Origin of the sequence: Streptomyces sp. NBC_01431, assembly GCF_036231355.1 — a bacterium.
Taxonomy (GTDB): Bacteria; Actinomycetota; Actinomycetes; order Streptomycetales; family Streptomycetaceae; genus Streptomyces.
Window position 1 is genome coordinate 2,980,929 of the sequence record NZ_CP109496.1, and the last position, 226,625, is coordinate 3,207,553.

A 226,625-nucleotide genomic window follows, 5' to 3' on the forward strand; every position below is an offset into this window, starting at 1 on the left:
CGGGCTACTGCCCGAGCCGCTTGACCGCCGTCTCGACCCGCTCGTCGGTCGCCGTGAACGCGACCCGCACGAACCGCTCCCCCGCCGCGCCGTAGAAGTCGCCGGGCGCCACCAGGATGCCGAGTTCGGCCAGGTGCGCCACCGTCTCCCAGCAGCCCTCGTCACGCGTGGCCCACAGGTAGAGGCTGGCCTCGCTGTGCTCGATGCGGAAGCCGTGCTTGACCAGGGCCTCGCGCAGCGCGGAGCGCCGGGCCGCGTACCGCACCCGCTGCTCCTGTACGTGCGTGTCGTCGCCCAGCGCGGCGACGGTGGCCGCCTGCACGGGCGCCGCGGTCATCATGCCGCCGTGCTTGCGGATCTGGAGCAGCTCGCCCAGTACGTCCGCGTCACCGGCGATGAAGGCGGCCCGGTATCCGGCCAGGTTGGAGCGCTTGGACAGCGAGTGGACGGACACGATGCCCTCGAAGCTGCCGCCGCACACCTCCGGGTGCAGCACCGAGACCGGCTCGGCCTCCCAGCCCAGCTCGAAGTAGCACTCGTCGGAGAAGACCAGCACGCCGTGCTTGCGCGCCCAGGCCACGATGCGGACGAGCTCGTCCTTGGCGAGGACCCGGCCCGTCGGGTTGGACGGAGAGTTGAGCCAGAGCAGCTTGAGGCGGGTGGGGTCGAGCCCGGCGCCCGCGGGGTCACTCGCGAACGTCTCGGTGTCGTAGACGACGGCCTCCGCGCCGCACAGCCGCGCGCCGACCTCGTACGTCGGGTAGGCGAGCCGGGGGTAGGCGACCTGGTCGCCCGCGCCGAGGCCGAGCTGGGTCGGCAGCCAGGCCACCAGCTCCTTGGAGCCCATGACCGGCAGGATGTTGGTGTGCTCGACGGAGCGCGCGCCGAGCCGCCCCTGCAACCACCCCTTGATCGCGTCCCGCAGCGCGGGCGTCCCCCACACCGTCGGATAGCCCGGCGAGTTCGCGGCCCCGGTCAGGGCCTGCTGGACGATCTCCGGAACCGGGTCGACGGGCGTGCCGACGGAGAGGTCCACGATGCCGTCGGGATGGGCCGCCGCCGTCGCCTTGTACGGCTCCAGCTTGTCCCAGGGAAAGACGGGAAGGCGCGAGGACACTGCGCTCACGAAAGGGGCTCACTTTCTCGTACGTACGGAGGCGGTGCGGCGGCCGGGCCGGGAAACACCGCGGCCCCGTACGGCAACGTGAGCCGTACGGGGACCGGGGGAAGCGCGATCAGCCGTTCTGCGGCGGCAGCGCTGCGATGAAGGGGTGGTCCCGCTCGATCAGGCCGAGCTTGGAGGCGCCACCGGGCGAACCGAGCTCGTCGAAGAACTCCACGTTCGCCTTGTAGTAGTCCTTCCACTCCTCCGGGGTGTCGTCCTCGTAGAAGATCGCCTCGACCGGGCACACCGGCTCGCAGGCGCCACAGTCGACACATTCATCCGGGTGGATGTACAAGGACCGGGAGCCCTCGTAGATGCAGTCGACCGGGCACTCTTCGATACACGCCTTGTCCTTGACGTCGACACAAGGCTGCGCGATGACGTAGGTCACGCTGTCGTTCCTCCTCGATAGGGCGCGGCGGGCCGATCTGCGGCTCCGTCCACGTGGCGCGCGGGAGCGCGGCGTCGTCGATGCCCACACCTAGTATCTCCGGTTCGGGGCGCGATCCGAACAGGAGGGGCGGAGAGACCTGTGGAATTCACCACCGGCGGACGGCTAGAGGTCCGAATTACGGCGGCTGATACGGGCAAACGCGTATCAGTCCGGCGCCTGAGCTCCAGTGGAACTCCAGGCTCCCTGTTCACCGACACGGTCGGTGTGCTCACATCGTGGGACGACGGTGTGCTGTCGATCACACGAAAGAGCGGCGAGACGGTCCGCATCGACGAGTCCGCGCTGGTCGCGGGCAAGGTCGTTCCCCCGGCTCCCGCCCGCCGCCGCGGCCCGGCCGCCTCCTTCGAGGAACTGGCGCCGGTCCTGGCGCGCGCCTGGCAGCCGGTGGAGAGCGAGCGGCTCGGCCTCTGGACGCTGCGGGCCGCCGCCGGATTCACCCGGCGCGCGAACTCGGTCCTGCCGCTCGGCGACCCCGGCATCCCGCTCCCGGACGCCCTCGCGTACGTGCGCGATTGGTACGCGGCGCGCGGGCTGCCCGCCTACGTCCAGGTCGCGACGGGCGCCGCGGGCACCCAGGAACGGCTCTGCGCGGATCTTGAAGAGGCGGGCTGGGAGCGCGAGGTGAGCGCCGAGGTGCGCATCGCGGCGCTCGCGCCCATCGGCGACCTCGGCGCGGACGTGGCCGGGGTGACGCTCGCCCGCACGGTGGACGAGGCGTGGCTGAGCCGATACCAGCGCTCGGTGACGCCGGGCGAGCACGTGCTGAAGGTCCTCAACAGCGGCCCGTCGGTGTGGTTCGCGTCGGTGCCCGGCGACGGGGCGGCGCCGGCCGCGATCGGGCGGTGCGTGGTGGACGGCCGCTGGGCGGGCTTCATGGCGGTCGAGGTGGACCCGGCGCACCGCCGCCGGGGCCTGGCCACAGCCGTGATGTGCGCGCTGGCCCGCCGGGCCCTGGACGAGGGCGCCTCGGCGGCCTGGCTCCAGGTGGAGGCGGACAACGAGGGCGCCCGCGCGCTCTACGAGGGCCAGGGTTTCGCGACGCACCACAGCTACCACCACTTCCGCCCGCACGTCCCCACCAGCTGACCAGAAGTACGAGGCTGCCATGGATCCGGAAGTCGCCGACTGGCGGCGGGAGTTCGCCGAAGAGGCCCGCTCGGAGCGCCCCGACGTGGTGACGCTCTGCCTGCTCCTGGGCGCGGTCGCCGACCCCGCGCTCGGACAGCGGGGCATCGACGCCGCCCACATCGAGCTGGACCGGCTGGCCGGCCTGCTCCCCTTCGGCCTCACGGGCTCCCGCGCCTGGGCACTGGCGCTGGCCGAACTCCTCGGCGGTGGCTGCGGCTTCCGCGGCGGCCAAGCCGACTACGAGCGCCTGGAGTCGTCCCTGCTGCACGAGGTGCTGCGGCGCAGACGCGGACTGCCCATCCTGCTCTCGGTGGTCTGGATCGAGGTGGCTCGCCGGGCCGGGGCGCCGGTGTACGGGGTGGCGCTCCCCGGCCACTTCGTGGTGGGCTTCGGCCCCCGCGAGGAGCAGGTGCTCGCCGACCCCTTCACCGGCGGCCGGCTGCTGACCCCCGCCGACGCGGACCTCCTGGTGGCGGGCGCGACGGGCGCGCCGCTGGAGGATTCGATGCTGGCTCCGGCCGACCCGCTGGACATCGTCCTGCGGGTCCTGAACAACATCCGGGCGTGGGCGGCGGCCCGCCCGGAGCACAGCGACGTGGCCCTGTGGGCCGTGGACCTGTCGCTGCTGCTCCCCTCCCACCCGGCCCGGCTGCGCTACGAGCGGGCCCAACTCCTGGTCCAGCGCGGTGACTTCCTCGCGGGTGCCGCCGAGCTCGACCATTACGCGGACGTCGTCGAGCAGGTGGAGCCGGCCGCCGCGGAATCGATCCGCCGACGGGCGAGGGCGGCGCGGGCGATGCTGAACTGACGGCGCGTGCCCCGCGTCCGCCGCTCCGGCACCGCCTAGGCTCTGTTGATCATGAGCGACCGCGCCACCGTCCACCCCGTCCCCTACCACGCCCAGTGGGCCTCCCCCGAGCTCGTGGAGGCGATCATCGGCGGCTCGCTCTCCGCGGCCGACGACCCGCTGTGGCGCGCGTACGGGGCCGAGAGCGCCGAGGAGTACGCGTGGTGGTCGTGGCGGCTGTGCGGGGTGGCGTGTCTGCGGATGGCGCTGGAGTACTGGCGGGGCTGGGCCCCGGCGCCGATGGCTCTCGCGGCCCAGTGCGTGGCGGCCGGGGCGTACGTCCGCCGGGGTGAGCGGCTGGAGGGTCTGGTCTACGCCCCGTTCGCGTCGTACGCCCAGGAACATTGGGGGCTCCAGGCGCAGGCCCGCCCAGAGCTTCCGGTGCGGGAGATCGCCCAACTGATCACCTCGGGGCATCTGGTGATGCTGTCCGTCCACCCCTCGATCCGCGAACTCGCCCCGTCCCCGCCGAGCCGGGGCGGTCATCTGGTCCTCGCCGTCGGCGTCACGGACGAGGCGCTGGTCTTCCACAACCCGTCCGGGTTCCACGGCCAGTCACAGGAGTTCGCCCGGATCGGATGGGGCGACCTCGACCGGTTCTACGCGGGGCGGGGGGTCGTACTCGGGGCCGGGCGCGGTGCCGAGGCGCACTGAACGCGCCACATCAGGCCAATCCGAGCTCCCGGTCCGAAAACCCTGCCGGAACGGCGAGCAGCGGTCACAATCTGTTGACGCGCCATCAACTCGCCGTTTTTTATGGCCTGTTGGGGTGGCCAGCCATGCCATGCCGACCACGGGAGCTCCGTTGACACGTCTCAGACCCATAGCCTCGCGCATCGTCCCCGCGCTGCTCCTCCCCCTCCTCGCCACCCTGGGCCTGGCCTCCCCGGCCGGTGCCGATCCCGCCCAGGCCGACCTGTCCGTGGCGCTGGACGCCTCCCCGCAGGGCATCGGCATCAACACCGCCACATTCACCGCGCGCGTCACCAACACCGGCCCCGCGGCCGTCACCGCCGCCCGGGTGTGGTTCAGCTACCCGGCCGGGTTCGGCCGGCCCTCGGCGTCCGGCTGCTCGGTCGACCCGGTGAACCGGACTGCCGTCTGCGCGCTCGGCGCGGTCCCCGCGGGCGCCACCGTCACCAGGCAACTGACGCTGCACGCGGGCCTGTTGACGATGAGCGGCAACCTGCCGGTCACGGCCGCCCTGGTCGATCTGGCCCCGGCCGACCCCGACCCGGGCAACAACTCGGCGGTGCACACCTGCTCAGCCTTCACGCTGCTCCTGGTGCGCTGCTGAGCGTCGGGCCCCGACTTACAGCCAGCCCTTTTCGCGGGCGATGCGGACCGCCTCCGCGCGGTTGCGGACGGCCAGTTTCTGGATGGCCGTGGAGAGGTAGTTGCGGACCGTGCCCTGGGACAGGCGGAGCGCCGTCGCCAGTTCGGCGTTGGTCGCTCCGTCCGCCGCGGCGCGCAGTACGTCGCGTTCGCGCTCGGTCAGCGGGTTCGCGCCCTCGGCCAGGGCGGCCGCCGCCAGGGTCGGGTCGATGACCCGCTCGCCCGCCAGCACCTTGCGCACCGCCGTGGCCAGTTGGGCCGCCGGGGCGTCCTTGACCAGGAAGGCCGCGGCGCCCGACTCCATGGCGGTGCGGAGGTATCCGGGGCGGCCGAAGGTGGTCAGGATGACGATCTTCACGGCGGGGAGTTCGCGGCTGAGGCGGGCGGCCGCCTCGATGCCGGTCATGCCCGGCATCTCGATGTCGAGCAGCGCGACGTCCACCGCGTGGGCGCGGGCCGCCGCCACCACCTCGTCGCCCCGGGCCGCCTGGGCGACCACCTCCATGTCCGGCTCCAGACCGAGCAGCGCGGCGAGGGCCTCGCGGACCATGGACTGGTCTTCGGCCAGCAGGAGTCGGATCATGTCCCGGATACTAGAGGGGTTTCGGACGGGCCCGGAATCAGCGGGATGCGCGCGGTCAGCGTGAATCCCTTGCGGTCGGCAGCGGTCTCCAGGGTGCCGGACACCTTTTCCAGGCGTTCGGCAAGTCCGGTCAGGCCGTTGCCGGCGACCGGCGCCGGGGACCCGGCGGCCCGGCTCTCGCCGTCGTCCTGGACGCGCAGTTCGAGGAAGCGGCCGTCCAGGGTCTGGCGTTCACCGAGGGTGACCCGGCAGTGCCGGGCGCCGCTGTGGCGTACGACGTTGGTGGCCGCCTCGCGCAGCACCCAGGCGAGCACCTCCTCCTCGGCGGCCGGCAGCCCCTCGGGTGCCTCGCCCGGCAGGTCCACCTCGATGCCCGCGGCGCACAACGCGATGCGGGCGCCCGCGAGTTCGGCGGGCAGGGTCGCCCTGCGGTAGCCGCTCACCGCAGCCCGTACGTCGACCAGGGCCTGGCGGCTCACCTGCTCGATGTCCGCCACCTGCCGGGCCGCCTGCTCGGGGTGGCCCGGGAGCATCCGGCCCGCCAGCTCGCTCTTCAGCGTGATGAGGGAGAGCGAGTGGCCGAGCAGGTCGTGCAGATCGCGCGCCATCCTCAACCGCTCCTCGTTGGCGGCCAGTTGGGCCACCGTGGCGCGCGCCTCGCGCAGTTCCACCGAGGTACGGATCAGATGGCGTACGCCCGTCATCGCGAAGCCACCCAGGAAGGCGGGGATGATGAGGCCGGGCACCACGTCGCCGACGTGGCTGACCCGCACCCCGATCAGGGTCATGGTGCCGGTCGAGGCGACGATCGCCCAGCTCGCAAGACCCATCGGCAGGGCCGCGCCGCACGAGACGGACACGTACACGAAGAGGACCAGCCAGGGCGAGCCGAGGGTCAGGGAGAGCGAGACGGCGAGGGCTGCCTGGACGCCCAGGAGGCTGTAGACCGTCACGTTGCCCGGCGGGCGGGCGGTGTGGCGCAGAACCAGGGCCAGGTAGACGGTGACGAAGGAGGCGAGGCCCAGCCAGCCGAGCACGGTGGCGACGGCGGTGTGGTTCCCGTCGAGCAGGTCGCTGATCGGCGCACCCATGAAGGCCAGCCAGATGCCGACCCACATCAGCTTCTGCCACATCTGGCGCCGCGTCTCGGGAGCCTGCCCGATCCGCGCCACCGAGTCCGTCCTGTGGCCCTGGTTCACGGCACTCACGCCTTCAGGGTGTCCTTCCGGTACAGCCACGCCGCGCCGCCCGCGAAGAGCAGGAAGTAGAAGACGAGGATGGCGAGGTCCTTGCCGTGCGGGGCGTTGCCCAGCTCAATGGCCTGTCCGAGGGCAGCGTACGCGTGCGTGGGCAGCCACTCCGCGATGTTCTGAAGCCACTGCGGGAAGACGGTGCTCGGCATCCACAGGCCGCCCAGAATCGACATGCCGAAGTAGATGATCATCGTGATCGGACGGACCGCGTCCCCGCTGGCGATGTAGCCGATGGCGACGCCGAGCGCGGCGAAGCAGAGCGAGCCCGCCCAGATGGCGAAGGTCAGCGCGCCCCACTGCCAGGCCTCGAAGCGCACCCCCTTGGCACCGGCCGCGACGAGGAACACCACCACGATGCACGGCAGGGTCACCACGGCGGCGCTGGCGATCTTCGCCAGGACGTAGCCGCGGCCGGGCAGGGTGGTCAGGCGCAGCTGGCGCACCCAGCCCTTCTCGCGCTCCTTGGCGATCTTCTCGCTGTTGCCCATCAGGACGGCGGTGATCGCGCCGAAGGACGCCATCGAGACCATGTACAGGGCGGGGAAGGTGAGGTCGGTGCCCTTGACCTTGGTGGTGCCGTTCTGCGAGGCCGCGAAGAGCAGGTAGAGCGCCGAGGGGTAGATCACCGAGAAGAACATGAACTTCTTGTTCCGCAGGGTGCGGGTGATTTCGAGCTTGATCAGCGTGTTCATGCGGCGTTGGCCTCCTCGGCCGAGGTGATGGCGACGAAGGCCTGCTCCAGGCCGAGGCCCGCGACTTCGAGGTTGCGGGGGTAGAGACCGAGCCCGTACACCGCGTGCATCGTGGCGTCCGCGTCGTGCGACTGGATGCGGACCGTGCGGCCCGAGATGTCGATCGTGGAGAGGAACGGCAGCCCGCGCAGGGCGGCTTCGTCGATGGCGCCCTCCAGGTCGAAGCTGACCCGGCGGGCGCCCGCCTTCGCCTTGATCTCGGAAGCGGTGCCGTCGGCGAGCAGGCGCCCCTTGTGCAGGACGAGCACCCGGTCGGCGATCGCGTCGGCCTCTTCGAGGTAGTGCGTGGCGAACAGGACCGTACGGCCCTGGGCCGCCTGCTCGCGCATGGTCGCCCAGAACGCCTGGCGGGCGGTGACGTCCATGCCGGTCGTCGGCTCGTCCAGGACGATCAGGTCGTTGGCCCCGGCCGTGGCGAGCGCGAAGCGGACCCGCTGCTCCTGGCCGCCGGACAGCTTGTTGACCTTGCGGTCGGCGATCTGCGCGATCCCCGCCCGGTCCATGACCTCGGCCACCGGGTACGGGTGCGGGTGCAGGTCGCAGCCGAGCTTCACCAGCTCGCGCACGGTCACGTCCTCCATCAGGCCGCCGCTCTGGAGCATCGCGCCGACCTTGCCGGCGTTGATGGCCTGCGCGGGCGTCATGCCGAACAGGCGGACCGAACCGGAGTCGGCGTTGCGCAGGCCGAGCAGGAGGTCGAGCGTGGAGGACTTGCCGGCGCCGTTGGGGCCGAGCAGGGCGACCGTCTCGCCGGGGTGGAGCGCCAGCGACAGGTCGGACACGGCCCGGACGTCGCCGTAGCTCTTGTGCACGTTCTCGAAGCTCACCACGGTCTGCGCGGTGCGCTCAGCGGGAGGGGCTGTCTGCGTCATGGATCCAGATTCGCCGACCGGCCCGCACGGCGGCAGTGGCGGGCGTCGTGACTTGAACATGACGGATGTCATGGGTACGGACATGACGCCGCCCCCGCGCCACGAGGGAGCGGGGGCGGAAGCCGTCCGGATCAGCTGGGGTTGAGCTCGATCGTCACGGTGCGCTGGGCGCCCTTGCCCAGCAGAGCGGTCTGCATGGCGTGCGCCACGTCGTCCGCCGACACCTCGTGCTTCTGGCCGTCACCCTTGGTGATCATGACGCCCTTGAACGTGCTGCCGAGCAGATCGGTGATCGCCTTCTTGTCGTAGACCTCGATCAGCTTCCCGTTGATCGGCTTCATCGAAAGGATCTTGGGGAGCGACTTCGCGGGGCCGAAGTCGATGTGCTTCCCGCCCGCCTTTATCGTGATGATCCCGGACATCGCGGGCTGCGCGAACTCCTTCATCGCCCGGTCGATCTCGGCCTGGGTGATGGTGGGCTGGCGGATCGAGACGGGCAGCGCCACCGCGTCCGCCCTGCCGGTCTGGACCTGGGTCCGGTAGGCGTCCTTCACCGAGATCATCGAGCGGTTCACGTCGAGGGCCTTGCCCGCCTTGCCGGGGACCGGGACCGCCTTGCCGGGTACGAACTTGATGGTGCCGTCCGTCGCCGAACCGGAGGCCCCCGCGAGGTCGGACAGCGCGACGCCGAGCTTCTCCTCGTCCACCGGGATCACCGGATCGGCCGCCCGCTTGCCGCCGAACAGCGACCCGATCACGTCCACCGGGTTGTAGTCGGCGCCCGCCGCGGCCCGCACGGTCGCCTGGCTGTCGAGCGAGAGGCCCGCGATCTCCGGCCGCAGCTGCTCCTGCTTGCCGTCGACGGTGAGGTGCAGCGGCTGGGCTGCGCGTTTGCCGAGCGTCTGGTCCAGCTTGGAGACGGCCTCCTCCTTGGTGCCGCCGCCGATGTCGACCCCGAGGACGGTGGTGCCCTTGGGCACCTCGGAGTGGTTGAGGACCAGACCCGCGCCGTACGCCACACCGGCCAGCACGACCAGGCCGCCGCCGATCAGGGCCAGCTTGGAGCGGCCCTTCTTGGCGGGCGCGGCGGGCGCGCTGCTGCGGGCCGGCGGGGCGGGCGGCGCGGACTCGGACTCCGCGAAGTCGGGGTCCGGGGGCGGCATGTGGTTCGGACCGCCGGGACCGGACATCCCGGGCGGGTAGGACGCGCCGCGGTGCTCCGGCGGAACGACCGGGATGCCGCTGGTGAGGGTGTCACCGGAGACCTGGCCGTCAGGCGCGGGCGCCGCCGGGTTCACGGCGGGGTTGGCGAGCGGGTTGCCCACGGACTGCGCGAACGGGCTGGGCGCCGGGGCCTGGGGGGTGAGGATCGCGGTGTCGTCGGACAGCGCGGGGCCGGTGCCGTGGCCGCCGGGAGCGAAGGGGTGGGTGCCACCGCTGTGGCCCGGTCCCGGGACAGGACGGAAGCCGTCGCCGCGGGCCGGGTCCTGGCCGGGACGCAGGTCCTGGCCGCGCGCCGGGTCCTGGCCGGGGCGGAAGCCGTCCGAGCGAGCCTGATCCGGCCCCGGACGCAGCCCGTCGGAACCGGCACCCCGTCCGGAATCCATGCCGGGACGCGAGCCGTCGCCACGCCCCATGTCCGCGCCCGGACGCACACCTTCGCCAAACTCGCGTCCCAACTCGGGCCGCTGGCCGGGCAGTTGACCCCCGCCCGCGCCGCGGCCCTGGTTCTGGGAGTGCGCGGCGCCCTGCCCCATGCCCGCCCGGTTGCCGACCGGCCTGGTCGGCAGGGCGGCGCTCCCGGTGACGGGTCCCGTGGTGGGCCCGGAGGGCGGCGTGGCACGCCCCCCGTCCGGTCCACCCGCACCGTTCGAGGCGTCCGAGGCGTACGGGAAGTCGGGCCGGGGAGTGCCGGACGGCGGGGTGGCCGAAGAGGGCGGGGCCGCCGGGGACTTGCGCGGGGCGAACCAGTTGCTGGCGGGCGGCTCGGCGGCGGCCTCCGGCTCGGCCTCGGGCGCCTCGGGTCTGGCCACCGAACCGGTGCGCTCGCTCACGCCTTCCGCGTCCGGCGGCCTGACGACATCGCTCATCGGCGTACGCATCACGACCGGCGGAATGGGGCGCGAGCCCGGGATGTTGATCCGGATCCGCGTCGTCAGCGTGGTCTCGGTCTTGGGCTCGTCCCGCTCGGCGGCGGCTTCAGGAGCGTCCTGACCGGCGAGTGACGGGGTGCCGTACGGCGGGGTACCCGACGGGTACGCGGCGGCGCCCCGCCCGTGGGGGCCGGAGGACGAACTGTCAGTTTCACGACTCAAGGCTGGTTCACTCCCGATTGGCTCCGCCACCCGGTCTCGTTCACGTGGTCCCTCTGTACGGGCGGCTCGGCGGCGCGCACCACCATACTGGCCGCCGCGTTCGCGTACGGGGCGGCCCGGACAAGGCGCGCCCCGTCCTCCTCTACTGCGTCGCCACGCCCGCGCACGTCACTCGCCAAGTCGGGCCGCCGGGCCGCCCGGTTGGGCGAACTGGCCGACCGTGGCACAGATCACAGCCGCGACCATGCCGCCGAGCAGGAAGACATACGACCCGATTCCGGCGCCGAAGACGAAGTCGCCCTCCGGGCGCGAGGTGGTCAACAGGATGACGGCGACCAGCCAGCCGGCCGCGGGCGCCCCCGCTCCGCCCCGGCCGCCGGTCAGTTGCGTACCGGCGTAGAAGAGCCCGGCGGCCCCGGCCAGCGCCAGCACCAGGCCGCCGGGGAACCAGGCGGCCTGGACCAGCGCTCCGGCCGCCGCGACGACCGCCCCGAGCACAACGAGGAGGAGGTGAAGGGCGATCCGTGCGACGCCGCCGCCCACCCCGGCGTTCGGACGCGTACCCGCGCTCATGCGTCCACGCCTTCGAACAGGTCGCGCTCGCGCCGACCGGGCCCGGCGCCGCTCTCGCCGACCGCCAACTGGTAGTACTCGGTCGTGAAGACCGGCTGGGCCAGGTCGTTGGAGAGCGCGAAGTAGGGCCCGCGCACAACGATCTGGGTCTCGTGGGCACGCATCGCGGCGCTCTTGGCGGCCGCGTACGCGCTGCCGTCGATCTCGGCCGTGATGCCCGACTCGTCCACCACGCCCGGTACGTCGTCGATGGCGGCGATGCCCGGGAAGTCCGGGTTCGCGGCGTGGAGTTCGGCGAAGGCCTGCTCGGCGACCGGGCGGGGCACCCGGTTCCAGTAGATCTTCGCGATGCCGTGCGGTTCACCCAGGTCGCGGCGGTAGCCGGATTCCGCGGCGAGTTCGGCGGCGCGCATCGCGACGCGGTGCGCCTGGATGTGGTCGGGGTGCCCGTAGCCGCCGTTCGGGTCGTAGGTGACGAGGACCTGCGGGCGCACCGAGCGGATCACCTCCACGAGGTACGCGGCGGCCTCGTCCACATCGGTGTTCCAGAACGCTCCGGCGCGGTGGTTCTGCTCGACGCCCATCATCCCGGAGTCGCGGAACCGGCCGGGACCGCCGAGGAACCGGTGGTCCGGGACTCCGAGTTCCTTCATCGCGGCGGCGAGTTCACCGATCCGGTGGGCGCCGAGGCTGCCCTCGCGGTCGGGGGCGAGATGGGCAAGACCGGGCGGGATGACCTCGCCCTCTTCGCCGAGGGTGCAGGTCACCAGGGTGACCTGGGCACCCTCGGCCGCGTACTTGGCCATGGTGGCGCCGTTGTTGATCGACTCGTCGTCCGGGTGCGCGTGCACCAGGAGGAGACGGCGGGCGGGGGAATCCGACATGGGCCCAGCCTACGAGGCGCGGGCCGCCGCCGCGCTCGGCGCCGCCCGCCTACGGCCGGGATCGGTCCCTGGCGGCTGTTTCAGAACTTGATCCCGCCGATCATCCCGGCCACGTTGCTGGTGACTTGACTGATGGTGGGGGCGATGGAGGAACTCGCCAGGTAGAAGCCGAGCAGCATGCAGACCACCGCGTGTCCGGCCTTCAGCCCGGATTTCCGGACCAGCAGGAAGACGACGATCGCCAGCAGCACCACCGCCGAAATCGAGAGTGCCACGGCGGTTCACCTCCATCTGTTCCAGTGGTCGGACGGGCCGGACCCAGCAGTGCGCACACAGCAGCAAGTTCATACCCACTCAGCGCTACGGATCATAACTTTCCGTGGGAACGCATTGATCGGGGCACAGGCGCACGAGGGGCGCACGCACCGCGCGCCCGGCGGCCCAGACCGGGGAGGACTAGGTTCCCCTCATGACGACCACCGCATCCAGGCACCCAGAGGCCCCCGGGGCGCTCTCCTTCCCCCGGCACTCGGCACGCACTCAGCGCTTCACGCTCGGTGCGCCCCGCGCCTTCACCATCGCGCCGGACGGCGAGCGGGTCGTCTTCCTGCGCTCGGCCGGCGGCACCGAGCGCAGCAACCGGCTCTGGGTGCTCGACCTGGCAGGGGGCGCCGCGGAACGGCTCGCGGCCGACCCGGACGCGCTGCTCGGCGGACGCGGCGAACGGCTCTCCGCACAGGAGCGCGCCCGGCGCGAGCGCAGCCGGGAGGGTTCGGCCGGAATCGTCGCCTATGCCACCGACGCGGCCGTGGAGCTCGCCGCGTTCGCCCTCTCCGGGCGGCTGTTCACCGCCGAGCTGCGCGCCGGGACCGCCCGCGAGCTGCCGGCGCGGGGCCCGGTGCTCGACCCCCGCCCCTCCCCCGACGGCCGCCACGTGGCGTATGTGGCGCGGGGTGCGCTGCGGGTCGTCGGCGCGGAGGGCGAGGACGACCGGGCGCTCGCCGAGCCCGAGTCACCCGAAGTGACGTACGGACTCGCGGAGTTCATCGCGGCGGAGGAGATGTCCCGCTCGCGCGGCCACTGGTGGAGTCCCGACTCCGACCGGCTGCTCGTGGCCCGCGCGGACGAGAGTGACGTGCGCCGCTGGTGGATCGCCGACCCGGCCAACCCCGGCGAGGAGCCGGCGCGGGTCGCCTATCCGGCGGCCGGCACGCCCAACGCCGAGGTCCGCCTCTTCCTGTACGCCCTCGACGGCGCCCGCACCGAGATCGTCTGGGACCGGGCCCACCACCCCTATCTCGCCCGGGTTCACTGGTCCGCGGACGGCGCGCCGCTGCTGCTCGTCCAGTCCCGGGACCAGCGCACCCAGCTCCACCTCGCCGTGAACCCGGAGACGGGCGCGACCCGCACCGTGCATGTCGACGAGGACCCCGACTGGCTCGAACTCCTTCCGGGCGGCCCCGCCTGGGCACCCGACGGCCGTCTCGTGCGCATCGCCGATGAGGGCGGGGCGCGTGTCCTCGCGGTGGGCGACCGGACCTTTACCGGGCCGCAGTTGCAGGTCAGGGCGGTGCTCGACATCGGCGACAGCGACGTGCTGATCTCCGCGTCCGCGGGCGAGAAGGCGAGTGCGGCCGCCGCGGGTGCTCCCGAGACCGGCGAGATCCATGTGTACCGGGTCAATGAGCTGGGTACTGAACGCGTCTCGGACGGTGCCGGAGTCCACTCGGCCGTACGGTCCGGCGCGGTCACGGTGCTGAGCTCCGCCCGGCCCGATCGGCCGGGGACGGTCGTGCGGGTGCTCCGGGACGGCAGGGAACTGGTCAAGATCGCCTCGTACGCCGATGAACCGCGCCTCGCGGTGCGGCTTCGGCTGACCCAAGGGGGCGCACGGCGGATCCCGTGCGCCGTCCTGCTTCCGGCCCACTACCAGGAGTCGGACGGGCCGCTGCCCGTACTCATGGATCCGTACGGCGGACCGCACGGACAGCGGGTGCTGGCCGCCCACAACGCACACCTCGCCTCGCAGTGGTTCGCGGACCAGGGCTTCGCGGTGGTGGTCGCCGACGGCCGCGGCACCCCGGGCCGATCCCCCGCCTGGGAGAAGGCGATCCGGGACGATTTCACCCTCGCGCTCGACGACCAGATCGAGGCGCTGCACGGCCTGGCGGGCGCGTACCCGCTGGACCTCGGCCGGGTGGCGATGCGGGGCTGGTCCTTCGGCGGCTATCTGTCAGCGCTGGCCGTGCTGCGCCGGCCGGACGTCTTCCACGCGGGGATCGCGGGGGCGCCGGTGACGGACTGGGAGCTGTACGACACGCACTACACGGAGCGCTACCTCGGCCTGCCGTCCTCGAATCCGGACGTCTACGCCGCCAACTCCCTTGTCTCAGCGGGCGAGTTGACGCAGGCCGTCGCCCCGGCCCGCCCGCTGATGGTCATTCACGGCATGGCGGACGACAACGTGGTGGTGGCGCACACCCTGCGGCTGTCCTCGGCGCTGCTCGCCGCGGGCCACCCGCACGAGGTCCTTCCGCTGACCGGCGTGACGCACATGACGCCGCAGGAGCAGGTGGCGGAGAACCTCCTGCTGCTCCAAGTCGACTTCCTGCGCCGCTCGTTGGAGCTCCCCCGGAAGTAGGCGCGACGGCCGGCCGGGACGCACGATGCGGCCCGGCCGGCCCACGGCACCCGCACGGCCGTACGGTGCCCAGAGTGGCGCGTCCGCATATCGGTGATGTGGCGATCAAGTTGCGTGCACGTTACGGAAATTGATGGACATTTAACATCAGATTCCGCAATTGCCCGAAGGCTGTCAAGCACGCGGCCGCACCAAAGAAAGAAATCTTCCGCCAAGTTAATCGATGAGTTCACCTCGGCCTGCGCAAAACCCTTGACGCACACCGCCGCACGCATGAATGTTCCGATCGACAAAAGACGCCAAGCGGCGCTGCTGAATCCTTCCGGTGCGGGGGGCAATGCGAAATGACGAGTTCCACAAGAGCTGCCATGGAGCCAACCGATCCACTCCCCGGAGAGGACGGTGCCCCAGCAGCGGCCGACGGTATCGAAGTAAAGACGAGCGAACTCGTCGGACGCTCACCCGGGCGTCTCGCATGGATCAGGTTCAAACGCGACAAGGTCGGAATCCTGTGTGCCTTTACGGTGCTCGGATTCATCCTGATCGCGCTGGCCGCTCCACTCATCTCGAAGCTGTACGGCAAAGATCCCTATCAGCTCTATGGGCAGGACCGCGGGCTGCTGAACAGCTACGGCATCCCGCTCAAGCCCAACGGCGGGATCGACGGCGACTTCTGGTTCGGCCTCGAACCGAGGCTGGGCCGCGACGTCTTCACGCTGCTGATCTACGGCATCCGCACCTCGCTGCTCATCGCCCTCGCGGTCACCGTGGTCGCGGTGGTCATCGGGGTCCTGGTGGGGCTGGTCCAGGGGTACCTGGGCGGCCGGACCGACTACTTCCTCGGCCGGTTCTCGGACCTGATGCTGTCGTTCCCGCAGCAGCTGTTCTTCATCGCCTTCACCCCCGTGATCGTGGCTCTGTTCGTCTCCCCCACCGACGAGGAGCCGACCTACGTCCGGGTGGTGGCGCTGATCCTGGTGCAGCTGGTCCTCGGCTGGATGACGATCGGGCGGCTCATCCGGGCCCAGGTGCTCTCGCTGCGCGAACGCGAGTTCATCGAAGCGGCCCGGCTCAGCGGGGCCTCGGGCTGGCGGATCATCCGCAAGGAGCTGCTGCCCAACATCTGGTCGACGGTGCTGGTGCAGGCGACGCTGCTGCTGCCGGTCAACGTCACCGCCGAGGCGGGGCTCTCCTACCTCGGTGTCGGGGTCCACAGCCCCACTCCGGACTGGGGCCTGCTCTTCCAGTCCGGAGCGACGTACTACGACTCCGATCTCACCTTCATGTTCTTCCCCGGCATCGCGATGGTCGTCTTCGTCGTCGCGTTCAACCTGCTCGGGGATTCGGTCCGGGACGCTCTCGACCCCAAGACCGTGCGCTGAAGTCCGATCATCCTGACAGGCAGGAATCCATGAGAATAAACAAGGCGCGCCAGGTTTCCGCGGTTCTGGCGGTGGGGGCACTGGCACTGACCGCCGCGTGCAGCAGCGGCGGGGCCGGCGACACCGGCAAGGGTGCCGACTCGGGCAAGAAGGCCGAGGTGCAGAACTTCGGCGTGGGCACCAAGGCCGACTCCACCGGCCCGGCCGTGGCGGTCGACGGCGCGAAGTCCGGCGGCACCGCCTACAGCCTCGACCAGGCCGGCTTCGACTACCTCGACCCGGGCCAGCAGTACGTGAGCGACCAGCTCTCGGTGCAGCTGCTCTACAACCGCTCGCTCACCGGCTACAAGATCGACCCGAAGACCGGCAAGACGGTCGTCGTCGGCGACCTCGCCACCGACGCCGGCACCCCCTCCGACGGCGCGAAGACCTGGACGTACACCCTGAAGGACGGGGTGAAGTTCGAGGACGGCACGCCGGTCACCACCAAGGACATCAAGTACGGCATCGAGCGGCTCTTCGCCGACTACCAGACGCAGGGACCGCAGTACGTCCAGAAGTGGCTCTACGGCGCCGACTACCGCAAGAAGTACGCCGGTCCCTACGACGGCAAGGAGATCCCGGACGCGCAGATCGCGACCCCCGACGACAAGACGATCGTCTTCCACTTCCTGGAGCCGCACGCGGACACCCCGTACGCGATGGCGATGCCCAACATCTCGCCGGTCCCCAAGGCCAAGGACGACAAGCAGAAGTACAACAACCACCCGGTCTCCACCGGCCCGTACAAGATCGCCGACTATCAGCCGGGCAAGTCGCTGTCCTTCGTGCGCAACCCCAACTGGGACCCGAAGAGCGACCCCATCCGCAACGCCTACCCGGACAAGTGGCAGTTCCAGCTCGGCATCCAGGAGCCGGGTCTGACCAACCGGCTCGCCGCCGACACCGGCACCGACAAGTACGCCATCAACATGGCGAACTCGGCGGATCCGTCGAAGATGCAGACCCTCACCTCGGACCCGCAGTACAAGAGCCGGACGGTCAACGAGTACCAGCCCTACGTCGAGGTGTTCAATCTCAACACCAAGCGGATCACCAACCCGAAGGTCCGCCAGGCGCTGGCGTACGCGTTCCCGATGCAGCAGGTCCAGCAGGCGTTCGGCGGTGGCGCGCAGGGCGACCTCGGCACCACGCTGCTCAGCCCGACCGTGGCCGGCTGGCAGAAGTTCGACCCGTTCGGCAAGCTGACCAAGCCCATGGGCGACCCCGAGAAGTCGCTGGCACTCCTGAAGGACGCCGGCGTCACCACCCCGTACAAGATCTCGCTGGCGTACGCGAACACCCCGCGCTGGGACAACGTCACGCTGACCATCCAGAAGGCGCTGGAGAAGGCCGGGTTCACGGTCGAGCGCAAGGCCATCGACCCGACCTCGTACTACACGGTGGTCGGCAAGGTGGACACCCCGTACGACATGTACCGCACCGGGTGGGGCGCGGACTGGCCCAACGGCTCGACCGTCATCCCGCCGACCATGGACGGACGCAACCTCGCGGACGGCACCAACAACTACTCGTTCCTGAACGACCCGAAGGTCAACTCCGAGATCGACCGCATCAACCAGATCACGGACCTGCCGCAGCAGGCCGCGCAGTGGGAGAAGCTCTCCGAGTACGTGCTCCAGACCGACACGTCGCAGATCCCGTTCGTCTTCGACAAGTACTTCAACCTGTACGGCTCCGGTCTCGGCGGCGTCACCTACAACGAGATCTACGGATCGATCAACCCGAACACGATCTTCGTGAAGCAGTAGCAGATGCGGCTCGGTTTCCCCGGCCCCGCGTCGGGCCGGGGAAACCGCATAGCGACGGAAGAGTCAGCCGATGTTCCGTTTCCTCGTGCGCCGCGTGCTCGGTGCCGTGGTCATCCTGCTGTTGATCAGCATGATCACCTATTTTCTCTTCTTCTTCCTGCCCTCCGACCCGGCGCTGCTTTCCTGCGGAAAACAATGCGATCCACAGAATGTCGCCCTGATCCGCAAGAACCTCGGCCTCGACCTGCCGATCTGGACGCAGTACTGGCATTACATGGTCGGCATATTCGCCGGCCGCCACATGCCGATAGGGGACTGCCCCGCGCCCTGCTTCGGCTATTCCTTCGCCAATCAGCAGCCGGTCTGGGGCACGATCGCCGACAGCTATCCCACCACGCTGACGCTGGCCGTCGGCGGCTCGGCGGTCTTCCTCACCATCGGCGTCTCGCTCGGCCTGGTCTCGGCCTGGCGCCAGGGGACCGTCTTCGACCGGATCGCCAGCTCCGCCTCGCTGCTCGGGCAGTCGGTGCAGATCTACTTCATCGGCCCGCTGGCCATCCTGTTGTTCTCCACCAAGCTGGGCTGGCTCGACCGGGGCCACGACGTGGACTGGGCGCACGACGCCTGGGGATCGGTCACCGGGATGATCCTGCCGTGTCTGGTCCTGTCGGTGATCTTCTGGTCCAACTACAGCCGACAGACCCGGTCGTTGATGGTGGAGCAGCTCTCCGAGGACCACATCAGGGCGGCCCGCGCCAAGGGCATGTCATCCCGCTACGTCTTTCTGCGGTACGCGCTGCGCGGCGCGATGGCCACCATCATCACCATCTTCGGCGTGGACCTGAGCGCGGTGCTCGGCGGCGCGATCATCACCGAGGTCACCTTCGGTCTGCACGGCCTGGGGCTGCTCTCGGTGGAGGCCGTCCTGCGCAGCGACCTGCCCCTTGAGATGGCCGTGATGCTCATCGGCGCCACCCTGATCGTCGTCTGCAACATCGTCGTCGACCTGGCGTACGCCTTCATCGACCCCCGGATCCGGCTCACTTGAGGCCCGCAGACCCACAGGAGAACCGCCCCGTGTCCACCTTGAGCCAGACCGCCGCCGAACCGGCCGCCAAACCGGCCCCCTCCTTCCTCTCGGTCCGGGACCTGTACGTCCACTTCGCCACCGAGGACGGCACCGTCAAAGCCGTCGACGGCCTGTCCTTCGACCTGGAACGCGGCTCGACGCTCGGCATCGTCGGCGAGTCGGGCTCCGGCAAGTCGGTGACCAACCTCGCGATCCTGGGTCTGCACAACCCGCGCAACACCACGATCCAGGGCGAGATCCTGCTCGACGGGCAGGAGTTGACCGGCGCCACCGAGCGTCAGCTGAACCGGCTGCGCGGCAAGAAAATGGCGATGATCTTCCAGGACTCGCTGGCCGCGCTCTCGCCCTTCTACACGGTGGGCCGGCAGATCGCCGAGCCCCTCATGAAGCACACCGGTGCCTCCCGCCGCGAGGCGCGGGCGCGGGCCGTGGACATGCTGCGCAAGGTCGGCATCCCGCAGCCGGAACTGCGGGTGGACGACTACCCACACCAGTTCTCCGGCGGCATGCGCCAGCGGGCGATGATCGCGATGGCGCTGGTCTGCGACCCGGAGCTGGTGATCGCCGACGAGCCCACCACCGCGCTCGACGTGACGGTCCAGGCGCAGATCCTCGACCTGCTGAAAGACCTCCAGCAGGAGACCGGCGCGGCGATCATCATCATCACCCACGACCTTGGAGTGATCGCCAAGACCGCCGACCAGGTGATGGTGATGTACGCGGGCCGCTGCGTGGAGCGCGGCACCGTCAAGGAGGTCATGCACCGGCCCCAGCACCCCTACAGCTGGGGGCTGCTCAGCTCCATCCCGAGGCTGGACTCATCCGTGGAGAGCCCGCTGGTGCCGATCCCCGGCGCCCCGCCGAGCCTGCTCGCCCCACCGCCCGGCTGTCCCTTCCACCCCCGGTGCGACTTCACCGACCAGGTGGCGGGCGGGGCCTGCCGCAGCGAACGGCCCGCCCTCCCCGAGGATCAACGACGCGGCTCCGCATGTCATTTGACGGGCGATCAGAAGCAAGCGATCTTCGCCGAGCAGATCCGCCCCCGGCTGCGCTGACAAGGATGCGGGACAATCGCCATGAGTGAGAAAGCCACCAGCGTCGCCAATCCGCACGCCGCGGCACCCGGGCCCGCCACGACGGGCCCCCTGCTCGAAGTGACCGGCCTCGCCAAGTACTTCCCCATCACGATGGGGTTCCTCATCAAGCGGCACGTCGGCGACGTGCGCGCGGTGGACGGGATCGACTTCAGCATCGGACGCGGCGAGACGCTCGGCCTGGTCGGCGAGTCCGGCTGCGGCAAGTCGACCACCGGACGCCTGGTCACCCGGCTCCTCGAACCCACCGCCGGGAAGGTCGTCTACGCAGGACAGGACATCACCCACGCCTCCCGACGGACCCTCGCGCCCATCAGGTCCGAGATCCAGATGATCTTCCAGGACCCGTACGCCTCCCTCAACCCGCGCCAGACGGTGGGCGACATCGTCGCCAACCCGATGGTGGTCAACGGCATCAAGCCGCCGGGCGGTGTCGAGCGCCGGGTCCGCGAACTCCTGGAGACCGTCGGCCTGAACCCGGAGCACTACAACCGCTTCCCGCACGAGTTCTCCGGCGGCCAGCGTCAACGCATCGGCGTGGCACGGGCGTTGGGGATGGAACCCAAGCTGATCGTGGCCGACGAACCGGTCTCGGCGCTCGACGTGTCGATCCAGGCGCAGGTGGTCAACCTGCTCCAGCAGCTCCAGCGGGAGCTGGACATCGCCTTCCTGTTCATCGCCCACGACCTGGCGATCGTGCGGCACTTCTCGCAGCGGGTCGCCGTGATGTACCTGGGCCGGATCGTCGAGGTCGGCGACCGCGACTCCATCTACCAGCGCCCGCGCCACCCGTACACCCACGCCCTGCTCTCGGCCGTGCCCGAGGCCGTGGTGGACGAGGAGGGCGAGGGCCGCGAGCGGATCCGGCTGGCCGGCGACGTGCCCTCACCGGTCAACCCGCCGTCCGGCTGCCGGTTCCGCACCCGCTGCTGGAAGGCGCGGGACAAGTGCGCGGCCGAGACGCCCCCGCTGGTACGCATCGAAGGCAACCGGGAGGGCCACCTGACGGCATGCCACTACCCCGAGGAACCGACGGTCACGGCGCGGGACGAGGACGTCGTCCTCGATCCCGCTCTCGCCGCGATCGAGGAGGCGACGGACACCACCCGTTGACCCGAGTTCGTAGTGCCTCCGCTCGGACCGGGGCCCGCGCCCGCACACCCCAGCGACCACCGCGGCCGCGGGCCCCGACATTCAGAGGCGACGGCGAGCGCTGAGGGGCGCGAGCCCTGCCGTCGGCTGCCGACAGCACCATGCCCCGTGAGGCAACGGCGAAGCCGAGCACTCCAGGGGCGCGAGGCACTGCGCGAACAACCCCCACCGGCCCGCAGTCAAGAACGGGGCCAGGGGCGCGGGGAACTGCGCGACCAGCCCCCACCGGCCCGCGGCCGAAGAGGGGGCCAGGGGCGCGGGGAACTGCGCAAAAAGCCCCCTACCCCCGATCGGCATCCGGCGGCACAACCCGTTTCTCCTCCGCGAAGTGGCACGCCGAGGGGTGATGGGCCGGCCCCGAGGCCAGCCGGAACTCCGCCGGCACCGCGAGCAACGGCACCTCCAGCGCGCACCGCTCCCGCGCCTTCCAGCAGCGCGTCCGGAAGGGACAACCGGACGGCGGGTTCGCGGGCGAGGGCACGTCACCGGTCAGGATGATCCGCTCGCGGTGCACCCGCGCCGTCGGGTCCGGCACCGGCACCGCCGAGAGCAGCGCCTGCGTGTACGGGTGCGTGGGGTGGTCGTAGATCTCCTCGTCGCGGCCGATCTCGACGATCCGGCCCAGGTACATCACCCCCACCCGGTCGGAGATGTGCCGCACGATGGACAGGTCGTGCGCGATGAAGACGTACGACAGCGCGAACTCGTTCTGGAGGCGGGCCAGCAGGTTCACGACCTGGGCCTGGACGGAGACGTCGAGCGCGGAGACCGGCTCGTCCGCGACGATGATCTCCGGCTGGAGCGCGAGGCCACGGGCGATGCCGATGCGCTGGCGCTGGCCGCCGCTGAACTGGTGCGGGTAGCGGTTGATGTACTCCGGGTTGAGCCCCACCACGTCGAGCAGGTCCTGGACCTTCGCCCGGCGGTTCCCCTTCGGGGCCACCTCGGGGTGGATCTCGTACGGCTCCCCGATGATGTCGCCCACCGTCATGCGCGGGTTGAGCGAGGTGTACGGGTCCTGGAACACCATCTGGATGTTGCGGCGCACCGCCTTCAGGGCCTTGCCCGACATCTCGGTGATGTCGTCGCCCTTGTACTTGATCTGCCCCGAGGTCGGCCGTTCCAGGTTGACCAGCATCTTGGCGACCGTCGACTTGCCGCAGCCCGACTCGCCCACGATGCCGAGCGTCTCGCCGGCCGCCAGGTCGAAGGAGACACCGTCGACGGCCTTGACCGCGCCGACCTGCTTCTTGAACAGGATGCCCTGGGTCAGCGGGTAGTGCTTGACCAGATCCCGGACCTCCAGAATGGCCTCAGCCATCGAGGGTCTCCTTCCAGAAGAAGCACGCGCTCTGCCGGTCCTCGGCCACCTCGAACAGCGGTGGCACCTCGGTGCGGCAGATGTCCTGGGCCATCGGGCAGCGCGGGTTGAAGGCGCAGCCCGGCGGGATGTGCATCAGGTTCGGCGGCAGGCCCTTGATCGCGTACAGCTCCTGGCCCTTCTGGTCCAGGCGCGGGATCGACTCCAACAGGCCCTTGGTGTACGGGTGCGCGGGGGCCTTGTAGATCTCGTGGACCGGGGCCTGCTCGACGATGCGGCCCGCGTACATGACGGCGATCTCGTCGGCGACGTCGGCGACCACTCCGAGGTCGTGGGTGATCAGGATGAGCCCCATGTTCAGTTCCCGCTGCAACTCGGCAAGCAGGTCCATTACCTGGGCCTGGACGGTGACGTCGAGGGCGGTGGTCGGCTCGTCCGCGATGATCAGCGAGGGCTCAAGGGCCATCGCCATGGCGATCATGATGCGCTGGCGCATGCCGCCGGAGAACTGGTGCGGGTACTGGCCCACGCGCTCCTTCGCCGCCGGAATCCGCACCCGGTCCATCAGCTCGACGGCCTTGGCCCTGCCGTTCTTGCGCGACATGCCGCGGTGGACGGTGAACATCTCCGCGAGCTGGTCGCCCACGCTGAGCACCGGGTTCAGCGAGGACAGCGCGTCCTGGAAGATCATGGCCATCCGGGAGCCGCGGATCTTGCGCCGCTCGTCCTCCTTGAGCCCCAGCAGGTCCTGGCCCTGGAAGATGATCTCGCCACCGGCGATCCGGCCGGGCGGCATGTCCAGGATGCCCATCACGGCCTGCGCGGTGACCGACTTCCCGGAACCGGACTCGCCGAGGACGGCCAGCGTCCGGCCCGCGTCCACCGAGTAGTTGACCCCGTTGACGGCCTTGGCCACCCCGTCCCGCGTCTTGAACTCCACCTGAAGATCACGCACTTCGAGCAGCATGGTCGCTCTCCTCAACGCAGCTTGGGGTCGAGGGCGTCGCGCACCGCGTCGCCGAGCATGATGAACGCGAGCACTGTGATCGCCAGCGCTCCGGCCGGCCAGAGCAGCATGTGCGGGGCGTTGCGGATGTACGGGGAGGCGGCCGAGATGTCGATGCCCCAGGAGACGGTGGGCGGCTTCAGGCCGACGCCGAGGTAGGACAGCGTCGCCTCCAGGGCGATGAAGGTGCCCAGCGCGATGGTCGCCACGACGATGACGGGGGCGACGGCGTTGGGCGCGATGTGGCGGAGCAGCATCCGGGAGTTGGAGGCGCCGAGCGCGCGGGCCGCCTGGACGTAGTCGTTCTGTTTGGCGGTGATGACCGAGCCGCGCCCGATGCGGGCGATCTGCGGCCAGCCGAGCAGGATCATGAAGCCGATGACCGGCCAGACGGTGGTGGAGGTGATCACGGACAGGAAGACCAGGCCGCCGAGAACCACGGGGATACCGAAGAAGATGTCGGTGACGCGGGAGAGCAGCCCGTCCCAGCCGCCGCCGAAGAACCCGGCGAGCCCGCCGACGACCGAGCCGAACAGGGCGACGCCGATGGTGGTGCACACGCCGACGGTGACCGAGGCGCGGGCGCCGTACACGGTCCGCGTGTAGACGTCGCAGCCCTGCCCGTCGTAGCCGAAGGGGTGGCCGGGCGCGGAGCCCTGCTGTGCCTTGGCGAGGTCGCACTGGAGCGGGTTGCCGGAGGCGATCAGCTGCGGCCAGATCGCGATGACCACCAGGAAGACGATGACCAGGCCCGAGATGATGAAGACGGGGTTGTGGCGCAGGTCGCGCCAGGCGTCCGACCACAGCGAGCGGGGCTTCTCGGAGGGTCCAGTGCCGAGCGGGCCGCCGGGGGTCCGCTCCAGCGTCGTGGCCTCGCTCGCCGCGAGGTCCATCGCGCCGCCGGCCCCCGTCGCGGCGATCGCTGAGTCTTCGTACGGCTCAGGCATAGCGGATCCTCGGGTCGAGTACGGCGTACAGGAGGTCGACGATGAGGTTGGCGACCAGGAAGACCAGCACGAGCACCGTCACGAAGCCGACCACGGTCTGGGTGCTCTGGCGCAGGATGCCCTGGTAGAGCTGGTAGCCGACGCCGTGGATGTTGAAGATCCGCTCGGTGACGATCGCGCCGCCCATCAGCGCGCCGACGTCGGTGCCGATGAAGGTGACGACGGGGATCAGCGAGTTGCGCAGCAGGTGTCTGGTGATCACCCGCCGTCGCGGCAGGCCCTTGGCGACCGCGGTGCGCACGTAGTCCGCGCGGGAGTTCTCGGCGATCGAGGTGCGGGTGAGGCGGGTGACGTACGCCAGCGAGACGGAGGCCAACACGAGCCCGGGGATGAGGAGTTCGTTGAACGGGGCGTCCGAGGAGACGGTGGGTTTGATGACGCCCCATTCGACGCCGAGGAGCAGTTGGAGCAGCAGTCCCGTCACGAAGACGGGGATGGCGATGACGACGAGCGTCAGCATCAGGACGCCGGTGTCGACGGGTCGGCCGCGGCGCAGCCCGGTGACCACGCCGAGGGTGATGCCGATGACGATCTCGAAGAGGATCGCCACGATGGTCAGCCGGATGGTGACGGGGAAGGCGGCGGCCATCAGCTCGGTCACCTTCTGCCCGTTGAACGCGGTCCCGAAGTCGCCGGTGAACACGTTCCCCATGTACGTCAGGTACTGCTGCCACACCGGCTTGTCGAGGCCGAACTCCTTCTTGAGCTGGGCGGTGGTGGCGGGGTCACAGGCCTTGTCGCCGCAGAGCCCGGCGATCGGGTCGCCCATCACGTTGACCATCAGGAAGATCAGCAGCGTGGCACCGATGAAGACCGGGATCATCTGGAGCAGACGCCGGATCACGTACCGTCCCATGGGGCCCTCCGGGGGTCGTCGGAACTGGCAAGGCGCGCGGCCCGGCGCCGCACCGGGCGCCGGGCCGTCCGCCTCGCGGCGTCAGCTGACCTTGATCTGGTCGTAGACCGGCACGCTGAACGGGTTCAGCGAGACGTTGGAGAGGCGCTCGGAGTAGCCGGCGCTGCCGTTCTGGTACCAGAGCGGGATGGCCGCCATCTGGTCCCGTACGACCCCTTCGGCCTGCTGGAAGTCGGCGACCGCCTTCGCCTGGTCGGTCTCGGCGTTGGCCTGGTCGACCAGCTTGTCGAAGTCGGCGTTGGTCCACTTGCCGTCGTTGGAGGAGGCGCCGGTGTAGTACAGCGGCTGGAGGAAGTTCTGGATCAGCGGGTAGTCCATCTGCCAGCCCGCCCGGAAGGGGCCGCTCATCTTGGACTGGGTGATCTGGCTGCGGAAGTCGGCGAAGGTGCCGACCGGTCCGCCGACGCAGGCCTTGTCGTTGCCCAGCACGTTGTTGACGCTGTTGCAGATGGCGTCGACCCATTCCTTGTGCGAGCCGGTGTCCGCGTTGTACGAGATCTTCAGCTGGCCGCCGGGGATGCCGCCGCCCTCAGTGATGAGCTGCTTCGCCTGGGCGGGGTCGTAGTCGCAGGCCTTGCCGCAGAGCCCGGCCTTGTAGCCGCCGGCCGCGCCGAGCACCGGCGAGGTCCAATCGGTGGCGGGGGTACGGGTCTTCTGGAAGATGGTGTCGGTGATCTGCTGCCGGTTGATCGCCATCGACAGGCCGGTGCGGACCTTGACCGCGCCCGGGGTGTTCCAGCGCGCGTCGTAGTACGGGAAGGCGAGAGTCTGGATGATCCCGGCGGGGGTGTTGATGTACCGGCTGCCCAGGTCGGCCTTGACGTTCTTGAGCTGGGAGGCGGGCACGTCGTCCACGAGGTCGAGGTTGCCGGCGGTCAGGTCGGTGTAGGCGGTGTTGTTGTCGGTGTAGACCTTGAGGTCGATGCCGCCGTTCTGCGCCTTGTCGTCGCCCATGTACCCGGTCCACTTGCGCATCGACAGCTTGGAGCCCTTGGTGTACGAGTCCACCAGGTACGGGCCGTTGCCGATCGGCTTGGACAGCCAGGCCTCGTGGTTGTCGAAGAACGCCTGGGGCAGCGGCGCGAACGCCGGGTAGCCGAGGGTGTCGGGCCAGGTGGAGAACTTCTGGTTGAGCTTGACCGTGAAGGTCTTGTCGTCGACGACTTTCAGGCCCGACATCGTGTCTGCGGTCGGGCTGCCGCTCTTGGGGTGGATCTGGGCGTATCCGTCGATGTAGGAGAACATCGACGCGTTCTTCTGGTTGTTCTTCAGGTTCGCGCCGTAGTTCCACGCGTCCACGAAGGACTTGGCGGTGATCTTCTCGCCGTTGGAGAAGGTCCAGCCGTCCTTCAGCGTGACCTTGAAGTTCTGCGAGTCCGAGGTCGTGATGGAGTCGGCGAGCATGTTCTTGGCCTCGCCCGTCTTCGGGTCGTACCGCTTGAGCCCGCGCATCAGCATGTCGAGGACCTTGCCGCCCTGGACCTCGTTGGTGTTGGCGGGTTCGAGCGGGTTCTGCGGGTCGCCCCAGGACGAGCTGACGATCCCGTTGGCACCACCGCCGCCACCGCCGCCACCGCCACCGCAGGCCGAAGCCGCCAGGGCGACGACCACCGCGCATACGGCCCACTTGGCGTGCGTGGCTCCGCGCATGGAGTCCTCCTAGAGTGCTGCCTCGGGTCCTCGGTCTCGCTTAGGCCCAAATATCACCCTAGGTACGCACATGGCGCACTTTTAAGTCCGCCGGACGGAATAGTGCTCCGTACGGCTCAGCGGATCGAGCTGCCGGGCGCCGGATCCGTCGAGAGGCGGGCGTGCTGGTGCATGTCGTGGAAGGTGCCGGCGGGGGTGGCCGGCAGATAGCCGCGCGAGATGCCCTCGTACGCGTAGCCGCAGCGTTCGGCCACCCGGCACGAGGAGTCGTTGCCGATCGCGTGGCCCAGGTCGATGCGGTGCAGCCCCACGGTGTCGAACGCCCAGGCGGTCAGCAGGTTCACGGCGCCGGTCACCGCACCGCGCCCGCGTGCCTCGGGCAGCAGCCAGTAGCCGATGCCCGCGTGGCCCATGGGCAGGAAGATGTTGTGCAGCGCGACGCTGCCGAGGGGGGCGCCGGTGTCCGCGTCGGCGACGCAGTAGGGGGCGAACCTGCCGCCCGCCCAGCGCTCGGCGGCCCGGTGGATGAACGCGCGGGCGCCCGCCACGTCCAGCGGCTCGACGGGCGGGCCCCAGCGCGTCACTTCGGGATCGTTCAGGCCGCGCATCACCGCGTCCACGTCCGCGTCGTCGTCCCGCCAGGCCCGCAGCCGCAGCCCGTGCCCGGTCAGCTCCTGGAAGCGCAGCGGGGCCTCCCCCTCCCCCACCGGCCGGGGGTTGGCGCTCTGCTCATCTCGGGCGGCGGACACGACCAGTTCGACCTCGAACCCGGCGGCGTTCTCCAGATACGCGGCGCAGTGCGCGGGGCCGCCGGCGAAAGGGTGCCGGTCGGGGAAGAGGAGGGTCCAGCCGTGCTCGGGCGCCGCTTCGACCAGGGCGTCGAGGGCGGCCCGGCCGCTGACGTGGAAGGCGAGGTGGTTGAGGCCGGGCCGGGTGCGCTCGTGCGAGGCCGAGGTCTGCGCCGGGGAGCGCTCCACCACGACGTAGGTCCGGCCCAGGAGCCAGCTGCGGCCGGCCTGCCAGTCCTGGTACGGGCGGTAGCCGAGGCTCTCCAGGAGCCAGCCCCAGGATTCCCTGGCCCCTTCGAGTTCGGGCACCCACAGCTCGACGTGGTGCAGCATGCGCGACAACTCCCTTACAAGCGGCGGCAGTTGGAAAAACGGCCGGGCCCGTGGTCCGCTCCGGATCGGAGGCGAACCACGGGCCCGGCCGTGACGTCACGCGGCGCCGACGACGTCCTTCTCCTCGGCGAAGTGACAGGCCGACTCGTGCGCGGCCGGGGTGTCCTGTCCCACGAACTGCTCCGGGACCGCGAGCAGCGGCACCTCGGTGGCGCAGCGGTCCTCGGCCTTCCAGCAGCGGGTGCGGAAGCGGCAGCCCGACGGCGGGTTGGCCGGCGAGGGCACGTCACCGGTGAGGATGATCCGCTCGCGGTGCTCGCGGGCCTCCGGGTCCGGGACCGGGACGGCCGAGAGCAGCGCCTGGGTGTACGGGTGGGTCGGGTGCTCGTAGATCTGCTGGTCAGTGCCGATCTCGGCCATCTTGCCGAGGTACATCACACCGACCCGGTCGGAGATGTGCCGGACGATCGACAGGTCGTGCGCGATGAAGATGTAGGAGAGGTTGAACTCGTTCTGGAGGTTCTCCATCAGGTTGATGACCTGCGCCTGGACCGACACGTCAAGCGCGGAGACCGGCTCGTCGCAGATGATGATCTCGGGGTTCAGGGCCAGGCCGCGGGCGATGCCGATGCGCTGGCGCTGACCGCCGGAGAACTGGTGCGGGTACCGGTTGATGTACTCCGGGTTGAGACCCACGACGTCCAGGAGCTCCTGGACCTTGCGCCGCCGGTCGCCCTTCGGGGCCACCTCGGGGTGGATCTCGAACGGCTCCCCGATGATGTCGCCCACCGTCATGCGCGGGTTGAGCGAGGTGTACGGGTCCTGGAACACCATCTGGATGTTGCGGCGCACCGCCTTCAGGGCCTTGCCGGACAGCTTGGTGATGTCCTGGCCCTTGTAGAAGACCTCGCCGGCGGTCGCCTGCTCCAGGAGCATGAGGACCTTGGCGACGGTCGACTTGCCACAGCCGGACTCGCCGACGATGCCGAGCGTCTCGCCCTGGAAGAGGTCGAAGGAGATGCCGTCGACGGCCTTGACCGCGCCGATCTGCTTCTTGAACAGGATGCCCTGGGTCAGCGGGAAGTGCTTGACCAGGTTGCGCACCTGAAGGATCGGCTCGCCTCGGTCGACGGGCGCCTCAATGGCGGCTACGGCCTCCGCCTCGGTGGCCGCGTCGACCGCTTCCACCTCGGTGGTGTTGGGGGTGGCGTCGTCCACGGCGTCGTCCCTCTTGTTCATGTCAGCCATGGATCTGCTCCTTCCAGAAGTGGCAGGCACTGCCGCGACCGACCAGCTCGGTGCCGTCCCGCTCGGTCACCGACAGGAGCGCCGGGACGTCGGTACGGCAGATGTCCTGCGCCTTGGGGCAGCGCGGGTTGAAGGCGCAACCCGACGGCGCCTTCAGCAGGTTGGGCGGCAGGCCCTTGATCGCGTACAGCTCCTGGCCCTTCTGGTCCAGGCGCGGGATCGAGTCGAGCAGACCGCGCGTGTACGGGTGCGCGGGACGCTTGTAGATCTCGTGGACCGGGGCCTCCTCGACGATCCGGCCCGCGTACATCACGGCGATCTTGTCGGCGACGTCGGCCACCACACCCAGGTCGTGGGTGATCAGGATGAGACCCATGTTGTACTCGCGCTGGAGGTCCTGGAGCAGGTCCATGACCTGGGCCTGGACCGTCACGTCGAGCGCCGTGGTGGGCTCGTCCGCGATGATCAGGTCGGGCTCCAGGGCCATCGCCATGGCGATCATGATGCGCTGGCGCATACCGCCGGAGAACTGGTGCGGGTAGTCGTTGACCCGGCTGCGGGCAGCCGGGATCTTCACCCGCTCCATGAGCTCGATGGACTTGGCCTTGGCGTCCTTCTTGGACATGCCCTGGTGGACGCGGAACATCTCGCCCAGCTGGTTGCCGACGGAGAACACCGGGTTGAGCGCGGACAGCGCGTCCTGGAAGATCATCGCCATCTTCGGGCCGCGCAGCTTGCGCCGCTCGCTCTCCGGGAGCTTCAGGATGTCCTGGCCCTGGAAGATGATCTCGCCCTTGGCGACCCGCCCGGGGGGCGAGTCGAGGATGCCCATGATGGCCTGGGCCGTCACGGACTTGCCGGAGCCGGACTCGCCGAGCACGGCGAGCGTCTCACCGGACTTGACGCTGTAGTTGACGCCGTTGACGGCCTTGACGATGCCCTCTCGGGTCTTGAACTCGACGTGCAGGTCACGTACGTCGAGCACCGGGCTGTCGCTGTCGCCGGCCCGCTGGCCCGGCACTTTCGCGGTCACGTGTGCAGTGGTCATGTGGTGGTGCCGCCCTTCTAGCGCAGCTTCGGGTCAAGGGCGTCGCGGAGCCCGTCACCGACGAATACGAAGCCAAGAACCGTCAGCACGATCGCGATGCTGGGGTAGGTCCACAGGTAGTCCTTGACGCCCATGAAGTCCTTGGCGGCGGCCAGCATGTTGCCCCACTCCGGGGTCTCGGGGCTGACGCCGACGCCCAGGAAGGACAGCGACGCCTCGGCCACGATGGCACCGCCGACGTTGAAGGCGGCGTACGCCATCACGGCGGCGATGGAGTTGGGGATGATGTGCCGCACGATGATCCGCGAGGTGCTCGCGCCCAGGGCTCGGGCGGCGTGCACGTAGTCGGCCTCTCGGACCGAGAGGATCGAGCTGCGCAGCAGTCGGGAGACCGTCGGCCACGAGAACACGGCCAACGAGATGATCACCGGCATCACGCCACGGCCCATCACGATGATGATCACGATGGCGCCGATGAGCAGCGGGAAGGCGAAGAAGACGTCGGCGATGCGCATCAGGACCGAGTCGGTGGCGCGGCCGAAGTAGCCGGCCAGCGAACCCACGATGATGCCGATGAGGCAGGCCAGGAAGATCGACGCCAGGCCGACGACCACGGCGATGCGGCTGCCGTAGATGATGCGCGAGAACTGGTCGCGGCCCAGCGCGTCGGTGCCGAGCCAGTGCGAACCGCCCGGCGACTGCAGCGTGTTGGTGAGGTCCTGGTGGTACGGGTCTGTGGGCGAGATCAGCGGAGCGAAGATCGCGACGAGGAACAGCAGGCCGACCAGTACGAGGCCGACGACGGCCAGCTTGTTGGCGAGGAAGCGGTGGCGGATCTCGCCCCACTGCGTGACGCGGGCGATGGCGGGTTCCGCCTCGGCCTTCGCGCCGCTCGCCGGAGCGGTCGCGCCCCCCGCCGACTCTGCGCTCTTGGTGAGCTCAGTCATGGGTGTGACTCCTAGAACGGGCTGCCTGGGATCAGGCGAGACGGATGCGCGGGTCGAGGACCGCGTACAACAGGTCGACGATCAGGTTCAGCAGCACGAACACGGCGACGCCGAAGGTCACCACACCGATGATGATCGGGTTGTTCTGCTGCTGTACCGCGGTGACCAGGGCGAGCCCGATGCCGTCCCAGTTGAAGATCGCCTCGGTGATGAGGGCGCCACCGAGCAGCGTGCCGAAGGAGATACCCAGGTAAGTGACGACCGGGATGATCGAGTTGCGCATGACGTGCTTGAAGAGCACGGTCCGCTGCGGCAGACCCTTGGCGATGGCCGTCTTGACGTAGTCGGCCCGCAGCACTTCGAGCATGGTGCCGCGCATGAGTCTCGCGACGAGTGCGGCGTCGAGGATGGCGAGCGTGAAGGCGGGCAGGATCAGCGACTTCATCGTGCCGTCGGAGATCAGCGGGACCCATTCCAGCTGGACCACGAAAACCTTCTGCAGCACCATGCCGATGACGAACGACGGGAAGCCGACCGCCATCGTGGTCAGCAGCGTGATCAGCACGTCCCAGAAGGAGTACCGGAACAGCGCGGCGATGAGTCCGGCCAGCAGGCCGATGACGATGTCGATGACGATGGCCGCGACGGCCAGCTCCGCGGTATTGGCCAGCTTGGGCTTCAACACCTCGGTCACCGGGCGTCGTTGGGTGAAGTCCTCACCCAGGTCACCCTTGGCCAGGTTCTGGACGAAGTGGCCGTATTGAACGGGGAGCGGGTCGTTCAGCCCGTACCTCTCGCGAAGCTGCTCCACGACGGCGGGGTCGCGCGCCTTGTCACCGCCGAGCGAACCGACCGGGTCGCCGGGGAGGACGAAGAGACAGCAGAAAAGAACAATCGTCGCACCGAAGAGGACGACCACCATCTGCCCGAGTCGCCGGATCACGTATCTGCCCACGATGCCTCCTTCACTTACTGAGCGTGGGGGTTGGCGGCTTCATCCGATCGGGAGAGTGGCCGCGGCGGGCGCCGGTCCGAGGGGGTGCGCCCGTGACTGAGCGAAGGTCGTGGGGATCGAAGAAGTGCTCCGACCCCCACGACCTTCGCCTACCTGCTATGAGGAGGTTGTGTTACTTCGACGCGATCTCGGCGAGATTCGGGTTCTCGAAGAAGTCCAGCTGCACGTTGGTGAACTTCGTCGTGTTGGCCAGACGGAACTGGGTGCGCTTCCACAGCGGGATGAGGCCCTGGTCCGTGTCGACGGCGAGCTTCTCGGCCTGCTGGTAGACCTTGGCGCGGGCGGCCGGGTCCTTGGTGCCGCGGGCCTGCGTGATCAGCTGGTCGAACTGCGGGTTGGTGTAGCGACCGCGGTTGTCACCCAGCGCCTTGCCCGTCTTCGGGTCGGCGTTGATCGAGCCCGAGTCGAGCAGCGGGTACAGGAAGTTGTCCGGGGTCGGGTAGTCCGCGCCCCACGCCGAACGCCACAGGCCGGTCGTCGCCTTGTCCTGCTGCTGGGACAGCGCCTCCTTGAACGGCTTGCCGTTCAGCTTGACGTTGAGGCCGAGGACGTCCTTCAGCTGCTGTGCGACAGCCTGGACCCACTCCTCGTGACCCGCGCCCGTGTTGTAGCCGAAGTCGAGCTCGGTGCCCGGCGTCAGGTTGCCCTTGGCCGCGTACTCCTTGGCCTTCGCCGGGTCCTGCTTCACGCAGGAGGTGCAGACACCGTCCTGGTAGGTGTCCGCGAAGGACGGCGGCAGCACGGAGGTCGCGGGCTTCTGCATGCCCTGGAAGACGCCCTTGGCGATGGCCGCACGGTCGATCGCGTACGAGATCGCCTTGCGCGCGTCGGGGTTGCTGAGCGGACCGGCCTGGTTGAAGGCGACCAGGTAGTTGATACCGCTGGTGTCGGCCTCGATCCATTCCTTCTTCGGCTCGAACTTGGCCTTGGCCACCGGCATCTGCGGGGTGGGCATACGGGCCCAGTCGAACTGGCCCGACTGGAAGCCCTGGTACTCCAGGGTGACGCCGTTGGCCGAGTTGAGGATGGAGATCTCAACCTTGTCGAGCTTGGCCTTGGTCAGACCGTAGTCGTCGTTGCGGACGAGCGTGATCGCCTTGTTGTGCTCCCACGAACCCTGCATCTTGAAGGGGCCGTTGCCGATCGGGGCGTCGTTGTACGCCTTGTTGCTCGCGGCGCCGGCGACCTTCGGGACGGGGCTGAAGACCGTGTGCACGGTCTTCTTGTCGAACTCGAAGTCGGGGGCGGACAGCTGCACCTTGAGGGTGTTGGCGTCCGGCGCGGTCAGGCCGCTGAACTTGTCGCTGGTGCCGCCGTTGAGCTCCTTGTAGCCCTCGATGCCTTCCATCGGGTAGGCGACGTCGGAGGCGGAGGCCTTGGCCGCGACACGGGTCCAGCCGCGGATGAACGCCTCGGCGTCCACCACTTCGCCGTTGCTGAACTTGGTGCCGGGCTTGATCTTGAACGTCCAGGTCTTGCCGTCGTCGCTGGTCGTCACGGACTCGGCGAGCTGCGGAATGAGCTTGCCGTCCGGCGTCGCGTTGTACAGCCCCGTGAAGAGGTTGTGCGCGACGAGGCTGCCCTCGGACTCCTGCGCGTTGAAGGGGTCGATGGCGACCGGCTCGGTGATACCGAGTCGGAACGTGCCGCCGTCCTTCCCGGCCCCGCTGTTGCTCTTGTCCCCGCCGCCACCGCCACAGGCGGTCGCAGCCAGGGCGATGATTGCCGCTCCCGCGACCCACTTGGCGCTCGTAGCACCACGCATGGGTTCCTCCTCATGAGTCCACTTGTCACTACAAGAGAGGCACTTCTACGCGCGCTGACACCCCTGACAGCGCTATTACGTCAAGTGCCCCGAGTGTGCTCGTGAGTCGGCACTCCCCACAGTGCGTGACCCATTGACCCGAGCTCAATGGAGCCAACTATTAAGTACGGCCGGGCTGTAAACCACACTTAAAGGGTCTCGTTTTGACAACATCAGCATCGGGCAACGGCCCGAAATCCGGACAAAATGAGCACAGACAGACACACCCGAAACGGACCGTTAACACATCTTCCGGAGAGCGACGGTCGATATCCGAACAGGATGGCCGTTAAAACAACTTGACCGTAGAGCGCTCCGACCGCCGCCGACGAGGCTCTTTGACAGTCCTTTGAACTCGGTCGCCCGCACGTGTGTACCCGGCCGGTCAAACACGAACGGCAACACCGAAGGCCCGGCCCGCGACTCACGTCGCAGGCCGGGCCTTCGGACCTTACGGAGCGTCAGCTCCGCTTGGCGCGCGAGGCGGTGCGGCCGCGCTCCTTGGCGTCCAGGACGACCTTGCGGATGCGCACGGCCTCCGGGGTCACCTCGACGCACTCGTCGTCGCGGCAGAACTCCAGGGACTGCTCCAGGGAGAGCTTGCGGGCCGGGACCACGTTCTCCGTGTTGTCCGCGGAAGCCGCACGCATGTTGGTGAGCTTCTTCTCCTTGGTGATGTTCACGTCCATGTCGTCGGCGCGCGAGTTCTCGCCGACGATCATGCCCTCGTAGACCTCGGTGCCGGGCTCGGTGAACAGCACACCGCGCTCCTGGAGGTTGATCATCGCGAAGGGGGTGACCGAACCGGCCCGGTCGGCGACGAGCGAGCCGTTGTTACGGGTCGTCAGCGTGCCGAACCACGGCTCGTGGCCCTCGTGGATCGAGTGGGCGATGCCGGTACCGCGGGTGTTGGTCAGGAACTCCGTACGGAAGCCGATGAGGCCACGGGACGGGACGACGAACTCCATGCGGACCCAGCCGGAACCGTGGTTGGACATGTTGTCCATGCGGCCCTTGCGGACGCCCATGAGCTGCGTGACCGCGCCCATGTGCTCCTCGGGGACGTCCACCGTCAGGCGCTCGACCGGCTCGTGCACCTTGCCGTCGACGAGCTTGGTGACCACCTGCGGCTTGCCGATGGTGAGCTCGAAGCCCTCGCGGCGCATCTGCTCGACCAGGATGGCGAGCGCGAGCTCACCACGGCCCTGGACCTCCCAGGCGTCCGGACGCTCGGTGTCGAGCACGCGGAGCGAGACGTTACCGATGAGCTCGCGGTCGAGGCGGTCCTTGACCTGGCGGGCGGTGACCTTGCGGTCCTTGACCGTCGCCTTGGCGTCGGCGCCCTTGCCGGAACCACCACGGCCGACCAGCGGCGAGGTGTTGGTGCCGATGGTCATCGAGATCGCCGGCTGGTCGACCGTGATCAGCGGCAGCGCGATCGGGTTCTCCGGGTCGGCCAGGGTCTCGCCGATCATGATGTCGGGGATACCGGCGACCGCGCAGATGTCACCGGGGCCGGCCACCTCGGCGGGCTTGCGGGTGAGGGCCTCGGTCATCATCAGCTCGGTGATGCGGACGTTGGAGATGGTGCCGTCACGCTTGATCCACGCGACCGTCTGGCCCTTGCGCAGCTCGCCCTGCTCGACGCGGAGCAGCGCGATGCGGCCGAGGAAGTTGTCGGCGTCCAGGTTGGTGACGTGGGCCTGGAGCGGGGCGGCCTCGTCGTACTCGGGGGCCGGCACGGACGACAGGATCGTCGAGAAGAACGGCTCCAGGTTGTCGCTGTCGGCCGGGACGGTGCCGTTCTCCGGCTTGGTCAGCGACGCGACGCCGTCACGGGCGCAGGCGTAGACGATCGGGAACTCGATCTGGTCCTCGTCCGCATCCAGGTCCAGGAACAGGTCGTAGGTCTCGTTGACGACCTCGTCGATCCGGGAGTCGGGGCGGTCCGTCTTGTTGATGCAGAGGATGACGGGCAGGCGCTGCTGGAGCGCCTTGCGGAGCACGAAGCGGGTCTGCGGCAGCGGGCCCTCGGAGGCGTCGACGAGCAGGACGACCGCGTCCACCATCGACAGACCGCGCTCGACCTCGCCACCGAAGTCGGCGTGGCCCGGGGTGTCGATGATGTTGATGGTGATGACGTCGCCGCCATCCTTGGGGTGGTACTTGACGGCCGTGTTCTTGGCCAGGATCGTGATGCCCTTCTCACGCTCCAGGTCGTTGCTGTCCATCATGCGGTCGTCGAGCGACTCCGCGGCGTGCGCGGCGAAGGCGCCGGCCTGCTTGAGCATGGCGTCGACCAGCGTGGTCTTGCCGTGGTCGACGTGGGCGACGATGGCGACGTTACGGATGTCGTGGCGCGTGGGCATACTGACTGGCGCTTCTCTCGATCGTGGGATCAGGCGTCTGACGCGGTCGAGTCCTCGTCCGCCCGCCGGGCAGACAGGCCACGGCTGCCTCCCATGGTACGGGGCCGCCGCGCCGACGGCCTCCCGGGCCGATTCCGGCGATCTTGGAGCAGGGGTCAGTGGGGTGATTGAGCCGCGATTGAGCCTGGGTCAGGGGCGTACCCGACCTTGCCCGCCGACGGGGCCGGCGGGCAAGTGACTTGAGCAGGTTCTGAGCTTGGGCCGGGTTCTGTGTCCCGCGCCTGACCTGCTGGTTCTTCTTCTCCTTACGCGACTACTTCTTACTGTTCGCCGAGCTGTTGGGCACCGTTTCCGGTTTCTTGAAGCCGATGTCCTGGAAGTGCGGGGCGGCGAAGCCGAAGGCACCGGCATTGGCGACGTTCGGCTTCACTGCGACCAGCTGAGGACGCTGGTAGAGGGGGATGGAGCCGGCCGCCGCCCAGATCCTGGCGTCGGCCTTCTGCACCAGCTCGCGGGCCTCGTCCTCGTCCAGCTCACCGGCCGCCTGCTCGAAGAGCTGGTCGATGTGGTCGGTGCCGACCCGGCTGTAGTTCTGCTCGACGAGCAGCGAGCCGTCCGCCGCGGGTTCCGGCTTGGCGAAGATCGGCCGGTCGTCGGTGGCCGGGTAGGCGGTGCCCGGCCACGAGTAGAGCGCCAGGTCGAAGTCGCCCGAGGCGATGTGGTCCTTGAAGTAGCTGTCGTCGGCGACCTTCACGACCTCGGTGTTGATGCCGACCCCCTTCAGCATCGCCACGATCCGGTCCCCCACGGTGCGCAGCGCCTGGGAGCCGGGGCCCGACGGGAGGACGAAGCGCAGGGTGAGCGGCTTTCCGTCCTTGCCGAGCGGGCCGCCGGCGGCGGGCGCCGCGGTGCCCTGGGGGGCGTACGCGCCGGGGGCGCCGCCCTTCTGCCGGGCCTCGGTCTTGGTGCGCTTGTCGTTGGCCTTGTTCGCCTGCTCGGGGGACTCGCCGTCGAAGACCTGGGCCTGGCGCAGCAGCGCGACCTTCTGGAGGGCCGCGGAGCTGCCCGGCGCGAGCACGTGCGTACCCGTTCCGCCGCCGCTGCCCGAGCTGCCCGGCTTGTCGTCGCCGACGATGTAGGTGCCCTCGTCGTTGGGGTGGTTCCCGCTCGCCTCGCGCTTGCTGTCGTCGGTCTCGCCCTCGGCGCCCTCGGGATTGCTGCCCGCCCTCGCGGCGTCGTCCTTGGGCTTCTGCCGGGCCCCGGCGGTGGTCCACCCGGCGTCGGCGAGCAGCGCGCGCGCCTCCTGGGTGTCGTTGCTGCCGAGCGCGTCACTGCTGTCGGTGTACGCCTCCTGCCCGGCCAGTGCGAGATGGCTGCCGGGCGGCCGCGCCGGCAGGCCGAGCGGCTTGAGTACGTCCTCGGCGAGCTCCTTGCGGTTGATGGCGCGGGCCACCGCACGCCGGACCCGCTCGTCGGCGAGCGGCCCGGAGGCGCCGTTCAGGGCGAGCTGGGTGTAGGCGGGCTCCAGGGTCTTGCGGATGGTGAAGCCGCGCAGCGCGCTCTGCTCGACGGCGTACTTCTCGATGGCCGCCGTCTGCTCCTTGCGGGCGGCGCGCTCCTCCTCGGCCTTGTCGTCGTCGCTGTGCGCGATGGCCCAGGAGCGCAGCGCGGAGGCGGGGGTGATGGCGGCGCCGGGGCCGTGGGTGAGGGCCTGGCCGCCCTGGTCGTGCTCGGCGAGCTTGATGCGGTCGGCGTCCGAGCGGTCGATCTCGGCGAGGTCGACGCTGCCGTCGGCGAGCGCCGCGGCCCGCTTGTCGCGCGGCACGGCCTGGAGGACCAGGGTGTCCAGCTTGGTGGGGCGTCCCCACCAGCGCGGGTTGCGGTCCAGCGTGACGGTGCCCTTGGCGCGGTCGGCGTCCTTGAGGCGAAACGGTCCTGCGGTCGCCTTCAGCTTGGTACGGGCGCCGTCGTTGAAGGCGTCGGGGGTGCCAGTGACGTCCTTCGGGTAGAGCGGGCTGAACAGCGATCGCCAGTCCGCGTACGGCTTGGCGAAGGTGACCTTGACCTCCAGGTCGTTGGCGCCCTTCTCGATCTTCTCGATGCGCTCGTACCCGGCGTTGCGGGCGGTCCAGTACGCCGACTCCTTGCCGCTGAGCGCGCGCCACTGGGCGACGAAGTCGGGGGCGCCGATCTCGCGGCCGTCGCTCCACACCGCCTTCTGGTTGAGCTTGTAGAGCACGACCTGTTTGGGTTCACGCTGGACGACTTCGGCGGATTCCAGGTAATCGGCGTTGCGCTGGGGGCGCCCTCGCTCGTCCAGGGTGAACAGGGCGGGCAGCACCGCCTGGGTGACCCGTTGGGTGGCGGAGTCGGCGTCGGCCTGGAAGGCGTTGAGCGTCTCGGGCATCGCGTCGACGGCCCACTTCAGGGTGCCTCCGTCGGCGACGTGCTCCCGGCTCGCGACCCCGATGTCCTGGGGCGCCGCGCCCGCGGCTCCGCTGTCGGCGGAGCCGCAGCCGGTCAGCACGGGAAGCGCGAGCACACCGCTGGTCAGGAGGGCGAGTGAGCGCGACCGGACGGAGGCGGCGGTCCGGATCGCCGCGACGATCCGGGCCGCCCTCCCGTTCGAGTCACCGACGTGGGACATGGCTTGTACCTCTTCGTCAGATTTATGGGATTTGATGGCATTTCGCGATGATCACACGTATCCCAGCCACTGAAGAGGACGGGCCCGCCCCCGGGGCGGCGACACGGCGCAGCGCCCCCCGAACCCCACCCATGCGGCCGAACGCACCCGGCGGGCGGACCTCCCATAGGGCGCGCGAGCACAATCCGCAACCCCACAACCCCGTGCACGCACCTTCACAACCGCGTACGTGAGGCGCGACACTCTCAGGCGCATGAGCATTGCCACCCGCTCCGGCGAAAGGCAGGCAAGTCATGTCCCTGCAGGACGAGTTGACGGCAGCCCAGCGCTGCCTCGACGACCTGGTGCGCGCCGTGGGACGGCTCGAAGGACAGGTCGAGAGCGGCCTGGACATCCGGCGGGTCAGGACCGACGCCGACCATCTGCGCGAGTCTCTCGCGCTGCTCCGCGAGGCGGCCCCGCCCGGCACCGCCACCGCCCGCCCCGACCTGGTCACCATCTCCGACACCCCGTACGACACCTCGCTCTGGACCGACGCGGACGACGAAGGGCTCGGGAGCGCCCGGACCCGCGGCCGGCGCGCCCCCTGACTTCCACTGGAGCCACTCTTGGCCACAGGCACGGAACCCTCTCCCGCGGCGCCGGGCGGCACCGGCGTCCACGGCCCGTCGCGCGCCGCCATCGCGCCCCGCCATCTGCGCACCGACCGCTGGTGGCTCGCGCCGGCCGTGACCGCCGCGGGACTGCTCGCGTTCGTCGTCTACTCGACGTGGCGGGCGTTCGCGAACGCGGACTACTACCACGCGCCCTACGTCTCGCCGTTCTACTCCCCGTGCCTGGCCGACAACTGCGCACCGATGCGGCACGGCCCGAACGCGGAGGTCTTCGGCAGCTGGTGGGGCCTGTCCCCCGCGCTCCTCATCCTGATCTTCCCGCTCGGCTTCCGGCTGACCTGCTACTACTACCGCAAGGCGTACTACCGGGGCTTCTGGGCCTCACCGCCCGCCTGCGCGGTCGCCGAGCCGCACAAGAAGTACTCCGGCGAGACCCGCTTCCCGCTCATCCTGCAAAACGTCCACCGGTACTTCTTCTACTTCGCGGTCCTGGTCGCCGGGATCCTGACGTACGACACGGTGCTCTCGTTCCGCGACGAGCACTACCGGTGGGGCCACATGGGGCTCGGCAGTCTGGTGTTCCTGGTCAACATCGCGCTGATCTGGACGTACACCCTGTCCTGCCACTCCTGCCGGCACATCATCGGCGGCCGGCTGCGGCACTTCTCCAAGCATCCGGTGCGCTACCGGCTCTGGGGCTGGGTCGGAAAGCTGAATGAGCGTCACATGCTGTTGGCCTGGGCCTCGTTGATCAGTGTGGCGCTCGCCGACTTCTACGTGTACCTCCTCGCCACCGGGGCGTTCGACGATCCGAGGTTCTTCTAGTGAAGGCATCCTGAATGACTCAGCTGGAACGGCAGCAGTGGGACGTCGTCGTGGTGGGCGCGGGCGGTGCCGGTCTGCGGGCCGCCATCGAGGCGCGGGAGCGCGGCGCCCGTACCGCGGTGATCTGCAAGTCCCTGTTCGGCAAGGCCCACACCGTCATGGCGGAGGGCGGCATCGCCGCCTCCATGGGCAACGTCAACTCGGGCGACAACTGGCAGGTTCACTTCCGCGACACCATGCGTGGCGGGAAGTTCCTCAACCAGTGGCGGATGGCCGAGCTGCACGCCCGTGAAGCCCCGGACCGGGTGTGGGAGCTGGAGACCTGGGGCGCCCTGTTCGACCGCACCGCCGACGGCCGGATCTCGCAGCGCAACTTCGGCGGCCACGAGTACCCGCGCCTCGCCCATGTCGGCGACCGCACCGGACTGGAGCTCATCCGCACCCTCCAGCAGAAGATCGTGAGCCTTCAGCAGGAGGACAAGAGGGAGTTCGGTGACTACGAGGCGCGTCTGAAGGTCTTTCAGGAGTGCACCGTCACACGGGTGTTGAAGGACGCCGAGGGCCAGGTCTCGGGGACCTTCTGCTACGAGCGCGAGAGCGGACGGTTCTTCGTCCTGGAGGCCCCCGCGGTCGTGCTCTCGACCGGCGGCATCGGCAAGTCCTTCAAGGTGACCTCCAACTCGTGGGAGTACACGGGCGACGGCCACGCGCTGGCGCTGCTCGCCGGGGCGCCGCTGCTGAACATGGAGTTCGTGCAGTTCCACCCCACCGGCATGGTCTGGCCGCCGTCGGTGAAGGGCATCCTGGTCACCGAGTCGGTGCGGGGCGACGGCGGGGTGCTCCGCAACTCCGAGGGCAAGCGCTTCATGTTCGACTACGTGCCGGACGTCTTCAAGGAGAAGTACGCGGAGTCCGAGGAGGAGGGCGACCGCTGGTACGAGGACCCGGACAACAACCGGCGTCCCCCCGAGCTGCTGCCCCGCGACGAGGTCGCCCGCGCCATCAACTCCGAGGTGAAGGCGGGTCGCGGCTCCCCGCACGGCGGTGTCTTCCTGGACGTGTCGACCCGGATGCCCGCCGAGGTGATCCGGCGCCGGCTTCCGTCCATGTACCACCAGTTCAAGGAGCTGGCGGACGTGGACATCACGGCCGAGGCGATGGAGGTCGGGCCCACCTGCCACTACGTGATGGGCGGCATCGCCGTCGACTCCGACTCCGCGGCAGCCCGCGGGGTGCCCGGTCTGTTCGCGGCGGGCGAGGTCGCGGGTGGCATGCACGGCTCCAACCGGCTCGGCGGCAACTCGCTGTCCGACCTGCTGGTGTTCGGCCGGCGGGCCGGGCTGCACGCCGCCCGGTACACGGCCTCGCTGGCCGCGCGCCCGGCCGTCGACGAGATCCAGATCGACACGGCGGCCGCCGAGGCCCTGCGGCCGTTCAGCGCCGAGGCCCCCGAGGACGGCTCCCCCGTCGAGAACCCGTACACCCTGCACCAGGAACTCCAGCAGACCATGAACGACCTGGTCGGCATCATCCGCCGCGAGGGCGAGATGCACGAGGCGCTGCGAAAGCTCGCCGAGCTGCGGGCGCGGGCCCGGCGGGCCGGGGTGGAGGGGCATCGCCAGTTCAACCCGGGCTGGCACCTCGCGCTCGACCTGCGCAACATGCTCCTGGTGAGCGAGTGCGTGGCGCGGGCCGCCCTTGAGCGCACCGAGAGCCGCGGCGGCCACACTCGCGAGGACTGGCCGGCGATGGACCGCGCCTGGCGCCGGGTGAACCTGCTGTGCCAACTCGCCGACCCCACCGAGGGGTTGGCGCCCACCGAAGCGGTGCGCGGCCAGATCAGACTGGCCCGGGAAGAGACCCACCCCATCCGTGCCGACCTGCTCTCCCTCTTCGAGAAGGAGGAGCTGGTCAAGTACCTCGCCGAAGAGGAGCTGTACGAGTGAGTACGTACGATGCGAGCTTCCGGGTCTGGCGGGGCGACAGCGACGGCGGGGGGCTGACCGACTTCACGGTCGAGGTGAACGACGGCGAGGTGGTCCTGGACATCATCCACCGCCTCCAGGCGACCCAGGCGCCCGACCTCGCGGTCCGCTGGAACTGCAAGGCGGGCAAGTGCGGGTCGTGCAGCGCGGAGATCAACGGGCGGCCGCGGCTGATGTGCATGACGCGGATGTCGGTGTTCGCACGTCAGGAGACGATCACGGTAACTCCCTTGCGTGCGTTCCCCGTTGTGCGTGATCTCGTGACCGACGTGTCCTTCAACTACACCAAGGCGCGCGAGGTCCCGGCGTTCGTCCCGCCGAAGGGGGTGGCTCCTGGCGAGTACCGGATGCAGCAGATCGACGTGGAGCGCTCGCAGGAGTTCCGCAAGTGCATCGAGTGCTTCCTGTGCCAGGACACCTGCCATGTGGTGCGCGACCACGAGGAGAACAAGGCGGCCTTCGCGGGCCCGCGCTTCCTGATGCGGGTCGCGGAACTCGACATGCACCCGCTGGACGCTGCCGCCGAGGTGAACCTGGACCGCAAGAAGACCGCGCAGGACGAGCACGGCCTCGGTTACTGCAACATCACCAAGTGCTGTACGGAGGTGTGCCCCGAGCACATCAAGATCACCGACAATGCGCTGATCCCGCTGAAGGAGCGGGCGGTGGACCGCAAGTACGACCCGCTGGTGTGGCTGGGCGACCGGATCCGCCGACGGGAAACGTGATGGCGCGTCAGCTCCAACCCCTGCGGTAGGCCGCCCAGTCCTGGTCCCGCTCGGCGAAGTCGACGTACAGGGCGACGCCGAAGTTCTGGCGGTGGCGGTCGGTGCGGGCCAGGCCGAGGCGGGCGCCCCGCACGGCCGCCTCCACCGTCTCGGCGGAGCCGTGGTGGGACATGCTCTCGTCCTCGTAGAAGGGCAGCCCCATGAGCAAGTCGGTTTGTTTCGGGGTGACTTGGAGGGCGAGCGCGGTCTGGCGGGCCACGTAGCCGCCGTACAGGCTCTGTACCGGCATCGCCGTGTCGTACGACATCACGGCGATCTGGTCGACGCGGCGGGCCACCTGGCCGAAGTAGGCCTGCGACCACCACTTGCCGTGGCCGGTGAGGCTGTCGGCCGCCGAGTGCAGCGCGGGCAGCGGGTCTATCTGGTGCGCGGCCACCGAGAGCAGCGCGCCGCGCGGCTGGGTGAGCGCGTGCAGCGAGTCGAGCAGGGCCAGGTAGTCGCGGTCGCCCGAGGGCAGCGGCTCCAGGTCGAAGTGGACGCCGTCGAAGCGGGCGGTGTCGAGCACCTGGCGCGCGGAGGTGACGACGGCGCTACGGGTCGCGGTGTCCTTCAGGCGCAGACCCACCGGCTGCTCACTGGCGAGCCGGTCGCCGAGCCAGGCCTGTACCCGCACGTTCGGCAGCCTGCGGTGCACGCCGTCGACCAGCCAGCGGGCCTTGGGGTAGCGGGCGGCGGGCAGGGTGCCGTCGTGGTCGAGCGGCCCGGTGTGCACGAACAGGTCGCGGATGCCGCTGCCGCGCAGCTTCGCCGCGAACGCGTCCAGGTCCTTGTCGCTCTTGCGGCCGTCGACCCAGGCGTGCCCGAGCCAGTACGCGTCCTGGCCGCGGGTGCGGGTGTCGTCGCCGGGGACGCCGGCGTACTGGGCGCGGAGCGCCACTCCGGCGGTGGCAACGGTGACGACGACGACCAGCGCCGCCGCGAACAGTGTGCGCCGGGTCCACCGCCCGCCCCGGCCGCCCCACCAGGTACGTATCCCCACGCGTGCCTCTCTCCTACGCCGCCCGGCTTCCCAGCCTAGCGGCCCCCCGCTCAATGGCGCCGCCCCTGCGACCCCGCTCCGCACACGCCGGAGGGACTCGCCGGAGGGCTGAATCGCGGCCGATCGCCTGCGGACCGTGGGTGCCTGGTCGCGCAGTTCCCCGCGCCTCTGCCAGCACCGGCCCGACCCCGCCCGACGGCGGACTCCCTGACGGACACCTCTGGCCTGAGGACCATGCGGGGTCGCTCGCGCAGTTCCCCGCGCCCCTGCCAGCACCGGCCCGACCCCGCCCGACGGCGGACTCCCTGATACCCCAGCAGGATGCGGTACAGGGCGCTTTCCGGTCGCCGGTGTTCTGTTTCAGCCATACGCTCGAACCGTGACGCCGTCCCTCGGAAGAGCCCGGTGCCGTGCCGTCCTGGGCGCGCTCGCCGCTCTGTGCTGGAGCTTTGCCGCGCTGTGCTGGAGCCTGGTCTGCGCCAACCCCGCCCTCGCCAACAGCGGCCACGATTTCGGGAGTTCGGCCAGTGCTCTGGTGCTGCCCGTCGCCGTGGTCGTCGTGGCGGTCGCCTCGGCCGCGTACACACACGTCAAGAGGAAGCGGCGTACCCACACCCGCACCACCCCCGGGCAGGGTCAGCCACCCCGGACGCGCCGACGGGGCTAGGGGCGACCTCGCGAGCGACCACCCGGGCCCCGTAGCCGAACGGCCGGGGTGGCCCGCGCTCAGAACATGCTCAGGATCTGCTCCTCCGTCAGCTCCACCGGGCCCGACTCCCCGTCCGGCAGGGCGAGTTCGAACCAGACCGTCTTGCCGCGCGGGGTGCGGCGGGCACCCCAGGCGGCGCTGAGCAGGCCGACCAGCTGGAGGCCGCGGCCGCCCTCGTCGGTATCGCGCGCCCTGCGCCGCCTGGGCTGCACCAGGCCCGCGTCCCACACCTCGCACACGAGCGTACGGTCGCGGAGCAGCCGGAGCCTGATCTCGCCGTCGCCGTAGCGCAGGGCGTTGGTGACGAGTTCGCTGACCAGGAGTTCCGTCGTGTCCACGAGGCCGTCGAGGTCCCAGGCGAGCAGCTGGGTGCGGGCCAGTTCGCGGGCCCGGCCCACCGAGCGGGGTTCGCGCGGCAGCCGCCAGTCGCCGACCGCGTCCGCGGGCAGGCCCTGGATGCGGGCCAGCAGCAGGGCGATGTCGTCCTCGCCGTGCCGGGTGTCGAGCGAGCCGAGCACCTGGTCGCAGACGTCCTCAAGGGGCCGGTCCGGGTCGGTGAGGGTCTTACGGAAGGCGTTGAGCCCCTCGTCGAGCGGATGGTCACGGGACTCGACCAGGCCGTCGGTGTAGAGGGCGAGCAGCGCGCCCTCGGGCAGGTCGACCTCGACCTCCTCGAACGGCTCGCCGCCGACACCGAGCGGCAGCCCCGGCGGCACGTCCAGGAGCATGGCGGGCTCGCCCGGGTCGTCGCCCGGCTCGACCAGGACGGGCGGCAGATGGCCGGCGTTGGCGAACGTACATCTGCGGGTGACCGGGTCGTAGACGGCGTACACACAGGTCGCGAGGTACACCTCGGAGAGGTCGGCGTCGCGGGATTTGTGGGAGACGCGCGGGGTCTGCTGGGTGCCTCCGGGGGCGCCGAGGCCGCGGGCGATCTCGTCCAGGTGTGAGAGCACCTCGGCCGGTTCGAGGTCGAGCAGTGCCAACGTCCTTACGGCGGTGCGCAGTTCGCCCATGGCGACGGCGGCCCGCAGCCCGCGCCCCATGACGTCGCCGATGACGAGCGCGGTGCGGTGGCCGGGCAGTTCGATGACGTCGAACCAGTCGCCGCCCACCTCGGACTCCGCACTGCCGGGCAGATAGCGGCAGGCGATGTCGAGCCCGGCGGCCTCGGGGTCGCCGGGCGGGAGCAGGGAGCGCTGGAGGATCAGCGCCCGTTCGTGTTCCCTGCGATAGAGGCGGGCGTTGTCGATGCAGACGGCGGCGCGCGAGGCGAGCTCGGTGGCGAGCGCCCGGTCGCGCTCGCCGAACGGCTCGCTCCCCTTGGCGCGGGCGAACTGGACCAGGCCCACCACCGTGTCGTGGGCGACCATCGGGACGGCGAGCGTGGTGTGCACAAGGCTGCCGTCCGCGCCGGACACGGTGTGCACGCGGGCGGTGCGAAGGGCCCGCGCGTACGGCGAGTGGAAGCGGTAGCGGTGCAGGTCGCCGACGCCGACCGGGCCCGCGCGCTCGGCGTCGCCGTCCTTGTCGCCCTCGCCACCCGGGCCGCCGGCCAGCGGGCCGTCCGGGACGGCGCTGGCGACCGCGACCCTGCGCAGTTCCGCGCGCCCGTCGGACTGGCCGGGCGCCGGTTCCTCGCCGGCGAGGAGGCTCTGGAAGAGGTCGACCGAGGCGAGGTCGCAGAAGCCGGGGACGGTGATGTCGAGCAATTCGCGGGCGGTGGTCTCCAGATCGAGGGAGTTGCCCATCCGGGCGCCCGCCTCGTTGAGGAGGGCCAGGTTGCGGCGGGCGTCGGCGGCCTCGCGGGCCGCGTTGTGACGGCGGGTCACGTCGATGCCGAGCCCGGCGACGCCGATGGGCCGGCCGGTGCCGCTGTGCACCCGGTAGAGGTTGATCGACCAGTGCCGGCGGTCGCTGCCGCCCGGCGCGTTCCCGACGATCTGGAGGTCGATGACGGACTCTCCGGTGTCCAGGACCCGGCGCAGGGCGGCCGACATCCGCTCGGCCTCGGGACGGGAGAGGTAGTCGTGAACGGTGTGACCACGGTGCTCCTCGGGGGCGCCGCCGAAGACGGTGGCGAACCGCTGGTTGGCGCGCAGCACGGTGAGGTCCGTACCGAACAACAGGAATCCATAAGGAGATTGACCAAATATGGCCTGCGAGGCGGCCAGGTCGGTTTCGATCCCGCGCAGGGCCCGTACGTCCACGACGATGCAGAGCGCGGCGCGCTCGTCGGTGGCCGTCCGGCTCGGCATGACGTAGAGCTCGGCGAGACCCTGCGGGTGCGGGCCGGCCTCGGGCGCGGGCAGGCTGAACGGGACGACGCCCGTCCACTCCCTGCCGTCCAGGATCTCGGCGACCCGGCGGTGGCCGCGCGGGCGCAGTTCGGGGGGCATGAACGCCTCGACGGGATCGCGCCCGATCACGGCGGATGCGGCCAGGCCGAACTGTTCCTCGGCTCGCAGGCTCCACTGCTCGATCAGTCCGTCGGGCCCGATGGAGAACGACGCGACGCGAATGTAGTCATAGATCGAGCCAGGCGGACTGCTCTGCCACACGACATCGCCAGCCGTCTCAGGTATCTCGCTCACGCGACCGTCCCCTCCAGCTCACCGCACCGGACCGGCCTTGACCGCAGTATTCAGTACTACGGCCCCAGCTGGCACGGCGTTCACGATCACATCCCGGTCTCGTTCTTTTCCAGCCGTTGTCGGCCGGTTCCCGTCCGGGGGTTGTGATCGTCCGTCCCTCCCTCCTTCTAACCAGGCAGAGCCAGCTCGAACCACACGGTCTTGCCCGTTCTGCCCCGACGGGTCCCCCAGCGCTGCGCGGAACAGGCCACGAGCTGTATGCCGCGGCCGCCTTCGTCGTCGATGGCCGCCACACGTTCCACGGGCGCGTCCGGAAGCGGATCGGAGACCTCCACCAGGAGGGTGTCGTCGTCGAGCCGGTCGAGGCGGACCCCGATGGGCCCCGACGCGTGCCGCAGGGCGTTCGTCACCAGCTCGCTGACCAGGAGCACGGCCACATCGATGGCCATGGCGTCGAGGGCCCAGCCGTGCAGCGCGTCCCGGACGGCGTACCTGGCGGTCCGTACGGCTCCCGGCTCAGCAGGGAAGGTCCACTCGGCACACTCGCCCGAGGTGTCGATCACGCCGATCACCCGATATCCGGTGGTTCGCGGGTTTTGGAACGATTAATAGCCACATACCCGGTATTTGGGACTGACTATCCCCAAGTGGGGCGCATCGTAGTACTAACGGCGCAAAGTTTCGAGGATTCGCATCGCTTCCGCCACCGCAGGGCGGTCCTGGGGCAGCCAGTCGACGGCGTCGGCCTCGTCGGGCGCCAGCCAGCGCAGTTCGTCGTGGTCCTGGAGCGGCCTGGCCTCGCCATCGATCAGCCGCGCGGTCCAGGCGTGCAGGACGAGTCCGGGCCTGAGCGGCCACTCCCCCGCGATCCGCTCCAGCGGCTCGGTCTCGATGCCGAGTTCCTCGCGCAGTTCCCGCACGAGGGCCTGCGGCGGGCTCTCGCCCGGTTCCACCTTGCCGCCGGGCAGCTCCCAGCGACCGGCCAGCTCGGGTGGGGCGCTGCGACGGGCGGCGAGCAGGCGCCCCTGGTCATAGACGGCTCCGGCCACCACGACGGTCTGGTTCATGCGCCGGAGCGTAACGCGCGCCCCGCATCGCCCTCATCGGGGGCGTCATGGGGGCGCTGCCGCCGGCGGCTCGGGCCCGGGAGCCGTGTCCCGGGCTACTGCTGGGCGGGCGCCCCGATCCGCTCGACCCAGTAGAGCTGCTTGTGGCCGCGGTGATCGAGGCTGTCCGCGATGTGCTGGGCTTCGTCCTGCGTGGCGTACTTGCCGACGCGGTACTGGTTGCCGTTGTCGTCCTGGCGGATCACCTGCCAGATGAGCACAGCGCCACTGTCGTTCATCGCATCTCTCCCGGCATCGGCGTGCAGGTCAGTGAGCTTCCCCAGGAAACCGCATTCCGCATATGCCCGAGCGTACGCCTGACCTTTACTGAGCGGATACGTGTTTGCACAAAGAGATACGAATTCGGTCATCGGCGGCATGCGCGAAGGGGGCGTACCCATGGGGTGCGCCCCCTTCATCCGCGCCACGAACTCCACGGATACGCACAACTCACCCTGACATCAGGGCAGTTGAGGCCGCATCGGCTCACCAGGACGGCCCCCACGACGGACGACGGGAGGGTCAGGCGGGCGGTCGCGGAGCCGGTCCCGGAACAGGTCGGCCGGGAAACCGACATCGGCTCATTTCACCGGCAGGTGGTACGAGACCCGGTAGCGGTCGGCCGGGACGACGACATCGGCCGTCTCGACCGCGAGCCCCGAGGCGTAGTACGTCCGCTCGATGACCAGGACGGCATGACCGGGAACCCCGCCGAGCGTGAGGAGCTCCTCCGCGAGCCCCGGGCGCGCGCCGACCTCCTCGACCACGTTGTCCACCACGATGTCGATCGCGGCCATCCGCTCGACCACCCCGCAGCCGCCGAGCGGACCCTCCTCGGGCAGCATCACGGGGGTGCGCCCCGTGACGGCCAGCGGCTCCCACGACGTGGACAGCATCATCTGCTCGCCCGCGTCCCGGAACACGTACCGCGTACGCATGACGCGGTCGCCGGGGCGGATGCCGAGCCGCTTGGCGATCTCGGCGCTCGCTCCCTCCTGCTCACTGGACGACTCCCAGGTGCCGCGCGCGGTCTCCTCGGCCTGCTCCTGGCGGAACGGGGTCGCCCCCCTGGAGGCCCGGTAGCCCGAGCGGGCGATCCGGCGCGGCACCGGGCGCTCGCGCACATACGTACCCGAGCCGGACCGGCCCTCGACCAGCCCCTCGGCCATCAGCACCTTGCGCGCTTCCAGGGCCACGGTGTCCGAAACCCCGTACTCCTCGCGGATCCTGGCCTGCGAGGGGAGACGGGTGTGCGGCGGCAGCGAACCACTCACGATCTTCTGCCTCAGATCGCTGGCTACGCGCAGATAGGCCGGCTGCTCACCGAAAGTCACTGGCCACTCCCATCAGGTTGACAGTCTGCTACAGCGTGGCAACCGTGGGTTTCGGACCGCAAGCAAAGGCCAGACATTCACCCGAAGTGATGATTCGCCGATACCCAGGGCGTACCCGCGGTCCAGCGGATAGGTACTGCCCTGTTCGAAGCGCTCTCAGACGCTTTTGGAACCGCCGATTCCGGAACTGCCGCCGGACCCCGAGCCGGCGGACCCCGAAGATCCACCGGAACCGGACCCCGACCCACCCGATTCGGAAGGACCGCCGCTGGCGCCCTCGCTGCCGTCGCCGCTGCCGCCGGGGGCGTCGTCGGTGGCCGGCGGGGTCGTCGCCAGGCCCAGCGCGCCGCGCGCGGCGATCTCGGTGGACTGCTTCATCGCCCTGTCCGCCGCCCCGGAGTGCAGGTAGAAGGCGTTCGCGTCGGGGGCGTCGGCCGCCTTCGCCCACTCCTTCTGCGCGGTCTTCAGCCCGGCGATGTAGGGCCGCACCGCGTCGAGGTGCCCGGCGGACCAGCCCTGCGCGTCCAACTGCCTCGTCTGCTGGGCCAGTACGTCGGAGGTCTGGCGGGCCCATGTCCTGAATCCGGGGAGGTCGTCCTCGGCCCGGTCCTCGTCGGGGGCCTTCGCCATCACGCGGTCGAAGGCGTTGGCCGACTTCAGGAAGGCGATCTGATCGCGGTCGAGCGTCGAGGCGTCGTTGCGCACCGACCCTTCGAGCTTCCCGCCCTGCGCGGCGAAAGCGCAGGTCACCGTGTGGTCGCCGAGGCCCCAACTCTGCGCGCTCGGCGTGTAGTAGTACGGCCCGGCCTCGGCGGGGATCTTCCACCTGTCCATGGCGTACGCCTGCTCAAGGTTCCAGCACTTGGCGTCGGCCTCGGCGGAGATCGCACTCTCGCCCGGATAGACGCCGTTGGCGGCGAGCCGGAACGTGCCGGAGACCTCCGCGTCGTGCGCACCCGCGCACGGCACGATCCGTACGGAGGCGACCTCGCGATCCAGCTTGCCGCCCGGCACGTCGAAGCAGTCGCCCGAGTGCAGGTCGAGCGTGCTGCGGGACTTCGAGCCGGTGCCCGTCGAGGACTCGTTCCAGCCGGACTTGAAGTCCCGCCAACTGCTGGCGAGACCGCCGGTGGCGATCGCGAGGACCATGAGGATCGTGCTGATCGTGGAGAACACGATCCCGGTGATGGCCATGCCCTTGCCGCGCAGCCCCCTCTTCTTGATCTGCCCGAGGGCGACCGCGCCCAGGACCAGACCGAGCGGGGGTACGCAGCACAGGATCCCGGCGACCAGGGAGCCGATCGCCAGACCGCTGAGGGGCGGCTGCTGCGGGGCCGGGGGGTAGGGGTACCAGGGCCCGGTGTTCACTGGCGGAGCCGGATACCCCCCCGGCACCTGGTTCTGCTGCGGCCAGCCGTACCCCGGCCCCGGCTGCGGCTGCGGCTGCTGGGGCTGCCCAGGCGCGGGCGGCGGCGGTATCTCCACGGGTGCGGTGCTCCTCATCGACCTGCCGAACGGCACGCTGCGAACCGTTCAGTACGAACTGCTGCGCGAATGCGCATCGTACGCGGGCGGCGAGGGAGGGAGGGGGCGGTGGAGCAGGTCCGGGGCGGGCAAGCAGGGCCGGGCTCGGGGCGGTCGAGCGGTGCCGGGCTCGGCGGCGGGAGCAGGGCCGGGGTGGTCCCGGTGGCGGGCGGCCCGGCATCCTGTTGGCGGGACGGGGCCGCCTAGCTCGGGGAGGTGCCACCGAGGGAGTGGTGCGGGGCGAACGCCCGCAGGAGCGAGCGCGGCGCGGAGCTGGTGTCGCGCAGGTCGCGCAACATGGGCTCCGCCTCGCGGGCCGCGCGCAGGGATTCCGGGAGCAGGTCGGCGAAGACGACTTCCTCGGCCGCGAAGCCCGCTTCGGCGACGATGTGTCCGTCCGGCCCCCACACCGCGCTGCTCCCGCAGGTGCGCCAACCCCCGGTCTCACCAATGTGGTTGGCGAGGACGGCGTACACGGTGTTGTCGAAGGCCCGCGCCGGGAACCAGATCCGCGACTCGTGGTACCCGTTGCCCTCGCTGAAGAGCGCGCCGACGACGTACGCGTGGCAGCCATCGAGCGCTGCCGCGCGGGCGTGCTCGGGGAACCCGGAGTCGTAGCAGACCCCCAACCCCAGCCGCCAGCCGTCCACTTCGAGGGTGGCACCGGCGGACCCCGGCCGGTAGACGGCCTGCTCGGACTTGAACAGGGTCTGCTTGTCGTAGCGTCCGCGGATCCCGGTGCCGTCGATGACGAGGGCGGAGACGTACAGTTCGGCGCCGTCCTGTACCGCGGCGCCGACGACGGCTGTGACACCGCTCGCCCGGCAGGCGTCGACTATGGGGGCGAGCCGGGGGTCGTCGGGCCGTACGGCACACCGCTCGGGATCGTCACGGATGAGCTCGGGCTCGTACCCGCTGAGGAACTTCTCCGGGAACACCACGACCCGGGCCCCGCCGTCACCGGCGGCCGAAACGATCCGGGCCACGGCCTGGACATTGACGTCGACCTCTCCGGAGACGGCCTGTGCCTGGGCGGTGGCGATGCGGAGGGGCCGAGAGGGAAGCGCAAAGTCGATCACGGACCTTGAGCCTACCTACGCGGTGCGGGCCCGGAGCATCCGAGGCCCTGGAGCGCCGCGATTCCGGAGACACCGGCCACACGCCAAGAACTGTCCGTAATCACCAAAAATGCGCGTGATGTTCCTCCATGCCAGGCTGGTCGTGGCCCGGCAAGCCGAGGGAACGACCCCGGCCCCGCCCCCTCACACCCCAGTAGGAGTGAACCTCGATGGGCATCAAGAACCAGTCCGACGACAAGGCGCAGGAGCTCAAGAACAAGGCCAAGCAGGCGACGGGCTCGAAGCAGGATGAGGCCCAGCAGCGGGCCCGCCAGGCCCAGGAAAAGGCCCAGGACGAGACCACGCGCGCCCAGCAGGAAGCGCAGGACCGATTCGACCAGGACTACGACATCTGAAGCGACGCGCGACGCGTTCCAGTCAGCCGAAGTGGCGCACCGTGGCACGGGGTGCGCCGCTTTCGCGCGCGGGGGCAGGAATCCACGGGCTCTGTCCCGTACGCACCCCTGCGGCAACCACACCTTGAAGCCGCGTACACACCGCGGTGGACGTCTACCCCTCGCGCAGTTGCCCCGCGCGGGCGACCAGCCATGCGGGGGCGACGACTTCGGCGTTGCCGTCGAGGGATGCGGCTGCCCGGGTCAGCGCGTCGGCGGCGGCCTGCGGTGCGGCGGGCAGGGCGCGGGCCGCCTCGGCCAGGGAGCAGGCCGCTGCCTCCTGGGAGGCCCCGGCGATCTGGAGGGCGGCCGAGGCGCGCGCGGCAGTGGTGGCGGACAGGTCGTGGCGGTCGTCGCACCCCGACCACCCGCACCGCGCGGGCCCCCGCCTCGTGCGACCCCCCGGGCGCGGCGAGCGGCAGAGCCGCCGGGTCGGGGATCGCACACAGCCGCGCGAATTCGGCGCGGGGCTCGTCGCGGAGCCGGCGCAGCGCACCGTACGCGTACAACGGCGGCACCGGCGACCACATGGGCGGCGGTGAGGACGGCGCTGTCGGAGATCCGGTAACCGGAACCGCGCCGCCTGCCACCGCCCGTCGCGACAATGATCTCGGCGATGCGGTGGGGGTCGAGTCCGGGGGCGCCGACCGCCGGATCAGTCCTCATCGGGCAGCTCAGTGCCCGAGATCAACGCGGGCCGGTCGGGCGCGTCGCCGCTCACGGGCAACAGGGTGAGCGTGATCCGCTGCATGGTGGTGTTCGCGCTGCGCGCGGTGGCGCCCACGTCGAACACCCAGAACCGCACCTTGGCCCCCGGCTCGCGGCTCCGCTCCACCCCCACGGTCAGCTCCAATTGGAGCCGCTCCGCCTGGAAGCGCAGGCCCTCACCGTCCCCGGCCGCCATCGCCCGGCCAGCTCGTCCCGCAACTGAGCGATCATGTCCGCCAGTTCCATCGCGTCGTCCATCTGTCCCCCACTCCATACCGACCGGCCCATGCCGCGCCGATCAGGCCCAGGTTTGGTCAACTGCATGTGGGATAACAGGCCTTCGGCCGCCCGTCACCGAAAAGCGCTCCTATAGGCGGCATTTGGGGGCGTAGCGCAGCAGCACCACGTCGCCGATCGGGCGTGCCTCCAGGAGTTTCATGCGGGCCGTGGGACCACCGGGATACGCCGCCGGGGCCAGGAACGTCGGCGCGGCCGCTTCGCCCACCAGCAGCGGGGCGATGACCAGATGGAGTTCGTCGGCCAGGTTCCGCGCCAGGAACTGGGTGTGGACCGAGCCGCCCCCTTCGACGAGGAGCCTGTCCACGCCGCGCCGGCCGAGCTCGTCGAGAACCAGGTGCCAGTCCAGGACGGGCCCGGTGCTGACGACATCGGCGACGGCTCCCAGGACGCGGCGGGCCTTGCGTTCAGCGGCATCCACCGTGAAGACCAACTTCTCGCCTCCGCAGTGCCAGAACGGCAGACCGGCGCCCAGTTCGCCGGACCCGGTGACCGTGACCTTCAGCGGATGTTCCGGCTTACCGGCTGCCAGCCGCCGTGCGCGCCTTCCCGCGCTCTTCACCAGCAGGCGCGGGTTGTCCTTGCGCAGGGTGGTAGCACCGATGAGGACGGCGTCGGAATTGGCACGTTCACGGTCGACGCGGTCGAGGTCCTGGGCGTTGGAGAGTACGAGCCGCTCGGGAGCCACGTCGTCCAGGTGGAAGTCCACGGAGACTGCGGCCGACAGCAGCACGTAGGGGCGTATGGCCATGGCGGCGATCAGAGCGCCCGGCGGTAGCTCGCCCACGCTATGTGCGACTCGTGGAGCTGTACCGAAATTCCGGCCAGACCTCGGGCACCCGCGCCGAGAGCACCCTCGTGGACCCGGCCGGCGAGGCGGTCCGCGATGACCTTGGCCAGGAACTCCGTGGTGGTGTTGGTGCCGGCGAAGGCGGGGTCCTCATCGAGGTTCCGGTAGGTCAGCGCAGCGACGATCCCGCGCAGCTCCGTGGCGGCCAGCCCCATGTCGACGACTATGTTGTCGGCGTCCAGCACCTCGCGCTCAAAGGTCGCGTCGACCAGGTACGTCGCTCCGTGCAGGCGCTGCGCGGGCCCGAAGACCTCACCGCGGAGACTGTGGGCGATCATGAGGTGCTCGCGAACCGTGACGGTGAACAAGACTTCTCCAGAAGATCGATATCGGCTTGGGGCAGTCGGTACGGGTCGTACGGTGCTGTCAATCGGAGTCCTCGTAGCGGATCCGGTGGCAGAGTCCCTGCAGTCGGCCGGAGGCGATCTCTGCCATGACCTGCGGGAGTTCGTCGAAGGCAGACTCACCGGTGATCAATACGTCGAAGAGCGGGTCGTTCAGGAGGCCGAGCGCCAGGCCGAGGCGATCGGTGAGCGTGTACCGACCACGGCGCTGCGGCGCAATGGCGCCGACCTGACTGCTGCGCAGTGCCAGGCGCCGGGAGTGGAAGAACTCTCCGAGCGGAAGAGCTATCAACTGGTCGCCGTACCAGCTCAGATCCACCACGGAGCCGTCCGAGGCCAGGAGTTCCAGCGAGCGTACGAGTCCGGTCTGGGTGGCGCTGGCATGGAAGACGAGATCGCAGTCGTCCGCCGCCCGCGCCGGATCTGCGAATCCCACTCCCAGCGCCGTGGCGATGTCCGCGCGGGCCGGATCGACATCGACGAGTTCCACGCGGAGGCCGGGAAACCGGGCGAGTAGGGCGGCCACACAGGAGCCGACGAGGCCCGCGCCCACCACCGCGATGCGGTCACCGATGCGCGGCGGGGCGTCCCACAGCGCGTTGAGTGCGGTCTCGACGATGCCGGCGAGTACGGCGCGCTCGGGTGGCACCGTGTCGGGAACGAGCACGAGAGCTTCGGCCGGGACGGTGAATCGGGTCTGATGGGGGTGTAGGCAAAATACGTTCCGGCCGACCAGTTGATCAGGTCCCACCTCGACCTGGCCGACGGTGAGGTAGCCGTACTTGACGGGGCCGGGGAAGTCGCCCCCTTGGAAAGGAGCGCGCATGGCCGCGTACTGACTGACGGGCACGCGGCCGTTGAAGACGAGGGATTCCGTGCCGCGGCTCACGGCCGAATACAAGGTCCGTACTACGGCGTTGCCGCCAGTGGCCTCACCGAGGGCAGACGGGCGAGCAGGCAGGCAGGCCGAAGCAACTATCTCACCGTGCCCGGGAGTTATGACCCAGAAGGCGCGTATGGGGCGCTGCATGGCTGATCCTCCGCTAAGGACGGCCCACCTCGGGACCGCCAACCGCGTGCCCGGCGCCAAGTGGTCTTGCGGCCCCCGGCGTTGACCCAACCAGACTCGGCACCGTCGCCCCTCGGGCCGAGGAGTTTCGCGATCCTAGACGATCACATTGTCCTGCAAGGCGTTCACAATCTCCTACCTTCCACCCAGAATCTGGCAGCAAGGCTTCGACGCGGGAAGATCATCCTTACGGAATCCCTGTCGCACGGTCCAGGACAAGCCCCTGAGAGGTGAGCGAATTCGCCCGACAGGAACATCTGCGATGAGGGATCAAGAGGACTCAGGATCGCCGAACTGCACACCAGCGTCGGCAACGTGCCGAAGCCCAAGGGACCTCTCCGCAACGTCTGTTCAACCTGATCGCGCTCACCAACCCCCACGCCTCGCCTGCAATCCACTACTCACAGCGGCCAAGCGGTCAGCAAATCGCCGGGGCCGTAGGTGGCATCGAGGCCCGGACAGTAGACGCCGCTGCGCGAGACCGCCACGAGCGGAACGGGTCCTTCGGTGAGGGCGGCCCGGTGTCGATGAAGAGTTGCCAGGTCGTGCCGGTCGAAGGGTGACTGCTCCAGCCACTTGATGGAGCCAAGGAAGAGCAGCTCCTTGGCAATGGGGGCACGGTCCGCACCAACGATGTCGATCTCGACATCATTGGTGCGGGTCCAGTAGCCACCCACTGCGGGGGCTGCGGGGAGCCGGTCGTCGGGCAGTAGCCGGGCGAGCGCCTCGCGGATGAGCGGCTCAACCGCCCGGCCGCGCCAACTGGTCCAGCTCTCCCGGATCCGCGCCAAAGTGAGATCGCCCCGCCCCCGCTCGATCTCCTCCATGGAGGGGCCGAGCAAGTGCAGCCAAAACCGCAGGTAGGGATCTGTCACCCGGTAGCGGCGATCCTTCGACGGACGCAGCGATACGGGTAGCTCCGCAGCGACGATCCGCTTGTCCGTGAGCAGCTCCAGCGCTCGCTGCAGCGGCGTGGCCCCGATCCCGCCGGCTGCACGAGCGATGTTGGTGAAGGTCCGCTCTCCACTGCCGATAGCCGCCAGCACCGTACGCGCCTGAGCCTGCGGGGGAAATTCCGCAGCCAGCGAACGCTCGGCGGACACCAGCAAGGCCGAGACCGGGTCGCTCAGCTCCTCACCGAGGAAGTCCCACAGCCCTGCGCCCCGCGGCCAATCCGCGCAGATCAGGGGCAGCCCGCCAGTGACCAGCGCGGCGTCGAAGGCTTCCGCCGGTTCCAACCCGAGCATCTGCCCCACCTCGGCAGGGTTCAGTGGTCCTAGCACCATCTCCCGGCCGCGCTGATGGAAAGGACGTTCGTAGCTGTTCAGAGCCTCCATCATCGACAGATCGGAGCCGATGAGGACCAGCAGCACTGGCTTGGTCTCCAGCACCCGGTCCCAGGCGCGTTGCAGCATCCCTTCAAAGGCGCCATCGGCATCCATCAGGTACGGCACTTCGTCGATAACCAGGACGCTCGCGCGGTCGGCGGGCAGCGCCGCGGCCAGCACATCGAACGCGGCATCCCAGTTCTCCGGCCGCGCGGCAGCCACCAGCCCTGCCAACGGCAGCGTCGATGCTTGGGCATCCCGGGCCAGCCGTGCCAGATCATCCCTGGAGGACGCGCCGGTCGCCGCGTAGAACAAGAACGGCGCTCCGGAGCGCTCCGCAAAACGCTCGACCAATCGCGATTTGCCCACCCGTCGCCGCCCACGCAACATCACGCACCGACCGGGCCGCTCCCCGCCAACCCCTGACGCCACGTTCTGCAGCTGTCGCTCCAGCGTCGCCAGCTCCTGCCGACGTCCTACAAAATCCACCACGTCGGTCGACCTCCGCATGTTACTAACGACAACGTTAGTAACATAGACATTAGTGGGTGGCCTCGCCAGTCGCCGCTCGCCATCAACAAGTCAGGGACTTGCGTTTCGGGGGCCGTTGCAGCGCTGGGCCCACCGTGCGAAACAGGGCTGAGGCCGGCATCCCACCGGAGGCCATCGGCCTGGGCGTTCCCTTTCCCCGCACTCCACGTCAGGGGGCCGTTCCTACCGCGAGACCTGGGCAAGGCCCTCACTCGCTACGGCGCTGACTCTGATAGAGGCGAGGAGGAGCGGAGGGGGACGAACGAGCTCGAGACGCCACGGTGGGCCACAGCAACCGAGATCGATCGCGGGCTGCTCGGCTGCCCTCCGGAGCCGCGGCCCACGAACCAGCACGGGAGCCACACTGGCATCCCAGCACCATCCCAGCACAGGGAAAACGAAGGGCCCGACCCCGAAAGGTCGAGCCCCTGGTGACCTGCACGTGTGCAAGATCAGCGACGTGGCGGCAAGTCACCCGCTAGACGTTGAAGCGGAACTCCACAACATCCCCGTCCTGCATCACATAGTCCTTGCCCTCCATGCGCGCCTTCCCCCGTGAGCGGGCCTCCGCCACCGAGCCCGCTTCGATCAGGTCGTGGAAGGAGATGACCTCGGCCTTGATGAAGCCCTTCTGGAAGTCCGTGTGGATGACTCCGGCCGCCTCGGGGGCCGTCGCGCCCTGGGGGATGGTCCAGGCGCGGGTCTCCTTCGGGCCTGCCGTCAGGTAGGTCTGCAGGCCCAGGGTGGCGAAGCCGACGCGGCCGAGGGTGGCGAGGCCGGGCTCCTCCTGGCCCATGGACTGGAGAAGCTCCAGGGCCTCATCGTCGTCCAGCTCGATGAGCTCGGACTCGATCTTCGCGTTCAGGAAGATCGCCTCGGCCGGGGCCACCAGCGCGCGCTGCTCGTTCTTGAAGTCCTCGTCGACCAGCTCGTCCTCGTCCACGTTGAAGACGTAGAGGAACGGCTTCGTGGTCAGCAGGTGCAGCTCGTGCAGCAGGTCGCCCTGCTCGGTGCCCTTGGTGATGCCCGCCGAGAACAGCGTCTCGCCCGCTTCGAGGATCTTCTGCGCCTTCTCGACCGCGGCCAGCACCGCGATCTTGTCCTTCTGGAGGCGGGACTCCTTCGTGAGGCGCGGGACCGCCTTCTCGACGGACTGGAGGTCGGCCAGGATCAGCTCGGTGTTGATCGTCTCGATGTCGTCCTTCGGGGACACCTTGCCGTCGACGTGCACGACGTTCTCGTCCTTGAAGGCACGGATGACCTGGCAGATCGCGTCCGACTCGCGGATGTTCGCGAGGAACTTGTTGCCCAGGCCCTCGCCCTCGCTGGCGCCGCGCACGATGCCCGCGATGTCCACGAAGTCCACGGTGGCGGGCAGGATCCGCTGCGAGCCGAAGACCTCGGCGAGCTTGCCGAGGCGGGCGTCGGGGACGCCGACGACGCCGACGTTCGGCTCGATGGTGGCGAACGGGTAGTTGGCCGCCAGTACGTCGTTCTTGGTCAGGGCGTTGAACAGGGTCGACTTGCCGACATTCGGCAGACCGACGATTCCGATCGTGAGCGACACGTGGCGACTTCCCGGTACGAGGGCAAAGGACGGTCCGGAGGTGGACCGCCCACCAGTTTACGGGCGCGCCATACCGCGCGTGACGGCCCCGGACCGGCGAACGCGAGGCCAACCTCACCCAAAGGGCGTGTCCCGCGAGTGGTTCGTGCCCTGTTGCGACCTACGTTGGTGCGGTGGAGCAATACAGGACGCGCACCCCGCAGCACGGACAGCGAGCACGGACATCGGCGCCGGGGCCCTCCCGGGCGCCACTGGGCGCGCCCGCCGGAGCCGCGGCGAGCGCGGATAGCGCCGCCGTCTACCGGGTGGCCGGGCGCACCCGGCGGGTCCCGCCCGTCGTCCTCGCGCTGCGCAGGCTGCCCTCCCCCCGCCTCACCGGCCTCGGCGGCGGGCTCTTCGCCGCGGCCCTCATGCTCGTGCTCGCCTGGCTCGACTCGCTGCTCTTCGACGGTTCACCCGTGGTGTACGGAGTGGTGTTCCTGCCGGTCAGCGCGGTGACCGCGCTCTGGGTGCGGCCCGCCGACCTGGTGACGGCGCCGATCTGCGTACCCATCGCCTTCATGGTCGGCATCATCCCGATCGCGGGCGGCGCCGACGGCTTCGGCGGCCAGGCCATGGCCGTCATCACCTCGCTCGCTCTGCACGCGGGCTGGCTGTACGCCGGCACGCTCGTCGCCGGGGTGGTCGCCACCGTACGGAAAGTACGGCTGATGGGGCGGCGGCGCAGCCCCGGCCGACGGTAGAGGACGCGTCTCACGTTCACAGGCCGGTGCGGGCTTGCGGGCCCCTTTGGCCTCAGCCGCCCGCCGCCACCATCGCGGCGCCCACGATTCCCGCGTTGTTCTGGAGCTCCGCCGGGACGACTTCGGCCTTGATGCCCTTGATCAGGGGCAGGAACTTCTCGGCCTTGCGGCTGACTCCGCCGCCGATGATGAACAGCTCGGGCGAGAACAGCATCTCCACATGGGCCAGGTACTTCTGGACCCGGTGTGCCCAGTGCTGCCAGCTCAGACCCTCGTCCTCCTTGACCTTGGTCGAGGCGTGCTTCTCGGCGTCGTGGCCGTGCAGTTCCAGGTGGCCGAGTTCGGTGTTGGGAACCAGGCGGCCGCCGGTGAACAGCGCGCTGCCGATGCCCGTGCCGAAGGTGAGCAGGACGACGGAGCCCTTGCGGCCCCGGCCCGCGCCGAAGCGCATCTCGGCGACGCCCGCCGCGTCCGCGTCGTTCAGGACGGTGACGGGCAGGCCTCCCAGCCGGTCGCCGAGCAGGCGGGCCGCGTCCACGCCCACCCATTCCGTGGCGACGTTCGCCGCGGTACGGATGGTGTTCGCGGTGACGACCCCGGGGAAGGTGATCCCGACCGGCCCCGACCAGCCGAAGTGGCCGACGACCTCCGCGACGCAGCCCGCCACGCCGTCGGGGGTGGCGGGCTGGGGGGTCAGTACCTTGTGGCGTTCCCGCGTCAGGTCACCGCGGTCCAGATCGACCGGGGCACCCTTGATGCCGGACCCGCCGATGTCCACTCCGAACACGTTCCTCATGGCCTTCATGCCGTCCACGGTACGGGCGGACGCCGGGCAGCACTCCCCGGCCCGGCTCCGACCCGGCTTGGCGCTCGATGGCCGCCGATCGCCCACCGGCCCGTTCACCCGAAGGCGTACCGGTTACTTCCCGGACCGCTTCCCCGAGAGTTCGGCGGCCTCGGCGCGCAGATCGCGGCGGAGCTCCTTGGGCAGCGAGAAGGTGATCGACTCGTCGGCCGTCTTCACGGTCTCGACATCGCCGTATCCGCGCTCGGCCAGCCATTCCAGTACGCCGTCGACGAGGACGTCCGGCACCGAGGCGCCGGAGGTCACACCGACCGTGGTGACGCCCTCAAGCCAGGCCTCGTCGATCTCGTCGGCGAAGTCCACCAGGTGGGCGGCGGGGGCGCCGGCGTCGAGGGCGACCTCGACCATGCGGATCGAGTTCGAGGAGTTCTTGGAGCCGACGACGATGACCAGCTGGGCGTCCTCGGCGAGCTTCTTCACTGCGACCTGGCGGTTCTGCGTGGCGTAGCAGATGTCGTCGCTGGGCGGCGAGAGCAGGTTCGGGAACTTGTTCTTGAGGGCGTCGACCGTCTCCATCGTCTCGTCCACGGAGAGCGTGGTCTGGGAGAGCCAGACGACCTTGTCCGGGTCGCGCACCTCGACGCCCGCCACGTCCTCGGGGCCGTCGACCAGCGTGATGTGGTCCGGGGCCTCGCCGGAGGTGCCGATGACCTCCTCGTGTCCCTCGTGGCCGATCAGGAGGATGTCGTAGTCCTCCTTGGCGAACCGCACCGCTTCCTTGTGGACCTTGGTGACCAGCGGGCAGGTCGCGTCGATGGTCGCGAGCCCGCGCTCGGCGGCCTCCGCGTGGACGGTCGGGGCCACGCCGTGCGCCGAGAACATGACGATGGAGCCCTCGGGCACCTCCGCCGTCTGCTCGACGAAGATGGCGCCCTTCTTCTCCAGGGTCTGCACGACGTACTTGTTGTGGACGATCTCGTGCCGGACGTAGACGGGTGCCCCGTACTGCTCCAGGGCCTTCTCCACGGCGATCACGGCACGGTCCACGCCCGCGCAGTAGCCACGGGGAGCGGCGAGCAGGACCCGGCGGGAAGCGGTAGCAGTCATGCCGTCCATGGTAGGGGGTGGCAGTGACACCCCCGGTGACGGTCACACGCCACGCGCCCGCGACCCGGCGGCCACCCGGCCGTGCCCCGCGGGCCAAAGATCGCGGGGGCGGTGAGACTGGCGGACATGAGCGGCGTACGCGAGGAGAGCGGGGCGGCGGCGGACGGCGGGGAGGCGCCCGCCGGGCGGTTGCGGCGGACTCTCGGGTTCCGGGACCTCGTCGTCTACGGGCTCCTCTTCATCGCCCCCATGGCCCCGGTCGGCATCTTCGGCACGCTCGACGCCAAGTCGCGCGGTGCGGTCGCACTGGTTTATCTGGTGGCGACGGTCGCCATGGGGTTCACCGCGTTCAGCTATGCGCAGATGGTGCGGGTCCTGCCGCTGGCGGGGTCGGTGTTCGCGTACGCGCGCAAGGCGCTCGGCGAGGGGCCCGGCTTCATCGCGGGGTGGATGGCGATGCTCGACTACCTGCTCATCCCGGCGGTCGCCTACCTCTTCTCCGGCATCGCGATGAACTCCCTCGTCCCGTCCGTGACGCCCTGGGTGTGGACGACGATCGCGGTGGTGATCACCACCCTGCTGAACCTGTGGGGCGTACGGGCCGCGGCCCGGGTCGGTTTCGCGGTGCTCGCGATGGAGATCGTGGTGCTGCTCGTCTTCGTCGCCGCGGCGGTGGTCGTGCTCGTACGGGACGGTGCGCAGCGGGGCTGGCTGACGCCGTTGAACGGCGACGCCGGGTTCTCCCTGGGCGCGGTGCTCGGCGCGGTTTCCGTGGCGGTCCTGTCCTATCTGGGCTTCGACGCGATCGCCACGTTCGCCGAGGAGGTGACGGGAGGCTCGCAGAAGGTGGCGCGGGCGGTGCTGTTCTGCCTGGTGCTCGCCGGGGCGCTGTTCGTCGTGCAGTCCTATCTGGCGGCGCTGCTCGAACCGATGTCGTCGGCGCGGCTCGCGGCCGATCCGGCCCGGCAGGGCTCGGCGTTCTACGACACCGTGGAGAGCTCGGTCGGCGGCTGGCTGCACACCCTGGTGGCGGTCAGCAAGGCGATCGGGGCGGCGTTCGCGGCGCTCGCCGGGCAGGCGGCCGCGGGGCGGCTCCTCTTCGCGATGGCCCGCGACCGGCGGCTGCCGCGCGTCCTGTCGCAGACCGACGCCGGGGTGCCGCGCGTGGCGCTGCTGCTCGCCGCGGTGATCACGCTGGTGGCCGCGGTGTGGGCGGCCCGGCGGGACGACGGCATGGACCATCTGGTCTCGGTGGTCAACGTGGGCGCGCTGACCGCGTTCTTCCTGCTGCACGCCTCCGTGATCGCGTGGTACGCGGTGCGCCGCATGGAGGGCGCCCCCAACTGGCTTTGCCACGTGGTGGTTCCGGTGCTCGGCGCGGCCGTCATCCTCGCGGTGCTCTGGGAGGCCACGGCCGCGGCCAAGTTGGTGGGCCTGGGCTGGCTGGCGGTGGGCCTGGTGGTCCTTGCCATGCAGTGGGGCCACCGACCGGGCCCCGACCCGGAGCCGGTGGGGCGGGGCGGGCCGGGCGGGCCTGTCAGTGGCGCGGGCTAGCCTGCGTACATGGCTCTGAATACGAGTGCGGACGCGCCGCTCCCCGTCGGCGAGGTGTCCCGCCTCATCGGGGGGTGGATCAACCGGCTGGGGGCGGTCTGGGTGGAGGGGCAGATCACTCAGCTCTCGCGGCGGCCCGGCGCGGGCGTGGTGTTCCTGACGCTGCGCGACCCCGCGCACGACATCTCGGTGGGCGTGACCTGCTACCGCCAGGTGTTCGACGCGGTGGCCGACGTCGTGTCGGAGGGCGCGCGCGTCGTCGTCCACGCGAAGCCGGAGTGGTACGCGCCGCGCGGCCAGCTCTCGCTGCGCGCGGTGGAGATAAGGCCGGTCGGCATCGGTGAACTGCTCGCCAGACTGGAGCAGTTGAAGCGGAGCCTGGCGGCGGAGGGGCTCTTCGCCTTGGACCGCAAGAAGCCGCTGCCCTTTCTGCCGCAGCTCGTCGGGCTCGTCGTCGGGCGCGCCTCGGCGGCCGAGCGGGACGTCCTGGAGAACGCCCGGCGGCGCTGGCCTGCGGTGCGCTTCGAGGTGCGCAATGTCGCGGTGCAGGGCGTGCACGCGGTGTCGCAGGTCGTCCAGGCGGTGAAGGAGCTCGACGGGATGCCGGACGTCGACGTGATCATCGTGGCGCGTGGCGGCGGCAGCGTCGAGGATCTGCTTCCGTTCTCCTCCGAGCCGTTGGTGCGGGCGGTCGCCGAGTGCCGTACGCCGGTCGTCTCGGCGATCGGGCACGAGCCGGACGCGCCCCTGCTCGATCTGGTCGCCGACCTGCGGGCGTCCACGCCGACCGACGCGGCGAAGAAGGTCGTGCCGGACGTCGGCGAGGAGCTCGACCGGGTGCGCCTGCTGCGGGACCGGGCCCGGCGCCATGTCGTCGGCCTGGTCGACCGCGAGGAGCGGGGCCTGGCGGGGATGCTCGGCCGGCCCTGGATGGAGCGGCCGCAGCGGATGGTGGACGACCGGGCCGACGAGGTGGACGCGCTGGTCCACCGTTCGCACCGGGTCCTCGGCCACCTCCTCGACCGGGCCGACTCGGAGCTCGCGCACACCCACGCCCGCGTGGTCGCGCTGTCGCCGAAGGCCACCCTTGAGCGGGGGTACGCGGTGCTCCAGCGAGCCGGCGGCGAGGTGGTCCGCTCCCCCGGCGAGGTGTCCGCCGGGGAGGATCTGCGCGCCCGGGTCGCCGAGGGCGAACTGCACGTCACTGTCGTACCGCGGACATAGGGTGGATCACATGGCCAAGACGGACGAGGCCGCGTCGGGCGATGCGGCACTGGGGTACGAGCAGGCGCGGGACGAGCTGATCGACGTCGTACGGCGCCTTGAGGCGGGCGGCACCACGCTGGAGGAGTCCCTCGCACTGTGGGAGCGGGGCGAGGAGCTCGCGAAGGTGTGCCGCCGCTGGCTCGAAGGCGCCCGCGCCCGCCTCGACGCGGCACTGGCAGAACCACCGGAGGAGGCCTGAGCCCTCCTGTGCCGGCCGGGCTCCTGGGGCCCGGCCCCCGCTCACGGCCTGAGCCACTTCGGTGCCGACCCCCGCGGCCCCGCTCCGGGCCCCGCTCACGGCCTGAGCCACTTGGGTTCCGAGCCCCCGCGGCTCCACCCCGGGCCCCACTTAGTGCCGACCCCCGCGGCCCCGCTCCGGGCCCCGCTCACGGCCTGAGCCACTCCGATGCCGGGCTCCTGGGCCCCGCCCGGACCTCGCTCGCGCCTTGAGCGGCGCTCATCTCAGCGCCGGACAGGCTCGGGAGGCCGCACGGGTTCGGGATGCCACACGAGCACGCCGCCGAGACGAACCCCGCCAGGGGCGCGGGGAACTGCGCGAGCAAGGACGCACGGTCCGCCGGGGACGAGCGCACCGGGGCCGGTCCCCAGGGTGGGCGCCGCACACCGTGCAGACCGGCGAGCCCACCGGCGCCGGTCGGAGGCGCGGCGCCGCACAGCCCACCCGCCCGCCCGCCTCTGTGAGCCTGATCACCCACCCCGGGGTTTAGTTGAAAGTTAACCTAAACCGCCGTACGGTCGAAGACATCGCTTGATCAGCAGCCCGGAAGGTTTCGCAGATGTCTCTCGCCCTTGACCCCGCCGCCCAGGACCTCCTCTTCCGCGAGGCCCGCACCGCCAACACGTTCACCGACGAGCCGGTGACCGACGAGCAGGTCCAGGCGATCTACGACCTGGTCAAGTACGGCCCGACCGCCTTCAACCAGTCGCCGCTGCGCGTCACCCTGGTCCGCTCCCCCGAGGCTCGCGAGCGCCTGGTGAAGCACATGGCCGAGGGCAACCGCCCCAAGACGGCCGCCGCCCCGCTGGTCGCGATCCTCTCCGCGGACAACGAGTTCCACGAGGAGCTGCCGGCTCTCTTCCCGCACTTCCCGGCCGCCAAGGACGCCTTCTTCTCCGAGCGCCCGGTCCGCGAGGGTGCCGCCCTGCTCAACTCCGCGCTCCAGGCCGCGTACTTCATCATCGGCGTCCGCGCCGCCGGCCTGGCCGCGGGCCCGATGACCGGTCTGGACTTCGACGGTGTGCAGAAGGAATTCCTGGACGACGACCACACCCCGCTGATGGTCGTCAACATCGGCAAGCCGGGCGACGACGCGTGGTTCCCGCGCAGCCCGCGCCTGGCGTACGACGAGGTCGTCACGACCGTCTGAGCCGACGCACAGCGCATACGACGAGGGCCGCCGCACCGGAAAGGTGCGGCGGCCCTCGTCGTGTCCGTGGCGCGTCGTGTCCGTGGCGCGTCCCGTCCGTCGCGCGGGGCCCTCAGCCCGTCGGCGGGGTCTTCTTGGACTCCAGCGCCCCCGCCATCGCCACCAGCTGCGCGTACGGCGCCGTGCCGGTCACCACGGTCGTGGAGCCCTTGTCCTGGCGGACGAGCGCGTCGTACTTCGGCCCGTCCCAGTAGGTCCAGGTGGCGCCCGCGATGCGCTGCGACTTCTCGGTCTTCGCCGCGTCCCTGCTGACCTCGGCGACGAACTTCTCCACCGGCGCGGTCGACTGCTCGATCGCCACGTACTGGTTCTGGGGGTCGAGGAAGCCCAGGTGCCAGGCGTTGTCCTTGCCGCCGTCGTACGACACCGAGGTCGCCCGCCACTTGTCCTGGTCGGGCAGGCCGACGGGAGCCGCCACCGGGTACGGCGCGGCCCGCCGCACGGTGGTGAGCTCGACCTTGTAGTCGACCGTCTTGACCGGGACGCCCGAGTCGTCGTGCGGGATGAACACATAGATCACAGCCGCCGCGATGCCGATCACCGCCAGCGACTGCAGCATGTTCCGGACTGTCTGCTTGCTGCTGCGCGTTCCTGCCACGACCCCATGGTCTCAGGTCAAGTCGCCGCTCATACGTGGCCCCCTCTGCTCAATTTGTCGACGTACGGATAGAGTCCAAGCACCCTCTTTATCTGCGGCCGTCGCCGTACAGAAAGGTGCGCTCCGATGACCGAGCATCATCTGCCGTCCGAACTCGAGGTCTCCCCGGAGGCCCCCGACCGCAACCTCGCGCTGGAACTGGTGCGGGTCACCGAGGCCGCCGCCATGGCCGCCGGGCGCTGGGTCGGCCGCGGCGACAAGATCGGCGCGGACGGCGCCGCGGTCAACGCCATGCGGACCCTCGTCTCCACCGTCTCGATGAACGGCGTGGTCGTCATCGGTGAGGGCGAGAAGGACGAAGCCCCCATGCTCTACAACGGGGAGCGCATCGGCGACGGCACCGGTGCCGAGGTCGACATCGCGGTCGACCCGATCGACGGCACCACCCTGAACGCCAAGGGCATGCCGAACGCGATCGCCGTGCTCGCCGCCGCCGACCGCGGCGCCATGTTCGACCCGTCCGCCGTCTTCTACATGGACAAGCTGGTCACCGGCCCGGAGGCCGCCGACTTCGTCGACATCAACGCCCCCGTCTCGGTGAACATCCGCCGGGTCGCCAAGGCCAAGAACTCCTCGCCCGAGGACGTCACCGTGGTCATCCTGGACCGCCCCCGCCACGAGGGCATCGTCAAGGAGATCCGGGAGACCGGTGCGCGCATCAAGTTCATCTCGGACGGCGACGTCGCCGGTTCGATCATGGCGGTGCGCGAGGGCACCGGCGTCGACCTGCTCATGGGCATCGGCGGCACCCCGGAGGGCATCATCTCCGCCTGCGCGATCAAGTGTCTGGGCGGCGTCATCCAGGGCAAGCTGTGGCCCAAGGACGAGGCCGAGCGTCAGCGCGCGCTCGACGCCGGGCACGACCTGGACCGTACGCTCTCCACGAACGACCTGGTCAGCGGCGACAACGTGTTCTTCGTCGCCACCGGCATCACCGACGGCGAGCTGCTGCGCGGGGTCCGCTACCGCGCCGAGACCGCGACCACGCAGTCCCTGGTGATGCGCTCGAAGTCCGGCACCATCCGCCAGATCGACTCGACGCACCGCCTGTCCAAGCTGCGCGCGTACAGCGCCATCGACTTCGACCGGGCCAAGTGAGCGGGTCAAGTAGCCGCGGAACCAAGCGAGTTGCGTAAGTGAAGGGGCGTCCCCGTTGTGCGGCGGGGGCGCCCCTTCAGCTACGCAGACACCTGTCTGCGTGGCGTGGCCGGCCCTACGCGGCGGACGCGGACTTCTTGAGTTCGACGTCGCGACGGCGGCGGCGGGCGAGCACCACGCGGCGCTCGGCGGCGGTCAGGCCGCCCCAGACGCCGTACGGCTCGGGCATGAGCAGGGCGTGCTCGCGGCACTCGACCATCACCGGACAGCGGGCGCAGACGCGCTTGGCGGCCTCCTCGCGCGACAGTCGGGCGGCCGTCGGCTCCTTGGACGGGGCGAAGAACAGGCCCGCCTCGTCCCGGCGGCAGACCGCCTCCGCATGCCATGGGCCCGCCTGGTCCTCCCGTACGGGACCGCGCTGCGGCGGAACGGCGGCGACCTGCAAGGACTGATGCGGCGGATGCAGCACGGTCTACTCCTGACGACGGCTTCGCGAGCGAGCGACGATGCGACAGTCCCTACCCGCTGTACGCGGGCCTATGCACTGAGTTCCGTAGTGCGGAACTTCGCTCGGCCGCCGTTGGCCTGATCCTGACGGCGCCGGGCGCCGCCGCGGACAGCCGCCTCGGTCAGGATTCGAGGCGCTTGCGCAGCCGGTCGTGGAGATCGGCGATGCGCTTGCCCCGCCTGGGCTTGGCCTCGATGTTGCCGAAGACCGAATATCCATTGACGACGACCACCGGCGCCTCAGGATCCTCGGCCTCCAGGGTGGAGACCTCGAAGTTGCCGAACACCCCGGTGCCGCTGCCGCGCAGGGTCAGGTTCTCCGGGACCCGGACTTCCACATTGCCGAAAATCGCAGTCGCGTTGATGACGGTGAGGCGCTGCTCGAACAGCGCCTCGGTCAGGTCGATCTCGACGCTGCCGAACAGCGAGAAGGCGTTGGTGCGCCGCCCGACCCGCCAGCGGCCCTTGCGGGTGGAGGCGGAGAACACCGCGATCAGGTTCTCGGCGACGGCCGTTCCGGCCTCCTCGACCTCGCGCGGGTCCGGCGCGAGAGCCGGACGGCGCCGGCCTCCCGGCGCCGGGAGGTCCTGGACCAGGGGTTCGAGTTCGCCCACGGTCTTAGCGCGATAGACCGCCTCGATGCGATCGGAGTGTTCCTGGGCGTCGAGGCGGCCCTCGGCGAGGGCGTCGCGCAGGATGTCGGCGGTCCGGTCCCGGTCGGCGTCGGAAGCCCGCAGTGCCGGGGGCTCGGCATGCTTGACGAGGTCGGCCTTCGCGGGCTCCGCGGGGTCCGGCTGAGCGTGCTTTTCGAGGTCCACGGAGCCAGCGTACCCAGACGCGATAGATCGCGACTAGTCGCGGGAGGAAGCGAGCTCGGCAACTGAGCCCTACCTCACAGGATCTGCGCTTTCCGGGCGGCATACGCTGGTGGGTGCTGCACCAATGGAGGTCCAGCCGCCGTCTGTCGAGTGAGGAATGGCCGTAATGCCAGAGTTTGCGTACTCCGACCTTCTCCCCCTGGGAGAGGACACCACGCCGTATCGCCTGGTGACCGCCGAGGGTGTCTCCACCTTCGAGGCCGACGGCCGTACGTTCCTCAAGGTGGACCCGGAGGCCCTGCGCAAGCTGGCCGCCGAGGCGATCCACGACATCCAGCACTACCTCCGCCCGGCGCACCTGGCCCAGCTCCGGAAGATCATCGACGACCCGGAGGCCTCCGGCAACGACAAGTTCGTCGCACTCGACCTCCTCAAGAACGCGAACATCGCGGCCGCGGGCGTCCTGCCGATGTGCCAGGACACCGGCACCGCGATCGTCATGGGCAAGCGCGGCCAGAACGTGCTGACCGAGGGCGGCGACGAGGAAGCGCTCTCGCGCGGCATCTACGACGCGTACACCAAGCTGAACCTGCGGTACTCGCAGATGGCTCCGCTGACCATGTGGGACGAGAAGAACACCGGCTCCAACCTGCCCGCGCAGATCGAGCTGTACGCGACCGACGGCGGCGCCTACAAGTTCCTCTTCATGGCCAAGGGCGGCGGCTCGGCCAACAAGTCGTTCCTCTACCAGGAGACGAAGGCCGTCCTGAACGAGGCCTCCATGATGAAGTTCCTGGAGGAGAAGATCCGCTCGCTCGGCACCGCCGCGTGCCCGCCGTACCACCTGGCGATCGTGGTGGGCGGCACCAGCGCCGAGTTCGCGCTGAAGACCGCGAAGTACGCCTCCGCGCACTACCTGGACGAACTGCCCGGCGAGGGCTCGGAGTTGGGCCACGGCTTCCGGGACGAGGAGCTGGAGAAGAAGGTCTTCGAGCTGACGCAGAAGATCGGCATCGGCGCGCAGTTCGGCGGCAAGTACTTCTGCCACGACGTGCGCGTGGTGCGCCTGCCGCGGCACGGCGCCTCGCTGCCCGTCGCGATCGCGGTGTCCTGCTCGGCCGACCGCCAGGCCGTCGCGAAGATCACCGCGGAGGGCGTCTTCCTGGAGCAGCTGGAGACCGACCCGGCGCGCTTCCTGCCGGAGACGACCGACGAGCACCTGTCCTCCGGTGACGACGTCGTACGCATCGACCTCAACCAGCCGATGGACGCGATCTTGGCGGAGCTCACCAAGTACCCGGTGAAGACCCGTCTTTCGCTGACCGGTCCGCTGGTGGTGGCCCGCGACATCGCGCACGCCAAGATCAAGGAACGGCTCGACGCGGGCGAGGAGATGCCGCAGTACCTCAAGGACCACCCGGTGTACTACGCGGGCCCGGCCAAGACCCCCGAGGGTTACGCGTCCGGCTCGTTCGGCCCGACCACGGCCGGCCGGATGGACTCCTACGTCGAGCAGTTCCAGGCGGCGGGCGGCTCCAAGGTCATGCTGGCCAAGGGCAACCGGAGCAAGCAGGTCACCGACGCGTGCGACGCGCACGGCGGGTTCTACCTCGGCTCGATCGGCGGCCCGGCCGCGCGGCTGGCCCAGGACTGCATCAAGAAGGTCGAGGTCGTCGAGTACGAGGAGCTCGGCATGGAGGCGGTGTGGAAGATCGAGGTCGAGGACTTCCCCGCGTTCGTGGTCGTCGACGACAAGGGCAACGACTTCTTCCAGGCGCCCGCCGAGCCGCCGACGTTCCTGAACATCCCCGTGCGGGGTGCCGGACAGGCGTAGGCCGCACCGCCCCAGGCGGGGCGGACGGCCGGGAGCGGGGGCGCGAACGCCCCCGCTCCGGCGTGTGGCCGGCGAGTTCGCCGGTCGGCTTGGACCGGGGTGCTCGACGGGGTCAGGCGAAGCGCTGGGCGGCGGTGCCGTCGCAGGGCCGCAGGGTCAGCGGGTCCTTGGCGGCGGACAGGGTGGCGCACAGGCCGCTCGACGCGGCCGGGCGCAGGGTGCCGGACTGGCGCACCCATTCCTGGTTGGCGGCGCCCGAGCAGTTCCAGATGATCAGCTGGGCACCGACGGTGTAGTTCGCCCCCGGCACGTCCAGACAGCGGTCCTGGGTGAGCTGGGTGTGGACCGACTTGCGGTCACTGTCGTACCACCAGCCCTGGTTGCGTCCGCCGTGGCAGTCCCAGCCGATGACCGCCGTACCGTTGGCGCTGTTCGCCGCGGTGACGTCGGCGCACGCGCCGGTCGCCTCGTTCTTCAGGGGCTGGTACGCGTCGTCCCAGGCGAGCGGGTAGAGCTGCGGGGCCCCGGTGGACGCCGGGTCGGCGCAACTGCCTTCCCGTACACCGGAGTTGTAGAGCTGGGTGAGGCAGGAGGCGAAGGCGCCGTGGCCCCGGTAGTTGGGGTGGAAGGACTGGCGGACCGAGTTCGAGTCCGGCAGTCCGGGCTTGGATAGGTCGATGTAGAGACCCCGGGCCCAGGTGTCCTCCATGCAGACCTCGTGGCCGTTGAAGAGCCGCGAGTCGTCGAGGTAGGTCGCGCCGGTGTCGGCGGCCGCCTTGCGCATGCCGACCTCGAAGGCGGGCACCGCGGTGTTGCGGCCCCAGACGGTGTCGGAGTCGTAGCCGAGGCCGCCGCAGGCGAGTTTGCCGGGGAAGGACGGGTTGTCGTGGAAGTCGGGGCCGATCGGGCTCGGGTAGCCCATGACCACGAGTTTGTAGGAGCCGTCGGCGTAACCGGCGTCGCGCATCACGGTCTTGAGGTCGCTCACGGTCGCCTCGACCTTGGGTACGAGCGCGTCCACCCTGGCCTGCCAGCCCGGCTCGTACTTGGACTGGCACGGACCCTGGAGCAGCAGGTACCGCTCGACGCAGTCGGTCATGACCGGGGCGAACTGGAGGTCGTCGTTGGCCCCCGCGACCAGGAGCACCATCTTGATGCGGGTGTTGCGCGCCTTGATGGCGAGGCTGTCGCTCTGGACGAGCTCGTCGGCGTACTGCTTGGTGCCGCCGATCCTGATGTTGCCCGTGTAGGCGCCCGAGCAGGCGACGTTGTACGTCTCGTCGGCCGGGACGCCGGTGCGGTGGATCGCCGAGTCGGGCGAGCGGTGGCACCAGTTGTCGGGGCCGTTAGTGCCGGCCTCGTAGGTGCCGACGCCCTCGCCGGAGATCTCGCTGTCGCCGAGCGAGATGAGTCCGGTCCTGCGGTCCGCCATGGGCCGTTCGGCAGGGTCGCCGTACAGCTGGGTGGCCTCGGCCGCCCGGATCTTCTCAAGATCGGGCGAGAGCGGAGTGGACTGGGCGGACGGTGCGGAAGCGGCTTGCGCGGTGGTCGCGGTGACCGCCATGCCCCCGAAGGCCGCCGCCGCGGCCACGGCGGCGGCGAACGTACAGCGGAGTCTGTGTCTGGTGCGCCTCATTGCGCCTCCCCGGTTATTGGTTACCACCGGTATTTACTGGCCAGTAGGGCGTGTTGGGAATAGGCAGAACGAGACAACTGCTCAACTTTGCGTGGAGGTTCAGCGAACATGAACGACAGCGAGTACCGGACCGAGCACGATTCGATGGGCGAGGTGCGGGTCCCCGCGCACGCCAAGTGGCGCGCCCAGACGCAGCGGGCGGTGGAGAACTTCCCCGTCTCGGGGCAGCGCCTGGAGCGCGCCCACATCGAGGCACTGGCCCGCGTCAAAGCGGCCGCCGCCAAGGTCAACGCCGGGCTCGGAGTGCTCGACAAGGACATCGCGGGCGCCGTCGAGGAAGCCGCCGACGAGGTGGCCGAGGGCCGCTGGGACGAGCACTTCCCGGTCGACGTCTTCCAGACCGGATCCGGCACCTCCTCGAACATGAACATGAACGAGGTCGTGGCGACGCTCGCCACCGAGAAGCTCGGCCGCGCCGTCCACCCCAACGACCACGTGAACGCCTCGCAGTCCTCCAACGACGTCTTCCCGTCCTCGATCCACATCGCCGCGACGGCCGCCGTCACCGCCGATCTGATGCCGGCGCTCGACCACCTGGCGACCGCCCTGGAGCGCAAGTCGGCCGAGTTCGCGGACGTGGTCAAGTCGGGGCGTACGCATCTCATGGACGCCACCCCCGTCACCCTGGGCCAGGAGTTCGGCGGCTATGCGGCGCAGGTGCGCTACGGCATCGAGCGGCTGCTCTCCTCGCTGCCGCGCCTGGCTGAACTCCCCTTGGGGGGCACGGCGGTCGGCACCGGCATCAACACCCCGCCCGGGTTCTCGGCGGCCGTGATCGCGGAAGTCGCGCGGACCACCGGCCTTCCCCTCACCGAGGCGCGGGACCACTTCGAGGCGCAGGGCGCGCGCGACGGCCTGGTGGAGACCAGCGGGCAGTTGCGCACCATCGCCGTCTCGCTCACGAAGATCGCCAACGATCTGCGCTGGATGGCGTCCGGACCGCGTACGGGTTTGGCCGAGATCAGTCTTCCCGACCTCCAGCCGGGTTCGTCGATCATGCCCGGAAAGGTCAATCCGGTCATTCCGGAGGCCGTTCTCATGGTCGCGGCCCAGGTCGTCGGCAACGACGCGACGGTCGCGACGGCGGGCGCGGGAGGCAACTTCGAGCTCAACGTGATGCTCCCGGTGATCGCCAAGAACCTCCTGGAGTCCATCCGGCTGCTCGCCAACGTCTCCCGCCTCCTTGCCGACCGCACCATCGACGGCGTCACAGCCCACGTGGAACGGGCCCGCGAGTACGCCGAGTCCTCCCCCTCCGTCGTCACCCCGCTCAACAAGTACATCGGCTACGAGGAGGCCGCGAAGGTCGCCAAGAAGTCCCTGGCCGAACGGAAGACCATTCGCGAGATCGTGCTCGAAGCGGGGTACGTCGAGCGCGGCGACCTGACGGTGCAGCAGCTGGACGAGGCCCTGGACGTGCTGCGGATGACCCGCCCGTAGGACCGGGTGATCCCCATCGCGGCGTGGCCTTGACCGCACTCCGTAATATCTGCACATGACAGGTACAGGAGGCGGTATCCGCCACTGGGCGCCGGGGGACCAGATCCTCTGGCGCTACCGCGACCACGCCCCTGGCCCCCAGGGGCACTTCCACATCTGCCGTCCGGTGACGGTCGTCCAGGACACCGACGAGATACTCGCGGTGTGGATGGCGCCCGGCACGCAGTGCGTGCGCCCGGTGCTAGCCGACGGCCGGCCCGTATACCGGGAACCGCTGGCCACCCGCTACACCGCGGCGCGCACCACGGAGCGTTCCCGGTGGTTCGGCAGCGGGGTGCTCAAGCTGGCGCGCCCCGGCGAGCCGTGGTCGGTGTGGCTCTTCTGGGACCGGGACTGGCACTTCAAGAACTGGTACGTGAACCTGGAGGAGCCGCGGCTGCGGTGGTCCGGCGGCATCGACTCCGCTGACCACTTCCTCGACATCTCCGTTCATCCGGACCGCAGTTGGCGCTGGCTGGACGAGGACGAGTTCGCCGAGGCGCAGCGGGTGGGTCTGATGGGCGCCGAGCAGGCCGCCCGGGTCCGGGAGGCCGGGCGCGCCGCGGTCGGGGTGATCAAGGCGTGGGGCCGGCCCTTCTCGGACGGCTGGGAGGCCTGGCGCCCCAACCCCCGGTGGCCCGTTCCCGCGCTCCCGGCGGACTGGGATCGCACTCCGGCGCATATGCGGTCGTGAGACCCTTGATGCGCCCCGGGGGTTCAAACGTAGGATCGTCCTCCGCAGGTCCCCTCCGAGGGGTCGGCAGCAGCAAACGGCAGTCCCGGTGCAAGAATTGACCGTATGTCACCACAGGGGGGTGGAGCATGCCCGGTGTCGACGCCGCCCGCAGGGGGCCCGTACCGCTGCTCCGCAAGAACTTGGGGAACGGTATACCGCGCGGAGCGACCGCATCGCGCATCCTTACCCTGTCGCTGCACCCGCCGCCGCTCGCGGCGGAGCGGATGTCTCATCCCGGACGGACGGAACCCGACGCGTGACGGAGCCTCAGCCCACCTCGCACGAGAGCCGGCGCAAGGATGTCGCCCGGCCCACCGAGCAGACGCTTCCCCAGGCCTTCCTGGAGCACGGGAGATCGCATGCGGCCGATGACACCCCGGCCGGCCGGAGCGGTGGCGTGAGCGCCTCCGTGCCCGGCCAGCCCGAGCGCGGCGGCCGGGACGCCGCGGCCGCCTCCGCCGTGCCCGCCGTGGCCGCACCCGATGTCCCCGGCCAGGGCGACGCGGGCCCGGCGGCTCCCGGTGACGCCGCCGCGGTGGCCCGCCGCGAGGGCGACCGGCTGCGCTTCGTGGGCGCGGCGACCCGCCGGATCGCCCGCGGCATCGATCTGGACGAGATCGTGCTCGGCCTGTGCCGGGCCACCGTGCCGACGTTCTCGGACGCCATCCTGGTGCATCTGCGCGACCCGCTGCCGGTGGGCGACGAGCGTCCGGTCACCCCCTTCGTGCTGCGTCTGCGCCGTACCGACCGGCTGCGTTTAGTGGATGAGGCGCTGAGCGACAGCGCCGAGGCGGAGGGCCTCACGCTGCTCGGCCCGGGTCCCGATCTGACCCCCGCCTCCGAGTTGTGCGAGGTGCGCACCGGCGGCGAACTCAACGAGGTACTGCGAGGAGTGCGGCCGGTCTTCGCCGAGTCCCCCGCCGTCCGCGCGGCGCTCGCCGAACTGCTCGGCCCGGACCGTACGGTGCCCGGCGGTCGACGAGCGATACTCGCGCCGCTCCGTGGCCGACGGCGGGTGATCGGCGCCGCCGTCTTCGTGCGCGGCCCCGAACGGCCCGCGTTCGAGGCCAACGACCTTCTGGTGGCAGCCCAGTTGGCCACCCACACCGCGCTCGGCATCGACAAGGCCGTGCTGTACGGGCGCGAGGCGTACATCGCCGACGAGCTCCAGCGCACCATGCTGCCCGACAGCCTCCCCCAGCCCACCGGTGTGCGGCTCGCCTCGCGCTACCTGCCCGCGGCCGAGACCGCCCGGGTCGGCGGCGACTGGTACGACGCGATCCCGCTGCCCGGCAGCCGGGTCGCCCTCGTCGTCGGCGACGTCATGGGCCACTCCATGACCTCCGCCGCGATCATGGGTCAGCTGCGCACCACCGCACAGACCCTGGCCGGCCTCGACCTGCCGCCCGCCGAGGTCCTGCACCATCTGGACGAGCAGGCCCAGCGGCTCGGCACCGACCGCATGGCGACCTGCCTGTACGCGGTGTACGACCCGGTCGCGCACCGCATCACCATCGCCAACGCCGGCCACCCGCCACCGGTGCTGCTGCACCTCGGCGGCCGCGCCGAGGTGCTGCGGGTGCCGCCGGGCGCCCCGATCGGGGTGGGCGGGGTCGACTTCGAGGCGGTCGAGCTGGACGCCCCGGCGGGTGCGACGCTGCTCCTGTACACCGACGGTCTGGTCGAGTCGCGGCTGCGCGACGTATGGACCGGCATCGAGCAGCTGCGGGAACGGCTCGCCGCGACCGCCCAGCTGACCGGCCCCGACCACTCGCCGCCGCTGGAGGCGCTCTGCGACGACGTGCTCGACATGCTCGGCCCCGGCGACCGCGACGACGACATCGCGCTGCTCGCCGCCCGTTTCGACGGGATCGCCCCGAGCGACGTGGCGTACTGGTTCCTCGACCCGGAGGAAACGGCCCCCGGCCGGGCCCGCCGACTCGCCCGCAGGGCCCTGGAGCGCTGGGGCCTGGAGGAGCTGACCGACTCGGTGGAGCTGCTCGTCAGCGAGGTCGTCACCAACGCCGTGCGGTACGCCGAGCGCCCGGTCACCCTCCGGCTGCTCAAGACCGACGTCCTGCGCTGCGAGGTCGGCGACGACTCTCCGCAACTGCCCCGCCAGCGCCGGGCCCGCGAGACGGACGAGGGCGGGCGCGGCCTGTTCCTGGTGAACCGCCTGGCCAGACGGTGGGGCGCGACCCGGCTCTCCGGCGGCAAGGTGGTCTGGTTCGAGCTGCCCACCCGCACATGACCGTCACCGAGCGCGGCCGGATCGCGCCATTCCGTAGCCATACTTGGACCAGGATTGGACCGGATCCAAATGTTGCCGACCCCCCGTCGGGGGAGTTGACTGGCGTCGTGGACGAAGCGACCTCATCAATTCCCTGACGACGGGAGGACGCTCGTGACCGACTCATCACAGGTCCCGTACACCACGACCAACACCGGTATTCCGGTGGAGAGCGACGAACACTCGCTCACCGTCGGGCCCGACGGTCCGATCCTGCTGCACGACCATTACCTCATCGAGAAGATGGCCCAGTTCAACCGGGAGCGGGTGCCGGAGCGGGTGGTGCACGCCAAGGGCTCCGGGGCGTACGGCACCTTCCGGGTGACCAACGACGTCAGCCAGTTCACGAAGGCGGACCTGTTCCAGCCCGGCAAACAGACCGAGATGCTGGCCCGCTTCTCGACGGTCGCCGGTGAGCAGGGTTCGCCCGACACATGGCGCGACCCGCGCGGCTTCGCGCTCAAGTTCTATACGGAGCACGGCAATTACGACATGGTGGGCAACAACACGCCCGTCTTCTTCGTCCGTGACACGATCAAGTTCCAGGACTTCATCCGCTCGCAGAAGCGCCACCCGGTGACCGGGCTGCGGAACAACGACATGCAGTGGGACTTCTGGACCCTGTCCCCCGAGTCGGCCCACCAGGTGGCCTGGCTGATGGGCGACCGCGGCATCCCCAAGACCTACCGCCACATGAACGGCTACTCCTCGCACACCTACATGTGGATCAACGGCGGCGGCGAGAAGTTCTGGGTCAAGTACCACCTGAAGACCGACCAGGGCATCGAGTTCTGGACCCAGGACGAGGCGGACGAGCTCGCGGGCAAGGACGCGGACCTGCACCGCCGCGACCTGTTCGAGTCCATCGAGTCGGGGAACGCGCCGAGCTGGACGATGTACGTCCAGGTCATGCCGTTCGAGGACGCGGCGGACTACCGCTTCAACGCCTTCGACCTGACCAAGGTGTGGCCGCACGGCGACTACCCGCTGATCGAGGTCGGCCGGATGACCCTGGACAGGAACCCGGAGGACTTCTTCGTCCACATCGAGCAGGCCGCCTTCGAGCCGTCCAACATGGTGCCCGGCATCGGCCCGTCGCCGGACAAGATGCTGCTCGGACGGCTGTTCTCCTACCCCGACACGCACCGCTACCGGATCGGTCCCAACTACGCGCAGCTGCCGCCCAACAGGCCGCACTCGCGGGTCGATTCGTACGCCAAGGACGGACCCATGCGGTACGAGCCGTCGCGCGCGGCCCGGCCGTACGCGCCCAACTCCTACGGCGGTCCGGCCGCCAGGGGGCAGTTCGGCGACCCGGCGGGCTGGCAGGTGGCGGGCGAGATGGTGCGCGAGGCCACCAAGCGCCACCGCGAGGACGACGACTGGGGCCAGCCCGGAACCCTGGTCCGCACGGTTTTGGACGACGCGGCGCGCGACCGTCTGGTGTCCAACGTGAGCGGGCACCTCAAGCAGGGCGTCAGCGGCCCGGTCCTGGAGCGGGCGTTCCAGTACTGGCGCAACATCGACAAGACGATCGGCGACCGGATCGCCGCCCAGGTGAAGGGCGGCTGACCTGGACGGCCGACGGCCCCCACCCCGGTCGGGGTGGGGGCCGTCGGCCTGCTGTGCCCGGTCGGGTCAGCCCGGGTTGAGGGGGTCGGCCGGCGGGCTGACGTCGACCGACCCGCTGGGCGTCGGACTCTTCGGCGGCTTCGGCTTGTGCGAGGTCGAGTTCGACGGCGATTTCGTGATGTCCGACGGGCCGCCCGACGGCGAGTTCGACGGACCGTGCGAAGCCGGGCTGTGGGACGCGCTGTGCGAGGGCGAGTTCGACGGCGGCCGCGCCGAGTTGGTCGGCGGCGTGTAGTCGGGCTGCACCGCCGCGCCCTGGTCGGTCTCCAGGTCGAACTTGTCGGTGCCGCCCTTGACCGCGTCGAAGGTGTACGCGGCCCATATGCGGGCCGGGATGGAGCCACCGTTGATACGGCCGTCCTCACCGGCGCCGTTGGTCATCGTGACCTGCCCGCCCTTGGGCACGGTCACGGTCTTGCCGTCGACGTTCACGGTGCGCGGCTCGGCGGCCTCGCCCCACAGTCCGACCGAGGTGACCAGGTCCGGGGTGTAGCCGGTGAACCAGGCCGACTTGTTGTCGTCGGAGGTTCCGGTCTTGCCGGCGACCTGCTTGTTGCCCCGGTTGTCCGCGGCGGCCACCGACTTCTGGGCCGTACCGTCGTCGACCACTCCGGTGAGCACCGAGGTCACGGCGTCCGCCGCGTCCCTGCTGATGACCTGGCTGCCGATCTGGTCCGGCTTGGTGTACTTGTGGTCCTTGTGCTCGGCCGACTTCACGATCGAGGGGATGACCTGCTTGCCGTGGTTGTCCAGCGTGGCGTACACGGCGGCCATCTGGAGCGGGCTCGCCCCGTAGGAGCCGAGCGTCATGGCGGGCACGGCCCGCTTGCCCTTGAGCGAGGTCATGCCCATCGCGACGGCGGTGTCGCGGACCTTGTCGAGGTGGGCGTCGACGCCCATCTGCGCGAAGACGGAGTTGACCGACTGGTTCATCGCGTCCTGGACGGTGATGGGCCCGTAGCTGTGGTCGTCCTCGTTCGGCGGGTTGAAGGGGATGTCGCTGCCCTTGACGGGCCGCTTGCTGTCACCGTCGTAGATGGTGTTCGCCTTGATCGGCTTGCCGTCCTGCGTCTCGGCGCCCTGGTTGAGGGCCGACGCCAGGATGATCGGCTTGAAGGTCGAGGCGGGCTGATACGTGTCGGTTCTCGCGTTGCTGAGCTGGTGCTTCATGAAGTCCTGGCCGCCGTAGAGCGCGACCACCGAGCCGGTCTTCGGGTCCACCGAGGCGGCGCCGGCCTGGAGGTCGGCGTCGACCTTGCGCTTCTTCGGGTCGAGCTTGCTGGTCAGCTGGTCCTTGACCGCGGCTTCGAGCAGCTTCTGCTTCGCGGGGTCGATGTTGAGCGTGATCGTCCAGCCGCCGGCTTCCAGCAGGCCGGCGTCCACGCCGTTGTTCTCCAGCTCCCGCTTCGCCGCGTCGACGAGGTAGCCGGTCTGGCCCTGCATGCCCGGGGCGACCTTGGCGTCATTGGGCGGCACGAACGCCGTCTTCGCCCGAGTCGCCGGGTCCAGCCACTTCATGCCGACCATGTTGTCGAGGGCCTTGTTGAAGCGCCCCTGCACCAGCTGCTTGCCGAGCGGGCCGGCCGTCTGCCAGTCGTACTGACTGGGGGCCTGGAGCAGCGCCGCGAGGTAGGTGCCCTCCGCCAGGGTGAGCTTGGAGACGTCCTTGCCGTAGTACGCCTGCGCCGCGGCCTGGATGCCGTACGCGCCCCGGCCGTAGTAGCTGGTGTTCATGTACCCGGCGAGGATCTCGTCCTTGCTGTAGCGCTGGTCGACCTTGAGGGAGATCACGATCTCCTTCAGCTTGCGGCTGACCGTCTGCTCCTGCGTCAGGTAGTTGTTCTTGACGTACTGCTGGGTGATGGTCGAGCCGCCCTGGGTGCCCTTGCCCATCAGGGTCTTCAGGATGCCGCGCGCGGTGCCCTTGAAGTCGACGCCCTGGTCGTCGTAGAAGGTCTTGTTCTCCAGCGCGACGAAGCTGTGCTGGATGTCCTTGGGCACCTTGTCGAGGGAGACCGTCTCGCGGTTGACCGATCCGGTGCGAGCGAGCACCTGGCCGTTGGAGAGCTTGTATACGTTGCTTTCCAGCTTGGCCTGGTCGTTGTCCTTGGGGATCGACACCATCAGGTAGATGGCGTAGAACCCGCCCATCGCGAGCAGGCAGAGCCCGAAGAACGCGCCGAGCATCTTCTTCCAGGTGAAGAACCGGCGTATGCCCTTCTTCTTCACCTTCTGCTGCTTGCCCCGGCGCGCTCCGCCCTGCCGGGCGCGCCGCTCTTCCGCTCGGCCCATAACCTCAGTCGCTCGCCTTCATATGACTCACCAGACTCGCCAGATCAGCTCAGAAAACTAACACCGCACCTATGGACAAAGCGGATTCGATCACGCCTTTTCCGTACGTGAGAATCAGCACCCGCCCCATGGGAACCGACGATTGAAACGCGCCAAGGGTTGCGAGAGTTTCCATTCCTGTCCCGATTTGCCCAGTAATGACATGATCACGGACAGCTATGCACCCGAGGTATACACAGCAGGTATACCTAGTGCGTATAGTGCTCTTCCATGAAGCGACGCCTCCACGACCTCGGCCTCGGCGCCCGGTTCGCCCTCACCGGCGGCCGCGAGGGCTGGGTCCGCACCCTGCTCACCGCGCTGGGGGTGGGCCTCGGCGTGGCCCTGCTGCTCGGGGCTGCGTCGGTGCCGCAGCTGATCGAGGAGCGCGCCACGCGCATCCACGCCCGGCAACCCTTCTCCGAGGGCTCGGACAAGAACACCGGCCACCTGAGGGCCTCGCTGCTGTACACCGACGCCGACACCGAGTACCACGACGACACCATCGGCGGAAGGATGCTGCGGTCCGCGAGCGCCTCCCCCACACTGCCGCCGGGCCTGACCGCGATACCCGCCCCCGGCACCATGGCCGCCTCCCCCGCCCTGCGCGACCTGCTCGCCTCCCCCGAGGGTGAACTCCTGCGCCGGCGGCTGCCGTACGAGATCACCCAGACCATCGGGGACGCGGGCCTGGTCGAACCCTCCGAGCTGTACTTCTACGCGGGCAGTGCCGCCCTCTCCACCGACAGCGGCGCCCTTGCGGCGGCCGGTTTCGGCAACATCGGCGAGGAGCGGCCGCTCGACCCGATGCTCGTCGTCCTCGTCGTCCTCATCTGCGTCGTGCTGCTGATGCCGGTCGCCGTCTTCATCGCGACCGCCGTACGGTTCGGCGGCGAGCGGCGCGACCGGCGGCTCGCGGCGCTGCGCCTGGTCGGCGCCGACGCCCGCACCACGCGCTGGATCGCGGGCGGCGAGGCCCTGGCCTCAGCGGTGCTCGGGCTCGCCGCCGGCACCCTGCTCTTCCTCGGCGGCGCCCGCGTCCTTGGCCCGCTCGGACTCTGGAGCTTCGGCTTCTTCCCCGGCGACCTCAGGCCCGAGCCCTGGCTGGCGCCGCTCGTCGCCGTCGCGGTACCCGCCCTGGCCGTCGGGGTGACCCTGGCCGCGATGCGCTCGGTCACCGTGGAGCCCCTCGGTGTCGTACGCGGCGGCCGGGCCCGGCGCCGCAGGCTGTGGTGGCGGCTGCTGCTGCCCGTGGCCGGCGGCCTCCTGCTCCTTGTCGCCCGGCGCCTGCACCTCCAGCCGAACGCGCTCGCCCCGGTCGCCATCGCCACCGGTGCCACCCTGGTCCTGCTCGGCCTGGTCACCCTGCTGCCCTGGCTGGTCGAGGCGGTGGTGGGCCGGCTGCGCGGCGGCCCGGTGCCCTGGCAACTGGCCGTGCGCAGGCTTCAGTTGAGCAGCGGTACGGCATCCCGCGCGGTCAGCGGCATCACGGTCGCGGTGGCCGGGTCGGTGGCGCTCCAGATGTACTCCGTCGGCATCCACGACGACTTCAACAAGGTGACGGGCGCCGACGCGAGCCGCGCCCAGTACACGGTCCTTGCCGAGTATCCGGACGTGAAGCTCGCCGAGAAGATGATCGACTCCTTCCGCACCACCCCCGGGGTGCGTCAGGTGATCGGCACCGTCACCAGCTATGTGACCCGGCCCGGGACGGTCGCGGACGGGGACATCCGGCCCACCACCCAGCTCACCCTGGGCGACTGCGCCACCTTGGCCGAGCTGGCCCGCGTCGGCTCCTGCCAGGACGGTGACACCTTCGTGGTGCACGCCTCGGGCGACGTGGAGCAGAACGCCTGGATGGACAGGACGGCGCGCCCCGGGCAGCCCGTCAACACCGCCGCCGACGGCGAACCCGGCGCCGCCGCCCGGCAGGTGCTGTGGACGCTGCCCGCCTCGGCACGCCAGGTCACCGCCCGCCCGGACCCCTCCGGTGAGGAGCGCCACGGCATCTACGTCACCCCCGGTGCCATCGACGCCGCCCTGCTCCAGGACGTGGCTCGCACCGAAGCCATGCTCAGCGTCGACCAGGGGCCGGCGCCGCCGTGATCGTCGCCGTGACCCTGCTGAGCCTGCCGGCCCTGTGGCGCGTGATGCGCCCCGACGGGCTGCGTACCGAGTAGTCACGAGCAACTCGCCATTCCCTTGGGTCAGTTGAGAAGAAAGGAAGGTCCCATGTCCATCGGCCACACCCTCCTCGGACTCCTTGAGTCGGGCCCGCGCCACGGGTACGACCTGAAGCGCGCCTTCGACGAGAAGTTCGGGCACGACCGTCCGCTGCACTACGGGCAGGTCTACTCGACCATGTCGCGGCTCCTGAAGAACGGCCTGGTCGAGGTCGACGGCGTGGAGGCGGGCGGTGGCCCCGAGCGGAAGCGGTACGCCATCACCGCCGCCGGCGTCACCGACGTCGAAACCTGGATCAGGCAGCCGGAGAAGCCCGAGCCCTATCTCCAGTCGACCCTCTACACCAAGGTCGTCCTCGCCCTGCTGACCGGCCGCGACGCGGCCGACGTCCTGGACACCCAGCGCGCCGAGCACCTGCGCCTGATGCGCGTGCTCACCGACCGCAAGCGCCGCGGCGACCTGACCGACCAACTGATCTGTGACCACGCCCTGTTCCATCTCGAAGCCGACCTGCGCTGGCTGGAACTGACCGCCGCCCGCCTCGTCCAGCTCGCCACGGAGGTACGTAAATGACGCCCGCCGGCTCCCTGCTCATCGCCCAGGACCTGCACAAGGCCTACGGCCCGACGCCCGCCCTGGACGGTGCCGAGTTCTCCATCCACGCCGGCGAGGTCGTCGCCGTGATGGGCCCCTCCGGCTCCGGCAAGTCCACGCTCCTGCACTGCCTTGCCGGGATCGTCACCCCGGACGCCGGGAAGATCCTCTACGACGGCCGTGAGCTGTCCGCCATGTCGGACGCCGAGCGCAGCGCGCTGCGCCGCACCGAGTTCGGTTTCGTCTTCCAATTCGGGCAGCTGGTACCGGAGTTGACCTGTGTGGAGAACGTGGCGCTGCCGCTGCGACTGACCGGGGTCAAGCGCAGGGAGGCCGAGCGCAGGTCGCTGGAGTGGATGGAGCGCCTGGAGGTCGCCGACATCGGGCACAAGCGCCCCGGTGAGGTATCGGGCGGGCAGGGCCAGCGGGTGGCCGTGGCCCGCTCGCTCGTGACCTCGCCGCGGGTCGTCTTCGCCGACGAGCCGACCGGCGCGCTCGACTCGCTCAACGGCGAGCGCGTCATGCAGCTCCTGACCGAGGCGGCCCGCTCGACCAACGCGGCGGTCGTGCTGGTCACCCACGAGGCCCGGGTCGCCGCCTACTCGGACCGCGAGATCGTCGTACGCGACGGGAAGTCCCGCGACATGATGCTGGAGCACTCCGTATGAGCCTGCTTCGCGACCTCGCCCTCGGCGCCCGGTTCGCCCTCTCCGGGGGGCGGGAGGGCTGGACGCGCACCCTGCTCACCGCGGTCGGCGTCGGCCTCGGGGTGGCGCTGCTGCTGGGCACCACGGCCCTGCCGGGCGCGCTGAACGCGCGCAACGCACGCGACAACGCCCGCAACGACTACGGGGCTTCCGTCAACAGCGGGCCCGCGGCGGACACCCTGCTGGTCGGGCGGGCCGAGACGCAGTTCCAGGGCTCGGACGTACGCGGCCGGCTGCTCCAGGCGGAGGGCGCGAAGCCGCCGCTGCCACCGGGCGTCGCGGCGATCCCGGCCCCCGGCACCATGGTGGCCTCCCCCGCGCTGCGCGACCTGCTCGCCTCGCCCGCCGGAAAGCTGCTGCGCGAGCGCATCCCGTACAAGATCACCTCGACCATCGCCGACCGCGGTCTGATGGGCCCGCACGAACTCGCCTACTACGCGGGCAGCGACATCCTCAAGCAGCGCATGAGCGAGGTGAGCGACCGCGGCGAGGTGCTGCGCGTCAACGGCTTCGTCGACAAGCAGCAGGAGAAGCTCGACCCGGTCCTCGCCCTGCTGATCGTGATCATCTTCGTGGTGCTGCTGATGCCGGTCGGCGTGTTCATCGCGGCCGCCGTACGGTTCGGCGGCGACCGGCGCGACCGGCGGCTCGCGGCGCTGCGCCTGGCGGGCGCCGACCGCCGGATGACCCGGTGGATCGCGGCCGGTGAGGCGCTGGCCGGAGCCGTGGTCGGGGTCGTGGTCGGTTCGCTGTTCTTCGCGATCGGCCGCCAGTACGTGGGCGAGGTCTCGATCGCGGGGCTCAACGTCTTCCCGTCCGACCTCGACCCGAGCCCGCTGCTCGCGGTGGGCGTGGCGCTCGCCGTGCCCGCCGCGGCCGTCGGGGTGACCCTGTTCGCGATGCGCTCGGTGGTCGTCGAACCCCTGGGCGTCGTGCGCACTTCGGTGCCGCGCCGACGGCGCATGTGGTGGCGGGTACTGCCGCCGCTCGCCGGACTCGGCCTGCTCGTTCCGCTGATGGGCCACGGCCGCGACCGGGGCAACTTCAACCAGGTCCAGGTGATCAGCGGCACCGTCCTGCTGCTCATCGGCGTGACCGCGCTGCTCCCCTGGCTGGTGGAGGCGGTCGTGCGCAGGCTCGGCGGGGGCTCGGTCGGCTGGCAACTGGCCGTCCGCAGGCTCCAGTTGACGTCCGGGTCGGCGGCCCGGATGGTGAACGGCATCGCGGTCGCGGTGGCCGGCGCGATCGCCCTTCAGATGCTCTTCGGCGCCATCGAGGGCGACTACGTCAAGTTGAGCGGCCAGGACACCAGCCGGGCCCAACTCGTCGTTCCGCTCGGCGATTCCACGCCGGCCGGCCAGTCCCGCGAGATCCGGGCCCTGAAGGACACCGAGGGGGTGGCCCATGCGGTGGTTCTCGGTTCGCTGAGCGCCGGCGACAAGGCCAAGGAGCCGGAGCGCTACACGCCCGTCACGATCGGCACCTGCGCCGACCTGAGCGAGGTCGCCACCCTGCCCGCCTGCAAGGACGGCGACACCTTCAACGCGACCGGCGGCGACTTCGACGCCGAGCGGTCCGCGAAGCCGGGCAGCACGCTGTACCTGGACCCGACCTTCGGCGGCCGCAGCACCCGGGGCGCGGAGCTCGCGTGGACCGTCCCGGCGAGCACGAGAAACGCCCCGGTCCGGCCCGACCCGCAGGGCGAGCGCCTCGGCGGCGTCCTGGTCACCCCCGGCGCGCTCCCCCAGGGGGCGAAGCTTCCGGCGCACACCACGGTGTACATCTCGACCACCCCGGGCGACGGCTTCGCCAAGGAGCGGGTGCTGAACACGGCCGCCAAGGCCGATCCGCTCAGCTCGGCGCGCTCGCTGACCGACGTCCGGACCAACGCCCGGTTCGCCGGGGTCCGCAAGGGCCTCTACATCGGGGCCGCGGCGGTGCTGATGCTGATCGGCGCGAGCCTGCTGGTCTCGATGCTGGAGCAGCTGCGCGAACGCAAGAAGCTGCTGTCCGCGCTTGTCGCCTTCGGCACCCGGCGCACCACCCTGAGCTGGTCGGTCCTGTGGCAGACCGCCGTGCCGGTCGCACTCGGCCTCACGCTCGCCGCGGGGGTGGGCCTCGGCCTGGGCTCGGTCCTGCTGAAGATGGTGGGCCGCACGGTGTCCGTCGACTGGGTCCCTGCGGTGTCGATGGTCGGCATCGGCGCGGGCGTGGTCATCCTGGTCACGGCGTTGTCGCTGCCTCCACTGTGGCGCCTGATGCGCCCGGACGGTCTGCGTACGGAGTAGTCGGCAGCGGTGGGCGCGGTCACCATCAAGTCCCGCGCGGGGGCCGCGCCGACCTTGGAGACCCACGGGGAGATCGGGGAGCGGAGGCCCGGAGGCAGCGCCCCCGGGCCCCTCACGCCGATACCCGTACCGGCAAATCCCGCAGAGCCCCGCGCAGAGCGGCGGCGAACTCCTCGAATTCGCCCTGGCGAGCCGCGCCCGTCCGCATCGCCAGGGCGACCGTGCGCGAGGGCGCCGGCTCCGCGAAGTACCCGGTGACCAGGCGGTCGTTGCGGCCCGTCTCGATCTCGACGGCGGTACGCGGCAGCAGCGTCACGCCGAGCCCGCCCGCCACGAGTTGGACCAGCGTGGACAGCCCCGCCGCGGTCGTCGTCACCGGCGCCCCCTCGGTCCGCCCGGCCTCCCGGCAGATGTCGAGCGCCTGGTCGCGCAGGCAGTGCCCCTCGTCGAGGAGCAGCAGATGCAGTTGGCGCAGCGCCTCGCGGGGGATGTCGGTGCGACCGCCGAGCCAGTGGTCGCGCGGGGTGACGAGCACGAAGTCCTCGTCGAACAAGGGGAGTTCACTCACTCCGGGCACACCGAGCGGAACGGCGAGCAGCAGCAGGTCCAGGCGCCCGGCGGCGAGTCCGTCGAGCAGTGAGGAGGTCTGCTCCTCGTGGACCTGGAGGTCGAGCTCGGGGTAGCGCTCGTGGACGAGCCGCAGCACGTCGGGCAGCAGATAGGGCGCGACCGTCGGGATCACCCCGAGCCGGAGCACCCCGGTGAACGGGGCGCGGACCGCCTCCGCCTCCTCCATCAGCTCGCCCACCGCGTCGAGCACCGCTTTCGCCCGCACCGCGAGCCGCTCGCCCGCCGGCGAGAGCAGCACCTTGCGCGTCGTACGCTCCAGGAGCTGGACGTCGAGTATTTCCTCCAGCGCCGAGACCGCCCCGGACAGGGCGGGCTGGCTCATGCCGATCGCCGCCGCCGCGTCGCGGAAGTGCAGGTGTTCCGCGACGGCAGCGAACGCGCGCAGCTGCGCCAGGCTGGGCTGCTTGCCCCTATTACCGCTGGCCACTGATAGGCACCTCCGATCATGCTGAGCCAGTCTAGCTATTTCCCTGATCAATGCCTCCTGTGCCAGGATCGGCAATCCGTCCAACCCCCTGGAAGCTTCCCGAATCCGCTCGAAACGGGACTTCCTTGTTTGCAAGGAGAGCGCGTGCTCACTGTTGGTGACCAGTTCCCCACGTACGACCTGACTGCCTGCGTGTCGCTGGAGAGCGGCAACGAGTTCCAGCAGATCGACCACAAGACCTACGAGGGCAAGTGGCGTGTGGTCTTCGCGTGGCCCAAGGACTTCACCTTCGTCTGCCCGACCGAGATCGCCGCGTTCGGCAAGCTGAACGACGAGTTCGCCGACCGCGACGCGCAGATCCTCGGCTTCTCCGGCGACTCCGAGTTCGTGCACCACGCCTGGCGCAAGGACCACCCGGACCTGACCGACCTGCCCTTCCCGATGCTGGCCGACTCGAAGCACGAGCTCATGCGAGACCTCGGCATCGAGGGCGAGGACGGCTTCGCCCAGCGCGCCGTCTTCATCGTCGACCCGAACAACGAGATCCAGTTCACGATGGTGACCGCCGGTTCCGTGGGCCGTAACCCCAAGGAGGTCCTGCGGGTCCTCGACGCCCTGCAGACCGACGAGCTGTGCCCGTGCAACTGGACCAAGGGCGAGAACACCCTGGACCCGGTCGCGCTGCTGGCCGGTGAGTAACCCATGTCCCTCGACGCGCTGAAGTCCGCCGTACCGGACTACGCCAAGGACCTGAAGCTGAACCTCGGCTCGGTCATCGGGAACTCCGACCTCCCGGCCCAGCAGCTGTGGGGCACGGTGCTCGCCACCGCCATCGCCTCGCGCAGCCCGATCGTGCTGCGCGAGCTGGAGCCCGAGGCGAAGGCCAACCTCTCTCCCGAGGCGTACACGGCCGCCAAGTCCGCCGCCGCGGTCATGGCGATGAACAACGTCTTCTACCGCACCCGCCACCTGCTCTCCGACCCGGAGTACGGCACGCTGCGGGCCGGTCTGCGGATGAACGTCATCGGCAACCCGGGCGTGGAGAAGGTCGACTTCGAGCTGTGGTCGCTCGCCGTCTCCGCGGTGAACGGCTGCGGCCAGTGCCTGGACTCGCACGAGCAGGTCCTGCGCAAGGCCGGCGTCGACCGCGAGACGATCCAGGAGGCCTTCAAGATCGCCGCGGTGATCCAGGCCGTGGGCGTCACGCTGGACTCCGAGGCCGTGCTGGCCCCGTAGTTCCCGTACGTACGCAACAAGCCAAGGGCCCCGCCGGCGCGATTCGACGCTGTTGGTTAATTCGGGGTCCTGCCTCGCGTGACGTCGGCCTTCAAGACCTTGTTGTGGTCTTGAAGGCCGACGTTGTCGTATGGGGAGGGTGTCGATGTCCATGCAGCCGAGGGAGCCGGGGAAGATCCCGGCGGAAACGGTGCGGGTGGCGCGGGCGGCCTTCCCGAAGGGGAGTCTGGCGATCCGGGTGAGGGACGAGTTAGGTGTCCTGTTCACCGATAAGCAGTTCGTGGGCCTGTTTGCGGCGCGGGGCAAGCCTGCCTGGTCACCGGGGCGCCTCGCGATGGTGCTGGTGCTGCAGTTTGTGGAGGGGCTGACCGACCGGCAGGCGGCCGAGGCGGTGCGGGCCCGGATCGACTGGAAGTACGCGCTGGCCCTGGAGCTGACCGATCCAGGCTTCGACTTTTCGGTGCTCTCAGAATTCCGGGACCGGCTGGTCAGCGCAGATGGTGGGTGGGCTGTGCTGGACGGCATCCTGGCCGCTGCCCGAGAGAAGAGGCTGCTGCGCGGCGGGGGCAAGGCGCGGACCGACTCCACGCATGTGCTGTCCTCGGCACGTGAGCTGAACTGGCTGGAGAGGGTGGGCGAGAGTCTGCGGGCGGCGCTGAACGCGGTAGCCCGCGCTGAGCCGGAATGGGTCGGCGCGCATGCGCTGCCGGAATGGTTCACGCACTACGCGTCACGGATCGAGGACTCGCGTTTCCCCAAGGCCCAGGCCAGGCGGGTCGAGGTAGGGCGCCGGATCGGCGCGGATGGCATGCGACTGCTGCGGATGGTCTGGACGGACGGTGCTCCGCCGGCGCTTCGGGTGCTGCCGGAGGCGGACTTCCTGCGGCAGCTGTGGGTCCAGTCCTTCCATCTGGTGGACGGGGAGGTGGAGCGGCGCGACCCAAAAGACCGGCCGCCGGGCGCGAAACGCCTGGTCACGCCCTATGACATCGAGGCGAGGGGCAGCGTCAAGCGCGACACCTTCCGGGACGGCTTCAAGGTCCATCTCACCGAGACGTGCGAGCCGGAGACGGTGCACCTGGTCACCGACGTGACCACCACCGCTGCCACCGTTCCCGACGACCGGATGGCCGCAGTGGTCCATTCCCGCCTCGCCGAACGGGACCTGCTGCCCGGCGAACACTGGGTCGATACCGGCTATGCCAACGCCGGCGCCCTGGCCGCCGCCCGACGTGATCACCAGGTCGCGCTGCATGGACCGCTGAAGTCCGTGACCGTCCCCCATGCCCGCGGCGAGGCCACCCACGGGCAGGACGCCTTCACCATCGACTGGGACAACCAGCACGTGACCTGCCCCAACGGCGTCACCAGCACGCAGTGGCACCAGCGCCGCTCCGAATACGGACTGCCGGTCATCCGGGTCCGCTTCTCACAGGCCACCTGCCGCACCTGCCCCCAGCTGCGGGGATGCGTCAACTCCCCGAAGGCCGAGCGCCGGGAGATCAACCTGCGGCCTCGTGACGAGTACGAGGCCCTCCAGCAGGCCCGAAAACTCCAGGAAACCGACGAGTGGAAGGCCCGCTACAAGATCCGCGCTGGGGTCGAGGGAACCATCTCGCAAGCAGTGCAAGCCTGTGGCCTGCGCAGATCGCGCTATCGCGGCCTGGCGAAGACCAGTCTTCAGCACCAGCTCACTGGCGCCGCCATCAACCTCATCCGCATCGATGCCTGGCTCACCGACAAGCCCCGCGCACGCACCCGGACCAGTCCCCTGGCAGCACTTCGCCCCGCCGCATAACGGCGGGGCGAAGAAGCAGGACCCGAATTAACCAACAGCGTCGTGCGATTCCGGCGGGGCCCTTCGGCGTTCGTGGGGCTGGGCTACTCGCGGTCCCCGGCCGGGACGGGCACCAGCTCCGCGGGCGGCGCCTCGCTCACCGGCAGCGCACTGCGCAGGGCGTTCTCGCGGGCGTACTGCCTGAGGTAGCCGACCACCGTGTTGGTGACGGCGACCAGCGGTACCGCGACCACCGCGCCGCCGATGCCTGCCACCAGGCCGCCGGCGGCCACCGAGAGGACGACCGCGAGCGGGTGCACCCGCACCGCGCGGCCCAGGATGAAGGGCTGTAGGACGTGGCCCTCGATCTGCTGGACGGCCAGCACCAGGACCAGCACCATGAGCGCGTTGAACACGCCGTCGGTGACGAGCGCGACCACCACCGCGAGCGCGCCCGAGATGACCGCGCCCACCAGCGGTATGAAGGCGAACAGGAAGATGAACACGGCGAGCGGCACCGCCATGGGCACGCCCAGGAAGTAGATGCCGACGCCGATGCAGATCGCGTCGATCAGAGCCACTATCACCGTGCCGCGCACATAGGCGGTGAGCGTACGCCAGGCCTTCGGGCCCGCGCCCGCGACGCCCGGCCGGGCTGCGGCCGGCACCAGCTTGAGGACCCACTGCCAGATCTTCGGGCCGTCGTACAGCAGGAAGAGCGTCGAGAACATCGCGAGCAGTATGCCGGTGAGCACCTCCACCAGGACGGTCACGCCCTGGAGTCCGGCCGAGGTGATCTCGTTGGTGTTGGCCCCGATGGTGTCGCTGAGGTTCTTGGCGACCTGGTTGATCTGGTCCTCGGTGACGTGGAACGGGCTGTTCAGCGCCCAGCGCTTGAGTTCCTCGATGCCGTCGCGCACCTTGCTGGACAGGTCGTCGAGGTTGTCCATGACCTGCCAGACCACGAACCAGCCGACGAGCCCCATGATCACGAACCCGGAGACCGCGGTGACCGCGGTGGCCAGGCCCCGCGGCAGGCCCATCCGCTTGAGCCGGGCCACCGTCGGCTGGAGCAGCGCGGTGATCAGCAGGGCCGCGACGAACGCGAGCACCACCAGGGCGACCGCGCTGATGATCTGAGTCAACACGTAGATGGTCCCGGCGAGCACCAGCAGCCGCCAGCCCACCTCGGCGGCGACCCGCATGCTCCACGGCACCGCGTCGACCGGATCGGGCCGGGCGGCGACCGCGGGCGCGTACGAGGGCGGCGGCGGTACGTGTTCGGGGGCCTGGCCGCCCGGCCCCTCCTCATCCACCGGCGCTTCGGCCGCAACCACCGGCGCGGCGGGCGGGGTTGCGGGCCGGGGCCCGGCCGCGGGAGGCGCGGGGGCGGGAGCCGGGGTGGCATCGGGTTCCGGACCGGCCCACGCGTCGACTTCCGCCTGCGCGCGGCGCTCGTCCAGGCGCTCTCCCATCCGGGTCAGTCCGGCGCCTAGCCGTCCGAGCAAACTGGGCACTGTCGACATGATCCCGCCGTTTCCCTTTTCCCCGACGCTGAGTCTCCCCACCGCTTCGTCCCCCCGAGCCGTTCGAACCTGACCGTACACGGGCGAAGCCCCGCACCGAAGGACGGTGCGGGGCTTCGAAAGGTTGAGCAGTTCCGGGCGGTATTTCGCGGCGCCCGGTGACCGGCCGTCAGGCTAGTACCAGCTGTTGGCCTGCCAGAACGACCAGGCGCCGCAGGGGCTGCCGTAGCGCTCGTTCATGTAGTTGAGGCCCCACTTTATCTGCGTGGCCGGGTTGGTCTGCCAGTCGTCGCCGGCGGAGCTCATCTTGGAGCCCGGCAGCGCCTGGACGAGACCGTAGGCACCGGAACCGCTGTTGGTGGCCTGGTAGTTCCAGCTCGACTCGTTGTTCACGATGTGGCTGAAGCACTGGAACTGGCCCGCGGGGACGATCTGGCGCGCGAGCGCCTGGACGTCGGAGACCGAGTAGGAGCTCTTGACCGCGAGGTTCGAGACGTCCCGGGCAGCCGAACGGCTGGCGGCCTGGGTCTCCAGGTCGCGGGCCTTGGCGTCCTTGTCGGCCTTGTCCTTGTCGGCGGCGTCCTTCTTGGCCTTGGCGTCCTGCGCGGCCTGAAGACGGGCGGCTTCCTCGGCGGACTTCTTCGCCGACGCACTCGCCTGTGCGGCCTGTGCGTCCGCCTGCTGCGTCAGGGACGCGGTCTGAACCTGGGCCTGCTGTCCTGCGGGGATGTCCGCCAGGAGCGTCGTATCGGCGGCGGTCGCCTCGAAGTTGTCGTTCGAAGCAGCGGCAGGGCTACCTGCGGCAACGCCGACGACGGCGCCTACGGTGGTGACCGCAGTGGCAGACGCCACCGCGAACCCCCGGACCGAGATCCGGCTCACACGGTTTCCTTCCAGCAGCGTCCACACGGGTGACCTCGCGGACGCAATCGTGCCCCTGGCTCTCTCCTCCCAACTACGGGGTCACGGGAGGAACTGACCCGATGGGCAACTCCCTTGCGGGGAGTGCCGCGTGATGCGCGGGCGGCATACGGCTCAGCTATTGAGTTGCGTGGGTACCGGGGTACCCGGGGTACAGGGGTGCCGTATGCGGGGCCTGACGGATGCAAGACTCTGCCGGAAGCTGACACCGGGAGGCAATTCCCCGCCGCGTGTGAAACCTCACACCTCGCTCGCCCCACTGGTTTTTCCCAATCGCATCCACAAGAAGGCGCCGCCCGGCTAAGCTGCTTCGCTCGGCCCGGCGGCGCCAACTGGTGCGTACTGGTTCAGATGTGACCGTCCTCCAGCATTTCGGTCACCAGAGCCGCGATCTGCGAACGCTCGGACCGGGTGAGGGTGACGTGCGCGAACAGCGGATGCCCCTTCAGCTTCTCGACGACCGCCACCACACCGTCGTACCGACCGACCCTGAGGTTGTCCCGCTGGGCCACGTCATGGGTGAGCACCACCCGCGAATTGGCCCCGATACGGGACAGAACGGTCAGCAGGACGTTGCGTTCCAGTGACTGCGCCTCGTCGACGATCACGAAGGCGTCGTGCAGCGAGCGGCCCCGGATGTGCGTGAGCGGCAGGACCTCCAGCATGCCGCGCGAGGTGACCTCCTCGATGACCTCACGGCTCGTCACCGCGGACAGCGTGTCGAAGACGGCCTGCGCCCAGGGGCCCATCTTCTCGGCCTCGGACCCGGGCAGATAGCCGAGCTCCTGCCCGCCCACCGCGTACAGCGGCCGGAAGACCATCACCTTCTTGTGCTGCCTGCGCTCCAGGACCGCCTCCAGGCCCGCGCAGAGCGCCAGCGCGGACTTGCCGGTGCCGGCTCGGCCGCCCATCGAGATGATCCCGACCTCGGGATCGAGCAGCAGATCCAGCGCGATTCGCTGTTCGGCGCTGCGCCCGTGGATGCCGAACGCCTCGCGGTCGCCCCGCACCAGCCGGATGTTCCCGTCCGCGCCGACCCGCCCGAGCGCCTTGCCGCGCTCGGAGAGCAGCACGAGCCCGGTGTGGACGGGAAGCTCGGCGGCTTCGGGAACGTAGAGCGTCTCCTCCTCGAAGAGCAGGTCGACCTGCTCACCGCTGAGCGGCAGTTCGGCCATTCCGGTCCAGCCGGAGTCGGTGATCGCCAGCTCGGCGCGGTACTCCTCGGCGAGCAGACCGACCGACGACGCCTTGATCCGCAGCGGCAGGTCCTTCGATACGACGGTGACGTCGTACCCCTCCGCCTGGAGATTGCGGGCGACGGCGAGGATCCGTGAGTCGTTGTCCCCCAGCCTGTAGCCGGCGGGCAGTACGCCGGGATCGGAATGGTTGAGCTCGACACGGAGGGTGCCGCCGAGGTCCCCCAACGGGATGGGGGCGTCGAGGCGTCCGTACCGGACCCGGAAGTCGTCGAGCAGGCGCAGCGCCTGCCGGGCGAAGTATCCGAGCTCCGGATGGTGCCTCTTCGCTTCCAGTTCGGTGACCACGACGATCGGGAGCACCACTTCGTGCTCCTCGAACCGGGTCATCGCCTTGGGGTCGGCCAGCAGGACGCTGGTGTCGAGGACGTAAGTGCGCCGATCGGGCATGCGGCGCTTTGTGCTGGTCACCACGGAAGGACGTACCCCCTCGTAAGAGGCGCATGAGGTCGGGGTGCGACGGCGTCGCGGAAACGCGGACCGGGCTCTGGCCGCGATGCGCGGGCCGAGCTCCGGCCCTCCGCGTCGCCCGCGCGCGGTGCACGGTCGTCCTGGTGCAAAGGGCCTCCCGGGCGAGCGGCCTTACTGCCGCTCACTGAGATACGACGTCCGTGGACCGGAACGTCGACCTGGCAGGGTTATGCCCTCGAACAGGCGAAGCCATGCCCCGTCATATGCCCGTAGTTGCACCGGGACTCCGCCCCGGGCCCCGCATCACGCGTTGAGGCCGCCCGCCCCGGGGCTCCGCCCCGGACCCCGTTCGCGCCTGAACGGCGCTCGTCCTCAAGCGCCGGACGGGCTGAAGATGTCCATGCCGCCCAGCACCAGCACTGCCAGGGGCGCGGGGAACTGCGCGAGCAGCCACGCACGGCGGACGACAAAACGCCGGACGGGAGCACGAGCCCGTCCGGCGTTTGAGGACAAAAGGGGGGTCAGAAAGAGGACCCACCCCTCAGGTGCCGTACCTCCGGTGCCGCGCCGCGTAGTCACGCAGGGCGCGGAGGAAGTCGACCTTGCGGAAGGCCGGCCAGAACACTTCGCAGAAGTAGTACTCGGAGTGCGCCGACTGCCAGAGCATGAATCCGGAGAGGCGCTGCTCGCCGCTGGTACGGATCACCAGGTCGGGGTCGGGCTGCCCCCGCGTGTAGAGGTGCTCGGAGATGTGCTCGACGTCGACGATCTCGGCGAGCTCCTCGAACGAGGTGCCCTTCGCCGCGTGCTCAAGGAGCAGCGACCGCACCGCGTCCGCGATCTCCTGCCGCCCGCCGTAGCCCACGGCGACGTTGACGAGTATCCCGTCGATGTCGTGGGTGGCCTGCTCGGCCTCCTTGAGGACTGCCTGTGTGTGGCCGGGCAACAGGTCCGCGTTGCCGACGTGGTGCACGCGCCAGCGCCCGTCCGCCGCCAAGTCCCGTACCGCGTCCTCGATGATGCCGAGCAGCGGGATCAACTGGTCCTCGGGGCGGTCCAGGTTGTCGGTGGAGAGCAGCCAGAGGGTGACGACCTCGACATCCGTCTCGGCGCACCAGCCGAGCAGCTCCTGAATCTTGCTGGCGCCGGCCTGGTGGCCCTGCTCGGGGCTGCGGTCCGAGGCCTTGGCCCAGCGCCGGTTGCCGTCCAGGATGACGCCGATGTGCTTGGGCACCTGATCGTGGTCGAGGCGGCCTTCCACCCGGCGCGCATAGAGCCCGTACACCAGGTCGCGCAAGTTCACCGATTCCACCCTCTCGTTGCTTCCCGGGGGCCCGCCGCCGCCCCGCACACCGGCCGCCCCAGGGAAAGCACAGTACTGCGGACCGGTCACGGCGGCCCAACTCGGTCTGTCACAAGTCCGTGATAAGCAGGGAAACGTGACTGAATCGCTCCGCTTCCACGCAGCCCCCGACCGCTACGACTCCATGGAGTACCGGCGGACCGGCCGCAGCGGCCTCAAGCTCCCCGCCGTCTCGCTCGGCCTCTGGCACAACTTCGGCGACGACCGCGCCCTGGATTCCCAGCGCGCGATCCTGCGCCGCGCCTTCGACCTGGGTGTCACCCACTTCGACCTGGCCAACAACTACGGCCCGCCGGCCGGCTCCGCCGAGCTCAACTTCGGCAAGATCTTCGGCCAGGACTTCACCCCGTACCGGGACGAGCTCATCATCTCCACCAAAGCCGGATATCTGATGCATCCCGGGCCGTACGGCGAGTGGGGTTCACGCAAGTACCTGATGTCCTCGCTGGACGCCTCGCTGAAGCGCATGGGGCTGGACCACGTCGACATCTTCTACTCGCACCGCTTCGACCCGCACACCCCGCTCGAAGAGACGATGGGCGCGCTCGCCTCCGCCGTCCAGCAGGGCAAGGCGCTGTACGTGGGCGTCTCCTCGTACAACAGCGAGCAGACCGCGCGGGCCGCGCGCATCCTCAAGGAGATGGGCGTCCCGGCCCTCATCCACCAGCCGTCGTACTCGATGATCAACCGCTGGACGGAGGAGGACGGGCTGCTGGACACCCTGGAGGCGGCCGGCATGGGGTGCATCTCCTTCGTGCCGCTCGCCCAGGGCCTGCTCACCAACAAATACCTCAAGGGCATCCCGGAGGGCTCCCGCGCCACCCAGGGCAAGTCGCTCGACCCCGGCCTGCTCTCCGACGAGGTGGTACGCCGTCTCAACGGGCTGAACGACATCGCCTCCCGGCGCGGCCAGTCGCTGGCGCAACTGGCGCTCACCTGGGTGCTGCGCGACCCCCGGATGACGTCGGCGCTGATCGGCGCGTCCAGCGTGAAGCAGTTGGAGGAGAACGTGGCGGCGCTGGCCGGACCGGCGCTCACGGAGGCGGAGTTGAAGGAGATCGACACCTTCGCCGTGGACACCGAGGGCACCAACATCTGGGCCGGCCGCGGCTGATGCCCGCCCGGCTCAGGCCGCGTACCCCTGCCCCGGCCCGGGGGTGCGCGGCCGGCCGAACCACTGGCCCGCGGTCCGCCGGCTGAGCAGCACCACGACCGCGACCGCGGCGAGGCCCAGGAGCGCGCCGCTCGGGCGGTGGGCCCCGATGGCCCCGAGCCCGGCGAGGGTCTGAAGGCTCGCGAAGACGATCGAGGTGACCCGCACCCCACCGCGCCCGCTGTCGAAGAGGAACGCGAACACGATGAGCACCCAGCCGCAGAGGTTCGCGCCCATCGCGTAGCCCGCGGCCTCCGCGCCGCCGACCGCACCCATGATCACGGAGTTGAGCGCGCTGAGCCCGGCCATCGAGAAGATGACGATCTGCGCTGCCCGCACCTCGCCGGGCATCGACTGGGGCACGACCGCCGCGTACGGATGCCCGTAGCCGAAGGCGTACGGGTCCTGGGGGTACGGGGGCTGTCCGTATCCGGGCTGCGGGTACGGGGGCTGTCCGTACCCGGGCTGCTGCGGGTACGGCGCCTGGCCGTACGCGGGCTGCTGGTAAGGGCCCTGCGCGGGAAGCGGGTACGGGCCGGGCTGCTGCGGCGGGCCCCACTGGGGCTGCGGCGGAAGGTTCTGCGGCTGAGGCGGGGGCTGCTGGTCCGACATGATCAAGACCTTAGCCAAGCCCCACAAGAAAAAACGGGCCGGTCCGTGGGGGGGATACGGACCGGCCCGAGGGGGGGTTTCCACCATAACCCTTCGTAAGTGGTGGTGGGGCCCACGGCGTCCGGGAATTACGCTCCGGAATCGGCCCGGTACGGATGGCTGCCCCCTCGCAGCCCGCCGCAAGCGCCGCGTCCGGCGGCGATCGTGCAGGTCAGAGGGGTGACGAGTGCACCGCTCCCGGCACCGCGACGGATTTCGTCGTCGGGAATCCGCTGTCCAACTGCTTCGGCGCACTCACCCAAAGGGAGCAGTGTCGTGTCATCTGCGTGACCGTGCGATGTCAGGGAGTGCCCGACGTCCGCTGCCAGATTCCGTGCCGGGAACCCTTCCGCAGCAGCGACACCCCGTCCTCCTGCGCGACCAGCACATAGCCGTACCTCGTCAGCGCCTTGCGGTACTCCTCCTCCTGGCGGGGTTCCGGGTAGGGCCAGTAGCCGGGCGGGTAGGGCCAGGACTCCGCCGGTGCCCGGTCGTAGGCGATCCACTGCGCCGTGGGCGCGGGGATGGGGGTGGTGGCCGCGGTCAGCTCCCACCGCACCGGGAAGGTCGGAAACAGGACGACCGTGGCGCGTGAAGTCAGTTGTGGCGCAAGGCGGTTGGAGGCCGCCACCGTCGCCCCGTCGGGGATGCGCCGCAGGAGGTCGCGCACCGCCGAGACGTGCGCGGTGGTGCGCCAGGTGGAGCGGTGGACGATCTGGGCGAGCGGGAAGGACGGGAGGAGGACCAGCGTCACGGCCGCCACCGTCGCGAGGGAGGCCCGGACGTGGCGGCGGGCGAGCGGGTCGTCGGCGGCGGCGTAGGGGCGCAGCGCGTCGGTGAGCGCCGCGAGCACGACGGGCATCAGGACGGCCGAGTAGTGGAACGCCGTCCCCCAGTGGAAGGCGTTGGTGGACAGCATCCGCCAGCCGAGGGTGGGCACGGCGATCAGCGCGAGCGGCGAGCGCAGGGCGATGAGGGCGGCCGGCGCGAAGACGAGGACGAGGGTGGTCGCCTTCACCTCGGGGCGTACCGCGTCCAGCGGTGCGAGGGCGAGCGTGGTGAGCAGCGAGTGGTGGGCGGGCGCCAGGTTCGCGGCGTGCGCGTAGGCGCCCGCCGGGTTGAAGAAGGGCATCAGGACTTTGAATTCGAGCACGCTGCCCACCAGGCCCAGCACGGCGGTGGCGATGCCGAGCCGGCGCGGGCCCCGCCAGGCGACGTACCCCCCGATCGCGGCGAGCGTGAGCCCGAGGTCCTCCTTGACCAGGAGCATCGGTACGGCCCAGGCGACAGCGCGGCGCCACTGCCGGCGGGCGAGTGCTTCGAGGGCGTACGAGACCAGCGGTACGGCCAGGCACACCTCGTGGAAGTCGAAGCCGACCGCCGATGCGATGCCCCAGCTCAGCCCGTACCCGAAGGCGATGACGTGCCCGGCCCGCCGACCGAGGACCCGGGTGGCCTGCCGGGCGAGCGGCACCACGGCGAGCGCGAGCAGCGCGGCCTGCGCGAAGAGCAGCGTGTAGGGGCTGGGGAAGAGGCGGTAAAGGGGGGCGAGGGCGGCGAGCAGCGGGTGGAAGTGGTCGCCGAGGAGGTCGAATCCGTTGCCGCGCAGCGGTGCGAGGGGCGCGTCGAAGTGCGCGTAGGCGCGGACGGCCTGCTCGAAGATGCCGAGGTCGTAGCCGGTGGTGCGGACCAGGGCCTGGCGGCGGCCGGAGACGGCGGCGTAGAGGAGGAAGAGCGCGGCGGCCCAGCCCCACCACAGCAGAGCGGGCCGCGCGATGCGTAGGCGAGGGATGCGGGAGGTGGGCGCGGGCGGGATCGGAGGCCGAGTACGCCGCCCTACCCATTGGTCAGCAATTGTCCCCATGCATCCGGATGCTAGGCAGCCCGGGTCGGCCGCAGCGGCTTCCGCGCCTCGATCAGGAAGCGTGTCGAGTGCGCGACGAAGGGGCCCTCGGTACGGATCTGCTCGTCCAGCGCCTTCAGCTGGTCGCGGTACTCCTCGACGCTGAAGCCCGGCACCATCCAGATCACCTTGCGCAGGAAGTACACGACGGCGCCGATGTCCAGGAACTCCGTCCGCAGTTTCTCCAGGCGCAGGTCGACGACTTCGAGGCCCGCGCTCTCCGCCTCCTTGCGCGCCCTGCCGGGATCGCGGGCGCCGCGCACCTCGGGCGCCTGCGGCCCCAGGAAGTACTCGACCAGCTCGAACACGCTGGCCGGGCCCACCTGTTGGGAGAAGTACGTGCCTCCGGGCGAGAGCACCCGGGAGATCTCGGACCACCAGGTGGTGACGGGGTGCCGGCTGACCACGAGGTCGAAGGCGCCGTCGGCGAACGGCAGCGGGGGCTTGTCCTCGTCCGCGACGACGGGCACTCCGCGCGGGTGGAGCAGGCCGGTCGCGCGGGCGATGTTCGCCGGCCAGCCCTCCGTCGCGACGGCGAGCGGCGGCAGCTGGGGCACCGCGGCGAGGACCTCGCCGCCGCCGGTCTGGATGTCGAGGGCGGCGGTGGCCTTCGCCATCCGCCCGGCCATCGAACGGGCGTACCCCCAGGACGGCCGCTCTTCGGTGGCCCGGCCGTCCAGCCAGGAGAAGTCCCAGCCGTCGACGGAGACGGACGCGGCCTCGTCGATCAGTTCCTCGAAGGGGCGGTTGTTGTGGTTCCTGATGTTTCGGCCCATGTTGCGGACCCTACGCGGCGGCCCCGTGAGCCACTACCGTTTATCCATGGGCCGATGGAGGGATGGAACGGGCGAGTTGAGCGTGCTCGACGGCGTCGGGGCGGCGGTCGCGCTGGAGATCGCGGCGTCGTACCGGGCCCGCACCAAGGGCCTGCTCGGCCGCGACGGCATCGAGGGAGCGATCCTGCTGACCCCGGCGAGCAGCGTGCACACCTTCCGGATGCGGTTCGCCATCGACGTGGCTCATCTGGACCGCGAGCTGCGCGTGATCGCGGTACGCACGATGCGCCCCGGCCGCCTCGGCGCGCTCCGGCCGCGCGCGCGGCACGTGCTGGAGGCGGAGGCGGGCGCGATGGCCGGCTGGGGCCTGCGGCCGGGCGCACAGGTGGTCATCGCAACCGGGCAGGATCTCAGGACCTGAGCTTGGCCGCCTGCGCAACGGCGAGCTCGGACGGAATCCGGGGCGTGTCGCCGCCGTTCACGTCAACGGCGTAATAGGTGACGACGGTCGTCCCGCTCCTGACCACCTGGAAGACCATCGGCACGGTCTCACCCTGCGCGACGCCCGTCAGCTCGTACGCGATCGCCTCGTCCCCGGCGTCGGGCGCGGGCAGCTCCTTGACCTCGGTGAACACCGATGGCTCCAGGTCGCCGCCCTTCGTGGTGAATCCGTCGGCGCAGGCGTCGAGCGCGGTACGCAGCCGGGGCAGTACGTCGGTGGCGCCCGAGGGGTGGGCGCCGAGCACCTCGGTGACGACGGTCTGGTCGGCCTGGCCGTCCTCCGTGGTGTCCAGGAGCCGCCGGAAGACGGTCGCGGAGGGCGCCGGGTCGGGGGTGCCGTTGATGACGGCGACGATCGGCGCGCAGGCGGCCTTCGAGGCCCGCGAGCTGCCGGTGGGGGTGCCGCCTTCCAGCGACTCGGCGGCGAAGTCCTTCACGTCGCCGGTGACGAGGGCGGCGGTGGCGAGCTGCTCCGCGCTGAGCGCTCCGGGGGCGGCCTTGGTGTCGGCGCCACTGGACGCAGCGGGCGCCGTGCGGGAGCCGCCGGACGCGCTCGCGGAGTTCCGCACCGATGCCGGCCCCTCGCCGCCCGAACCGGTGGGCCCGCACGCCGCCGCGAGGGCAGCCAGACACACCCCAGCCGTCGCCACACGGCTCCGTACCAGCCTTGGCTTCATACCCCGCACCGTAACAACGACTCCTATGGATTGCCCTGGTCCCGAACCACCCGAACCACCCGTCGGGCAGCGGGTGCCCATTGGCCATGCGGTGCACACCGGGCGGCTACCGGAGGGTGGTGGAGGGCGGAACACGGTGCGCGGAGCCGGCGCGTCAACTCATCGCGGGCCGGGCCGGAGCAGGGGAGCCGTGAACGCTGTCGGGAGTCAGGACGCGACCGTCAGCGCCCCGAGGAGTACGCCGACCACCGCTCCGCCGAGCATGAACGGACCGAAGGGAATCGCGTCCTTGCGGCCCGCCCGGCGCAACACCATCAGACCGAGCCCGTACGCGGCTCCCAGCAGGAATCCCGCGAAGGCGCCCAGGAACAGGATCCCCCAGCCGTACCAGCCGAGCACCATGCCGAGGGTGACGGCGAGCTTCACGTCGCCGAAGCCGAGCCCGTTGGGGTTGATCAGGAACAGTACGAAGTAGGCGCCACCGAGGGCGAGTCCGCCGGCCAGTGCGCGGACCCAGGAGCCGGCGTGGCCGGGCAGCACTCCCGCGCAGATCAGCAGGGCGGCCATCACCCCGGCGAGCGGCAGGGTGAGTATGTCGGGAAGTCGGCGCACGGAAAGGTCGACGCCCGCCAGCAGCACGGCGAAGGGCACGAACAACAGCCACACGGCGAGCTCCGGCCGCGCTCCGGTGGCCCCGGCCAGTGCCGCACAGCACCCGGCGACCACCAGCACCGCGCCGAACGACCGTTGCCCGCACACCGGCCGGCCGAGCCAGCCCCGGGCCGGACCGGTGAACCGGTGACCCTGCGGACATGCCTCACGCCACGACTCGTCCGGGTCCACGGAGAGCCGGTAGGCGGCGCGTGGCACCAGGGCCCCGCTCGCGGCGCCCCAGGCCGCGGCGAGCACGATCAGCGCGCTGTTCACTTCGTTCACCCCTGCACCCTAGGTGCCGCCGAGCCGACGGACATGGGCCCACGGGCCTGCTCCGGCGGTTCCAGGGCCCAAGGCGGGGCCGGCTGACGGCACCTACTACTGTGACGCCATGAGTCGATGGCGCAACGGCACGGGCGAGTTGGTCATCGGGGACCGGGCGGTACCGCTGGAGATCGCGACCTCCTACCGCGCACGCACTCGGGGCCTGCTCGGCCGCGACGGCATCAAGGGCGCGATCCTGCTCTCTCCGGCGAGCAGTGTGCACACCTTCCGGATGCGGTTCACGATCGACGTCGCCTTCCTCGACCGGAATCTGCGGGTCCTGGCCGTCCGCACCATGAAGCCCGGCCGGCTGAGCGCGGTCCGGCTGCGCGCCCGCCACGTGATCGAGGCCGAGGCGGGCGCGATGCAGGAGTGGGGGCTGCGGGTGGGGGCACAGGTCAAGGTCGTCGACGGCGCCTGAGACCGGGCCTCAGGAGGGCAGTCGGCGCAGCACCGCCCGGCTGTGGGCAACCTCCTGCTCGGTCCGGTGCAGAAAGCCACGGGCTTCCTCGGCCGCCATGCCACGCCGCACGTACTGCTCGGCCACATCCATGGCCCAGGGGGTCAGAGCCGCTGGGTCGGCGCCGCGGCCCAGGCCGTCGAAGATCTCGCCCACCAGCCAAGCGGCGAGGCGGGTGGTCCAGAGGGCCTCGAAGTCCTCTCCGCAGTCGAGCCCGAGCAACGCGCACTCCTGCTCCGCCTCCGCCATCCGCTCCCGGGTGACCCGGTCCGGCGTGGGCATCAACTCGCGTACGAGCAGCCGGACTTCGAGCCAGTCGGGACGGTACTCGTCGGCCTCGTCCAGGTCGTCCCAGCCGACCGGCCACTCGGGCGGAGGTTCGGGCACGTCGAGCGGGGAGGCCGGTAGCAGCGCTCCCAGCGCGGCGCGTGCCCGGACGAGTTCGATCGTGGGGGCCAGAGCCCCTCCGGCACCCACGGGCAGTTGCCGCACGGCGGCCGGGAGCAGCGGTTCCTCGCCGTCCGGCGCCCGCTCGCCTCGCGCGCGGTAGCGGCTCCGGCGCAGCGCGAACAACCGCTCGCGGGCCCAGAGCCGGTCCCCCTCACCGATGTGCCGGTCCGGAGCGAGAGCGAGCAGCGCCCGCTCGCCGTCCGGAACCCCGAGGTCGAACAGCAGGTTGACCGCCTCGTGTGCGGCCAGACCGGCGCGTACCAGCCGAACGGCGAGGTCAGCCGCCCCGGCCGGGGCCACGAGCCCGGATCGGGCGGCCCGCTCACGCAGCTGCCCCAGCAGCCGGTGGGCCTCGCCGGAGAGCTCCTGGCGGCGCCACTGGGCTTCGAAACGAGCGCCCTGCCCGGCGGTGAGCTCCGGCGCCGGCCCGTGCCCGGACCGGCTCTCCTCGTACACCTCGTAGAGATCCCAGAGCGTGCCGGTCCAGCCGTCGACCACCGGCAGCACCTGGGCCAGTACGGCCTCCAGCGCGGCCAGTACCACTTGCTCGGTCATCGCGCCGTCCACCGGTTCATCAGGAAACACCCAGGTACTCCATGGCCGTCTTCGGATCCTTCATCTTGCCGGAGTGCAGAGCTTCGTACCTCTCGGCGTCGCTCTTGGCGTTCCAGGCGGCATCCATCTTCCGGAGCTGGTCGGGACTGAGGTCCTTTCCGCCGACCCGCAGGCTGACGCCGTTCTTCGCCATCTCCGAAGCAGGCGTCCCGGCCGGCCGCTCCTTCGGCTTTCCGGCAGCCTTGTCCGTCTTGCTCTGCTTCTTGTACTGGAACTGGTCGAAGACCTTCTCCCAGCCGTCGGTCGTCGCGACCTCGTACCGCGCCGCCCGTGCCGGGTCCTTCTTCGCCCAGTCACCGAGGCGCTGCACCTGGTCCGGGAAGGAGGCCTGGGTCGTCGCGTTGCCGCGGTTCTTGACCTCGACGACGTTGACCTTGCCGTCCTTGCCGCGGTAGACGACGTCGACATCCGGGATACCGCTGACGTCGAACTCGCCTCCCTTGCCGTCGGGGAGCTTGGACCGGCCCTTGTTGTTGTCGCCGACGGCGGAGTAGACCGTGGAGCCGTCCGCCGCCTCGTCCTTGGCGATGTTCTTGGTGATGTTGGACTCGGCAAGGTTCTGCGCGAGCGCGTCGGCGTCCTTGGAGTTGAGCGCCTTCTGCGCGAGCTGCTCACGGCTCAGCTTGTCGATGTTCTTCTGCTCAAGGAGATCCGTGACGTCCTTGATGGCGTCGGCGGCCGCCTTCGGCCCGATCTCCTTCTTCAGCGGGTCCGGGTTGTCCTTGACCCGCTTGAGCAGGTTGTCGAGAAGGTCGGGCTGGACGTGCACGCCGTCCTTCTTGGCATCCTGGATTGCCTGCTTCAGCACCTCGGCACGGGAATCGAGCGCCTTCTGCTGGGCATCGTGCGCGTCCTTGCCGTCCTCCGCGTCGCAGTGCTGGTCCTTGATCTGGACGACACCGGGGGTGGCGCCGAAGGACGCCGTGGTGATGGGCCGGTAGGCAGCGGTGACAACGGTGCCGCCGCTCCTCGGCTGCCAGCCGTCCGAACCACCGCCGTACGGGACGCGCAAGGGGGCGCTCGCCACCGTGCAGCCGCTCTTGCGCGCCTTGTCGGCCGCGTCGTCGGCGGCCTTCTGAGCGTCGTCGGCCGCCTTCTCGGCCTCGCGGATGTCACCCTTCTTGATGGCCTTGCGGACCCGTTCGAACGCCTCGTTGGCCTTCTCGATGAACCGTACGACCTTATTGATCTTGTTGATCTTCTCCAGCTTGACGAGGATTTCCGCCAGCTTGCCCTCGCCGACGCCGGGAATGAAGTACGAGCCGCCGTTCCACAGCGTCAGGCCGAAGGCCTCGCCGTAGTCGCCCCGATTCCACGCGTCGCGGACGTCCTTGGTGACGACGAAGTCACCACCGAGCTTCCACACCATGCGGGGGCCGAAGGAGAGGTCCTGCTCGACCAAGCCCAGGACGTCGCCCTTCTTCACCTTGTCCCAAGCACTGTCCCACTCGTTGGAGACGATGTCCGAGCCGTAGTTCCAGAGACCGGTGACGGTGCCCTTCACGGTGTCGACGGGGTGGATGACGGCGTTCCAGCCGTCCTTGACATCGCCCCAGACACCGTCGACGACCAGCCCCTTGCCGGCACCGACGACTTGGTCTCCCGCGCAGGAGAAGAACGCTCCGAAGCCGGAGAGGCAGCCGTCGTCCTTCTTGGTGTCGCCGCCGCCTCCGTTGTTCTTGCCGTCGTTCTTGCCGTTGTCACCGCTGCTGCCGCCATTGCCGCCGCTGTCACCGCCGTCACCGGAGGTGTCACCGCCGTCGCCACTGTCACCGCCGTCGTCGCCGGACCCGCCGGACCCGCCCGAGGCACCGGAGCCATCTGCACCGGACGCGCCTGCGGCACCCGAACTCGCGCCACTGGAACCACCGTTGGCAGATGCGCCACCGCTGGAACCACCGTTGGCTGCCGCTCCGCCGTTCGCGCCACCGTTGGCCGAACCGTTGGCGCCAGTGGAACCGTTGGCACCGCCGGAACCGTTGGCACCAGTGGAACCGTTGGCACCGGCGGAACCGTTGGCGCCGGTGGATCCGCCGTTGGCGGTGGATCCACCCGCGCCCGAGCCGGCCGTGCCTCCCGTCGAGCCGCCGGTCGACGGGCCGCCGGCGCTCGCGCCGCCCGTCGTTCCACTCGACGCACCCGCACTGGAGCCGCTCTTGTTCGAGGCGTCGGCCGCGGCACGCGGCGGCGGGCAGGCCGACCCCGTGACCTTGCAGATGGCGGACTGGATGCCGCCGGATATCTGACCGCCCAGCCCGCTGAGCACCAGCGCGAGGACGATGCCGACGACCAGCGTGATGAGTCCCGCATACTCGACGGCGGTCTGGCCCTCCTCGCTGTGCCGCCACTTGATCATTCGCGCGAGGCTGAAGGGCCGCCGGTCCGGTGCGGGACGATTCGGCGTCAGGAACCATTCGCGTGAGCTCCGTCGGCACAGCAGCACCACGATGGCCAGCGGCATGGCCAACTGGGTCAGCCCCTTGGACTGGCCGTGGGCGAAGGCCCCCAACGCCTGTAGCAGCGGGGAGACCTGGACGCCCATCAGCGCCCACCGCACCCTCGGTCCTCCGCTGTGAAGCCATCGCAGCAGAACGAACCCGGCCACGCCGGGAGCCACCGCATAGGCCAGGGCCCCGAGCAACTCCCCGTCGAACGGCGCCGCGAGCAGCACACCGAGCGCGGACAGCACCGTAAGGACGAAGAGAACAACCACCAGCAGCCTGACGTACTCGACCGGCCGCGGCATGCGCACACGCCACGACCCGGCCGGTATCGGCACGGCTCCCCCATTGCTGATCGATGACATGGAGCTGAGGGTAGAACCAGCCATGCGAGTCGGCATGGGCCCCAGGGCTCAACCTTGGGCCTATTAACGGCAGTTGTGGAGATGACCGACGATCCCGGCGACGGCTGGAGCCGTGCTGGCAGTGCAGCCCGTTCCTGCCCGGAGTACGCCGAAGCCGGTCCGCATGTGATGCGGACCGGCTTGTGGACCTGCGTGTCCGTGGATCCGTGCTGCTATTTACCGCGCGGGAAGGTGACCTCCACACGGCGGTTCTTCTTGCGGCCGTCCTCGGTGGAGTTGTCCGCGATCGGGTACTGCTCGGCGTAGCCGCGGATCTCGAACGTCACACCGCTGCCCAGCCGTTGGGCGAGAATGCCCTGAACAGCGTCCGCCCGCTGTTTGGACAGTTCGACGCCGTGCTCGTGCGACCCGAGGTTGTCGGTGAAGCCGAAGACCCGGACGTTCGACGCGTTCTGCTTCTTGATCTCATCGGCGATGGCCTGGATGCGGGATGCCGCCTCCGGGGAGAGGTTCGCGCTGTCCTTGCCGAAGAGGACTTCCGCCTGAAGTGCGAAGCTGATGTCCTGGTTGGTGTCGGTACGTCGCTCCTCGCCACCCTCGTCCACCACGATCGACTTGATGTCGAGGACGCGCGCCGGCGCCAGCGTCGCACCGTCGACGAGCTTCAGGCCAGGGGCGGTCGGGTCCACCTTCACCGGCGGACTCGCCGCGGGTACGGCGGTGGGGTTGGTGTCCGCCACCGCCGGAGAGAGTCCGCCGAACATGAGGGAGCCCACGGCAGCTGTCACCACGGCCATGGCTCCCAGGCCGCTTCGAGGATTCCTGAGAGTGAGCATCGGCTGCCTCACCCGGAGATCTTGATCGTCGCGGACTGCATGTGCGGCACCTGGAAGTCCACCTCGGTCGTGTTGGCGGGCGGGGCGGGGAACTGCGCGAAGAACGTCGAGTTCTTCCCGGCACCGAGGCCACTGAACTTGGTGCACAGGCAACGGCCGTCGGTGTCACGCAGGATGAGGTAGCGCTTCTTGCCGGCCTTGTCGACCAGCGAGGCTCCGGCCATCGAAGCGCCGTTGTTGCGCAGCTCGGTCTCGTCGCCCTGCCAGTCGGGCATCGTGTAGAAGTCCTTGCCGTTGTTCTTCACCACGCCCGCCACCGTGACGAAGCCGCCGGTGTCCCGCTTGGCCGAAGTGATCGACATTTCAATGCCGTTCTCGCCCTGGACCGTAGCGAGAACCTGGTCGCTCTGAGGATCCGGCGCATTGGACTGAGTCTTCCCGCCGGGCGTCGCCGAGGTCGAAGAACCAGCGTTCTTCTTGCCGCCGTCGCTGCCCCCGCAGGCAGTCAAGGTGAGAGCCAGGGCAGCGGCGGCCGCAGTGACCACGATGCCCTTCACGCGTGCCCTGTTCTTGGCCTTGTCCATCAGTTCAGTCCCTCGTTTCATTCTTCGTTCGCTTACTAGTTGGCGTTGACCAGGTGGACGGAGAAGAGGTCGGACGCTCGGGGGAACAGCTCCTGCACGTGCATCCGGTCGAAGAGCAGATCGGGACGACCGTCGCAGACGAGCAGGTAGGCCTCGTCCGTACCGTTGGGGAGCGATGCCCCGGTCGGCATGACCCGGCAGCGAGGCTGGATCACGGCGACGGCGGAGGCCGTGCCCTTCCGGGTCTCGGTGGCGGGGATGACGGACTTGCCGACAGGCTTCTTGGACTCCACCGACACGTAGTAGGCCGTCTGCCCCCGGTAGTCCCCCTGGTGGCAGCCGTCCAACAGACGGGTCCTCGCGTCGTTCTCGTCGGCGAGATGCCCCGCCGCGAAACAGGACTTGAAGGTGAGCGGAGCACCGAGCGGGCTCTTGCCGTCGAGCAGGGTCTGGAGGGTCACCATGTCCAGGCCGTCCACCATTGCCGTGCGCAGCGTGTCCCGTGCGTCCTGTGCCGCCGCCAGCGAGGCGGCATCGGCCGCCGTCTGCGTGTCGTTGCGCTTGACCGAGGCCTGGCCCCAGGCGAAGTAAGCGAACGCGAGAAAGAGCAGGCCCGCCACCACCGTGATGTAGATGGGGAAGGCCTGCCCTTTGTCGCTGTTGAGGCGACGGAACATCAGGGGGTGATCTTGTTGATGGCGGTGGTGATCTTGTCGCGGATCGCGTTGCCGAAGTTGGTCTGCGTCAGCACCAGGATGATCGCGACGACCACGACGATGATGCCCATGTACTCGACCGCGCCCTGGCCCTTGTCCGCCCGGCGCTTCATCGCGTCGACCGTCGTGTTCATCCAGCCGTTGACGCGGACCTGAGCCTTGGTGGTGGCCTTCAGCATCGGGTTGCTCATGGTGTTCCCCTCCGGGTTCGGCCGACCGTGGATCGGCCGACGCGTAAGTCTCTGTGCCGTTGTTCGCGTTACCGGCTTCCTCCTGGCCGGTGCCGCTTTCGACACGAGAAACGTACGCCGGAGCCGGGGCCCCACCACAGGGTCCCAGGGCCCAATCGGGGGCCCAAGAAGGGGATTGGGCCCCGGCCACGCCGACCCGGGCCCGCAGGCCCAACGTGGCTGCGGGCAGCGCCCTTTCGCTCTCTCGCTCAGCCATGCCCCACCGACCCTCGGCCCGCGTCGCCCCTACGGGCGCCCAGCCAGATCGAGACGGCCTCGGCACGGCTGTTGCTGTGCAGTTTCGCAAAGATGCGGTTGATGTGGTTCTTCACGGTCTTCTCGCTGATGAAGCAGGTGGCGGCGATCTGCTGATTGCTCATGCCTGCCGCGATCAGGTCCATGACCTCCACCTCCCTCGAACTCAGCGCGTAGTCCGCTCTGTTGTGGCCCGGCGAGACGCCGGCCCCAACAGGCCTCTGCGGAACGGAGCTTCCCCATTCCGACCCCGTCGAAGACTGTGCCACATCCGCTTGCAAATGCGAAGTGGCTTGTGGCTGATAAAACGAATTCGTGACCTGGGACTGCGGGTTGGGTGCGTGCACCGGCTGTCCGTGCCCGGTGGGTGAGGCTTGTTGGGGCAGGGATCCGCTGTACGGAGCGCCTGCCGCGAAGGCCCTGCCGAGTCCTTCCGGCAGGGGCGGCAGGGGCCCTTCCGGCGGGCTCCCACTCCTCATGTGGGCCAGCAAAGCGTTTGCAGCTGTGGCGGTGAAGTGGGCCCGCCCCTCCTTGATGTCCCGTACCGCCGCCACGAGCTGGTCCGCGGTGAACTCACCGTGGACCAGGTAACCACCGGCCCCCAGGCGCAGCGCCTCCCGCACGATCTCGTTCTCACGGCTGTACGTGAGCATCATGACGGGCGCGATCCGCACCAGGTGCGGGAGAGCCGATATGCCGTCGACCCCGGGCATGCGGACATCGAGGAGAACCACGTCAGGCCGGTGCTGGACCGCCGCCTCGTAGGCCTGGCGTCCGTCGGCGGCCTCCGCCACCACCTCGATGTCCCTGCGACCGGACAGGAGGACGTTCAGCCCGGCTCGCACGACCGGGTTGTCGTCCGCCACGACCACTCGGAGCGAGGACGCGGGGGCCTTGTCCGGAAAGGCCGGGAAGCCGCCGGGCGGGGTGGCCGGGCGAGTACCGGAGGTCGGGGTGGGCACGGAACTCGTGGGTGTGGGTTGCGACGAAGTGTGCTGTGAGGGCCGGGACGGCGGCACACCCTGTTGACCTGAAGCGTAGGACTGCGCACCGTGAGCCTGACGGGGAGTCTGGTCCGGCATGGAGGTGGCCTCCTCTCTGGGGAGTGGGGGGGGGACGCGAGTGGGGGGTGGGGTCAGGTGGCGAGCGGGGCGGGCCGGGCGAGGGCGGCGAGCGGCAGGTCCAGGCGGACTTCGGTGCCGGCCGCCGCCTGGCCGCGGCCGATGCGGATGCGGGCGCCCACGCCCGCGGCCCGCTCGACCATCCCGACCAGGCCGAAGTGACCGGCCCGCTTGAGCTCGTCGAGCGAGGTGCCGGGCGGCAGGCCCCGGCCGTCGTCGTACACGCTGATCCGGAACATCTCGCCCACCACGCCCGCGGAGACGTCGATCCTGGTGGGGTGGGCGTGGCGGTGGGCGTTCTCCATTGCCTCGGAGGCGACCGTGAGGAGATGGCGGGCGATGGCGTGCGGGATTAGTTGGACGACCCTCGGCTGGCTGAACTGCCGCAGCTGCAGGGTGCCTGCCGCCCCCGGCTCAAGGGCGTAGAAGGCCGCGGTGATGCCGGTCCGTTGGCCGAAGTCCCTTACGCGGGCGGCCAGTTCGTCGACCACGTCGACTCCGCTGTCGAGCCCGGACTCGCGGCGCAGGTCGGAGAGGAGCTCGCGGGACTCGGCCGCGGCTCGACGGGCCGAGCGCGCCACCAGATTGGCCTGCTGCTGGACGGTGCGCGGGTCCATGCGCTCGGCCGAACCGGCCAGGCCTTCGGCCGCCAGAGCAACCCCGTGCAGCGTCTTGGCGACCGAATCGTGCATCTCGCGGGCCAGTCGCGCGCGTTCCTCCTCGACCGCGTTGGCGACCGCGAGGCGGGCGCGGGTGTCGGTGAGCGCCTGCGAGGCGAGCCCGAAACGCAGCATCAGGCCGCGCAGGGTCACACCGATGGCTCCGGCGACGACGCAGAATCCCGGCAGGAGCAAGGACGCGGCGACCGTCTGGTGATGCACGCGCTGCGCCGAGTGGGCGAGAACCAGGACGACGCACTGCACCGCGGTGAAGATGCCGGCGCCGCGCCAGCCGTAGACCAGTCCCGCCAGGAGCGGGGTGCAGACGACCACATATCCGAGGGTGGACTCCTCTGTCGCGGTGAACAGGAGCAGCGCCCCGAAGACCGTGTCGGCCCCGAGGAGCGTGGGGTGGCGCAGCAGCAGCGGGCCGAACCGCTCCCAGTCGCGGTAGAGGGCGTAGGACCCCATGAACGTTACGAGTACCGCACCCGCCACCAGCCAACGGGCGGGCCCAGTGGCCGAGTTGGCCAGTGCGAACGGCGTGCCGAGGGCGATCATCGCGAGCCGGAAGAGGAACACTTGGCGGCACAGCGCCTGGAGCGCGTTGATCTGGAGGGTGATCGCGGGCTCGGGAAGGGTCGAGTCGGCGACGTCGGACGCAATCTCCACGACTGGCCCGGTGAGCCTCGCTCTCAGGGTCGGGAACACCCGCTCCCCCTCACTTTCCGGTGATTGAGCCGAGGTCGGAACCGGAGCCCAGCAGCATCGCGGACCCCATGAGGATCATGGTCGCGGGCACCATGAAGGTGGTGACCATGAGGGTTGCCTTCGGCACGGCCCTGGCCGCCTTACGACGGGCGTTCTGGGCGTCGGTGCGGCGCATGTCGTTGGCTATCGCGATCAAGGTGTCCACGATCGGCGCTCCGAGTTCCTCGCCCTGCTGGAGCGCGGTGACGAACATGGCGACCTGATCGGAATCGTTGCGCTGGCGCATCTCGTCGAAAGCCTGACGCCGGCTGACACCCATGTCCATCTGCCGCAGAGTGATGCGGACTTCGTCGGCCCACGGCCCCTCGTACTTCTCCGCGACCCGCTCCAGCGCCTGCCGGAATCCGAGGCCGGCGGAGACGACGACGGCGAGGACGTCGAGGAAGTCGGGCAGGGTGCGCTCGATGTCGTCCTTGCGCTTGCGGATCGCGGCCCACAGTCCCACCTCGCTCCAGATGTAGCCGAAGCCGATCATGAGCAGGGCGCCGATCACGCTGCCGCTGCTGAGCATGGCGAAGGCGCCGAAGCCCCCGAGGGTCGCGTAGACCGCCCGGCGCGCGGCATAACGGTCGATCGTCAGACCGTCGGGGTTACCGGCCATGTCGATCTTGCGGCGCTTCTCATTGACCCGCTTGGGCCCCATCATGCGCAGCACCAGCGGCGCGTAGCGCATGCCGAGCCGGTCCAGCCCGCTGCCGACCGCGGTGGTGCGCGACGAACCGACTTCAAGGGCGACGGCCAGGTCGGTGGGGACCTTGGCTTCGGCCCGGTACATCTTGATGCCCTTGAGCGCGCCCAAGAGGCTGAGGCCCATGACGAGCCCGAGTAGCAGTCCCACGAGAGCCTCCCTCAGATGTCGATCTTGGAAATGCGTCGGATCAGGATGAATCCGACCGCGTAGAGCCCGAGCGCGATGACGACGGCCATCTGCCCGAGGAAGGAGCCGGTCATCTTGTCCAGGGCTCCCGGTGCGATCTGGTTGACGAGGAGCATCGCGCCGATGCCGATCGCCGGTACCGCGTACGCCGTCATGTTCACCTGGGACAGCTGGGTGCGCACCTCGCGACGCGTCTCCTTGCGCTCCTCCAACGTCACCGTGAGGTTCCGCAGCGAGGAGACGACGGTGCCACCCGCACGATTGGAAAGGATCAACGTCGAGACGAGCACGACGAGTTCACGTGACGGCAGGCGCTCGGCGAGCTCACTCAAGGCGTCGTCCAGGGAACGGCCGACCGCCAGTTGGTCGGCGACGATCCTCAGCTCGTCGCCCGCCGGGGCCTCCAGTTCGTCCGCGGCCATCGCGATCGCGGTCCGCAGGGCCAGCCCGGCCTGGGTGGCGTTGGCGAGCACGCGGGAGATCTCGGGGAGCTGGTTGATGAACGCCTCTGTGCGCTTGGAGCGCTGCCAGTTGAGGAACGTGTTCGCCGCCCACAGGCCCGCGAGTCCGGCCAGGGGGCCGAAGAAAGAGGCCAGGATCGATGACGCGATGATCCACAGCCCGACAACACCGGCGACCATGTACACGAAGAACTCGCCGACCGTGAGGTCCAGACCGGTCGCCGCGATCTTGCGTTCGATCTTCTTGCCGTACGTGGTCTTGCGCAGCGAGCCGTCGAGCCGGGCGAACCTGCGGCGCCGACCCGGCATTTGTATCTGGCCGGTGGCCGAAAGCCGGTTGACCAGTGCCTGCTTGTCGGCCGTGCCGGACGCGTACACGCGCATGCCGATGACCGCGGCCACGCAGGCGAGGAGCGTGGCACCGATCGTGAGGAGAGCGGGGTTGTCCATGGTGGCTGCCTACTTGGCCTCTCGGGTGGCGAGCTGTTCGTCGGTCACGGCGACGCCGAACGCCTGCGGGATGGGTTGGCCCGCCATGTAAAGGCGGTCGGCTATGCGTCGCGGAAGCGGGAAGTACTTGAATTCGCCGTAGACCCGGCCGTCCTGCGCCATGGGGCGGGCGACGAAGCGGGCCATGGACGCGATGCGGTAGGCGTCACGGCCGTGCGAGTCGAGCGCCGCGATCTCGGTGATCCGGCGGGAGCCGTCGGCATGCCGGGTCAGCTGCACGATGACGTCCACCGCCGAGTTGATCTGGTCGTGCAGTGCCTCGAACGGAATCTTGATCTCCGACATGGAGGACAGCGTCTGGAGGCGCATCAGGGCGTCCTCGGCACTGTTGGCGTGCACCGTCGCCAGCGAGCCGTCGTGGCCGGTCGACATCGCCTGGAGCATGTCCAGCGCCTCGCCGCCACGGACCTCACCGACGACGATGCGGTCGGGACGCATACGCAGCGAGTTGCGGACCAGGTCGCGGATCGTGACGCGACCCTTGCCCTCGACGTTCGCCGGGCGGGACTCAAGGCGGATCACATGGCTCTGCTGGAGCTGGAGCTCGGCCGAGTCCTCGATGGTGATGATCCGCTCGCGCTCCGGGATAAGCCCGGACAGGGCGTTGAGCAGGGTGGTCTTCCCGGTGCCGGTGGCTCCGGAGACGATCACGTTGAACTTCGCCTGTACGAGCCCGGCCAGCAACAGCAGCATGTGCTGGTCCAGCGAACCGAAGTCGATCATTTCTTGCAGCGTGAACGCCCTCGGGAAGCGCCGGATGGTGAGGGTGGCTCCGGTCAGCGCGAGCGGCGGGATGATCACGTTGACACGTTCACCGGACGGCAGCCGAGCGTCGACCATCGGATTCGACTCGTCCACCCGGCGGTTGACCGTCGAGACGATGCGCTCGATCGTCTGCATCAGCTGATCGTGCGAAGCGAACCGCATCGGCAACTGCTCCACGCGACCGCGGCGCTCGACGAAGATCTGGTCGGGTCCGTTCACCATGATTTCGGTGATGGACGCGTCTTCGAGCAGCGGTTCCAGGACGCCGAGGCCGAGTGCTTCGTCGACCACCCGGCGGATCAGCTGGGCGCGTTCGGCGGTGGAGAGGACCGGGCCCTCCCGGCTGATGATGTGGCCGAGGACCCGCTCCAGGCGTGCCCGCCGCTCGGCGGCCGCGAGCGCGGACATCTCCGCGAGGTCGATCTCCTCCAGGAGCTTGACCCGGTAGGAGGCGACCAGGTGCGCGTCGCCCTCGCTGTCGCGGTTCCCCTCCGGGACTGTGATGCGCGCCCGCAGGCTCATGGGTCCTGACTCCTCGGTCGATCTGGCGTGACGGTGATACGGGGTGGTGGTTCGCGGTCAGGGGCGGTCAACGGGCATGGTGGCCGTTTTGTGGACCTTGCCGAGCGACAGTCCGGGCAGTATCGCCGGGATCTCCACGTCGCCGGTCACGGTGACGGTCCCGCCCCAACTGGAGGACGAGAAATCCGCCTTGGCGGCGGTCCAGCCACTCATCGCCGCCTTGCCCACCCGGTTGGCGTCGGCGTACGGATTCTGCGCGACCACCCGTGCGGCCGCCCGCGTTCCCGTACCGGCCTGCTGGGCGACGTAGACCGCTATCCCCAGCTGGATGGCGGCCAGGCCGACGATCAGCAGGAGCGGCAGGAAGCCCAGGTACTCCAGCGCGCTGGAGCCGCGGTCGCGGCGGGACTTGGAGAGATGGCTCTTCAATCGCCTCATCCGTTGGCCTCCTTCGCCGCGGACGCGTGCGCCTCCACCGGGAAGAACCAGTTCAGCGTTCCGGGGAAGAGCACGGGAACCTTGAGACGGACGTCGACCGTGTCGAGGTCGGTCTGTACGCCGGTGTCGATGGAGGGGCAGTCGATCCGGGCTTCGCTGTCCCAGGCGGCCGGCAGGTTCTTCCGCCCCGCCTTGTCGCACTCCTCGCCCCTGGTCCAGCCGTCCGTGACGGCGTACGCCCGCGCCGCCTCGTCCGCCGAGTTCCCGGCCAGCGAGAACGTGTAGCCGATCAGCACCATCTGCCAGATCGCGATCAGAGTCACGATGATGATCGGCAGCATCCCCGTGAACTCGATGGTTATCTGGCCGCGGTCCGGCTCGCGCACTCGCCGCATACGGTCCTCACAAAGCCGTGCGATCCGCATGGCATCAGTCCTCCCCCTGAGACGATTCGCCGGGACCGGGGCGTCGGCGGCGAAATCCCGCCGCGCCTCGGTCGCCGCCTCGCGACTTCCCCGGACGGGCGCCACCTGCGGCACCGTCCGGGCCCTTCACCAACCCGAGTTCGCCGGCCAGGCCCCAAAGGGCCTGCTTCACGGTGGACTTGGCGTCGAGGTCCTGCATCTGGCCGGCGTCCACGACCGGCTGGAGCTCCTTGAAGTTGGCGGGCACGGCGGTCCGCGTGACCCTCGTGCCGGTGATCTTCTGGATCAGGGCCGGCTGGATCTCGGTACTGCGGTTGAACTTGTTGACCACAGTGGTGGTCTCCTCGGCCTTACGGATCTGGAGCCGGTCCCACATCCGTACGATCCGCTTGGCCGCGCGCACCGCGATGACGTCGGGAGTCGTGACGAGCAGCGCGATGTCCGCCATCTCCACGGCCGCCGCGTTGGCGCCGTTCATCTGGGTGCCGCAGTCGATGATCACGACCTCGTGGCGGTTGCGCAGACCGGAGACGATCTGGCGAGCCGCACGGTCGCTGACCTCTTCGGCCCGCTCGCCCTCGCCCGGGGCGAGGAGCAGGGCGATGCCGCTCTGGTGGTTGAAGACCGCGTCCTGGAGCACCCGCGGCGAGATGTCCGCGATCGCTGCGAGGTCGACGATCGAGCGGCGGAACTGTACGTCCAGGTAGGACGCGATGTCCCCGGCCTGGAGGTCCATGTCCACCAGCGCCACGTTGCGCCCCGAAGCCCGTGCGGCGAGCGCGAGTTGGACGGCCGTGACCGTGGTGCCGACGCCGCCCTTCGCGCCGGTGACCGTCACGACGGTGCCGCCGGGGCCGGTGAAGACGTCTCCGCCGGAACCCAGGTGCCGGCGCACGCCCACCGACCACGCGGCCGCCGCCTGAACCCGGCTGGCCAGCTCCTCGTAGCCGAGGGGCAACGCGACGAGACCACGCGCACCCGAATCCATCGCGGCCGAGAACAGCGCGGGGCTGATGTCCGCCGTGATCAGTACGACACCCACCGCCGGGAAGCGGAGGGCCACCTCCCGGATCAGCTCCAGGGCCGGCACGGGGCCGATCCGCTCGTGGACGAGCACCACCTCGGGCAGCTCGTCGAGCGACTCGCCCGCGAGTCGCGCGAGGGTGTCCAGGAGCTGGGTGGAGTCGCCGACCGGTGCGGCGGGCTCGGCGTCCGGCAGTTGACTGAGCAGGGTCACCACCGACCGGGCCGCGTCGGTATCACCGACCGCCGGGAGGATTCTCGTGGTCATCCAAACCTCACTGGTCCTTGTCGAGGCGGTACGTGCGATCGCTCGGCGGGATGGTGGTGTCACTGCCGGGGGCGACCAGGGCGAGCCGCACGTGCTGGGCGAACGACTCGGCGTAGGCGACGCGCTGGGCGTCGAGGCTCTTGAGGGCGAAAGTGATCGGAACGGACTGGCCGGAAGCCTGACTCTTGTCGTCCCTGTTCGGGTCCAGCGCGGTGATCTTGCCGATGTCGAGCACCCGGGCATTGGACACAATGATCTTGGACGTGGGGGCGTCGCCCTGCTTCAGACCCGCGAACGTGGCGAAGATGTTCACGGTGGAGCCCGGCGTGATCTTGCCGGCCACGCCGGTCGCGGCGTCCACCAGGATCGCGATCTCCTGCTCGCCCGGCTTGAGTTCGGGCTGCTTGACGATCATGTCCGTCTGCAGCAGCGAGCCCGCGCGAAGCTGAGTGATCGCGACCTTGCCGTCCACCGTCGAAATGTCCGTGACCGCATTCGGCGACAGCCAGCGCTTCGGCATGGAAGTCTTGACGAATTTAGCGGCATCGAGCGTGGTATAGGGCTGGATGTCGTCCTTCACTCGATAAGCCGTGACTTCCGGCCCGACCTTCGAGTTCGCATCACTGATCACCGAGAGCACCCCGGCGAAGGCGCCAAAAGCGCAAAGAACGGAGACAAGCAGCAATATGACGCCGCGGCGCTGACGGGAATTCATGAACCGTACAACCTCGTTAGGTGGCGTGGGGACGTGGGCAGAGCGGCCAAGTGCGGCCGCGGAGAGGCGTTCAGCCTCGGTGGCGAGCGCGGGTTCCCTGGCTCAGGACACCTGAGCCACCCGTTTGGTTCTCCTGAACAGGGGTGGATCCCGTGGAGGCCGACGGGAGGGGAGAGTTGCAGAAGCCGCAGCGATCACCGATCAGCTCCATGCCGCACCAGTGGCACTGAACGCGCCAGGCGGACGCCACCAGTTGATGGATGACGTTGGCGTCCGGCAGGTACGAGGCGAACTCGACCAGCTTGGCGGTGCCCCACCAGTGCGCCGAGTCGGCGGGCAGCGGGGCCTCGTGGACGGCCTGCACCTGCCAGCTGGGGGCCAGCGTGGCGGTGACCCAGTCGGTCTGCAGCTGTCCGTTGGCGACCAGGAGGTGGCTGGCGAATTCCGGCCCCTTCAACTGCCCCGCACCGATCTTGACCAGCTGCGGCTCGGGATGGGCCAGCACGCCGAACTGGGTGCCGGGCAGCCAGGACTTGGCATGCGACTTGAGCGAGACGGGCACCCGGTCGAGCTTGGTGACCGAGTTGAGGACGGCGCCCGCGTGGATGTAGTGCGGCAAGAGCCGGGCCGCCGAGGCGATCACGCCGGGGCTGAAGCCGCCGAGCGTGAGCTGGCGCAACTGCAGGGCGAGGATGGCGGTGCCGAGCGGCGGCAGCGACGATTTGAACAGCACGATCCGATCGCTTTCGAGTACGGATCTGACCATGTGCAGGCGCTGTTCGTGGGCCGGCGCGATCGAGGCCGGGTAGACAGCGATCAGATGGCCGTGCTGTTCGAGGAGGGAATGCATCTCGAACAGCGCGGAGTCGAGCGGCTGGGCGGCGGGCGACTGAAGCAGCGCCGCCGGTGGTGTCCGCTGATCCGCCGGAGCCAACACCAAGTCAGGGCTGGTCACAGCGATTGCCGTTGGCACGTCCTACTCCCCCGTTCACTCACGCGTCCACAGCCGCGCTCCCCGTCGTCGCGAATTCCGCCGCGACCGCGAATGACCTCTGCTTTCTCCTCTCACGTGGCACTTTATCCACGACTTACGCCACAGAGAACCGCCCGCCCGTCCCTGTTGGTATCCGTATAAGGCGCATCTCCTTATATACAGGGGCGATTCGGTCGCAAAGATCATGTACGGCCCGCTGAGCCGAGACCCGAATGAAACGTGAACGGGCAACCAGTTCGGTCCGATCCAGCGCCCGACCGGATGGGCCCGGCTTTGGGCCCGGGGGCCCATGTACCTCATGGATCACACCGATACCGTGCGGACCGGACGGGTGCCACGAGGTGCCTCCGAGGTACGACGACGCACAGTTGGGGGCAGGGACCATGGTGCTGGGGGACGGGTCGATACCACCGGCGTTCAGAGCCGCGAGCACCGAGTCCGAGCGTGGCGAGGAGCGGCCGCAACGCCGACGGGGGCCGCGCGGCGACCGCGGGGCCGGCGCAACCGAGTACATGGGCATGATCGTCGTCGTCGCGGCCGTGATCGGTGTGGTGAGCACGACCGGCTTCGGGCAGCAGATCGCGGGCAAGATCTCCGCCGCCATCTGCAAGGTGACCGGCGGCAACTGTGCCACGTCCAACCAAGCCGGCGACCCGCCCAAGACCGACAAGGACTACGAGCCCCCGCTCTGCCAGATCTCCTCGATCACCGACAAGGCCGGGGCCAAGGCCAAGATCCTTTTCTTCGAATGGGGTCAGGAATACGGCTTCCAGCAGCAGACCTTCAAGGCCAACAGCGACATCAACGGCGACGGCAAGGTCGACGACAAGGACGAGCAGGTCATGCTCACCTTCACCGACGCGGCCTCGGTCGCGGCGAAGAAGGACTGGAAACCCGGCATGAAGATCGGCAAGTTCGGCTCGGACAAGGTGGAGCTGGGCGCCGGATTCAAGGTGACCAACGGCGACACCTGGGTCTTCAAGAGCGAGGACGAGGCGAAGAAGTTCCGCGACGACCTTGAGAAGCTGAAGTCGTACGAGTACGCGCGCACCGCGCCCGGCGGGGGCGACGCCAGCGTGGGCAACTCCATTCTGGCGCTCTTCGGCAAGGGCCCCCTGGTCGAGGAGGACAAGCTCCACGACAAGATCCAGAAGGCGCTTGGCAACCGGCACATCAGCTACGGCAAGGTCGGCCTGGATGCCTCGGCGTCCGGTGGCATGAAGATCTCGGCCGGTGACGAGAAGAAGCTGAGCGCGTCGCTGGGCGGCAACTTCAAGTTCTCGCCGGAAGTCACCTGGACCGACAACGACTTCAAGGGCACCAAGTCGTACACGTACTCCTCGTCCATCGAGTACGGCACGAAGGTCGGCTACGAGGCCGGGCCGATCAGCGGAGATGCCTCGGCCAACACCACCCAGACCGGCACGATCACCGTCACGCACGACAAGAAGACGGGCGAGCTGCTGCGCATCGACATGACGCGCACGGTCGAGGAGGGCGGCCAGAAGGACGGCGTGAAGGGGAAGAAAGGCGACACCAGCGGCAGCGTCAAGGGCACCGACAGCCAGAGCGGCATCCGCGTCGTGACCAATTCGGTCGCCTTCAAGCCCGGCACCGAGGGCCAGCACGACCGCGACATCGCACAGAAGTGGCTGGACGGGTACGGCGACAACGCGGCTCCCTTCACCTACATGTTTGACGACCACGCGCCGACCAAGCGGCCCGGCAACGACGACCCGTTCGGACAGATGCTCTTCGACAAGGGCATGTCCAGCGTGACGAAGTACACCGGCGAGACCAACGCGGCGGAGTACGGCTTCGAGCTGAACCTCGGGCTCAGCCTCGGCTTCTCGGTCAGCACCGAGAAGAAGGAGCAGATCCTGGACGATGCCCAGTTCCTCGGGGCACCCAAGGGAGACCAGCGTTCCTACGTCCCGTACAGCTACTGTGCGAACTGACCTGTGCCCCCTGCCGATGTCGACAACAGGAGTCAGCACCTCATGAAGACCACCACCGCGAGGCGCGCCGCGGCCGCGCTGGGCAGCGGCGTGCTCGCGGTCGCGTTCCTCGCCGGCTGCGGCAGTGACAAGGCCGGCGGCGCGGCCTCGGTCCCCGACGGCTGGGGCACGCTCAAGACACCCACCGTCGACGTCTCGTACCCCAAGGGCTACGTGGCGCAGAGCGCGGCCGAGCGCAGCAAGTACAACGCGGCGGCCGCGACCCGTACCGAGAGCGGCATCACCGTCTCCACGATCACCGTCCAGATCGGCTTCACCAACGCCGACTCGGCGGAGGAGGCGGCGATCGGCGCCGAGGCGGGCATCCAATTGGGTGCCACCCTGCTGAACACGACCGACGTCAAGGTGGCGGGAACGGACGCTGCCAAGCGCGTGGAGTTCGAGTTCTCCTCAACCGGGGAAGACCATCTGCCGCCCAAGGGCACCCGGATCCGGGGGGTGATCGTGACCGGTCTCGACTCCCGGAAGCAGGCCTTCGCGGTCCGCGTCGACGCCCAGAAGGGCAAGCTCGACGACGGCGACCTGGAGAAGATCGTCAAGTCGGTCGAGGTCCGTTAGCGATGGACGTCCCCGGCGGTGGCCCCATCGCCTTCGGCCTGCTGGTACTGCTCTTCGGCAGCCTGACGTGGAAGTACGCCCGGCGCCTCGTGACCGTGACGCGGATGCTGCGACACGGGGTACGAACGGGCGGTGAGTGCGTACGGATCGAGCGGGACAACGTGAGCGTCGACGCGAAGCGGCACTTCTTCGCCTTCCGCACCGCGCAAGGGCGGCCCGTCGAGTTCGAGGACCTGGCGGGCTGGTCCATGGCGGTCGGCACCCCCGTGACCGTCGCGTACGACCCGGCAGATCCGGTGCGGACCGCGACGATCGCGGGTCGGGGCACCTGGTCGCCCGTGCTGCAGTGCGTGGCGCTGGTCGTCGGCTGCGGATTCGCGACGCTCGGTTTCACCACGGTATTCCTGTTCACGGTCCTCGGAGGTCGGTAGTCATGACGCGGTACAGCTATCCGGGCGCCCCGCCGGAGGACCGCGAAAGCTCCGCGCTGTCCGCGCTCGTGCGTTCCTGGGCAGCCGGCATCGTGGTGCTCGTCATCGCCGAGTACATCCAGATGTCCTTGATCAACGCGCCCCTGGTAGGAGACGCGGGGCCCAGCTCCTTCGGCAGCGCGCTGCTCCTGGTCCATCTGCCGAACGCGGTATGCCTCGCCCTCGCCACCTGGGTTGCGGCCCGTGTGCACCGGGCCCCCCATTGCGCCCTTCCGAGCCGGCACCTGCCGGCGGCCCTCACCGTCCCGGTCGCGGCCCAGCTCCTGACCCTGAGCATGCAGTGGGACCGCATGGGCGGGCTCGGTGGCATCACGTTCTGGATGTCGAACGCGGTGTTCGTGACGGGGTGTGCGGCGGGGCTGATCGTGTCGCGGCTGGGGCGTTCCTGATCCTGCCGGGCTCGGGCTCCGGGAGCGGTGCTCGTTGCGCTACTGGAACAGCACCGACAGGTCGATCCACACCAGCACGGCGAGCACGGCCGCGACGCCGAGGGCGGCGCAGCCCGGCACCAGCACCGGTGCGAGGTCGTCACGGCCCGCGATCGTGGCCGTTCGCCGAGGGTCCGCCGGGTCGTAGTGGACGGTGGTGCGGTATCCGACCCGGGTGTACGGGGCCGCCGCGTCCTCGGTGTACGTGACGCGGTGGCCTTCACGGGTCACGAACGCGAAGATGTGGTAGCGCGACCCGTCCATGTCGGTGGAGTTCGAGGCGATGTCCCGCACCTCGACGCACTCGGCCTCGGCGGCCTCGCCGTGGACGACGACCCGGCGCATCCGCAGCAGCCGCCGCACGAGATGGGCGAGCAGCGCGGCCAGTCCGATGGTCGGCAGCACCAGCAGCGCCAGGGTGGTCAGGGTCTCCGTCATGCCGTCCGCACCTTGATGATCTTTGGGTCCTGAGTGGGCCCGGGGGCCCATGACCTGGGAGTTTCGCTCACGTTAACGTGCTTGCGGCACCACCGGGCAAGAGGGGTACAGCACATGGGCGGGATACGGGGCGGGTTCTCCACGGGGAACGGGGGGACCGCCTGGTCGGCGTCCTCCCGGGAGAGGACCGGGTTCTTCTTCCCTCTGATGCGGTCCTGGGCGGCGGGCATCGTCGTGTTGTACGGCTCCGGCTTCCTGCTCGGCTTCGCCTACGACGCGTTCGCGAACGCCGAACGGCTCGGCTCCTTCGGCTGGCGCCTCGCGCTGATCTATCTGCCCAATGTCCTGGGCACCGTCCTCGCCGTCTGGATCGCGGCCCGAATACTGCCCGAACCGCACCGGGACTCCCGCGTGTTGTACCTCGTGGCGGCGCTCGCCATGCCGGTGCTGGCGGCCGCCAGGGCGCTGCTGGTGGCGTGGGACTTCCTCACCGTCGAGGGCCTCTCGATGATGGCGGCCGCGGCGGTGCTCGGCAGCATCGCCGGGCTCGCGCTCGACCACCTCCTCGGGTCACGCCGCGGCGCCCCCGGAGCCGTCCATGGATGGGGCGACACCGGTGCCTCCGCGACCGAGTACATGGGCACCATCGTGGTGGTCGCGGCGGTCGTGACCGCACTCAGCGGCACCTCGCTCGGGCAGGCGGTCTCCAACCGGATCCGGGCGGAGATCTGCAAGGTCACCGGCGGCAGCTGCGCGACGACGAGCACGGCCGCGGGGCCCGACCAGGGGCCTACCGACGCACAGTTCGAGCCCGCACTCTGCAATACGCACAACGAGTCCTCGACCGCGGGCAACGAGGTCAAGCTCGGCTGGTTCAAGATCGGGAACGAGTACGGCTTCCAGAAACAGGACTACAGCACCAAGGACAAGGACAAGGACGGAAACCCCGTCCGGAAATACCGCATCACCTTCAGCGAGGCCGGAAAGCTGGGTGCTTCCTGGAAGCCCAAATTCGGTATGGAGGCTGGGGAGTTCGAGAAGCAGCCCGCCGAGGTCGAGGTGGAGGGCGGCCTCAAGTTCACCAGCGGTGACACCTTCGAGTTCGACACGGCGAAGAAGCGCGACGACTTCCTCAAGAAACTGGACGAGCGGGCCGGCGCCAAGGCCGCGATGCAGTACGGCCGGGATTACGTCTCGGTGCGAGCCGCCGATCGCTTCCTGAAGCTCGACAAGGAGATCAACGACACCGTCAAGGGCCAGAAGATCTCCTACGGGACGATCGGGGCGGAAGGCACCGCCAACGCCAGCCTCCAGCTGTCGAAGGAGGACAGCGACGTGCTCTCCGCGAAGCTCGGCGGCAAGGTGAAGGCGAGCCCTTCCGTGACATTGACGCACGACACCATCCACGATGTCGAAGGCATGACGTACACCTTCGAGCTGGAGGGCGGGAACAGCCTCGACATGAGTGGGGGCGGAACCGGTGTGAAGGGTGACCTCTCCGGGAAGCGAACGGCTTCGGTGACGGTCAACCGCGACCCGAAGGACCACAACAAGCTCAAGTCGATCGTCATCACCCACACCAGCCAGGCGAAGGGCAGCGGAAAGCTCTCCGGCGACAAGAGCAAGGAGGGCTCCACGGAGGACCCCGAGAGCGGCAAGAAGCCCAAGGGCAAGGTCGCGGGGAGCACATCGGCGGATGCCACGCAGACCGAGACGGTGACGAATACGATCCGTTTCCAGGACAGCGACGACTCCGCCAAGCAATCGGTGACCGACCACGACCGGGCCACCGCGGAGAGCTGGCTGAGCGGTAACAAGGACAAGACTTCTCCCTTCACCACCCTGTTCTCGGACGCCGCTCCGACCAGCGAGCCGAAGAACGGCACCGACTTCGACAAGATGATGTTCGAGCGCGGCCAGTCCAGCCGCACCGCGTACTCCGGTGTGAGCAACGCCGCGGAACTCGGTTTCGAGATCAACCTGGCGTCCGTCGGCTTCGGTTACAAGGCCCAGTTCTCGAAGGACACCCAGCAGCTGGGAGACGCCGAATTCCTCGGTGCCCCGCGGGACGGAAAGCGTGGTTATCTTCCGTACAGCTACTGCGCGAATTGATCCGGCCTACCGCACCACGGCACGACGGCACCACCAGAGAGCGAGCCTCCTCATGATCACCCATTCCCTGCGCCCCGGATTCCGCGGCCTCGTCACAGCATGCGCCGTCGCCCTCTCCGCCGCGCTGGTGACCGGCTGCGGAAGCGACCCGAAGGCCGCGACGCCTCAAGGCTGGGAGACGCTGGACGCGCAGGGAGTCGCCGTCGACCATCCCGCGGGCTGGAAGACCGTGCCCGCCGGGCAACTCGCCAAGACGAACGAGGTCGCCGCCACCCTGACCAGGAGCGGCGGCATCGTCGCCAAGATCGCGGTACAGAAGAAGTTCATGCAGACGTCCGACGTCGACATGGCCGCGATGGGGGCCAAGGCGACGTATGTGCTCGGTGGCGGCACGACCGACCAGAAGTCGGTGACGGTGCAAGGGACCGACAAGGCACAGCGCATGGACTACGCCCCCCAGGAGTCCAACGGGCAGGACCAGGCCCCGCCGTCCGGCACCTCGGTGGAGGCAACGGACGTCGTCGCCCTGGACGGCCACGGCGATCCCTTCCTGGTGCGCATCATCCGCACCCGGGACGCGCTCCCGCAATCCGACCTCGACAAGATCGTGAAGTCGGTCCGCGTCACCGGCTGACGCCCCGCCGACACCTCCGCAGACGTTCCGCCGGGCGATCGGTCCCGGCGGCCGGGAGGTCAGGAGCAGGGTGGCCGGCGGTCCCGCTCTTGACCAGCGAGCCGAGGGCCGGGGTTGATTCGCACGGGCGGTGACGGGGGCCGCGTCCCGGGGGTGGGCGAGACAGGGAGCGGACCGGCGCCTTGCAGGCCGAGCATCAACTCAGCTCTTTTGCATGCCGGTTGACGAAAGCCCGGAGGCGTTCGAGCACCACGCCTCCCGGCAGGCCGAGTGGGCTGTCCCGGCGCACACCGCGGGACCGAGGGCAGCGGCCGGGGGCGGCGAGGTGCGGATCCACCAGCGCGAAGTGGCATCCGCCGACCGCACAGTCCAACGACCCCTCTGCGCCAGAGGTCTTGACAACCCAATTGGTCTGGACCATCTTGTGCCACCAAGGCGCCCCACTCCCACTCCCTTCCTCCCCACTCCCCTCCCGGAGGCAGCACGTGAACCGCGCGAGACACGCAAGGCTCGCTCTGGCCGTGGCCGCGGCCGGCGCCCTTTCCATGGCCGGGCTCTCCGGCACCGCCCAGGCGGCCGACGTCAACAACGCCCAGAACGCCGGGTTCGAGTCGGGCCTGGCCGACTGGAGTTGCTCGGCCGGCAGCGGCGCCACCGTCGCCGCACCCGTGCACGGCGGAGCCGCCGCCCTCAAGGCCACCCCCTCGGGCTCCGACACCGCCCAGTGTTCGCAGACCGTCGCCGTCAAGCCCAACTCGACGTACACGCTGAGTGCCTGGGTCCAGGGCAGCTACGTCTACCTCGGCGCGAGCGGCACCGGCACCACCGACGTCTCCACCTGGACGCCGGGCACCGGCAGCGGCTACGGCCAGCTGTCCACGACGTTCACCACCGGCGCCTCGACGACCTCGGTGCAGATCTACACCCACGGCTGGTACGGCCAGAGCGCCTACTACGCCGACGACATCTCCGTGTACGGGCCCGACGGCGGCGGGAGCGGCACCCCGGCGCCGACGATTCCGGCGGCCCCCGGCGGCCTCGCGGCGGGCTCGGTCAGCTCGTCCTCGGTGGACCTGTCGTGGGGCGCGGTGTCCAACGCGACCGGGTACAACGTCTACCGGGACGGCGCCAAGGTGCAGTCGGCGACGGGCGGTTCGGCGACCGTGACCGGGCTGAGCGCGTCGACCTCGTACCAGTTCCAGGTGAGTGCGACCAACGCCGCGGGCGAGTCGCCGAAGTCGGCGCCGGTGACCGCCACCACCTCGGCCACCGGCGGCACCCCCGGCGGCGGTGGGAACGTGCCCAAGCACGCGGTGACCGGCTACTGGCAGAACTTCAACAACGGCGCGACCGTCCAGAAGATCAGCGACGTGCCGGCGAACTACGACATCATCGCGGTCGCCTTCGCGGACGCCACGACGACCCCGGGCGCGGTCAGCTTCACGCTCGACACCAACGGCCTCGGCGGTTACACCGTCGACCAGTTCAAGGCGGACATCGCGGCCAAGCACGCCGCGGGCAAGTCGGTGATCATCTCGATCGGCGGCCAGAACGGCACGATCTCGGTCAGCGACTCGACGTCGGCGACCAACTTCGCCAACTCGGTCTACTCGCTGATGCAGACCTACGGCTTCGACGGCGTCGACATCGACCTGGAGAACGGCCTCAACTCCACTTACATGACACAGGCGTTGAAGTCGATCGCGGCGAAGGGCGGGGCCAAGACCGTCATCACGATGGCCCCGCAGACCATCGACATGCAGTCGCCGTCCAACGAGTACTTCAAGACGGCGCTCAACATCAAGGACATCCTGACCGTCGTCAACATGCAGTACTACAACAGCGGTTCGATGAACGGCTGCGACGGCAACGTGTACTCCCAGGGCACGGTCGACTTCCTGACCGCGCTGGCCTGCATCCAGCTCCAGGGCGGTCTCGCCCCCTCACAGGTCGGCCTCGGCCTGCCGGCGTCGGCGTCCGGCGCGGGCAGCGGCTACGTCTCCCCGGCGGTCGTGAACGCGGCCCTGGACTGCCTGACCCAGGGCACCAACTGCGGCTCCTTCAAGCCGTCGAAGACGTACCCGGGTCTGCGCGGCGCGATGGCCTGGTCCACCAACTGGGACGCCAAGTCGGGCAACGCCTGGTCCGGCGCGGTGGGACCGCACGTCCACGCCCTGCCGTAACACCTTCCGTACGACGGCAGCGGCGCCCCGCTCAGGCGGAGGCGCCGCTGTCCTACGGGAGGAGCGGGGTGAGCGTCACGGCTTGGGGAGCACGCAGCCCGGCCGGCTCAGGTCGATCTTGTTGCCCGCGCCTATGCAGGGCACGATGATGTACGTCTCCTGGGCGTAGTTGATGCCCTGGTGGATGGTGACGTTGCCGTTCTCGTCGACCTCGCACGGGTTGTTCTCCGTGCACTGCTCGCCGTCCTCGTTGCCGGTGTTGTTGACGGCGACGACCTTGCCGGTCGTCGTGTCGATCACCGGGGAGCCCGAGGTGCCGCCGATGGTGTTGCACGACGAGGTGTAGCGGACCGAGTCCTTCCAGGTCCAGTCGCCCTCCTTCAGCCGGTAGACGAAGCCGTCCACGTTGCAGCTGTAGGTCCGCTTCCAGTACCCGGAGACGACCTTGATGGCCGAACCCTGGGTGGGATGCGTGTCGTTGAGGGTGAGCGCGCTGATCCCGTACCTGCTCTGGATCTGGGCGTAGGTCTGGGTGAGCTGGTAGATCGAGATGTCCGTGTCGGTCATCGTGGCGTACGAGACCTTGCTGGCGCGCAGGGTGGCGACCTTGGAGCCCGAGGCGTTCAGCAGCGAGAAGGAGCGGGACGACGGCTGGTCGGTGATGACCTCGCCGGCGGCGGGGAATCCGCTTTCGAGGCAGTGGCCGTTGGAGAGGACGAGCGCGGGGTCGTTGGGCTGCGAGCCGGGGGCGCGGACCACGGAGCCCGAACAGTTGCTGAGCGCGACCGTGCCGGCGAAGTTGACCGCCTTGACGGTGGGCTTCGCGTCGGCCTTGGTGGCGGCGGACGGGGCGGCGACGGCGGGTGCCGCGCCCGCCGCGGCGAGCAGCAGGGCGCTGACGGCGCCGAGTGCGCCGACGAAGGACTTCTTCATGTGGGGGTTCCCTTTTTGAGGGTGCTCGGATGATGAAGGAGCTCGGTTTGTCATGCGCATTGTTGATGGTGGCGCGGTCAACGGGCAAGTGGACAAAAGGAGTTGGCTAGGTATGGCAGGACATCAGATAGGGGGCTCCACACGGTCGCGCTCGTCAGGTCAACAGACGGAGCCCCGTCCAGTGCCCCGGAGGAGGCGTGGACGGGGCAGCTGACTCGCTGAACCGTGTTGCTCGGCGTCGCCGAGCGCACCGGTGTCATTCATCGCGCGCGACGCGGGCATGATCGGTCACGACACGGCGGAAGAGGTCATGCCCCGTGCGGCCGGCATGACGCAGGCTCCAGTCCTGAGCCGCCTCCTGTTCTCCCTGGGGGCCGGATGTCTCGTCGCACCCAGACGCCACGCAGAAGGCTTCGAAGGTGACTCCGCCGTCCGGTACATGCCGGATCGTGTGAGGTACGTAGCGCAGCACGGCGCGGCTCATGCGGACGCCTCAGAGCACCGCGCAGGGTTGCCGCCCTCGTCATCCTCGATGTCGGTCACGCTGGGGTCACCCCAGACGGAATCGGCCAGGCGCGCGCCCCGGCTGGCCGCGACTCGGTGCACGTCGGTAGGAGCCTCGGCCAGCTGAATTGCCAGCAAGTGGAGCTCACCCGGAGTCCATTTGCGCCCGTCGAGGACGCCTCTGGCTTCCTCGATGAGGTCGGCGGCCAAGCCGAGTTGCATCGCCTCCATGTTGTCCGCGAGGCGGGAAAGGTAGCCGCCGGAACCGTCATCGGCGAGGTAGCACGGCTTGCCCTCTGGGCCTGTCCAAGGCAGGAGCCGTGCTACGTCGATGTGTCCCGTCATGCCGACGCCTCCGCCTCGTGGACCAGCCACGCGATCGGCACACCCACGGGCCGGACGGGGAACGGATGGCGGCCCTGGGCAGGGTGCAGTAGCCGCAACAGCGGTTCGGAGAGGCAGGCGATGCGGTGGTTCATGTCGTCAACTCCACGTAGCTGATGGCCGCACCCCCGGACCGTCCACCACGGCCGCGGGGGTCTTCCCGGCGGTCACCAGTCCACACTTCCGGTTTGGACAGGCCGTTCCTACTTCGTTCGGAGACCGTTAGGCACGGTGCGGGACTAACGTAAGAAGCGTTCCTAACGTCCCAAGGGGTACCTGTGAACGAGTCCCTTCGCCGCGCCATGGCTCAAGCGCGAATGACAGATCGCCAGTTGGCGGAGAAGTGCGGCGTTGATATCAAAACGGTCGGCCGGTGGGTCACGGAGGCGGGGCGGGTTCCTCGTGCCCGCCAGCGATGGGCCGTCTGCGAGGCACTCGGAGAGGATGAGGCGGTGTTGTGGCCAGCGGCAGCAAAGAAGGCGATTAAGGTCGGTCCGGACCGTGAGGTCGTGTCCGTCTATCCCTACCGTTCCGGCTGTCCAGCCTCTCTGTGGCGTTCGCTGATCACCAAGGCTGAGCGAGAGCTGACTTTCGCGGGCTACACCAACTACTTCCTGTGGCTCGAACAGGCTCGGTTCGGTACCGCGCTGCGTCGCAAAGCCGCCCAGGGATGCCGAGTCCGATTTCTGCTCGGTGACCCTGACAGCGACCTCACGCGCTCGCGTGAACAGGACGAAAACGTTGCGCTCACGCTCTCCACCCGTATCCGTGTAACACTCGCCGAGCTGGAGAAAATCAGAAGCCAGTCGGGGATTGACGTGCGATATAGCGACGGACACGCCTACCTGTCCGTGTTCCGCTTCGATGACGACATGATCGTTACGCCCTTGCTGACGCACAGAGTTGGGCACGATGCCCCCACACTGCACCTGCGCCGTCACCAGGACGACGGCATGTTTGATCGCTTCGCTTCTCACGTTGACGAACTGTGGAACCGGGGCACTCCGGTATGGGAAGGGGAAAGCGATGGGTAGGCGCGATTACGAGGACGATCCCGACGCCCCGGCGGCGAACAGTCTGGTTCCCGCCGCCTCCACGGTCGTTGTCGACGACTCCGGGCGCATCCTGCTTCAGTGTCGCCGTGACAACGGCATGTGGGCGCTGCCCGGGGGCGCCATGCACATCGGAGAGTCGTTGCCTGACTGCGCCGTCCGGGAGACCCGCGAAGAGACCGGATTCGATGTCGAGATCGTCGGCATCGTCGGCACGTACACCAACCCGCATCACGTCTTCGCCTACGACGACGGTGAGGTGCGACAGGAGTTCTCCGTCTGCTTCCTCGCGCGACCCGTGGCCGGACACCTGGCGGTGTCCGAGGAATCCACGGACGTGCGCTGGTTCGAGCCCGAAGAGGTCGAACACCTTCCGATGGTTCCCAGCATCCGCAAGCGTGTGAACGACTGGCGCGATGGCACCATGCCCGCCGCCCGGTAGCCGGAAGCGGCAGCGACCCGACACATCTCTGGTGACCTGCATCGACTGAGCTTTTCGCAACTGGCTTGTGGCTGGACCGCCAGCTGTGCCCCCCTAGATCACCAGGCTGAGCAGTGCCGTCACCACGAAGCCCGCGACCGACAGGACCGTTTCCAGGACCGTCCAGGACTTCAGGGTGTCGCGTTCGCTGATGCCGAAGTACTTCGCGACCATCCAGAACCCGCCGTCGTTGACGTGCGAGGCGAAGATCGAGCCCGCCGAGATCGCCATGATGACGAGGGCGAGGTGGGCCTGCGAGTAGTCGGCGCCCTCCACCAGGGGGACCACGATGCCGGCCGTCGTCACGATCGCCACCGTCGCCGAGCCCTGGGCGACCCGGAGCACGACCGAGATCAGCCAGGCCAGCAGGATGACGGGCAGGCCCACGTCGTTGAACGTCCTGGCCAGCGCGTCCGCGATGCCGGACGCCTTCAGCACCGCGCCGAAGACGCCGCCCGCGCCGACGACGAGCAGGATGTTGCCGACCGGCTTCAGCGACGCCGTCGAGACCGTTTCCAATGACTTGCGGGACCAGCCGCGCCGGATGCCGAGCAGGTAGTACGCGAGGAACAGCGCGATGGTCAGGGCCACGAACGGGTTGCCGAAGAACTCCAGGACCGACCGCGGGGTGCTGGGGTCGAGCGCGATCGAGGAGAACGTGGCGGCCAGGATCAGGACCAGCGGCGTCCCGATGATGGCGAGCACCGCGCCGAGCGGCGCCGGGCCCTGGTGCGGGGTGACACCACCGGCCTCCTGCTCGGCGGCGACCGCGGCCCTGGCCTCCTCGGCGGCCTCCACCATGTCCTGCGGGACCGCGACGAAGATGCGCTTGCCGATCCAGGCGGCGTACGCCCACGCGGCGAGCACGGACGGAATGCCGACGAGGGCGCCCATCAGGATGACCCAGCCGAGCGAGACGTGGAAGAGACCGGCGGCGGCCACCGGACCGGGGTGCGGCGGCAGGAAGGCGTGGGTCATCGAGAGGCCCGCGAGCAGCGGCATGCAGTACAGCAGGATCGACTTGCCGGACCTTTTGGCGGCGGCGTACACGATGGGGGCGAGGACGAAGATGCCGACGTCGAAGAAGACCGGGATACCGAAGATGAGACCGGTGAGTCCCATGGCCAGCGGCGCCCGCCGCTCGCCGAACAGGTTCAGCAGCCGGCTGCTCAACACCTCTGCGCCGCCGCTGACTTCGAGGATCGCGCCGAGCATGGTGCCAAGGCCGATGATGACGGCGACGTGTCCGAGGATGCCGCCCATGCCGCTCTCGACGGTGGAGACGGCGGCGGACTTCTGGACCGTACCGAAGAGTTCGGTGACCGACAGGCCCGCGCCGAGGCCGACGGCTATGGAGACGGCGAGCAGGGCCACGAACGGCTGGAGCCTGACCTTGATGATCAGGAAGAGGAGGAGGGCGATCCCGAGGACGGCGACGGTCAGCAGACCGGCGGTGCCGCCGATGAGGGGGAGGATGCCGCCCGTGTGGACGGGTTGTGGTGGGGCGGCGGCCGCGACAGCTTGGAACAACATGTGCCAACTCCGTTGTGCAGCAGGGGGGTTCCGGGGCAGGGGGGACCGCGGCACGGCACCCCGGCGGTCCGGGGCGCCGCACCGTGCGGCGGGTCGAGCGGTGGGGCTAAGGGCACTGCGGCGGGATTTCCTTCAAGGGGTCCGGGGTTACGCGTCCAGAACGGCCAGGGCGTCGATCTCGATGAGGAGGCCCTTGGGCAGACCGACGTAGACGGTGGTGCGGGCGGCGGCGGGGGCCTTCAGGCCCTGCTCCTCGAAGTACGCGTTGTAGATCTCGTTCATCTCCGCGAAGTGGTCCACGTCGGTGAGGTAGACGCGCATCATCATCACGTCGTCCCAGCTCGCGCCGCCCTCCTCCAGGATCGCCTTGACGTTGGCGAAGGTCTGGAGGGTCTGCTCGCGCAGGGTGGGACCGGCCGGGGTGGGCGCCTGCCCCGCCACCGCGGGCAGGAACCCGACCTGCCCGGCCACCTGGAGGATGTTCCCCTTCCTGACGCCGTGGGAGAACCTGGCGGGCGGCGTGGTGTGCGTGGAGGGGGTGATGGCGGTCTTCTCAGTCATGAACTTGTGTCCTCATGGGGGTGGTTGGGGCGGGTGGAACCCTGTGTGGAGTTGACGGGGCTTCCGGAGTACTCGCGGCTGACCGCTTCCGCGGTGCGGCGCACCTGCGGGAGCAGGGCGAGGAGTTCCTCGGCGGTGACGACGACGTTGGGCGCGGAGACCGACATGGCGGCGACGACCCGTCCGTCCGCCCCGCGGACGGGCGCCGCGACGCAGTTGATGGACTCCTCGTGGCCACCGAGGTCGGTGGCCCAGCCCTGTTCGCGCACCGCGGCCAGCTCCTTGAGGAAGGCGGCCGCGTTGGGCGTCGAACGGGACGTGTAGGTGGGGTAGTCGAGCTTCTCCGCGACGGTGCGGCGCTCGGCCTCGGGAAGGTCGGCGAGGAGCAGCTTCGCCACCGCGGCGACGGTGATCGCGACGGGCCTGCCGATCCGCGAGTACATCCGGACCGGGTAGCGGCTCTCCACCTTGTCGATGTAGAGCACCTCGCCCTCCTCGTACACGGCCAGGTGGACGGTGTGCCCGATCCGCTCGTTGAGCGCGACGAGGTGGGGGTGCGCGATCTCCCGTACGTCCAGGTTCTCGATCGCCTCCTGCGCGAGCGCGAAGAGACGGGCGCCGAGCCGGTAGCGCTGGTCCTCCTGGCGGTAGACCAGCCCGTGCTCGTGCAGGGTGCGCAGCAGGCGCAGGGCGGTGGACTTGTGCACCCCGAGCCGGTCTGCGACCTGCCCGAGGTCGGCGGGCCCCTGGGCGAGCAGCGGCAGGATGCTCAGCGCGCGGTCGACGGTCTGGCTCATGACGTACGTACCTCCTGGTCGTCCCCCGTCCACCCGGGGCCGACACGCAGTCTCCCCCAGGCGTCGTCGTCCAGGCCGACAAGCCGGTCGGCGTGCGCGCGCGGGGCGGGCGCGGTGAGGTCACCGGGCACGGTGAGCACGGCGGCGGCCATGAGGTGCCCGTGCCGGATCCGCGCCGGCACGGGCAGCCCGCGCAGGGTCCCCGAGAGGAACCCGGCGGCGAAGGCGTCGCCGGCGCCGGTGGGGGCGACGACATCGACGCGGAGGGAGGGGACGAAGTAATGGGCGTCGCCGTCGAGCGCAGGGCCCAGCCGCGCGGACCCGGTGTTCGAGGAGCGCGCGTCCCCGGGTGCCGCCGCCGGCGAGGGCCCGCACTCGGCACCCGCCTCCCGGAGGGGCTCGGGAAGGGGCGGGGTGGGGGCGCCCTCCCGCGCGAACACGGTCGCCCCGGCGACCCCCCGCTTCACCACCACCACGCCCGGCTCGGGCAGCGCCGCCCGGATGGCCTCGGCTCCACGCAGCCCCCACGCCTCCTGCGCCTCGTCCTCCCCCACGAAGACGACGTCGGCCCCCCGGGCCAGCTCAAGCAGCACCCCCGCCCCCATCCGGTCCCGCCACAGCCCCGGCCGGTGGTTGACGTCGAACGAGAGGAGGGGCCGGGCGGGGCGGCGGACGGCGAGGTCGCGCATCAGGGCGAGGCAGTCGGGGGACAGGGCGGCGGTGATGCCGGAGAGGTGCAGGATGCGTCCGGCCCACAGGTCCCGCAGCGGCACGGTGGCCGACGACATCGCGGAAGCGGCGGACCCGGCCCGGTAGTAGAGGACCTCGTGGCCCCCGGCGGCCCGGTCGTCGGCGGTGCGGAAGTAGATGCCGGTCGGCCGCACCGGGTCCCGGCGCACCGCGCTCACATCGACCCCGTACCCTCCGATCGCCGCGACCAGATGGTCGCCGAAGCCGTCCGCGCCGACCCGGCTCACCCACTTCACCGTGTGCCCGGCCGCGGCCAGCGCGCACGCCACGTTGGACTCGGCGCCGCCGATCGTCCGCTCGAAGGCGGGCACATCGGCGAGGCGGCCCGGCCGGGTGGGCAGAAAGGTGACCATGGACTCGCCGAGGCAGACGACGTCGACATCACCGGCGCTGTCGGCGGCGGCCGGGGCTGCGATGGTCACTTCTGGCTCCTCGCTGGTGGGCGGCCTGGACCGGCCATTGACCGGGCGTTGGCCCGGATGTTAGACAGCATTGAGCGGCACACGCAATGGCCGTTGCAAATAATGCAACGGCTTCGAGGAGGGCGAGGTTTCCGTGGCAGCCACCGATCGCGAACAGCGGGTCCACCGGCTCAAGAAGCTGGGCACCGAACGCGTCGACCACCGCTTCAAGGGGCTCCCGCCGGACGCGGAGGGGCTGACCGTCGCCGAGCTGGCCGCCGAACGCCGCAACCTGTTCACCGGCGGCTTCACCACGCCGGTCCTCGCGCTGTCCGCCGAGTCGGTCGAGCACAACCTCGCCCTCCTGGAGACGTACGCCGAACGCCACGGGCTGGCCTTCGCGCCGCACGGCAAGACGACGATGGCGCCGCAGCTCTTCGCCCGCCAGGTCGAGCGCGGCGCCTGGGGAATCACCCTCGCGGTGCCCCACCAGGTGCGGGTGGCAAGGGAGTTCGGGACGCGGCGGGTCTTCCTCGCCAACGAACTGGTCGATCCCGCCGCGCTGGCCTGGATCGCCGGGGAGCTGGCGCGGGACCCGGAGTTCCACTTCATCTGCTACGTCGACTCCGTACGCGGTGTCGAGCTGATGGACTCGGCGCTGCGCGGCACGGCGCGGCCGGTGGACGTGGTGGTGGAACTCGCCGCGGGCGATGGCGCGCGCACCGGGGTGCGCACGGCCGAACAGGGCGCGGCGGTCGCGGACGCGGTGGCGGGCGCGGCCACCCTGCGGCTCGTCGGGGTGGCGGGGTACGAGGGCGAGGTGCCGGGGGCCGACCCGGAGCGGGTGCGCGCCTACCTCGACCGCCTCGTCTCGCTGGCCGTCGGCTTCGACCGGGCCGGGCGGTTCGCGGGGCTCGACGAGATCGTGCTCAGCGCGGGTGGCTCCGCGTGGTTCGACACGGTGGCGGAGTCCTTCGCGGAAGTACCCCAACTCTCCCTTCCCGTACTGAAGTTGCTGCGCTCCGGTGCCTACGTCTCGCACGACTCCGGGCACTACCGGAAGCTGACCCCCTTCAACCGGGTCCCCGACGAGGGCTCGCTCCAGCCCGCCTTCCGGCTCTGGGCGCAGGTCGTCTCGCGGCCCTCCCCCACACAGGCCTTCGTGAACGCGGGCAAGCGGGACGCGGCGTACGACCTGGATCTGCCCGAGGCGCAGGTCGTACGGGACGGGGTGACGGGGGCGGTGCGCCCGGCGGAGGGGGTCACGGTGACGGGGCTGTCCGATCAGCACGGCTGGTTGCGGACGCGGGAGGGGGTCCCACTGGCCGTGGGCGACTGGGTGGGGCTGGGGCTTTCGCACCCGTGCACGGTGTTCGACAAGTGGGCGCTGATCCCTCTCGTGGAGGAGGACGGGGTGGTGTCGGACTACATCCGCACGTTCTTCTGAGCCGGGGACGCCCCCGCCCGGGGCTCCGTCCCGGGCCCCGCTCCTCACACGCCGGAGAGGCCCGATTCGGCTGAGCCCACTCTCCCGGGACGGAACCACAAGCAGCCGTATCACCGAGAGGGAGCCACCCCATGGACCTGGTCATCAAGCGCACCCGCGTCATCGACGGCACCGGCGCTCCCTCCTACCCCGCGGACATCGGCATCGACAACGGCCGGATCGCCGCGATCCGGGGCGCCGGCCAGCCCCCGCTCACCGCCACCCGCACGCTCGACGCGCACGGACTCGCCCTCGCCCCCGGGTTCATCGACATGCACGCCCACTCCGACCTCGCCCTGCTCCGCGACCCGGACCACAGCGCGAAGGCCGCCCAGGGGGTCACCCTGGAGGTACTGGGGCAGGACGGGCTCTCGTACGCGCCCGTCGACGACCGCACTCTCGCCGAGGTACGCAAAGCCATCACCGGATGGAACGGCGACGGCAGCGACATCGACTTCGACTGGCGCACCGTCGGCGAGTACCTCGACCGCCTGGACCGGGGCATCGCCGTCAACGCCGCCTACCTCGTCCCGCAGGGCACCGTGCGGATGCACGCCGTCGGCTGGGACGACCGGCCCGCGACCCCCCAAGAGCTCGACCGCATGCGCCAGTTGGTGGCCGAGGGGCTGGAGCAGGGCGCGGTCGGCATGTCGTCCGGGCTGACGTACACCCCGGGCATGTACGCCCGCGACGCCGAGCTGACCGAACTGTGCCGCGTCGTCGCGCGCTACGACGGCTATTACTGCCCCCATCACCGCTCCTACGGCGCCGGCGCCCTGGAGGCGTACGAGGAGATGGTGCGGCTGGCCCACGAGGCCGGGTGCGCCCTGCACCTCGCCCACGCCACCATGAACTTCGGTGTGAACAAGGGCCGGGCGCCCGAGCTGCTCGCGCTGCTCGACAAGGCGCTGGCCGCCGGGGCGGACATCACACTCGACACGTATCCGTACACCCCCGGATGCACAACCCTCGTGGCGATGCTGCCCAGTTGGGCGAGTGTCGGCGGACCCGAGGCCGTTCTCGCGCGGCTCCAGGACGACGACACCGCCGAGCGCATCCGGCACCACATGGAGGCGGTCGGTGCGGACGGGTGTCACGGGGTGCCCATCGACTGGGGCGCGATCGAGATCTCCGGCGTCAGCCACCCCGGGCTCGTGGGCTGCGTCGGCAAGACCGTCGCCCGGTCCGCCGCCCTGCGCGGAGAGGCGCCCTGGGCCACCGCTCGCCGGCTGCTCATCGAGGACGGGCTCGGCTCGACCATCCTCCAGCACGTCGGCCACGAGGAGAACGTCCGGACGATCATGCGGCACCCGGTGCACACCGGCGGCAGCGACGGCATCCTCCAGGGGGACAAGCCCCACCCGCGCGCGTACGGCACGTTCCCGCGCTATCTCGGGCACTACTCACGGGAGTTGGGGATCCTTGCGCTGGAGGAGATGGTCGCGCACCTCACGGGCCGGCCCGCCGCCCGGTTGCGGCTGCCCGACTGGGGCCTGGTCCGCGAGGGCTACCGCGCGGACCTCGTCCTCTTCGACCCGGAGACCGTCGCCGCCGGTTCCACCTTCGACTCCCCGCGCACCCTGCCGGTCGGCATCCCGTACGTCCTGATCGACGGGAAGTTCGTCATCAAGGACGGCAGGCGGACCGGCGTCCTGGCCGGCCGTTCGGTACGGCGTACGGGCGGGGCGCGCTGAGGGATGCCGTGGACAGGGCACGGGCCGCGGTCAGGTAGACGGTGCGCAGCGGCCCGTAGTCGGCGGAGTAGGCGAGCTGGGTGAGCGCCAGGGCCTGGAGGGCCTTCGCGCTGCGCAGGGTCGCGGCGGGCACGGCGGCCGGGTCGACGGCGGCCCCGACCACGTGGTCGAGGAGCTCGATCACCCTGTCGTAGTGCGGAGCCGGCGCGTCGTACTCGTGCTGCGCGGCGGCCAGCAGCTCTCGCCAGCGCAGCCGTCCACGGGCCCGGTCGGTCATGCGACTGCCTCCTGGGGAACGTGCGGGGCGGACGTCGAGCACGCTAGGAAGAGCCCCGCGCGCGGCACAACACCGCGCCGGCGCGGATGGCTCAATACCCGTCCCACGGCTTTTCGGTCAGGCCTTGGGGCGGATCCGCACCGAGACGCCCTGCGGGCCCGCGCCACCCGAAGTGATGTGCAGGATCCGGGACTTGGCATCCCAGAAGCCCGCGCTCGCGCCCTCCACGACGCCACCGCGGGGGAAGTCGCGGGCGGGCAGGTACACCTCGGTGTCGCCGCGCACGCCGTCCTTCGGGCGCCAGCTCACCGACAGGGTGCGGGCCGACGCGTCCCAGGCGTACGAGAGGGGGTCTCCCGCGATCGCCCTCGGCTGCGGCCGGTCGAGGACCGGGAGCAGCGGGGTCGGCCTGAGGCTCTGGTCCCAAGGGGCCCAGGATCCGGGGTCGTTGGACCAGTAGGCGGTGCCCGCGCCCATGTCCTCGGCCATGGCCCGCACCTTGGCGACATAGCGCGGCGCGCCGGGCAGCGTGATGTCGAGTCCGTACTCGCCGATGAGGACGGGGGCGCCGAGGCGGCGGGCGGTCTTCTCGGTCTGCTCGCGCCAGGATGCGAGCGTCCGGTCCACCCACCTCGCGGCGTCGCCGGTGTAGCCGGCGCCGAGGTCCATCGGGAGGGGGTAGAGGTGGGGCGCGTACGCGATCCGTGCCGCGCCGCCGTCGCCGCGGGGGTCCGTGAGGTACGGAAGGGCACTCGGCAGGCCCCAGTTGGCGCTGACGGCCTCGGGTTCCACGAAGATCCAGGAGCCGGCGTCGACCGCGCGGATCGCGGTGATGGTCTGCCGGTAGAGGGCGGCGAGCGGGCCCGCTTCGAAGGCGGGGCCCTGGACGCTGCCGCCGAAGGGCTCGTTCATCAGGTCGTAGCCGAGGACGGCGGGGTCGTCGGCGAAGCGGCGGGCGACATGGGCCCAGGCGGCGGCGTAGTGCCCGCGCAGATCACGGCTCGCCGTGCGGTTGCCCCAGAAGTTGTCGAAGGCCCGCACCGTCCCCGGCTCCAGGTACGTCAGCTCCCACTGCCCCTGCGCGGCGACCGGCAGCCCCTCCGCCTCGGTCGCCCACGCGGGCGCGCCGTTGCCCTTGACGGCGGGGCCGTAGACGTCCTGGTGCATGTCGAGCATCACGTGGTAGCCGCGCGCCCCGTACCAGCGCACGCGCTCGGCGACCTGCGCCAGGTAGTGGTCGTCGTACTCGCCGGGCCGCGGCTCCACGTTCCGCCACTGGATCAGCAGGCGTACGAAGTCGGACCCGAGCTCGTCCGCCTCGCGCTGCACGTCGGCCTCCTTGATCCAGGGGAGGCCGTCGGGGCGGGACTTGGCGCTGCTCGCGGTGTTCAGGCCGGTCAGGACGAGGGCGCGGCCCTGGTCGTCGGTGATCCAGCGGTGACCGGCCGCCGTGCGCACGGGCGGGGCCTGCGGCGGCCCGACCGCCACGAGGAGGGCTGCGGCCATCGCCACGACCGCACCCGTCACCGTCCACCCGATCGCCCGCCATTGCCGCATGGCGGGACCCTAAACGCTCCCTCCGTCATTCAACACCCCTGTTCACGGCCTTAGTTGAGCATTGTTCAGCATCTTCTCAACAGCCTCCGCGTGCCCTAGGGTCCGGCCATGCGTCTGCCCGGAATCGAGCGGGCGGCGGCTGCCGTCGCCGGAGTCTGCCTGCTGCTCGCACTGCTCCTCGGCCTCACCCCGCTGCGGACCGCCTTCACCGCGCACGAGGGGATGACCTTGGTGCCGAGCGCACTGGGGGTGCCGTTCGCGCTGCCCGCGCTGCGCGCGGTGCCGTTCGGAAGTACGGGGTGGACGCCACTGCTGTGCGAGGACTTCGCGGTGGCGGTCCTGGTGGCGGTGGCGGTGGTGCGCGTGCGCCGCCACGTACGCCGCCACCGGCGAGCGGGCCGCCTGCGCCGGCTCCTGGCCGGCTGGACCGCCCTGATCGCGGGAGCGGCGGCGGCCGGAGCGTGGCGCGGTATGGTCACCGCCCGCATGGTCGAGTCGGGCCCGGCGGGGTGGGTCGGGTACGTGGTGGTGGGCGCGGCCTTCGGGGCGGTGTGGGGGCTGGTGCTGGGGTGGCTGACGGGGGTGGCGGCACTGGCGGCGGGCAGCGAACAACCCCGGTCGGCGGCCGGATCCGGTCCCGGCGGCGACTGAGGAGCGGGGGCCGGAGTCAGCGCCCGGCACCCGGGGGAAGCCGCGAAGCGTCACGCCAAAGGGGCGGGGTGGGGAAGATCTCATCCCCAGGGCCCCGGCACCCAACATCCAAGCCCCACGACCCCCGCCACCCGCCCTTCCCCTGCCCCGAGGGCAACCCGCACATTGCGATGGAAGCCGGCACCAACTCCCCCGCACGGCCGCCCGGCGTAAAGCCGAGGCACCCGGCGAAACCCGCCCGTAAGGTTGCCGTCATGCAGGTGATCCAGTCGACGAAGCTCGCCAATGTCTGTTACGAGATCCGGGGCCCGGTTCTTGAGGAGGCCATGCGCCTGGAGGCGCAGGGCCACCGCATCCTCAAGCTGAACACGGGCAACCCCGCGGCGTTCGGCTTCGAGTGCCCGCCGGAGATCCTGGAGGACATCCTCCGCAACCTGGCGGGGGCGCACGGGTACGGCGACGCGAAGGGCCTGCTGTCCGCGCGCCGCGCGGTGATGCAGCACTACCAGACCAAGGGCATCGAGCTCGACATCGAGGACGTCTACCTCGGCAACGGCGTCTCCGAGCTCATCCAGATGTCGATGCAGGCGCTGCTCGACGACGGCGACGAGGTGCTGGTCCCGGCCCCGGACTACCCGCTGTGGACCGCCTCCGTCTCGCTCGCGGGCGGCACCGCCGTGCACTACCGCTGCGACGAGCAGGCCGACTGGATGCCCGACCTCGCCGACATCGAGCGCAAGGTCACCGACCGCACCAAGGCCATCGTCATCATCAACCCGAACAACCCGACGGGTGCGGTGTACGACGACGAGATGCTGCGCGGTCTGACCGAGATCGCCCGCCGCCACAACCTGGTCGTCTGCTCCGACGAGATCTACGACCGCATCCTGTACGACGGGGCCACCCACACTCCGACCGCGGTGATCGCGCCGGACCTGATGGTCCTCACGTTCAACGGCCTCTCGAAGAACTACCGGGTGGCGGGATACCGCTCCGGCTGGCTCGCGGTGTGCGGGCCGAAGGCCCACGCGTCCTCGTACATCGAGGGCCTGACCATCCTCGCCAACATGCGGCTGTGCGCGAACATGCCGTCCCAGCACGCTGTGGCCACCGCGCTCGGCGGCCGGCAGTCGATCGAGCAGCTGGTGCTGCCGGGCGGGCGGCTGCTCGAACAGCGGGACACGGCGTACGAACTGCTCACGCAGATCCCCGGCGTCACCTGCGTCAAGCCGAAGGGCGCGCTGTACCTCTTCCCGCGGCTCGACCCGAACGTCTACAAGGTCAAGGACGACCGTCAGATGGTCCTGGACCTGCTCCGCGCGGAGAAGATCATGGTGGTCCACGGGACCGGCTTCAACTGGCCCGAGCCGGACCACTTCCGGATCGTCACGCTGCCCTCCGCGAAGGACCTGGCGGACGCGGTGACCCGGATCGGGACGTTCCTCGACGGCTACAGCCAGATGTAGCAAGCCGTGTACCACATTCTGGGCCCGACTCAACTTTAGACAGAATCTAAGCTAGGATGGCTTCCTGAGACACCCAGGAGGCCATCCCATGTACGAACCGATCCGGACCAAGTCGGTCCACACGGTGGCCGCCGACAGCGCCCGCATCCCGCACCGCTCCCGCGAGGAGGAGCTGGACATCCAGCTCGCCGGACACCTCTCCGCGCTGCTCGCCGTCACCGACGAGCTCGGGCTCACCGAAGCCGGGGACGCCATCGCACGGCAGGTCGCCCGGCTGCGCGGCGGTCTGCCGCCGGTCCGTCACGCCGGGCTCAGCCGTGCCGACGCCGACGCCCTGCACGCCCGCGCCCACGCGCTCGCGGGCCGCGCCCTGGTCGTCGCCGCCTCGCGCGCGGACACCGCCGCCGCGATCCTCGCGGCCGAGCGCATGGACGCGCACGCCGCCGCCGGCACCCTCACCGCCGCCTCCTGAGCGGCCCTTGATCGGCCCCGGTCCGCGAGCCGTGGAGGTCCGCGGACCGGGAGCCCTTGTTCCACCTGCCCCGCCAGGGCGCCTCCTGGAAGACGGCGCGCGGCCCCCGCCCGTCCCGTGTCGAGCAACTCCCCGCCGCCGCCTGCGACATGGGCATGTTCACCCCTGAGCTGCCGAGGGGCCGGTACGCCACGGACCGTGCGGTCGTCCCCCTTCGCGCCGCCCCGCAACGCGACCGGCCCCCGGAGCCGTGAGGGGACTCCGGGGGCCGGTCGGCACGCGGCGGGTCGGGGGATGACCCCACAGGTCAGGGCGGACGTCGGTCCGGCCCGCCGCGAGGCCCCCGGCCACGGCCGCACCAGCACAGGCGGCCGGCCGCGACCGGGGGGTGTTCGGGGGTGGGCGGTCAGCCCAGGCGGGAGACCAGCGCGCGGTACTGGTCCCACAGCTCCTTGGGCGCGTGGTCGCCGAAGGTGTTGAGGTGCTCGGGCACCAGCGCCGCCTCCTCGCGCCAGACCTCGGTGTCGACCTTGAGCAGGAACTCCAGGTCGGCCTCCGGCAGGTCCAGGCCGTCGGTGTCGAGGGACTCCTTCGTCGGCAGGATGCCGATGGAGGTCTCGACGCCCTCGGCCTTGCCCTCAAGGCGCTCCACGATCCACTTCAGGACGCGGCTGTTCTCGCCGAAGCCGGGCCACACGAACTTGCCCGCGTCGTTCTTGCGGAACCAGTTCACGTAGTAGATCTTCGGCAGCTTGGCGGCGTCCCCCTTTGCCGCGGCGCGTTCGCCGACCTTGACCCAGTGGGCCATGTAGTCGCCCATGTTGTAGCCGCAGAACGGCAGCATCGCGAACGGGTCGCGGCGCAGCTCGCCGACCTTGCCCTCGGCCGCGGCGGTCTTCTCCGAGGCGACGTTCGCACCCAGGAAGACCCCGTGGTTCCAGTCGAAGGACTCGGTGACCAGCGGCACCGCGGAGGCGCGGCGGCCGCCGAAGAGGATCGCCGAGATCGGCACGCCCTTGGGGTCCTCCCACTCCGGCGCGATGGTCGGGCACTGCCCGGCCGGCACGGTGAAGCGGGCGTTGGGGTGGGCGGCCGGGGTGTCGGACGCGGGCGTCCAGTCGTTGCCCTTCCAGTCCGTGAGGTGCGCGGGCGCCGTCTCGGTCATGCCCTCCCACCACACGTCGCCGTCGTCGGTCAGCGCGACGTTGGTGAAGACGGAGTTGCCCCACAGCGTCTTGATGGCGTTGGCGTTGGTGTGCTCACCGGTGCCGGGCGCGACGCCGAAGAAACCGGCCTCGGGGTTGATCGCGTACAGCCGGCCGTCCTCGCCGAACCGCATCCAGGCGATGTCGTCGCCGATCGTCTCGACCTTCCAGCCGGGGATCGTCGGCTCCAGCATGGCGAGGTTGGTCTTGCCGCAGGCGCTCGGGAAGGCCGCGGTGACGTACTTCGGCTCGCCCTGCGGCGGGGTCAGCTTCAGGACGAGCATGTGCTCGGCGAGCCAGCCCTCGTCGCGCGCCATGACGGAGGCGATGCGCAGCGCGTAGCACTTCTTGCCGAGCAGGGCGTTGCCGCCGTAGCCCGAACCGTAGGACCAGATCTCGCGCGACTCGGGGAAGTGCGAGATGTACTTGGTGGTGTTGCAGGGCCACGGCACGTCCGCCTCGCCCTCGGCCAGCGGCGCGCCGAGGGTGTGGACGGCCTTGACGAAGAAGCCGTCGGTGCCGAGCTCGTCCAGGACGCGCTGTCCCATGCGGGTCATGGTGCGCATCGAGACGGCGACGTAGGCGGAGTCGGTGATCTCGACGCCGATCGCGGAGAGCGGCGAGCCGACCGGACCCATGCAGAACGGGACGACATACATCGTGCGGCCGCGCATCGAGCCGCGGAAGATCCCCTTCTCGCCCGCGAAGACGTCCTTCATCTCGGCGGGGGCCTTCCAATGGTTGGTCGGGCCCGCGTCCTGCTCCTTCTCGGAGCAGATGAAGGTACGGTCCTCGACCCGGGCGACGTCACGCGGGTCGGAGGCGGCGTAGTACGAGTTGGGGCGCTTGGCCTCGTCGAGCTTCTTGAAGGTGCCCTTGGCGACGAGCTCCCCGCACAGGCGCTCGTACTCGGCCTCGGATCCGTCGCACCAGACCACGTTGTCCGGCTGGGTCAGTTCCGCGATCTCGTTGACCCACGAGATCAGTTCCTGGTGCTTGGTGGGGGCTGAGAGGGGAGCCGCGATATCGCGCGCCACGATCGCTCCTTGATGAGGGTCTTTGGACGGGTTTGACGTACTTCTTCATTGCCGCCCCGTGGGGGCTGCGACCCGGATGCTTGACCCCTTGGTTCCTGTTGGCGCTCATCCGGTGCCGACCGCACTCATCTGATCTTCCGCGCCGTTCGCCCATATGTCCAGGGGGCCTCTCACGTGAGCATCACCACTTACCGCCTCCTTAACAGCCATTTGCCGTTCACTTACCGGATGACCAACGGACGCTGCGTAACACGCCGTACCTATCCGTAACCTACGGGTCCGTAGGTAGCATTCGGACCATGACTGATCAGGTGATGGCACCGGCTATCGACCCGGTGACACAACAGGTGAAGCCGAAGCTGCGCGGCTGGCTGCATGCGGGAATGTTCCCCGCCGTACTGATCTCGGGCCTGGTACTGACCGCCCTGGCGGGTTCCACCAAGGCCCGGATCGCCTGCGGAATCTACGTGCTGACCGCCTGCCTGCTCTTCGGCGTCAGCGGCCTCTACCACCGGGGCAACTGGGGCCCGCGCGGCGAGGCCATCCTGCGCCGCCTCGACCACGCCAACATCTTCCTGATCATCGCGGGCACCTACACCCCGCTCACGCTGCTCCTGCTGCCCGGCTCCACCGGCCGCGTCCTGCTGTGGGCGGTGTGGGCGGCCGCCGGAGCCGGCATCGTCTTCCGGGTGTTCTGGATCAGCGCCCCGCGCTGGCTCTACACCCCCTGCTACCTGGCGATGGGCTGGGCGGCCGTCTTCTTCCTGCCCGACTTCATGCGGACCGGCGGCATCGCGGTGCTCGTCCTGGTGATCGTGGGCGGGCTGCTCTACAGCGCGGGCGGCGTCATCTACGGGATGAAGCGCCCGAACCCGTCGCCGCGCTTCTTCGGCTTCCACGAGGTGTTCCACTCACTGACCCTCGCCGCCTTCGTCGTGCACTACGTCGGCATCTCCCTGGTGGCCTACCAGCACGGATGACCTCGAAGGGCCCGCGCGAAAGGGCGCGTTGCGGGGGCCCTTCGCGCACCCGGCGCTTGCGGCCCCGACCGGCCGGGCGCCGGCGTCCGGCGGCGTGCCCCACGCCCCGTGCGATGCCCGACAATGACGACATGGCCGCCACCTCCCGCCCCAGCGCCACCCCCCTCGGCACCCTCGCGCAGAGCCTCCAGCCCCAACTGAGCCTGCGGGAACGCAAGAAGATCAAGACCCGCACCGCGATCCGCCGGGCCACCTACGCGCTGATCACGGAGCAGGGATACGAGGCCACGACGGTCGAGCAGATCGCGGAGGCGGCGGAGGTCTCGCAGTCCACGGTCTTCCGGTACTTCCCCACCAAGGAAGACATCGTCCTGACCGACGAGTTCGACCCGGTCATGGTGGAGCTGATGCGCGCCCGGCCCGCCGCCGAACCTCCGCTGGAATCGCTGCGGCACGTCATCACCGAGGGGGTCCGGCTCTCGCTGCTGCACGACCGCGACGAAACGCTCCAGCGCACCCGGCTGATCGCCGAGGTCCCGGCGCTGCGGGCCCGCATGATGGAGTCGGTGGCCGACACCAGCCGTCTTCTGTGCGAGGTCCTCGCGCAACGCACCGGCCGCCCGGAGGTGGACCTGGAGGTCCGCGTCTTCGCGATGGCGGTTCTGGGCGCGCTCCACGAGACGACGGTGTACTGGGCGGAACGGGGCCACCGGGACGACCTCCTGGAGCTGATCGCCCGAACCATGACGACCCTCGACACAGGCCTGTCCCTGGGCGGGAGTTAGGGGGCCGGGCCCCCAACCCCCTGTCGACCGCGGGCTGTACGTGGGGGCTAACCCAGCGCCTGGGCCAGCTCCTCCGGCGTGGTGACGGGCGCGTCACAGGTGAACCGTCGGCACACGTACGCGGCGGGCCCCCCGTCCACGAGCGGCCGCCCCGCCAGCAGCGGGAACTCCTCACTGTCCGGCGCCCCCACCGCGACCACCGCCCCCGGAGCGGACGAGAGCAGCGCCGTCCGGTGCAACGCCGAGGTCCGCGGATCGGTGGACGCCCCCACCACCGCCACCTCACGCGGCCCGTCGAGCAGCGCCTCGGCGGCGGCGAGCCCCCACCCGATGAACCGCGGCGCCCGCGGCCCGAGCGCGTTGACGACCCCCAACGCCCCCTCCCCCGCACTGCGGTGCGCCTCGGAGCCGGTGTGCGCCGCGTACGAGAGCAGGGCCTGGGCCGCGGCCGTCCACCCCGAGGGGGTCGCGTTGTCCGTCGGGTCCTGCGGCCGCCGGATGAGCTTCTCCGCGTCGTGCGCGGTGTCGTACAGCGCCCCCCGCTCGCCGACGAACTGGTCGAGGACGATGTCGAGCAGGAACCCGGCGAACTCCAGCCAGACCCCCTCCCCCGTCACCCCGGCGAGCGCGAGGAAGCCCTCGGCGACGTCGCCGTAGTCCTCCAGCACCCCCGCGTTCAGGCCGGCCCGGCCGTCCTTGGAGGTGCGGGTGAGCCGGGCGTGGGCGTCCATGTGGACCCGTACGAGCAGATCCGCGGCCTCCGTCGCGCGCTCGACCAGGTCCGGCCGGTCGAAGAGCGCGCCGGTCTCGGCGAGCGCCGCGATCGCCAGGCCGTTCCAGGCCGCGACCACCTTGTCGTCGCGCCCCGGCCGCTCGCGCAACTCGCGCGCCGCGAGGAGCCGCTCCCGTACGGAAGTGTCCAACGGCCCTCCATCCGGCGGGAGTTGAAGGACCGAGGCGCCCTCCTCGAAGGTCCCCTCCTCGGTCACCCCGAAGTGCCGGGCGGCGGCCTGCCCGTCCCGCTCACCCAGCACCTCGGCGAGCTGGGCGGGCGTCCACACGTAGAACGCCCCCTCCACGTGCCGCCCGGTCCCGTCATCGCTGTCGGCGTCCAGCGCGGAGGCGTACCCGCCCTCGTTGGTCCGCAGCTCGCGCACCATGAAGTCGGCGGTCTCCAACGCGACCCGCCGCGCGAGCTCGGACCCGGTGGCCCGCCACAGGTGCGCGTACACGCGGCACAGCAGGGCGTTGTCGTAGAGCATCTTCTCGAAGTGCGGCACCACCCAGGCACGGTCGACCGAGTAGCGGGCGAAGCCGCCGCCGAGCTGGTCGTAGATGCCGCCGCGAGCCATCGCCTCGCAGCTGTCGGCGGCCATCTGGAGGGCGCCTTCCGCGCCGGTGCGCGTGAAGTGGCGCAGCAGGAATTCGAGGGACATCGACGGCGGGAACTTGGGCGCGCCGCCGAACCCGCCGTGCTGTTCGTCGTAGTCGCGGGTGAGACCGAGCAGGGCCTGGGAGAGTTCGGCCTCGCCGGGCAGCCCGGTGCCGGAGTGGGCGAGTTCGCGGGACGACAGGTCTCGTACGATCTTGCCCGCGACCTCGCCCACCTCGTCCCGGCGACCGGTCCAGGCCGCCTTCACGCCTTCCAGGATCTGCCGGAAGGACGGCATGCCGTGGCGCGGCGCGGGCGGGAAGTAGGTTCCGAAGTAGAAGGGTTCGCCGTCGGCCGTCAGGAACACCGTCATGGGCCAGCCGCCCTGGCCGGTGGCGGCCTGCACGGCCTCCATGTAGACGGCGTCGATGTCGGGGCGCTCCTCGCGGTCCACCTTGACGCTCACGAAGTGCTCGTTGAGGTAGGCGGCCGTGGTCTCGTCCTCGAAGGACTCGTGCGCCATGACGTGGCACCAGTGACAGCTGCTGTATCCGACGCTGAGCAGCACCGGGACCCCGCGCTCCCGGGCCTCCTCGAAGGCCTCGGGCGACCAGGGCCACCAGTCGACGGGGTTGTCGGCGTGCTGGAGGAGATAGGGGGACGTCTCGTGGGCCAGGCGATTCGGCATGGGGCCCATCCTCGCCTACGAGGGCGACGGGACCCGCCTGCGGCACAGCTGTGTCCGACACCGAGCGGCACCGGGGCGCCGCCCGGGAGGTTCGGCACGGGTCGGCCCTCCCCCACACGGGAGATGATCCGCGGACTCCCTCGCGCCGACGGGCGTCACGCAGGACACTTGGAGTCGCAAGGAGTGACCAGCTCTCGGAGGGGGACGCACATGCGGGACAGCCATCGGGCCGAGGCCGAGCGGCTGTTGGTTCGGGCCGTGGAGGAAGAGGTGCGTCGCTCCGGCGGGCGATCCGACGGGAGCGTGCTGCTCTCGCGGGGGCGGGCGGCGCTCGACTCGCTGGCGCAGAGCGCCGGGGAGGAGTACGCGGCCTACACCCACGCGCTGGACGAAGCAGCCACCGGGCAGCTTTCCTTCGGGGAGCGGTTCAAGCGTGAGGGCGGGTCAACGGGCTTACTGGCCAGCGGAGTTGGAGCGGCGGTCGCGGTCGCACTCGATGTCGCGCTCGGCGTCGGGGCGGGTGGCGCGGTCGGCGCGGGGGCGGCCGTCGCGGTGGCCGGGGCCGCGGCGACGGTCGCCAGGGTGACCGCCTCGCACGTGCCGGCCGCGCACCGGCGGGCCGGGGCACTCGGCCAGCCGGGCGGACTTGAGCAGTTGCGGTTGCAGTGGCTGACCGCGCTTGAGGTACGGGGCCTGCGGCCGTTCCTGGACCAGCAGCGGGCGGTGATCGCCAAGCCGGCACAGAAGAAGGTGCCGACACAGTTGCGCGGCACGGACAAGAGCGCGGCGGCCCGCCGCAGGTCGGTGCTTGAGCAGTCGTTCGGCCATCTCCCCGACCCACAGGGCCCGTTCGCGGGCCGCCGCGCGGAACTGGCGCGGATCGGCCAGTGGGTGCAGGCGGCCCGCGCCTCGACGGAGACCCGCCCGACGGTGGTGGTGCTGCACGGCACGCCGGGCTCCGGCCGCAGCACCCTCGCGCTGCGGGCCGCGCACACGCTGCGCGACCAGTTCCGCGGGGCCTGCCTGGTCGACATGCGCGGCGGAAGCCTGTCGGGCGAGGGCCCGCTGTCGACGCGTGAGGCGCTGCTTCACCTGCTGAACCGGCTCGGCGCGCCGCGCGAGCAGCTGCTGTTCCGGGAGAGGTCCTCGCCCGAGCAGCAGGTGCGCCGCCTCGCCGAGCTCTACCACCAGCATCTGACGGGCCTCGCGGTCACCGTCGTCCTGGATGACGCCGAGAATGCCGAGCAGGTGTGCACGTTGGTGCCGGAGCGCTCGGAAGGCCTGGTGCTCGTCACCTCATCCAAGCCCCTCGACCTGCCGGCCGACTTCCCGGCGTGGGTGCACCAGCTGGCCGTCGAGCCGCTGGAGGCGGCGGGCGCGGAGGAGTTGCTGCGGGAGGCCGCCGAGGAGAAGGACGCGGGTCCCTACGACGCCGAATCGACCGAGCTGGTAAGGCAGTTGTGCGGCGGGCTCCCGCTGGCGCTGCGGATCGCGGGCTCTTCGCTCGGGCCGCGTTCGGCGCGGGCGCTGGCCGCGGACCTCGGGGCGTACGGTCCGGTGGCGCCCGCCGAGCGGGCCCTGTGGCTGCGCTACACCGACCAGTCCGAGCCCGCCCGGCGGCTGCTGCGCAGGCTGGCGCTCGCGGGCCGGGCCTCCCTCGGCGCGGCCGCCGCGGCGGCGCTGCTCGCGGCGGACGAGCAGGAGGCCCAGCGCCAGCTCGCCGCGCTGGCCGCGGCCGGGCTGATCGACCATGTGCGCGGCAGCCGCTACCGGCTGCACGACGTCGTACGGTCCTTCGCGCAGGCCCGCCTCGCGGACGAGGAGGAGCCGGCCGAGCGGGTGGCCGCGCAGGAGCGGCTGATCCGCAACTACGCGGAGCTCGCGGACGCGGTGGGGCGGATGGTCGACGGCAAGATGTCGACGCGCGCGGGCCACTTCGGCGGGCACGGTTTCGCCTCGCTGGACGCGGCGCTGCGCTGGCTGGACGACGAGTCGAGCTTCATCACGGCGGCCCTGCGCCAGGCGGAGGGCGTCGACCAGGAGGCCGTGCTCAGCCTGCTGGGCGCGCTGTGCGACTACTGCCTGCTGCGCGGCGACCTCTACCGCCTGGGCGAGATCAGCGAGTTGACGCAGGCCGTCGACCAGGGGCTGCTGGTCCGCTCGGTGCAGTGGCGTACCGGCATCGCGGCCCGCCAGCTCGGCGAGCTGGACACCGCGCGCACCACGCTGTCCTCTGTGGTCAACCTGTACCGCGAGGCCCAGCACGACGCGGGCGCGGCGCTCGCGCTGTGCTCGCTGGGCATCACGCTGCACCACCAGGGCAACCTCGCGGAGGCGGCGGTCAAGCTGCGCGAGGCGATCGGCCTCCAGGCGGACGAGGAGCTGTCCGGCGACCGTGCCTGGTCGCTGCACGCGCTGGCGGCGGTGGAGCGCGACCGGGCCAACCTGTCGGAGGCGCTGAGCCTGCTGGCCGGCGCGCTCGAACTGCACCGCGAGAACGAGTCCCTGCACGGCGAGGCGTGGACGCACTTCCAGCTCGGCCAGCTGTGTCTGCGGATGGGCGATGTGCCGCGCGCGGAGGAGGAGCTGCGTACCGCGCTCGACATGTACGGGCGCACCCGCGACGGCCGGGGCGAGGCGTGGGCGCTGACGCAGCTGGCCCGCGCCCGGCTGGTCGACGGGGATCCCGCCGCCGCGGTCGACCAGCTGCGCCAGGCGCTGTCGCGCCAGCGCGAGCAGGAGGACGCGCGCGGGGAGGCGTGGACGTTGTACTACCTGGGCCAGGCCCTTGAGGAGCGCGGCGACCGCGATCAGGCGGTGCGTGAGCTGGAGCGGGCCCGCACGATGTTCTCGCGGATGCGCGACGTGTACGGGCTCGCCTGCGCCCGCCACCACTCGGGCCGGGTCACCCGCGACCAGCGCGCCGCCCAGACCGGCAACCTGCGCAACTCCGGCTTCGCCCGCCAGCTCCTGGTGGACGCCCGAGCCGACTTCCACCGCATCCAGGTGGCACACGGCGAGGCCTGGACGTGTCTGGAGCTGGCGCTGATCGACGCGGGCAACAACCGTCCGGGGCCGGCCCTGGCGCTGTGCGACGAGGCGACAGCGCTGTTCGCCTCGTACGACGACCGGCGGGGCGGCGACTGGTCGCGCTTCCTGCGCTGCACGCTGCTGCCGTACGCGGGCGCGGGCGGGGTCGACGTCGGCACGGCGGTCGCGCAGGAGGAGCTGGCGCAGCTGCTGCGGGCCCGCCACGAATTCCGCGACAGCAAGCTGGAGGACTGCGCCGAGGCCTTCGCCCTGATGCTGGAGCGCGGCATCTCCCTGGAGGCGGGCTGGCAGGCCTGGCACCTCGGCATGGTCCCGGACCGGAACGCGCGGGAGGTCATGGGGGTGCCGGTGGGTACGCCGAAGAACAGCCCCTCGGGCATGTGAAGCGGTGCCCGGGGGGGGCGCGGGCGCCCCCCCGGGCACCCCGCTCGGCTAGACGCTCTTGGGTGCGCCCTTGGCCGGTCCGGAGGCGGCGGCCGCGTCGGGCTCCGGGGTCTCCTCGAAGTCGACCTTGCCCATGTGGCGGTTCATCGACTTCATCAGCATCCACACGCCCAGGGCCAGGGCCGCGAAGACGATGAAGCCGAGGACGCCGGGCGTCACCTTGTCGTTGTCGAGTTCTTGGGCCAGCGGGACCAAGTGCGTCATTGCCAGGCTTGCGCTCATATCAGGCATTGTCGCGTACGCCCGCGAAGAGGTCGTCCTCGGGGAGGGAAGTGTCCACGAGCGACTTCGCGAGCTCGTACTCCTCGGTCGGCCAGACCTCCTTCTGGAGGTCGAGCGGCACCCGGAACCAGCCGCCGTCGGGGTCGATCTGCGTGGCGTGCGCGATGAGCGCCTTGTCGCGGATCTCGAAGAACTCCGCGCACGGAACGTGCGTGGTCAGCGTGCGTTCGGCGCGCTCGAACTCCTTCCAGCGCTGCAACCACTCGCCGTAGGGGGAATCCATGCCGCGGGCGAGCAGCGCCTCGTGCAGGGCGACGGTGCGCGGCTTGTTGAAGCCCTGGTTGTAGTAGAGCTTCCGCGGCTGGTAGACGGGTCCGAACTCGTCCTCGGGGAACTTTTCCGCGTCGCCAGCGCCGTCGAAGGCGACCATCGAGATCTTGTGGGTCATGATGTGGTCGGGGTGCGGGTAGCCGCCGTTCTCGTCGTAGGTCGTGATGACCTGCGGGCGGAACGTACGGATGGAGCGCACCAGGCGGCCGGCGGCGACGTCCACGTCCTCCAGCGCGAAGCAGCCCTCGGGCAGCGGTGGCAGCGGGTCGCCCTCGGGCAGTCCGGAATCGATGAAGCCGAGCCACTCCTGGCTGACGCCGAGGATCTCGCGGGCCTCGTCCATCTCCCTCTTGCGGACCTCGTGGATGTGCTCCTCGATGTACTTGTCGCCCTGGAGCTTGGGGTTGAGGATGGAGCCTCGCTCGCCTCCCGTGCAGGTCACGACCAGCACGTCCACCCCCTCGGACACATACTTCGCCATGGTGGCCGCGCCCTTGCTCGACTCGTCGTCGGGGTGCGCGTGGACGGCCATCAGTCGCAGCTGCTCAGTCAAGACTCGATCCTCAGTGACTCAGTAAGTGAATTCGGCGCCCTCTGTGATCGGCGCAAAGTGCGGCTTCTATAGTGACCGAATCGGGGGACGGAAAATTCCGGGGCCCCACCAGCAGGAGGACGATCATGGCCGCTGCCCGCGAGCAGCTCCCCCAGGGGCGCTACGGCCGCTCGGCGGACGAGCGCGCGGACCGCAAGCTGAAGATCGTCGGCGCGGTGCTCGGAGCCGTCCTGCTCGGCGTTGTCGGCTGGATCGGTTACGACTACGTGGGCGGCCGGTCGCTCTCCGCGCAGGTGATCAAGTTCAAGGTGGTCTCGGACACCTCGGTCGAGGTGCACCTGGAAGTCGTGAAGGACAAGGACGCCAAGGGCACCTGCACCCTGCGCGCCCAGCGGACCAGCGGTGACGACGTGGGCCGCGCGGACTTCCGGTTCGACGAGCCGGTCAAGCAGGTCGACAAGGTGGTCACGATCACCACGACCTCGCGCGCGACCGCCGCAGACCTGGTCAGCTGCCAGTCCGATTGAGCCCGCATCGGGCCCCGTACTGCTCAAGTTACTGATCAAGGTTGACGACTCGCCCCTGCTGACCTGCGTTGATGCAGTTCTAGCGGTTTATGTCCTCCCCCTGGGGCACGGGAATTGTTAGGCTCGTGGTTTCGCCCACCCGACAAGGCACATGCTTGTGGGTAGGGCGATGCTTTGTATTCCCAGTACCGACGAGGAGCACCTGTGACCCAGACCAGCGACAACGTCACCTGGCTGACCCAGGAGGCGTACAACCAGCTCAAGGCCGAGCTGGAGTACCTGTCTGGTCCCGCGCGCACGGAGATCGCCGTAAAGATCGCGGCGGCCCGTGAGGAGGGTGACCTCCGGGAGAACGGCGGGTACCACGCGGCCAAGGAGGAGCAGGGCAAGATGGAGCTCCGGGTGCGCCAGCTGACCCAGCTCCTGGAACACGCCAAGGTCGGCGAGGCCCCCGCCGCGGACGGCGTGGTGGCCCCCGGCATGCTCGTCACGATCGCCTTCGACGGCGACGAGGACGACACCCTGGAGTTCCTGATGGCCTCGCGGGAGTACGCCTCGACGGAGATCGAGACCTACTCGCCGCAGTCGCCGCTCGGCTCGGGCGTGAACGGCAAGAAGGTCGGCGAGGACGCCGAGTACGAGCTGCCCAACGGCAAGAAGGCATCGGTGAAGATCCTCGCGGCCGTCCCCTTCACCGGCTGACGCCCGCCCCACCTACGACCAGGCCCCCGGCCGCCTTCGAGCGACCGGGGGCTTCGTCGTGCCCGTACGGGGTCGGGCGGTGGCCCGAGCCCCTGGAGTCAGGGCATCAGCCGCCTGCCCGCCGGTACTTGCGGACCGCGAGGGTGCGGAAGACCAGCAGGATCAGCACCGACCACAGCACGGAAGCGAGGACCGCGTGCTGCATGGGCCAGGCGTCCGGGGTCTTGAAACCGGGCGGCAGGTTGCCGAACAGCTCCCTGGCCGCCTGGACCGTGGTGCTGAACGGGTTCCACTCCGCGATGTGCCGGAAGAAGGTCGGCAGGTTGTTGGAGTCCACGAAGGCGTTGGAGATGAACGTCAGCGGGAACAGCCAGATGAGCCCACCGGAGGTGGCCGCCTCGGGGGTGCGCACGGTGAGACCGATCAGGGCGCCGATCCACGAGAACGCGTACCCGAGCAGGAGCAGCAGCGCGAACGCGCCGAGCGCCTTCGGGATGCCGTTGTGGGTGCGCCAGCCGATCAGCAGGGCGACCCCGGCCAGGACCACCAGGGTCACGGCGGTCTGCGCCAGGTCGGCCAGGGTGCGTCCGGTCAGGACCGCGCCGCGGGCCATGGGCAGCGAGCGGAAGCGGTCGATGAGGCCCTTGTGCATGTCGTCGGCGATGCCGGCGCCGGCTCCGGCGGTCGCGAAGGTGACGGTCTGCGCGAAGATGCCGGCCATCAGGAACTCGCGGTAGCTCTGCTGGGAGAGCGAGCCCCCGACCTGGATGGAACCGCCGAAGACATAGGTGAACAGCACCACGAACATGATCGGCTGGATCAGGCCGAACAGGACGATCTCGGGAATCCGCTTCATGCGGATCAGGTTCCGCTGGGCGACCACGAGCGAGTCCCGGACGGATCCGCCGATGCCGTCGGCGCGCGGCGCGGGCACGGTGTCGGTGATGGCGCTCACTTGACGGCCTCCTTGCGGCCCCGGGACTTCTTGTCGTGGGTGTCGGCGCCCTCGTCCTCTTCCTTGGCATCCTCGGCCGCGTGGCCGGTCAGCGAGATGAAGACGTCGTCCAGCGTCGGGCGGCGCAGGCCGATGTCGTCGATCTCGACGCCCCTGGTGTCGAGTTCGCGGATGACCTCGGCGAGCAGTTTGGCGCCGCCGGTGACCGGCACGGTGAGCCGGCGGGTGTGCTCCTCGACCTTCACCACGCCCTTGCCGAAGCCCGCGAGCACCTCACGTGCCGGGGTGATCTGGTCGCCCTGGTGGACGACGACTTCGACGCGCTCGCCGCCGGTACGGGCCTTGAGCTGGTCGGAGCTGCCGCGGGCGATGACCTTTCCGTGGTCCACGACGCAGATGTCGTGGGCGAGGCGGTCGGCCTCTTCCAGATACTGGGTGGTGAGCAGCAGGGTGGTGCCGCCGGCCACCAACTCCTGTATGACTTCCCACAGTTGCTGCCGGTTGCGCGGGTCGAGGCCGGTGGTCGGCTCGTCCATGAACATGACGGGCGGCGAGACCACGAGGGCGGCCGCGAGGTCGAGACGGCGGCGCATGCCGCCGGAGTAGGTCTTGGCGGGCCGGTCCGCGGCGTCCGCCAGGTTGAAGCGGTCCAGCAGTTCGCCCGCCCGCGCCTTCGCGGCCTTGCCGTTCATCTGGTAGAGCCTGCCGACCATTTGGAGGTTCTCGCGGCCGGTGAGGTATTCGTCGACGGCCGCGAACTGCCCGGACAGCCCGATGGAGCGGCGGACTTCGTTGGGATGCTTGAGGACGTCGATGCCCGCGACGACCGCCTTGCCGCGATCGGGTTGCAGCAGGGTGGTCAGGACGCGCACGGTGGTGGTCTTGCCGGCGCCGTTGGGGCCGAGCAGGCCGAGGACCGTGCCCTCAGGGACATCAAGGTCCACGCCGTCCAGAGCCGTGACATCGCCGAACGTCTTCACCAGGCCTTCGGCGTAGATGGCGCCTGGCATGTTGAGTACCCCCAGTTTTGGGTGTGACTTCCTGGACAAATCCTAGGTTTTCCGGGCACTGGCACCCGGTCAGTCGTTGTACGCAGCCACACCGTAACGCGATACATCGCGTCCTGTCAGCCGTATTTCGCACGGCCTTCCCCCAGATCCCCGGGAGGTCCCCGCCGCCGCCCGACGCGCGGCACACGGCTCAGCCCAGGACGGTGTAGCCCGCCTCCCGCAGCGCCGACGCGACCTCCGCACAGTGCTCCGGGCCCTTCGTCTCCAGGTGCAACTCCACTTCCACCTCGGTGAGTCCGAGCCGCGGATCGGTCCGTACGTGGCTCACATCGAGAACATTGGCATCCAGCACTGACAATTCCCCGAGCAGTGAGGCCAGCACCCCGGGGCGGTCGGTCAGACGAAGCCGCAGCGACAGATAGCGGCCCGCCGCCGACATGCCGTGCCGCAGGATGCGCTGCATCAGGAGCGGGTCCACGTTGCCGCCCGACAGCACCGCGACCACCGGCCCACCGAACGCCTCGGGCTCGGTCAGGATCGCCGCCACCGGGCTCGCCCCGGCCGGCTCCACCACCAGCTTGGCCCGCTCAAGGCAGAGCAGCAGCGCACTGGACAGGGCGTCCTCCGAAACCGTACGCACTTCATCGACCAGCTCGCTGACCAGTGCGAACGTGATGTCACCGGGCCGCCCCACCTTGATGCCGTCGGCCATCGTCGCAGCCGTTTCGATCGCGACCGGATGCCCGGCGGCCAGCGAGGGCGGATACGCGGCGGCGGCCGCCGCCTGCACCCCGACGATCCTGACGTCCGGCCGCAGCGCCTTCACCGCGACCGCGATCCCGGCCGCGAGCCCGCCCCCGCCGAGGCCCACCACGATGGTGCGCACCTCCGGGCACTGCTCCAGGATCTCCAGGCCCACCGTGCCCTGCCCCGCGATGATGTCCGGGTGGTCGAAGGGGTGGATGAACACCGCGCCGGTCTCGCGCGCGTACGCCTCGGCGGCGGCCATCGTCTCGTCGACGACCGTGCCGTGCAGAATCACCTCCGCGCCGTACTGCCGGGTCGCGGCGACCTTCGGCAGCGGAGCTCCGATCGGCATGAACACCGTCGAGTGCACGCCGAGCAGCGAAGAGGCCAGGGCCACGCCCTGCGCGTGGTTGCCCGCGCTCGCGGCGACCACCCCGGCCGCCCGCTCCTCGGGACGCAGCCCGGAGATCCGCACGTAGGCGCCGCGCAATTTGAAGGAACCGGTGCGCTGGAGGTTCTCGCACTTGAGGTGGACCGGGGAGCCCACCAGCGACGACAGGTGGCGGGAGCCTTCCATGGCGGTGGTGCGGGCCACCCCCGACAACATCTTCTGCGCGCCGCGGATGTCATCGAGGATGAGGTGGTGCAAGGGGCCAGACGTACTGAAGCTCATGACCTCCAGTCTCGCAGCTCACGCCCCTTGCGGCCGTTGGGATCCCGAGGCACCGGGTACTCGTTCACAGGTTTGTGCACCGCCGGTACGTATGGCCCCCGAGCCGCGTACTCTTTCCCCCACCACACCGACACCCGCACGAGAGAGCCCCGGCCATGCCCCCAGTTCAGGACATGACTCCCCCGCTTGACCCCGGTCTCCTCGATGCCCTCCAGCACCAGGTGGCCGTGTTCGCGCGCCGTGCCGAACAGACCCGTCTCGGCGGCGTCGGCCAGGTCCGCAACTCGATGGACCGGGCCGCGTACCTGCTCCTCAACCGGCTGGACCTGGAAGGCCCGATGGGCGTCAAGGCGCTCGCCGCGGGCATGGGGATCGACTCCTCGACCGTGACCCGCCAGGTCGCGCCCCTCGTCGACACCGGCCTGGTCCGGCGCACCTCGCATCCCGAGGACGGGCGGGCCGTCGTGCTCCAGCTGACGCCGCGCGGCCAGGCCCGCCTCGAAGAGGTCCGCTCCTCGCGGCGCGAGCTGATGGCGCAGGTCACCGACGGCTGGACGGAGCAGGAGCGCGAGTCGTTCTGCTCCCTGCTGACGCGCTTCAACGGCGCCCTTGCGAGCCGGCAGGCGGCGGCCCAGGAGCCGTCCGCGCCGACCTCTTGACCCGGGGCTCGCGCCTGCCCTCATATGAGGCTCATGCGCGAGCGGCGCTCCACCCAACACCGCCGCCGCACCCGGGAGTTCGAGACATTCGTGGCGGGCGCGGGCGGCCGGCTGCTGCACGCCGCCACCCTGCTGACCGCCGAACACCCCGACGCCAACCCGCGCGCCCAACACCTGCTGACCGCCGCCCTGGCCGAGACGTACGCCCGCTGGCCCCGGCCGCACGGTGAGGACCCCTACGACCGCACCCGCCAGGAACTCGCCGCCCGTTTCGCCCGCGCGGCCTGGCGATACCACCGGCCGGGAGCCCGCCCCCGGGGGCTGTTGGCCCGGCTGACCCCGCAGGAACGGCTCATCCTCGTACTGCGCCTGTACGAGGGGGTCGCCGAGGAGCAGACGGCCGCCCTCGTCGGCCTCCCGGCCGACCGGGTGCGCGCGATCTACACCCGGGCGATCGCCACGATGCGCAGCACCCCTCCCGCGGTCCGGGCCCCGGGGGCGGCCCCCACGGGCGGGCCCGGCGAACGGGAGGGCGCCCCGTGAACACCTACGACCGCAAGGCCGCCGAGGTCCGCCGCCTCCTGGAAGCCGGCGCCCATCCCGTCGTACCCGCCGAACTCGCCGCCAGGGCAGTTGAGTTGGGGCTGCGGATGCTGCACCGCCGCCGCGTCGTGCGGCGCGCGCTGTGGCTGCTGCTCGCGGCGGCGGCGATCGCCTTCCTGGTCTGGGCCTCGATGGCCCGGCCCTGGGTGGTGCCGCCTTCCACGGTGACGCCACCCGTCGAAGGGCTGCGGGGCTGAGGGCTGAGGTCCGGTGTGGGCCTAGCCCAGCGCCTGCTGGAGGTCGGCGAGCAGGTCGTCCGCGTTCTCGATGCCCACCGAGACCCGCACCAGGTCCGCCGGCACCTCAAGGGCGGAGCCCGCGACGCTGGCGTGCGTCATACGGCCCGGGTGCTCGATCAGCGACTCGACACCGCCGAGGGACTCGCCGAGCGTGAACAGCTTCGTACGGTTGCAGACCTCGACCGCCGCCTGCTCGCCGCCCTCGACGCGGAAGGAGACCATGCCGCCGAAGGCGCGCATCTGCTTGGCGGCGACGTCGTGGCCCGGGTGCTCGGGCAGTCCCGGGTACAGGACCTGGGTGACCTTGGCGTGCCGGGTCAGCATCTCGGCGACCTTGCCCGCGTTCTCGCTGTGGCGGTCCATGCGCACCGGCAGCGTCTTGATGCCGCGCAGCACCAGCCACGAGTCGAAGGGCCCGGCGACGGCGCCCATCGCGTTCTGGTGGTACGCCAACTCCTCGCCGATCTCGGCCGAGTTGGTGACGAGCGCGCCGCCCACGACGTCGGAGTGCCCGCCCATGTACTTCGTGAGCGAGTGGACCACGATGTCCGCGCCGAGCGAGAGCGGCTGCTGGAGGTAGGGGCTGGCGAAGGTGTTGTCGACGACGAGCCGGGCACCGGCGTCGGAGGCGACCTGGGCCACCGCCGCGATGTCGGTGATGCCGAGCAGCGGGTTGGAGGGCGTCTCGACCCAGATGACCTTCGTACGGTCGGTGACGGCGGCCCGTACCGATGCCGGGTCGGAGGTGTCGGCGACCGACCACTCGACGCCCCAGCGCGAGACGACCTTCGCGAACAGGCGGAAGGTGCCGCCGTAGGCGTCGTTCGGGATCACCACGTGGTCGCCGGGCGCGAGCAGCGTACGCAGCAGGCAGTCCTCAGCGGCGAGACCGGAGGCGAAGGCGAGGCCGCGCCGGCCGCCTTCCAGCGCCGCCAGGTTCTCTTCGAGGGCGGTCCGGGTCGGGTTGGCGCTGCGGCTGTACTCGTAGCCGCCGCGCAGACCGCCGACGCCGTCCTGCTTGTAGGTGGAGACCTGGTAGATCGGGGGGACGACCGCACCGGTCAGCGGATCCGCGGTGTTCCCGGCATGGATCGCGATGGTCTCGAAGTTCTTGACCGCGTCGTCTGCGTGCTTGTGGCTCATGCCCCCAGAGCCTAGTTCGTCGCAACTCCGGGTTCGTCATATCCGGGCGCGGTCTGGTTCGCTGGTGGTCATGGAGATTCTGTGGACCCTGTTCGCGCTGTGTCTGCTCGTCGCGATCGTGAGCCGGCTCGCGTTCCGCCGCCGCGGCGGCATCCAGCTGGCCCGGCCCGGTGAGCCGGACGCCGCGGACCCGGCGGCCTACGACTTCGTACGCCAGGAGGAGCTGGACGTCCGCCTGCCCGGCCCCGACCAGGATCTCCTCGACGTGCTCGCGGTGGTGCAGACGACGCAGGACTGGAAGCCGGCCGCGCGCCTCCTCGCCGAGACGCCCAAGGAGGGCGAGCGGCGCTGGCAGCGCGTGCAGGCCTTCGCGGGCGCGGCCTCCCTCGAACTCGCCCAGCGTCCCGGCGTCGGCGGGGCGTGGCTGCGTACCTGGCGCTCACAGGCTCCGAAGGACGCGGGGGCCGCGCAGGTCCACGCGGAGTTCCTGGTGCAGCAGGCCTGGCGGTCCTCGTCCGCGCACCGGGAGGACTTCCGCATCATCCTGGAGGAGGCCCGCACGGTCTGTGGCGAGGCCGCGCTGCTCGCCCCGGGCGACCCGGTCCCGTACATCATCGAACTGGCCGTCGCCCGCGGACTCGGCTATCCCCGCCCGGAGTTCGACCAGTTGTGGGCCAAGGTCATGGACCGCGCCCCGCACCACATGGGGGCGCACCTCGCGGCCCTGCACTACCACTGCGAGAAGTGGCACGGCTCGCGGCAGCAGGCCGACGAGTTCGCGACGGCGTCCGCGGCGCGCGCGCCGCACGGCTCGCTGCTCGCCGCGCTCCCCCTGTTCGCGGTGTACGAGCACCTCCCCGAAGTCGTCATCGTGAGCGACTTCTACCGCACGGCGGTGGTCAGCCGCGCCATGGAGGGCGCCCTGCACGCCGCCCACCAGGCCCGCCCCGACGACCCGGTCCTGCCCCACGTCCGCCACCTGCTCGCCCTGTTCCTGGTACGCGCCGAACGCTGGGCGGAATCGATGGACCAGTTCGTGGCCCTGGACGGCTATGTGGGGGCCGTCCCATGGACAGTCTGCGAAGACCCGGCGGAAAGCTACGCACTGTGCCGGGCCCTGGCGGTGGCGGGCTACGAGGCGAACGGCGGAAGCCCGGCGACGCTGCGGCGGCCGTAGGGGCGGGGGCGGGGGGTGATGGCTGGGCGCGCCGGGGGCCGGGGGAGAGATTTCTGCGGCCCCGGGGCCGCGCCGCCGCTTGTGGGTGGCCGTGGCGCAGGAGGCCTGGCCCCCGACGGCGACGGGTGGCCGGAATCTCCGGGGCCGTCCGTACGTTCCCCTAGGCATCCACACTTTCCGAGGAGCCCCCGATGATCTTCGGCCGCCGCACGCCCGAGCTGCCCACCCCCGAGCAGGCCCTCAAAGGCCGCCCGGAGCCCGAGTTCACCGTCCCCTCCCGGCACACCGTGCTGGGCAACCCGCTGGTCGGCCCGTACCCCGAGGGGCTTGAGGTCGCGGACTTCGGGATGGGCTGCTTCTGGGGAGCCGAGCGCAAGTTCTGGCAGACCCCGGGGGTGTGGACGACGCTGGTCGGCTACCAGGGCGGGAGCACGGTGAACCCCGCGTACGAGGAGGTCTGCTCGGGTCTGACCGGGCACACCGAGGCGGTCCGGGTGGTGTACGACCCGGCACTCGTCTCGTACGAGCAGCTCCTGAAGGTGTTCTGGGAGAACCACGACCCGACGCAGGGCTTCCGCCAGGGCAACGACGTGGGCACCCAGTACCGCTCGGCGATCTACACCCACTCCCCGGCCCAGGCCGCCACGGCCCAGTCCTCCCGCGAGGCCTACCAGAAGGTACTGACCGCCTCGGGCCACGGCACGATCACGACCGAGCTGCTGCCTGCACAGGGGCGCCCGTTCTATGCCGCGGAGCCTTATCACCAGCAGTATCTGGACAAGAATCCGGCGGGGTACTGCGGAATCGGGGGGACGGGGGTCAAGCTGGGTGACCCGTTCGAGACGAACTGGGGGGCGTCCTGCCCGACGGGGATCGCTCCCGCCGACGACTGACCTGGCCGAGCAACCGCCAAGCCGTGATCAGCTCGCTCCCCGCAACCAATCCGGAGACAAGCCGTACAGCACGGCCTGGCAAGCCCTGCGGTATGCATATGGCCGAGAACTCACAGTGGCACCTCTTGCCAGGCTGGGACCCACCGCTCCGCCAGCTGGGCGAGAAACCTGCCGACTGGGAGCGCCGAAGCTGGAAGTACACGCGCCCGTCCGGCCACGGCTTCGAGGATGACAAACACGACTATTACCGCGCGTGGAAACGCGGAGAGAAGCCAACCGTCCTGACCAGTAAGGGCAATCCCACTTACACAACCAGCAACGGCGCCCACCACTGGGCGCACGCTTCTCCCGCCCGTGGATGGATGGAACCTCCGCCGGACATGCCGTTCGCTTTATGGTCAGTGATCGCCGCTCGCCTCGTACCCTTCGTGCCCGTGGAGTTCGTCATGGGTCACATTGCTACACCCTCGTAGGGACGGGGGTCTCCTACCCGGTGGGGGTGGCCGGGGCATAGGGCTCCGGTGCGCACAACCTCGTACCGGCTGCGCGGCCCCACCTGGGGCATCGCCATCGACCTCACGGCGGGGCCGACACCAATGACGGCGCCTGTGCCCGGCAGCGTGCGGGTCGGCGAAAGGACGTGGCTCGACACGGCACCCGTCCTCCACCGGCCGCCCGGGGACCGCTCCGGGCTGCGACTGACGCCGGACGAGATCGGCTGGCTCCGCCGGGGGTTTGCCCTGATCGGGGACGAGATCGAAGCGGTCCTGCCCGCCGGGGGCCGCACTGTGGTGACGGTCCACCGCGTGCTGTTCGGAGTGCGACTACCAGCCGGAGGGCCTCGCCGCGGCGGTCGTCCAGTGGGCCCAGGAGGAATTCGGCGTACCCGCACCCGCTCTCGGCGTCTGCTTCGATCGCGACGCGAACCGGTTCGTGTACATGTGGCCCGCGCCGGTCGGCCGTCCGCTTCCTGGAGTACGTGAGGGCGCGTAGAGGGGTGATGTTCCGCGCCGGGCAGTCCCGCGGGGCCCGGTCGCGGGCGGGCGCGGGGGTCAATTGCCTGCGACAGCGATTCGGCCCGAGAGGCGGCAGGCGTGAGCGATCCGAGGACGACGATGGGTGACCCGGTGCAACTGGCGCTGCCGCATGCCTCGCCACAGCCCGCGAAAGGGTGCGCGGTGTGCGCGGAGATGGTCGTGCGGCGCCGGGCCGCGCGGGACCGGGGGGACTTCTCCGCGGTCACGGATGCCGATGTGGAAATCCGGCACCACCCCCACCCCGCCCGGCGGCGACGCCACTGACTCCGGCTCGGGGCGGGCGGCACGTCGGCACGGCCCCGGCCCCGGGTCCGCGCCCGGCAACCGGACAGCACGGTGTCCGAGTACGCCGGGCACCCCCCAACGGCGGTAGCCCGATATTCGCTGGCCACGCCCCGTTCGGCCACGCCACTCTTCCCCCATGGAAGACCGCACAGACCCCACCCCGCCCCGTCAGCAGATCCGTGCCCTGCACAGCGAGACGACGATCACCGTCTACCAGGCGTACGCACCGGAGCTCGGACTGCCCGCCGCCCGGGACGGGCGGTTTCCCGCGGGGTGGAAGCGGGAGCGGATGACCTGGGTAAAGCCGTCCTTCCTGTGGATGATGTACCGCTCGGGGTGGGGCACGAAGGACGGGCAGCAGAGCGTGCTCGCCGTCGAGATCCGGCGCGACGGCTTCGACTGGGCGCTCGGCCACGCCTGCCTCTCGCACCACGTACCCGAGGTACACGGCGAAGTGGCCAACTGGAAGCGGGAGTTGAAGCAAGCACCCGCCCGGGTGCAGTGGGATCCCGAGCGGGATCTGCACCTTCGGGCCCTGCCGTACCGGTCGTTGCAGCTCGGGCTTGCCGGGGAGGCGGTGCGGCGGTACGCGGACGAGTGGATCGTCGGCATCCGCGACGTCACCCCGCTCGCACACCACGTCCACACGCTCGTACGGGAGGGCCAACTCGACGCCGCACGAGCCCTGCTGCCGGACGAGCGGGTCTATGCCCCGACGGGCGTGCCGGGCCGCTGACGTGGACGCGCGCCCGCGACCTCTCGGATCCAGCACCGCCCCCACCCGAAACCAGGCGCGTCAGCGAAGCCCACGTCCCGGCCGCCAGCCCGTCATTCCAGTTCCGCCCAGATCTCGTACGCGATCTTCGCCGCCCGCTCCGCGTCACGCGCCTCGCACGCCGTGATCAGCTCTTCGTGGCGGGCCGCCGAGGCGCGGGCGGCCTCGCTGGAGAAGCGCTGGTGTTCCAGGCGGCGCAGCAGCGGGGTGTAGCGGGCGACCGTGTCGGACAGGGGCCGGTTGCCGCTCGCCGACACCGGTACGGCGTGAAAGGCGTCGTCCGCGCTGATCGCCGAGGCGATGTCGCCCGCCTCCACCGCCCGCACGAATACGGCGTTCGCCGCGCGCATGTCGTGCAGGTGGCTCTCCCTCAGGCGCGGCAGCGCCTCCCGTACCGCCAGGGTGTGCATCGCGCGGACCACCGCCAGCGCACCCCGGATCTCCTCGGCGACCAAGGGGGCCACCCTCGTATAGCTCTGCGGTTTGGACACGACGAGGCGTTCCGCGGTCAGCCGGGCGAGGGCGTCGCGGACCGGTGCGCGCGAGAGGCCGAGGCGGGCGGCGAGTTCGCCGTCGCTCAGTTTCGCGCCCGGGGCGTACTCGCCCGAGACGATCGACGACAGCAGTGCCTCGTACGCGACGTCACGCAGGAGGCGGCGGGGGGCGGGGTCGGGCGGCGGTAGGGTCACAACTAACATTTTAGTTGTCCGGGAACGGCGATCAGCGAGGGCGGACCGATGCGCACTGGGCGAGGGACCGGCGTGCCCATGGCGCTCGGCGTCGTCGCCGCCGGCTGTTTCGCGACCAGCTTCGTACTCAATCGCGAGATGAGCGTGGCGGGCGGCTCCTGGCTGTGGAGCGCGAGCCTGCGCTATCTGTTCATGCTGCCGCCGCTCGTGCTGCTCGTGTGGATGCGCGGCGGGCTGCCCGGGGTGGTACGGGGCCTGCGGGCCCGGCCCTGGTCCTGGCTCGGCTGGTCGACCGTCGGGTTCGGCCTGTTCTACGCGCCGCTGACCTGGGCGAGCCGGGCCGGCGCGGGCTGGCTGCTCGCGGCGACCTGGCAGTTGGTGATCGTCGCGGGGATCCTGATCGGCGGACGGGTGCCGCGGCGCACGCTCGCGGTCTCGCTGCTCATCGTCGCCGGGGTCGCCCTCGCCCAGACGCAGAACGCGCACGGCCTGGACGCGGGGACACTCGCGCGGGTCGTCGTGCCGGTACTGGTCGCGGCCGTCGCGTACCCGCTCGGCAACCGCAGGCTGCTCGGCCGCGACGGGCTCGACGGGGTGCAACGCACGCTCGCGATGACGGTCGGCTCAATGCCGTTGTGGGTGGTCCTCGCCGGTGCGGCGGGCCTGCGCGTGGGGGCGCCGGGGCGCGACCAGGTCGTCCAGTGCCTGATCGTGGCCCTGGTGTCGGGGGTGGTGGCGACCACCCTGTTCTTCCGCGCCACGGATCTCGTACGGGACCGCCCGGCCGCGCTGGGTGCGGTGGAGGCGACGCAGGCCGCCGAGGTGCCCTTCACGCTGGCGGGCGAGGCCCTGGTGACAGGCGTCGCGACCCCGGCCCCGGCCGGCTGGGCGGGCCTCGCACTCATCATCGGCGGCCTGTGCCTGCACGCCCTGCACCGACCCCCGACCACCCCGCGCCCCTACGCCGCGCCAACTCCCCCAGAAGCAGCCCCCGTTGAGGCCCAGGCCCCCGGGGCATAGGACGCACGCGGCCGGGCGGCGGCCGCCTGGCGTGGGCCGCCCTGCTCTCGACCGGCGGAGACGGCCTCGCGGCCCCATGGGTTCGGCGCAGCCAACCGGCACAGCAGGGCTATCCCTGCTGCATGGCACGCATCGCCGCCGCCGTGTGCGCGGCGTCGTAGCCCGGCGCCACCCCCTCCACCAGCACCACGTCCCCGGCCATGTGGTCCGTACGGAAGGGCAGGAGCTCCTGGTAGGCGGCGGAGTCGTACCACCCGCGGGCCTCGTCCATACCCGGGAACTCGATGATCACCAGAGCCTTGGTCCACTGCCCCTCGCGGACGTCGAGTGTGGCGTTGTGCACGAGGAAGCGGCCGCCGAAGGGGTCGAGCGTGGACTGGATGCGCTCCATGTAGACCAGGACCCGCTCGTCGATGTCCTCGACGCGGGCCGGCGGGCACAGGTTGCCGATGGCGTAAGCGGTCACGATGTCCTCCTGGTGTGGTCTCCCCTGCGAACGGTTCGATCCTGCCGGGCCCGTCGGCGCCGGTCGATTACCCCCCAGGTAAGCGGCGAGACAGCGCGAAACCCCGCAGGCGGCGGGGCCTGCGGGGTTTCGCGCGCTCAAGGTCCGGTCGGATCGTCGCGACTCGGATCGCCACGGCTCAGACCGCCGCGAACCAGATCCTCACGACTCGGATCCCCACGGATCAGATCGTCGCGGCGTCGATAACGAACCGGTAGCGCACATCGCTGGCGAGCACCCGCTCGTACGCCTCGTTGATCTGGTCCGCGCGGATCAGCTCGATCTCGGCGCCCAGGCCGTGCTCGGCGCAGAAGTCGAGCATCTCCTGGGTCTCGTCAATGCTGCCGATCATCGAACCGGCGAGGATCTTGTTGCCGCCTATGAGGCCGAACATGTTGAGGGAGTTCGGCTCCTCGGGGGCGCCCACGTTGACGAACGCGCCACCCGTCTTCAGGAGCGAGAGGTACGCGCCCAGGTCGAGCGGGGCGGAGACGGTCGAGACGATCAGGTCGAGGGAGCCCGCGAGCTGCTTGAAGGTGTCCTCCTCGCTGGTCGCGTAGTAGTGGTCGGCGCCGAGCTTCAGGCCGTCGTCCTTCTTGCGGAGCGACTGGCTGAGCACGGTCACCTCGGCGCCGAGCGCGTGCGCGATCTTGACGCCCATGTGGCCGAGGCCGCCGAGGCCGAGAATGGCGACCTTCTTGCCGGGGCCCGCCTGCCAGCGCTTGAGCGGCGAGTACAGGGTGATGCCGGCGCACAGCAGCGGGGCCGCGACGTCCAGCGCGATGCCTTCGGGAATGCGCAGGGTGTGGTCGGCGTCCACGACGATGTGCGTGGAGTAGCCGCCGTAGGCGGGCTCGCCGTCCCGGCCGATCGAGTTGTACGTGGCGACGCCGTCCGAGCAGAACTGGTTCTGCCCCGACAGACAGGCTTCGCACTTCCCGCAGGAGTCGACGAAACAGCCGACCCCGGCGCGGTCGCCGACCTGGAACTTGGTGACGGCGGAGCCGACCTCGGTGATCACACCGGCGATCTCGTGGCCGGGCACCATCGGGAAGATGGCCTGGCCCCAGCCCTCGCGGGCCTGGTGGATGTCGGAGTGGCAGATCCCGGAGTACTTGATGTCGATGAGCACGTCGTTCGGGCCCACCGGACGGCGCTCGATGGTGGTGCGCTCCAGCGGAGCCTTGGCGGCGGGGGCGGCGTAGGCGGCGACGGTGGTCATGCCGTTCTCCTCAGATCTTTGGGGTACGTGGCCAAGCGTGCCCGAATCCCCGCAGGTCACCCAGGCCTCTGTTCTGCCTACGTCCACCGTGCGTACCACTGACAGGGTCAGGCTGGCGGTCGTATGACCACCGTGCCGACGGCGGATACTGGGGTGTCATGGACCAGCGCGCCGAACTCAGCGAATTCCTCCGCTCCCGCCGGGCCCGGCTGAAGCCCGAGGACGTGGGGCTGCCCGACCACGGTCGGCACCGCCGGGTGCCCGGCCTGCGCCGGGAGGAGCTGGCGCAGCTGGCCGGGGTGTCGGTGGCGTACTACACGCGCCTTGAGCAGGGCAACGCGCAGAACGTCTCCGTGGAGGTCCTGGAGGCGATCGGGCGGGCGCTGCGTCTGAACGACATCGAGCAGGACCACCTCAGCCACGTCGCCAAGGGCAAGGCGAAGAAGAAGCGCGCGTCGGCCTGCCGGCCGCAGCAGGTGCGTCCGGCGCTCCAGCAGCTGATCGACGCGATGGAGGGCGTGCCCGCCTACATCGTCGGCCCGCGCCTGGACGTCCTCGGCTGGAACCGGATGGCGGCGGCCCTGCTCGGCGACATGTCCCAACTGCCGCCACAGGAACGGAACTTGGCGCGCCAGGTCTTCCTCGATCCGGCTTCGCGTTCGCTGTACGTCGACTGGCACAGCAAGGCCGTCGACATGGTGAGCGTGCTCCGGCTGTGTGCGGGCTGCTACCCGGACGATCCCCAACTGACCGCGCTGATCGGCGAGTTGTCGGTCAAGAGCGAGGAGTTCCGCACCATGTGGGCGGCGCACACGGTCGCCGAGAAGGGCCACGGCATGAAGCGGCTGCGCCATCCGGTGGTGGGCGAGCTGACGCTCGCGTACGAGACGCTGAAGCTGCCGGACGCGCACGACCTGTCCCTGATCACCTTCCACGCGGAGCCGGGCTCCAAGTCGGAGGAGTCGCTGCGGCTGCTCGGCAGCTGGAGCGCCGAGCAGCCGGTCCGGACCTGACGGCCAGGGGGGCCGGTCAGACGGCGGAGCCGGCCTTCCACTGGGCCCAGCTCAGGTTCCAGCCGTTGAGGCCGTTGTCGGGCTGGACCGTCTTGTCGTGGGAGTTCTTGACGATCACGACGTCACCGGTGATCGAGTTGTTGTAGAACCAGGCGGCCGTGGTGCCGTTGTCGTTGGCGCCCTTGGTGTCGGACAGGCCGACGCAGCCGTGGCTGGTGTTGGCGCTGCCGAAGATGGACTTCGCGCCCCAGTAGTTGCCGTGGATGAAGGTGCCGGAGGCGGACAGGCGCATGGCGTGCGGCACGTCCTTGATGTCGTACTCGCCCTTGCCGTCGTTGTCCGTGAAGCCGACCGTCGCACCGTTCATGCGGGTCTCCTTGTACTTCTCGGAGATCACCATCTGGCCGTTGTACGTCGGGTGGTCGGGCGAACCCGCGGAGATCGGGATGGTCTTCACGACCTTGCCGTCCTGGGTGACGGTCATGGTGTGGGTGTTCGCGTCGACGGTGGAGACCTGGTTGCGGCCGATCTTGAAGGTGACCGTCTTCTCCTGGACCCCGGTGATGCCGTTGGAGGCCTCGACGCCGTCCAGGTCCATCTTCATGGTGACGGTCGAGTTCTCCTTCCAGTAGTCCTGCGGGCGGAAGTCGAGGCGCTGCGAGCCGAACCAGTGCCCGACGACCTCCTGACCGCTGCTGGAGGAGACCGTGATCTTGGACTGAACGTCCTTCTTGTTCGTGATCGCCTTGTCGAAGTTGATCGACACCGGCATGCCGACGCCGACCGTGGAGCCGTCCTCGGGGGTGAAGTTGCCTATGAAGCTGTTCTGCGGGGAGACGGTGGTGAAGGAGGCGTTCTCGTGCGCCTGGCGCCCCTTGGCGTCCGCCGCGGTCGCCGTGATCTTGTACGTCGCCGAACGCTGCAGCGCGTTGTCCGGGGCCCAGCTCAGGCCGTCGGCGGATATCTTCCCGGCGACCTTGGCGCCGTCGGCGGAGGTCAGAGTGACATCGGTCAGCTTGCCGTCGGCGACGGTGACCTTGGTGTCGCTGTTGATGCCGACGTTGTTCGCGCCGTTCTTCGGGGAGATGGTGATCTTCGCGTCCGAGGTGTCCTTCTCGGCGGCCTTGTCGGCCTGCGACTGCGCCGACTTCGAGCTGTCGGCCACGCCGGCCTTGGCGTCGTTGCCGTTGCAGGCCGACAGGGCCAGTACGCCGCCGAGCACCGCACACGCGGCCATGAGGCTCCGCTTGCGCCGCTTACTCTCCGTCTTCACACGCTTCTCCATCGTCGCCGTCCCCCAGAGCCATCACGTCTAGAACATCAGACTGCTCGATCGCGTTCCGCAGTGGGGGTGAATGTGGGGCACACCACGCGTTCGAGGACGGGGTGGGGCGGGCCGGTGCAAGATCACCAAAACGCCGCCCCGCGCCCGCCGCCGCTCGTCCACCGCCCGGCTCAGCACATCGCGTCAGTCCTCGTCGTTGCCGTCCTCCTCGTCCAGGTCCCACTCCTCGTCGTCGGCGTCGTAACCGACCCGCTCGCTGCTCCAGGAGGCCTGGGCCAGCTCCACCCCCGGCAGCGCCTCCACGAGACCCACGGGGTCCACGAGGTAGGCGAGGGCCTCCGCTCCGTCTTCCCGCACCGCGGCCTCGGCATGCGTGCGTTCCTCGGGCTGCATGGACGGGTCCTCGGCGATCCGGTCGAGGGCGGCCGCCGCCAGCTTGTCCGCGTCCCCGACCTCAAGGACCAAATCGATGCGGAGGCGTACATACCGTGATGTCTCTACTTCGCTCATGCGAGGGAGCGTAGGCCCGGGGCGCCTGCGACTTTCCCGCGACCCGCTGCTTTCACTAGCATCAGCGCATCCCGCCAATTCGACGTACTCGCAAGGGGATCGCTCACTTGTCCGTCGCCCGCCGTCCCCTGCTCACCGCCACCGCCGCGGGCTCGCTGCTCTGCGCCCTGTGGTTCGTGCCGTCCGCCAACGCCACGGACGAGCAGCGCCCCTCGTCCGCCCCCGCGCCCGTCGCGGACCGGGCCGCCCCCGCCACCGCCGAGAACACCCTCGCCCTCGCCGACACCGGCAGCGCGAACACCTCCCCCTACCTGGTCGGCGGCTCGCTGTTCCTGGGCCTGGGGGCGGGCTTCGTGACGTATTCGGTCCGCAGATCGAGTAGTTGCTGAGGCGGCGGGGCAGAGGCCTCAACTGCCGCCGCGCACAAGGAAAAGGGCCGCCCGGGATGGTGACATCCCGGGCGGCCCTTGCGTACGGCCATGGTGACTCAGGCGAGCGGGCCCGTCACCGGCTCCACCGCGGCGACCAGCTTTCCTTCGCGTACGAAGGCGTCGGCGGCGGCCAGGTCGGGGGCGAGGAAGCGGTCCGGGCCGGGGCCCTGGACGCCGGCCGCGCGGGCTGCGGCGATGGCGGCCTGTGTGGCGGGCGCGGGGGTGAGGCCCTTGCGCAGCTCGATGCCGCGGGTCGCCGCGTACATCTCGACGGCGATGATGCGGGCGAGGTTGTCGACAGCGGTGCGCAGCTTGCGCGCGGCCGACCAGCCCATGGAGACGTGGTCCTCCTGCATGGCGGAGGACGGGATGGAGTCGGCGGACGCGGGCACCGCGAGCCGCTTCATCTCGCTGACCAGGGCGGCCTGGGTGTACTGGGCGATCATCAGGCCGGAGTCGACGCCGGCGTCGTCGGCGAGGAACGGCGGCAGGCCGTGGCTGCGGTTCTTGTCGAGCAGGCGGTCGGTGCGGCGCTCGGCGATGGAGCCGAGGTCGGCGGCGACGATGGCGAGGAAGTCCAGGACGTAGGCGACCGGGGCGCCGTGGAAGTTGCCGTTGGACTCGACGCGTCCGTCGGGCAGCACCACCGGGTTGTCGACGGCGGAGGCCAGCTCGCGCTCGGCGACGGTCAGGGCGTACGCGATCGTGTCGCGCCCGGCGCCGTTGACCTGCGGGGCGCAGCGCACCGAGTAGGCGTCCTGGACGCGCGGCGCCTCTTCCTCCTGGAAGTGGCCGGTCAGACCCGAGCCCTTGAGCACGGCCAGCATGTTGGCGGCCGAGGCGCCCTGGCCGGGGTGCGGGCGGATGGCGTGCAGTTCGGGGGCGAGCACCTTGTCGGTGCCGAGCAGCGCTTCGAGGGAGAGGGCCGCGGTGATGTCGGCGGAGGTGTAGAGCTTCTTCAGGTCGGCGATGGCCATGCAGAGCATGCCGAGCATGCCGTCGGTGCCGTTGAGGAGGGCGAGGCCCTCCTTCTCGCGCAGCTCGACCGGGGTGATGCCGGCTGCGGCGAGCAGCTCTGCGGCGGGCTTCACGACGCCGTCGGGACCCTCGGCGTCACCCTCGCCCATCAGCGTCAGGGCACAGTGCGAGAGCGGCGCGAGGTCACCGGAGCAGCCGAGCGAGCCGTACTCGTGGACGACCGGGGTGATGCCCGCGTTGAGCACGTCGGCCATGGTCTGGGCGACGGAGGGGCGTACGCCGGTGTGCCCGGAGGCGACGGTCTTCAGGCGCAGGAACATGAGGGCGCGCACGACCTCGCGCTCGACCCGCGGGCCCATGCCGGCCGCGTGCGAGCGCACGATGTTGCGCTGGAGCTGGGCGCGGAGTTCGGGGCTGATGTGCCGGGAGGCGAGGGCACCGAAACCGGTGGAGACGCCGTACACCGGCTCCGGCTTGGCAGCCAGCGCGTCGACGATCTCTCGCGCCTTGGCCAGGGCGTCGACGGCCTCGGCGGAGAGCTCGACCCGGGCGTTGTGCCGGGCCACGGCGATGACGTCCTCGGGGGTGGTCCCGGAGGTCCCCACCACGACAGTGTGCATATCCATATTCAGCACCCTACGGATTGAATCCCGTCATGTCACTAGCGGGGAGGGGGTGGGCTCCTTACCGAATCCGGCGGGCCCCGGGCTCTTGAGGGCGTGCAGGGAACTGCGCGATCAGTCGCGCACGGCCCGCGCACCAACGGAAGGTCCGGGGGCGCGGCCCCAGCGTCTACCCCCGCCCCCGGAACCGGCGCCGGTCGTGCGGGGCGGGCGGCGGGGTGTCCGCGAGCCGCAGCACCCCGCCGTCCCGCCCCGCCACCACCGGCTTGACCGCACGCGCGGCCTTCGCGCGGTACTGCGCCGCGTCGGCGAGACGGAAGAGCCGCCGCGCCGAGCGCACCTCGCCGATGGGGTCGCCCGTGGAGGCCACCCCGCACGCGACGCCCTCGCCGAGCTCCAACTCCCCTGCGCGCAGGCAGAGTTGCTCACCGACCGCCACCACCTCGTCGGCGGACGGGCCCACCGAGAGGAGGCAGAACTCGTCGCCGCCGAGCCGCGCGGCCAGCGCCCCCGGCAGCATCGCCCCGCACAGCGAGAGCACCGAGCCGAAGCGCTCAAGGAGGCGGTCGCCGACCGCGTGGCCCTGGGTGTCGTTGACCCGTTTGAGGCCGTTCAGATCGCAGACGACGAGGCTGACGACCGCCCCTTCGGTACGGTGCCGCTCGACCGCCTCGTCGAGCCTCATGTCCACGGCCCGCCGGTTGGCGAGCCCGGTGAGCGGATCGGTGAAGGCCAGGCGGCGTACTTCTTCGAGGCGCTCGGTCTGCGCGATGCCCGCCGCCGCGACCGAGGCGAGCACGGTCGCGAAGTCCGCGTCGGCCGCGTCGAAGACAGCCATCACGACCGGTCGCGCGACATACAGCTCGCCCCAGGCCCGCCCGTGCAGCACGATCGGTGCGACCACGCAGCACCCCCGGCCGCGCCGGCGCAGGGCGGTCACCCTCTCGTGGCAGTACCCCGCCTCCCCGCCGGGCGGCTCGACGGCGGTCTCGACCCAGGCGTTCGGCTCACCGCCGCCCGCCCAGCGCTCGTGCAGGAACTCGGTGATCTCCGGGAACTGGTGCACGGGGTACGTCTCGTCCTCGGGGAACTCCTCCTCCCCCGCGGCCCGTTCGCCGTCGTTCACCAGCACCCGCAGCCGGCCGAGGTCGCGCTCCCAGACCGACAGCGCGGCGAAATTCCCACCGAGCGCCTCGCGCGCACCGTGCGCGGCGGCCCGCCAGGACTCGCGCGGTGTGTGCGTCGCGGCCATCGCCTGCGCCAGCGAAACCACGGCCCGCAGCCGGGCATCCTCTCCACCCATTCCTCCAGCTTAGGGAGGTATGCGAGGTTTGACCGCCGGGACGCCAGGCTACGGCTACGGCTACGCGAACGACACCGGCCCGCCGGGCCCCGGCGCACCCGGGGTCACTCCGGTCACTCCCCGGGCCACACCGGCTTGCGCTTCTCGTTGAACGCGGCCACGCCCTCCGCCCGGTCGCCCGAGAAGGCCACCGACCGCCACGCCGCGTCCTCGACCTCCAGGCCGGCCCGCAGGTCGAGGCCCTGCCCGAGCCGCATCGCGCGCTTCGCCGCCCGCAGCCCGACGGGCGAGTTGGAGGCCATCCGGCCCGCGAGCGCGAGGGCTTCCGTGCGGGCGTCGTCGGCCAGGACGTCGACGAGTCCCAACTCCCTTGCCTCGACGGCCTCGACACGGCGCGCGGTGAAGACCAGCTCGGCGGCGCGCGCGGCGCCGACCCTGCGCGGCAGCAGCTGCGTACCGCCGCCGCCGGGGATCACGCCGACCGACACCTCGGGCAGACCCACCACGGCGGTGGCGTCCGCCACGATCACGTCACAGGCCAGCGCCAACTCGAAGCCGCCACCCAGGGCGAAGCCGTGCACGGCGGCCACGGTGGGCATCGGCAGTTCGAGCACGCCGGTGTAGGCGGCGCGTGCGGTGGGCCGCTGGCGCACCAGCTCCGCGTCCGTGAAGGAGTTGCGCTCCTTCAGGTCGGCGCCCACACAGAACGCCCGCTCGTGGGTCGACGTCAGCACGGTGACCCGGGCGTCGCGGTCGGCGGCGAGCGCGTCGCAGGCGGCGGCGATGGAACGGGCCATCTCCGTCGAGACCGCGTTCATGGCCTTGGGCCGGTCGAGCACCAGCTCGGCGACGAACCCCTCGCGCCGTACGACGACGTACTCCCCGAACCGCTGCTCAGCCATGCGAACCCCTCCGCGTTAACGAACGTTACGTCGGGAGTGATCCTAGGTGTCGCGCCGCTACCTCAGCCAGGGCCGTCCGGGCTCCGAGCGGGCTTGGCGACCAGCCACCACGCGCCCGCACCCGAGCCACTCGGTTCCCGCGGAGCGCTCAGGCTTCGCGCCGGTGCAGGAGCCAGGGCTCCACGACGCCGAGTCCGCGCACCGGGCGCTGCCACATGGGCTGGAGCGCGAAGCGGTACTTCGGCACGGCGGCCGGCTCCTCGCCCTCCTTCTCGGCCGCGGCGGCCTCCTCTGCGGCCTGGGCCTCGGAGACGGGGGCGTCGCCGGTACGGGCCAGCTCCTCCGCGAACGCCCCGTCGACCAGAACGGCGTCCTTCGGAGCTATCGAGGTGAGCCGGCTCGCGAGGTTCACGGTCGTGCCGAACACGTCGCCCATCCGGGTCGTGACGGTGCCGAACGCGATGCCCACGCGCAGCTCGGGCATCGTCTCGTCGCCCGCCATGGTCTCGATCAGCCGCAGCGAGATCTCGGCGGCGGTCCCGGCGTCGTCGGCCGCGAAGAGGACTTCGTCGCCCAGCGTCTTGATGAGCCGCCCGCCGTGGGCCGCGACCAGATCCGCGGCGGTCGTCTCGAAGGCCTCGACGAGCTCGCCGAGCTCCTCCTCCTCCAGGCGCCGGGTGAGCCGGGTGAACCCGACGAGGTCGGCGAAGCCGACGGCGAGGCGGCGGTCGACCATCTCCTCGTCGTCGGCAGCCTGCACCACGCGTCCCGTGGCGGCGGCCAGCTGCCGCCGCCAGACGTAGACCAGGAATTCCTCCAGCTCCGGCAGGAGCAGTTCGACCAGCGGATACGTGACTTCCGTACGGGTCATGCCGGGCTCGGGCGGCTCGGTCAGGCCCTCCAGAAAAGAATCAATCTGCCATTCGGCCAGCCGGGCGGTGGTCTGCCCGGTGGAGCGGGCCACCTGCACCGCCATCGGCTCGCTGAGCAGCCCCGCCTCCACGAGTCCGGCAAGCCGCCGCAGGGCGAGCACGTCGGCCTCGGTGAGCGCCTTGGCCTGCCCGATGTCGGCGAACCCCATGGCCCGCCAGAACCGGGACGCCAGCTCCATGGAGACGCCCGCCGTACGGGCCGCCTGGAAGGGGGTGTAGCGCCGCTCGGCGCCGAGGATCAGCTGCTCAAGGCGGATGGCGAGCGGGTCGTCGGTCGGCTCGGCGGTGTGGTCGACCTCGTGGTGCGGGGTCGGATACGCGGAGGACGGGGGGTCCGAAGGGGTGCCGGCGCCGCGGCCGTCACCGGTACCGGCGTCCGCGCCGGACCGTGTCTCGTCGACGGTCACCGGCCGCCTCCTGCCCGTTGCCTGCGCACTGCCCTGCCGATCTGTCGCTGGATCGGCCCCCACGATACGGCAGGTGTGCCGTAGCTCACGTCCGCTCCCCTCGGTAGGGGCCCTTGGTCCCTTCCCCGCCCGCCCCGGGTGCCCGGCGGGTGGGAAGGCACCCTCATGCCGGGCGCAGGTGGACGATGTCGCCCGCCGCCACCGGCCGCTGCACGCCCTCTTCGGTCGCGAGGACGAGCCGCCCGTCCCCGTCGACGGCCACCGCCTCGCCCCGTACCGACTGCCCTCCGGGCAGCTCCGCCCGCACCGGGCGGCCCAGCGTCGCGCAGTTCGCCGCGTACGCCTCGTGGAGCCCGGACGCCACCGGGTCGCCCGACGCCGCGCGCCACGCCTCGTACCGCTCCTCAAGGGAGCGCAGCACCGCCCGCAGCAGGGTGTCGCGGTCGGTGGAGACGGCCTCGGCGAGCGCGAGGGAGCCCGCGCCCGGCACGGGGAGTTCGTCGGCGCGCAGGGTCACGTTGAGGCCGATGCCGACGACGACGGCCTCCGCTCCGGCCCGCTCCGCGAGGATTCCGCCCGCCTTGCGCTCCTCGCCGTCCACGGTGACCAGGAGGTCGTTGGGCCATTTGAGGGCCACCTCCACGCCCGCCGCCCGCGCGAGCCCGCCGGCCACCGCGACCCCGGTGAGCAGCGGCAGCCATCCCCACCGCTCGACCGGCACCGACTCCCCCGGCTTCAGCAGTACGGAGAAGAACAGCCCGGAGCGCGCCGGCGCCGACCAGCGCCGGTCCAGGCGGCCGCGCCCCGCGGTCTGCTCCTCCGCGATCAGCACCGCGCCCTCGGCCAGTGCGTCCGCCTTCGCCGCGAGGTCGGAGTTGGTGGAGCCGGTCGCGGTCAGCACGTCAAGCGAGGTCCACAAGCTCTCCGGCCGCAGCAGGGCGCGGCGCAGCGCGGTGGCGTTCAGGGGCGGCCGGTCGAGGTCGGACCAGCGGCTGTCGGATGCGTCCGGAGGTGTCATGCAGCCAGGTTAGGCGGCAATTGCAAGGCCCTCAGGGTGTGGCCAACGCCGCACTGCCGAACCGTATGCGCGCCACTACCCTACGAGTCAGTAGCCACCATCCCCGTGACCAGGCAGGGAGCCGCATCCCGATGTCCGAGCCGGAAAACCACGACGCAGTCGACGCGATCGCCATCTCCAGCAACAAAGGCAGTCACACCACCGCGGGAAAGATCGCGGACCTTCAGCGCCGTATCGACGAGGCGACGCACGCCGGCTCCGCGCGCGCGGTCGAAAAGCAGCACGCCAAGGGCAAGTTGACGGCGCGTGAGCGGGTCGACCTGCTGCTCGACGAGGGCTCGTTCGTGGAACTGGACGAGTTCGCCCGGCACCGCTCGACCAACTTCGGGATCGAGAAGAACCGCCCGTACGGCGACGGCGTGGTCACCGGCTACGGGACCGTCGACGGCCGCCCGGTGTGCGTGTACTCGCAGGACTTCACCATCTTCGGCGGCTCGCTGGGCGAGGTCTACGGCGAGAAGATCGTCAAGGTCATGGACTTCGCCATGAAGACCGGCTGCCCGGTCATCGGCATCAACGACGGCGGTGGCGCCCGCATCCAGGAGGGTGTCGTCGCGCTCGGCCTCTTCGCGGAGATCTTCCGGCGCAACGTCCACGCCTCCGGCGTCGTCCCGCAGATCTCGCTGATCGTCGGCCCGTGCGCGGGCGGCGCGGTGTACTCGCCCGCCATCACCGACTTCACGGTCATGGTCGACCAGACCTCGCACATGTTCATCACCGGGCCGGACGTCATCAAGACCGTCACCGGCGAGGACGTCGGCTTCGAGGAGCTCGGCGGCGCCCGCACCCACAACACCACCTCGGGCGTGGCGCACCACATGGCGGGCGACGAGAAGGACGCCATCGAGTACGTCAAGTCGCTGCTGTCCTACCTCCCGTCGAACAACTTGAGCGAGGCCCCCGCCTTCCCCGAGGAGGCCGACCTCGAAGTGACCGACGAGGACCGGGAGTTGGACACGCTCATCCCGGACTCCGCGAACCAGCCGTACGACATGCACACGGCCATCGAGCACGTCCTGGACGACGGCGAGTTCCTGGAGACGCAGGCCCTGTTCGCTCCGAACATCATCACCGGCTTCGGCCGCGTCGAGGGCTACCCGGTAGGCATCGTCGCCAACCAGCCCATGCAGTTCGCCGGTTGCCTCGACATCAACGCCTCCGAGAAGGCCGCTCGCTTCGTGCGCACCTGCGACGCGTTCAACGTTCCCGTGGTCACCTTCGTGGACGTGCCGGGCTTCCTGCCGGGCGTGGACCAGGAGTACGGCGGCATCATCCGCCGCGGCGCCAAGCTGATCTACGCGTACGCCGAGGCGACCGTCCCGCTGATCACGGTCATCACCCGCAAGGCCTTCGGCGGCGCGTACGACGTCATGGGCTCCAAGCACCTGGGCGCCGACCTCAACCTGGCCTGGCCGACCGCGCAGATCGCGGTCATGGGCGCGCAGGGCGCGGTCAACATCCTGCACCGGCGCACGATCGCGGCGGCCGAGGACCAGGACAGCGCGCGCGCCGAGCTGATCGCGGACTACGAGGACACCCTCCTCAACCCGTACATCGCGGCCGAGCGCGGCTACGTCGACGCCGTGATCATGCCGTCGGACACCCGCGCCCACCTCGTGCGGGGTCTGCGTCAGCTGCGCACGAAGCGGGAATCCCTGCCTCCGAAGAAGCACGGCAACATCCCCCTCTAGCCCCCAACTCCCGCGAGGAGCCGCTGTGATCAAGGTCGTACGGGGCAATCCGACCCCGGAGGAGCTGGCCGCCGCACTGGCGGTGGTCCAGGCGCGCGCCGCGGCGACGGCTTCGGCCGCGCCCGGTGCGCCGCAGCCGCCCGAGGGCTGGTCCGACCCCGCGCGCATCGCCCGCCGCGCCCTGCCGAGGCCCGGGGCCCGCACCTGGGCCAGGACGTACTGGCCGGCGTAGCCCACCCACCGGCGGCCGGCCCCTTCGAGCGAGGGGGTCCGGCCGTCCTGCGCGTCTGCCTCGAAGGCCCCGGCCGACGCCCTGCGCCGGGGCACGGGGCCGAAGCACCGGCCACGCTGGGGCATTCGACACCGGCGGCCTGAGTACCCGTACTCAGGCGCACCCCCGGCCCTCGTCGCAGTATCGATTGCATGCTGTGGTCGGACCCGGAGAACGAGCCGCCGAAGGAACTGCGGGACGCGCAGGCGATGATGCGCCGGGCGGGCCTCCTGCTCGCCCTGGCGATGGTCGTGGCGATGGTCGTGGTCGGCATCCGCTGAGCCCCCGGGCGCCCGCCTCGCCCGCGCGCGGGCGCCCTACGATGGCGCCCATGACTGCTCAGCGCCGCCTCGTCCTCGCCTCCCAATCACCCGCCCGGCTCGGACTGCTCCGCCAGGCCGGACTCGCCCCCGAGGTGATCGTCAGCGGTGTGGACGAAGACGCGATGACCGCCCCGAACCCCGCCGAACTCGCCCGCGTACTCGCCGAGGCGAAGGCGGACGCGGTGGCGGGGCGCCCCGAGGCCGCCGGAGCGCTGGTCATCGGCTGCGACTCGGTACTGGAACTCGACGGCGAGGCGCTCGGCAAGCCCGCCGACGCCGAGGACGCCACGGCCCGCTGGAAGTCGATGCGCGGCCGCGCGGGCATCCTCCAGACGGGCCACTGCGTGATCGACACCGCGACGGGCGAGCGCGCGTCGCGAACCGCCTCGACGGTCGTACGGTTCGGCGACCCCACCGACGCGGAGATCGCGGCGTACGTGGCGAGCGGTGAACCCCTTGACGTGGCGGGGGCGTTCACGCTCGACGGCCGTTCGGCACCGTTCGTCGACTCCATCGAGGGCAACCACGGCAACGTCATCGGGCTCTCCCTGCCGCTGCTGCGCAAGCTGCTCGGCGAGCTCGGGATCTCGATCACCGACCTCTGGGCCTAGCGGGCGCGCGGGACGGGCTCAGGCGGCGGCCGGGGCGCCGTCGTGGGCGCCGGGGGCGCCGTCTTCGGACTCGGGCGCCCCGGGCTCCTTCACGTACGCCAGGAGTACGTACACGAGCAGCGCGAGCACCACCATCAGGACCGCGAAGGCGTACCAGCCGACGAGGCCGACGGTCAGCGCGCCGAGCACCCCGTGCACCACCGCACAGGCGATCACCGCGATGCGGCCGAAGCGGCCGGGGGCCCGGTCGCGGATGCCGACGACCAGCAGAACGATTCCGCAGCCGACGAGGAAGAGGCCGAACAGCCCGCCCGCGACCCAGGCCCCGGTGGAAATCGCCTTCGGATCCATCCCGGCCAGGGACATGTGCTGGTTGCCGGCGACGAGGCCGAGGACCCAGTTGACGAGCACGACCGCACAGGCCTCGGCGAAGAGGACGAGCGCGGCCACGATGGCGATCGGTCTGCGCAGCACGGCGCTGCACCCCCCTGTTACCCCTAGTACGGCGACGTGCCGCACGCTACTAACCGGTAGGGCTTCGTACAAGGGTCCGGACAAGAACGGCGGCGGATCTTGGCCCCGCGGACCGCGGCACGGGGACGGAGCTCCCCCTCAGCCGCAAAGAATCATTCGGCCATTCGTAGGGACTCGACAAAGAAACGCGGGGTCCTGCTGGCCGCCGAGACAGAGACCTTGGCCACACCACACCGCTACTGTGCGGTACGGGAGCCGGGCGTACCGTGGTCCGACAAGGGATTTCGCGACTTGAGCGTGCCTCGAATCACACTCCGTGTGGGCAAGCTCACCATTGGGGATGGGTCGTAAGCCAGTGTGCGGCTTCCCTAAACTCAGCTTGTTTTCAAGGAGGGAGCCATCGTGCGCAAGGTGCTCATCGCCAACCGTGGCGAAATCGCTGTCCGCGTTGCCCGAGCCTGCCGGGATGCCGGGATCGCGAGCGTAGCCGTCTACGCCGATCCGGACCGGGATGCACTGCATGTCCGGGCCGCGGACGAGGCGTTCGCCCTGGGCGGTGACACCCCGGCCGCCAGCTACCTGGACATCACCAAAGTCCTCGCGGCCGCGGCCGACTCCGGCGCGGACGCCATCCACCCCGGCTACGGATTCCTGTCCGAGAACGCCGACTTCGCCCAGGCCGTCCTGGACGCCGGCCTCACCTGGATCGGCCCGCCGCCCCAGGCCATCCGCGACCTCGGCGACAAGGTGGCCGCCCGCCACATCGCCCAGCGCGCCGGCGCCCCCCTCGTCGCCGGAACCCCCGACCCCGTCTCCGGCGCCGACGAAGTCGTCGCGTTCGCCCAGGAACACGGCCTGCCCATCGCGATCAAGGCCGCCTTCGGCGGCGGCGGCCGCGGCCTCAAAGTCGCCCGCACCCTCGAAGAAGTCCCCGAGCTCTACGACTCCGCCGTCCGCGAAGCCGTCGCCGCGTTCGGCCGCGGCGAGTGCTTCGTCGAGCGCTACCTCGACAAGCCCCGCCACGTCGAAACCCAGTGCCTGGCCGACACCCACGGCAACGTCGTCGTCGTCTCCACCCGCGACTGCTCACTCCAGCGCCGCCACCAGAAACTGGTCGAGGAAGCCCCCGCCCCGTTCCTGACAGAAGCCCAGAACGCAGAGCTGTACGCCGCGTCCAAAGCCATCCTCAAGGAAGCCGGCTACGTCGGCGCGGGCACCGTCGAGTTCCTCGTCGCCGCCGACGGCACGATCTCCTTCCTGGAGGTCAACACCCGCCTCCAGGTCGAACACCCGGTCACCGAAGAAGTCACCGGCATCGACCTGGTCCGCGAAATGTTCCGCATCGCCGACGGCGAAGAACTCGGCTACGACGACCCCGCCATGCGCGGCCACTCCTTCGAGTTCCGCATCAACGGCGAAGACCCCGGCCGCGGCTTCCTGCCCGCACCCGGAACCGTCACCCTCTTCGCCCCGCCCTCCGGCCCCGGCGTCCGCCTCGACACCGGCGTCGAATCCGGCTCCGTCATCGGCCCCGCCTGGGACTCCCTCCTCGCCAAACTCATCGTCACCGGCGCCACCCGCGAACAAGCCCTCCAGCGCGCCGCCCGCGCCCTGGCCGAATTCACCGTCGAAGGCATGGCCACCGCCATCCCCTTCCACCGCGCCGTCGTCACCGACCCCGCCTTCACCAGCGACCCCTTCCACATCCACACCCGCTGGATCGAAACCGAATTCGTCAACGAGATCCCGGCGTTCACGGCTCCGGCCGACGCCGAGACGGACGAGGAGCCGGGCCGCGAGACGGTCGTCGTCGAGGTCGGCGGAAAGCGCCTCGAAGTCTCCCTGCCGTCCTCACTCGGCATGACCCTGGCCCGCACCGCCGCCGCCGGCGGCGCCAAGCCCAAGCGCCGCGCCACCAAGAAGGCCGGCTCAGCCGCATCCGGCGACACCCTCGCCTCACCCATGCAGGGCACCATCGTCAAGGTCGCCGTCGAAGAAGGCCAAGAGGTCAACGAAGGCGACCTCGTCGTCGTCCTCGAAGCCATGAAGATGGAACAGCCGCTCAACGCCCACCGCTCCGGCACGATCAAGGGCTTGTCGGCGGAGGTCGGTGCGTCGGTGTCGTCCGGCGCGATGATCTGCGAGATCAAGGACTGACACGCCCATACGCAGGAGCCCCGGCCGGAGTTCACGGCCGGGGCTCCTGCGTTTGCCCTCAGACGGCGCCGAGCGCTCCGGCCTTCACGCCCGCCACGAAGTCGGCGAACGCACCGGCGGGGAGGTCGAGAACCGGGCCGGGCCGGTTCTTGGAGTCACGGACGGGGACCACGCCGCGCGAGGCGACGAGATTCCCGGCGACCTCGACGCAGTTACCGCCGTTGTCGCTGTACGAGGACGTGAACCAGCGGGGAGTTTCGTCGGTCGTCACGGGATGCCCTTTCCTACCTCGTTGATCATGGCCACGGTTTCCGCCTGCGACAGCGCTTCAGCCTGTAGTTGATGGTAGGCCGCCAGCAGGGGGAGTACCGAGGTGGTGTCCCGGTCCAAGTGGCCTCGCGTCTGGGCCTCGGCATAGCCGATGACCGATCGGTCGGTCATCGTCAGCAAGTTCACCGGGAGGTTGAACGTGCGGAGCTCGCCTATGCCGAACGGCGCCACTTGGAGCACCGTGGTGGGGAGGGCGGCGAACTCGACCAGCCGCTCAAGCTGAGCACGCATGACATCGCGCCCACCGATCGGCCGCCGGATGCAGCTCTCGTCCATGACCACGAACACCAAGGGCGGTCGCTGTCGAACCAGCGCCTCTTGACGCTCCGCCAGGAACGCGACGCGCTCGGCGGCCTGCTCGGGCGTGATCGCACCCCGTCGCACCGCGCTGTCCGCCAGCACTCGTGCGTACTGCGGTGTCTGCAACAGCCCTGGGATGATGCCGATTTCGTACAGCCGGATCTCAACCGCGCGCCCCTCGTGGGACACGTACTCCGGGAAGCCCTCCAGCAACACCCCGTGCCGCAGCTCGCGCCACTCGCGTTCGAACGCTTCGCTCCCTAGCGCGGCGTCAGCTCGGCGCGCGAAGCGCAAGGTTGGCATCTTGCGCCCAGTTTCAACTGACGAGATGTGCGTGCTGGAATACCCCATCTCCTCGCCCAACTTGTCCTGCGTCCAGCCGTGTTCCTCGCGCAACCTGCGCAGTCGCGCCCCGAACGCGGCCTGCGGGGAGCTCTCCGGGTCCAACTCCTTGATATTCAAGGGCCGATACCAACCTTTCGTCCTTCCCTGACACGTTGAACGGTTTCCAAGGCTAAGCCACGCTGAACACTCTTGGTAGTGAAACCACTACAGAGAGGAGCAGCTTTGTCTGTGAAGCGCGTTCCCCCGGACGAACAGCACCCCGACGATGTCCCGGAACCCGGCACGCTGGTGGTGGACACCAGCCGGGCGGACCGGGTGGGAGAGTTCCGCGGGGTCGCCGGGCCCTACTGGTCGCTCCGCCCGATGGCCGGCGGAACCGAATGGGAGACGGAGCCCGCGACCGTCCGCCCCGCGACCCCCGCCGAGCGGCTGCGCGCCGAGAACGCGCGGTGCAATGCCCGGAGCCGGGGAGAGCTGCTGTGAAGCCCATCGAGTACCGATGCGGCGTCCGAGCCGCGCTGTGGGTGGGGGGACGCGGCACAGCGACACTGGTCAACTCCCACGGCACACCGTCGGCGGCCCTCGCGGCGTCATGGCTGCGCGGCCAAGTGATGTGGTGCACCGGCCAGTTGGGCGACGACGCATCGAGCAGGCAGCTCCAGGCATGGCTGCGCGACGACACCGCGCAGTGGGCGCTGTTCGCGGCGCTCATGGCGGGCGAGAACACGCGCGTACAGGTCTGCCGGGGCGCGACCAGCGTGGAGCTGCACGCGGGGCGCGGCTCGTAGGGCCGAGCCCGGCGCCCCGTGGGGCGGAGGCCGCCGGGGCGGCCGGGGGGCGTCCTTGGGGCGGAACCGCCAGGGTGGCCGGGGGCATCCTGGGGGCGGAACCGCCAGGGTGACCGGGGGCACCCTTGGGGCGGAGCCGACAGGGTGGCCGGGTGGCATCCTTGGGGCATGGCAGGCAACCCCAGCGCGACCTCCCGCCCCTTGCGCGCAGATGCCCGGCGCAACCACGAGCGGCTGCTGGCCGTGGCCCGCACCGCCTTCGCCGAGCACGGCACGGACACCTCCCTGGAGGACGTGGCCCGGCGCGCCGGCGTCGGCATCGGCACGCTGTACCGCCACTTCCCCACCCGGCACGCCCTGCTGAGCGCGGTGTTCCAGAGTGAGGTGGACGTACTCCTCGTACGGTCGCGGGAGTTGCTGGCCGCCGAACAGCCCTGCACCGCGCTCATCGAGTGGCTGCGCGCGATCATCACGCACGCGGGCGTGTACCGCGGACTCGCCCGAGCCCTCATGTCGGCCTCGCACGACGCCAGTTCGGCGCTCGCACAGTGCAGCGAGCCGATGCGGGAGGCGGGTGACGCCCTGCTCGTACGGGCCCGGGAAGCCGGATCCGTACGCCCCGGCGTCACCATCGCCGACCTCATGCAGCTGACCAACGCCATCGCGCTGGCGGCCGAACAGGCCCCGGACGACCCGGAATTGGCCGACCGCCTGCTTGCGCTGACGTACCGGGGGCTGAAGAACTAGCCCGGCCGCGGACGCGCCCTCGCGTACGGTCACGAACGCGGCGATCCAGGCCGAGCGGGGCGCGCCCTCGCGCACACTCTCCAGGGCGCACCGAACGGCCCCGGAAAGCTACCGCCGCCGCAGGTCCGCCACCCGTGCCCGGTCCCCCGGCTGCTGCTCCCCCAGCGCCGCGGCGCTCCGCAGCTGCGGGCCCGAACCGGGCACGTGGCTGCGGCGCTGGCCGGGCACCGGCATGTCGCGGCGGGGCTGGCGGCCGGGTGGAGGAGCCTCGGCGCCCGTGCCCGACGGGCCCGCCACAGCGATCTGCACGCCCTGGTCCGCCAGCGCCTGCAACTCGGTGGCGGCCCTGTCATCGTGGCCCGGTGGCTCGTCGGTGACGAGGCGCGTGATCACGTCGGTCGGGACCGTCTGGAACATGGTGTCGGCGCCGAGTTTGGTGTGGTCCGCGAGGACCACCACCTCGGCCGCGGCCTGGACCAGCGCGCGGTCCACGCTCGCCGAGAGCATGTTGGAGGTGGACAGGCCGCGCTCGGCGGTCAGCCCGCTTCCGGACAGGAAGGCGCGGGAGACTCTCAGGCCCTGGAGGGACTGCTCGGCTCCGCTGCCCACCAGGGCGTAGTTGGAGCCGCGCAGGGTGCCTCCGGTCATGACGACCTCGACCCGGTTGGCGTGCGCCAACGCCTGTGCCACCAGCAGGGAGTTGGTGACGACGGTCAGGCCGGGGACCCGCGCGAGCCGGCGGGCCAGCTCCTGCGTGGTCGTCCCGGCGCCGACCACGATGGCCTCGCCCTCTTCGACGAGACCTGCGGCGAGGTCGGCGATGGCCGTCTTCTCCGCGGTCGCTAGATGGGATTTCTGCGGGAAGCCGGATTCGCGGGTGAACCCGCCCGGCAGCACCGCACCGCCGTGCCGGCGGTCGAGGAGTCCTTCGGCCTCCAGCGCCCGCACGTCCCGCCGTACGGTCACTTCGGAGGTCTGGACGACGCGGGCGAGCTCACGGAGCGATACCGCCCCGTTGGCGCGCACCATTTCGAGGATCAATTGGCGACGTTCTGCAGCGAACACGAAACTGACAGTAACTTGAGCGGCCGAATGTTTTCAGCAGTTTGCGCCGAATAACAGAAGGTGCACCCAAAGGGGGTCGCTGAGTGGTATATGGCCTCCGGGTCCCCCCGAGGCCTCGGCTCCCACTCGGCAACTCCCCTGTCCCATCAGGGGAGTTACGCCTCTCCCGCCTTCTTGCGGGTGTGCAACTGCCGGGCCACTTCGGCGATCGAGCCCGACAGGGACGGGTACACGGTGAACGCGTTCGCGATCTGCTCCACCGTCAGGTTGTTGTCGACGGCGATCGAGATGGGGTGGATCAGTTCGCTGGCACGCGGTGCGACGACGCAGCCGCCGACGATGATGCCGGTGCCGGGACGGCAGAAGATCTTGACGAAGCCGTCCCGGATGCCCTGCATCTTGGCCCGCGGGTTGCGAAGCAGCGGCAGCTTGACGACCCGGGCCTCGATCTTGCCCGCGTCCACGTCGGCCTGGGTGTAGCCGACGGTGGCGATCTCGGGGTCGGTGAAGACGTTGGAGGAGACCGTCTTCAGGTTCAGCGGGGCCACCGCGTCGCCCAGGAAGTGGTACATCGCGATGCGGCCCTGCATCGCGGCGACCGACGCCAGCGCGAAGATGCCCGTCACGTCGCCGGCCGCGTACACACCGGGGGCGGAGGTACGCGAGACCTTGTCGGTCCAGATGTGACCGGACTCCTTGAGGCGTACGCCCGACTCCTCAAGCGCCATGTTCGCGGTGTTGGGGATCGCGCCGACCGCCATCAGGCAGTGGGTGCCGCTGATGACGCGGCCATCGGAGAGGGTGACCTCGACCCGGTCGCCGACGCGCTTGGCGGACTCGGCGCGCGAGCGGGCCATGACGTTCATGCCGCGGCGGCGGAACACGTCCTCCAGGACCGCGGCCGCGTCCGGGTCCTCACCGGGCAGCACCCGGTCGCGCGAGGAGACGAGGGTGACCTTGGAGCCGAGCGCCTGGTAGGCACCGGCGAACTCGGCGCCGGTGACGCCGGAGCCGACCACGATGAGCTCCTCGGGCAGCTCGTCCAGGTCGTACACCTGCGTCCAGTTGAGGATCCGCTCGCCGTCGGGCTGCGCGTCGGGCAGCTCGCGCGGGCTGCCGCCGGTGGCGATGAGCACCGCTTCGCAGGTGAGCATCTCCTCGGTGCCGTCGGCGGCGGTGACGATCACGTCGCGGGTGCCGTCGATGCCCTGGGGACCTGCGAGCCGGCCGCGGCCGCGCATGACCCGGGCGCCCGCGCGGGTCACGGAGGCGGTGATGTCGTGGGACTGTGCGAGCGCGAGGCGCTTGACACGCCGGTTGACCTTGCCGAGGTCCACGCCGACGACGCGGGCCGACTGCTCCTCGGGCGGCGTGTCGTCGGCGACGAGGATGCCCAACTCCTCGTACGAAGAGTCGAAGGTCGTCATCACCTCGGCCGTCGCGATCAGGGTCTTCGACGGCACGCAGTCGGTAAGCACCGACGCCCCGCCCAGACCGTCGCAGTCCACGACGGTCACCTCCGCACCGAGCTGGGCGCCCACCAGGGCCGCCTCGTATCCGCCCGGTCCGCCACCGATGATCACGATCCGCGTCACGAAAAAGTCCGCCTCGTTGTGTCGATCCCAGCCTGCCTGCCCAAGCGACCGGGGGTCCGGGGCGGGGCCCCGGGGGAACGCAGTACGTACCTCATTGTCCCGCACGCTTCAAGTGTCCTCGCCCCCGGGGCGCCATTCGGCCGCGCGGGCGGGATCGGGCGGGGCAGGTGTGCGACCGGGCCGCGCGAAGTGCCCTCACGGGTCACTGTCGTACCCTCGACACCATGTCGCTCTACGCCGCGTACGCCGGCAACCTGGATCCGCGGCTGATGACCCGCCGCGCCCCGCACTCACCGTTGCGCGGCACCGGCTGGCTCAACGGCTGGCGCCTCACGTTCGGCGGGGAGCAGATGGGCTGGGAGGGCGCCCTCGCGACGATCGTCGAGGCACCCCGCTCACAGGTCTTCGTCGCCCTCTACGACATCGCGCCGCTGGACGAGGAGTCGATGGACCGGTGGGAGGGCGTCGGTCTCGACATATATCGCCGGATGCGGGTGCGGGTGCACACCCTGGACGGCGAGGAGCCGGCCTGGCTGTACGTCCTGAACGGCTACGAGGGCGGGCTGCCCTCCGCGCGCTACCTGGGCGAGCTGGCCGACGCGGCCGAGTCCGCGGGCGCGCCGCACGACTATGTGATGGAGCTCCGCAAGCGCCCCTGCTGAGCGCGCGCGCCGGCCCGGCAGCGGTCCGGCCCCAGCTCAGGGGCCCGGTCCCGCCGTTTGCGACGCAGCTCTCGTGCGAAGCCACAAGAGGAACGGCCAGGTCCGTTATCCTTCACATCTACGCGCGTAGGACTTCAGCGGTTACGCTCGTGCGCGTACTTCTTCTTTACCGGGGGAAAACCCCCGGACCCGGCCGGACAGACACCGGGCGGGACGACGTTCCTTCGCGAGGCGAGAGACTCAGTGAACGCATCTGCCACCCCGGACCTGCTCCAGGACCCCCACGCCGCCGCCGACGCCGCCGCCACGCGCCTGCGTGAGCTCACCGGCGCCGACACCCACGACGTCGCCCTGGTGATGGGCTCCGGCTGGGCGCCGGCCGTCGACGCCCTCGGTGCCCCCGAGGCCGAGTTCCCCGTGACCGAGCTGCCGGGCTTCCCCCCGCCGGCCGTCGAGGGGCACGGCGGCAAGATCCGCTCGTACAAGATCGGCGAGAAGCGCGTGCTGGTCTTCCTCGGCCGTACGCACTTCTACGAGGGCCGCGGCGTCGCCGCCGTCTCGCACGGTGTGCGCACCGCGGTCGCCGCCGGCTGCAAGACCGTCATACTCACCAACGGCTGCGGCGGTCTGCGCGAGGGCATGCGCCCCGGCCAGCCGGTCCTCATCAGCGACCACCTGAACCTGACGGCCACCTCGCCGATCATCGGCGCCAACTTCGTGGACCTCACCGACCTGTACTCGCCGCGGCTTCGCGCGCTGTGCAAGGAGGTCGACGAGACGCTGGAAGAGGGCGTGTACGTCCAGTTCCCCGGGCCGCACTACGAGACCCCGGCCGAGATCAACATGGTGCGCGTGCTCGGCGGCGACCTCGTCGGCATGTCGACCGTCCTTGAGGCCATCGCCGCCCGTGAGGCCGGTGCTGAGGTCCTCGGGATCTCGCTCGTCACCAACCTGGCCGCCGGTCTGACCGGTGAGCCGCTCAACCACGAAGAGGTGCTCCAGGCGGGCCGCGACTCGGCGGCGCGCATGGGCGAGCTGCTCACCCGGGTACTCGACCGCATCTGATCCCTCCCGAAGAGCCCTTCCCGAAAGGCTGACAACGTGACGCAGGACCTGATCGCGCGGGCCCAGGCCTGGCTGGCCGAGGACCCCGACAGCGAGACGCGCGAGGAGCTGGCCAAGCTCATCGAGAGTTCGGCGGACGCCGGGCACGCGGCGGAACTGGCCGCGCGGTTCAGCGGCACGCTCCAGTTCGGCACCGCCGGACTGCGCGGCGAGCTGGGCGCCGGACCGATGCGGATGAACCGTGCGGTCGTCATCCGCGCCGCCGCCGGACTCGCCGCGTACCTGAAGGCAAAGGGCCAGGGCGACGGTCTCGTCGTCATCGGATACGACGCGCGCTACAAGTCCGCGGACTTCGCGCGGGACACCGCGGCCGTGATGGTCGGCGCCGGTCTGAAGGCCGCGGTCCTGCCCCGGCCGCTGCCGACGCCCGTACTCGCCTACGCCATAAGGCACTTGGGCGCCGTCGCGGGTGTCGAGGTGACGGCCAGTCACAACCCGCCGCGGGACAACGGCTACAAGGTCTACCTCGGCGACGGCTCGCAGATCGTGCCGCCCGCCGACGCGGAGATCGCCGCCGCGATCGACGCCGTCGCCTCGCTGCACGACGTACCGCGTCCCGAGAGCGGCTGGGAGGTGCTCGGGGACGAGGTTCTGGACGCCTATCTGGCGCGTACGGACGCGGTGTTGACCGAGGGGTCGCCCCGCACCGCGAACGTCGTCTACACGGCGATGCACGGCGTCGGCAAGGACGTACTGCTCGCCGCCTTCGCGCGGGCCGGGTTCCCGGAGCCGGTCCTGGTGGCCGAACAGGCCGAGCCCGACCCGGCGTTCCCGACCGTCGCCTTCCCCAACCCGGAGGAGCCGGGCGCGATGGACCTCGCGTTCGCGACGGCCCGGCGCGCGAACCCGGACATCGTCATCGCCAACGACCCGGACGCCGACCGCTGCGCGGCCGCGGTCAAGGAGCGCGACGGCCAGTGGCGCATGCTGCGCGGCGACGAGGTCGGCGCGCTGCTCGCCGCCCACCTCGTCTCCAAGGGCGTCTCCGGCGTCTTCGCCGAGTCGATCGTGTCGTCCTCGCTGCTCGGCCGCATCGCCGAGGCCGCGGGGCTCGGGTACGAGGAGACGCTCACCGGGTTCAAGTGGATCGCCCGCGTGGACGGTCTGCGCTACGGCTACGAGGAGGCGCTGGGCTACTGCGTCGACCCCGAGGGCGTGCGCGACAAGGACGGCATCACGGCGGCCCTGCTGTTCGCCGAGCTCGCCTCCGTCCTGAAGGAGCAGGGCCGCACGGTCCTGGACCTGCTGGACGAACTGGCCCTGGCGCACGGCCTGCACGCCACCGACCAGCTCTCGGTGCGCGTCGAGGACCTGAGCATCATCTCGGACGCGATGGCGCGCCTGCGCGAGCAGCCGCCGACGTCGCTGGCGGGTCTCGCGGTGACGAAGGCGGAGGACCTGACGGAGGGCACCGAGCAGTTGCCGCCCACCGACGGCCTGCGCTACTACCTGGAGGGCGCCCGGGTCATCGTGCGCCCGAGCGGCACCGAGCCGAAGCTCAAGTGCTACCTGGAGGTCGTGGTCCCGGTGGGCTCCGCCGCGGACCTGGACGCGGCCCGCGCCCGCGGCGCCGAGCTGCTCGCCGGCATCAAGAAGGACCTGGCGGCCGCCGCCGGAATCTGACCCGGGACGGCACGCGAAGGATCGGGCGCACAGCGCGCGAAGGACAGGGGCGGTGGTCAAAAGACCACCGCCCCTTCCACTCATCCGGGTGATTTCGTACGGCAGTTGACGCAGCGCTGCGGCACCTCGCGGGGACTTGCGAGAAAGGGTGACCCGTACCCTCGCGCCCGAGCCAAGGAGCTGTCGCAGTGCCCCCGACCGCGCCGTCAGCGGCCACCACCCCGGTCCGTCGCCGTCCCGTCCCCGCCGCCCGCCGACGCCCGGCCCCGCACGGCGCGGGCGGCCGGCCCCCGGCCCGGGGCCGGGCACGCACCGCCCTGAGGTACGCCGCTCCCGCCCTGCTCGGCTATCTCGCGGTACGCCTCTTCGGGGTGCTGGTCCTCGCGAAATGGGCGCACGTCAGGCACCACGGGATCTGGCCGACGCTCGCCACGTCCTGGGACTCCAACTGGTATCTCGGCATCGCCGACCACGGCTACGAACACGCGCTGCACACCGAACAGCTCAACAACCTGGCCTTCTTCCCGCTGTACCCGCTCCTGGTGAAGGCGGTCGCCGGCGTCACCCCGGGCTCGCGGGCCACCGTCGGACTGCTCCTCGCGATCGGGCTCTCGCTGGTCGCCGCGTGGGGCGTGTTCGCGGTCGGCGACCGCCTGCACGGCCGCCGCGTGGGAGCCCTGCTCACGGTGCTGTGGGGGGCACTGCCGGTCGCGGTGGTCCAGTGGATGGGCTACACCGAGTCGCTGTTCACGGCCCTGACCGCGTGGGCGCTGCACTGCGTCCTGACCCGGCGCTGGGTCTGGGCGGGCACGCTGGCGGCTCTGGCCGGCCTGACCCGCCCCACCGGCATCGCGCTCGCGGCCGCGGTCTCCCTGACGGCCCTCACGGCCCTGGTGCGCACCCGCCGGTTCGACCGGCGCCTCGTCCTGGGCGCGCTGCTCGCCCCGCTCGGCTGGTGCGGTTACGTGGCCTGGGTGGCGGCGCGGGTCGGCCGCTGGGACGGCTACTTCGCCGTGCAGAAGCTCTGGGACAACCAGTGGGACGGCGGCATCGGCACGCTGCGCGACATGCGCGCGATCCTGGTGTACGCCAACCGCCCGCCGCTGTTCCTGGTCCTGGTCACTCTCGTCCTGATCCTGTCGGGCGCGCTGTACGTGCTCTCGCTCGCCGACCGCCAGCCGCTGGTCCTGCTGCTGTTCACCGGCGCGCTGCTGCTTGTCGTGCTCGGCAGCGGCGGCGTCTACTTCCCGCGGGCCCGCTTCCTGGTGCCCGGCTTCCCGCTGCTGCTTCCGGTCGCGCTCGCGCTCGCGCGGGCCCGCCGCCCGGTGGCCGTCCTCGGGCTCGGCGCGGCCGCCCTGTCGTCGGCGTGGCTGGGCGCGTACATGCTCCTGGTGTGGCCCGGCCCGCCGTGACGTACGCCGTCACTGGCGGGGCGGGACCCGCGTCGCGGGTGAGCCGCGCCGGTCAGCCGATGGCGAGCAGGATGACGAGCAGGAGCGCCCCGGCGACCGCCGGTGCGATGATTTCGTACGCCCAGCGGACGCTCGTCTCGCCCTGTGCGCCCTCGCGCGAGACGCCCTGTTCGGCGAGGTCGCGCAGTTCCCGGATGGACTGGTCGGCGGGCGATAGGCGCGCCTTGTCGGTGACGTCCGCCGCCGCCGAGAAGCTGCTCCCGTCGACCGCGGCGTCCCGTGCCTGACGGCGCGAGGCGCGCTTGCGCTGGCGCAGCGACACGGGGATCGCCCACAGCTGGTACTTGCCGCCGCTCTGGTCGAAGACCTCGCTGGAGTATCCGGCCCGGACGTCCGCGACGGCCGCCCACGGCAGCGTGATCGTGCGGAACGGATTGCGCACCAGGAGCCGGTCGTCGTTGGCGAGGACGACCGGGCGGAAGCTGAAGGCGGTGATCAGCGGCACCGCGCACAGCAGCCCCGCGAGCGCCAGCCAGGGCGCCGTGCCGTGGCCCTGGACCACGGTGTCGACGCCGAGCCAGAGGCTGAGCGCGAGCAGCAGCGCACCGCCGGCGATACCGGCGGATGAGCGGTAGGTGCGGTCGGCGTAGGCCGGCTCGGCGGGCGGCGTGGGGCTCGTCATGGCCCGATTCTGCCTCACGCCCCCCGGGGCCTCTCCGCTCAGGCCACCAGATCCGCGTACAGGATGATGTTGTCGGGCCGGTGGCCGCCGGTCAGCTCGCCGCCGCAGGTGATGACGCGCAGTTCGGGGCGGTCGGTGTTGCCGTACACCTTCTGGGTCGGAAACGTCTTCTTGTCGACCTGTTCGAGGGCGCGGACCTTGAACTCGGCGGTCTTCCCGTCGGCGCGGTCCACCGAGATGGTGTCGCCCACCTTCACCTTGGCGACGTCCTTCAGGACCGCGGGACCCTTGACCGTGTCGAAGTGCCCGATGAGCACGGCGGGGCCGGTCTGGCCCGGGGTGACGCCCTTGTCGTACCAGCCGATCCTGTCGGCGTCGGCGACCGAGGGCACCTCGACGGTGCCGTCGGCGGCGAGCCCGAGGTCGAGGATCGGGCCCGCGTCGACCCCGGCCGCCGGGATCTTCACCCTGACCGGCTTGGAGGCGGGCAGCGGCGCCGCGGTCTTGGGTGCGGCGGGGGCGCTGGATGCGGCGGTGATGTTCGGCGGCGGGGTCGCCTTCGCGCCGCCGGATCCACAGCCGGTGGCCGAGACCCCGAGCGCGACGACGAACAGGGCGGCGACCACCGAACGGGCCGCGCGGGTACGGGACATGGGGCGCTCCGGAGTGCCAGGAGGAGGGGCGGACCACCGCCGAGGTGGCGGGGCCCGCCCGGGAGGGGGTGGGGTGTGAAGGCGATGATCAGGCGCGGTGGGCCGCGCGGCGGCGCAGGGCCACGAACCCGGCTCCGGCGACCGCGGCGAGGCCCGCGCCGCCCGCGATCAGCGCGGTCTTGTCACCGCTCTGCGCCTTGAACTCGGCACCGGCCGCCACCGCGCCCTTGGGCACGACGGTGGTCTGGCCGCCGTTCTGGGTGGCCGTCTTGGCGGGCGTCTTGCCGGCCGTGGCGGTCCCGCAGCCCGCCGGGAGCTTCGGGAAGGCGGTGTAGGAGTACGGGGCGTCGCCGCCCTGGGTGCTCTGGCCGAGCTTGGCCGTGGCGGTGTTGGCGCCGTCGATACGGATGCCCATGGGGTTGTTGACCGGCGTGGCGCCGTCGACGTAGCCGAGCGTGGCGAAGCTGCTGTCGCGCACCACGGCCTTGGAACCCTGGGGGCTGGTGATGAGCTGCACCGACATCCCGTCGTGGAAGGGGCTGGGCACGACCTCGGTCACGGTGCAGCCGGAGCGCGCGTTGACGTACTCCGAATTCACCTTGCCCGTACGGGAGTTGAGGGTCACATGCATGCCGTGCACGTACGCGTCGACATCGCGCTCCGCGCTCTCGGTCTCCATGATCTTGACGACCTTGCCGTCGGTGAGGAACTCGGCGCGGTAGTGGTTCGTCGCGAACCGGTGCACCGGGAGGGTCTCGCCGTCGACCAGCTTGTACGTGGCGTCGCCCGAGCCCGAGCACGTGTGGGGCAGCTGCGGGAAGTCCTGGGACTTCCAAGGGGTGTCGCCGCCCTGGGCGCGCTGGAAGAAGACCGCCTTGCCGCCCGCCGGAGCTTCGAGCTTGATGCCCGCGCCGAGGTCGGCGGGGTGGGCGCGGTCGACGGTCGCGACGACCTTGCCCTGGTCGTTGCGCAGCTCCGCCTTCGGGCCGTCGGCGAGGTCGTTGGTGAGCGTGACGAACATGTACGGCAGGACCGAGGCGACGTCCTTGGTGACGTGGCACGTGCCGTTCGAGGCGGCTGCGGCGGCCTGGCCGGTGGTGGCGGCGAAGGCGGCGGCCGGGGTGAGGAAGGCACCCGCGAGGGCGACGGTGGCGATGGCGGCGCGCAGGGAGGTGCGGGCGTAGGTCGACATGAACGACTCCATGAAGCAGGTCGGCCGAGTGGCCGGAGAAGGAAGTGGGAGAGGTTGCATGCCGCCTCCTCTGCCGGGTGGGGCCGTTGAGGCTGGGCGGGGCTGCAAGAAGAAATCTATGGATCATGCGTGCGAGAACCGTGCGCTCCATGTCACGAGCGCGTGACAGAGCTCACCCGCGCCCACCTGTCCCCGGAGGGCTGTACAGGAAGCTACGCGCGTAGATATGCTCATCTGGTGACCATGCCCACCAATGCACCAGCAGCTGCCTTCGCCGACGCGACCGCGTCCGACGGCACGCTGCGCCGCTTCCTCCACGGGCTCCCCGGCATCGACCCGGTGGGCCTGGAAGCGCGCGCCGCGTCCCTCGGCACCCGTTCGATCAAGACCTCGGCCAAGGCGTACGCCATCGACCTGGCCATTTCGATGATCGACCTGACGACGCTGGAAGGCGCGGACACCCCGGGCAAGGTCCGGGCGCTCTCCGCCAAGGCCGTCAACCCCGACCCGACCGACCGCACCACCCCGCACACCGCCGCCGTCTGCGTCTATCCGGACATGGTGACGACCGCCAAGGAGGTGCTGAAGGGCTCGGACGTCAAGGTCGCGTCCGTCGCCACCGCCTTCCCGGCGGGCCGTGCCGCGCTGCCGGTGAAACTCGCGGACGTACGGGACGCGGTGGCGGCCGGCGCCGACGAGATCGACATGGTGATCGACCGGGGCGCGTTCCTGGCCGGTCACTACCTCAAGGTGTACGAGGAGATCGCGGCCGTCCGCGCCGAGTGCGGCGACAAGGCCCGCCTCAAGGTCATCTTCGAGACCGGCGAGCTGTCGACGTACGACAACATCCGCCGCGCCAGCTGGCTCGGCATGATGGCCGGCGCCGACTTCATCAAGACGTCGACGGGCAAGGTCGCGGTCAACGCCACCCCCGCCAACACGCTCGTGCTCCTCGAAGCCGTACGGGACTTCCGCGCGCAGACCGGCGTCCAGGTCGGCGTGAAGCCGGCGGGCGGCATCCGCAACACCAAGGAAGCGATCAAGTTCCTGGTCCTGGTCAACGAGACCGTGGGCGAGGACTGGCTGGACAACCACTGGTTCCGCTTCGGCGCCTCCTCGCTGCTCAACGACCTGCTGATGCAGCGTCAGAAGCTGGCGACCGGCCGCTACTCCGGCCCCGACTACGTGACGGTGGACTGATCACCATGAGTTCTGCATTTGAGTACGCGCCCGCCCCGGAGTCGCGCTCGGTCGTCGACATCGCGCCGTCCTACGGCCTGTTCATCGACGGCGAGTTCACCGAGGCCGCCGACGGCAAAGTCTTCAAGACCGTCTCGCCGTCCACCGAGGAGGTCCTGTCCGAGGTCGCCCAGGCGGGCGCCGAGGACGTGGACCGCGCCGTGAAGGCCGCGCGCAAGGCGTTCGAGAAGTGGTCGGCGCTGCCCGGCTCCGAGCGCGCCAAGTACCTGTTCCGCATCGCCCGGATCATTCAGGAGCGCAGCCGCGAGCTGGCCGTCCTGGAGACCCTGGACAACGGCAAGCCGATCAAGGAGACCCGCGACGCGGACCTCCCCCTGGTCGCCGCGCACTTCTTCTACTACGCGGGCTGGGCCGACAAGCTCGACCACGCCGGGTACGGCGCCAACCCGCGTCCGCTGGGCGTCGCGGGCCAGGTCATCCCGTGGAACTTCCCACTGCTGATGCTGGCGTGGAAGATCGCTCCGGCGCTCGCGACCGGCAACACGGTCGTCCTGAAGCCCGCCGAGACCACCCCGCTGTCGGCCCTGTTCTTCGCGGACATCTGCCGCCAGGCGGGCCTGCCCAAGGGTGTCGTCAACATCCTCACCGGGTACGGCGACGCGGGTGCGGCCCTGGTCGAGCACCCGGACGTCAACAAGGTCGCCTTCACCGGCTCGACCGCCGTCGGCAAGGCCATCGCGCGTTCGGTGGCGGGCACCGACAAGAAGGTCACCCTGGAGCTGGGCGGCAAGGGCGCCAACATCGTCTTCGACGACGCCCCCATCGACCAGGCCGTCGAGGGCATCGTCACCGGCATCTTCTTCAACCAGGGCCAGGTCTGCTGCGCGGGCTCGCGCCTGCTCGTCCAGGAGTCGATCCAGGACGAGCTGCTCGACTCGCTCAAGCGCCGCCTGTCCACGCTGCGCCTCGGCGACCCGCTGGACAAGAACACCGACATCGGCGCCATCAACTCGGCCGAGCAGCTGGCCCGGATCACCGCGCTCACCGAGACCGGTGAGGCGGAGGGCGCCGAGCGCTGGTCCGCGCCGTGCGAACTGCCCTCCGCGGGCTACTGGTTCGCCCCGACGCTCTTCACGAACGTCACCCAGGCACACACCATCGCCCGCGACGAGATCTTCGGCCCGGTCCTGTCCGTACTGTCGTTCCGTACGCCGGACGAGGCCGTCGCCAAGGCCAACAACAGCCAGTACGGCCTCTCCGCCGGCATCTGGACCGAGAAGGGCTCGCGCATCCTCGCCGTCGCGGGCAAGCTCCGCGCGGGTGTCGTGTGGGCCAACACGTTCAACAAGTTCGACCCGACCTCGCCGTTCGGCGGCTACAAGGAGTCGGGCTTCGGCCGCGAAGGCGGCCGGCACGGCCTGGAGGGCTACCTCGATGTCTGAGACTCCGACGCGTCTGAGTGTCTTCAAGACCTACAAGCTGTACGTGGGCGGGAAGTTCCCGCGTTCCGAGAGCGGCCGGGTGTACGAAGTGGTCGACAGCAAGGGCAAGTGGCTGGCCAACGCGCCCCTCTCCTCCCGCAAGGACGCCCGGGACGCGGTCGTCGCCGCCCGTAAGGCCTTCGGCGGCTGGTCGGGCGCGACCGCGTACAACAGGGGCCAGATCCTCTACCGCGTCGCCGAGATGCTGGAGGGCCGCAGGGAGCAGTTCGTGCGGGAGGTCGCGGAGGCGGAGGGGATCTCGAAGTCCAAGGCCGCCGCGGTCGTGGACGCGGCCATCGACCGCTGGGTCTGGTACGCGGGCTGGACCGACAAGATCGGCCAGCTGGTGGGCGGGGCGAACCCGGTCGCGGGCCCGTTCTTCAACCTCTCCACTCCCGAGCCGACCGGCGTCGTGACGGTCCTGGCACCCCAGGACTCGTCCTTCCTCGGTCTGGTCTCCGTCGTCGCGCCGGTCATCGCGACCGGCAACACGGTGGTCGTGGTCGCCTCCGAGAAGTCGCCGCTGCCGGCGCTCTCCCTGGGCGAGGTCCTGGCGACGTCCGACCTGCCGGGCGGCGTCGTCAACGTCCTGTCCGGCAAGACGTCCGAGATCGCGGCGCCGCTGGCCGCGCACCAGGACGTCAACGCGATCGATCTGACGGGCGCGGACGCCGGGCTGGCGCGCGATCTTGAGGTCGCCGCCGCGGACAACCTCAAGCGGGTGCTGCGCCCCGGCCCCGCCGACTGGTCCGCCGCCCCCGGCACGCACCGGCTGACCGCCTTCCTGGAGACCAAGACGGTGTGGCACCCCACGGGGTCGCTGGGCGCGTCGGGTTCCGCGTACTGAGCGCTCGGCACAACCCGCGCCCCTGAAGGCGCGCACAGGGCCCCCACTTCACCCGGTGGGGGCCCTGTGCGCGTGCGTGCGGGCCTCGGGTCAGCCGGGCAGCATTCCGGTCACCGGGCCCGTGAGCGGGATGTCCTCCAGGGCGCCCCCGCTGGTCAGCGGGTCCGTGGCCACCGCCGTCGTCACCGGCTTGAAGTCGGCGACCTGGGTGCCGACCGCGTTGGTCAGCGGGTCGACGCCCGTTCCGGCCATCGGGTCGAGCCGCAGGGCCTTCACCGGCCCGACGGCGTAACCGGCCGCACCGGTCACACCCTGCGCGCCCGCCGCGAGGTCGGTGGCCATCGCGCTCCGGGGCGCCGCGGAGGCCGCGTCCGCCGGGGCTGCCTGCGCGGCCGAACCGGCCCCGGCAAGGGCGGCGCCGGCCGCGGTGACGGTGAGCCCAGCCCGCAGCAGCGCCCGGTGGCGCAGGGTCCTGGCGGGCTTGGGGGCCTCGTGATGTCCCATGGGATCCCACTCACTCTCGTAAGGAATAGCGCGTAATCGTGCGGTCACGAAGAGTAGTTGAGATGTGATGCTCGATACCAACCCCCTCCCCGAGGGGTCCCACTCCCGGGTGCATGGCCCACACTGGTGTCCCGTGAGTTCTTCTGCCATCGCGACGCGCGTCGTCCTGCTCTCGGGACCCTCCGGTTCCGGTAAGTCGTCCCTCGCCGCCCGCATGGATCTGCCCGTGCTGCGCCTCGACGACTTCTACAAGGAAGGTGACGACCCGACCCTGCCGCTGGTGGCGGGCAGTTCGGACATCGACTGGGACTCCCCGCTCTCCTGGGACGCGGACGCCGCGGTCAACGCCATCATCGAGCTGTGCAGTACAGGACGTACCGCCGTGCCGGTCTACTCGATCGCCACGAGTTCCATCACCGGCACCACCGCGCTCGCCATCGACCGCACCCCGCTGTTCATCGCGGAGGGCATCTTCGCCGCGGACATCGTGGCGCGCTGCCGGCAACTCGGCGTCCTGGCCGACGCGATCTGTCTGCGCGGCCGGCCGAGCACGACCTTCCGCCGAAGGCTGCTGCGCGATCTGCGAGAGGGCCGCAAGTCGGTGGCGTTCCTGCTGCGGCGCGGCTGGCGGCTGATGCGGGCCGAGCGCGCGATCGTCGCCCGCCAGACGGCGCTCGGCGCCCACCCCTGCGGCAAGGAGGAGGCCCTCGGCCGCATCGTGGGCGCGGCGGCGGGCCGGTGCCGCCCGACGGTCGTCGCCTAGAACCTTCTCGCAGTACGCACACAATGAAGCGGCGGGGCCCGAAGGCCCCGCCGCTTCCCCCGTTCCCCCCGTGGGTCCCCGTGTCCCCCGTGGACCCCCGTTTCCCCTCCCCCAGACCTTCAGGCCACCAGCTCGCCGAAGGACTCCTCCTCGTCACGGCCGAAGCTGAGGACCTCGTCCTCGCGCAGCCGGCGCAGCGAGCGCCAGATGCTGGACTTCACCGTGCCGACACTGATGTCGAGTATGTCCGCGATCTCCGGGTCGGTACGCCCCTCGTAGTAGCGCAGGACCAGCATCGTGCGCTGCAGTTCGGGAAGGCGGGCCAGCGCCTGCCAGAGCACCGCGCGCAGTTCGGTACCGCGCATCGCGTCGGTGTCACCGGCCGTCTCCGGCAGTTCCTCGGTCGGGTACTCGTTGAGCTTGCGCCGCCGCCAGGCGCTGATGTGCAGGTTCGTCATGGTCCGGCGCAGATAGCCGCCGACCGCCGCCTTGTCACTGATGCGGTCCCAGGCCCGGTAGGTGGAGAACAGCGCGCTCTGCAGCAGGTCCTCCGCCTCGTAGCGGTCGCCGGTCAGGTGGTAGGCGGTCGCGTACAGGGAGGCGCGGCGCTCCTGGACGTAGGCGGTGAACTCCGCCTCCGACAGGCTCTCGCGCTCCCCCCAGGCCTCCCCGTACGCGGCCTCCCCGCCGTTCCCCGCCGTTCCGGCCCCCGTGACCGGAACCGCGGGGCCGTCAATCACCGTCATGTACGACGGGTGCTGACGCCCGGCGCCGCGAGCGCACCCCCGTACCCCCGCACCGGCGCCGGACTTCTCGTTGCTCCGTACGACGTCGTGGAGACGCGTCACAACTGCGCTGGAGTTGGTGCTGTGCAGTGCTTTCATCTCGCGCCCCCCGTCGGTGGAGTCTGTTTCATCGGTTGTTCCTGGTTACGGGGAAGAGCTTGCCCAAGCCACTTCATCGAGGTGTCCGCCGACTGTCACAGGCCTGTCACAGCGGCCCCGTCGCGTGTCCCGCGAGGCGAGAGGCCGGGCGGGGGTCGTGCTCCTCTCCCCCATGGGTCAGAATGACCTCCGTGCCTTTCCTGTTGCTGATCGAGGACGACGACGCCATCCGCACGGCCCTCGAACTCTCCCTGTCTCGCCAGGGCCACCGTGTGGCCACCGCGGCGACGGGAGAGGACGGCCTGAAGCTGCTGCGCGAGCAGCGGCCGGACCTGATCGTGCTGGACGTGATGCTGCCCGGGATCGACGGCTTCGAGGTGTGCCGCCGGATCCGGCGCACCGACCAGCTGCCGATCATCTTGCTGACCGCGCGCAACGACGACATCGACGTGGTGGTCGGACTGGAGTCCGGCGCCGACGACTACGTGGTCAAGCCGGTCCAGGGGCGGGTCCTCGACGCCCGGATCCGGGCCGTGCTGCGGCGCGGTGAGCGCGAGTCCACCGACTCGGCGGCCTTCGGCAACGTGGTGATCGACCGGGCCGCGATGACCGTCACGAAGAACGGCGAGGACCTCCAACTCACGCCCACCGAACTGCGGTTGCTGCTCGAACTGAGCCGCCGGCCCGGTCAGGCGCTGTCCCGCCAGCAGTTGCTGCGCCTGGTGTGGGAGCACGACTACCTCGGTGACTCGCGCCTCGTCGACGCGTGCGTGCAACGGCTGCGCGCCAAGGTCGAGGACGTGCCGTCCTCCCCGACGCTGATCCGTACGGTCCGCGGCGTCGGTTACCGCCTGGACACTCCCTCGTGAACCTGCCGCACCATCTGCATCTGTGGCACGACCCCGATAAGCAGGACACGTGAAGCGAGCAACTCTGGCCGGCCTGCGCTGGACCAGTCTGCGGCTGCGGCTCGTCGTCGTCTTCGCGCTCGTCGCGCTGACCGCGGCCGTCTCCGCGTCCGGGATCGCGTACTGGCTCAACCGCGAGGCGGTTCTGGTCCGTACGCAGGACTCGGCACTCAACGACTTCCGCCAGGGCATGCAGTCCCGGGCCGCCGCGATGCCCCTGCAACCGACCGAGCACGACCTCCAGGTGGCCGCCAAGCAGATGGCCGACAGCAGCAACTCCCGTTACAACGTGCTGCTCGTGGACGAGCGTGCCCCCGGCAAGCCGATCGTGGGCGCCTCCAACGTGGACGGCTTCACGCTGGACGACGTGCCGAGGTCCCTCCAGGACGCGGTCACCAAGAAGCAGAAGGTCACCGAGACCAACGCCTATCCGTACCACCTGTTCTGGCAGCGGGTCACGCTGCACGGCCACCCCTACCTGGTCGGCGGCACCAAGGTCATCGGGGCCGGCCCCACCGGCTACATGCTGGCCCCGCTGGACCAGGAGCGGCGCGATCTCAACTCGCTCGCCTGGTCGCTGGGCATCGCCACGTTCCTCGCGCTACTCGCCTCCGCGCTGCTCGCGCAGGGGGCCGCCACCACGGTGCTGCGGCCGGTGCAGCGGCTCGGGGACGCGGCCCGGCGGCTTGGCGAGGGCAAGCTCGACACGCGTCTGCGCGTCTCCGGCACGGACGAACTCGCCGACCTTTCACGGACGTTCAACAAGACGGCCGAGTCCCTGGAGAAGAAGCTCACCGACATGAGCGCCCGTGAGGAGGCCAGCCGCCGGTTCGTCGCGGACATGTCGCACGAGCTGCGCACCCCGCTGACCGCGCTCACCGCCGTCGCCGAGGTCCTGGACGAGGAGGAGGACAGCCTCGACCCGATGATCGCGCCCGCCGTGAAGCTCGTGGTCTCCGAGACCCGGCGTCTGAACATCCTGGTCGAGAACCTGATGGAGGTCACCCGCTTCGACGCGGGCACTGCCCGCCTGGTCCTGGACAACGTGGACATCGCCGACCAGATCACCGCGTGCATCGACACCCGGGCCTGGCTGGACGCCGTGGACCTGGACGCCGAGCGCGGCATCATGGCCCGCGTCGACCCGCGCCGCCTGGACGTCGTCCTCGCCAACCTGATCGGCAACGCCCTCAAGCACGGCGGCTCCCCGGTGCGGGTCTCGGTCCGGGTGGAGGGCGACGAACTGGTGATCTCGGTACGCGACCACGGGCCCGGCATCCCGGAGGATGTACTTCCGCACGTCTTCGACCGGTTCTACAAGGCCAGCGCCTCGCGGCCGCGCTCGGAGGGCAGCGGGCTCGGCCTGTCCATCGCGATGGAGAACGCCCACATCCACGGCGGCGACATCACCGCCGCCAACTCCCCCGAAGGCGGCGCCGTGTTCGTACTGCGGCTGCCGCTGGACCCCACGCCGGCCGCCGACACCGAGACGCCGGAAGGAGGCGCGGCGCAGTGAGAGGACGACTTCTCCGGCCGGCCGCCGCGCTGGCCGGGCTGCTCACGCTGGGCGCGGCCGCCTCGGGCTGCGGCATCCGCCCCACCTCGGTCCCGGTCGACGCGGGCCCGGCGCCGTCCCGGGTGCCGTGCACGGTGCCCGGCAACGCGGCCGCGCAGTTCGAGGGCGTCACCGTGCAGGTCTATCTGGTGTGCGGGGCCCAACTGGTCGCGGCGCAGCGGCCAGTGCGGATCCCGGAGCCCAAGGGCACGGCCGACCGGGTGCGGTTCGCGCAGGCGCTGCTCGACGAGCTCAGCGCGACGCCGTCGGGCGACGAGAAGGATGCGGGGTACGCCACGGAGGTGCCGGCCCCGCTGACGGTCACGGCCGCCCGTCCGAACGACCCGGCGGGCGCCCTGAGGCTGAGCCGCAACCCGCAGGACCTCTCGTCGCTCGCGCTCTCGCAGGTGGTGTGCACGTACGCGGAGAACACGCCGGCCGCGCCGGGCAGCGCGCAGGTCGTGCTCGGCGGGCCCGGCGAGGACCCGGCCCGCGGCTACACCTGCACGTCCGAGATGAAGTCCCGCCCGGACAACGCGCCCACCCTCGGCGAGATCCCGTCACCCAGCCGGCCCTAGGGAGCGCCCGCCTGGCCGGTCCTAGGAAGCGCCCGCCCGGAAACTCCTCGGGCGACCCCTCGGGTCCCGGCCGCTCCTTGGGCGACCCCTCGGGTCCCGGCCGCGCCTCGGGCCACCCCTCGGATACGGACGGATTCCCCCCGGGCGCGGCGGAACCGATCCCGCCGCGCCCCGCGTCTTGGGGGGTGTGCAGCAGCGTGAATGTCAAGACGGCAGCGCCGTCATCCGGTTCCGCGTGGTGGGATGCGTTCTCCTCCTCGCACATCTGCTGCTCGTGGCATGGGTCTCGCTGCGGCCACGGGACGTGATGTGGGTGACGGCCACCAATCTGACGCCGCTCGCCGGCATCAAGGCCGACCTCGCGCTCGGCCCGCTGGCGGCCGCCCACCAGATCGGCGAGGGCCTGCTGCTGCTCGCCCCGCTGGGGGTGCTGCTCCCGCTGGCCGGCGGCCGGCTCCGGGTCTCCCCGTTCGCCTCGCTCGTGCGCACCGTGCTGGCCGGCGCGCTCATCTCGCTCGCCATCGCCCTGCTCCAGACGGCGGTGCCGGGCCAGGTCCCCGATGTGGACTCGCTGCTCCTGAACACGGCCGGTGTCGCACTCGCGCACCTCGCGGTGGTGCCGGCCGGCCGGGGTGCGCTCCGCCGCAGGAGCCGGCGCGAGCGGCCCGCTCCCCTCGTTCGGGAGGAGCCTTCTCAGGGGCGTACCCCGACGATTCCCAGGGTCGGGATCGCCCCGTAGTCCGACGCTTTGCCCACATCAGGGCGGGGAGTATGGAGACATCGCGAGGGGCCCACCAAGGAGCGGCTCCCCCACTTCAGCTCCCGAAGGAGCCTTCCATGAGCGCCCCTCTCATCCGCCCCACCGAAGGCCGCAGGCTCGGCGGAGTGTGCGCAGCGCTCGCACGCCGCTTCGGCACCTCCGCGACGACGATGCGCGTGATCTTCGTGGTCTCGTGCCTGCTGCCGGGACCGCAGTTCCTGCTCTACCTGGCCCTGTGGGCGCTGATCCCGGGGGAGAAGTCCCCGCGCACCGCCTGGTAACCGCTCACCGGCCGGCCGTCAGTCGCGCACCGTGCGGGCCAGCTTGTCGAGCTGCTTGTCGGCGATGTCGTGCGGCACGGTGACCGTGGCCGGCGCCTGCGGGGACAGGTCGATCGCCATGAACCGCGCGATGTTCGCGCCCTGACGCACCACGACGATGTGCACCGGCGCGGGCACCCCCTGGGTGTGCGCCGTCGCCGTCCAGCTGACGGACTCCGCGCCCTTCACTTCGTACGGCAGCGCGCGCACGTCCCGGTACCCGGCCCGGCGGCCGTCGAGGATCGTGCTGAAGCCCGAGGCGCAGCGGGCCAGGGCATCCTTCAGCGCGATGATCAGCCGGTGTGCGTCGGCCTCGGCGTACGCGGAGAGCGAGGCCGACACCGCGAGGCCGGGCACCCTGCGCGAGCCGAGGCCGCGGCTGACGGTTTCGCGCGCGCGGTCGTCGGGCCGCTCGCCCATGACCTCGGCGAGCGGCGCGCAGGCGGCGCGGTCGGCTCTCGGGATGCCTTCGGCGTCGCCGGGCGCCGGGTCCGCGAAGAGCCGGTAGTCGGGTACGTCGCCCGCTTCCAGGGCCGCCCGCCACAAGGGGACCTGCGCGCGGGAGGCTTCGGAGGCCGCGGGAGCGTGGGAAGTGCCGCAGGCCGCGCCGGCGAGCAGCACGGGCAGTGTGAGCACCACCGCGATGCCGGACGCCTTCACGCGCATGATCACGACCCTACTCACACGACGCCGGGGCGCACACCCGGCTCACGGGTGTGCGCCCCGGCACGGCGCGAGGTGCGGTCAGCCGGTGAGGCCACCGGGCAGCGCGGCGCCGGAGACGTTGGTCGCCACCGGACCGGTGGGCAGCCCGCCGAGCAGTCCGGTGACCGGGTCGGAGCTGGCGCTGCTGCCCTTCTGGTGCTGGCTGGCCATCGGCGAGGAGGTCGCCGCGGGCAGCGCCTTGTTGACGGCGCCGACCGGGGTTCCCGCGGTCACGCCGGACAGGGCCCCCAGGGTCGGAAGCGCTGGGGCGGCGGACGCCGTCCCTGCGGCAGCGGCGGCGAAAGCGGCACCGAGAGCAACGACACCGAGCGTCTTGGCAGACTGCTTCATCAGAAAATTGTCCTTGGGGTGGGGAAGATGAGCGGCTATGCAAGCTAGTCAGCCCACGTCCCGCGCCGCAAACACGGGAAAGCGGCCGGGAGTTCACACTCCCGGCCGCTTCGGCATTCCTAGGATCAGCCGCTTGCTGCCGCAGAACCGCTGGTCGTGGCGGTCTGCTGGAACAGCCATTCGGACTTCAACTCGGCGTAACCGGGCTTGATCACGTCATTGATCATGGCCAGTCGTTCATCGAAAGGAATGAATGCTGATTTCATCGCATTGACAGTGAACCACTGCATGTCGTCGAGCGTGTAGTCGAACGCGTCCGTCAAGTGCTCGAATTCCTGGGTCATGCTGGTGCCCGACATCAGGCGGTTGTCGGTGTTGACGGTGGCCCGGAAGTGCAGCCTGCGCAGCAGCCCGATGGGGTGCTCGGCGTACGAAGTGGCCGCCCCGGTCTGGAGGTTCGAGGTCGGGCACATCTCCAGCGGGATCCGCTTGTCGCGCACGTACGAGGCGAGGCGGCCGAGCTTGACGCTGCCGTCGGCGGCGATCTCGATGTCGTCGATGATGCGCACCCCGTGGCCGAGCCGGTCGGCGCCGCACCACTGGAGCGCCTGCCAGATCGACGGCAGGCCGAACGCCTCGCCCGCGTGGATGGTGAAGTGGTTGTTCTCGCGCTTGAGGTACTCGAACGCGTCGAGGTGGCGGGTGGGCGGGAAGCCGGCCTCGGCGCCCGCGATGTCGAAGCCGACGACGCCCGAGTCCCGGTAGGAGTTGGCGAGTTCGGCGATCTCCAGGGCGCGGGCGGCGTGCCGCATCGCGGTGAGCAGGGCGCCCACCCGGATGCGGTGGCCGTTCTCGCGGGCCCGCCGCTCGCCCTCGCGGAAGCCCGCGTTGACGGCCTCGACGACCTCTTCGAGGCTGAGTCCCTGTTCCAGGTGCTGCTCGGGGGCGTACCGCACCTCGGCGTAGACGACGCCGTCCTCGGCGAGGTCCTCGGCGCACTCGGCGGCGACGCGGAACAGCGCGTCGCGGGTCTGCATGACGGCGCAGGTGTGCGCGAAGGTCTCCAAGTACCGTTCCAGCGAACCGGAGTCGGCGGCCTCCCGGAACCAGATGCCGAGCTTGTCGGCCTCCGTCTCGGGCAGACCGGTGTACCCGGTTTCCGCGGCGATGTCGATGATGGTCCCGGGACGCAGACCCCCGTCGAGGTGGTCGTGGAGCAGCACCTTGGGTGCACGGCTGATCTGATCCGGGGTGGGTACGGATGCGGTCTGGCTCGTCATCTGGGCACTCTAGCCCCTACGCGCGTAGATCACCGGGACTACGAACGCCGTCGATACGTAACAGTGACCGTGCAGACGGGTGGCGTACACCTCGGCTTCTGAGACTGTTCTGCCATGGCACAGCAAGCGATTCCCCTGCCTGCTGCCCGGCTCGGACGGGGCGTCGGTGCGAACGGCGCCGGCGCTACGGTCGGCGGGGTGGTCCTCGTACTCCCGGACGGCGATCCCGTCTCGGCACGCCGGCCCTCCCCCTTCGCGTACGCGGCCGCGCTGCCGCTGGCCCGCAGACTGGCCAGGGACGGCCGCGCCGACGGACTGGTGGCGCATGGCGTCCACTACCGCGGCCAGGGCTGGAACGGCGGCGAGGCCCTGCTCGCGACGGACGCGGAATGGGCGGCGGACGAGGTCGTACGCCGCTACGGTGACGTCCCGGTGTGTCTGGCCGGGCACGGCATGGGCGGCCGCGCGGCGCTGCGCGCGGCGGGCCATCCGGCCGTCAACTCCGTTCTCGCGCTGGCGCCTTGGATCCCCGAGGACGACGTGGCGGCCGAAGCCGAGCCGGTGAAGCAGTTGGTGGGGCGGCGCGTGATGATCGTGCACGGCACCAACGACGCGCGCAGCGACCCGGAGCTGTCGTTCCGCCTGGCGGAGCGCGCCAAGAAGGCCAACCGGAACACCTGCCGTTTCGAGGTCCACTCGGACGGCCACTCGATGCGCCAGCACCGGCCCGAAGTACACGCGCTGGCCGTGGACTTCGTGTTCGGCACCCTGTTCTCGCGCCCGTACGCCCGCCCGGTCGCGGACGCCTTCGCGGCGCCGCCCCCGCTGGGACTGCGGATGCCGCTGGCCGCCGGATTCGGCAAGTCCCTGCGTTCGTAGGACTGGCCCACAGGACGCGGGCCACAAGTCCCCTCACACGCAAGGAAGTTGATGCCTTCCCGAGAACTACTCGGGGATCAGCTTGCCGCGCCGGGAGAGCAGGAAGGCCTTGAAGGCGGCCACCGGCGGGGTGTCGACGTGGCCGTCCAGCCAGGCGACACCGATCTCGCGCACCGCGCGCGGGGCGGTCACGGTCAGCTCCACGACGCCCGGCCGGGCCACCGCGGGCGGCGGGAGCAGCGCCACGCCGAGCCCGGCCGCGACCAGGCCGCGCAGCGTCTCGGCCTCCTCGCCCTCGAAGGCGACGCGCGGCGCGAACCCGGCCTCGGCGCACAGGTCGTCGGTGATGCGGCGCAGCCCGTAGCCGGACTCCAGGGTCACGAAGGTCTCGTCGGCGGCCTCGGCGAGCCGCACCCGCTTGCGCGCCGCGAGCCGGTGGTCGTCCGGGACGACGAGCCGCAGCCGCTGCTCGTCCAGGCGCCTGGCCACCAGGCCGGGCGCGTCGGGCACCGGCGAGGTCAGACACAGGTCGAGCTCCCCGGCTCGCAGCCGCTCGATCATCGCCTCGCCGTAGTTCTGTACGAGGGTGAAGCGGATGCGGGGATGGTCGGCCCGGAAGGCGCGGATGAGGCCCGGCACGGTCTCGGAGCCCATGGTGTGCAGGAAGCCGAAGGCGACCTTGCCAGCGGCGGGGTCGGCGTCCGCGCGCACCGATTCGGCGGCCCGGCCGACCTCCGCGAGGGCCCGCTCGGCGGAGCCGAGGAAGGTGCGGCCCGCGGTGGTCAGCGACACGGTGCGGCCCTTGCGCACGAACAGGGCCACCCCCAGGTCCTCTTCGAGGCGGACCATGGCGCGCGAGAGGGTCGACTGGGGCACGCCCAGCTCGTGGGCGGCGCGGGTCACGTGCTCGTGGCGAGCCACTCCCGCGAAGAAGGCGAGGCGCGGCGCAAGTGCCATCACCATGTCTTCTTCGTAACTGTTCAATGACACGCGCGCCCCTGACCTCACCTTATGCACTGATGAATCGATTGTGGCCCATCCATGCATTGGACGCATAAACACAGGCGGGCCTACGGTCGAACCATGCCTGCCGCCAGTACTGGGGCGTCCACCACCGTGGCCGCCTCGCCCCAGCCGTCCCCCCGCCAGCTCACCCCGGGCGCCCCCGGCTACCGCCGGATGAGCTTCGCGCTCTTCGCCGCCGGTGTCGCCACCTTCGCCCTCCTCTACTCCACCCAGGCCCTGCTGCCGCTGATCTCCGCCGACCTCGGGGCGACGGCGAGCGCGGCGAGCTGGACGGTCTCGGCGGCCACCGGTGCGCTGGCCCTGTGCGTACTGCCGCTCAGCGCCCTGTCCGAGCGGTTCGGCCGCACCCGGATGATGACCCTCTCCCTGGTGATCGCGGTCGCGGTGGGACTCCTGGTGCCCTTCGCGCCCAACGTCGGCTGGCTGGTGGCGCTGCGCGCCGTCCAGGGCGCGGCGATCGCGGGCCTGCCCGCCTCGGCGATGGCCTACCTCGCGGAGGAAGTGAAGCCGAAGGCGCTGGTTGGGGCGATCGGCCTGTTCGTCGCGGGAAACTCGATCGGCGGCATGAGCGGGCGGATCCTGACCGGCTGGGTGGCCCAGGCCTGGGGCTGGCGTGCGGCGCTGCTCGCGGTGGGCGCGCTGGCCGCGGTGTGCGCGCTCGTCTTCCGGCTGCTGCTGCCCAAGGCCCGCAACTTCACGCCGGGTTCGCTGAACCCGCGCGCCCTGGCCGCCACCGTGCGCGGCCACCTCGCCGACCCGCTCCTCGTGCGGCTCTACGGCATCGGCGCCCTGTTCATGACGGTGTTCGGCGCGGTCTACACGGTGATCGGCTACCGCCTCACCGCGGCCCCGTTCCATCTGCCGCAGGGCCTGATCGGCTCGATCTTCCTGGTCTACCTGGTCGGTACGGTCTCCTCCGCGGCGGCCGGCAAGCTGGTCGCCCGGGTGGGCCGGCGCGGCGCCCTGTACCTGGCGGTCTCCACGACCGCGGCGGGCCTGCTGCTGTCGCTGGCGTCCTCGCTGCCCGCGATCCTGACGGGCCTGGTCCTGATCACGGCGGGCTTCTTCGCGGGCCACGCGGTCGCCTCGTCCTCGGTGAGCCACACCGCCAAGCGGGGCCGCGCCCAGGCGTCCGCGCTCTACCAGTCCGCCTACTACCTGGGTTCCAGCGCGGGCGGCACGCTCGGCGCCGTCGCCTTCCACGCGGCGGGCTGGCCCGCCACGGTGCTGCTCGGCGTCCTCGCGGTCCTCGGCGTCGTCTCCATCACCCTGTACGGCTCGCACGCGGCCCGCGCCGAGCGCCGCGGCCACCGCCTGCACCTGGCACCCGCCCATCACTGACCTGCGCCTTTCCCGGTAGTCGCGCGATTGTCAGTGGGGTCCGGTAGCTTCCGAAGTGCTGGGACCACAAGGCGCGACATGGGGTGGACCGATGAGTGATCTGGTAGCGGCGGCGGATCTGGACGTACGCCTCGAAGGACACCGCAGGGAGCTGACGGGGTACTGCTACCGCATGCTCGGCTCGGCCTTCGAGGCGGAGGACGCGGTGCAGGACACGCTGGTGCGGGCGTGGCGCAGCATCGACAAGTTCGAGGGCCGCTCGTCGCTGCGGTCGTGGCTGTACCGCATCGCGACCAACGTGTGCCTGGACATGCTGAACGCGGGGAACAAGCGGGCCCGGCCCGTGGACCTGACGGCGGCGACACCGGTGGCGCAGGCCCAGCTCAACTCCCGCCCGGAAGTGACCTGGTTGGAGCCGGTGCCGGACGGTCGGGTGCTGCCGACGGTCGAGGACCCGGCGGAGGCGGCGCTGGCCCGCGAGTCGGTGCGGCTCGCGTTCGTCGCGGCCCTCCAGCACCTTCCGCCCAAGCAGCGGGCGGTGCTGATCCTGCGCGAGGTCCTGGCGTGGAAGGCGGCGGAGGTCGCCGAGCTCCTCGACACGACGGTCGCCTCGGTCAACTCCGCGCTCCAGAGGGCGCGTTCGACGCTCGCCGAGTCGGCACCGAAGGAGACGGACCCGGCGGATCCACTCGACGAGGAGCAACAGAAGCTCCTCGATCGGTACGTGGCGGCCTTCGAGGGCTACGACATGGCGGCGCTGACCGCCCTGCTGCACGAGGACGCCACTCTGTCGATGCCGCCGTACGACCTGTGGCTGCGCGGCCACGACGACATCGTGGGCTGGATGCTGGGGGTGGGCTCGGTCTGCCGCAACTCCCGTCTCCTGCCGACGGTGGCCAACGGGACACCGGCCTTCGCCCACTACCACCCGGCCCCGGAGGGCGGGTTCACCCCGTGGGCTCTGATGGTGATCGAGACGAGCGGGGGCAAGGTCTCGGGCATCTGCTCATTCCTCGACACGGATCGCTGGTTCCCCCTGTTCGACCTCCCGGCCCGCCTGGACAAGGACGGCCGCCCGGCCCCAGCCCCGGCCGGCTGAGCGGGGGCCTCTCGGCACGGGGTGCCGGGGGCCACTCGGCCCGGGATGGACCCCGCTTCATCTGCACGGGCGCGTACAACCATCACTGAGCTGTGAACGGTCAACGTGCTGGCTGGCGTCCGGAACCCGGTCATCGAGGACGCACGGATCTATCGGGGGATTACTGGCGCAGGACATTTAGCGGCGCTTGCGCTTCTTCTTGCTCCGGTTGTCGGCGCTCGGCTTGCCACGGGTCGACCGGTCGGGCGCCGTCGGGTTCGCCGCGGCCTCGCGCAGGCCGATCCGGCGAGTCTGCCAGACGGTCAGCTCCCACAGCCCGATCGCGACGCCGACTCCCCCGACACCGACGGGCAGAGAGCTGAAGTCGGCATCGGCGGGCTGCGGGGCCAGCCAGCCGCTCGGGTCCACCAGCAGGTTCTCGGTGGTGCCCGCGTCCTCCGTGCCGTCGCAGCCCAGGCCGACGATGTCGGCGTGGTCCATCGGCTTGCCGTCGGTCCGCTTCAGCCTGCAGTGGTAGATCGGGCCGGTCTTGCCCTCGGTGGTGCGTACCGAGGTGATCCGCACCTCGGTACGCTGCCCCTGGCTCTGCATCAGCGCGGCCTGGAAGACCAGCCCGGCGCCGAGCGTGACGGCGAGTCCGAGGATCAGGCCGGCGAAGAACACCCACCCCTTGGTCGCGGTCGATATCAGCACCGCGATCGCGAGGGCCACGGTCAGCGCACCGAGGATCAGCGCCGCCGGGAACCAATCCGGGTTGGTGCCGAGCACGCCGATGCCCACCATCAGCAGGGGGACGAACGCGGCTATCCGGGCATGCCGCCGCACCACGTGCGGAGGCCAGGCCACGTTCTTCCGGGACCCGGGCGCCATCAGCGGCCCTCGAACCGGCGCAGCCCGACCCGCCGGGACAGCCAGACCAGCAGCTCGAAGAGCCCCAGAACCACCGGCAGGGCCCACGCGGCGATGTCGATCCCGCTGTAGTCCGTCTCGGTCAGTTCCGGCGCCGTCCAGCCGTGCGGGTCGATGAGCACGTCCTCGGTCCGCCCGACTTCCATCGGCCCGTCGCAGGAGTCGTTGCCCAGCTCGGCGTGCTTGAGCGGCTTGCCGTCCACCCGCTCCAGCAGGCAGGTGTACTCCGGCCCGTGCTTGCCCTGGTACCGCTTCACCGAGGTGACCCGCACCTCCAGCCGCTGCCCCTGGTGCGCCATCACCTCTGCCTGCAGCAACGGCCCCGGCACGGACAGCGCGGCGATCCCCAGGATCACCCCGCCGACGATCAACCACCCGTTCGGCGCGGCGGTGATCATCAGCAGGAGAGTCGCGATCAGCGCGAAGGTCCCGAGTACCAGCCCGAGCCCGCTCCAGTCCGGATTGGCGGCCAGCAACGACAGCCCGACGATCACCGGTGGACCGAAGAACGCGATCGTGGTGAGGCGGCGGACCTTCCGGGACGAGGTGACGGTGGCTATTCGAGGCACGGCTCAGTGTGACCAACGGGGACGCCAGGCAGAAGAGCGGGGCCCGTCATTACAGTCGTCGATCTCGATGAGCTCCCGTACCTCTCCCGCTCCCGCATCCAGTTCGGAGATCGACCGACCCCGCCCCACCCGCAGCCAACCCCCGTCAGTCCATCCCCAGCCCCGTCAACTCAAGCAACGCCACAAGGCCCGCCCCCGCATTGCGCAGCAGCACGCGGCCCCCGGCTCGCCGGGCGGTGAGCCGTAGCCGGGCCACTGCCTCGACCGCGGCGAGGTCGGCCCGGGTCACCGCGCCGAGGTCGCACACAACCTCCCGCGCCCCGGCCCCGTACAGCCCGCGCAGCCGCTCGCAGAGGAGGGGTACGTCGGCGAAGGTGAGGGGGCCGGGGACGGTGAGCACGACGGGCGGCGACGCGGGATCGATGGCTTCCACACCAATGAGACCCCGGCGGGCCGGTGAACTCATCGGTAGCGGCGCGGCTCCGCCTGAAGGACCGGGAAGTCTCCGGTGTCGACCTCCAGGTCGAAGGGGGCGGGGAGCGTCAGCTTCTCGCCGTATTCGACCATGGCGAGCACGCGGTATGTGCCGTCCTGCGGTTCGCCGTACAGCGTCGCTGTCGGCCTGCCCGAGTGCCAGGGGTCGAGGAGCAGATACAGCGGCACGCCCGCCTTGGCGTAGCCGTGGGTCTTGGTCACTCGGTCGTGGTTGGCGTTGCTCTTGGAGGTGATCTCGACGACGAGTTCGGCGTCTTCCGCAGCTGTACGGCCGTCCGGGCCCTGGCGCAGCCGTGAGCGTGGCATCACCAGCAGATCGGGCACGTACAGGCCCGCGCTCTGCCGGAGGACCACGCCGAGTGCCTGGTAGATCCCCCAGTCTTCCGGGATCACGCTGTAGAGACGACGTTGCAGTAGCTGAGCAGTGTCGTTGTGTTCTTCGGACGGCGTTGGTGCCACGGTGACGATCCCCTCGATGATCTCCACCTTGCAGCCCTCGGGTGCGTCCGTCTCCTCCCAGATCCCGACGGCGTCGTCCCACTCGTGGCCGGTGCCGGAGTGGTCGACGGTGAGTGCGCTCACGGCGGTCTCCCTACGTCGGTTCGTCACGCAGTCCAGCATGCCGAACGGGACCGGCGGAGGTCCACCGATCCCGTTCACCCGTACGAGGGCGCTCCTGAGAAACCCCAGGTCAGGCGATACGTTCCCGCACGATCGGAGTCGCCGAGAACGCCGTGCCGGCCGGCGCCACGTCGTACGACCCTTCCAGGGACTTCAGCGCGTACTCGAACTTCTCCGGGGTGTCCGTGTGCAGGGTCAGCAGCGGCTGGCCCGCGGTGACCGTGTCGCCGGGCTTGGCGTGGAGCTCGATGCCCGCGCCCGCCTGCACCGGGTCCTCCTTGCGCGCGCGGCCCGCGCCCAGGCGCCAGGCGGCCACGCCGACGCCGTACGCGTCAAGGCGGGTCAGGACGCCCGAGGAGGGGGCGGTGACGACGTGCTGCTCGCGGGCGACCGGCAGGGTCGCGTCCGGGTCGCCGCCCTGGGCCGCGATCATCCGGCGCCACACGTCCATCGCGGAGCCGTCCGCGAGGGCCTTCGCCGGGTCGGCGTCCTTGATGCCGGCGGCGTCCAGCATCTCGCGGGCCAGCGCGATGGTCAGCTCGACGACATCGGCGGGGCCGCCGCCCGCCAACACCTCGACGGATTCCCGGACTTCGAGGGCGTTGCCCGCGGTCAGGCCGAGCGGGGTGGACATGTCGGTCAGGAGGGCCACCGTCTTCACGCCGCTGTCCGTGCCCAACGCGACCATGGTGGAGGCGAGTTCGCGGGCGTCCTCGATGTTCTTCATGAAGGCGCCGGAGCCGACCTTCACGTCCAGGACCAGCGAGCCGGTACCCTCCGCGATCTTCTTCGACATGATGGACGAGGCGATCAGGGGGATCGCTTCCACCGTGCCCGTCACATCGCGCAGCGCGTACAGCTTCTTGTCCGCCGGGGCCAGCCCGTCGCCCGCCGCGCAGATGACCGCACCCGTGGTGTCCAGGACGTTCAGCATCTCCTCGTTGGAGAGCAGCGCGCGCCAGCCCGGGATCGACTCCAGCTTGTCCAGGGTGCCGCCGGTGTGGCCGAGCCCCCGGCCCGAGAGCTGCGGCACGGCCGCGCCGCAGGCCGCGACCAGCGGGGCGAGCGGCAGGGTGATCTTGTCGCCGACGCCGCCGGTGGAGTGCTTGTCGGCGGTGGGGCGCGAGAGCGAGTCGAAGTTCATGCGCTCGCCGGAGGCGATCATGGCCGCGGTCCAGCGGGCGATCTCCGTGCGGTTCATGCCGTTGAGGAGGATCGCCATGGCAAGGGCGGACATCTGCTCGTCGGCGACCACGCCGCGCGTGTACGCGTCGATGACCCAGTCGATCTGCTCGGGAGACAGCTCGCCCCGGTCTCGCTTGGTGCGGATGACGGAGATGACGTCCATGGCATTCCTTCCGGCTTGGTGCACGTTACGTACGCGACTCTACGCGCATAGAGGGGAGTTGAGAGTGCGGCCCCCGCGCAGGGAGCACGGGGGCCGCCGGGTTACTTCAGGTGGTCCGGGCCGAAGGCCTGGGGCAGCATGTCGGACAACTTGAGGATGCCCGCCGGGGTCTCCAACAGGAGCTCCGGGCCGCCGAATTCGAAGAGCAGCTGGCGGCAGCGGCCGCACGGCACCAGCACCTCGCCGTGGCCGTCGACGCAGGTGAAGTGCGTCAGGCGGCCGCCGCCGGACAGCTGGAGCGCCGAGACGAGCCCGCACTCGGCGCACAGGCCGATGCCGTACGAGGCGTTCTCGACGTTGCAGCCGGTCACGGTGCGCCCGTCGTCGACCAGCGCGGCCGCGCCGACCGGGTAGCGCGAGTACGGCGCGTACGCGCGGGACATGGCCTCGCGCGCGGCCGTGCGCAGCGCCTCCCAGTCGGGCGTCGGCGTCACTTGCCCTGGCCCTTCCGGTAGCGCATGCCGTCCGCCTTGGGCATCCGCAGACGCTGGGCGGAGAGCGAGAGCACGAGCAGCGTCACGACGTACGGGGTCGCGCCGACGAAGTCGCCGGGCACGTCGTCGGTGACCAGGTACCAGACCAGGATGAGCGCGGCCGTCAGCGCGCAGATCCCGAGCTGGATCATCGCCTTCTTGTACGCCTTCCAGCTCGCGAGCGCCAGGAGGAGGACGACGAGCAGGAGCAGCAGGGCGTGCACGGTGGTGCCGCCGTTGCGCAGCTGGAGCGCGTCGGAGAAGCCGAACAGGCCCGCGCCCATGGCGAGTCCGCCCGGCCGCCAGTTACCGAAGATCATCGCCGCGAGGCCGATGTAGCCGCGGCCGCCGGTCTGGCCCTCCAGGTAGATGTGCGAGGTGACCAGGGCGAGGAACGCGCCGGCGAGACCGGCGAGACCGCCGGAGACGGCGACTGCCGCGTACTTGTAGGAGTACACGTTCACACCGAGCGACTCGGCCGCGATCGGGTTCTCGCCGCAGGAGCGCAGGCGCAGACCGAAGGCGGTCTTCCACAGGATCCACCAGGTGCCGACGAACAGCAGCACGGCAATGACGGTGACCCAGGAGACCTCGGTGACCAGGCCGCCGAGGATGCCGGCGACGTCGGAGACGAGGAACCAGTGGTGCTTCTGGATCGACTCCAGGCCCGAGGACAGGCCGGGGATGGTGAAGCTGGGCAGCGCGTCGGCGGGCGGCGACTGCTTGGGGTTGCCGCCCTTGACCTGGGCCTCGCCGTTGTTGAAGAACAGCTTGGCGAGGTACTGCGTCACGCCGAGCGCGAGCAGGTTGATGGCGACACCGGAGACGATGTGGTCGACTCCGAAGGTGATGGTGGCGACCGCGTGGAGCAGGCCGCCGACGAGGCCGAAGCCGATGCCCGCGATCAGTCCGAGCCACGGGCTGGACTGCCAGCCGACCCAGCCGGCCCCGAAGGTGCCGAGGATCATCATGCCTTCGAGGCCGATGTTGACCACACCGGCCCGCTCGGACCACAGACCGGCCAGGCCCGCGAGCCCGATCGGCACGGCGAGGCCGAGCGCGGCGCTGACCTGGCCCTCGCTGGTGAGCTGGTCGGCGCCGGTGATCATGCGTACGGCGGAGACGAGGATCAGCGCGCCCGCGATGATCATCAGGATCTGCGCGAGCGAGAACTTGCGCGTGGCGTTGCCCCGCTTGACCCCGGCCGGAGGCGGTGGGGTCGTGGTGGTGTCAGTCGTGACGCTCATGCCGTCACCTCCGTCTCGGTCTTGGCGGCCTGGGCCGCGAGCTCGGCGCCGACGCGCTGCTGCTGGCGCTTGAGGCCGTAACGGCGGACGAGTTCGTAGGCGATCACGACGCACAGGACGATGACGCCCTGGATGACGCCGAGGATCTCCTTGTCGTAACCGATGAATTCCAGATGGTTGGTGGTGCGCTCCAGGAAGCCCCACAGCAGTGATGCGAGGGCGATGCCGACCGGGTTGTTGCGGCCGAGGAGCGCGATCGCGATGCCCGTGAAGCCGAGCCCGACGGGGAAGCTGTTGTCGAACTGGTGGGTGTCGTTGAGCAGGGTCGGCATTCCGACCAGACCGGCCACCGCACCCGAGATGATCATGCTGGTGACGATCATCTTCTTGACGTTGGCACCGCTCGCGGCGGCGGCGGCCTCGGACTGGCCGACGGCCCGCAGGTCGAAGCCGAAGCGGGTGCGGCCGAGCGTGAACCAGTACGCGACGCCGATGAGCACGGCGACGACGATGAAGCCCCACAGCTGTCCTGCCGGGCCCATGTCGATGGCGAAGAACCACGAGGAGCTGGGCAGCGGCTTGGTGGAGACCAGCGTGCCGGCCTCGTCCAGCTGGCCGAGCCGGCCGGGCTGGATGAAGTAGGCGATGATCGCGGTCGCGATGGCGTTCAGCATGATGGTCGAGATGACCTCGCTGACGCCCCGGGTGACCTTCAGGACGCCCGCGACCGCCGCCCACATCGCGCCGACCAGCATGGCGACGATGATGATGACCGGGATCTGCACGATGCCCGGCAGGCTCATCGCACCGCCGACCACCGCGGCGAGGAACGCCGCCAGGCGGTACTGGCCGTCGACGCCGATGTTGAAGAGGTTCATCCGGAAGCCGATGGCCACCGCGATGCCCGCGAGGTAGTAGGTCGTCGCCTTGTTGAGGATGTAGACCTGGCTGTCGCTCGCCGAGCCGTACGACAGCATGTCGTTGAAGGCCGGGAACGGGTTCTTGCCGGTGGCGAGGATGACCAGGGCGGTGACGACAAGGGCCGCGACGAGCGCGAGCACGGGGGCCGCGGCCCCCAGGAGCAGCTTCTCCTTGTCGATGCGGGAGGTGAGCTTCTTCATCGGTCCTCTCCCCCAGTGTTCTGCTGGTGCTCCAGGTGGCCGCTGGCGGCACCGGTCATGGCGGAACCCAGTTCTTCGGGGGTGATCGTGGCGGGGTCGGCGTCGGCGACCAGACGGCCCCGGTACATCACCCGCAGGGTGTCGGACAGGCCGATCAGCTCGTCCAGGTCGGCGGAGATCAGGAGCACCGCGAGGCCCTCATGGCGGGCCTCCCGGATCTGGTCCCAGATCTGCGCCTGCGCGCCGACGTCCACGCCCCGGGTGGGGTGCGCGGCGATCAGCAGCTTGGGGTTGTGGCTCATCTCGCGGCCGACGATCAGCTTCTGCTGGTTGCCGCCGGACAGGGACGCCGCGGTGACCTCGATGCCGGGGGTGCGCACGTCGTACTCGCGCACGATCCGCTCGGTGTCCTTGCGGGCGGCCTTGTTGTCGAGGAGCGCGCCCTTGGAGTTGGGCTTCTCGGTGACGTGGCCGAGGATGCGGTTCTCCCAGAGGGGGGCCTCCAGGAGCAGGCCGTGGCGGTGGCGGTCCTCGGGGATGTACCCGATGCCGTCCTCGCGGCGCTTGCGCGTCGGGGCCGTCGAGATGTCGGTGGTGTCAAGGGTGATGACACCGCCGTCGGGGATGCGCATGCCCATGATGGCCTCGACCAGTTCGGCCTGGCCGTTGCCCTCGACGCCCGCGATGCCGAGCACTTCGCCCTTGTGGATCGTGAAGGAGACCGAGGAGAGCACCTCGCGGACCACGCCGTCGGGGTCGGTGGTCGCCAGGTGCAGGTCGGCGACCTTGAGCATGGGGACCGTGGTGACCGTCGACTCGCGGGTCTCGGGCGAGGGCAGCTCGCTGCCCACCATCAGCTCGGCGAGCTGCTTGGTGGTGGTCGTACGGGGGTCGGCGGTGCCCACCGTGGTGCCGCGCCGGATCACCGTGATCTCGTCGGCGACCGAGAGCACCTCGCCGAGCTTGTGCGAGATGAAGATGACGGTCAGGCCCTCGGCCTTGAGCTCACGCAGGTTGTCGAAGAGCGCCTCGACCTCCTGCGGGACCAGGACGGCGGTCGGCTCGTCGAGGATGAGGGTGCGCGCGCCGCGGTAGAGGACCTTGAGGATCTCCACGCGCTGGCGGTCGGCGACGCCGAGGTCCTCGACCAGGACGTCGGGGCGGACCCCGAGGCCGTACGCGTCCGAGATCTCCTTGATCTTGTTGCGGGCCTTGGCGCCGATGCCGTACAGCTTCTCGCCGCCGAGGACGACGTTCTCCAGGACGGTGAGGTTGTCGGCCAGCATGAAGTGCTGGTGGACCATGCCGATGCCGAGCGCGATGGCGTCGGCCGGGCTGGCGAAGGAGGCCTTGGTGCCGTCGATGGCGATGGTGCCCTCGTCCGGCTTCTGCATGCCGTAGAGGATCTTCATCAGGGTCGACTTGCCGGCGCCGTTCTCACCGCACAGGGCGTGCACGGTGCCCTTGCGGACGGTGATGTCGATGTCCTTGTTGGCGACGACACCCGGGAATCGTTTGGTGATGCCGCGCAGTTCGACGGCGGGAGGGCTGGACGCGTTGATGGCGCACTCTCCTCGTGGGCAGGAGCAGGGGGGCGGGGAGCTTCCGGGGAAGCCGGGAAGCGTACTGATGTGCCATGCCGGGCTCCCGGCGTAGTAGTTCAGCACACTCACGGCGCGCCAACTCCGGCCTACGCGCGTAGAGTTGACACTTCGTTACGGCCCGGTGGGCAGGGCGGTCCCTGCACACCGGGCCGGTTGCGACGAGGGCGGTCGGTGACCGCCTCGGGTCACGGGGTCGTCTTGACCTTGATGGTGCCGTCGACGATCTTCTTCTTGGCCGCGTCGAGCTGCGGCTGGATGTCGGCGATGAAGCCACCGCTGGTGGCGAGCGAAACGCCGCCCTTGGCCAGCGGGTAGCTGTTGGTGCCGACCAGCGGCTTGCCGTCCTTGACCGACTTGATCAGGTCGTAGACGCCGATGTCGACGTTCTTGACGACCGAGGTCAGGATCGAGTTCTTGTACTTGTCGAGCGAGGCCTGCTGGTACTGGTCGGAGTCGACACCGATCGCCCAGGCGCCCTGCTTGCCCGCGACGGCCTCGATCGCACCGGTGCCGGAGGAGCCGGCGGCGGTGTAGATCACGTCGGCGCCGTTGTCGAGCATGCCCTGCGCGGCTTCCTTGCCCTTGTCGGGGCTGGCGAAGCCGGAGTTGTCGGAACCGTGCGACAGGTACTGGTTGTCGACCTTGACGGACGGCTTGGTGTCCTTGACGCCCTGGTTGAAGCCCGCCTCGAACTTCTTGATCAGGGGGACGTCCACACCGCCGATGAAGCCGACGTGGCCCGTCTTGGTCTTCAGCGCCGCCGCGACACCGGCGAGGTAGGAGCCCTGCTCCTCGGTGAAGACGATGTTGTCGACGTTCTTGGGGCCCTCGACGACGGAGTCGACGATGCCGAAGGTCGTGTTCGGGAACTTCGCCGCGACCTGCTTCATCGAGTTCGTGTACGCGAAGCCGATGCCGATCACGGGGTTGTAGCCGCCCGAGGCCAGGTCGCTCAGCTTCTGGACGCGGTCGGCCTCGGTGTCGGTGGTCTTGGCGGTCAGCTCCTTGACGGAGCCGCCGAACTCGGTCTTGGCCTTGTCGATACCGCGCGCGGCGGAGTCGTTGAACGAGTGGTCGCCACGGCCGCCGACGTCGTAGGCGACGCCGATCTTGACGCCATTGCCGCCCGCGGACGAGGACGAGGAGCCCGACTCCTTCTGGGAGGACGTGGAGCCACACGCGGTGGCTGAAAGCGCGAGCGCGGCGGTAGCGATACCTGCCGCAGCGATCTTGGATACCCGGCGCACGAGGAGGTCCCTTCAAACCTGAACCGAGGCGCCCCTACCGGCGCTGGTTTCGCGTCGGATCGTAACGCGCGTAGATGTCGCGTAAAGCCCTGTTCGGAAGCCGTTATCGAATCGCCGCGAACAGGGGATGAAGTGTCCGGTTACGAGCGGTTGCCATCCAGCAGCGCAGTGGCGGTGAACAGTTCCACCCCGACCTTGATGGCGGCTTCATCCGCGTCGAAATCACCCCGATGGAGGTCAAGCCGGGCGTTCGAGCCGGGCGTACGGACCCCGAGGCGGGCCATCGCCCCAGGTACATGCTCCAGGTACCACGAAAAGTCCTCGCCACCCAGTGACTGCTCCGTGTCCTCGATCGCGAACGGTCCCCGGCGCGCCGCCATCGCGTTGTGAAGCAGCTCGGTGATGGCCGGATCGTTGACGACCGGGGGCACCCCGCGGACGTAGTTGATCTCCGATTTGGCGCCGTGCAGGGTGGCCACCTCGTCAATCGCGGCGTGTACGAGGTCGGGCGCGTCGCGCCACGCCGAGAGTTCGAGGCAGCGCACGGTGCCGGCCAGCTCGGCGTGCATCGGGATGACGTTGCAGGCATGGCCCGACTCGATGCGGCCCCAGGTGAGGGCGAGGCCCGCGCGGGCGTCGATGCGGCGGGCGAGCAGCGCGGGCACGTCGGCGGCGACCCGGGCGACGGCGGTCACCATGTCGGTGGTGAGGTGCGGGCGGGCGGTGTGGCCGCCGGGGCCGTACAGGGCGACCTCCAGCCGGTCGCAGGCGGAAGTGATGGCGCCGGTGCGCAGCCCGATCCGGCCGGCGTCGACGCGCGGGTCGCAGTGCACCGCGACGATCCGGCCCACGCCGTCCAGGACACCCGCCTCGATGGCGTCCGCCGCGCCGCCGGGCAGCACTTCCTCGGCGGGCTGGAAGAGCAGCCGTACGGGCGCGGGCAGGCGGTCCTGGCGGTGCAGCTCGGCGAGGACGAGGCCGGCGCCGAGGACGGTGGTGGTGTGCACGTCGTGGCCGCAGGCGTGGGCGCGGTCGGGGACGGTGGAGCGGTAGGACACGCCGGTCTTGGCGTCGGGGATGGGCAGGGCGTCGATGTCCGCGCGCATCGCCAGCATCGGATGCCCCCGGTCGGGGGTACCGACGTCGCAGATGAGGCCGGTGCCGGACGGCAGCACGCGGGGCCTGAGCCCGGCCGCTTCGAGGCGGGCCTTGATCGCGGCGGTGGTCCGGAACTCCTGGTTGCCGAGCTCGGGGTGCATGTGCAAGTCCCGGCGGAAGGCGACGAGTTCGCCGAACAGGGCCTCACTCAGCGCCCCGGGCAGCGGCTCTTCGCGGGGCAGATCGGCTTCGGACTCGCGGGACATCAACTGGTTCACCCATTGAGGGTAGGCTTCTTTGAGGGTCAACTAACGCGCGATCAACAAAAGTTCAGCCTCATAGGGGAAGAAAATCGGCCGCCGGGCGCATGGCCCGTGTGACAGCTGGGTAAACTCCTCCGTCCTTCAGCCCGCTTCACCCCTCGGGCGCCAGGACCGCCGCCATCGAACGCTCAGGCCGCCACCGTGGCGAGCCCGTGGACGTCCCGCGCCGTGCCGGTCACCCCGTCCAGGAAACCCTGGGCGCGCGGCGAGGCGGTGTCCGTGAGCCACTGCGGATCGATGTCGCAGACCACGACCGAGACCCCGGTGCCCGCGAGCGCGAGGGGAAGCGTGTGGACGACGGTGGAGGGGAAGCTCACGACCGTACGGCCGATGGGCCCCCGGCGCGCGATGAGTTCGAGCGGCAGATCGGGGCGGACGATCTCCAGACCGGTGCGGGCGTGCAGGGTGCGCAGCTTCTCGGCGGACTCGCGGCGGTGGGCGAAGTAGCGGGTCACGCCGTGCGTACGAGCCAGCCGGGCGACCGCGGCGAGATAGCGCTCAGGGTCGACCACGCCGGTCTCCACCAGTGAAGTCCCCACCAGATCGGCCCCCTTGGTCAGCCGTGGGGGGCCGAAGTTCGCACGCGTCCAGCCGAAGGTGTGGGGGGTGACGGTGACACCGGCCGGCGCCTCTATGGGCATCGCGCTGAACACCTCGACGGCGCGGCGCGGCGCGGGCGTGAGCCGGCGGCGGGCCGCCGCGGATATGGGCGCGAACAGCACGTCGCGCGCGCCGGCCCGGCTGCCGCGCCGGTGCCAGCGCACCAGGCGTTCGCCACGGGCGAGTTGGGAGACGAACTCCATCGTGGCCGTGCCGTCGTCCACGACCACGAGTTCGTGGGCACGGGTGACGGTGAGCAGCAGTTGGACGTAGCGCGAGAACGGGTCGCCCATGACGATCCGCCGCGCGCGGCGCAGCATCGGGGCGAGCCCGCCGATCGTGTGGAGCGGGGCCGTGGGCCCGCCCCGGGCCTCCTCCCAGCGCACCTTCGTGCCCGCGTCGCGCGCGAGTTCCGCCATCCGGCGCAGCTGGCCGCGCGACATCGGGTCGGTGGGCGAGAGCACCACGACGGTCAGCCCGGACAGGTCCGGCGCCCCCGGGCGCTGCTGCGCCGGTACGCCGTCGAGCAGCGGGCCGGGCGAGTGGGCCCACTCCAGGACGTTGAGCAGCTGGACCGGGCTCTCCACGAAGGCGACGGTGGCGGAGGTGTCCCGAGGCACGGCGGGCCCGCCCCCTCAGACCGCGGCCGGAGCGCGGTCGGCGGCCTCCGCCTGGGCGACGACCCCGGCGACGCGGCGCAGCTTCTTCATCGGGGCGAGCTCGGACTCGTACACCTTCTTGACGCCGTCGCCGAGGGCGGCCTCGATGGTGCGGATGTCGCGGACCAGGCGGGTGAGGCCGCCGGGCTCGACGGAGGCGGCCTGGTCGGAGCCCCACATGGCGCGGTCGAGGGTGATGTGGCGCTCGACGAAGGCGGCGCCGAGCGCGACCGCGGCGAGGGTGGTCTGAAGTCCGGTCTCGTGGCCGCTGTAGCCGATCGGCACGTTGGGGTACTCGGCCATCAGGCTGTTGATC

Annotated in this window: 218 protein-coding genes (1 of these 218 only partly in view); 91 read left to right on the top strand and 127 right to left on the bottom strand. The window is 70.4% G+C overall.

Translation table 11 applies throughout. The features are described from left to right. Positions 1-4: 4 nt before the first annotated feature. Together dapC and fdxA are read right to left on the bottom strand one after the other, a co-directional pair. On the bottom strand, positions 5-1,126 hold the full coding sequence (dapC, locus tag OG522_RS13535; protein WP_329463224.1) for a succinyldiaminopimelate transaminase: 1,122 nt from the start codon (positions 1,124-1,126) through the stop codon (positions 5-7). A 109-nt stretch (positions 1,127-1,235) separates the two neighbouring features. Beyond that, positions 1,236-1,556, bottom strand: coding sequence for a ferredoxin (fdxA, locus tag OG522_RS13540; RefSeq protein ID WP_003985062.1), 321 nt, complete (start codon positions 1,554-1,556; stop codon positions 1,236-1,238). 141 nt (positions 1,557-1,697) lie between these two features. On the opposite strand from fdxA, the gene OG522_RS13545 reads away from it, so the two are divergent. The 4 genes from OG522_RS13545 (at position 1,698) to OG522_RS13560 (ending at position 4,891) form a co-directional block, all read left to right on the top strand. Next, positions 1,698-2,705, top strand: coding sequence for a GNAT family N-acetyltransferase (locus OG522_RS13545; RefSeq protein WP_329463225.1), 1,008 nt, complete (start codon positions 1,698-1,700; stop codon positions 2,703-2,705). A 19-nt stretch (positions 2,706-2,724) separates the two neighbouring features. Further along, positions 2,725-3,555: a transglutaminase-like domain-containing protein gene (locus OG522_RS13550; RefSeq protein ID WP_329463226.1), complete on the top strand. Its 831-nt coding sequence runs from the start codon at positions 2,725-2,727 to the stop codon at positions 3,553-3,555. A gap of 51 nt (positions 3,556-3,606) precedes the next feature. Then, positions 3,607-4,248: a C39 family peptidase gene (locus OG522_RS13555; protein WP_329463227.1), complete on the top strand. Its 642-nt coding sequence runs from the start codon at positions 3,607-3,609 to the stop codon at positions 4,246-4,248. 151 nt (positions 4,249-4,399) lie between these two features. Beyond that, positions 4,400-4,891 carry a hypothetical protein gene (locus OG522_RS13560; protein WP_329463228.1) on the top strand — a complete coding sequence of 164 codons (492 nt, stop codon included), beginning with the start codon at positions 4,400-4,402 and terminating at the stop codon, positions 4,889-4,891. Between the two features lie 15 nt (positions 4,892-4,906). On the opposite strand, the gene OG522_RS13565 is transcribed toward OG522_RS13560, so the two are convergent. From OG522_RS13565 to OG522_RS13600, 8 genes are all read right to left on the bottom strand, one after another. Next, positions 4,907-5,512, bottom strand: a complete 606-nt coding sequence (locus OG522_RS13565) for a response regulator (protein WP_382808114.1) — start codon at positions 5,510-5,512, stop codon at positions 4,907-4,909. Continuing rightward, positions 5,509-6,645, bottom strand: a complete 1,137-nt coding sequence (locus OG522_RS13570) for a sensor histidine kinase (RefSeq protein ID WP_329467574.1) — start codon at positions 6,643-6,645, stop codon at positions 5,509-5,511. The genes OG522_RS13565 and OG522_RS13570 overlap by 4 nt, the downstream gene beginning before the upstream one ends. A 71-nt stretch (positions 6,646-6,716) precedes the next feature. Beyond that, complete coding sequence (locus OG522_RS13575) at positions 6,717-7,457, bottom strand: ABC transporter permease (protein WP_329463229.1); 741 nt, start codon at positions 7,455-7,457, stop codon at positions 6,717-6,719. Then, on the bottom strand, positions 7,454-8,389 hold the full coding sequence (locus OG522_RS13580; protein WP_329463230.1) for an ABC transporter ATP-binding protein: 936 nt from the start codon (positions 8,387-8,389) through the stop codon (positions 7,454-7,456). The genes OG522_RS13575 and OG522_RS13580 overlap by 4 nt, the downstream gene beginning before the upstream one ends. 131 nt (positions 8,390-8,520) lie before the next feature. Continuing rightward, positions 8,521-10,704 (bottom strand): hypothetical protein, encoded by a 2,184-nt coding sequence (locus OG522_RS13585; protein WP_329463231.1) that lies wholly within the window; start codon positions 10,702-10,704, stop codon positions 8,521-8,523. 168 nt (positions 10,705-10,872) lie between these two features. After that, positions 10,873-11,277, bottom strand: a complete 405-nt coding sequence (locus OG522_RS13590) for a DUF6113 family protein (RefSeq protein ID WP_329463232.1) — start codon at positions 11,275-11,277, stop codon at positions 10,873-10,875. Then, positions 11,274-12,161, bottom strand: coding sequence for an N-acetyl-1-D-myo-inositol-2-amino-2-deoxy-alpha-D-glucopyranoside deacetylase (gene mshB / locus OG522_RS13595; protein ID WP_329463233.1), 888 nt, complete (start codon positions 12,159-12,161; stop codon positions 11,274-11,276). The genes OG522_RS13590 and mshB overlap by 4 nt, the downstream gene beginning before the upstream one ends. An 80-nt stretch (positions 12,162-12,241) precedes the next feature. Continuing rightward, positions 12,242-12,436, bottom strand: coding sequence for a DUF2304 family protein (locus OG522_RS13600; protein ID WP_329463234.1), 195 nt, complete (start codon positions 12,434-12,436; stop codon positions 12,242-12,244). Between the two features lie 194 nt (positions 12,437-12,630). Here OG522_RS13600 and OG522_RS13605 point away from each other — a divergent pair, with 194 nt between their 5' ends. The 6 genes from OG522_RS13605 to OG522_RS13630 all read left to right on the top strand — a co-directional run bounded on the left by OG522_RS13605 (position 12,631) and on the right by OG522_RS13630 (position 21,292). Then, positions 12,631-14,802, top strand: a complete 2,172-nt coding sequence (locus OG522_RS13605) for a prolyl oligopeptidase family serine peptidase (protein WP_329463235.1) — start codon at positions 12,631-12,633, stop codon at positions 14,800-14,802. A 344-nt stretch (positions 14,803-15,146) separates the two neighbouring features. Then, positions 15,147-16,184, top strand: coding sequence for an ABC transporter permease (locus OG522_RS13610; RefSeq protein WP_329463236.1), 1,038 nt, complete (start codon positions 15,147-15,149; stop codon positions 16,182-16,184). Between the two features lie 29 nt (positions 16,185-16,213). Further along, complete coding sequence (locus OG522_RS13615) at positions 16,214-17,995, top strand: ABC transporter substrate-binding protein (RefSeq protein WP_329463237.1); 1,782 nt, start codon at positions 16,214-16,216, stop codon at positions 17,993-17,995. 70 nt (positions 17,996-18,065) lie between these two features. After that, complete coding sequence (locus OG522_RS13620) at positions 18,066-19,043, top strand: ABC transporter permease (protein WP_329463238.1); 978 nt, start codon at positions 18,066-18,068, stop codon at positions 19,041-19,043. Positions 19,044-19,072: 29 nt separating this feature from the next. Further along, positions 19,073-20,140, top strand: a complete 1,068-nt coding sequence (locus OG522_RS13625) for an ABC transporter ATP-binding protein (RefSeq protein ID WP_329463239.1) — start codon at positions 19,073-19,075, stop codon at positions 20,138-20,140. A gap of 21 nt (positions 20,141-20,161) precedes the next feature. Further along, the gene (locus tag OG522_RS13630; protein ID WP_329463240.1) at positions 20,162-21,292 is read left to right on the top strand and encodes an ABC transporter ATP-binding protein; all 1,131 of its coding nucleotides are present in this window, start codon (positions 20,162-20,164) and stop codon (positions 21,290-21,292) included. A gap of 319 nt (positions 21,293-21,611) precedes the next feature. On the opposite strand, the gene OG522_RS13635 is transcribed toward OG522_RS13630, so the two are convergent. From OG522_RS13635 to OG522_RS13695, 13 genes are all read right to left on the bottom strand, one after another. Beyond that, positions 21,612-22,652: an ABC transporter ATP-binding protein gene (locus OG522_RS13635; RefSeq protein ID WP_329463241.1), complete on the bottom strand. Its 1,041-nt coding sequence runs from the start codon at positions 22,650-22,652 to the stop codon at positions 21,612-21,614. Next, positions 22,645-23,619, bottom strand: coding sequence for an ABC transporter ATP-binding protein (locus OG522_RS13640; protein WP_329463242.1), 975 nt, complete (start codon positions 23,617-23,619; stop codon positions 22,645-22,647). Before OG522_RS13640 ends, OG522_RS13635 begins: the two co-directional genes overlap by 8 nt. Before the next feature lie 11 nt (positions 23,620-23,630). Then, positions 23,631-24,605 (bottom strand): ABC transporter permease, encoded by a 975-nt coding sequence (locus OG522_RS13645; protein WP_329463243.1) that lies wholly within the window; start codon positions 24,603-24,605, stop codon positions 23,631-23,633. Further along, positions 24,598-25,521, bottom strand: a complete 924-nt coding sequence (locus tag OG522_RS13650) for an ABC transporter permease (protein WP_329463244.1) — start codon at positions 25,519-25,521, stop codon at positions 24,598-24,600. Before OG522_RS13650 ends, OG522_RS13645 begins: the two co-directional genes overlap by 8 nt. 81 nt (positions 25,522-25,602) lie before the next feature. Continuing rightward, a complete protein-coding gene (locus OG522_RS13655) occupies positions 25,603-27,231 on the bottom strand; it encodes a peptide ABC transporter substrate-binding protein (RefSeq protein WP_329463245.1) in 1,629 nt (542 codons plus the stop codon). 116 nt (positions 27,232-27,347) lie between these two features. Beyond that, positions 27,348-28,352, bottom strand: coding sequence for a GNAT family N-acetyltransferase (locus OG522_RS13660; RefSeq protein ID WP_329463246.1), 1,005 nt, complete (start codon positions 28,350-28,352; stop codon positions 27,348-27,350). Positions 28,353-28,448: 96 nt separating this feature from the next. Beyond that, positions 28,449-29,600 carry an ABC transporter ATP-binding protein gene (locus OG522_RS13665; RefSeq protein ID WP_329463247.1) on the bottom strand — a complete coding sequence of 384 codons (1,152 nt, stop codon included), beginning with the start codon at positions 29,598-29,600 and terminating at the stop codon, positions 28,449-28,451. Continuing rightward, positions 29,593-30,648, bottom strand: coding sequence for an ABC transporter ATP-binding protein (locus tag OG522_RS13670; protein WP_329463248.1), 1,056 nt, complete (start codon positions 30,646-30,648; stop codon positions 29,593-29,595). Before OG522_RS13670 ends, OG522_RS13665 begins: the two co-directional genes overlap by 8 nt. A 17-nt stretch (positions 30,649-30,665) precedes the next feature. Continuing rightward, positions 30,666-31,595, bottom strand: coding sequence for an ABC transporter permease (locus tag OG522_RS13675; protein ID WP_329463249.1), 930 nt, complete (start codon positions 31,593-31,595; stop codon positions 30,666-30,668). 31 nt (positions 31,596-31,626) lie between these two features. Further along, complete coding sequence (locus OG522_RS13680) at positions 31,627-32,550, bottom strand: ABC transporter permease (protein WP_329463250.1); 924 nt, start codon at positions 32,548-32,550, stop codon at positions 31,627-31,629. 172 nt (positions 32,551-32,722) lie between these two features. Continuing rightward, positions 32,723-34,375 carry a peptide ABC transporter substrate-binding protein gene (locus tag OG522_RS13685; protein WP_329463251.1) on the bottom strand — a complete coding sequence of 551 codons (1,653 nt, stop codon included), beginning with the start codon at positions 34,373-34,375 and terminating at the stop codon, positions 32,723-32,725. A 500-nt stretch (positions 34,376-34,875) separates the two neighbouring features. Next, complete coding sequence (typA, locus tag OG522_RS13690) at positions 34,876-36,783, bottom strand: translational GTPase TypA (protein WP_329463252.1); 1,908 nt, start codon at positions 36,781-36,783, stop codon at positions 34,876-34,878. 313 nt (positions 36,784-37,096) lie between these two features. After that, positions 37,097-39,430, bottom strand: coding sequence for an ABC transporter family substrate-binding protein (locus tag OG522_RS13695; RefSeq protein ID WP_329463253.1), 2,334 nt, complete (start codon positions 39,428-39,430; stop codon positions 37,097-37,099). Positions 39,431-39,723: 293 nt separating this feature from the next. Here OG522_RS13695 and OG522_RS13700 point away from each other — a divergent pair, with 293 nt between their 5' ends. Genes OG522_RS13700 through OG522_RS13715 form a run of 4 tightly spaced genes read left to right on the top strand, consistent with a single transcriptional unit; the run spans position 39,724 to position 43,582 of the window. Then, entirely contained in the window at positions 39,724-40,020 is a 297-nt protein-coding gene (locus OG522_RS13700) for a hypothetical protein (RefSeq protein ID WP_329463254.1), read from the top strand. 18 nt (positions 40,021-40,038) lie between these two features. Continuing rightward, complete coding sequence (locus tag OG522_RS13705; RefSeq protein WP_329463255.1) at positions 40,039-40,869, top strand: hypothetical protein; 831 nt, start codon at positions 40,039-40,041, stop codon at positions 40,867-40,869. A gap of 14 nt (positions 40,870-40,883) precedes the next feature. Next, a complete protein-coding gene (locus OG522_RS13710) occupies positions 40,884-42,815 on the top strand; it encodes a fumarate reductase/succinate dehydrogenase flavoprotein subunit (RefSeq protein ID WP_329463256.1) in 1,932 nt (643 codons plus the stop codon). Then, entirely contained in the window at positions 42,812-43,582 is a 771-nt protein-coding gene (locus OG522_RS13715) for a succinate dehydrogenase/fumarate reductase iron-sulfur subunit (RefSeq protein ID WP_329463257.1), read from the top strand. Before OG522_RS13710 ends, OG522_RS13715 begins: the two co-directional genes overlap by 4 nt. A gap of 7 nt (positions 43,583-43,589) precedes the next feature. Here the strand turns inward: OG522_RS13715 and OG522_RS13720 are convergent, their stop codons facing one another. After that, positions 43,590-44,615 (bottom strand): glycosyl hydrolase family 18 protein, encoded by a 1,026-nt coding sequence (locus OG522_RS13720; RefSeq protein WP_443074830.1) that lies wholly within the window; start codon positions 44,613-44,615, stop codon positions 43,590-43,592. 385 nt (positions 44,616-45,000) lie between these two features. Between OG522_RS13720 and OG522_RS13725 the strand changes: the two genes are divergently transcribed. After that, positions 45,001-45,288, top strand: coding sequence for a hypothetical protein (locus tag OG522_RS13725; protein ID WP_329463258.1), 288 nt, complete (start codon positions 45,001-45,003; stop codon positions 45,286-45,288). A gap of 59 nt (positions 45,289-45,347) precedes the next feature. On the opposite strand, the gene OG522_RS13730 is transcribed toward OG522_RS13725, so the two are convergent. The 7 genes from OG522_RS13730 to OG522_RS13760 all read right to left on the bottom strand — a co-directional run bounded on the left by OG522_RS13730 (position 45,348) and on the right by OG522_RS13760 (position 52,967). Further along, positions 45,348-47,924: a SpoIIE family protein phosphatase gene (locus OG522_RS13730; protein ID WP_329463259.1), complete on the bottom strand. Its 2,577-nt coding sequence runs from the start codon at positions 47,922-47,924 to the stop codon at positions 45,348-45,350. A gap of 167 nt (positions 47,925-48,091) precedes the next feature. After that, positions 48,092-48,496, bottom strand: a complete 405-nt coding sequence (locus OG522_RS13735) for an ATP-binding protein (RefSeq protein WP_329463260.1) — start codon at positions 48,494-48,496, stop codon at positions 48,092-48,094. 93 nt (positions 48,497-48,589) lie between these two features. Then, positions 48,590-48,991 carry a (deoxy)nucleoside triphosphate pyrophosphohydrolase gene (locus OG522_RS13740; RefSeq protein ID WP_329463261.1) on the bottom strand — a complete coding sequence of 134 codons (402 nt, stop codon included), beginning with the start codon at positions 48,989-48,991 and terminating at the stop codon, positions 48,590-48,592. Between the two features lie 95 nt (positions 48,992-49,086). Continuing rightward, positions 49,087-49,269: an SPOR domain-containing protein gene (locus OG522_RS13745; protein WP_329463262.1), complete on the bottom strand. Its 183-nt coding sequence runs from the start codon at positions 49,267-49,269 to the stop codon at positions 49,087-49,089. Between the two features lie 342 nt (positions 49,270-49,611). Continuing rightward, entirely contained in the window at positions 49,612-50,364 is a 753-nt protein-coding gene (locus OG522_RS13750) for a GntR family transcriptional regulator (protein ID WP_329463263.1), read from the bottom strand. 156 nt (positions 50,365-50,520) lie between these two features. Then, entirely contained in the window at positions 50,521-51,849 is a 1,329-nt protein-coding gene (locus OG522_RS13755; RefSeq protein ID WP_329463264.1) for a DUF4190 domain-containing protein, read from the bottom strand. Positions 51,850-52,091: 242 nt separating this feature from the next. Continuing rightward, the gene (locus OG522_RS13760; protein ID WP_329463265.1) at positions 52,092-52,967 is read right to left on the bottom strand and encodes a carbon-nitrogen hydrolase family protein; all 876 of its coding nucleotides are present in this window, start codon (positions 52,965-52,967) and stop codon (positions 52,092-52,094) included. Between the two features lie 209 nt (positions 52,968-53,176). On the opposite strand from OG522_RS13760, the gene OG522_RS13765 reads away from it, so the two are divergent. Beyond that, positions 53,177-53,362 (top strand): hypothetical protein, encoded by a 186-nt coding sequence (locus tag OG522_RS13765; protein ID WP_329463266.1) that lies wholly within the window; start codon positions 53,177-53,179, stop codon positions 53,360-53,362. Between the two features lie 154 nt (positions 53,363-53,516). Here OG522_RS13765 and OG522_RS13770 read toward each other — a convergent pair whose 3' ends face one another. The 7 genes from OG522_RS13770 to ychF all read right to left on the bottom strand — a co-directional run bounded on the left by OG522_RS13770 (position 53,517) and on the right by ychF (position 60,095). Further along, positions 53,517-53,846, bottom strand: a complete 330-nt coding sequence (locus tag OG522_RS13770; protein WP_329463268.1) for a hypothetical protein — start codon at positions 53,844-53,846, stop codon at positions 53,517-53,519. Positions 53,847-54,056: 210 nt separating this feature from the next. Further along, positions 54,057-54,305, bottom strand: a complete 249-nt coding sequence (locus tag OG522_RS13775; protein WP_329463269.1) for a trypco2 family protein — start codon at positions 54,303-54,305, stop codon at positions 54,057-54,059. A gap of 171 nt (positions 54,306-54,476) precedes the next feature. After that, positions 54,477-55,157 (bottom strand): RibD family protein, encoded by a 681-nt coding sequence (locus tag OG522_RS13780; protein WP_329463270.1) that lies wholly within the window; start codon positions 55,155-55,157, stop codon positions 54,477-54,479. Positions 55,158-55,165: 8 nt separating this feature from the next. Next, entirely contained in the window at positions 55,166-55,564 is a 399-nt protein-coding gene (locus OG522_RS13785) for a 6-pyruvoyl trahydropterin synthase family protein (protein ID WP_329463271.1), read from the bottom strand. Between the two features lie 58 nt (positions 55,565-55,622). Beyond that, positions 55,623-56,630 (bottom strand): zinc-dependent alcohol dehydrogenase, encoded by a 1,008-nt coding sequence (locus tag OG522_RS13790; protein ID WP_329463272.1) that lies wholly within the window; start codon positions 56,628-56,630, stop codon positions 55,623-55,625. Between the two features lie 440 nt (positions 56,631-57,070). Beyond that, positions 57,071-58,489, bottom strand: coding sequence for an ATP-binding protein (locus OG522_RS13795; protein WP_329467576.1), 1,419 nt, complete (start codon positions 58,487-58,489; stop codon positions 57,071-57,073). Between the two features lie 517 nt (positions 58,490-59,006). Continuing rightward, positions 59,007-60,095, bottom strand: coding sequence for a redox-regulated ATPase YchF (gene ychF / locus OG522_RS13800; RefSeq protein ID WP_329463273.1), 1,089 nt, complete (start codon positions 60,093-60,095; stop codon positions 59,007-59,009). Between the two features lie 305 nt (positions 60,096-60,400). Between ychF and OG522_RS13805 the strand changes: the two genes are divergently transcribed. After that, positions 60,401-60,838, top strand: coding sequence for a DUF6542 domain-containing protein (locus OG522_RS13805; RefSeq protein ID WP_329467577.1), 438 nt, complete (start codon positions 60,401-60,403; stop codon positions 60,836-60,838). A 52-nt stretch (positions 60,839-60,890) separates the two neighbouring features. Here OG522_RS13805 and ppgK read toward each other — a convergent pair whose 3' ends face one another. Continuing rightward, complete coding sequence (gene ppgK / locus OG522_RS13810; protein ID WP_443074831.1) at positions 60,891-61,634, bottom strand: polyphosphate--glucose phosphotransferase; 744 nt, start codon at positions 61,632-61,634, stop codon at positions 60,891-60,893. A 123-nt stretch (positions 61,635-61,757) separates the two neighbouring features. Then, complete coding sequence (locus tag OG522_RS13815; RefSeq protein WP_443074696.1) at positions 61,758-62,759, bottom strand: 4-hydroxy-3-methylbut-2-enyl diphosphate reductase; 1,002 nt, start codon at positions 62,757-62,759, stop codon at positions 61,758-61,760. A gap of 117 nt (positions 62,760-62,876) precedes the next feature. Between OG522_RS13815 and OG522_RS13820 the strand changes: the two genes are divergently transcribed. From OG522_RS13820 to OG522_RS13835, 4 genes are all read left to right on the top strand, one after another. Further along, positions 62,877-64,304: an APC family permease gene (locus tag OG522_RS13820; RefSeq protein WP_329463276.1), complete on the top strand. Its 1,428-nt coding sequence runs from the start codon at positions 62,877-62,879 to the stop codon at positions 64,302-64,304. Positions 64,305-64,313: 9 nt separating this feature from the next. Beyond that, the gene (xseA, locus tag OG522_RS13825; protein ID WP_329463277.1) at positions 64,314-65,528 is read left to right on the top strand and encodes an exodeoxyribonuclease VII large subunit; all 1,215 of its coding nucleotides are present in this window, start codon (positions 64,314-64,316) and stop codon (positions 65,526-65,528) included. Positions 65,529-65,538: 10 nt separating this feature from the next. Next, a complete protein-coding gene (locus OG522_RS13830; RefSeq protein WP_329463278.1) occupies positions 65,539-65,769 on the top strand; it encodes an exodeoxyribonuclease VII small subunit in 231 nt (76 codons plus the stop codon). Positions 65,770-66,367: 598 nt separating this feature from the next. Beyond that, on the top strand, positions 66,368-66,958 hold the full coding sequence (locus OG522_RS13835; RefSeq protein ID WP_329463279.1) for a malonic semialdehyde reductase: 591 nt from the start codon (positions 66,368-66,370) through the stop codon (positions 66,956-66,958). A gap of 112 nt (positions 66,959-67,070) precedes the next feature. Here OG522_RS13835 and OG522_RS13840 read toward each other — a convergent pair whose 3' ends face one another. Next, on the bottom strand, positions 67,071-67,616 hold the full coding sequence (locus tag OG522_RS13840; protein WP_329463280.1) for a DUF4245 domain-containing protein: 546 nt from the start codon (positions 67,614-67,616) through the stop codon (positions 67,071-67,073). A gap of 126 nt (positions 67,617-67,742) precedes the next feature. On the opposite strand from OG522_RS13840, the gene glpX reads away from it, so the two are divergent. Continuing rightward, positions 67,743-68,774 (top strand): class II fructose-bisphosphatase, encoded by a 1,032-nt coding sequence (gene glpX / locus OG522_RS13845; protein ID WP_329463281.1) that lies wholly within the window; start codon positions 67,743-67,745, stop codon positions 68,772-68,774. 115 nt (positions 68,775-68,889) lie between these two features. Here the strand turns inward: glpX and OG522_RS13850 are convergent, their stop codons facing one another. Together OG522_RS13850 and OG522_RS13855 are read right to left on the bottom strand one after the other, a co-directional pair. After that, the gene (locus tag OG522_RS13850; protein WP_329463282.1) at positions 68,890-69,243 is read right to left on the bottom strand and encodes a WhiB family transcriptional regulator; all 354 of its coding nucleotides are present in this window, start codon (positions 69,241-69,243) and stop codon (positions 68,890-68,892) included. Between the two features lie 160 nt (positions 69,244-69,403). Continuing rightward, the gene (locus tag OG522_RS13855; RefSeq protein WP_382813859.1) at positions 69,404-70,099 is read right to left on the bottom strand and encodes a DUF1707 SHOCT-like domain-containing protein; all 696 of its coding nucleotides are present in this window, start codon (positions 70,097-70,099) and stop codon (positions 69,404-69,406) included. A gap of 166 nt (positions 70,100-70,265) precedes the next feature. Between OG522_RS13855 and OG522_RS13860 the strand changes: the two genes are divergently transcribed. Next, positions 70,266-71,933, top strand: coding sequence for a fumarate hydratase (locus tag OG522_RS13860; RefSeq protein ID WP_329463283.1), 1,668 nt, complete (start codon positions 70,266-70,268; stop codon positions 71,931-71,933). A 112-nt stretch (positions 71,934-72,045) separates the two neighbouring features. Here OG522_RS13860 and OG522_RS13865 read toward each other — a convergent pair whose 3' ends face one another. Continuing rightward, positions 72,046-73,569: a ricin-type beta-trefoil lectin domain protein gene (locus OG522_RS13865; protein ID WP_329463284.1), complete on the bottom strand. Its 1,524-nt coding sequence runs from the start codon at positions 73,567-73,569 to the stop codon at positions 72,046-72,048. Positions 73,570-73,677: 108 nt separating this feature from the next. Between OG522_RS13865 and OG522_RS13870 the strand changes: the two genes are divergently transcribed. The 4 genes from OG522_RS13870 to OG522_RS13885 all read left to right on the top strand — a co-directional run bounded on the left by OG522_RS13870 (position 73,678) and on the right by OG522_RS13885 (position 79,706). Continuing rightward, the gene (locus OG522_RS13870) at positions 73,678-75,069 is read left to right on the top strand and encodes a class II fumarate hydratase (protein ID WP_329463285.1); all 1,392 of its coding nucleotides are present in this window, start codon (positions 73,678-73,680) and stop codon (positions 75,067-75,069) included. A gap of 55 nt (positions 75,070-75,124) precedes the next feature. Beyond that, positions 75,125-75,802: a cytidylyl-2-hydroxypropylphosphonate hydrolase gene (gene fomD, locus OG522_RS13875; RefSeq protein ID WP_329463287.1), complete on the top strand. Its 678-nt coding sequence runs from the start codon at positions 75,125-75,127 to the stop codon at positions 75,800-75,802. A 298-nt stretch (positions 75,803-76,100) separates the two neighbouring features. Further along, a complete protein-coding gene (locus OG522_RS13880) occupies positions 76,101-78,095 on the top strand; it encodes an ATP-binding SpoIIE family protein phosphatase (protein ID WP_329463288.1) in 1,995 nt (664 codons plus the stop codon). A 153-nt stretch (positions 78,096-78,248) separates the two neighbouring features. After that, a complete protein-coding gene (locus OG522_RS13885; protein WP_329463289.1) occupies positions 78,249-79,706 on the top strand; it encodes a catalase in 1,458 nt (485 codons plus the stop codon). A gap of 66 nt (positions 79,707-79,772) precedes the next feature. Here the strand turns inward: OG522_RS13885 and OG522_RS13890 are convergent, their stop codons facing one another. Next, positions 79,773-82,058 (bottom strand): transglycosylase domain-containing protein, encoded by a 2,286-nt coding sequence (locus OG522_RS13890; RefSeq protein ID WP_329463290.1) that lies wholly within the window; start codon positions 82,056-82,058, stop codon positions 79,773-79,775. A gap of 270 nt (positions 82,059-82,328) precedes the next feature. Here OG522_RS13890 and OG522_RS13895 point away from each other — a divergent pair, with 270 nt between their 5' ends. The 4 genes from OG522_RS13895 to OG522_RS13910 all read left to right on the top strand — a co-directional run bounded on the left by OG522_RS13895 (position 82,329) and on the right by OG522_RS13910 (position 87,870). Then, positions 82,329-84,203 (top strand): FtsX-like permease family protein, encoded by a 1,875-nt coding sequence (locus OG522_RS13895; protein ID WP_329463291.1) that lies wholly within the window; start codon positions 82,329-82,331, stop codon positions 84,201-84,203. Positions 84,204-84,329: 126 nt separating this feature from the next. Beyond that, complete coding sequence (locus OG522_RS13900; protein ID WP_329463292.1) at positions 84,330-84,854, top strand: PadR family transcriptional regulator; 525 nt, start codon at positions 84,330-84,332, stop codon at positions 84,852-84,854. After that, a complete protein-coding gene (locus OG522_RS13905) occupies positions 84,851-85,543 on the top strand; it encodes an ABC transporter ATP-binding protein (protein ID WP_329463293.1) in 693 nt (230 codons plus the stop codon). Before OG522_RS13900 ends, OG522_RS13905 begins: the two co-directional genes overlap by 4 nt. Beyond that, the gene (locus OG522_RS13910; protein WP_329463294.1) at positions 85,540-87,870 is read left to right on the top strand and encodes an ABC transporter permease; all 2,331 of its coding nucleotides are present in this window, start codon (positions 85,540-85,542) and stop codon (positions 87,868-87,870) included. Before OG522_RS13905 ends, OG522_RS13910 begins: the two co-directional genes overlap by 4 nt. A gap of 112 nt (positions 87,871-87,982) precedes the next feature. On the opposite strand, the gene OG522_RS13915 is transcribed toward OG522_RS13910, so the two are convergent. After that, positions 87,983-88,927 (bottom strand): hydrogen peroxide-inducible genes activator, encoded by a 945-nt coding sequence (locus OG522_RS13915; RefSeq protein WP_329463295.1) that lies wholly within the window; start codon positions 88,925-88,927, stop codon positions 87,983-87,985. Positions 88,928-89,071: 144 nt separating this feature from the next. On the opposite strand from OG522_RS13915, the gene OG522_RS13920 reads away from it, so the two are divergent. The 3 genes from OG522_RS13920 to OG522_RS13930 all read left to right on the top strand — a co-directional run bounded on the left by OG522_RS13920 (position 89,072) and on the right by OG522_RS13930 (position 91,961). Then, a complete protein-coding gene (locus OG522_RS13920; protein ID WP_329463296.1) occupies positions 89,072-89,626 on the top strand; it encodes a peroxiredoxin in 555 nt (184 codons plus the stop codon). A 3-nt stretch (positions 89,627-89,629) separates the two neighbouring features. Beyond that, the gene (locus OG522_RS13925; RefSeq protein ID WP_329463297.1) at positions 89,630-90,163 is read left to right on the top strand and encodes an alkyl hydroperoxide reductase; all 534 of its coding nucleotides are present in this window, start codon (positions 89,630-89,632) and stop codon (positions 90,161-90,163) included. A gap of 145 nt (positions 90,164-90,308) precedes the next feature. Next, positions 90,309-91,961, top strand: coding sequence for an IS1182 family transposase (locus OG522_RS13930; RefSeq protein WP_329463298.1), 1,653 nt, complete (start codon positions 90,309-90,311; stop codon positions 91,959-91,961). 83 nt (positions 91,962-92,044) lie between these two features. Here the strand turns inward: OG522_RS13930 and OG522_RS13935 are convergent, their stop codons facing one another. From OG522_RS13935 to OG522_RS13950, 4 genes are all read right to left on the bottom strand, one after another. After that, positions 92,045-93,466 (bottom strand): AI-2E family transporter, encoded by a 1,422-nt coding sequence (locus OG522_RS13935; RefSeq protein WP_329463299.1) that lies wholly within the window; start codon positions 93,464-93,466, stop codon positions 92,045-92,047. A 174-nt stretch (positions 93,467-93,640) separates the two neighbouring features. Beyond that, the gene (locus OG522_RS13940; protein WP_329463300.1) at positions 93,641-94,348 is read right to left on the bottom strand and encodes a transglycosylase SLT domain-containing protein; all 708 of its coding nucleotides are present in this window, start codon (positions 94,346-94,348) and stop codon (positions 93,641-93,643) included. Positions 94,349-94,734: 386 nt separating this feature from the next. Beyond that, entirely contained in the window at positions 94,735-96,057 is a 1,323-nt protein-coding gene (locus OG522_RS13945) for a PhoH family protein (protein ID WP_329463301.1), read from the bottom strand. A gap of 538 nt (positions 96,058-96,595) precedes the next feature. Continuing rightward, positions 96,596-97,357, bottom strand: coding sequence for an isoprenyl transferase (locus OG522_RS13950; protein ID WP_329463302.1), 762 nt, complete (start codon positions 97,355-97,357; stop codon positions 96,596-96,598). Between the two features lie 136 nt (positions 97,358-97,493). Between OG522_RS13950 and mgrA the strand changes: the two genes are divergently transcribed. Then, on the top strand, positions 97,494-98,531 hold the full coding sequence (mgrA, locus tag OG522_RS13955; protein WP_329463303.1) for an L-glyceraldehyde 3-phosphate reductase: 1,038 nt from the start codon (positions 97,494-97,496) through the stop codon (positions 98,529-98,531). 12 nt (positions 98,532-98,543) lie between these two features. Here mgrA and OG522_RS13960 read toward each other — a convergent pair whose 3' ends face one another. The 3 genes from OG522_RS13960 to OG522_RS13970 form a co-directional block, all read right to left on the bottom strand. Then, positions 98,544-99,182, bottom strand: coding sequence for a hypothetical protein (locus OG522_RS13960; protein WP_329463304.1), 639 nt, complete (start codon positions 99,180-99,182; stop codon positions 98,544-98,546). A gap of 340 nt (positions 99,183-99,522) precedes the next feature. Beyond that, on the bottom strand, positions 99,523-101,085 hold the full coding sequence (locus OG522_RS13965) for a DUF2079 domain-containing protein (RefSeq protein WP_329463305.1): 1,563 nt from the start codon (positions 101,083-101,085) through the stop codon (positions 99,523-99,525). An 11-nt stretch (positions 101,086-101,096) separates the two neighbouring features. Then, a complete protein-coding gene (locus OG522_RS13970; protein ID WP_329463306.1) occupies positions 101,097-101,900 on the bottom strand; it encodes a class I SAM-dependent methyltransferase in 804 nt (267 codons plus the stop codon). A gap of 46 nt (positions 101,901-101,946) precedes the next feature. On the opposite strand from OG522_RS13970, the gene OG522_RS13975 reads away from it, so the two are divergent. Next, a complete protein-coding gene (locus OG522_RS13975; protein ID WP_329463307.1) occupies positions 101,947-102,321 on the top strand; it encodes a DUF192 domain-containing protein in 375 nt (124 codons plus the stop codon). Here the strand turns inward: OG522_RS13975 and OG522_RS13980 are convergent. Then, on the bottom strand, positions 102,311-103,078 hold the full coding sequence (locus OG522_RS13980) for a hypothetical protein (RefSeq protein WP_329463308.1): 768 nt from the start codon (positions 103,076-103,078) through the stop codon (positions 102,311-102,313). The genes OG522_RS13975 and OG522_RS13980 overlap by 11 nt on opposite strands. A gap of 207 nt (positions 103,079-103,285) precedes the next feature. Next, the gene (locus tag OG522_RS13985) at positions 103,286-104,005 is read right to left on the bottom strand and encodes an A24 family peptidase (protein WP_329467579.1); all 720 of its coding nucleotides are present in this window, start codon (positions 104,003-104,005) and stop codon (positions 103,286-103,288) included. Between the two features lie 118 nt (positions 104,006-104,123). Between OG522_RS13985 and OG522_RS13990 the strand changes: the two genes are divergently transcribed. Further along, positions 104,124-104,477 carry a DUF192 domain-containing protein gene (locus OG522_RS13990; RefSeq protein ID WP_329463309.1) on the top strand — a complete coding sequence of 118 codons (354 nt, stop codon included), beginning with the start codon at positions 104,124-104,126 and terminating at the stop codon, positions 104,475-104,477. Between the two features lie 9 nt (positions 104,478-104,486). On the opposite strand, the gene OG522_RS13995 is transcribed toward OG522_RS13990, so the two are convergent. The 16 genes from OG522_RS13995 to OG522_RS14070 form a co-directional block, all read right to left on the bottom strand. Beyond that, entirely contained in the window at positions 104,487-105,521 is a 1,035-nt protein-coding gene (locus OG522_RS13995; protein ID WP_329463310.1) for a hypothetical protein, read from the bottom strand. Between the two features lie 19 nt (positions 105,522-105,540). After that, positions 105,541-108,387, bottom strand: a complete 2,847-nt coding sequence (locus tag OG522_RS14000; protein WP_329463311.1) for a Flp family type IVb pilin — start codon at positions 108,385-108,387, stop codon at positions 105,541-105,543. 212 nt (positions 108,388-108,599) lie between these two features. Then, a complete protein-coding gene (locus tag OG522_RS14005) occupies positions 108,600-109,184 on the bottom strand; it encodes an OmpA family protein (RefSeq protein WP_443074697.1) in 585 nt (194 codons plus the stop codon). A gap of 47 nt (positions 109,185-109,231) precedes the next feature. Continuing rightward, complete coding sequence (locus OG522_RS14010) at positions 109,232-109,807, bottom strand: hypothetical protein (protein ID WP_329463312.1); 576 nt, start codon at positions 109,805-109,807, stop codon at positions 109,232-109,234. A 35-nt stretch (positions 109,808-109,842) separates the two neighbouring features. Continuing rightward, complete coding sequence (locus OG522_RS14015) at positions 109,843-110,484, bottom strand: pilus assembly protein TadG-related protein (RefSeq protein WP_329463313.1); 642 nt, start codon at positions 110,482-110,484, stop codon at positions 109,843-109,845. Further along, positions 110,484-110,714 carry a hypothetical protein gene (locus tag OG522_RS14020; RefSeq protein WP_329463314.1) on the bottom strand — a complete coding sequence of 77 codons (231 nt, stop codon included), beginning with the start codon at positions 110,712-110,714 and terminating at the stop codon, positions 110,484-110,486. Before OG522_RS14020 ends, OG522_RS14015 begins: the two co-directional genes overlap by 1 nt. 248 nt (positions 110,715-110,962) lie before the next feature. Then, the gene (locus tag OG522_RS14025; protein ID WP_443074698.1) at positions 110,963-112,090 is read right to left on the bottom strand and encodes a response regulator; all 1,128 of its coding nucleotides are present in this window, start codon (positions 112,088-112,090) and stop codon (positions 110,963-110,965) included. Between the two features lie 53 nt (positions 112,091-112,143). Next, positions 112,144-113,460: a sensor histidine kinase gene (locus OG522_RS14030; protein WP_329463316.1), complete on the bottom strand. Its 1,317-nt coding sequence runs from the start codon at positions 113,458-113,460 to the stop codon at positions 112,144-112,146. A 49-nt stretch (positions 113,461-113,509) separates the two neighbouring features. Further along, a complete protein-coding gene (locus tag OG522_RS14035; protein ID WP_329463317.1) occupies positions 113,510-114,397 on the bottom strand; it encodes a DUF5936 domain-containing protein in 888 nt (295 codons plus the stop codon). Between the two features lie 11 nt (positions 114,398-114,408). Next, a complete protein-coding gene (locus tag OG522_RS14040) occupies positions 114,409-115,347 on the bottom strand; it encodes a type II secretion system F family protein (protein ID WP_329463318.1) in 939 nt (312 codons plus the stop codon). A 9-nt stretch (positions 115,348-115,356) separates the two neighbouring features. Further along, positions 115,357-116,694, bottom strand: a complete 1,338-nt coding sequence (locus OG522_RS14045) for a CpaF family protein (protein WP_329463319.1) — start codon at positions 116,692-116,694, stop codon at positions 115,357-115,359. 57 nt (positions 116,695-116,751) lie between these two features. Next, entirely contained in the window at positions 116,752-117,132 is a 381-nt protein-coding gene (locus OG522_RS14050) for a TadE/TadG family type IV pilus assembly protein (protein ID WP_329463320.1), read from the bottom strand. After that, positions 117,129-117,557, bottom strand: a complete 429-nt coding sequence (locus tag OG522_RS14055; RefSeq protein ID WP_329463321.1) for a TadE/TadG family type IV pilus assembly protein — start codon at positions 117,555-117,557, stop codon at positions 117,129-117,131. Before OG522_RS14055 ends, OG522_RS14050 begins: the two co-directional genes overlap by 4 nt. 4 nt (positions 117,558-117,561) lie before the next feature. Further along, entirely contained in the window at positions 117,562-118,848 is a 1,287-nt protein-coding gene (locus OG522_RS14060) for an AAA family ATPase (RefSeq protein WP_329463322.1), read from the bottom strand. A 7-nt stretch (positions 118,849-118,855) separates the two neighbouring features. Beyond that, positions 118,856-119,563: a Flp pilus assembly protein CpaB gene (gene cpaB / locus OG522_RS14065; protein ID WP_329463323.1), complete on the bottom strand. Its 708-nt coding sequence runs from the start codon at positions 119,561-119,563 to the stop codon at positions 118,856-118,858. Between the two features lie 70 nt (positions 119,564-119,633). Further along, positions 119,634-120,518 (bottom strand): hypothetical protein, encoded by an 885-nt coding sequence (locus OG522_RS14070; protein ID WP_329463324.1) that lies wholly within the window; start codon positions 120,516-120,518, stop codon positions 119,634-119,636. Positions 120,519-121,069: 551 nt separating this feature from the next. Here OG522_RS14070 and OG522_RS14075 point away from each other — a divergent pair. The 4 genes from OG522_RS14075 to OG522_RS14090 are packed head-to-tail and all read left to right on the top strand — an operon-like array spanning position 121,070 to position 124,013. Further along, a complete protein-coding gene (locus OG522_RS14075) occupies positions 121,070-122,515 on the top strand; it encodes a hypothetical protein (protein ID WP_329463325.1) in 1,446 nt (481 codons plus the stop codon). A 42-nt stretch (positions 122,516-122,557) separates the two neighbouring features. After that, on the top strand, positions 122,558-123,133 hold the full coding sequence (locus tag OG522_RS14080; protein WP_329463326.1) for a hypothetical protein: 576 nt from the start codon (positions 122,558-122,560) through the stop codon (positions 123,131-123,133). Positions 123,134-123,135: 2 nt separating this feature from the next. Next, a complete protein-coding gene (locus tag OG522_RS14085) occupies positions 123,136-123,564 on the top strand; it encodes a DUF3592 domain-containing protein (RefSeq protein WP_329463327.1) in 429 nt (142 codons plus the stop codon). A gap of 2 nt (positions 123,565-123,566) precedes the next feature. After that, positions 123,567-124,013, top strand: coding sequence for a hypothetical protein (locus tag OG522_RS14090; RefSeq protein WP_329463328.1), 447 nt, complete (start codon positions 123,567-123,569; stop codon positions 124,011-124,013). A 39-nt stretch (positions 124,014-124,052) separates the two neighbouring features. Here OG522_RS14090 and OG522_RS14095 read toward each other — a convergent pair whose 3' ends face one another. Further along, complete coding sequence (locus tag OG522_RS14095) at positions 124,053-124,490, bottom strand: DUF3592 domain-containing protein (RefSeq protein ID WP_329463329.1); 438 nt, start codon at positions 124,488-124,490, stop codon at positions 124,053-124,055. A 114-nt stretch (positions 124,491-124,604) separates the two neighbouring features. Between OG522_RS14095 and OG522_RS14100 the strand changes: the two genes are divergently transcribed. The 3 genes from OG522_RS14100 to OG522_RS14110 all read left to right on the top strand — a co-directional run bounded on the left by OG522_RS14100 (position 124,605) and on the right by OG522_RS14110 (position 129,419). Further along, complete coding sequence (locus OG522_RS14100; protein WP_329463330.1) at positions 124,605-126,602, top strand: hypothetical protein; 1,998 nt, start codon at positions 124,605-124,607, stop codon at positions 126,600-126,602. Positions 126,603-126,654: 52 nt separating this feature from the next. Beyond that, entirely contained in the window at positions 126,655-127,236 is a 582-nt protein-coding gene (locus OG522_RS14105; RefSeq protein WP_329463331.1) for a hypothetical protein, read from the top strand. A 545-nt stretch (positions 127,237-127,781) separates the two neighbouring features. Then, the gene (locus OG522_RS14110; protein ID WP_329467581.1) at positions 127,782-129,419 is read left to right on the top strand and encodes a chitinase; all 1,638 of its coding nucleotides are present in this window, start codon (positions 127,782-127,784) and stop codon (positions 129,417-129,419) included. 75 nt (positions 129,420-129,494) lie between these two features. On the opposite strand, the gene OG522_RS14115 is transcribed toward OG522_RS14110, so the two are convergent. The 4 genes from OG522_RS14115 to OG522_RS14130 all read right to left on the bottom strand — a co-directional run bounded on the left by OG522_RS14115 (position 129,495) and on the right by OG522_RS14130 (position 131,335). Continuing rightward, positions 129,495-130,352 (bottom strand): S1 family peptidase, encoded by an 858-nt coding sequence (locus tag OG522_RS14115; protein ID WP_329463332.1) that lies wholly within the window; start codon positions 130,350-130,352, stop codon positions 129,495-129,497. Between the two features lie 256 nt (positions 130,353-130,608). Then, positions 130,609-130,836 carry a DUF7848 domain-containing protein gene (locus OG522_RS14120; protein WP_329463333.1) on the bottom strand — a complete coding sequence of 76 codons (228 nt, stop codon included), beginning with the start codon at positions 130,834-130,836 and terminating at the stop codon, positions 130,609-130,611. Next, entirely contained in the window at positions 130,833-131,201 is a 369-nt protein-coding gene (locus tag OG522_RS14125) for a hypothetical protein (RefSeq protein ID WP_329463334.1), read from the bottom strand. The genes OG522_RS14120 and OG522_RS14125 overlap by 4 nt, the downstream gene beginning before the upstream one ends. Next, positions 131,198-131,335 (bottom strand): hypothetical protein, encoded by a 138-nt coding sequence (locus OG522_RS14130; protein WP_329463335.1) that lies wholly within the window; start codon positions 131,333-131,335, stop codon positions 131,198-131,200. Before OG522_RS14130 ends, OG522_RS14125 begins: the two co-directional genes overlap by 4 nt. A gap of 183 nt (positions 131,336-131,518) precedes the next feature. On the opposite strand from OG522_RS14130, the gene OG522_RS14135 reads away from it, so the two are divergent. Beyond that, on the top strand, positions 131,519-132,274 hold the full coding sequence (locus OG522_RS14135) for a helix-turn-helix domain-containing protein (RefSeq protein ID WP_329463336.1): 756 nt from the start codon (positions 131,519-131,521) through the stop codon (positions 132,272-132,274). Further along, a complete protein-coding gene (locus OG522_RS14140) occupies positions 132,267-132,734 on the top strand; it encodes an NUDIX domain-containing protein (RefSeq protein WP_329463337.1) in 468 nt (155 codons plus the stop codon). The genes OG522_RS14135 and OG522_RS14140 overlap by 8 nt, the downstream gene beginning before the upstream one ends. A gap of 93 nt (positions 132,735-132,827) precedes the next feature. Here OG522_RS14140 and OG522_RS14145 read toward each other — a convergent pair whose 3' ends face one another. From OG522_RS14145 to OG522_RS14160, 4 genes are all read right to left on the bottom strand, one after another. After that, complete coding sequence (locus tag OG522_RS14145) at positions 132,828-134,306, bottom strand: GntP family permease (protein WP_329463338.1); 1,479 nt, start codon at positions 134,304-134,306, stop codon at positions 132,828-132,830. A gap of 147 nt (positions 134,307-134,453) precedes the next feature. Further along, a complete protein-coding gene (locus OG522_RS14150) occupies positions 134,454-134,867 on the bottom strand; it encodes a RidA family protein (RefSeq protein WP_329463339.1) in 414 nt (137 codons plus the stop codon). Further along, positions 134,864-135,664, bottom strand: coding sequence for an IclR family transcriptional regulator (locus OG522_RS14155; RefSeq protein ID WP_329463340.1), 801 nt, complete (start codon positions 135,662-135,664; stop codon positions 134,864-134,866). Before OG522_RS14155 ends, OG522_RS14150 begins: the two co-directional genes overlap by 4 nt. Continuing rightward, the gene (locus OG522_RS14160; protein WP_329467582.1) at positions 135,661-136,830 is read right to left on the bottom strand and encodes a sugar kinase; all 1,170 of its coding nucleotides are present in this window, start codon (positions 136,828-136,830) and stop codon (positions 135,661-135,663) included. The genes OG522_RS14155 and OG522_RS14160 overlap by 4 nt, the downstream gene beginning before the upstream one ends. A 139-nt stretch (positions 136,831-136,969) precedes the next feature. Here OG522_RS14160 and OG522_RS14165 point away from each other — a divergent pair, with 139 nt between their 5' ends. After that, entirely contained in the window at positions 136,970-138,262 is a 1,293-nt protein-coding gene (locus OG522_RS14165) for an amino acid deaminase (RefSeq protein ID WP_329463341.1), read from the top strand. 131 nt (positions 138,263-138,393) lie between these two features. Beyond that, entirely contained in the window at positions 138,394-139,995 is a 1,602-nt protein-coding gene (locus OG522_RS14170) for an N-acyl-D-amino-acid deacylase family protein (protein ID WP_329463342.1), read from the top strand. On the opposite strand, the gene OG522_RS14175 is transcribed toward OG522_RS14170, so the two are convergent. Beyond that, complete coding sequence (locus tag OG522_RS14175) at positions 139,928-140,272, bottom strand: alkyl sulfatase dimerization domain-containing protein (RefSeq protein WP_329463343.1); 345 nt, start codon at positions 140,270-140,272, stop codon at positions 139,928-139,930. The two genes, OG522_RS14170 and OG522_RS14175, sit on opposite strands and share 68 nt — an antisense overlap. A gap of 117 nt (positions 140,273-140,389) precedes the next feature. Beyond that, the gene (locus OG522_RS14180) at positions 140,390-141,829 is read right to left on the bottom strand and encodes a cellulase family glycosylhydrolase (protein ID WP_329463344.1); all 1,440 of its coding nucleotides are present in this window, start codon (positions 141,827-141,829) and stop codon (positions 140,390-140,392) included. A 108-nt stretch (positions 141,830-141,937) separates the two neighbouring features. Here OG522_RS14180 and OG522_RS14185 point away from each other — a divergent pair, with 108 nt between their 5' ends. From OG522_RS14185 to OG522_RS14200, 4 genes are all read left to right on the top strand, one after another. Beyond that, a complete protein-coding gene (locus tag OG522_RS14185; protein ID WP_329463345.1) occupies positions 141,938-142,480 on the top strand; it encodes a hypothetical protein in 543 nt (180 codons plus the stop codon). Positions 142,481-142,734: 254 nt separating this feature from the next. Continuing rightward, positions 142,735-143,946: a pyridoxal phosphate-dependent aminotransferase gene (locus OG522_RS14190; RefSeq protein WP_329463346.1), complete on the top strand. Its 1,212-nt coding sequence runs from the start codon at positions 142,735-142,737 to the stop codon at positions 143,944-143,946. Positions 143,947-144,034: 88 nt separating this feature from the next. After that, a complete protein-coding gene (locus OG522_RS14195; RefSeq protein WP_329463347.1) occupies positions 144,035-144,418 on the top strand; it encodes an SCO4983 family protein in 384 nt (127 codons plus the stop codon). 56 nt (positions 144,419-144,474) lie between these two features. Continuing rightward, positions 144,475-144,672 (top strand): hypothetical protein, encoded by a 198-nt coding sequence (locus OG522_RS14200; protein WP_329463348.1) that lies wholly within the window; start codon positions 144,475-144,477, stop codon positions 144,670-144,672. 152 nt (positions 144,673-144,824) lie between these two features. On the opposite strand, the gene OG522_RS14205 is transcribed toward OG522_RS14200, so the two are convergent. Continuing rightward, the gene (locus tag OG522_RS14205) at positions 144,825-146,660 is read right to left on the bottom strand and encodes a phosphoenolpyruvate carboxykinase (GTP) (protein WP_329463349.1); all 1,836 of its coding nucleotides are present in this window, start codon (positions 146,658-146,660) and stop codon (positions 144,825-144,827) included. A 299-nt stretch (positions 146,661-146,959) separates the two neighbouring features. Here OG522_RS14205 and trhA point away from each other — a divergent pair, with 299 nt between their 5' ends. Beyond that, on the top strand, positions 146,960-147,640 hold the full coding sequence (trhA, locus tag OG522_RS14210) for a PAQR family membrane homeostasis protein TrhA (protein WP_329463350.1): 681 nt from the start codon (positions 146,960-146,962) through the stop codon (positions 147,638-147,640). Between the two features lie 131 nt (positions 147,641-147,771). Continuing rightward, on the top strand, positions 147,772-148,425 hold the full coding sequence (locus tag OG522_RS14215) for a TetR/AcrR family transcriptional regulator (RefSeq protein WP_443074832.1): 654 nt from the start codon (positions 147,772-147,774) through the stop codon (positions 148,423-148,425). Positions 148,426-148,472: 47 nt separating this feature from the next. Here OG522_RS14215 and OG522_RS14220 read toward each other — a convergent pair whose 3' ends face one another. Beyond that, the gene (locus OG522_RS14220) at positions 148,473-150,485 is read right to left on the bottom strand and encodes a thioredoxin domain-containing protein (RefSeq protein ID WP_329463352.1); all 2,013 of its coding nucleotides are present in this window, start codon (positions 150,483-150,485) and stop codon (positions 148,473-148,475) included. A 210-nt stretch (positions 150,486-150,695) separates the two neighbouring features. Between OG522_RS14220 and OG522_RS14225 the strand changes: the two genes are divergently transcribed. Next, positions 150,696-153,920, top strand: a complete 3,225-nt coding sequence (locus OG522_RS14225) for a tetratricopeptide repeat protein (RefSeq protein ID WP_329463353.1) — start codon at positions 150,696-150,698, stop codon at positions 153,918-153,920. 48 nt (positions 153,921-153,968) lie between these two features. On the opposite strand, the gene OG522_RS14230 is transcribed toward OG522_RS14225, so the two are convergent. Then, on the bottom strand, positions 153,969-154,211 hold the full coding sequence (locus tag OG522_RS14230; protein WP_382807502.1) for a hypothetical protein: 243 nt from the start codon (positions 154,209-154,211) through the stop codon (positions 153,969-153,971). Then, positions 154,204-155,085 (bottom strand): mycothiol conjugate amidase Mca, encoded by an 882-nt coding sequence (mca, locus tag OG522_RS14235; RefSeq protein ID WP_329463355.1) that lies wholly within the window; start codon positions 155,083-155,085, stop codon positions 154,204-154,206. Before mca ends, OG522_RS14230 begins: the two co-directional genes overlap by 8 nt. A 125-nt stretch (positions 155,086-155,210) precedes the next feature. On the opposite strand from mca, the gene OG522_RS14240 reads away from it, so the two are divergent. Continuing rightward, positions 155,211-155,612 (top strand): DUF4307 domain-containing protein, encoded by a 402-nt coding sequence (locus tag OG522_RS14240; protein ID WP_329463356.1) that lies wholly within the window; start codon positions 155,211-155,213, stop codon positions 155,610-155,612. A 204-nt stretch (positions 155,613-155,816) separates the two neighbouring features. Beyond that, positions 155,817-156,314, top strand: coding sequence for a transcription elongation factor GreA (gene greA / locus OG522_RS14245; protein WP_329463357.1), 498 nt, complete (start codon positions 155,817-155,819; stop codon positions 156,312-156,314). Positions 156,315-156,420: 106 nt separating this feature from the next. Here the strand turns inward: greA and OG522_RS14250 are convergent, their stop codons facing one another. The 3 genes from OG522_RS14250 to ilvA form a co-directional block, all read right to left on the bottom strand. Continuing rightward, the gene (locus OG522_RS14250) at positions 156,421-157,269 is read right to left on the bottom strand and encodes an ABC transporter permease (protein ID WP_329463358.1); all 849 of its coding nucleotides are present in this window, start codon (positions 157,267-157,269) and stop codon (positions 156,421-156,423) included. Beyond that, the gene (locus OG522_RS14255; RefSeq protein WP_329463359.1) at positions 157,266-158,279 is read right to left on the bottom strand and encodes an ATP-binding cassette domain-containing protein; all 1,014 of its coding nucleotides are present in this window, start codon (positions 158,277-158,279) and stop codon (positions 157,266-157,268) included. The genes OG522_RS14250 and OG522_RS14255 overlap by 4 nt, the downstream gene beginning before the upstream one ends. Before the next feature lie 190 nt (positions 158,280-158,469). Further along, on the bottom strand, positions 158,470-159,699 hold the full coding sequence (ilvA, locus tag OG522_RS14260) for a threonine ammonia-lyase (protein ID WP_329463360.1): 1,230 nt from the start codon (positions 159,697-159,699) through the stop codon (positions 158,470-158,472). A 155-nt stretch (positions 159,700-159,854) separates the two neighbouring features. Between ilvA and OG522_RS14265 the strand changes: the two genes are divergently transcribed. The 3 genes from OG522_RS14265 to OG522_RS14275 are packed head-to-tail and all read left to right on the top strand — an operon-like array spanning position 159,855 to position 161,158. Further along, on the top strand, positions 159,855-160,358 hold the full coding sequence (locus OG522_RS14265; protein WP_329463361.1) for a MarR family winged helix-turn-helix transcriptional regulator: 504 nt from the start codon (positions 159,855-159,857) through the stop codon (positions 160,356-160,358). 33 nt (positions 160,359-160,391) lie between these two features. Then, complete coding sequence (locus OG522_RS14270; RefSeq protein ID WP_329463362.1) at positions 160,392-160,901, top strand: sigma factor-like helix-turn-helix DNA-binding protein; 510 nt, start codon at positions 160,392-160,394, stop codon at positions 160,899-160,901. Beyond that, positions 160,898-161,158, top strand: coding sequence for a hypothetical protein (locus tag OG522_RS14275; RefSeq protein WP_329463363.1), 261 nt, complete (start codon positions 160,898-160,900; stop codon positions 161,156-161,158). Before OG522_RS14270 ends, OG522_RS14275 begins: the two co-directional genes overlap by 4 nt. A 21-nt stretch (positions 161,159-161,179) precedes the next feature. Here the strand turns inward: OG522_RS14275 and OG522_RS14280 are convergent, their stop codons facing one another. Continuing rightward, positions 161,180-162,343, bottom strand: a complete 1,164-nt coding sequence (locus OG522_RS14280; RefSeq protein ID WP_329463364.1) for a cystathionine gamma-synthase — start codon at positions 162,341-162,343, stop codon at positions 161,180-161,182. Between the two features lie 70 nt (positions 162,344-162,413). Between OG522_RS14280 and OG522_RS14285 the strand changes: the two genes are divergently transcribed. From OG522_RS14285 to OG522_RS14300, 4 genes are all read left to right on the top strand, one after another. Beyond that, positions 162,414-163,520: a hypothetical protein gene (locus tag OG522_RS14285; RefSeq protein ID WP_329463365.1), complete on the top strand. Its 1,107-nt coding sequence runs from the start codon at positions 162,414-162,416 to the stop codon at positions 163,518-163,520. Between the two features lie 191 nt (positions 163,521-163,711). After that, entirely contained in the window at positions 163,712-164,413 is a 702-nt protein-coding gene (gene msrA, locus OG522_RS14290; protein ID WP_329463366.1) for a peptide-methionine (S)-S-oxide reductase MsrA, read from the top strand. A 1,094-nt stretch (positions 164,414-165,507) separates the two neighbouring features. Beyond that, on the top strand, positions 165,508-165,714 hold the full coding sequence (locus OG522_RS14295) for a hypothetical protein (protein ID WP_329463367.1): 207 nt from the start codon (positions 165,508-165,510) through the stop codon (positions 165,712-165,714). Between the two features lie 157 nt (positions 165,715-165,871). Then, a complete protein-coding gene (locus OG522_RS14300) occupies positions 165,872-166,471 on the top strand; it encodes a DUF4291 domain-containing protein (RefSeq protein ID WP_329463368.1) in 600 nt (199 codons plus the stop codon). A gap of 92 nt (positions 166,472-166,563) precedes the next feature. Here OG522_RS14300 and OG522_RS14305 read toward each other — a convergent pair whose 3' ends face one another. Further along, positions 166,564-167,199, bottom strand: a complete 636-nt coding sequence (locus tag OG522_RS14305) for a GntR family transcriptional regulator (protein ID WP_329463369.1) — start codon at positions 167,197-167,199, stop codon at positions 166,564-166,566. 48 nt (positions 167,200-167,247) lie between these two features. Here OG522_RS14305 and OG522_RS14310 point away from each other — a divergent pair, with 48 nt between their 5' ends. Next, complete coding sequence (locus OG522_RS14310) at positions 167,248-168,219, top strand: DMT family transporter (RefSeq protein ID WP_329463370.1); 972 nt, start codon at positions 167,248-167,250, stop codon at positions 168,217-168,219. Between the two features lie 109 nt (positions 168,220-168,328). On the opposite strand, the gene OG522_RS14315 is transcribed toward OG522_RS14310, so the two are convergent. Continuing rightward, positions 168,329-168,685, bottom strand: coding sequence for a DUF1330 domain-containing protein (locus OG522_RS14315; protein WP_329463371.1), 357 nt, complete (start codon positions 168,683-168,685; stop codon positions 168,329-168,331). Positions 168,686-168,908: 223 nt separating this feature from the next. Further along, positions 168,909-169,946 carry an NAD(P)-dependent alcohol dehydrogenase gene (locus tag OG522_RS14320; RefSeq protein WP_329463372.1) on the bottom strand — a complete coding sequence of 346 codons (1,038 nt, stop codon included), beginning with the start codon at positions 169,944-169,946 and terminating at the stop codon, positions 168,909-168,911. A 158-nt stretch (positions 169,947-170,104) separates the two neighbouring features. Between OG522_RS14320 and OG522_RS14325 the strand changes: the two genes are divergently transcribed. Next, a complete protein-coding gene (locus OG522_RS14325) occupies positions 170,105-170,959 on the top strand; it encodes a helix-turn-helix transcriptional regulator (RefSeq protein ID WP_329463373.1) in 855 nt (284 codons plus the stop codon). Between the two features lie 16 nt (positions 170,960-170,975). On the opposite strand, the gene OG522_RS14330 is transcribed toward OG522_RS14325, so the two are convergent. Both OG522_RS14330 and OG522_RS14335 read right to left on the bottom strand, forming a co-directional pair. Then, entirely contained in the window at positions 170,976-172,244 is a 1,269-nt protein-coding gene (locus OG522_RS14330) for a L,D-transpeptidase (RefSeq protein WP_329463374.1), read from the bottom strand. Positions 172,245-172,427: 183 nt separating this feature from the next. After that, complete coding sequence (locus OG522_RS14335; RefSeq protein WP_329463375.1) at positions 172,428-172,754, bottom strand: hypothetical protein; 327 nt, start codon at positions 172,752-172,754, stop codon at positions 172,428-172,430. 107 nt (positions 172,755-172,861) lie between these two features. Between OG522_RS14335 and OG522_RS14340 the strand changes: the two genes are divergently transcribed. Then, positions 172,862-173,143, top strand: coding sequence for an LPXTG cell wall anchor domain-containing protein (locus OG522_RS14340; RefSeq protein ID WP_329463376.1), 282 nt, complete (start codon positions 172,862-172,864; stop codon positions 173,141-173,143). 98 nt (positions 173,144-173,241) lie between these two features. Here OG522_RS14340 and hutH read toward each other — a convergent pair whose 3' ends face one another. The 5 genes from hutH to OG522_RS14365 form a co-directional block, all read right to left on the bottom strand. After that, positions 173,242-174,783 (bottom strand): histidine ammonia-lyase, encoded by a 1,542-nt coding sequence (gene hutH / locus OG522_RS14345; RefSeq protein WP_329467583.1) that lies wholly within the window; start codon positions 174,781-174,783, stop codon positions 173,242-173,244. A 172-nt stretch (positions 174,784-174,955) separates the two neighbouring features. Beyond that, entirely contained in the window at positions 174,956-176,089 is a 1,134-nt protein-coding gene (locus tag OG522_RS14350; RefSeq protein WP_329463377.1) for a GGDEF domain-containing protein, read from the bottom strand. A 113-nt stretch (positions 176,090-176,202) separates the two neighbouring features. Beyond that, the gene (locus OG522_RS14355; RefSeq protein ID WP_329463378.1) at positions 176,203-176,991 is read right to left on the bottom strand and encodes an enoyl-CoA hydratase/isomerase family protein; all 789 of its coding nucleotides are present in this window, start codon (positions 176,989-176,991) and stop codon (positions 176,203-176,205) included. A gap of 148 nt (positions 176,992-177,139) precedes the next feature. After that, positions 177,140-178,330 carry an adenylate/guanylate cyclase domain-containing protein gene (locus OG522_RS14360; RefSeq protein WP_329463379.1) on the bottom strand — a complete coding sequence of 397 codons (1,191 nt, stop codon included), beginning with the start codon at positions 178,328-178,330 and terminating at the stop codon, positions 177,140-177,142. A gap of 163 nt (positions 178,331-178,493) precedes the next feature. Continuing rightward, positions 178,494-179,348 carry a biotin--[acetyl-CoA-carboxylase] ligase gene (locus OG522_RS14365; RefSeq protein ID WP_329463380.1) on the bottom strand — a complete coding sequence of 285 codons (855 nt, stop codon included), beginning with the start codon at positions 179,346-179,348 and terminating at the stop codon, positions 178,494-178,496. Between the two features lie 131 nt (positions 179,349-179,479). Between OG522_RS14365 and OG522_RS14370 the strand changes: the two genes are divergently transcribed. The 4 genes from OG522_RS14370 to OG522_RS14385 all read left to right on the top strand — a co-directional run bounded on the left by OG522_RS14370 (position 179,480) and on the right by OG522_RS14385 (position 182,304). Next, on the top strand, positions 179,480-181,099 hold the full coding sequence (locus OG522_RS14370; protein ID WP_329463381.1) for an acyl-CoA carboxylase subunit beta: 1,620 nt from the start codon (positions 179,480-179,482) through the stop codon (positions 181,097-181,099). A 25-nt stretch (positions 181,100-181,124) separates the two neighbouring features. Beyond that, positions 181,125-181,331, top strand: coding sequence for an acyl-CoA carboxylase epsilon subunit (locus tag OG522_RS14375; RefSeq protein ID WP_100574798.1), 207 nt, complete (start codon positions 181,125-181,127; stop codon positions 181,329-181,331). 191 nt (positions 181,332-181,522) lie between these two features. Then, positions 181,523-181,651, top strand: a complete 129-nt coding sequence (gene mmpB, locus OG522_RS14380) for a morphogenic membrane protein MmpB (RefSeq protein ID WP_329463382.1) — start codon at positions 181,523-181,525, stop codon at positions 181,649-181,651. Positions 181,652-181,692: 41 nt separating this feature from the next. Next, the gene (locus tag OG522_RS14385; RefSeq protein ID WP_329463383.1) at positions 181,693-182,304 is read left to right on the top strand and encodes a Maf family protein; all 612 of its coding nucleotides are present in this window, start codon (positions 181,693-181,695) and stop codon (positions 182,302-182,304) included. An 18-nt stretch (positions 182,305-182,322) separates the two neighbouring features. Here OG522_RS14385 and OG522_RS14390 read toward each other — a convergent pair whose 3' ends face one another. Further along, positions 182,323-182,778 (bottom strand): hypothetical protein, encoded by a 456-nt coding sequence (locus tag OG522_RS14390; protein WP_329463384.1) that lies wholly within the window; start codon positions 182,776-182,778, stop codon positions 182,323-182,325. Positions 182,779-183,180: 402 nt separating this feature from the next. Here OG522_RS14390 and OG522_RS14395 point away from each other — a divergent pair, with 402 nt between their 5' ends. Beyond that, positions 183,181-184,935 (top strand): acetyl/propionyl/methylcrotonyl-CoA carboxylase subunit alpha, encoded by a 1,755-nt coding sequence (locus OG522_RS14395; protein ID WP_329463385.1) that lies wholly within the window; start codon positions 183,181-183,183, stop codon positions 184,933-184,935. 58 nt (positions 184,936-184,993) lie between these two features. Here OG522_RS14395 and OG522_RS14400 read toward each other — a convergent pair whose 3' ends face one another. Together OG522_RS14400 and OG522_RS14405 are read right to left on the bottom strand one after the other, a co-directional pair. Next, positions 184,994-185,206, bottom strand: coding sequence for a DUF397 domain-containing protein (locus OG522_RS14400; RefSeq protein ID WP_329463386.1), 213 nt, complete (start codon positions 185,204-185,206; stop codon positions 184,994-184,996). Beyond that, positions 185,203-186,027, bottom strand: coding sequence for a helix-turn-helix domain-containing protein (locus OG522_RS14405; protein ID WP_329463387.1), 825 nt, complete (start codon positions 186,025-186,027; stop codon positions 185,203-185,205). Before OG522_RS14405 ends, OG522_RS14400 begins: the two co-directional genes overlap by 4 nt. A 111-nt stretch (positions 186,028-186,138) precedes the next feature. Here OG522_RS14405 and OG522_RS14410 point away from each other — a divergent pair, with 111 nt between their 5' ends. From OG522_RS14410 to OG522_RS14420, 3 genes are all read left to right on the top strand, one after another. Next, complete coding sequence (locus tag OG522_RS14410; protein ID WP_443074699.1) at positions 186,139-186,393, top strand: hypothetical protein; 255 nt, start codon at positions 186,139-186,141, stop codon at positions 186,391-186,393. After that, complete coding sequence (locus OG522_RS14415; RefSeq protein WP_329463389.1) at positions 186,390-186,698, top strand: hypothetical protein; 309 nt, start codon at positions 186,390-186,392, stop codon at positions 186,696-186,698. The genes OG522_RS14410 and OG522_RS14415 overlap by 4 nt, the downstream gene beginning before the upstream one ends. Before the next feature lie 168 nt (positions 186,699-186,866). Further along, positions 186,867-187,445 (top strand): TetR/AcrR family transcriptional regulator, encoded by a 579-nt coding sequence (locus OG522_RS14420; RefSeq protein ID WP_329463390.1) that lies wholly within the window; start codon positions 186,867-186,869, stop codon positions 187,443-187,445. Positions 187,446-187,553: 108 nt separating this feature from the next. On the opposite strand, the gene OG522_RS14425 is transcribed toward OG522_RS14420, so the two are convergent. After that, positions 187,554-188,510: a DeoR/GlpR family DNA-binding transcription regulator gene (locus OG522_RS14425; protein ID WP_329463391.1), complete on the bottom strand. Its 957-nt coding sequence runs from the start codon at positions 188,508-188,510 to the stop codon at positions 187,554-187,556. Between the two features lie 155 nt (positions 188,511-188,665). Further along, a complete protein-coding gene (locus OG522_RS14430; protein ID WP_329463392.1) occupies positions 188,666-190,105 on the bottom strand; it encodes an NAD(P)H-quinone dehydrogenase in 1,440 nt (479 codons plus the stop codon). Positions 190,106-190,329: 224 nt separating this feature from the next. Here OG522_RS14430 and OG522_RS14435 point away from each other — a divergent pair, with 224 nt between their 5' ends. From OG522_RS14435 to OG522_RS14450, 4 genes are all read left to right on the top strand, one after another. After that, a complete protein-coding gene (locus OG522_RS14435) occupies positions 190,330-190,767 on the top strand; it encodes a gamma-glutamylcyclotransferase (RefSeq protein ID WP_329463393.1) in 438 nt (145 codons plus the stop codon). A 243-nt stretch (positions 190,768-191,010) separates the two neighbouring features. Next, positions 191,011-191,832: a purine-nucleoside phosphorylase gene (locus OG522_RS14440; protein WP_329463394.1), complete on the top strand. Its 822-nt coding sequence runs from the start codon at positions 191,011-191,013 to the stop codon at positions 191,830-191,832. A gap of 36 nt (positions 191,833-191,868) precedes the next feature. After that, positions 191,869-193,515 (top strand): phospho-sugar mutase, encoded by a 1,647-nt coding sequence (locus tag OG522_RS14445; RefSeq protein WP_329463395.1) that lies wholly within the window; start codon positions 191,869-191,871, stop codon positions 193,513-193,515. Between the two features lie 188 nt (positions 193,516-193,703). Next, entirely contained in the window at positions 193,704-194,927 is a 1,224-nt protein-coding gene (locus OG522_RS14450) for a hypothetical protein (RefSeq protein ID WP_385530341.1), read from the top strand. A 52-nt stretch (positions 194,928-194,979) separates the two neighbouring features. On the opposite strand, the gene OG522_RS14455 is transcribed toward OG522_RS14450, so the two are convergent. The 3 genes from OG522_RS14455 to OG522_RS14465 form a co-directional block, all read right to left on the bottom strand. After that, positions 194,980-195,609 carry a PH domain-containing protein gene (locus OG522_RS14455; RefSeq protein ID WP_329463396.1) on the bottom strand — a complete coding sequence of 210 codons (630 nt, stop codon included), beginning with the start codon at positions 195,607-195,609 and terminating at the stop codon, positions 194,980-194,982. A gap of 38 nt (positions 195,610-195,647) precedes the next feature. Further along, positions 195,648-196,262 carry a class F sortase gene (locus tag OG522_RS14460; RefSeq protein ID WP_329463397.1) on the bottom strand — a complete coding sequence of 205 codons (615 nt, stop codon included), beginning with the start codon at positions 196,260-196,262 and terminating at the stop codon, positions 195,648-195,650. Between the two features lie 88 nt (positions 196,263-196,350). Beyond that, positions 196,351-197,454: a hypothetical protein gene (locus tag OG522_RS14465; RefSeq protein ID WP_329463398.1), complete on the bottom strand. Its 1,104-nt coding sequence runs from the start codon at positions 197,452-197,454 to the stop codon at positions 196,351-196,353. A gap of 243 nt (positions 197,455-197,697) precedes the next feature. On the opposite strand from OG522_RS14465, the gene deoC reads away from it, so the two are divergent. The 3 genes from deoC to OG522_RS14480 are packed head-to-tail and all read left to right on the top strand — an operon-like array spanning position 197,698 to position 200,982. Further along, a complete protein-coding gene (gene deoC, locus OG522_RS14470) occupies positions 197,698-198,654 on the top strand; it encodes a deoxyribose-phosphate aldolase (RefSeq protein ID WP_329467585.1) in 957 nt (318 codons plus the stop codon). 5 nt (positions 198,655-198,659) lie between these two features. After that, positions 198,660-200,096, top strand: a complete 1,437-nt coding sequence (locus tag OG522_RS14475) for an aldehyde dehydrogenase family protein (protein ID WP_329463399.1) — start codon at positions 198,660-198,662, stop codon at positions 200,094-200,096. Continuing rightward, positions 200,089-200,982 carry an aldehyde dehydrogenase family protein gene (locus tag OG522_RS14480; protein ID WP_329463400.1) on the top strand — a complete coding sequence of 298 codons (894 nt, stop codon included), beginning with the start codon at positions 200,089-200,091 and terminating at the stop codon, positions 200,980-200,982. The genes OG522_RS14475 and OG522_RS14480 overlap by 8 nt, the downstream gene beginning before the upstream one ends. A gap of 90 nt (positions 200,983-201,072) precedes the next feature. On the opposite strand, the gene OG522_RS14485 is transcribed toward OG522_RS14480, so the two are convergent. Then, positions 201,073-201,486, bottom strand: coding sequence for a hypothetical protein (locus tag OG522_RS14485; RefSeq protein ID WP_329463401.1), 414 nt, complete (start codon positions 201,484-201,486; stop codon positions 201,073-201,075). Positions 201,487-201,553: 67 nt separating this feature from the next. Here OG522_RS14485 and OG522_RS14490 point away from each other — a divergent pair, with 67 nt between their 5' ends. Then, positions 201,554-202,249, top strand: a complete 696-nt coding sequence (locus OG522_RS14490) for a uridine kinase (protein WP_329463402.1) — start codon at positions 201,554-201,556, stop codon at positions 202,247-202,249. 119 nt (positions 202,250-202,368) lie between these two features. Here OG522_RS14490 and OG522_RS14495 read toward each other — a convergent pair whose 3' ends face one another. Then, complete coding sequence (locus OG522_RS14495; protein ID WP_329463403.1) at positions 202,369-203,133, bottom strand: SigE family RNA polymerase sigma factor; 765 nt, start codon at positions 203,131-203,133, stop codon at positions 202,369-202,371. Between the two features lie 191 nt (positions 203,134-203,324). Between OG522_RS14495 and afsQ1 the strand changes: the two genes are divergently transcribed. The 5 genes from afsQ1 to OG522_RS14520 all read left to right on the top strand — a co-directional run bounded on the left by afsQ1 (position 203,325) and on the right by OG522_RS14520 (position 207,215). Beyond that, on the top strand, positions 203,325-204,002 hold the full coding sequence (gene afsQ1, locus OG522_RS14500) for a two-component system response regulator AfsQ1 (RefSeq protein ID WP_189962928.1): 678 nt from the start codon (positions 203,325-203,327) through the stop codon (positions 204,000-204,002). 49 nt (positions 204,003-204,051) lie between these two features. Beyond that, positions 204,052-205,557 (top strand): sensor histidine kinase, encoded by a 1,506-nt coding sequence (locus tag OG522_RS14505; protein ID WP_329463404.1) that lies wholly within the window; start codon positions 204,052-204,054, stop codon positions 205,555-205,557. Then, the gene (locus tag OG522_RS14510; RefSeq protein WP_329463405.1) at positions 205,554-206,174 is read left to right on the top strand and encodes a hypothetical protein; all 621 of its coding nucleotides are present in this window, start codon (positions 205,554-205,556) and stop codon (positions 206,172-206,174) included. The genes OG522_RS14505 and OG522_RS14510 overlap by 4 nt, the downstream gene beginning before the upstream one ends. Before the next feature lie 187 nt (positions 206,175-206,361). Continuing rightward, positions 206,362-206,913 (top strand): VanZ family protein, encoded by a 552-nt coding sequence (locus OG522_RS14515; protein ID WP_329463406.1) that lies wholly within the window; start codon positions 206,362-206,364, stop codon positions 206,911-206,913. Between the two features lie 98 nt (positions 206,914-207,011). After that, positions 207,012-207,215: a PspC domain-containing protein gene (locus OG522_RS14520; RefSeq protein ID WP_329463407.1), complete on the top strand. Its 204-nt coding sequence runs from the start codon at positions 207,012-207,014 to the stop codon at positions 207,213-207,215. Between the two features lie 18 nt (positions 207,216-207,233). Here the strand turns inward: OG522_RS14520 and OG522_RS14525 are convergent, their stop codons facing one another. From OG522_RS14525 to OG522_RS14535, 3 genes are all read right to left on the bottom strand, one after another. Beyond that, entirely contained in the window at positions 207,234-207,920 is a 687-nt protein-coding gene (locus OG522_RS14525; RefSeq protein ID WP_329463408.1) for a hypothetical protein, read from the bottom strand. Positions 207,921-207,998: 78 nt separating this feature from the next. After that, positions 207,999-208,310 (bottom strand): hypothetical protein, encoded by a 312-nt coding sequence (locus OG522_RS14530; RefSeq protein ID WP_329463409.1) that lies wholly within the window; start codon positions 208,308-208,310, stop codon positions 207,999-208,001. A 125-nt stretch (positions 208,311-208,435) separates the two neighbouring features. Continuing rightward, on the bottom strand, positions 208,436-209,590 hold the full coding sequence (locus tag OG522_RS14535; protein WP_329463410.1) for an adenosine deaminase: 1,155 nt from the start codon (positions 209,588-209,590) through the stop codon (positions 208,436-208,438). Positions 209,591-209,704: 114 nt separating this feature from the next. Here OG522_RS14535 and OG522_RS14540 point away from each other — a divergent pair, with 114 nt between their 5' ends. Beyond that, positions 209,705-210,469: an alpha/beta hydrolase gene (locus OG522_RS14540; RefSeq protein ID WP_329463411.1), complete on the top strand. Its 765-nt coding sequence runs from the start codon at positions 209,705-209,707 to the stop codon at positions 210,467-210,469. Between the two features lie 66 nt (positions 210,470-210,535). On the opposite strand, the gene OG522_RS14545 is transcribed toward OG522_RS14540, so the two are convergent. Next, on the bottom strand, positions 210,536-211,432 hold the full coding sequence (locus OG522_RS14545) for a LysR family transcriptional regulator (protein WP_329463412.1): 897 nt from the start codon (positions 211,430-211,432) through the stop codon (positions 210,536-210,538). A 120-nt stretch (positions 211,433-211,552) separates the two neighbouring features. On the opposite strand from OG522_RS14545, the gene OG522_RS14550 reads away from it, so the two are divergent. After that, the gene (locus OG522_RS14550) at positions 211,553-212,836 is read left to right on the top strand and encodes an MFS transporter (RefSeq protein WP_329463413.1); all 1,284 of its coding nucleotides are present in this window, start codon (positions 211,553-211,555) and stop codon (positions 212,834-212,836) included. Between the two features lie 91 nt (positions 212,837-212,927). Then, on the top strand, positions 212,928-213,935 hold the full coding sequence (locus tag OG522_RS14555; RefSeq protein WP_329463414.1) for a sigma-70 family RNA polymerase sigma factor: 1,008 nt from the start codon (positions 212,928-212,930) through the stop codon (positions 213,933-213,935). Positions 213,936-214,112: 177 nt separating this feature from the next. Here OG522_RS14555 and OG522_RS14560 read toward each other — a convergent pair whose 3' ends face one another. The 13 genes from OG522_RS14560 to OG522_RS14620 all read right to left on the bottom strand — a co-directional run. After that, the gene (locus OG522_RS14560) at positions 214,113-214,805 is read right to left on the bottom strand and encodes a hypothetical protein (protein ID WP_329463415.1); all 693 of its coding nucleotides are present in this window, start codon (positions 214,803-214,805) and stop codon (positions 214,113-214,115) included. Beyond that, on the bottom strand, positions 214,805-215,413 hold the full coding sequence (locus OG522_RS14565) for a hypothetical protein (protein ID WP_329463416.1): 609 nt from the start codon (positions 215,411-215,413) through the stop codon (positions 214,805-214,807). Before OG522_RS14565 ends, OG522_RS14560 begins: the two co-directional genes overlap by 1 nt. A gap of 145 nt (positions 215,414-215,558) precedes the next feature. After that, complete coding sequence (locus OG522_RS14570) at positions 215,559-215,846, bottom strand: STAS domain-containing protein (RefSeq protein ID WP_329463417.1); 288 nt, start codon at positions 215,844-215,846, stop codon at positions 215,559-215,561. Positions 215,847-215,875: 29 nt separating this feature from the next. Continuing rightward, positions 215,876-216,490: a Uma2 family endonuclease gene (locus tag OG522_RS14575; protein WP_329463418.1), complete on the bottom strand. Its 615-nt coding sequence runs from the start codon at positions 216,488-216,490 to the stop codon at positions 215,876-215,878. Between the two features lie 109 nt (positions 216,491-216,599). Further along, on the bottom strand, positions 216,600-217,877 hold the full coding sequence (locus OG522_RS14580) for a thymidine phosphorylase (RefSeq protein WP_329463419.1): 1,278 nt from the start codon (positions 217,875-217,877) through the stop codon (positions 216,600-216,602). 101 nt (positions 217,878-217,978) lie between these two features. Beyond that, positions 217,979-218,371, bottom strand: a complete 393-nt coding sequence (locus OG522_RS14585; RefSeq protein WP_329463420.1) for a cytidine deaminase — start codon at positions 218,369-218,371, stop codon at positions 217,979-217,981. Next, complete coding sequence (locus tag OG522_RS14590) at positions 218,368-219,657, bottom strand: ABC transporter permease (protein WP_329463421.1); 1,290 nt, start codon at positions 219,655-219,657, stop codon at positions 218,368-218,370. The genes OG522_RS14585 and OG522_RS14590 overlap by 4 nt, the downstream gene beginning before the upstream one ends. Beyond that, positions 219,654-220,778 carry an ABC transporter permease gene (locus tag OG522_RS14595; RefSeq protein ID WP_329463422.1) on the bottom strand — a complete coding sequence of 375 codons (1,125 nt, stop codon included), beginning with the start codon at positions 220,776-220,778 and terminating at the stop codon, positions 219,654-219,656. Before OG522_RS14595 ends, OG522_RS14590 begins: the two co-directional genes overlap by 4 nt. Continuing rightward, positions 220,775-222,310, bottom strand: a complete 1,536-nt coding sequence (locus OG522_RS14600) for an ABC transporter ATP-binding protein (protein ID WP_329467586.1) — start codon at positions 222,308-222,310, stop codon at positions 220,775-220,777. The genes OG522_RS14595 and OG522_RS14600 overlap by 4 nt, the downstream gene beginning before the upstream one ends. 257 nt (positions 222,311-222,567) lie before the next feature. Next, on the bottom strand, positions 222,568-223,629 hold the full coding sequence (locus tag OG522_RS14605) for a BMP family lipoprotein (protein WP_329463423.1): 1,062 nt from the start codon (positions 223,627-223,629) through the stop codon (positions 222,568-222,570). Positions 223,630-223,769: 140 nt separating this feature from the next. Then, positions 223,770-224,993 (bottom strand): amidohydrolase, encoded by a 1,224-nt coding sequence (locus OG522_RS14610; RefSeq protein ID WP_329467587.1) that lies wholly within the window; start codon positions 224,991-224,993, stop codon positions 223,770-223,772. 185 nt (positions 224,994-225,178) lie between these two features. Next, entirely contained in the window at positions 225,179-226,270 is a 1,092-nt protein-coding gene (locus tag OG522_RS14615; protein ID WP_329463424.1) for a hypothetical protein, read from the bottom strand. Positions 226,271-226,285: 15 nt separating this feature from the next. Then, positions 226,286-226,625: the final stretch of an N-acetylneuraminate synthase family protein gene (locus OG522_RS14620; RefSeq protein WP_329463425.1), read on the bottom strand. It continues 587 nt past the right edge of the window; the window shows 340 of its 927 coding nt (coding positions 588-927); its start codon lies beyond the right edge, outside the window; its stop codon occupies positions 226,286-226,288.

Bases quoted from the DNA above. Each gene is read 5' to 3' on its own strand.
- OG522_RS14330 (WP_329463374.1), bottom strand. From the start codon at position 172,244: ATGGAGAAGCGTGTGAAGACGGAGAGTAAGCGGCGCAAGCGGAGCCTC.
- OG522_RS13695 (WP_329463253.1), bottom strand. From the start codon at position 39,430: ATGTCCCACGTCGGTGACTCGAACGGGAGGGCGGCCCGGATCGTCGCG.
- OG522_RS13580 (WP_329463230.1), bottom strand. From the start codon at position 8,389: ATGACGCAGACAGCCCCTCCCGCTGAGCGCACCGCGCAGACCGTGGTG.
- OG522_RS14535 (WP_329463410.1), bottom strand. From the start codon at position 209,590: ATGACGAGCCAGACCGCATCCGTACCCACCCCGGATCAGATCAGCCGT.
- OG522_RS13930 (WP_329463298.1), top strand. From the start codon at position 90,309: ATGTCCATGCAGCCGAGGGAGCCGGGGAAGATCCCGGCGGAAACGGTG.
- OG522_RS14465 (WP_329463398.1), bottom strand. From the start codon at position 197,454: ATGTCGACCTACGCCCGCACCTCCCTGCGCGCCGCCATCGCCACCGTC.
- OG522_RS14125 (WP_329463334.1), bottom strand. From the start codon at position 131,201: ATGACGGGACACATCGACGTAGCACGGCTCCTGCCTTGGACAGGCCCA.
- OG522_RS14310 (WP_329463370.1), top strand. From the start codon at position 167,248: ATGCGCACTGGGCGAGGGACCGGCGTGCCCATGGCGCTCGGCGTCGTC.
- OG522_RS14155 (WP_329463340.1), bottom strand. From the start codon at position 135,664: ATGAGCCAGACCGTCGACCGCGCGCTGAGCATCCTGCCGCTGCTCGCC.
- OG522_RS14050 (WP_329463320.1), bottom strand. From the start codon at position 117,132: ATGAGGCGATTGAAGAGCCATCTCTCCAAGTCCCGCCGCGACCGCGGC.
- OG522_RS13870 (WP_329463285.1), top strand. From the start codon at position 73,678: ATGAACGACAGCGAGTACCGGACCGAGCACGATTCGATGGGCGAGGTG.
- OG522_RS13610 (WP_329463236.1), top strand. From the start codon at position 15,147: ATGACGAGTTCCACAAGAGCTGCCATGGAGCCAACCGATCCACTCCCC.
- OG522_RS14085 (WP_329463327.1), top strand. From the start codon at position 123,136: ATGGACGTCCCCGGCGGTGGCCCCATCGCCTTCGGCCTGCTGGTACTG.
- OG522_RS13575 (WP_329463229.1), bottom strand. From the start codon at position 7,457: ATGAACACGCTGATCAAGCTCGAAATCACCCGCACCCTGCGGAACAAG.
- glpX (WP_329463281.1), top strand. From the start codon at position 67,743: ATGACCGAGCATCATCTGCCGTCCGAACTCGAGGTCTCCCCGGAGGCC.
- OG522_RS13865 (WP_329463284.1), bottom strand. From the start codon at position 73,569: ATGAGGCGCACCAGACACAGACTCCGCTGTACGTTCGCCGCCGCCGTG.
- OG522_RS14460 (WP_329463397.1), bottom strand. From the start codon at position 196,262: ATGTCCCGTACCCGCGCGGCCCGTTCGGTGGTCGCCGCCCTGTTCGTC.
- OG522_RS14075 (WP_329463325.1), top strand. From the start codon at position 121,070: ATGGGCATGATCGTCGTCGTCGCGGCCGTGATCGGTGTGGTGAGCACG.
- OG522_RS14015 (WP_329463313.1), bottom strand. From the start codon at position 110,484: ATGTTCCGTCGCCTCAACAGCGACAAAGGGCAGGCCTTCCCCATCTAC.
- OG522_RS14140 (WP_329463337.1), top strand. From the start codon at position 132,267: ATGGGTAGGCGCGATTACGAGGACGATCCCGACGCCCCGGCGGCGAAC.
- OG522_RS13635 (WP_329463241.1), bottom strand. From the start codon at position 22,652: ATGGCTGAGGCCATTCTGGAGGTCCGGGATCTGGTCAAGCACTACCCG.
- deoC (WP_329467585.1), top strand. From the start codon at position 197,698: ATGCCCACCAATGCACCAGCAGCTGCCTTCGCCGACGCGACCGCGTCC.
- OG522_RS13765 (WP_329463266.1), top strand. From the start codon at position 53,177: ATGGGCATCAAGAACCAGTCCGACGACAAGGCGCAGGAGCTCAAGAAC.
- OG522_RS14120 (WP_329463333.1), bottom strand. From the start codon at position 130,836: ATGAGCCGCGCCGTGCTGCGCTACGTACCTCACACGATCCGGCATGTA.
- OG522_RS14385 (WP_329463383.1), top strand. From the start codon at position 181,693: ATGGCGCCCATGACTGCTCAGCGCCGCCTCGTCCTCGCCTCCCAATCA.
- OG522_RS14335 (WP_329463375.1), bottom strand. From the start codon at position 172,754: ATGAGCGAAGTAGAGACATCACGGTATGTACGCCTCCGCATCGATTTG.
- OG522_RS14000 (WP_329463311.1), bottom strand. From the start codon at position 108,387: ATGTCATCGATCAGCAATGGGGGAGCCGTGCCGATACCGGCCGGGTCG.
- OG522_RS14540 (WP_329463411.1), top strand. From the start codon at position 209,705: ATGGCACAGCAAGCGATTCCCCTGCCTGCTGCCCGGCTCGGACGGGGC.
- ilvA (WP_329463360.1), bottom strand. From the start codon at position 159,699: ATGAGCTTCAGTACGTCTGGCCCCTTGCACCACCTCATCCTCGATGAC.
- OG522_RS13960 (WP_329463304.1), bottom strand. From the start codon at position 99,182: ATGTCGGACCAGCAGCCCCCGCCTCAGCCGCAGAACCTTCCGCCGCAG.
- OG522_RS14370 (WP_329463381.1), top strand. From the start codon at position 179,480: ATGTCCGAGCCGGAAAACCACGACGCAGTCGACGCGATCGCCATCTCC.
- OG522_RS14105 (WP_329463331.1), top strand. From the start codon at position 126,655: ATGATCACCCATTCCCTGCGCCCCGGATTCCGCGGCCTCGTCACAGCA.
- OG522_RS14530 (WP_329463409.1), bottom strand. From the start codon at position 208,310: ATGAAGCAGTCTGCCAAGACGCTCGGTGTCGTTGCTCTCGGTGCCGCT.
- OG522_RS13670 (WP_329463248.1), bottom strand. From the start codon at position 30,648: ATGACCACTGCACACGTGACCGCGAAAGTGCCGGGCCAGCGGGCCGGC.
- OG522_RS14580 (WP_329463419.1), bottom strand. From the start codon at position 217,877: ATGGACGTCATCTCCGTCATCCGCACCAAGCGAGACCGGGGCGAGCTG.
- OG522_RS14040 (WP_329463318.1), bottom strand. From the start codon at position 115,347: ATGGACAACCCCGCTCTCCTCACGATCGGTGCCACGCTCCTCGCCTGC.
- msrA (WP_329463366.1), top strand. From the start codon at position 163,712: ATGATCTTCGGCCGCCGCACGCCCGAGCTGCCCACCCCCGAGCAGGCC.
- OG522_RS14300 (WP_329463368.1), top strand. From the start codon at position 165,872: ATGGAAGACCGCACAGACCCCACCCCGCCCCGTCAGCAGATCCGTGCC.
- OG522_RS14220 (WP_329463352.1), bottom strand. From the start codon at position 150,485: ATGCCGAATCGCCTGGCCCACGAGACGTCCCCCTATCTCCTCCAGCAC.
- OG522_RS14285 (WP_329463365.1), top strand. From the start codon at position 162,414: ATGGAGATTCTGTGGACCCTGTTCGCGCTGTGTCTGCTCGTCGCGATC.
- OG522_RS13815 (WP_443074696.1), bottom strand. From the start codon at position 62,759: ATGGACGGCATGACTGCTACCGCTTCCCGCCGGGTCCTGCTCGCCGCT.
- OG522_RS14325 (WP_329463373.1), top strand. From the start codon at position 170,105: ATGGACCAGCGCGCCGAACTCAGCGAATTCCTCCGCTCCCGCCGGGCC.
- OG522_RS13645 (WP_329463243.1), bottom strand. From the start codon at position 24,605: ATGCCTGAGCCGTACGAAGACTCAGCGATCGCCGCGACGGGGGCCGGC.
- OG522_RS13590 (WP_329463232.1), bottom strand. From the start codon at position 11,277: ATGAGCGCGGGTACGCGTCCGAACGCCGGGGTGGGCGGCGGCGTCGCA.
- OG522_RS13655 (WP_329463245.1), bottom strand. From the start codon at position 27,231: ATGCGCGGAGCCACGCACGCCAAGTGGGCCGTATGCGCGGTGGTCGTC.
- OG522_RS14025 (WP_443074698.1), bottom strand. From the start codon at position 112,090: ATGCCGGACCAGACTCCCCGTCAGGCTCACGGTGCGCAGTCCTACGCT.
- OG522_RS13620 (WP_329463238.1), top strand. From the start codon at position 18,066: ATGTTCCGTTTCCTCGTGCGCCGCGTGCTCGGTGCCGTGGTCATCCTG.
- OG522_RS14255 (WP_329463359.1), bottom strand. From the start codon at position 158,279: ATGCCAGGCGCCATCTACGCCGAAGGCCTGGTGAAGACGTTCGGCGAT.
- OG522_RS14545 (WP_329463412.1), bottom strand. From the start codon at position 211,432: ATGGTGATGGCACTTGCGCCGCGCCTCGCCTTCTTCGCGGGAGTGGCT.
- OG522_RS14475 (WP_329463399.1), top strand. From the start codon at position 198,660: ATGAGTTCTGCATTTGAGTACGCGCCCGCCCCGGAGTCGCGCTCGGTC.
- OG522_RS14355 (WP_329463378.1), bottom strand. From the start codon at position 176,991: ATGGCTGAGCAGCGGTTCGGGGAGTACGTCGTCGTACGGCGCGAGGGG.
- OG522_RS14020 (WP_329463314.1), bottom strand. From the start codon at position 110,714: ATGAGCAACCCGATGCTGAAGGCCACCACCAAGGCTCAGGTCCGCGTC.
- OG522_RS14185 (WP_329463345.1), top strand. From the start codon at position 141,938: ATGCGTCTGCCCGGAATCGAGCGGGCGGCGGCTGCCGTCGCCGGAGTC.
- OG522_RS14095 (WP_329463329.1), bottom strand. From the start codon at position 124,490: ATGACGGAGACCCTGACCACCCTGGCGCTGCTGGTGCTGCCGACCATC.
- OG522_RS14420 (WP_329463390.1), top strand. From the start codon at position 186,867: ATGGCAGGCAACCCCAGCGCGACCTCCCGCCCCTTGCGCGCAGATGCC.
- hutH (WP_329467583.1), bottom strand. From the start codon at position 174,783: ATGCACACTGTCGTGGTGGGGACCTCCGGGACCACCCCCGAGGACGTC.
- OG522_RS14490 (WP_329463402.1), top strand. From the start codon at position 201,554: ATGCTCGATACCAACCCCCTCCCCGAGGGGTCCCACTCCCGGGTGCAT.
- OG522_RS14240 (WP_329463356.1), top strand. From the start codon at position 155,211: ATGGCCGCTGCCCGCGAGCAGCTCCCCCAGGGGCGCTACGGCCGCTCG.
- OG522_RS13630 (WP_329463240.1), top strand. From the start codon at position 20,162: ATGAGTGAGAAAGCCACCAGCGTCGCCAATCCGCACGCCGCGGCACCC.
- OG522_RS14190 (WP_329463346.1), top strand. From the start codon at position 142,735: ATGCAGGTGATCCAGTCGACGAAGCTCGCCAATGTCTGTTACGAGATC.
- fomD (WP_329463287.1), top strand. From the start codon at position 75,125: ATGACAGGTACAGGAGGCGGTATCCGCCACTGGGCGCCGGGGGACCAG.
- OG522_RS13995 (WP_329463310.1), bottom strand. From the start codon at position 105,521: ATGACCGAGCAAGTGGTACTGGCCGCGCTGGAGGCCGTACTGGCCCAG.
- OG522_RS14175 (WP_329463343.1), bottom strand. From the start codon at position 140,272: ATGACCGACCGGGCCCGTGGACGGCTGCGCTGGCGAGAGCTGCTGGCC.
- OG522_RS13900 (WP_329463292.1), top strand. From the start codon at position 84,330: ATGTCCATCGGCCACACCCTCCTCGGACTCCTTGAGTCGGGCCCGCGC.
- OG522_RS13890 (WP_329463290.1), bottom strand. From the start codon at position 82,058: ATGGGCCGAGCGGAAGAGCGGCGCGCCCGGCAGGGCGGAGCGCGCCGG.
- OG522_RS14005 (WP_443074697.1), bottom strand. From the start codon at position 109,184: ATGGCCGTGGTGACAGCTGCCGTGGGCTCCCTCATGTTCGGCGGACTC.
- OG522_RS14550 (WP_329463413.1), top strand. From the start codon at position 211,553: ATGCCTGCCGCCAGTACTGGGGCGTCCACCACCGTGGCCGCCTCGCCC.
- OG522_RS13895 (WP_329463291.1), top strand. From the start codon at position 82,329: ATGAAGCGACGCCTCCACGACCTCGGCCTCGGCGCCCGGTTCGCCCTC.
- xseA (WP_329463277.1), top strand. From the start codon at position 64,314: ATGGCTCTGAATACGAGTGCGGACGCGCCGCTCCCCGTCGGCGAGGTG.
- OG522_RS13935 (WP_329463299.1), bottom strand. From the start codon at position 93,466: ATGTCGACAGTGCCCAGTTTGCTCGGACGGCTAGGCGCCGGACTGACC.
- OG522_RS14560 (WP_329463415.1), bottom strand. From the start codon at position 214,805: ATGGCGCCCGGGTCCCGGAAGAACGTGGCCTGGCCTCCGCACGTGGTG.
- OG522_RS14455 (WP_329463396.1), bottom strand. From the start codon at position 195,609: ATGACGAGCCCCACGCCGCCCGCCGAGCCGGCCTACGCCGACCGCACC.
- OG522_RS14525 (WP_329463408.1), bottom strand. From the start codon at position 207,920: ATGCGCGTGAAGGCGTCCGGCATCGCGGTGGTGCTCACACTGCCCGTG.
- OG522_RS14110 (WP_329467581.1), top strand. From the start codon at position 127,782: ATGGCCGGGCTCTCCGGCACCGCCCAGGCGGCCGACGTCAACAACGCC.
- OG522_RS13990 (WP_329463309.1), top strand. From the start codon at position 104,124: ATGAGTCGATGGCGCAACGGCACGGGCGAGTTGGTCATCGGGGACCGG.
- OG522_RS14170 (WP_329463342.1), top strand. From the start codon at position 138,394: ATGGACCTGGTCATCAAGCGCACCCGCGTCATCGACGGCACCGGCGCT.
- OG522_RS14225 (WP_329463353.1), top strand. From the start codon at position 150,696: ATGCGGGACAGCCATCGGGCCGAGGCCGAGCGGCTGTTGGTTCGGGCC.
- OG522_RS14365 (WP_329463380.1), bottom strand. From the start codon at position 179,348: ATGACACCTCCGGACGCATCCGACAGCCGCTGGTCCGACCTCGACCGG.
- OG522_RS14480 (WP_329463400.1), top strand. From the start codon at position 200,089: ATGTCTGAGACTCCGACGCGTCTGAGTGTCTTCAAGACCTACAAGCTG.
- OG522_RS14350 (WP_329463377.1), bottom strand. From the start codon at position 176,089: ATGGGTGGAGAGGATGCCCGGCTGCGGGCCGTGGTTTCGCTGGCGCAG.
- OG522_RS13775 (WP_329463269.1), bottom strand. From the start codon at position 54,305: ATGGCGGCCGGGGACGGTGAGGGCCTGCGCTTCCAGGCGGAGCGGCTC.
- OG522_RS13745 (WP_329463262.1), bottom strand. From the start codon at position 49,269: ATGAACGACAGTGGCGCTGTGCTCATCTGGCAGGTGATCCGCCAGGAC.
- OG522_RS14195 (WP_329463347.1), top strand. From the start codon at position 144,035: ATGTACGAACCGATCCGGACCAAGTCGGTCCACACGGTGGCCGCCGAC.
- OG522_RS14060 (WP_329463322.1), bottom strand. From the start codon at position 118,848: ATGACCACGAGAATCCTCCCGGCGGTCGGTGATACCGACGCGGCCCGG.
- OG522_RS14055 (WP_329463321.1), bottom strand. From the start codon at position 117,557: ATGCGGATCGCACGGCTTTGTGAGGACCGTATGCGGCGAGTGCGCGAG.
- cpaB (WP_329463323.1), bottom strand. From the start codon at position 119,563: ATGAATTCCCGTCAGCGCCGCGGCGTCATATTGCTGCTTGTCTCCGTT.
- OG522_RS13615 (WP_329463237.1), top strand. From the start codon at position 16,214: ATGAGAATAAACAAGGCGCGCCAGGTTTCCGCGGTTCTGGCGGTGGGG.
- OG522_RS13650 (WP_329463244.1), bottom strand. From the start codon at position 25,521: ATGGGACGGTACGTGATCCGGCGTCTGCTCCAGATGATCCCGGTCTTC.
- OG522_RS13910 (WP_329463294.1), top strand. From the start codon at position 85,540: ATGAGCCTGCTTCGCGACCTCGCCCTCGGCGCCCGGTTCGCCCTCTCC.
- OG522_RS13835 (WP_329463279.1), top strand. From the start codon at position 66,368: ATGTCTCTCGCCCTTGACCCCGCCGCCCAGGACCTCCTCTTCCGCGAG.
- OG522_RS14100 (WP_329463330.1), top strand. From the start codon at position 124,605: ATGGGCGGGATACGGGGCGGGTTCTCCACGGGGAACGGGGGGACCGCC.
- OG522_RS14150 (WP_329463339.1), bottom strand. From the start codon at position 134,867: ATGACTGAGAAGACCGCCATCACCCCCTCCACGCACACCACGCCGCCC.
- OG522_RS13675 (WP_329463249.1), bottom strand. From the start codon at position 31,595: ATGACTGAGCTCACCAAGAGCGCAGAGTCGGCGGGGGGCGCGACCGCT.
- OG522_RS13605 (WP_329463235.1), top strand. From the start codon at position 12,631: ATGACGACCACCGCATCCAGGCACCCAGAGGCCCCCGGGGCGCTCTCC.
- OG522_RS14495 (WP_329463403.1), bottom strand. From the start codon at position 203,133: ATGAAAGCACTGCACAGCACCAACTCCAGCGCAGTTGTGACGCGTCTC.
- OG522_RS13640 (WP_329463242.1), bottom strand. From the start codon at position 23,619: ATGCTGCTCGAAGTGCGTGATCTTCAGGTGGAGTTCAAGACGCGGGAC.
- OG522_RS13860 (WP_329463283.1), top strand. From the start codon at position 70,266: ATGCCAGAGTTTGCGTACTCCGACCTTCTCCCCCTGGGAGAGGACACC.
- OG522_RS13965 (WP_329463305.1), bottom strand. From the start codon at position 101,085: ATGGGGACAATTGCTGACCAATGGGTAGGGCGGCGTACTCGGCCTCCG.
- OG522_RS14215 (WP_443074832.1), top strand. From the start codon at position 147,772: ATGGCCGCCACCTCCCGCCCCAGCGCCACCCCCCTCGGCACCCTCGCG.
- ppgK (WP_443074831.1), bottom strand. From the start codon at position 61,634: ATGAGGAACGTGTTCGGAGTGGACATCGGCGGGTCCGGCATCAAGGGT.
- OG522_RS13790 (WP_329463272.1), bottom strand. From the start codon at position 56,630: ATGCAGCGCCCCATACGCGCCTTCTGGGTCATAACTCCCGGGCACGGT.
- OG522_RS14115 (WP_329463332.1), bottom strand. From the start codon at position 130,352: ATGAAGAAGTCCTTCGTCGGCGCACTCGGCGCCGTCAGCGCCCTGCTG.
- OG522_RS13780 (WP_329463270.1), bottom strand. From the start codon at position 55,157: ATGGCCATACGCCCCTACGTGCTGCTGTCGGCCGCAGTCTCCGTGGAC.
- OG522_RS14045 (WP_329463319.1), bottom strand. From the start codon at position 116,694: ATGAGCCTGCGGGCGCGCATCACAGTCCCGGAGGGGAACCGCGACAGC.
- OG522_RS13660 (WP_329463246.1), bottom strand. From the start codon at position 28,352: ATGCTGCACCACGTCGAGCTGTGGGTGCCCGAACTCGAAGGGGCCAGG.
- OG522_RS14090 (WP_329463328.1), top strand. From the start codon at position 123,567: ATGACGCGGTACAGCTATCCGGGCGCCCCGCCGGAGGACCGCGAAAGC.
- OG522_RS14555 (WP_329463414.1), top strand. From the start codon at position 212,928: ATGAGTGATCTGGTAGCGGCGGCGGATCTGGACGTACGCCTCGAAGGA.
- OG522_RS14145 (WP_329463338.1), bottom strand. From the start codon at position 134,306: ATGTTGTTCCAAGCTGTCGCGGCCGCCGCCCCACCACAACCCGTCCAC.
- OG522_RS13740 (WP_329463261.1), bottom strand. From the start codon at position 48,991: ATGAACCAGACCGTCGTGGTGGCCGGAGCCGTCTATGACCAGGGGCGC.
- OG522_RS13975 (WP_329463307.1), top strand. From the start codon at position 101,947: ATGGGCCGATGGAGGGATGGAACGGGCGAGTTGAGCGTGCTCGACGGC.
- OG522_RS14080 (WP_329463326.1), top strand. From the start codon at position 122,558: ATGAAGACCACCACCGCGAGGCGCGCCGCGGCCGCGCTGGGCAGCGGC.
- OG522_RS13700 (WP_329463254.1), top strand. From the start codon at position 39,724: ATGTCCCTGCAGGACGAGTTGACGGCAGCCCAGCGCTGCCTCGACGAC.
- OG522_RS13565 (WP_382808114.1), bottom strand. From the start codon at position 5,512: ATGATCCGACTCCTGCTGGCCGAAGACCAGTCCATGGTCCGCGAGGCC.
- trhA (WP_329463350.1), top strand. From the start codon at position 146,960: ATGACTGATCAGGTGATGGCACCGGCTATCGACCCGGTGACACAACAG.
- OG522_RS14595 (WP_329463422.1), bottom strand. From the start codon at position 220,778: ATGAAGAAGCTCACCTCCCGCATCGACAAGGAGAAGCTGCTCCTGGGG.
- mshB (WP_329463233.1), bottom strand. From the start codon at position 12,161: ATGTCGGATTCCCCCGCCCGCCGTCTCCTCCTGGTGCACGCGCACCCG.
- OG522_RS14130 (WP_329463335.1), bottom strand. From the start codon at position 131,335: ATGAACCACCGCATCGCCTGCCTCTCCGAACCGCTGTTGCGGCTACTG.
- OG522_RS14485 (WP_329463401.1), bottom strand. From the start codon at position 201,486: ATGGGACATCACGAGGCCCCCAAGCCCGCCAGGACCCTGCGCCACCGG.
- OG522_RS13820 (WP_329463276.1), top strand. From the start codon at position 62,877: ATGAGCGGCGTACGCGAGGAGAGCGGGGCGGCGGCGGACGGCGGGGAG.
- OG522_RS13970 (WP_329463306.1), bottom strand. From the start codon at position 101,900: ATGGGCCGAAACATCAGGAACCACAACAACCGCCCCTTCGAGGAACTG.
- OG522_RS13665 (WP_329463247.1), bottom strand. From the start codon at position 29,600: ATGGCTGACATGAACAAGAGGGACGACGCCGTGGACGACGCCACCCCC.
- OG522_RS14010 (WP_329463312.1), bottom strand. From the start codon at position 109,807: ATGGACAAGGCCAAGAACAGGGCACGCGTGAAGGGCATCGTGGTCACT.
- OG522_RS13550 (WP_329463226.1), top strand. From the start codon at position 2,725: ATGGATCCGGAAGTCGCCGACTGGCGGCGGGAGTTCGCCGAAGAGGCC.
- OG522_RS13710 (WP_329463256.1), top strand. From the start codon at position 40,884: ATGACTCAGCTGGAACGGCAGCAGTGGGACGTCGTCGTGGTGGGCGCG.
- OG522_RS14320 (WP_329463372.1), bottom strand. From the start codon at position 169,946: ATGACCACCGTCGCCGCCTACGCCGCCCCCGCCGCCAAGGCTCCGCTG.
- OG522_RS13570 (WP_329467574.1), bottom strand. From the start codon at position 6,645: ATGTGGCAGAAGCTGATGTGGGTCGGCATCTGGCTGGCCTTCATGGGT.
- OG522_RS14610 (WP_329467587.1), bottom strand. From the start codon at position 224,993: ATGTCCCGCGAGTCCGAAGCCGATCTGCCCCGCGAAGAGCCGCTGCCC.
- OG522_RS13925 (WP_329463297.1), top strand. From the start codon at position 89,630: ATGTCCCTCGACGCGCTGAAGTCCGCCGTACCGGACTACGCCAAGGAC.
- OG522_RS14520 (WP_329463407.1), top strand. From the start codon at position 207,012: ATGAGCGCCCCTCTCATCCGCCCCACCGAAGGCCGCAGGCTCGGCGGA.
- mmpB (WP_329463382.1), top strand. From the start codon at position 181,523: ATGCTGTGGTCGGACCCGGAGAACGAGCCGCCGAAGGAACTGCGGGAC.
- OG522_RS13830 (WP_329463278.1), top strand. From the start codon at position 65,539: ATGGCCAAGACGGACGAGGCCGCGTCGGGCGATGCGGCACTGGGGTAC.
- OG522_RS14280 (WP_329463364.1), bottom strand. From the start codon at position 162,343: ATGAGCCACAAGCACGCAGACGACGCGGTCAAGAACTTCGAGACCATC.
- OG522_RS13980 (WP_329463308.1), bottom strand. From the start codon at position 103,078: ATGAAGCCAAGGCTGGTACGGAGCCGTGTGGCGACGGCTGGGGTGTGT.
- OG522_RS14230 (WP_382807502.1), bottom strand. From the start codon at position 154,211: ATGCCTGATATGAGCGCAAGCCTGGCAATGACGCACTTGGTCCCGCTG.
- OG522_RS14435 (WP_329463393.1), top strand. From the start codon at position 190,330: ATGTCGCTCTACGCCGCGTACGCCGGCAACCTGGATCCGCGGCTGATG.
- OG522_RS13905 (WP_329463293.1), top strand. From the start codon at position 84,851: ATGACGCCCGCCGGCTCCCTGCTCATCGCCCAGGACCTGCACAAGGCC.
- typA (WP_329463252.1), bottom strand. From the start codon at position 36,783: ATGCCCACGCGCCACGACATCCGTAACGTCGCCATCGTCGCCCACGTC.
- OG522_RS14270 (WP_329463362.1), top strand. From the start codon at position 160,392: ATGCGCGAGCGGCGCTCCACCCAACACCGCCGCCGCACCCGGGAGTTC.
- OG522_RS14590 (WP_329463421.1), bottom strand. From the start codon at position 219,657: ATGAGCGTCACGACTGACACCACCACGACCCCACCGCCTCCGGCCGGG.
- OG522_RS13555 (WP_329463227.1), top strand. From the start codon at position 3,607: ATGAGCGACCGCGCCACCGTCCACCCCGTCCCCTACCACGCCCAGTGG.
- OG522_RS14180 (WP_329463344.1), bottom strand. From the start codon at position 141,829: ATGCGGCAATGGCGGGCGATCGGGTGGACGGTGACGGGTGCGGTCGTG.
- OG522_RS14265 (WP_329463361.1), top strand. From the start codon at position 159,855: ATGCCCCCAGTTCAGGACATGACTCCCCCGCTTGACCCCGGTCTCCTC.
- OG522_RS13685 (WP_329463251.1), bottom strand. From the start codon at position 34,375: ATGCGTGGTGCTACGAGCGCCAAGTGGGTCGCGGGAGCGGCAATCATC.